At 44.7% G+C, this 230,686-nt stretch carries 231 protein-coding genes, 5 tRNA genes and 1 other RNA gene (2 of these 237 only partly in view); 162 read left to right on the top strand and 75 right to left on the bottom strand.

From position 1 onward, the window contains the following. Window positions 1-390, top strand: the 3' portion of a protein-coding gene (locus O3A65_01475; protein MDA1331131.1) for an SWIB/MDM2 domain-containing protein. Its footprint begins 66 nt before the window's first position; 390 of the gene's 456 nt are visible here — the last part of the coding sequence; its start codon lies beyond the left edge, outside the window; its stop codon occupies window positions 388-390. 78 nt (window positions 391-468) lie between these two features. Continuing rightward, window positions 469-1,710 carry a DUF1015 family protein gene (locus O3A65_01470; protein ID MDA1331130.1) on the top strand — a complete coding sequence of 414 codons (1,242 nt, stop codon included), beginning with the start codon at window positions 469-471 and terminating at the stop codon, window positions 1,708-1,710. A 104-nt stretch (window positions 1,711-1,814) separates the two neighbouring features. On the opposite strand, the gene arsC is transcribed toward O3A65_01470, so the two are convergent. The 3 genes from arsC to O3A65_01455 all read right to left on the bottom strand — a co-directional run bounded on the left by arsC (window position 1,815) and on the right by O3A65_01455 (window position 5,333). Beyond that, window positions 1,815-2,174, bottom strand: a complete 360-nt coding sequence (arsC, locus tag O3A65_01465) for an arsenate reductase (glutaredoxin) (protein MDA1331129.1) — start codon at window positions 2,172-2,174, stop codon at window positions 1,815-1,817. A gap of 12 nt (window positions 2,175-2,186) precedes the next feature. After that, the gene (gene pepN, locus O3A65_01460; protein ID MDA1331128.1) at window positions 2,187-4,790 is read right to left on the bottom strand and encodes an aminopeptidase N; all 2,604 of its coding nucleotides are present in this window, start codon (window positions 4,788-4,790) and stop codon (window positions 2,187-2,189) included. A 114-nt stretch (window positions 4,791-4,904) separates the two neighbouring features. Next, a complete protein-coding gene (locus tag O3A65_01455; protein ID MDA1331127.1) occupies window positions 4,905-5,333 on the bottom strand; it encodes a hypothetical protein in 429 nt (142 codons plus the stop codon). A 389-nt stretch (window positions 5,334-5,722) separates the two neighbouring features. Between O3A65_01455 and O3A65_01450 the strand changes: the two genes are divergently transcribed. The 4 genes from O3A65_01450 to O3A65_01435 all read left to right on the top strand — a co-directional run bounded on the left by O3A65_01450 (window position 5,723) and on the right by O3A65_01435 (window position 10,240). Beyond that, on the top strand, window positions 5,723-6,559 hold the full coding sequence (locus O3A65_01450; protein ID MDA1331126.1) for a phytanoyl-CoA dioxygenase family protein: 837 nt from the start codon (window positions 5,723-5,725) through the stop codon (window positions 6,557-6,559). 29 nt (window positions 6,560-6,588) lie between these two features. After that, complete coding sequence (locus O3A65_01445; protein MDA1331125.1) at window positions 6,589-7,926, top strand: Gfo/Idh/MocA family oxidoreductase; 1,338 nt, start codon at window positions 6,589-6,591, stop codon at window positions 7,924-7,926. Between the two features lie 43 nt (window positions 7,927-7,969). Beyond that, window positions 7,970-9,634 carry an energy-dependent translational throttle protein EttA gene (gene ettA, locus O3A65_01440; protein MDA1331124.1) on the top strand — a complete coding sequence of 555 codons (1,665 nt, stop codon included), beginning with the start codon at window positions 7,970-7,972 and terminating at the stop codon, window positions 9,632-9,634. 210 nt (window positions 9,635-9,844) lie between these two features. Then, the gene (locus tag O3A65_01435) at window positions 9,845-10,240 is read left to right on the top strand and encodes a DUF1353 domain-containing protein (protein ID MDA1331123.1); all 396 of its coding nucleotides are present in this window, start codon (window positions 9,845-9,847) and stop codon (window positions 10,238-10,240) included. Between the two features lie 197 nt (window positions 10,241-10,437). Here the strand turns inward: O3A65_01435 and O3A65_01430 are convergent, their stop codons facing one another. Continuing rightward, entirely contained in the window at window positions 10,438-11,196 is a 759-nt protein-coding gene (locus O3A65_01430; protein ID MDA1331122.1) for an SDR family NAD(P)-dependent oxidoreductase, read from the bottom strand. A gap of 229 nt (window positions 11,197-11,425) precedes the next feature. On the opposite strand from O3A65_01430, the gene O3A65_01425 reads away from it, so the two are divergent. After that, window positions 11,426-11,848: a VOC family protein gene (locus O3A65_01425; protein MDA1331121.1), complete on the top strand. Its 423-nt coding sequence runs from the start codon at window positions 11,426-11,428 to the stop codon at window positions 11,846-11,848. Window positions 11,849-12,129: 281 nt separating this feature from the next. On the opposite strand, the gene O3A65_01420 is transcribed toward O3A65_01425, so the two are convergent. The 4 genes from O3A65_01420 to O3A65_01405 form a co-directional block, all read right to left on the bottom strand. Next, window positions 12,130-12,918 (bottom strand): aldolase/citrate lyase family protein, encoded by a 789-nt coding sequence (locus O3A65_01420; protein MDA1331120.1) that lies wholly within the window; start codon window positions 12,916-12,918, stop codon window positions 12,130-12,132. Between the two features lie 22 nt (window positions 12,919-12,940). Next, window positions 12,941-13,789 carry a TauD/TfdA family dioxygenase gene (locus tag O3A65_01415; GenBank protein ID MDA1331119.1) on the bottom strand — a complete coding sequence of 283 codons (849 nt, stop codon included), beginning with the start codon at window positions 13,787-13,789 and terminating at the stop codon, window positions 12,941-12,943. Between the two features lie 10 nt (window positions 13,790-13,799). Continuing rightward, window positions 13,800-15,461, bottom strand: coding sequence for a thiamine pyrophosphate-binding protein (locus tag O3A65_01410; GenBank protein ID MDA1331118.1), 1,662 nt, complete (start codon window positions 15,459-15,461; stop codon window positions 13,800-13,802). 230 nt (window positions 15,462-15,691) lie between these two features. After that, window positions 15,692-17,437, bottom strand: coding sequence for a glutamine--tRNA ligase/YqeY domain fusion protein (locus O3A65_01405; protein ID MDA1331117.1), 1,746 nt, complete (start codon window positions 17,435-17,437; stop codon window positions 15,692-15,694). Between the two features lie 533 nt (window positions 17,438-17,970). Here O3A65_01405 and O3A65_01400 point away from each other — a divergent pair. From O3A65_01400 to O3A65_01390, 3 genes are read left to right on the top strand one after another with little or no spacing between them, the layout of a single operon-like run. After that, the gene (locus O3A65_01400; GenBank protein ID MDA1331116.1) at window positions 17,971-18,942 is read left to right on the top strand and encodes a biotin--[acetyl-CoA-carboxylase] ligase; all 972 of its coding nucleotides are present in this window, start codon (window positions 17,971-17,973) and stop codon (window positions 18,940-18,942) included. Between the two features lie 53 nt (window positions 18,943-18,995). Beyond that, on the top strand, window positions 18,996-19,721 hold the full coding sequence (locus O3A65_01395) for a type III pantothenate kinase (protein ID MDA1331115.1): 726 nt from the start codon (window positions 18,996-18,998) through the stop codon (window positions 19,719-19,721). A gap of 51 nt (window positions 19,722-19,772) precedes the next feature. Next, window positions 19,773-19,973: a hypothetical protein gene (locus O3A65_01390; GenBank protein MDA1331114.1), complete on the top strand. Its 201-nt coding sequence runs from the start codon at window positions 19,773-19,775 to the stop codon at window positions 19,971-19,973. 79 nt (window positions 19,974-20,052) lie between these two features. On the opposite strand, the gene O3A65_01385 is transcribed toward O3A65_01390, so the two are convergent. The 7 genes from O3A65_01385 to O3A65_01355 all read right to left on the bottom strand — a co-directional run bounded on the left by O3A65_01385 (window position 20,053) and on the right by O3A65_01355 (window position 27,565). Next, window positions 20,053-21,663 (bottom strand): ABC transporter ATP-binding protein, encoded by a 1,611-nt coding sequence (locus O3A65_01385; protein ID MDA1331113.1) that lies wholly within the window; start codon window positions 21,661-21,663, stop codon window positions 20,053-20,055. 26 nt (window positions 21,664-21,689) lie between these two features. Continuing rightward, window positions 21,690-22,724 carry an ABC transporter permease gene (locus O3A65_01380; protein ID MDA1331112.1) on the bottom strand — a complete coding sequence of 345 codons (1,035 nt, stop codon included), beginning with the start codon at window positions 22,722-22,724 and terminating at the stop codon, window positions 21,690-21,692. A gap of 21 nt (window positions 22,725-22,745) precedes the next feature. Beyond that, window positions 22,746-23,873 (bottom strand): microcin C ABC transporter permease YejB, encoded by a 1,128-nt coding sequence (gene yejB / locus O3A65_01375; protein ID MDA1331111.1) that lies wholly within the window; start codon window positions 23,871-23,873, stop codon window positions 22,746-22,748. After that, window positions 23,870-25,777, bottom strand: coding sequence for an extracellular solute-binding protein (locus O3A65_01370; protein MDA1331110.1), 1,908 nt, complete (start codon window positions 25,775-25,777; stop codon window positions 23,870-23,872). The genes yejB and O3A65_01370 overlap by 4 nt, the downstream gene beginning before the upstream one ends. 6 nt (window positions 25,778-25,783) lie before the next feature. After that, window positions 25,784-26,251: a D-glycero-beta-D-manno-heptose 1-phosphate adenylyltransferase gene (rfaE2, locus tag O3A65_01365; protein MDA1331109.1), complete on the bottom strand. Its 468-nt coding sequence runs from the start codon at window positions 26,249-26,251 to the stop codon at window positions 25,784-25,786. 146 nt (window positions 26,252-26,397) lie between these two features. Continuing rightward, complete coding sequence (locus O3A65_01360; protein ID MDA1331108.1) at window positions 26,398-26,973, bottom strand: BON domain-containing protein; 576 nt, start codon at window positions 26,971-26,973, stop codon at window positions 26,398-26,400. 1 nt (window position 26,974) lies between these two features. Beyond that, window positions 26,975-27,565 (bottom strand): phosphoheptose isomerase, encoded by a 591-nt coding sequence (locus tag O3A65_01355; protein ID MDA1331107.1) that lies wholly within the window; start codon window positions 27,563-27,565, stop codon window positions 26,975-26,977. A gap of 158 nt (window positions 27,566-27,723) precedes the next feature. Here O3A65_01355 and rsmI point away from each other — a divergent pair, with 158 nt between their 5' ends. The 20 genes from rsmI to lpxC all read left to right on the top strand — a co-directional run bounded on the left by rsmI (window position 27,724) and on the right by lpxC (window position 48,878). After that, a complete protein-coding gene (gene rsmI, locus O3A65_01350) occupies window positions 27,724-28,605 on the top strand; it encodes a 16S rRNA (cytidine(1402)-2'-O)-methyltransferase (protein ID MDA1331106.1) in 882 nt (293 codons plus the stop codon). A 19-nt stretch (window positions 28,606-28,624) separates the two neighbouring features. Then, window positions 28,625-29,662 (top strand): dihydroorotase, encoded by a 1,038-nt coding sequence (gene pyrC, locus O3A65_01345; protein ID MDA1331105.1) that lies wholly within the window; start codon window positions 28,625-28,627, stop codon window positions 29,660-29,662. A gap of 51 nt (window positions 29,663-29,713) precedes the next feature. Next, window positions 29,714-30,080: RNase P RNA component class A (rnpB, locus tag O3A65_01340), an RNA gene on the top strand. Between the two features lie 177 nt (window positions 30,081-30,257). Next, the gene (gene mraZ, locus O3A65_01335; GenBank protein ID MDA1331104.1) at window positions 30,258-30,701 is read left to right on the top strand and encodes a division/cell wall cluster transcriptional repressor MraZ; all 444 of its coding nucleotides are present in this window, start codon (window positions 30,258-30,260) and stop codon (window positions 30,699-30,701) included. Further along, window positions 30,691-31,662, top strand: a complete 972-nt coding sequence (gene rsmH, locus O3A65_01330) for a 16S rRNA (cytosine(1402)-N(4))-methyltransferase RsmH (protein MDA1331103.1) — start codon at window positions 30,691-30,693, stop codon at window positions 31,660-31,662. The genes mraZ and rsmH overlap by 11 nt, the downstream gene beginning before the upstream one ends. Beyond that, complete coding sequence (gene ftsL / locus O3A65_01325) at window positions 31,659-31,943, top strand: cell division protein FtsL (GenBank protein ID MDA1331102.1); 285 nt, start codon at window positions 31,659-31,661, stop codon at window positions 31,941-31,943. The genes rsmH and ftsL overlap by 4 nt, the downstream gene beginning before the upstream one ends. Continuing rightward, window positions 31,940-33,673 carry a penicillin-binding protein 2 gene (locus tag O3A65_01320; GenBank protein ID MDA1331101.1) on the top strand — a complete coding sequence of 578 codons (1,734 nt, stop codon included), beginning with the start codon at window positions 31,940-31,942 and terminating at the stop codon, window positions 33,671-33,673. The genes ftsL and O3A65_01320 overlap by 4 nt, the downstream gene beginning before the upstream one ends. Next, entirely contained in the window at window positions 33,670-35,229 is a 1,560-nt protein-coding gene (locus O3A65_01315; protein ID MDA1331100.1) for a UDP-N-acetylmuramoyl-L-alanyl-D-glutamate--2,6-diaminopimelate ligase, read from the top strand. The genes O3A65_01320 and O3A65_01315 overlap by 4 nt, the downstream gene beginning before the upstream one ends. Next, window positions 35,222-36,601, top strand: coding sequence for a UDP-N-acetylmuramoyl-tripeptide--D-alanyl-D-alanine ligase (gene murF / locus O3A65_01310; GenBank protein MDA1331099.1), 1,380 nt, complete (start codon window positions 35,222-35,224; stop codon window positions 36,599-36,601). The genes O3A65_01315 and murF overlap by 8 nt, the downstream gene beginning before the upstream one ends. A gap of 10 nt (window positions 36,602-36,611) precedes the next feature. After that, complete coding sequence (mraY, locus tag O3A65_01305; protein ID MDA1331098.1) at window positions 36,612-37,697, top strand: phospho-N-acetylmuramoyl-pentapeptide-transferase; 1,086 nt, start codon at window positions 36,612-36,614, stop codon at window positions 37,695-37,697. A 22-nt stretch (window positions 37,698-37,719) separates the two neighbouring features. Beyond that, complete coding sequence (gene murD, locus O3A65_01300; protein ID MDA1331097.1) at window positions 37,720-39,129, top strand: UDP-N-acetylmuramoyl-L-alanine--D-glutamate ligase; 1,410 nt, start codon at window positions 37,720-37,722, stop codon at window positions 39,127-39,129. Then, window positions 39,129-40,307, top strand: coding sequence for a putative lipid II flippase FtsW (ftsW, locus tag O3A65_01295; protein ID MDA1331096.1), 1,179 nt, complete (start codon window positions 39,129-39,131; stop codon window positions 40,305-40,307). The genes murD and ftsW overlap by 1 nt, the downstream gene beginning before the upstream one ends. Then, window positions 40,304-41,365: an undecaprenyldiphospho-muramoylpentapeptide beta-N-acetylglucosaminyltransferase gene (gene murG / locus O3A65_01290; GenBank protein ID MDA1331095.1), complete on the top strand. Its 1,062-nt coding sequence runs from the start codon at window positions 40,304-40,306 to the stop codon at window positions 41,363-41,365. The genes ftsW and murG overlap by 4 nt, the downstream gene beginning before the upstream one ends. After that, window positions 41,362-42,789: a UDP-N-acetylmuramate--L-alanine ligase gene (gene murC / locus O3A65_01285; protein ID MDA1331094.1), complete on the top strand. Its 1,428-nt coding sequence runs from the start codon at window positions 41,362-41,364 to the stop codon at window positions 42,787-42,789. The genes murG and murC overlap by 4 nt, the downstream gene beginning before the upstream one ends. Window positions 42,790-42,834: 45 nt before the next feature. Continuing rightward, the gene (murB, locus tag O3A65_01280; protein MDA1331093.1) at window positions 42,835-43,695 is read left to right on the top strand and encodes a UDP-N-acetylmuramate dehydrogenase; all 861 of its coding nucleotides are present in this window, start codon (window positions 42,835-42,837) and stop codon (window positions 43,693-43,695) included. 14 nt (window positions 43,696-43,709) lie between these two features. Beyond that, window positions 43,710-44,612 carry a D-alanine--D-alanine ligase gene (locus O3A65_01275; GenBank protein MDA1331092.1) on the top strand — a complete coding sequence of 301 codons (903 nt, stop codon included), beginning with the start codon at window positions 43,710-43,712 and terminating at the stop codon, window positions 44,610-44,612. Beyond that, window positions 44,602-45,315 (top strand): cell division protein FtsQ/DivIB, encoded by a 714-nt coding sequence (locus O3A65_01270; protein MDA1331091.1) that lies wholly within the window; start codon window positions 44,602-44,604, stop codon window positions 45,313-45,315. Before O3A65_01275 ends, O3A65_01270 begins: the two co-directional genes overlap by 11 nt. A 2-nt stretch (window positions 45,316-45,317) precedes the next feature. After that, window positions 45,318-46,586 carry a cell division protein FtsA gene (gene ftsA / locus O3A65_01265; protein MDA1331090.1) on the top strand — a complete coding sequence of 423 codons (1,269 nt, stop codon included), beginning with the start codon at window positions 45,318-45,320 and terminating at the stop codon, window positions 46,584-46,586. Between the two features lie 71 nt (window positions 46,587-46,657). Then, complete coding sequence (ftsZ, locus tag O3A65_01260) at window positions 46,658-47,812, top strand: cell division protein FtsZ (GenBank protein MDA1331089.1); 1,155 nt, start codon at window positions 46,658-46,660, stop codon at window positions 47,810-47,812. Window positions 47,813-47,966: 154 nt separating this feature from the next. Next, a complete protein-coding gene (gene lpxC / locus O3A65_01255; protein ID MDA1331088.1) occupies window positions 47,967-48,878 on the top strand; it encodes a UDP-3-O-acyl-N-acetylglucosamine deacetylase in 912 nt (303 codons plus the stop codon). On the opposite strand, the gene O3A65_01250 is transcribed toward lpxC, so the two are convergent. After that, window positions 48,879-49,274 carry a hypothetical protein gene (locus tag O3A65_01250; protein MDA1331087.1) on the bottom strand — a complete coding sequence of 132 codons (396 nt, stop codon included), beginning with the start codon at window positions 49,272-49,274 and terminating at the stop codon, window positions 48,879-48,881. 153 nt (window positions 49,275-49,427) lie between these two features. Here O3A65_01250 and secA point away from each other — a divergent pair, with 153 nt between their 5' ends. From secA to O3A65_01230, 4 genes are read left to right on the top strand one after another with little or no spacing between them, the layout of a single operon-like run. Continuing rightward, window positions 49,428-52,100, top strand: a complete 2,673-nt coding sequence (gene secA, locus O3A65_01245; protein ID MDA1331086.1) for a preprotein translocase subunit SecA — start codon at window positions 49,428-49,430, stop codon at window positions 52,098-52,100. Window positions 52,101-52,106: 6 nt separating this feature from the next. Beyond that, window positions 52,107-53,336 carry a bifunctional glutamate N-acetyltransferase/amino-acid acetyltransferase ArgJ gene (gene argJ / locus O3A65_01240; GenBank protein MDA1331085.1) on the top strand — a complete coding sequence of 410 codons (1,230 nt, stop codon included), beginning with the start codon at window positions 52,107-52,109 and terminating at the stop codon, window positions 53,334-53,336. Between the two features lie 2 nt (window positions 53,337-53,338). Then, a complete protein-coding gene (locus O3A65_01235; GenBank protein ID MDA1331084.1) occupies window positions 53,339-54,232 on the top strand; it encodes an ATP-binding protein in 894 nt (297 codons plus the stop codon). A 5-nt stretch (window positions 54,233-54,237) separates the two neighbouring features. Then, window positions 54,238-55,161: a Nudix family hydrolase gene (locus O3A65_01230; GenBank protein ID MDA1331083.1), complete on the top strand. Its 924-nt coding sequence runs from the start codon at window positions 54,238-54,240 to the stop codon at window positions 55,159-55,161. A gap of 4 nt (window positions 55,162-55,165) precedes the next feature. Here O3A65_01230 and yacG read toward each other — a convergent pair whose 3' ends face one another. The 4 genes from yacG to ccsA form a co-directional block, all read right to left on the bottom strand. Continuing rightward, complete coding sequence (gene yacG, locus O3A65_01225) at window positions 55,166-55,342, bottom strand: DNA gyrase inhibitor YacG (protein MDA1331082.1); 177 nt, start codon at window positions 55,340-55,342, stop codon at window positions 55,166-55,168. Between the two features lie 22 nt (window positions 55,343-55,364). Continuing rightward, window positions 55,365-55,979, bottom strand: a complete 615-nt coding sequence (coaE, locus tag O3A65_01220) for a dephospho-CoA kinase (GenBank protein ID MDA1331081.1) — start codon at window positions 55,977-55,979, stop codon at window positions 55,365-55,367. Continuing rightward, the gene (locus tag O3A65_01215) at window positions 55,979-57,253 is read right to left on the bottom strand and encodes a CNNM domain-containing protein (GenBank protein ID MDA1331080.1); all 1,275 of its coding nucleotides are present in this window, start codon (window positions 57,251-57,253) and stop codon (window positions 55,979-55,981) included. The genes coaE and O3A65_01215 overlap by 1 nt, the downstream gene beginning before the upstream one ends. Window positions 57,254-57,323: 70 nt before the next feature. Then, window positions 57,324-58,157: a cytochrome c biogenesis protein CcsA gene (ccsA, locus tag O3A65_01210; protein ID MDA1331079.1), complete on the bottom strand. Its 834-nt coding sequence runs from the start codon at window positions 58,155-58,157 to the stop codon at window positions 57,324-57,326. 74 nt (window positions 58,158-58,231) lie between these two features. On the opposite strand from ccsA, the gene ffh reads away from it, so the two are divergent. The 9 genes from ffh (at window position 58,232) to plsY (ending at window position 64,645) form a co-directional block, all read left to right on the top strand. Then, a complete protein-coding gene (gene ffh / locus O3A65_01205) occupies window positions 58,232-59,572 on the top strand; it encodes a signal recognition particle protein (protein ID MDA1331078.1) in 1,341 nt (446 codons plus the stop codon). A 62-nt stretch (window positions 59,573-59,634) separates the two neighbouring features. Next, window positions 59,635-60,399, top strand: a complete 765-nt coding sequence (locus tag O3A65_01200; GenBank protein MDA1331077.1) for a DUF3530 domain-containing protein — start codon at window positions 59,635-59,637, stop codon at window positions 60,397-60,399. A gap of 124 nt (window positions 60,400-60,523) precedes the next feature. Continuing rightward, on the top strand, window positions 60,524-60,778 hold the full coding sequence (gene rpsP / locus O3A65_01195; GenBank protein ID MDA1331076.1) for a 30S ribosomal protein S16: 255 nt from the start codon (window positions 60,524-60,526) through the stop codon (window positions 60,776-60,778). A gap of 13 nt (window positions 60,779-60,791) precedes the next feature. Beyond that, window positions 60,792-61,274: a ribosome maturation factor RimM gene (gene rimM, locus O3A65_01190; protein MDA1331075.1), complete on the top strand. Its 483-nt coding sequence runs from the start codon at window positions 60,792-60,794 to the stop codon at window positions 61,272-61,274. Between the two features lie 21 nt (window positions 61,275-61,295). Further along, complete coding sequence (trmD, locus tag O3A65_01185) at window positions 61,296-62,009, top strand: tRNA (guanosine(37)-N1)-methyltransferase TrmD (GenBank protein MDA1331074.1); 714 nt, start codon at window positions 61,296-61,298, stop codon at window positions 62,007-62,009. A gap of 96 nt (window positions 62,010-62,105) precedes the next feature. Beyond that, a complete protein-coding gene (gene rplS, locus O3A65_01180; GenBank protein ID MDA1331073.1) occupies window positions 62,106-62,486 on the top strand; it encodes a 50S ribosomal protein L19 in 381 nt (126 codons plus the stop codon). A 135-nt stretch (window positions 62,487-62,621) separates the two neighbouring features. Next, window positions 62,622-63,095 carry a methylated-DNA--[protein]-cysteine S-methyltransferase gene (locus O3A65_01175; GenBank protein ID MDA1331072.1) on the top strand — a complete coding sequence of 158 codons (474 nt, stop codon included), beginning with the start codon at window positions 62,622-62,624 and terminating at the stop codon, window positions 63,093-63,095. A gap of 4 nt (window positions 63,096-63,099) precedes the next feature. Next, a complete protein-coding gene (gene xerD, locus O3A65_01170; GenBank protein ID MDA1331071.1) occupies window positions 63,100-64,005 on the top strand; it encodes a site-specific tyrosine recombinase XerD in 906 nt (301 codons plus the stop codon). 4 nt (window positions 64,006-64,009) lie between these two features. Further along, complete coding sequence (gene plsY, locus O3A65_01165) at window positions 64,010-64,645, top strand: glycerol-3-phosphate 1-O-acyltransferase PlsY (protein ID MDA1331070.1); 636 nt, start codon at window positions 64,010-64,012, stop codon at window positions 64,643-64,645. A gap of 88 nt (window positions 64,646-64,733) precedes the next feature. On the opposite strand, the gene tsaD is transcribed toward plsY, so the two are convergent. Then, window positions 64,734-65,771 (bottom strand): tRNA (adenosine(37)-N6)-threonylcarbamoyltransferase complex transferase subunit TsaD, encoded by a 1,038-nt coding sequence (gene tsaD, locus O3A65_01160; GenBank protein ID MDA1331069.1) that lies wholly within the window; start codon window positions 65,769-65,771, stop codon window positions 64,734-64,736. Window positions 65,772-65,877: 106 nt separating this feature from the next. Between tsaD and rpsU the strand changes: the two genes are divergently transcribed. The 5 genes from rpsU (at window position 65,878) to O3A65_01135 (ending at window position 70,739) form a co-directional block, all read left to right on the top strand. After that, window positions 65,878-66,090 carry a 30S ribosomal protein S21 gene (gene rpsU / locus O3A65_01155; GenBank protein ID MDA1331068.1) on the top strand — a complete coding sequence of 71 codons (213 nt, stop codon included), beginning with the start codon at window positions 65,878-65,880 and terminating at the stop codon, window positions 66,088-66,090. A 136-nt stretch (window positions 66,091-66,226) separates the two neighbouring features. Then, entirely contained in the window at window positions 66,227-66,670 is a 444-nt protein-coding gene (locus O3A65_01150) for a GatB/YqeY domain-containing protein (GenBank protein ID MDA1331067.1), read from the top strand. Between the two features lie 115 nt (window positions 66,671-66,785). Beyond that, complete coding sequence (gene dnaG, locus O3A65_01145; protein MDA1331066.1) at window positions 66,786-68,576, top strand: DNA primase; 1,791 nt, start codon at window positions 66,786-66,788, stop codon at window positions 68,574-68,576. Window positions 68,577-68,678: 102 nt separating this feature from the next. Next, window positions 68,679-70,634, top strand: coding sequence for an RNA polymerase sigma factor RpoD (gene rpoD, locus O3A65_01140; GenBank protein MDA1331065.1), 1,956 nt, complete (start codon window positions 68,679-68,681; stop codon window positions 70,632-70,634). 28 nt (window positions 70,635-70,662) lie between these two features. Continuing rightward, window positions 70,663-70,739: transfer RNA gene (locus O3A65_01135), tRNA-Ile, on the top strand. 18 nt (window positions 70,740-70,757) lie between these two features. Here O3A65_01135 and O3A65_01130 read toward each other — a convergent pair. Then, a complete protein-coding gene (locus O3A65_01130; GenBank protein ID MDA1331064.1) occupies window positions 70,758-71,648 on the bottom strand; it encodes a TauD/TfdA family dioxygenase in 891 nt (296 codons plus the stop codon). Between the two features lie 293 nt (window positions 71,649-71,941). Between O3A65_01130 and O3A65_01125 the strand changes: the two genes are divergently transcribed. Beyond that, window positions 71,942-72,157 (top strand): hypothetical protein, encoded by a 216-nt coding sequence (locus O3A65_01125; protein ID MDA1331063.1) that lies wholly within the window; start codon window positions 71,942-71,944, stop codon window positions 72,155-72,157. Between the two features lie 16 nt (window positions 72,158-72,173). On the opposite strand, the gene O3A65_01120 is transcribed toward O3A65_01125, so the two are convergent. After that, entirely contained in the window at window positions 72,174-72,800 is a 627-nt protein-coding gene (locus O3A65_01120; protein MDA1331062.1) for a hypothetical protein, read from the bottom strand. A 209-nt stretch (window positions 72,801-73,009) separates the two neighbouring features. Next, window positions 73,010-73,336 (bottom strand): hypothetical protein, encoded by a 327-nt coding sequence (locus tag O3A65_01115; protein MDA1331061.1) that lies wholly within the window; start codon window positions 73,334-73,336, stop codon window positions 73,010-73,012. 251 nt (window positions 73,337-73,587) lie between these two features. On the opposite strand from O3A65_01115, the gene O3A65_01110 reads away from it, so the two are divergent. After that, window positions 73,588-74,463 (top strand): SUMF1/EgtB/PvdO family nonheme iron enzyme, encoded by an 876-nt coding sequence (locus tag O3A65_01110; GenBank protein ID MDA1331060.1) that lies wholly within the window; start codon window positions 73,588-73,590, stop codon window positions 74,461-74,463. 34 nt (window positions 74,464-74,497) lie between these two features. Here O3A65_01110 and O3A65_01105 read toward each other — a convergent pair whose 3' ends face one another. The 3 genes from O3A65_01105 to O3A65_01095 form a co-directional block, all read right to left on the bottom strand. Continuing rightward, window positions 74,498-74,782, bottom strand: coding sequence for a hypothetical protein (locus O3A65_01105; protein ID MDA1331059.1), 285 nt, complete (start codon window positions 74,780-74,782; stop codon window positions 74,498-74,500). 204 nt (window positions 74,783-74,986) lie between these two features. Then, window positions 74,987-75,313, bottom strand: a complete 327-nt coding sequence (locus O3A65_01100; GenBank protein ID MDA1331058.1) for an alpha-hydroxy acid oxidase — start codon at window positions 75,311-75,313, stop codon at window positions 74,987-74,989. 778 nt (window positions 75,314-76,091) lie between these two features. Continuing rightward, a complete protein-coding gene (locus tag O3A65_01095) occupies window positions 76,092-77,525 on the bottom strand; it encodes a sulfatase-like hydrolase/transferase (protein MDA1331057.1) in 1,434 nt (477 codons plus the stop codon). Window positions 77,526-77,649: 124 nt separating this feature from the next. Between O3A65_01095 and O3A65_01090 the strand changes: the two genes are divergently transcribed. The 6 genes from O3A65_01090 (at window position 77,650) to O3A65_01065 (ending at window position 87,014) form a co-directional block, all read left to right on the top strand. Further along, on the top strand, window positions 77,650-79,251 hold the full coding sequence (locus O3A65_01090) for a hypothetical protein (protein MDA1331056.1): 1,602 nt from the start codon (window positions 77,650-77,652) through the stop codon (window positions 79,249-79,251). Continuing rightward, window positions 79,248-80,243, top strand: coding sequence for a MoxR family ATPase (locus tag O3A65_01085; GenBank protein ID MDA1331055.1), 996 nt, complete (start codon window positions 79,248-79,250; stop codon window positions 80,241-80,243). Before O3A65_01090 ends, O3A65_01085 begins: the two co-directional genes overlap by 4 nt. Window positions 80,244-80,301: 58 nt before the next feature. After that, a complete protein-coding gene (locus O3A65_01080; protein ID MDA1331054.1) occupies window positions 80,302-81,180 on the top strand; it encodes a DUF58 domain-containing protein in 879 nt (292 codons plus the stop codon). Continuing rightward, window positions 81,177-82,967 carry a VWA domain-containing protein gene (locus O3A65_01075; protein ID MDA1331053.1) on the top strand — a complete coding sequence of 597 codons (1,791 nt, stop codon included), beginning with the start codon at window positions 81,177-81,179 and terminating at the stop codon, window positions 82,965-82,967. Before O3A65_01080 ends, O3A65_01075 begins: the two co-directional genes overlap by 4 nt. A 13-nt stretch (window positions 82,968-82,980) precedes the next feature. Continuing rightward, on the top strand, window positions 82,981-85,551 hold the full coding sequence (locus O3A65_01070) for a VWA domain-containing protein (GenBank protein MDA1331052.1): 2,571 nt from the start codon (window positions 82,981-82,983) through the stop codon (window positions 85,549-85,551). Between the two features lie 119 nt (window positions 85,552-85,670). Further along, window positions 85,671-87,014 (top strand): tetratricopeptide repeat protein, encoded by a 1,344-nt coding sequence (locus O3A65_01065; protein ID MDA1331051.1) that lies wholly within the window; start codon window positions 85,671-85,673, stop codon window positions 87,012-87,014. A gap of 3 nt (window positions 87,015-87,017) precedes the next feature. On the opposite strand, the gene O3A65_01060 is transcribed toward O3A65_01065, so the two are convergent. From O3A65_01060 to O3A65_01040, 5 genes are all read right to left on the bottom strand, one after another. Next, a complete protein-coding gene (locus O3A65_01060) occupies window positions 87,018-88,205 on the bottom strand; it encodes a mandelate racemase/muconate lactonizing enzyme family protein (protein MDA1331050.1) in 1,188 nt (395 codons plus the stop codon). Window positions 88,206-88,523: 318 nt separating this feature from the next. Further along, entirely contained in the window at window positions 88,524-89,822 is a 1,299-nt protein-coding gene (locus O3A65_01055; GenBank protein MDA1331049.1) for a lactate racemase domain-containing protein, read from the bottom strand. A gap of 47 nt (window positions 89,823-89,869) precedes the next feature. Beyond that, entirely contained in the window at window positions 89,870-91,159 is a 1,290-nt protein-coding gene (gene larA, locus O3A65_01050) for a nickel-dependent lactate racemase (protein ID MDA1331048.1), read from the bottom strand. A gap of 98 nt (window positions 91,160-91,257) precedes the next feature. Beyond that, on the bottom strand, window positions 91,258-91,608 hold the full coding sequence (locus tag O3A65_01045; GenBank protein ID MDA1331047.1) for a hypothetical protein: 351 nt from the start codon (window positions 91,606-91,608) through the stop codon (window positions 91,258-91,260). Window positions 91,609-91,713: 105 nt separating this feature from the next. Then, complete coding sequence (locus O3A65_01040; GenBank protein MDA1331046.1) at window positions 91,714-91,962, bottom strand: hypothetical protein; 249 nt, start codon at window positions 91,960-91,962, stop codon at window positions 91,714-91,716. 33 nt (window positions 91,963-91,995) lie between these two features. Here O3A65_01040 and O3A65_01035 point away from each other — a divergent pair. The 32 genes from O3A65_01035 to rplQ all read left to right on the top strand — a co-directional run bounded on the left by O3A65_01035 (window position 91,996) and on the right by rplQ (window position 107,439). After that, window positions 91,996-92,080, top strand: a tRNA-Tyr gene (locus O3A65_01035). 108 nt (window positions 92,081-92,188) lie between these two features. After that, window positions 92,189-92,262 (top strand) — tRNA-Gly (locus tag O3A65_01030). An 18-nt stretch (window positions 92,263-92,280) separates the two neighbouring features. After that, window positions 92,281-92,355: transfer RNA gene (locus tag O3A65_01025), tRNA-Thr, on the top strand. A gap of 54 nt (window positions 92,356-92,409) precedes the next feature. Beyond that, window positions 92,410-93,600, top strand: coding sequence for an elongation factor Tu (gene tuf, locus O3A65_01020; protein ID MDA1331045.1), 1,191 nt, complete (start codon window positions 92,410-92,412; stop codon window positions 93,598-93,600). A 52-nt stretch (window positions 93,601-93,652) separates the two neighbouring features. Then, a complete protein-coding gene (gene rpsJ, locus O3A65_01015) occupies window positions 93,653-93,961 on the top strand; it encodes a 30S ribosomal protein S10 (protein MDA1331044.1) in 309 nt (102 codons plus the stop codon). 96 nt (window positions 93,962-94,057) lie between these two features. Beyond that, entirely contained in the window at window positions 94,058-94,702 is a 645-nt protein-coding gene (gene rplC / locus O3A65_01010; protein ID MDA1331043.1) for a 50S ribosomal protein L3, read from the top strand. 2 nt (window positions 94,703-94,704) lie between these two features. Beyond that, window positions 94,705-95,325 carry a 50S ribosomal protein L4 gene (gene rplD / locus O3A65_01005; GenBank protein MDA1331042.1) on the top strand — a complete coding sequence of 207 codons (621 nt, stop codon included), beginning with the start codon at window positions 94,705-94,707 and terminating at the stop codon, window positions 95,323-95,325. Next, entirely contained in the window at window positions 95,322-95,639 is a 318-nt protein-coding gene (rplW, locus tag O3A65_01000) for a 50S ribosomal protein L23 (GenBank protein MDA1331041.1), read from the top strand. The genes rplD and rplW overlap by 4 nt, the downstream gene beginning before the upstream one ends. After that, a complete protein-coding gene (rplB, locus tag O3A65_00995) occupies window positions 95,639-96,463 on the top strand; it encodes a 50S ribosomal protein L2 (GenBank protein ID MDA1331040.1) in 825 nt (274 codons plus the stop codon). Before rplW ends, rplB begins: the two co-directional genes overlap by 1 nt. 13 nt (window positions 96,464-96,476) lie before the next feature. Continuing rightward, on the top strand, window positions 96,477-96,755 hold the full coding sequence (rpsS, locus tag O3A65_00990; protein ID MDA1331039.1) for a 30S ribosomal protein S19: 279 nt from the start codon (window positions 96,477-96,479) through the stop codon (window positions 96,753-96,755). 15 nt (window positions 96,756-96,770) lie between these two features. Further along, a complete protein-coding gene (gene rplV, locus O3A65_00985) occupies window positions 96,771-97,112 on the top strand; it encodes a 50S ribosomal protein L22 (GenBank protein MDA1331038.1) in 342 nt (113 codons plus the stop codon). Window positions 97,113-97,114: 2 nt separating this feature from the next. Next, window positions 97,115-97,834 (top strand): 30S ribosomal protein S3, encoded by a 720-nt coding sequence (rpsC, locus tag O3A65_00980; protein MDA1331037.1) that lies wholly within the window; start codon window positions 97,115-97,117, stop codon window positions 97,832-97,834. After that, on the top strand, window positions 97,818-98,231 hold the full coding sequence (rplP, locus tag O3A65_00975; GenBank protein ID MDA1331036.1) for a 50S ribosomal protein L16: 414 nt from the start codon (window positions 97,818-97,820) through the stop codon (window positions 98,229-98,231). The genes rpsC and rplP overlap by 17 nt, the downstream gene beginning before the upstream one ends. A 3-nt stretch (window positions 98,232-98,234) precedes the next feature. After that, window positions 98,235-98,432 carry a 50S ribosomal protein L29 gene (gene rpmC, locus O3A65_00970; protein ID MDA1331035.1) on the top strand — a complete coding sequence of 66 codons (198 nt, stop codon included), beginning with the start codon at window positions 98,235-98,237 and terminating at the stop codon, window positions 98,430-98,432. Continuing rightward, window positions 98,425-98,694, top strand: coding sequence for a 30S ribosomal protein S17 (gene rpsQ / locus O3A65_00965; protein ID MDA1331034.1), 270 nt, complete (start codon window positions 98,425-98,427; stop codon window positions 98,692-98,694). The genes rpmC and rpsQ overlap by 8 nt, the downstream gene beginning before the upstream one ends. Window positions 98,695-98,864: 170 nt before the next feature. After that, the gene (gene rplN / locus O3A65_00960; protein MDA1331033.1) at window positions 98,865-99,233 is read left to right on the top strand and encodes a 50S ribosomal protein L14; all 369 of its coding nucleotides are present in this window, start codon (window positions 98,865-98,867) and stop codon (window positions 99,231-99,233) included. 13 nt (window positions 99,234-99,246) lie between these two features. Next, window positions 99,247-99,564 (top strand): 50S ribosomal protein L24, encoded by a 318-nt coding sequence (rplX, locus tag O3A65_00955; protein ID MDA1331032.1) that lies wholly within the window; start codon window positions 99,247-99,249, stop codon window positions 99,562-99,564. Between the two features lie 10 nt (window positions 99,565-99,574). Continuing rightward, window positions 99,575-100,156 (top strand): 50S ribosomal protein L5, encoded by a 582-nt coding sequence (gene rplE, locus O3A65_00950; protein MDA1331031.1) that lies wholly within the window; start codon window positions 99,575-99,577, stop codon window positions 100,154-100,156. Between the two features lie 7 nt (window positions 100,157-100,163). After that, complete coding sequence (rpsN, locus tag O3A65_00945; protein MDA1331030.1) at window positions 100,164-100,469, top strand: 30S ribosomal protein S14; 306 nt, start codon at window positions 100,164-100,166, stop codon at window positions 100,467-100,469. Window positions 100,470-100,481: 12 nt separating this feature from the next. Beyond that, window positions 100,482-100,880: a 30S ribosomal protein S8 gene (rpsH, locus tag O3A65_00940; GenBank protein MDA1331029.1), complete on the top strand. Its 399-nt coding sequence runs from the start codon at window positions 100,482-100,484 to the stop codon at window positions 100,878-100,880. Between the two features lie 54 nt (window positions 100,881-100,934). Next, window positions 100,935-101,468, top strand: coding sequence for a 50S ribosomal protein L6 (rplF, locus tag O3A65_00935; protein ID MDA1331028.1), 534 nt, complete (start codon window positions 100,935-100,937; stop codon window positions 101,466-101,468). Between the two features lie 9 nt (window positions 101,469-101,477). After that, window positions 101,478-101,840, top strand: coding sequence for a 50S ribosomal protein L18 (gene rplR, locus O3A65_00930; GenBank protein ID MDA1331027.1), 363 nt, complete (start codon window positions 101,478-101,480; stop codon window positions 101,838-101,840). Window positions 101,841-101,849: 9 nt separating this feature from the next. Further along, window positions 101,850-102,362, top strand: a complete 513-nt coding sequence (rpsE, locus tag O3A65_00925) for a 30S ribosomal protein S5 (GenBank protein ID MDA1331026.1) — start codon at window positions 101,850-101,852, stop codon at window positions 102,360-102,362. A gap of 3 nt (window positions 102,363-102,365) precedes the next feature. After that, window positions 102,366-102,566, top strand: coding sequence for a 50S ribosomal protein L30 (rpmD, locus tag O3A65_00920; GenBank protein MDA1331025.1), 201 nt, complete (start codon window positions 102,366-102,368; stop codon window positions 102,564-102,566). Window positions 102,567-102,570: 4 nt separating this feature from the next. Further along, a complete protein-coding gene (gene rplO, locus O3A65_00915) occupies window positions 102,571-103,011 on the top strand; it encodes a 50S ribosomal protein L15 (GenBank protein MDA1331024.1) in 441 nt (146 codons plus the stop codon). Between the two features lie 34 nt (window positions 103,012-103,045). Then, window positions 103,046-104,341 carry a preprotein translocase subunit SecY gene (gene secY, locus O3A65_00910; protein ID MDA1331023.1) on the top strand — a complete coding sequence of 432 codons (1,296 nt, stop codon included), beginning with the start codon at window positions 103,046-103,048 and terminating at the stop codon, window positions 104,339-104,341. Between the two features lie 12 nt (window positions 104,342-104,353). Then, window positions 104,354-104,467 (top strand): 50S ribosomal protein L36, encoded by a 114-nt coding sequence (gene rpmJ / locus O3A65_00905; protein ID MDA1331022.1) that lies wholly within the window; start codon window positions 104,354-104,356, stop codon window positions 104,465-104,467. Between the two features lie 35 nt (window positions 104,468-104,502). After that, window positions 104,503-104,859: a 30S ribosomal protein S13 gene (gene rpsM / locus O3A65_00900; protein MDA1331021.1), complete on the top strand. Its 357-nt coding sequence runs from the start codon at window positions 104,503-104,505 to the stop codon at window positions 104,857-104,859. 57 nt (window positions 104,860-104,916) lie between these two features. Beyond that, a complete protein-coding gene (rpsK, locus tag O3A65_00895) occupies window positions 104,917-105,306 on the top strand; it encodes a 30S ribosomal protein S11 (protein ID MDA1331020.1) in 390 nt (129 codons plus the stop codon). 13 nt (window positions 105,307-105,319) lie between these two features. Continuing rightward, window positions 105,320-105,946: a 30S ribosomal protein S4 gene (gene rpsD / locus O3A65_00890; GenBank protein MDA1331019.1), complete on the top strand. Its 627-nt coding sequence runs from the start codon at window positions 105,320-105,322 to the stop codon at window positions 105,944-105,946. Between the two features lie 70 nt (window positions 105,947-106,016). Then, window positions 106,017-106,994 carry a DNA-directed RNA polymerase subunit alpha gene (gene rpoA, locus O3A65_00885; GenBank protein MDA1331018.1) on the top strand — a complete coding sequence of 326 codons (978 nt, stop codon included), beginning with the start codon at window positions 106,017-106,019 and terminating at the stop codon, window positions 106,992-106,994. Window positions 106,995-107,040: 46 nt separating this feature from the next. Continuing rightward, window positions 107,041-107,439 carry a 50S ribosomal protein L17 gene (rplQ, locus tag O3A65_00880; GenBank protein MDA1331017.1) on the top strand — a complete coding sequence of 133 codons (399 nt, stop codon included), beginning with the start codon at window positions 107,041-107,043 and terminating at the stop codon, window positions 107,437-107,439. A 55-nt stretch (window positions 107,440-107,494) separates the two neighbouring features. On the opposite strand, the gene uvrA is transcribed toward rplQ, so the two are convergent. Then, window positions 107,495-110,323, bottom strand: a complete 2,829-nt coding sequence (uvrA, locus tag O3A65_00875; protein MDA1331016.1) for an excinuclease ABC subunit UvrA — start codon at window positions 110,321-110,323, stop codon at window positions 107,495-107,497. A 116-nt stretch (window positions 110,324-110,439) separates the two neighbouring features. On the opposite strand from uvrA, the gene O3A65_00870 reads away from it, so the two are divergent. Beyond that, window positions 110,440-111,621 carry an MFS transporter gene (locus tag O3A65_00870; GenBank protein MDA1331015.1) on the top strand — a complete coding sequence of 394 codons (1,182 nt, stop codon included), beginning with the start codon at window positions 110,440-110,442 and terminating at the stop codon, window positions 111,619-111,621. 131 nt (window positions 111,622-111,752) lie between these two features. Then, the gene (locus tag O3A65_00865; GenBank protein ID MDA1331014.1) at window positions 111,753-112,202 is read left to right on the top strand and encodes a single-stranded DNA-binding protein; all 450 of its coding nucleotides are present in this window, start codon (window positions 111,753-111,755) and stop codon (window positions 112,200-112,202) included. A gap of 131 nt (window positions 112,203-112,333) precedes the next feature. Here O3A65_00865 and O3A65_00860 read toward each other — a convergent pair whose 3' ends face one another. Continuing rightward, the gene (locus tag O3A65_00860; protein ID MDA1331013.1) at window positions 112,334-112,582 is read right to left on the bottom strand and encodes a sulfurtransferase TusA family protein; all 249 of its coding nucleotides are present in this window, start codon (window positions 112,580-112,582) and stop codon (window positions 112,334-112,336) included. Window positions 112,583-112,792: 210 nt separating this feature from the next. On the opposite strand from O3A65_00860, the gene O3A65_00855 reads away from it, so the two are divergent. Continuing rightward, window positions 112,793-116,266 carry an indolepyruvate ferredoxin oxidoreductase family protein gene (locus O3A65_00855; GenBank protein ID MDA1331012.1) on the top strand — a complete coding sequence of 1,158 codons (3,474 nt, stop codon included), beginning with the start codon at window positions 112,793-112,795 and terminating at the stop codon, window positions 116,264-116,266. A 16-nt stretch (window positions 116,267-116,282) separates the two neighbouring features. On the opposite strand, the gene O3A65_00850 is transcribed toward O3A65_00855, so the two are convergent. Further along, a complete protein-coding gene (locus O3A65_00850; GenBank protein MDA1331011.1) occupies window positions 116,283-117,035 on the bottom strand; it encodes a glycerophosphodiester phosphodiesterase family protein in 753 nt (250 codons plus the stop codon). Between the two features lie 143 nt (window positions 117,036-117,178). Here O3A65_00850 and O3A65_00845 point away from each other — a divergent pair, with 143 nt between their 5' ends. The 6 genes from O3A65_00845 (at window position 117,179) to O3A65_00820 (ending at window position 123,803) form a co-directional block, all read left to right on the top strand. Next, a complete protein-coding gene (locus tag O3A65_00845) occupies window positions 117,179-117,493 on the top strand; it encodes a zinc ribbon domain-containing protein (GenBank protein ID MDA1331010.1) in 315 nt (104 codons plus the stop codon). An 80-nt stretch (window positions 117,494-117,573) separates the two neighbouring features. Next, on the top strand, window positions 117,574-119,373 hold the full coding sequence (aspS, locus tag O3A65_00840; GenBank protein MDA1331009.1) for an aspartate--tRNA ligase: 1,800 nt from the start codon (window positions 117,574-117,576) through the stop codon (window positions 119,371-119,373). A gap of 9 nt (window positions 119,374-119,382) precedes the next feature. After that, window positions 119,383-119,856: a dihydroneopterin triphosphate diphosphatase gene (nudB, locus tag O3A65_00835; protein ID MDA1331008.1), complete on the top strand. Its 474-nt coding sequence runs from the start codon at window positions 119,383-119,385 to the stop codon at window positions 119,854-119,856. 117 nt (window positions 119,857-119,973) lie between these two features. After that, entirely contained in the window at window positions 119,974-121,077 is a 1,104-nt protein-coding gene (gene nadA / locus O3A65_00830; GenBank protein ID MDA1331007.1) for a quinolinate synthase NadA, read from the top strand. A 62-nt stretch (window positions 121,078-121,139) separates the two neighbouring features. Further along, entirely contained in the window at window positions 121,140-122,897 is a 1,758-nt protein-coding gene (locus O3A65_00825; GenBank protein ID MDA1331006.1) for an ABC transporter ATP-binding protein/permease, read from the top strand. 93 nt (window positions 122,898-122,990) lie between these two features. Next, a complete protein-coding gene (locus O3A65_00820; GenBank protein MDA1331005.1) occupies window positions 122,991-123,803 on the top strand; it encodes a serine hydrolase in 813 nt (270 codons plus the stop codon). A 44-nt stretch (window positions 123,804-123,847) separates the two neighbouring features. Here the strand turns inward: O3A65_00820 and O3A65_00815 are convergent, their stop codons facing one another. Beyond that, window positions 123,848-124,570, bottom strand: coding sequence for an IclR family transcriptional regulator (locus O3A65_00815; protein ID MDA1331004.1), 723 nt, complete (start codon window positions 124,568-124,570; stop codon window positions 123,848-123,850). 259 nt (window positions 124,571-124,829) lie between these two features. On the opposite strand from O3A65_00815, the gene O3A65_00810 reads away from it, so the two are divergent. The 4 genes from O3A65_00810 to O3A65_00795 are packed head-to-tail and all read left to right on the top strand — an operon-like array spanning window position 124,830 to window position 128,269. Then, window positions 124,830-125,570: a (Fe-S)-binding protein gene (locus O3A65_00810; GenBank protein ID MDA1331003.1), complete on the top strand. Its 741-nt coding sequence runs from the start codon at window positions 124,830-124,832 to the stop codon at window positions 125,568-125,570. Between the two features lie 17 nt (window positions 125,571-125,587). Continuing rightward, entirely contained in the window at window positions 125,588-127,003 is a 1,416-nt protein-coding gene (locus tag O3A65_00805) for a LutB/LldF family L-lactate oxidation iron-sulfur protein (protein ID MDA1331002.1), read from the top strand. Window positions 127,004-127,011: 8 nt separating this feature from the next. Next, window positions 127,012-127,659 carry a lactate utilization protein C gene (locus O3A65_00800; protein MDA1331001.1) on the top strand — a complete coding sequence of 216 codons (648 nt, stop codon included), beginning with the start codon at window positions 127,012-127,014 and terminating at the stop codon, window positions 127,657-127,659. Between the two features lie 37 nt (window positions 127,660-127,696). Next, window positions 127,697-128,269, top strand: a complete 573-nt coding sequence (locus O3A65_00795) for a DUF2062 domain-containing protein (protein ID MDA1331000.1) — start codon at window positions 127,697-127,699, stop codon at window positions 128,267-128,269. Window positions 128,270-128,362: 93 nt separating this feature from the next. On the opposite strand, the gene nhaB is transcribed toward O3A65_00795, so the two are convergent. Further along, window positions 128,363-129,970: a sodium/proton antiporter NhaB gene (gene nhaB / locus O3A65_00790; GenBank protein MDA1330999.1), complete on the bottom strand. Its 1,608-nt coding sequence runs from the start codon at window positions 129,968-129,970 to the stop codon at window positions 128,363-128,365. A 214-nt stretch (window positions 129,971-130,184) separates the two neighbouring features. Between nhaB and O3A65_00785 the strand changes: the two genes are divergently transcribed. The 4 genes from O3A65_00785 (at window position 130,185) to O3A65_00770 (ending at window position 137,562) form a co-directional block, all read left to right on the top strand. After that, complete coding sequence (locus O3A65_00785) at window positions 130,185-131,150, top strand: D-glycerate dehydrogenase (GenBank protein MDA1330998.1); 966 nt, start codon at window positions 130,185-130,187, stop codon at window positions 131,148-131,150. 70 nt (window positions 131,151-131,220) lie between these two features. Further along, window positions 131,221-132,540 carry an amidase gene (locus O3A65_00780; protein MDA1330997.1) on the top strand — a complete coding sequence of 440 codons (1,320 nt, stop codon included), beginning with the start codon at window positions 131,221-131,223 and terminating at the stop codon, window positions 132,538-132,540. A gap of 78 nt (window positions 132,541-132,618) precedes the next feature. Continuing rightward, the gene (hrpA, locus tag O3A65_00775; GenBank protein MDA1330996.1) at window positions 132,619-136,554 is read left to right on the top strand and encodes an ATP-dependent RNA helicase HrpA; all 3,936 of its coding nucleotides are present in this window, start codon (window positions 132,619-132,621) and stop codon (window positions 136,552-136,554) included. 66 nt (window positions 136,555-136,620) lie between these two features. Next, window positions 136,621-137,562 carry a metallophosphoesterase gene (locus tag O3A65_00770; GenBank protein ID MDA1330995.1) on the top strand — a complete coding sequence of 314 codons (942 nt, stop codon included), beginning with the start codon at window positions 136,621-136,623 and terminating at the stop codon, window positions 137,560-137,562. Window positions 137,563-137,591: 29 nt separating this feature from the next. Here O3A65_00770 and O3A65_00765 read toward each other — a convergent pair whose 3' ends face one another. Further along, window positions 137,592-138,041, bottom strand: a complete 450-nt coding sequence (locus tag O3A65_00765) for a hypothetical protein (GenBank protein MDA1330994.1) — start codon at window positions 138,039-138,041, stop codon at window positions 137,592-137,594. Window positions 138,042-138,256: 215 nt separating this feature from the next. On the opposite strand from O3A65_00765, the gene O3A65_00760 reads away from it, so the two are divergent. From O3A65_00760 to O3A65_00740, 5 genes are all read left to right on the top strand, one after another. Continuing rightward, window positions 138,257-138,982: an allophanate hydrolase subunit 1 gene (locus O3A65_00760; protein ID MDA1330993.1), complete on the top strand. Its 726-nt coding sequence runs from the start codon at window positions 138,257-138,259 to the stop codon at window positions 138,980-138,982. After that, entirely contained in the window at window positions 138,979-140,004 is a 1,026-nt protein-coding gene (locus tag O3A65_00755; GenBank protein ID MDA1330992.1) for a biotin-dependent carboxyltransferase family protein, read from the top strand. Before O3A65_00760 ends, O3A65_00755 begins: the two co-directional genes overlap by 4 nt. Then, complete coding sequence (gene pxpA, locus O3A65_00750; GenBank protein ID MDA1330991.1) at window positions 140,004-140,774, top strand: 5-oxoprolinase subunit PxpA; 771 nt, start codon at window positions 140,004-140,006, stop codon at window positions 140,772-140,774. Before O3A65_00755 ends, pxpA begins: the two co-directional genes overlap by 1 nt. Window positions 140,775-140,898: 124 nt before the next feature. Continuing rightward, the gene (locus O3A65_00745; GenBank protein ID MDA1330990.1) at window positions 140,899-141,708 is read left to right on the top strand and encodes a hypothetical protein; all 810 of its coding nucleotides are present in this window, start codon (window positions 140,899-140,901) and stop codon (window positions 141,706-141,708) included. 63 nt (window positions 141,709-141,771) lie between these two features. Next, on the top strand, window positions 141,772-142,527 hold the full coding sequence (locus O3A65_00740; GenBank protein ID MDA1330989.1) for a molybdopterin-binding protein: 756 nt from the start codon (window positions 141,772-141,774) through the stop codon (window positions 142,525-142,527). Here the strand turns inward: O3A65_00740 and O3A65_00735 are convergent. From O3A65_00735 to O3A65_00715, 5 genes are all read right to left on the bottom strand, one after another. Further along, window positions 142,524-142,916 carry a glutamate--tRNA ligase family protein gene (locus tag O3A65_00735; GenBank protein ID MDA1330988.1) on the bottom strand — a complete coding sequence of 131 codons (393 nt, stop codon included), beginning with the start codon at window positions 142,914-142,916 and terminating at the stop codon, window positions 142,524-142,526. The two genes, O3A65_00740 and O3A65_00735, sit on opposite strands and share 4 nt — an antisense overlap. A gap of 314 nt (window positions 142,917-143,230) precedes the next feature. Next, window positions 143,231-143,410 (bottom strand): glutamate--tRNA ligase family protein, encoded by a 180-nt coding sequence (locus O3A65_00730; protein ID MDA1330987.1) that lies wholly within the window; start codon window positions 143,408-143,410, stop codon window positions 143,231-143,233. Window positions 143,411-143,422: 12 nt separating this feature from the next. Further along, window positions 143,423-143,764, bottom strand: coding sequence for a DUF2069 domain-containing protein (locus O3A65_00725; protein ID MDA1330986.1), 342 nt, complete (start codon window positions 143,762-143,764; stop codon window positions 143,423-143,425). Further along, entirely contained in the window at window positions 143,761-144,375 is a 615-nt protein-coding gene (wrbA, locus tag O3A65_00720) for an NAD(P)H:quinone oxidoreductase (protein ID MDA1330985.1), read from the bottom strand. Before wrbA ends, O3A65_00725 begins: the two co-directional genes overlap by 4 nt. A gap of 18 nt (window positions 144,376-144,393) precedes the next feature. Next, the gene (locus O3A65_00715) at window positions 144,394-146,115 is read right to left on the bottom strand and encodes a proline--tRNA ligase (GenBank protein MDA1330984.1); all 1,722 of its coding nucleotides are present in this window, start codon (window positions 146,113-146,115) and stop codon (window positions 144,394-144,396) included. A 108-nt stretch (window positions 146,116-146,223) separates the two neighbouring features. Here O3A65_00715 and O3A65_00710 point away from each other — a divergent pair, with 108 nt between their 5' ends. Together O3A65_00710 and O3A65_00705 are read left to right on the top strand one after the other, a co-directional pair. Further along, on the top strand, window positions 146,224-147,000 hold the full coding sequence (locus tag O3A65_00710) for a fused MFS/spermidine synthase (protein MDA1330983.1): 777 nt from the start codon (window positions 146,224-146,226) through the stop codon (window positions 146,998-147,000). Window positions 147,001-147,065: 65 nt separating this feature from the next. Continuing rightward, window positions 147,066-147,560, top strand: a complete 495-nt coding sequence (locus tag O3A65_00705) for an RNA pyrophosphohydrolase (GenBank protein MDA1330982.1) — start codon at window positions 147,066-147,068, stop codon at window positions 147,558-147,560. Window positions 147,561-147,570: 10 nt separating this feature from the next. Here O3A65_00705 and O3A65_00700 read toward each other — a convergent pair whose 3' ends face one another. Beyond that, entirely contained in the window at window positions 147,571-148,560 is a 990-nt protein-coding gene (locus tag O3A65_00700; GenBank protein MDA1330981.1) for an NAD(P)H-quinone oxidoreductase, read from the bottom strand. 254 nt (window positions 148,561-148,814) lie between these two features. On the opposite strand from O3A65_00700, the gene O3A65_00695 reads away from it, so the two are divergent. Continuing rightward, entirely contained in the window at window positions 148,815-148,976 is a 162-nt protein-coding gene (locus O3A65_00695; GenBank protein MDA1330980.1) for a hypothetical protein, read from the top strand. A gap of 47 nt (window positions 148,977-149,023) precedes the next feature. On the opposite strand, the gene O3A65_00690 is transcribed toward O3A65_00695, so the two are convergent. The 3 genes from O3A65_00690 to O3A65_00680 all read right to left on the bottom strand — a co-directional run bounded on the left by O3A65_00690 (window position 149,024) and on the right by O3A65_00680 (window position 152,617). Further along, entirely contained in the window at window positions 149,024-150,247 is a 1,224-nt protein-coding gene (locus tag O3A65_00690; GenBank protein MDA1330979.1) for a DUF1501 domain-containing protein, read from the bottom strand. 13 nt (window positions 150,248-150,260) lie between these two features. Next, window positions 150,261-152,072 (bottom strand): DUF1800 domain-containing protein, encoded by a 1,812-nt coding sequence (locus tag O3A65_00685; protein ID MDA1330978.1) that lies wholly within the window; start codon window positions 152,070-152,072, stop codon window positions 150,261-150,263. 104 nt (window positions 152,073-152,176) lie between these two features. Beyond that, window positions 152,177-152,617 carry a thioesterase family protein gene (locus O3A65_00680; GenBank protein MDA1330977.1) on the bottom strand — a complete coding sequence of 147 codons (441 nt, stop codon included), beginning with the start codon at window positions 152,615-152,617 and terminating at the stop codon, window positions 152,177-152,179. 205 nt (window positions 152,618-152,822) lie between these two features. Between O3A65_00680 and pal the strand changes: the two genes are divergently transcribed. The 8 genes from pal (at window position 152,823) to O3A65_00640 (ending at window position 161,669) form a co-directional block, all read left to right on the top strand. Beyond that, window positions 152,823-153,602 carry a peptidoglycan-associated lipoprotein Pal gene (gene pal / locus O3A65_00675; GenBank protein MDA1330976.1) on the top strand — a complete coding sequence of 260 codons (780 nt, stop codon included), beginning with the start codon at window positions 152,823-152,825 and terminating at the stop codon, window positions 153,600-153,602. Window positions 153,603-153,699: 97 nt separating this feature from the next. Continuing rightward, window positions 153,700-154,827: a hypothetical protein gene (locus O3A65_00670; GenBank protein MDA1330975.1), complete on the top strand. Its 1,128-nt coding sequence runs from the start codon at window positions 153,700-153,702 to the stop codon at window positions 154,825-154,827. Between the two features lie 149 nt (window positions 154,828-154,976). Continuing rightward, window positions 154,977-157,082: a thioredoxin family protein gene (locus O3A65_00665; GenBank protein ID MDA1330974.1), complete on the top strand. Its 2,106-nt coding sequence runs from the start codon at window positions 154,977-154,979 to the stop codon at window positions 157,080-157,082. A 60-nt stretch (window positions 157,083-157,142) separates the two neighbouring features. Further along, window positions 157,143-158,114: a WYL domain-containing protein gene (locus tag O3A65_00660; GenBank protein MDA1330973.1), complete on the top strand. Its 972-nt coding sequence runs from the start codon at window positions 157,143-157,145 to the stop codon at window positions 158,112-158,114. Window positions 158,115-158,238: 124 nt separating this feature from the next. Continuing rightward, window positions 158,239-159,216: a hypothetical protein gene (locus tag O3A65_00655; GenBank protein ID MDA1330972.1), complete on the top strand. Its 978-nt coding sequence runs from the start codon at window positions 158,239-158,241 to the stop codon at window positions 159,214-159,216. A gap of 139 nt (window positions 159,217-159,355) precedes the next feature. Continuing rightward, window positions 159,356-160,426 carry an MBL fold metallo-hydrolase gene (locus O3A65_00650; GenBank protein MDA1330971.1) on the top strand — a complete coding sequence of 357 codons (1,071 nt, stop codon included), beginning with the start codon at window positions 159,356-159,358 and terminating at the stop codon, window positions 160,424-160,426. Window positions 160,427-160,626: 200 nt separating this feature from the next. After that, a complete protein-coding gene (locus O3A65_00645; protein ID MDA1330970.1) occupies window positions 160,627-161,304 on the top strand; it encodes an FKBP-type peptidyl-prolyl cis-trans isomerase in 678 nt (225 codons plus the stop codon). A 32-nt stretch (window positions 161,305-161,336) separates the two neighbouring features. Continuing rightward, window positions 161,337-161,669 (top strand): NIPSNAP family protein, encoded by a 333-nt coding sequence (locus tag O3A65_00640; protein ID MDA1330969.1) that lies wholly within the window; start codon window positions 161,337-161,339, stop codon window positions 161,667-161,669. Between the two features lie 58 nt (window positions 161,670-161,727). Here the strand turns inward: O3A65_00640 and O3A65_00635 are convergent, their stop codons facing one another. Next, on the bottom strand, window positions 161,728-163,305 hold the full coding sequence (locus O3A65_00635) for a 4-coumarate--CoA ligase family protein (GenBank protein ID MDA1330968.1): 1,578 nt from the start codon (window positions 163,303-163,305) through the stop codon (window positions 161,728-161,730). Window positions 163,306-163,426: 121 nt separating this feature from the next. On the opposite strand from O3A65_00635, the gene O3A65_00630 reads away from it, so the two are divergent. From O3A65_00630 to O3A65_00620, 3 genes are all read left to right on the top strand, one after another. After that, entirely contained in the window at window positions 163,427-163,672 is a 246-nt protein-coding gene (locus tag O3A65_00630) for a hypothetical protein (protein MDA1330967.1), read from the top strand. A gap of 280 nt (window positions 163,673-163,952) precedes the next feature. Beyond that, window positions 163,953-164,369 carry a heme-binding protein gene (locus O3A65_00625; protein MDA1330966.1) on the top strand — a complete coding sequence of 139 codons (417 nt, stop codon included), beginning with the start codon at window positions 163,953-163,955 and terminating at the stop codon, window positions 164,367-164,369. A gap of 113 nt (window positions 164,370-164,482) precedes the next feature. After that, complete coding sequence (locus tag O3A65_00620; GenBank protein MDA1330965.1) at window positions 164,483-165,982, top strand: DASS family sodium-coupled anion symporter; 1,500 nt, start codon at window positions 164,483-164,485, stop codon at window positions 165,980-165,982. Between the two features lie 23 nt (window positions 165,983-166,005). On the opposite strand, the gene O3A65_00615 is transcribed toward O3A65_00620, so the two are convergent. Both O3A65_00615 and O3A65_00610 read right to left on the bottom strand, forming a co-directional pair. Next, entirely contained in the window at window positions 166,006-166,815 is an 810-nt protein-coding gene (locus O3A65_00615; protein MDA1330964.1) for an SUMF1/EgtB/PvdO family nonheme iron enzyme, read from the bottom strand. A 65-nt stretch (window positions 166,816-166,880) separates the two neighbouring features. Next, on the bottom strand, window positions 166,881-167,684 hold the full coding sequence (locus tag O3A65_00610; protein MDA1330963.1) for an SUMF1/EgtB/PvdO family nonheme iron enzyme: 804 nt from the start codon (window positions 167,682-167,684) through the stop codon (window positions 166,881-166,883). 147 nt (window positions 167,685-167,831) lie between these two features. Here O3A65_00610 and O3A65_00605 point away from each other — a divergent pair, with 147 nt between their 5' ends. Together O3A65_00605 and O3A65_00600 are read left to right on the top strand one after the other, a co-directional pair. Further along, window positions 167,832-168,140: a putative quinol monooxygenase gene (locus O3A65_00605; protein ID MDA1330962.1), complete on the top strand. Its 309-nt coding sequence runs from the start codon at window positions 167,832-167,834 to the stop codon at window positions 168,138-168,140. Window positions 168,141-168,153: 13 nt separating this feature from the next. After that, window positions 168,154-169,044, top strand: coding sequence for a gamma-glutamylcyclotransferase (locus O3A65_00600; GenBank protein ID MDA1330961.1), 891 nt, complete (start codon window positions 168,154-168,156; stop codon window positions 169,042-169,044). Between the two features lie 10 nt (window positions 169,045-169,054). Here O3A65_00600 and O3A65_00595 read toward each other — a convergent pair whose 3' ends face one another. Beyond that, window positions 169,055-169,849 (bottom strand): SDR family NAD(P)-dependent oxidoreductase, encoded by a 795-nt coding sequence (locus O3A65_00595; protein MDA1330960.1) that lies wholly within the window; start codon window positions 169,847-169,849, stop codon window positions 169,055-169,057. Between the two features lie 145 nt (window positions 169,850-169,994). On the opposite strand from O3A65_00595, the gene O3A65_00590 reads away from it, so the two are divergent. The 4 genes from O3A65_00590 to O3A65_00575 are packed head-to-tail and all read left to right on the top strand — an operon-like array spanning window position 169,995 to window position 173,071. Then, window positions 169,995-171,086, top strand: coding sequence for a 6-carboxytetrahydropterin synthase (locus O3A65_00590; GenBank protein MDA1330959.1), 1,092 nt, complete (start codon window positions 169,995-169,997; stop codon window positions 171,084-171,086). 1 nt (window position 171,087) lies between these two features. Further along, the gene (gene queE, locus O3A65_00585) at window positions 171,088-171,723 is read left to right on the top strand and encodes a 7-carboxy-7-deazaguanine synthase (GenBank protein ID MDA1330958.1); all 636 of its coding nucleotides are present in this window, start codon (window positions 171,088-171,090) and stop codon (window positions 171,721-171,723) included. After that, the gene (locus O3A65_00580) at window positions 171,720-172,277 is read left to right on the top strand and encodes a tetratricopeptide repeat protein (protein MDA1330957.1); all 558 of its coding nucleotides are present in this window, start codon (window positions 171,720-171,722) and stop codon (window positions 172,275-172,277) included. Before queE ends, O3A65_00580 begins: the two co-directional genes overlap by 4 nt. 14 nt (window positions 172,278-172,291) lie before the next feature. Continuing rightward, window positions 172,292-173,071, top strand: coding sequence for an SDR family oxidoreductase (locus tag O3A65_00575; protein ID MDA1330956.1), 780 nt, complete (start codon window positions 172,292-172,294; stop codon window positions 173,069-173,071). A 22-nt stretch (window positions 173,072-173,093) separates the two neighbouring features. Here the strand turns inward: O3A65_00575 and gshA are convergent, their stop codons facing one another. Then, complete coding sequence (gene gshA / locus O3A65_00570) at window positions 173,094-174,674, bottom strand: glutamate--cysteine ligase (protein MDA1330955.1); 1,581 nt, start codon at window positions 174,672-174,674, stop codon at window positions 173,094-173,096. Window positions 174,675-174,818: 144 nt separating this feature from the next. Here gshA and O3A65_00565 point away from each other — a divergent pair, with 144 nt between their 5' ends. The 3 genes from O3A65_00565 to O3A65_00555 are packed head-to-tail and all read left to right on the top strand — an operon-like array spanning window position 174,819 to window position 176,818. Continuing rightward, the gene (locus O3A65_00565; protein MDA1330954.1) at window positions 174,819-175,415 is read left to right on the top strand and encodes a chromate transporter; all 597 of its coding nucleotides are present in this window, start codon (window positions 174,819-174,821) and stop codon (window positions 175,413-175,415) included. Next, the gene (locus O3A65_00560; GenBank protein MDA1330953.1) at window positions 175,412-175,936 is read left to right on the top strand and encodes a chromate transporter; all 525 of its coding nucleotides are present in this window, start codon (window positions 175,412-175,414) and stop codon (window positions 175,934-175,936) included. The genes O3A65_00565 and O3A65_00560 overlap by 4 nt, the downstream gene beginning before the upstream one ends. Window positions 175,937-175,966: 30 nt before the next feature. Further along, window positions 175,967-176,818, top strand: coding sequence for a DMT family transporter (locus O3A65_00555; GenBank protein MDA1330952.1), 852 nt, complete (start codon window positions 175,967-175,969; stop codon window positions 176,816-176,818). A gap of 27 nt (window positions 176,819-176,845) precedes the next feature. Here O3A65_00555 and murI read toward each other — a convergent pair whose 3' ends face one another. Then, the gene (gene murI / locus O3A65_00550; GenBank protein MDA1330951.1) at window positions 176,846-177,634 is read right to left on the bottom strand and encodes a glutamate racemase; all 789 of its coding nucleotides are present in this window, start codon (window positions 177,632-177,634) and stop codon (window positions 176,846-176,848) included. A 49-nt stretch (window positions 177,635-177,683) separates the two neighbouring features. Then, window positions 177,684-178,520 carry a phytanoyl-CoA dioxygenase family protein gene (locus tag O3A65_00545; protein MDA1330950.1) on the bottom strand — a complete coding sequence of 279 codons (837 nt, stop codon included), beginning with the start codon at window positions 178,518-178,520 and terminating at the stop codon, window positions 177,684-177,686. A 272-nt stretch (window positions 178,521-178,792) separates the two neighbouring features. Between O3A65_00545 and hisD the strand changes: the two genes are divergently transcribed. Both hisD and O3A65_00535 read left to right on the top strand, forming a co-directional pair. Beyond that, on the top strand, window positions 178,793-180,079 hold the full coding sequence (hisD, locus tag O3A65_00540) for a histidinol dehydrogenase (GenBank protein MDA1330949.1): 1,287 nt from the start codon (window positions 178,793-178,795) through the stop codon (window positions 180,077-180,079). 76 nt (window positions 180,080-180,155) lie between these two features. Next, window positions 180,156-181,826, top strand: a complete 1,671-nt coding sequence (locus tag O3A65_00535) for an MBL fold metallo-hydrolase (GenBank protein MDA1330948.1) — start codon at window positions 180,156-180,158, stop codon at window positions 181,824-181,826. Here O3A65_00535 and O3A65_00530 read toward each other — a convergent pair. Further along, a complete protein-coding gene (locus O3A65_00530; protein MDA1330947.1) occupies window positions 181,794-183,002 on the bottom strand; it encodes an MFS transporter in 1,209 nt (402 codons plus the stop codon). The genes O3A65_00535 and O3A65_00530 overlap by 33 nt on opposite strands. 92 nt (window positions 183,003-183,094) lie before the next feature. Then, window positions 183,095-183,397: a rhodanese-like domain-containing protein gene (locus O3A65_00525; protein MDA1330946.1), complete on the bottom strand. Its 303-nt coding sequence runs from the start codon at window positions 183,395-183,397 to the stop codon at window positions 183,095-183,097. A gap of 400 nt (window positions 183,398-183,797) precedes the next feature. On the opposite strand from O3A65_00525, the gene O3A65_00520 reads away from it, so the two are divergent. Continuing rightward, complete coding sequence (locus O3A65_00520) at window positions 183,798-184,712, top strand: NAD(P)-dependent oxidoreductase (protein MDA1330945.1); 915 nt, start codon at window positions 183,798-183,800, stop codon at window positions 184,710-184,712. Here the strand turns inward: O3A65_00520 and O3A65_00515 are convergent. The 3 genes from O3A65_00515 to O3A65_00505 form a co-directional block, all read right to left on the bottom strand. Next, on the bottom strand, window positions 184,702-186,195 hold the full coding sequence (locus O3A65_00515) for a CoA-acylating methylmalonate-semialdehyde dehydrogenase (GenBank protein MDA1330944.1): 1,494 nt from the start codon (window positions 186,193-186,195) through the stop codon (window positions 184,702-184,704). The two genes, O3A65_00520 and O3A65_00515, sit on opposite strands and share 11 nt — an antisense overlap. Before the next feature lie 101 nt (window positions 186,196-186,296). Then, a complete protein-coding gene (locus O3A65_00510) occupies window positions 186,297-187,772 on the bottom strand; it encodes a M81 family metallopeptidase (GenBank protein MDA1330943.1) in 1,476 nt (491 codons plus the stop codon). A gap of 80 nt (window positions 187,773-187,852) precedes the next feature. Further along, window positions 187,853-189,145: an aspartate aminotransferase family protein gene (locus tag O3A65_00505; GenBank protein ID MDA1330942.1), complete on the bottom strand. Its 1,293-nt coding sequence runs from the start codon at window positions 189,143-189,145 to the stop codon at window positions 187,853-187,855. A 263-nt stretch (window positions 189,146-189,408) separates the two neighbouring features. Here O3A65_00505 and O3A65_00500 point away from each other — a divergent pair, with 263 nt between their 5' ends. From O3A65_00500 to O3A65_00475, 6 genes are read left to right on the top strand one after another with little or no spacing between them, the layout of a single operon-like run. Further along, on the top strand, window positions 189,409-190,605 hold the full coding sequence (locus O3A65_00500) for an acyl-CoA dehydrogenase family protein (GenBank protein MDA1330941.1): 1,197 nt from the start codon (window positions 189,409-189,411) through the stop codon (window positions 190,603-190,605). A 60-nt stretch (window positions 190,606-190,665) separates the two neighbouring features. Continuing rightward, entirely contained in the window at window positions 190,666-191,856 is a 1,191-nt protein-coding gene (locus tag O3A65_00495) for an acyl-CoA/acyl-ACP dehydrogenase (GenBank protein ID MDA1330940.1), read from the top strand. Window positions 191,857-191,886: 30 nt separating this feature from the next. After that, window positions 191,887-192,738, top strand: a complete 852-nt coding sequence (locus O3A65_00490) for a 3-hydroxyacyl-CoA dehydrogenase family protein (protein MDA1330939.1) — start codon at window positions 191,887-191,889, stop codon at window positions 192,736-192,738. 36 nt (window positions 192,739-192,774) lie between these two features. Beyond that, on the top strand, window positions 192,775-193,236 hold the full coding sequence (locus O3A65_00485) for a MaoC family dehydratase (GenBank protein MDA1330938.1): 462 nt from the start codon (window positions 192,775-192,777) through the stop codon (window positions 193,234-193,236). Further along, window positions 193,236-193,988: a 2-phosphosulfolactate phosphatase gene (locus O3A65_00480; protein MDA1330937.1), complete on the top strand. Its 753-nt coding sequence runs from the start codon at window positions 193,236-193,238 to the stop codon at window positions 193,986-193,988. The genes O3A65_00485 and O3A65_00480 overlap by 1 nt, the downstream gene beginning before the upstream one ends. Window positions 193,989-194,025: 37 nt before the next feature. Continuing rightward, window positions 194,026-194,349: a hypothetical protein gene (locus tag O3A65_00475; protein MDA1330936.1), complete on the top strand. Its 324-nt coding sequence runs from the start codon at window positions 194,026-194,028 to the stop codon at window positions 194,347-194,349. Window positions 194,350-194,542: 193 nt separating this feature from the next. On the opposite strand, the gene O3A65_00470 is transcribed toward O3A65_00475, so the two are convergent. Next, complete coding sequence (locus O3A65_00470) at window positions 194,543-195,463, bottom strand: dihydrodipicolinate synthase family protein (protein MDA1330935.1); 921 nt, start codon at window positions 195,461-195,463, stop codon at window positions 194,543-194,545. A gap of 100 nt (window positions 195,464-195,563) precedes the next feature. On the opposite strand from O3A65_00470, the gene O3A65_00465 reads away from it, so the two are divergent. From O3A65_00465 to O3A65_00430, 8 genes are all read left to right on the top strand, one after another. After that, window positions 195,564-196,334, top strand: a complete 771-nt coding sequence (locus O3A65_00465; protein MDA1330934.1) for an HpcH/HpaI aldolase/citrate lyase family protein — start codon at window positions 195,564-195,566, stop codon at window positions 196,332-196,334. Continuing rightward, on the top strand, window positions 196,331-196,792 hold the full coding sequence (locus O3A65_00460; protein ID MDA1330933.1) for a MaoC family dehydratase: 462 nt from the start codon (window positions 196,331-196,333) through the stop codon (window positions 196,790-196,792). Before O3A65_00465 ends, O3A65_00460 begins: the two co-directional genes overlap by 4 nt. Before the next feature lie 260 nt (window positions 196,793-197,052). Next, window positions 197,053-197,487: a thioesterase family protein gene (locus O3A65_00455; GenBank protein MDA1330932.1), complete on the top strand. Its 435-nt coding sequence runs from the start codon at window positions 197,053-197,055 to the stop codon at window positions 197,485-197,487. A 97-nt stretch (window positions 197,488-197,584) separates the two neighbouring features. Then, window positions 197,585-198,799: an acyl-CoA dehydrogenase family protein gene (locus O3A65_00450; protein ID MDA1330931.1), complete on the top strand. Its 1,215-nt coding sequence runs from the start codon at window positions 197,585-197,587 to the stop codon at window positions 198,797-198,799. Between the two features lie 575 nt (window positions 198,800-199,374). Further along, window positions 199,375-199,824: a (2Fe-2S)-binding protein gene (locus tag O3A65_00445; GenBank protein ID MDA1330930.1), complete on the top strand. Its 450-nt coding sequence runs from the start codon at window positions 199,375-199,377 to the stop codon at window positions 199,822-199,824. 18 nt (window positions 199,825-199,842) lie between these two features. Further along, window positions 199,843-202,044 carry a molybdopterin-dependent oxidoreductase gene (locus tag O3A65_00440; GenBank protein ID MDA1330929.1) on the top strand — a complete coding sequence of 734 codons (2,202 nt, stop codon included), beginning with the start codon at window positions 199,843-199,845 and terminating at the stop codon, window positions 202,042-202,044. Between the two features lie 146 nt (window positions 202,045-202,190). Continuing rightward, window positions 202,191-203,204, top strand: a complete 1,014-nt coding sequence (locus tag O3A65_00435) for an XdhC family protein (GenBank protein ID MDA1330928.1) — start codon at window positions 202,191-202,193, stop codon at window positions 203,202-203,204. A gap of 62 nt (window positions 203,205-203,266) precedes the next feature. Further along, the gene (locus tag O3A65_00430) at window positions 203,267-204,022 is read left to right on the top strand and encodes a glucose 1-dehydrogenase (protein MDA1330927.1); all 756 of its coding nucleotides are present in this window, start codon (window positions 203,267-203,269) and stop codon (window positions 204,020-204,022) included. A gap of 43 nt (window positions 204,023-204,065) precedes the next feature. Here the strand turns inward: O3A65_00430 and O3A65_00425 are convergent, their stop codons facing one another. The 4 genes from O3A65_00425 to O3A65_00410 all read right to left on the bottom strand — a co-directional run bounded on the left by O3A65_00425 (window position 204,066) and on the right by O3A65_00410 (window position 207,739). Next, on the bottom strand, window positions 204,066-205,241 hold the full coding sequence (locus O3A65_00425; protein ID MDA1330926.1) for an acyl-CoA dehydrogenase: 1,176 nt from the start codon (window positions 205,239-205,241) through the stop codon (window positions 204,066-204,068). A gap of 37 nt (window positions 205,242-205,278) precedes the next feature. Further along, window positions 205,279-206,064, bottom strand: a complete 786-nt coding sequence (locus tag O3A65_00420) for a hypothetical protein (GenBank protein MDA1330925.1) — start codon at window positions 206,062-206,064, stop codon at window positions 205,279-205,281. Window positions 206,065-206,090: 26 nt separating this feature from the next. Continuing rightward, window positions 206,091-207,071 (bottom strand): 2-hydroxyacid dehydrogenase, encoded by a 981-nt coding sequence (locus tag O3A65_00415; protein MDA1330924.1) that lies wholly within the window; start codon window positions 207,069-207,071, stop codon window positions 206,091-206,093. Window positions 207,072-207,652: 581 nt separating this feature from the next. Next, window positions 207,653-207,739 (bottom strand) — tRNA-Leu (locus O3A65_00410). Window positions 207,740-207,850: 111 nt separating this feature from the next. Between O3A65_00410 and queA the strand changes: the two genes are divergently transcribed. From queA to O3A65_00380, 6 genes are all read left to right on the top strand, one after another. Then, window positions 207,851-208,867 carry a tRNA preQ1(34) S-adenosylmethionine ribosyltransferase-isomerase QueA gene (queA, locus tag O3A65_00405; GenBank protein MDA1330923.1) on the top strand — a complete coding sequence of 339 codons (1,017 nt, stop codon included), beginning with the start codon at window positions 207,851-207,853 and terminating at the stop codon, window positions 208,865-208,867. Window positions 208,868-208,901: 34 nt separating this feature from the next. Then, on the top strand, window positions 208,902-210,002 hold the full coding sequence (tgt, locus tag O3A65_00400) for a tRNA guanosine(34) transglycosylase Tgt (GenBank protein ID MDA1330922.1): 1,101 nt from the start codon (window positions 208,902-208,904) through the stop codon (window positions 210,000-210,002). 118 nt (window positions 210,003-210,120) lie between these two features. Then, entirely contained in the window at window positions 210,121-210,453 is a 333-nt protein-coding gene (yajC, locus tag O3A65_00395; protein MDA1330921.1) for a preprotein translocase subunit YajC, read from the top strand. Window positions 210,454-210,506: 53 nt separating this feature from the next. Then, window positions 210,507-212,363 (top strand): protein translocase subunit SecD, encoded by a 1,857-nt coding sequence (gene secD, locus O3A65_00390; GenBank protein ID MDA1330920.1) that lies wholly within the window; start codon window positions 210,507-210,509, stop codon window positions 212,361-212,363. Window positions 212,364-212,404: 41 nt separating this feature from the next. Continuing rightward, the gene (gene secF / locus O3A65_00385) at window positions 212,405-213,334 is read left to right on the top strand and encodes a protein translocase subunit SecF (protein ID MDA1330919.1); all 930 of its coding nucleotides are present in this window, start codon (window positions 212,405-212,407) and stop codon (window positions 213,332-213,334) included. 86 nt (window positions 213,335-213,420) lie between these two features. After that, window positions 213,421-214,074: a VTT domain-containing protein gene (locus O3A65_00380; protein ID MDA1330918.1), complete on the top strand. Its 654-nt coding sequence runs from the start codon at window positions 213,421-213,423 to the stop codon at window positions 214,072-214,074. Here the strand turns inward: O3A65_00380 and purB are convergent, their stop codons facing one another. From purB to O3A65_00355, 5 genes are all read right to left on the bottom strand, one after another. After that, window positions 214,075-215,457: an adenylosuccinate lyase gene (purB, locus tag O3A65_00375; protein MDA1330917.1), complete on the bottom strand. Its 1,383-nt coding sequence runs from the start codon at window positions 215,455-215,457 to the stop codon at window positions 214,075-214,077. A gap of 92 nt (window positions 215,458-215,549) precedes the next feature. Next, window positions 215,550-216,638 carry a tRNA 2-thiouridine(34) synthase MnmA gene (gene mnmA, locus O3A65_00370; GenBank protein ID MDA1330916.1) on the bottom strand — a complete coding sequence of 363 codons (1,089 nt, stop codon included), beginning with the start codon at window positions 216,636-216,638 and terminating at the stop codon, window positions 215,550-215,552. A 16-nt stretch (window positions 216,639-216,654) separates the two neighbouring features. Further along, window positions 216,655-217,095: an NUDIX hydrolase gene (locus tag O3A65_00365; GenBank protein MDA1330915.1), complete on the bottom strand. Its 441-nt coding sequence runs from the start codon at window positions 217,093-217,095 to the stop codon at window positions 216,655-216,657. 114 nt (window positions 217,096-217,209) lie between these two features. Then, window positions 217,210-218,823, bottom strand: a complete 1,614-nt coding sequence (aceB, locus tag O3A65_00360) for a malate synthase A (protein MDA1330914.1) — start codon at window positions 218,821-218,823, stop codon at window positions 217,210-217,212. Window positions 218,824-219,000: 177 nt separating this feature from the next. Further along, the gene (locus O3A65_00355; GenBank protein ID MDA1330913.1) at window positions 219,001-219,207 is read right to left on the bottom strand and encodes a cold-shock protein; all 207 of its coding nucleotides are present in this window, start codon (window positions 219,205-219,207) and stop codon (window positions 219,001-219,003) included. 336 nt (window positions 219,208-219,543) lie between these two features. On the opposite strand from O3A65_00355, the gene clpS reads away from it, so the two are divergent. Beyond that, window positions 219,544-219,849: an ATP-dependent Clp protease adapter ClpS gene (gene clpS, locus O3A65_00350; GenBank protein ID MDA1330912.1), complete on the top strand. Its 306-nt coding sequence runs from the start codon at window positions 219,544-219,546 to the stop codon at window positions 219,847-219,849. Next, window positions 219,846-222,125: an ATP-dependent Clp protease ATP-binding subunit ClpA gene (gene clpA / locus O3A65_00345; protein ID MDA1330911.1), complete on the top strand. Its 2,280-nt coding sequence runs from the start codon at window positions 219,846-219,848 to the stop codon at window positions 222,123-222,125. The genes clpS and clpA overlap by 4 nt, the downstream gene beginning before the upstream one ends. Window positions 222,126-222,144: 19 nt before the next feature. On the opposite strand, the gene O3A65_00340 is transcribed toward clpA, so the two are convergent. Beyond that, window positions 222,145-222,987: a sulfurtransferase gene (locus tag O3A65_00340; GenBank protein ID MDA1330910.1), complete on the bottom strand. Its 843-nt coding sequence runs from the start codon at window positions 222,985-222,987 to the stop codon at window positions 222,145-222,147. A gap of 122 nt (window positions 222,988-223,109) precedes the next feature. Here O3A65_00340 and xseB point away from each other — a divergent pair, with 122 nt between their 5' ends. From xseB to folE2, 4 genes are all read left to right on the top strand, one after another. Continuing rightward, a complete protein-coding gene (gene xseB, locus O3A65_00335; protein MDA1330909.1) occupies window positions 223,110-223,340 on the top strand; it encodes an exodeoxyribonuclease VII small subunit in 231 nt (76 codons plus the stop codon). Then, entirely contained in the window at window positions 223,330-224,226 is an 897-nt protein-coding gene (locus O3A65_00330) for a polyprenyl synthetase family protein (protein MDA1330908.1), read from the top strand. Before xseB ends, O3A65_00330 begins: the two co-directional genes overlap by 11 nt. Before the next feature lie 17 nt (window positions 224,227-224,243). Then, window positions 224,244-226,079 carry a 1-deoxy-D-xylulose-5-phosphate synthase gene (dxs, locus tag O3A65_00325; protein MDA1330907.1) on the top strand — a complete coding sequence of 612 codons (1,836 nt, stop codon included), beginning with the start codon at window positions 224,244-224,246 and terminating at the stop codon, window positions 226,077-226,079. 69 nt (window positions 226,080-226,148) lie between these two features. After that, the gene (gene folE2, locus O3A65_00320; GenBank protein MDA1330906.1) at window positions 226,149-226,940 is read left to right on the top strand and encodes a GTP cyclohydrolase FolE2; all 792 of its coding nucleotides are present in this window, start codon (window positions 226,149-226,151) and stop codon (window positions 226,938-226,940) included. A 4-nt stretch (window positions 226,941-226,944) separates the two neighbouring features. On the opposite strand, the gene O3A65_00315 is transcribed toward folE2, so the two are convergent. The 5 genes from O3A65_00315 to argF all read right to left on the bottom strand — a co-directional run. Beyond that, entirely contained in the window at window positions 226,945-227,433 is a 489-nt protein-coding gene (locus O3A65_00315) for a YajQ family cyclic di-GMP-binding protein (GenBank protein MDA1330905.1), read from the bottom strand. 13 nt (window positions 227,434-227,446) lie between these two features. Beyond that, entirely contained in the window at window positions 227,447-228,022 is a 576-nt protein-coding gene (locus O3A65_00310) for a hypothetical protein (protein ID MDA1330904.1), read from the bottom strand. Then, window positions 228,019-229,254, bottom strand: a complete 1,236-nt coding sequence (locus tag O3A65_00305) for an argininosuccinate synthase (protein ID MDA1330903.1) — start codon at window positions 229,252-229,254, stop codon at window positions 228,019-228,021. The genes O3A65_00310 and O3A65_00305 overlap by 4 nt, the downstream gene beginning before the upstream one ends. Before the next feature lie 24 nt (window positions 229,255-229,278). Further along, on the bottom strand, window positions 229,279-229,770 hold the full coding sequence (locus tag O3A65_00300) for a hypothetical protein (GenBank protein ID MDA1330902.1): 492 nt from the start codon (window positions 229,768-229,770) through the stop codon (window positions 229,279-229,281). A 107-nt stretch (window positions 229,771-229,877) separates the two neighbouring features. Then, a protein-coding gene (argF, locus tag O3A65_00295) for an ornithine carbamoyltransferase (protein ID MDA1330901.1) crosses the window boundary here: on the bottom strand, window positions 229,878-230,686 show its 3' portion. 103 nt of this gene lie beyond the right edge of the window; only the last 809 of its 912 coding nucleotides appear in the window; its start codon lies beyond the right edge, outside the window; it ends in the stop codon at window positions 229,878-229,880.

The raw sequence follows: 230,686 nt of genomic DNA, 5'->3' as shown, positions 1-230,686 counted from the left end.
CCTGCGGCTAAAAAAGCACCGATGAAGAAAAAGCCTGCGGCTAAAAAGCCTGCGGCTAAAAAAGCACCAGCAAAAAAAGCGCCGGCTAAAAAGCCTGCGGCTAAAAAAGCACCGGCGAAGAAAAAATCAGCTGTAAAAAGAAAACCTAATCCAGCTTTCATGAAGCCAATGAGACCTAGCGCAGTACTCGCTGCTGTTGTAGGTGCGACGCCACTCCCGCGCACTGAGGTCACTAAGAAGATATGGACCTACATCAAGAAGCATGACCTCCAGGATGCAAAAAACAGGAGGAATATAAATGCGGACAGTAATTTATTGCCAATATTTGGTGGTAAAAAACAAGTGTCAATGTTTGAAATGACTAAGCTTGTAAGTAAACATTTATCTTAAGCATCTCTACCCAGGGGCGATCCGATTCATTTCGGTTCGCCCTTTTTATTTGTCATTATCATCTTGAGGTTTTTGTGCATGACTTTAATTCGCCCGTTTAAAGGGCTACGTCCGTCACGAGGTAAGGCATTGGAGGTGGCTGCGCCACCTTATGATGTCATGTCTTACAAAGAGGCGGTTATCCAAGCGAAGGACAAGCCTAACAGTTTCTTGCATATATCAAGACCAGAGATTGATTTGCCTGAAGGGACAGATCCTTATTCGCCTGAAGTGTATAAGAAAGCGAAAGCTAATTTAAAGTCGCTTGTAGATAGAGAGGTGTTAAAGAGAGACTACGAAGCTTGTTTTTATGTCTATCGATTAACTGGACACGGTGTCAGTCAGCGTGGGCTCGTGGTTAGCGCATCGGTCGATGCGTATGACCAAAACCATATTCGTAAGCATGAGTTTACTCGACCAGAAAAAGAAGATGATCGAGTTCGACAGATTGACGAGCTCTCCGTCCAGACTGGTCCCGTTTTGCTCGTATACCCTTCGTCAAAAGACATTGACGACATAATTGCGTCAGAGTCTACCGGGGATCCTGAGTCGGACGTGCGGGATGCAGATGGAGTACGACATGAAACGTGGATGATCTCTTCTGCTGAGGTAATCGCAGAACTTGTCGCGCTATTTGACGACTTACCCGCTCTTTATATTGCTGATGGGCACCACAGGTCAGCTGCCGCATCAAGGGTTCAAAAACTTAAAATGAGTCGCGAGACGCAAGCTGTTTCAAGACCTAGAAGTTATGATTATTTCCTCGCAGTAGCTTTTCCGCAGGAGCAGATGCAAATCCTTGCATACAATCGTCTGGTAGCCGACCTTAATGGTTTGAGTCCGAATGACTTTTTACAGTACTTAAAGAAGGATTTCATCGTTCAATCTTCCGATGAATCGGTTGTCCCAAAGGAAAAAGGGGTGATGGGTTTATATCTGGAGGGTCATTGGTATACGTTGACACTAAGCGCGACGCTGAGATCTGATGATCCTATTGAAACACTCGACGTCAGTGTTCTCTCTGATCGAGTATTAGGACCTGGCCTTGGCATACACGATCTGAGAAAAGATAAGCGAATAGATTTTGTGGGTGGTATTCGAGGGAACAGAGAGCTGGTTAAGCGGGTCGACTCTCAAGAAATGGCTTGCGCATTTTCTCTTTTCCCCCCTAAGCTCGAGGAATTGATGGCTATTGCGGACCAAGGACAAGTGATGCCACCTAAATCTACCTGGTTTGAGCCAAAATTAGCTGATGGATTGGTTTCTCATGTCTTAGATTAGATCTGAGGATATTGCTTAAATCCATCAACATGTTAAGAAATGCTTCTCCTCCCAGTCTCAATATTCTGAAGTTTCACTAAGCGCAATGCTCGAGTTGGCGCATTCTAATTATTCAAAATAAGGAGTACATTTTCTGGCGGTCGACCGATAACCGCTTTCTTCCCGCATACGATGATAGGCCGTTCGATTAAGATTGGGTGTTTGACCATCGCTTGAATCGAAGCGGCATCACTCATATTTTCTCCAGAGTAATGTTCTTTAAAGATCGACTCCCCTTTTCGGATCAGTTGCTCTGGTTTTATCCCGAGTTTTAAACATAACGATGAGATTTGCGCGGCGTCAGGTGGATTTTTTAAGTACTCGATCACCAGGGGTTGGACGCCTTGCTCTTGAAGAATCGTCAGTGCATTTCGGCTTTTGCTACATCTCGGGTTGTGATAGATCGTTAATTCTGTGTTAGCCATAATTTCCTCCTTTTATCCTTGCAGAGTTTTATAGATAATCTCTCCTGTATCTTTTGATAAGTTTGGCTGATTGATAATTCTTTCCATGGCTAATTTTGCATGCGATTGTCGTTTTGTATCAAATTTTTTCCAGCGATCAAAGCTGCGAGAAATTCGAGCGGCTACTTGAGGGTTGATCCTATCAAGCTCTATAATGGCTTGTGAAATCAAACGGTATCCCGATCCATCTGCACGGTGAAAGTGGACATGATTCGCCGAGAATGTACGCAATAAGGCAAAGACTTTATTTGGGTTTTTAATATCGAATGCCGAATGCTGCATGAGCGCTTTGACCCGCTCTGGTGTATTTTTTTTCGGTGAAGCAGCTTGCGCAGCAAACCATTTATCTAATGCGAGCGGCTCTGAGCACCATTTATTGTAGAACTTAATTAATGCCTCTTCGCATTCAGGTTCCGTCGCGTTCACCATAATTTGCAGTGCGGCATATTCGTCGGTCATATTGGTTGCTGTTGCAAGCTGACGAATAGACAAATCAATATATTCTTGTTTATCAAGTTCAACGAGTAGTCCAAGGCAGACATTCTTTACCGCTCGCTGGCCTGCCGACCTCGCGTCGGGCGAATAAGGAGTGTCGTCTGTCTTGTTTAAATAGATATCTAAGAGTTGGGTTTCGAGTGTAGAAGCGATTGTAATCCGTAAAGCATTACGTGCGAGGTGTAATAAGTCCGGATCAACTAAAACAAATGATTCAGCCAAATGACTTTCAGCGGGAGTTGAAAAAAGCTCGGCAATAAATGCAGGATCTTCATGCGCTTCATACAGCGAGGCAGACAAAACCTCGATGAATTTATTATTCCATATTGGCTGTAGTTTCCCTTTGAGCTTTGGCATTGCAGATAAAATCAATCGACTTTGAAGTTGTTGTCCGGCTTCCCAACGGTTAAAAGGGTCATCATCTTGAGCCAATAGATACAGTAAGTCTTCGTCCGTATACTCAAAATCTAAAATTATAGGTGCAGAAAATTCTCGAAATAAAGAGGGAATTGGTTGCTCTGTCACCTGAGTAAATGTAAATGAATCTTTAGAATCTTTCAGCGATACTATTTGCTCTTTTGAGGTGGCGCCATTCGGTTGAAATAGTTTGAGTTTTATCGGAATGTGGGCGGGCTGATTTGATTTGAATTTCTCTCCCATAAAGTATTGTTGACACTCAAGCGTATATTCTTGGGTTGCAGCGTCATATGCGCCCGTGATTTTCACATGCGGAGTCCCTGCCTGGATATACCAATTTCTAAAAGCAGACAGGTCTACTACAGAGGCATGTTCCATCGCAGATACGAATTCTTCAGTTGTGACTGCGCAGCCATCGTGCCTTGCAAAATAGACTTTCATCCCTCGTTGAAAGTTTTCCTCACCCAATAGTGTGTGGATCATGCGAACAATCTCGGCGCCTTTATCGTAAACGGTGGCGGTGTAGAAATTATTGATTTCGACATAGGTATCGGGTCGAATCGGATGTGCCATGGGGCCAGCATCCTCGGGGAACTGAATTGTTCTGAGGCTCCGCACCTCTTGAATTCGTTGAACACCTCGAGAGTAGGTGTCTGCGCCGTATTCTTGATCTCTAAAGACGGTTAATCCTTCTTTGAGGCTTAATTGAAACCAATCCCGACAAGTGACTCGATTTCCCGTCCAGTTGTGGAAATACTCGTGTGCAACAACTCGGTCTAAAAGCATAAAATCTCGGTCGGTAGAAAGAGTCTGGTCAGCAAGAATATATTTTGTATTAAAGATATTGAGCCCTTTATTCTCCATAGCCCCCATATTGAAGTCATCAACCGCCACGATCATGTATTGATCAAGATCTACCTCTAGATTAAATCGCTTTTCATCCCAGCGCATTGATCTTTTTAATGCTGCCATTGCAAAAGTGGTTTGCTCAATCTGATGCGGTGGGGCATAGATTTGCAGAGCAACTGTTTTACCTGAGTTGGTAATAAATCTTTCTTCTTTTTTGTCAAGACGACCGAGAACCATTGCGAACAGATACGGTGGTTTGGGGTGTGGGTCCGTCCAAAGAGCGAAATGAAGACCATCCGTTAAGTCACCACTTGTTGTTAGGTTTCCATTCGACAGTAGAACGGGATATTTATCTTTTGGCGCTTGAATGCGAGTTGTGAATTGAGAGAGAACATCAGGCCTATCAAGGGAAAACGTAATTCGTCGAAAACCTTCAGCCTCACATTGGGTGAAATATCCGTATTTAGAGGCATAGAGACCCATTAGCTGAGTATTTTTTTCCGGATAGATCCGTACGGTGGTCTCGACCGTGAATGTGTCTCTAGCAGAGTGGATGGTTAGAGCGTGTTTAGATAGTTGATATTCGCTTGGTTCTAAAATTTGGCCGTCTATTTGGACCTTGATAAGCTCCAGACTTTCCCCATTTAAGCGTAGGTCACCAGTGTCGCTTGATTGAATATTTTTTTTGACAAAAAGGGTTGTGTGAACTTCTGTGAAGTCGGTTTCGACCACTATATTTAAGTCAATTTTTGGAATTTGGTAAATTGATGGTTTATAATCTTTGAGTAAAACGGGTTGAAGTGAGGTTTGTTCCATCCTGAAACTTTCTATTTTTTTAAGGTCAAGCGATTCGACTTTGAAATGTTAAAACGGTTCGTATCGATTTGCCAACTGATCGATGATCGACGTGATTTTGACCTAGATTTCGCGCTATATGATGCGATTGATCAATTTGGCTTGCTGATTCAGTTCCCTTATTAGTTGCTCAAATGAAGCGAAAGCGGCGGCTGGCCCGTTGTATTCCATCCATACGTGTTGTTCTTGCGAGCGAATCAGAACTAACTGAAGGTCAGAGTCGGATTGAAATCTGGCAATTGCGCCGCTAATTGTTTGATCTTCGTAAGCAGTAAATGTGCAAGGATCGTTTTGACAAAGTAATTTGACGATATCGTCGGGAGTTTTACTAAAATTTCCGTTTTTCGAGATGGTTAATCTGGCTTGTGGCTCAAGATTCGAGACAAATACAATAGAGTCGGGATGAATTTCTTTGACGTCGATATTTGGATGAGGGGCGATAGAAAATTGATTCCAAATGATGTTGCGTGTAAATATCGAAACTAGCGTGTTTTGAGAAGACATTAGGAGCGATACTGCTACCAGTGCTAAGCCCAATATAAGAAATACTTTTTGCAGCTTGCTAAGTGATCTCATAAGGTCGTAACGGTATAACAAAATCAGACCGATATCCAAGTGTTTTTACTCGATGGGGGTAATTTACAGCACCTATGGTAATCTGTATACCAAATGCATATCGTTGGGAGTCTGTGGCTCAGCTTAGCGATACGGATATAATTTGGGATAAACATGAGGCAATATTTCCGCTATCAATAATAGGCGAAAGTGCCTTGGCGGATCAGCTAGCCCGCGCATGCGTAGAATCAGCGAGTGGCTCATCGGCCAACGCGCTTCAATGTATTTCCTAATGAAGACAGAAGTTTTAAATATTGATTGAAAGGGAAGGACATCAAATGAACCAGTTGAACGAATCTCAAATTCAGAAATTTGAAGCTCAAGGGTATTTATTTTTCCCATCATTGTTTGAGAAGTCTGAAATGAGTGCGCTCACATCGCAGCTTGATGATATTTTTTCTCAGGACGTTGTATGTAACATTCGAGAGAAGAATTCCAACTCGGTTCGAACGAGTTTTGCGGTTCAAACATATAACCCAATTTTTGCGCGATTGGCGCGCCACCCGCGTATGGTTCGTCCCGTCGAACAACTTTTCGACGAACCAGTTTATATGCATCAATTTAAAGTGAATGCTAAAGCGGCTTTTGATGGTGATGTGTGGCAGTGGCATCAGGACTTTGGGACGTGGCATGCGGATGATCAAATGCCAGAGGCGCGTGCGATGAACATTGCAATTTTCTTGGATGATGTCAATGAGTTTAATGGACCACTCATGTTCATCCCGGGGAGTCATAAAGTGGGACTATTGGAGGCGGGACACGATACGCAAACTACTAGTTATCCATTGTGGACTCTGGACTCTAAAACGATTTCAGCGTTAGCGAATAAAGGGGGTATAGTCGCCCCTAAAGGTCCAGCAGGCTCAATGATTTTATTTCATTCTTGCCTAGTTCATGCGTCGGGACCAAATCTCTCTCCTTGGGATCGAAGAACCGTATATCTAAGTCTATGTGCGGTATCGAACCACATCAGGCGATTCAAGCGGCCTGGCTATCTTGCACATAGACAATTCGATCCAATCCAATGTCTCCCAGATGATTGTTTGCAGTCAAACTGCGACGTTGATTTACCGTGGCGTGATGGGATTCCTCAAGATGAGTTGGCGGTAGTTTAAAGAATAAAGTCAGTCATAAGGAATAAAGCTTGAATTTATATTCTAAGTTGCAATTAAGAGCTGCTGATGGTAATCCTTTACGGATTGTTATCATTGGCGCAGGGAAGTTTGCGTCAATGTATTTGGCGCAGGTAAATAAAACGCCAGGTATTCATGTCGCTGCCATAGCAGATATCAAACCGACGAATGCGCTTGGAAATTTGAAGAGAATTGGCTGGTCCCAAGCGCGCTATCAAGCGAAATCAATGGATGAGGCTATGAATTTAAATAGCACATGGGTTACGGATGATTGGGAGGCGGTTGTTGCAGACCCGAGGGTTGATATCGTTATTGAGGCTACGGGTAACCCGCCGGCTGCAGTAGAACACATTCTTCGGGCATTGAGACACCAAAAGCACGTGGTCAATGTGACGGTTGAGGCCGATGCCCTTTGTGGTCCTTATCTCGCTCAGTTCGCGCGTGAGAATAAAGTTATTTATAGCTTGGCTTACGGTGACCAACCTGCACTTATTTGCGACCTAGTTGATTGGGCAAGAGCGGCTGGTTTTAATGTCGTGGCTGCAGGTAGGGGCCACAAATGGATGCCACATTTTGTCCAATCGACCCCTGAGACAGTCTGGGGCTACTATGGACTTACGCCTGAGCAGGCAGAGCGAGGTGGGCTCAATCCAAAAATGTTTAACTCATTCTTGGATGGATCAAAGCCCGCGATTGAGAGTGTTGCGGTGTGCAATGCGACAGGATTGCTTGCGCCGCCCAATGGGCTGGAATACCCTTCGGGCAGCATTGACGATATCCCCAATCTAATGAGGCCAAAATCAGTTGGTGGTTGTTTGCACCACGCTGGTCAAGTGGAAGTGGTCTCCTCATTAGACACGACGGGAGCCCCGATTCCCTACGATATTCGATTCGGAGTATGGGTGGTATTTGAAGGGGATACTTCGTATATTCGGCACTGTTTTGAAGAGTATGGTGTTAAAACAGATGACACCGGAAGATACGCATCACTGTATAAACGATGGCATTTGATTGGACTGGAGGTGGGCATCTCAGTTGCTTCAGTTGGCCTGCGTGGTGAGTCCACGGGTGCCCCAACGGATTTTCTTGCAGACGTCATGTCCGTTGCAAAGCGAGATCTAAAAGTAGGTGAGATTTTGGACGGTGAGGGAGGGTATACCGTTGTTGGTCAATTAGCGCCAGCCGATAAGTCTCTTAAGTTGGGAGCGCTCCCATTGGGATTAGCGCATGGACTCAAATTGAAAAATGTTAAGAGAGCAGGTCAACCTGTAACCTGGGCAGATGTTGAATTCGATGAAAATGCGATTGCGATTAAAGTGCGTCGTGAGATGGAATCAACATATCGTTAGATATTGTTTTGCGAGTGAATTAACTAATTAACTAAAAAATCATATGGCTCAATACGTTTACACCATGATGGGGGTGGGAAAAATTGTTCCTCCCAAACGCGAAATACTCAAGAACATCTCTCTTTCATTTTTTCCCGGCGCAAAGATTGGTGTGTTGGGAGTGAATGGTTCTGGTAAATCCAGTTTGCTCCGCATTATGGCGGGCATAGATAGAGAGATAGAAGGTGAAGCAACGCCAATGCCCGGGATTCGCATTGGATACTTGCCACAAGAACCGCATTTGAACCCAGAACAATCTGTTAGAGAGGCTGTTGAAGAAGGGCTTGGGGAGGTCCTTGAAGCCAAGAAAAAGCTCGAAGAAATTTATGCGGCCTACGCAGAATCTGATGCTGATTTTGACAAACTTGCGGAGGAGCAAGCACATTATGAGGCGATCGTCACAACCGCCGGTCCAGATTCAGATTTGCAACTCGAAATTGCGGCAGCTGCGCTGAGATTACCAGAGTGGGATGTGCGAATTTCTACTCTATCTGGAGGTGAAAAACGTCGCGTGGCTATTTGTCGATTGCTTTTATCGAAGCCAGATATGTTGTTGCTCGATGAGCCGACAAACCATTTAGACGCTGAGAGCGTGCATTGGATGGAGCAGTTTCTTCAAAGATTTTCAGGCACTGTGGTTGCGGTTACGCACGATCGATATTTTTTGGATAATGCGGCCGAATGGATTCTAGAGTTGGATCGAGGACACGGCATCCCCTGGGAGGGTAATTATTCATCTTGGCTCGAGCAAAAAGAAAAGCGTCTTGAGATGGAGGATAAGCAGGAGTCGGCCAGGATCAAAACAATTAAAACAGAGCTAGAGTGGGTTCGCTCGAACCCGAAAGCCCGCCAAGCGAAGAGCAAGGCGCGTTTATCACGTTTCGAGGAGCTATCTTCCCATGAGTATCAAAAGCGCAATGAAACGCAAGAGATTTTTATTCCAGTTGCAGACCGATTAGGAGATAAGGTCATAGAATTTAAATCCGTCTCCAAGGCGTTTGGGGACCGATTACTTATCGACGATTTGTCTTTTACGATACCGCCAGGCGCGATTGTTGGGATCATTGGACCTAATGGCGCGGGCAAGACAACGCTATTCAAAATGATTACTGGAGTTGAGGCGGCGGATTCTGGAGAGGTTGTCATTGGCGAGACTGCTAATGTCGTAGCTGTCGATCAAATGCGTGACTCGCTGCCGAACGATAAAACAGTTTGGGAGGCGGTATCGCAAGGGCTTGATGTCTTGACAGTCGGAAAGTTTGAGATGCCGTCTAGGGCGTATATTGGTCGTTTTAACTTTAAGGGGTCGGACCAACAAAAAATAGTTGGTAATCTTTCGGGCGGAGAGAGAGGAAGGTTGCATTTAGCGAAAACGTTGATAGAAGGTGGAAATGTTTTGTTATTAGATGAGCCTTCAAATGATCTTGATGTTGAGACTTTAAGGGCGCTTGAGGGTGCGCTTTTAGAATTTGCGGGATCGGTTTTAGTTATTTCGCACGACAGATGGTTCTTGGATCGTATTGCGACGCATATTCTAGCATTTGAGGGGGACTCTCACGTTGAATTCTTTGCGGGTAACTATCAAGAGTACGAAGAGGACAAAAGAAGGCGTTTGGGGGAAGAGGGTGCCAAGCCAAAAAGAATACGTTATAAGTCTCTAAAATCGTAGGTTGACTAAATTTATTACACACGCCTGTTGATTCCGTGTTGTGAGGGAACTGCTTTGGGTAAGTAGCTGGCGTGTACTTTTTGAATCGGCCCAATAGGGTTGTTTATGAATAGTTTACGTATTACGCATGTCAGTTTAATGCCCCTGCTTTCGTTGCAACTCTCTTTGGGTCTAGCCTAAGCTCAAGTGGGCTTCGAGGGTTCGCCGAGTTTGAAGCCTATTGAGAATTCATTTGTAGAGCAATATCAAACCACGTCAGAGCTGATTTACCGACAGGCGGATGGAAGGGTGTGGGTCACTCCTGCTGGTAGTGTCGTTGACGGTAGAGGATTCCCGCGGCTATTCATTGACCTATTTGGTTCGGGGTTGAGCTCACACTTTGTGAAAACAGCGATCTCTTATGACTATGCGGTTAAAAGCAAACATCATCCGTGGATAGCTGCCCAAAATATGGTCTATGAAGCTATGCAAACGGAGGGTGCGACCCAAGCGGAGGCAAACTTAACATTCATGTTGCTGCGAGCAACGGGTACCCGGTGGGCTATTAAGGGGCCAAGCGATTCCCGGTGTTTTTCTCGCTGCCATGGGCCAAAAATGAGCGATTAAGTCTTGATGATATTGATGCTAAGGTTATAGAGGTAATACTTGAGGAGGGTCCTCATATCTCTAGGAATAGGATAACTGATTGATTTATATTACTTATATAGCCTATTTTTCTTTATCTTAAAGTTTTAAATAAGTCTTATATCTTATATAAGACTTATTTAGGTCTGTGATATCCGAAATTCCTTCTGACGTTCAGTTTAGCCGCGTCCAACAAATGGCATTTTTGTAGCCATGATGGTCATAAACTGCACATTTGTATCCAGTGGTAAATTAGCCATATATAGCGCCGCCGTCGCAACCTCGTTCACATTCATCATATGCTCGGCTTTTATCGTCCCATCGGCTTGTGGTACACCATTCGCTATTTTCGCTGCTAGTTCAGTCATAGCATTGCCGACATCTATTTGACTACACGCAATATCGTATTTGCGTCCATCCAGCGAAGCGGATTTTGTCAGGCCAGTCACAGCATGTTTAGTGGCTGTGTAGGGAATGGAATTTGGTCTAGGAGCGTGGGCCGATATCGAGCCATTATTAATAATGCGTCCGCCCATTGGTCTCTGATCTTTCATGACTCTAAAAGCTTCACGAATGCAATAAAACATCCCATTGAAGTTAGTATTAACAATTGTTGTCCACTGCTTGTCACTGAGATCCTCAAGTTTGACAGGAGGACTATTCATCCCGGCGTTATTAAACAAAACGTCAAGTCGTCCATGATTTTGTTTTACCGCATCAAACAATGCGCGCACCGCATCAGGATCGGCGACATCAGTGGAGATGGCAGTTGCGTTGCTTCCAGAGACCCCTGCTAGCGATATAGTCTCAAGTAAAGCTTCTTTTCGTCTACCTGCAAGTGTGACGAGATAATTATTAGAGAGAAATTCGATTGCGACCGCTCTACCAATCCCACTACCAGCCCCAGTAACAATGGCGATATTTCCGGTTGTAGACATTCATAACTCCTTGTACAAAACTACGATTTTTAGTTTACGATGGGCAACTCTAACACGTATATTTGAGGTTGTATTTGTTGGCGAAATATATTGAGCAGGCATCAATCTGAGTATCTGATATGGTGCTAAATAATGACCTTGGTTCAGGGCATCTTGCGTGCGAGGTTATTGCGCAGAAATTTGAAATTATGATGTAGTGAATCTTAGATAGTGGTGTGATTTTTCACGTATGACTGTAAGAGACCCTTTTCATTTAGCATGTCCTGCCCACTCTCTTTCGGAGGCGCGTCGTTTTTATGCGGCTATTTTGGGTTGTACGGAAGGCAGATCCAGTGACGAGTGGATCGACTTTAATTTTTATGGGCATCAAATCGTCGCGCATTTGGTGACGGGGTATAGCGCCATTAATGACGCAAATTCAGTCGATGGGGATGATGTGCCCGTTCGACATTTCGGGGTTGTACTTAGTATGGAAGACTGGTCTGAATTGTCCGACAGGTTGAAACAATTTGAAGTGGAATTTTTACTCGGGCCTCATGTGAGGTTTAAGGGTTTTCCCGGGGAGCAAGCTATTATGTTTGTAAGAGACTTCAGCGGGAACGCTCTTGAATTTAAAGCGTTTAAAGATCTATCTAAGTTGTTTGATCAATAAATATGCTTAAGCAGTTATTTTTTTAAAGCCGTGGGAGTTGAATGTATTAGAAATTTGGCGAATTCGCTGATTCTTCAGTAAACTTTTTTACCTTCGCTATGGAGTCAACTACAGTATGGGTTGAGCGCCGTCAGATTAAAGAGCAGGTAATGTTTTAAATCAGTGAAAAAATATCGCGTAATTATTCAGAAATTACTTTCCAAACGCGAACGCTCCATATCAAAAATGAAGCGACTATTTAATGGCTTGGGATAAATTGAAATTGAATGCAATTTGATTATTTAACGTTTTTCACAGTTTTTTACAAACTGTGCTTGTGCAGTTGCCGCATCTAATAGTAACGTGACATCATTTCCAGCCAAGATCATTTTGACTCCCTGATTAATGTACTTGGCAAGGAGGTTTTGTTCGTAAACTCCGCCAAGCCCTGCCCATTTCCCGTGGCGCTTACATGCGGCTACTAACTTCAGAATTGCGGTTGACACCTGCGGGTGATCAATTTCTCCAGGGATCCCCATTTCAAGACATAGGTCATTAGTCCCCATCAGTAGGACGTCAATACCTGGAACAGCGGCAATTGAGTCAACGTTTTTGATCGCTTCGGGCGTCTCTATCATGGCGACTAGTAGTGTGGCCTCGTTGAGTATTGTTGTTGTCTCCAGCGCTGATTGAGATATGAAGCCAAAATGTGGGTAGTTACCAGCGATTGAGCGCCGTCCTAACGGTTTAAAACGAAATGCTTCGGCCATTTTCGCCGCTTGTTCCGCGTTGTCTACATGGGGCATGACAATCCCTAGAGCTCCCGCGTCTAAGCAGCGCGTGCCTAAATTTAGGTCTCCTTGGGGTACTCGCACTATTGGTGCGATGCCGTTAGCCAAGCTGGTTATACAGATTGATGCTGCGCTTTCAATTGAGGTTGGCCCGTGTTCCATATCTATGAACAACCAGTCGTACCCTGCACTTTTCATAAGGCAAGCAATTTCTATTCCCCTAACGTTACGCGCACCAACGCCTATAGCCAGCTCGCTTTTGATTAATTTTTGTTTTGCAGCATTTATTAAAGAGGCCATTTTTACTCACTCCAATTAAAGTTTAACGTGGTCTTATGGGATCGATAACCGTGCAGCGACGAATAGTTCGCCCTTCTTTAGAGGCATCATAATTCTCGACTCGATGCATAAGGCAACGATTGTCCCAAACGAGAAAGTCCCCTTTTTTCCACTTATGCTTGTATGTCAAGTCATCATGAACTATTAACTGGTTTAGTTCATCAATCCATTCTCTTCCTGTTTCATAAGGCAAGCCAATGATGTGTTCCGCATGATCACCTAGAAATACGGATTTTTTGTGTGTCGCTGGATGTGTTCTGAAAATGGGATGATCAACTGTCGGTGTGGAATCGCGTTGTTCATTGGTTAACGGTTGATGGCCGTGCCGACGGTTTCTTGAGAAGTGGAGACTATGCGCAGCTCGCTTACCTTTTAATTTTTTTCTCCATTCGTTCGAAAGGCGGTCGTATGCGCCGTACATGTCGGCAAAATGGGTATCTCCGCCTGCAGATGCGGCTACTTCACAGTAGATAATAGTCGCCTGACCCGTATATTCTTGCCAAGATGCATCAGTGTGCCAAGCGTGCGTTCCTTGATCAGGGAAAATGCCGTTCGGTTTGCCATCCTCACCAATGTTGGACAATCTATAAAGCTCCGGATATGCAGATTCATGGTACTGGTTCATAACGTGGATCTGCAGCTCGCCAAAGTTTTGACCGAACTGAATATGTGCCGCTGAAGATAGATTTTGTTGTCCAAAATATAGCAAGTGATACTCAACAAAAAGGTCTTGAATTTCCTGAAGAACCTTTTCGTCTAGTATTTTGGATAGATCCAGCCCTATAATTTCCACGCCGAGGTTTTCAGTTAATTGACGGGTGTTTAGAGGCATTGACCTATCCTTAACTGTTTATATCTGGCGACATAACCACTTCTATTACACTTGTTTTATTGCTTCGGGTTGCGAGTGTAAGAGCATTGTTTAAATCGGCAGGATCATGTATGCGACTTGCTTGCACTCCCATAGATTCGGCGAGTTTCACGTAGTCTATTGTTGGATGCGTGAGGTCCATACCAATATATTTGTCCGTCCCCCTAAAAGACATTAGTCTCTGCTTGATTATTTTGTATCCTTGATTATTGGGTATTACGTAAGTAATGGGACGGTTTAGGTGAGCCGCAGTCCATAACGCTTGGATGCTGTACATAGAGCTGCCATCTCCGACTAACGCCACAACAGGTCGGTCAGGAAGTGCGAGTGAGACCCCGATTGCACCCGCCATCGCAAACCCAATGCCGCCAGAGGCAAGACCAAAAAACCCTTGATGATCCTTCAATGCTAAATAGTTGAGTAGATTTGCTGACGTGCTTAATGCCTCTTCAAGGACGATGCAGTTTTCTGGGATCGATTTGACTAACTCCATCACAAGTTTTAGTGAATTGATTGGTTTGACCTTATCGAAAGTGCTCGCCTGGGCGATTCTTTGAGGACGCTGTGCTGACCAATTTCGATTCTTAATTTCAGATATACGTTGTGCAGCCTTAGATTTTTGGCCACCATCCATTGTGTTTTTTAATAGGTTGGTAAGAGCTTTTGTGGTTTCTTTCACGTGAGCTCTAATCGCGAATTCAGCAGGGTAGTTCTTCCCCAGTTCCCAATCTCGCTCTCCAATTTGTACTATTTTAATGTGGTTTGGTAGCGGGTCAATTTTACTGAAAACAGACATTCTGAGGACATCGGATCCTAAAAAGATAACAAGGTCGTGTGCTTCCAGTTGCTGTCGGCATATGGATTGATTGCGTGATAATGCGCCTAGGAATGCGGAGTGCTCACTTTTGAACTGTGCAGAGTAAGGGACGGTTTGCTGGAAGACGGCGGCCCCGATCGTCAGAGCTAAATCTCCAGCTTCGTCTAGTGCGTTTGTTGATGCGACTTCGTGGCCGGCAACGATGGCTGGGTTTTCCGCACCCAAGATTGCTTTTGACAGCTCTTGGAGCGTTTCTAAGTTAGGCAGGACTTGTGTATTTATGCGAGTCGATTTGCCTATTTCAATATCGGCAGATGCATCCAATACATCTCCAGGCAAGCTTAAGAAGACCGGTCCCATGGGAGGTGTGAGCGCTATTTTTACCGCCCGATGGATGATGCGTGGTAAATCTTGAATTCTCGTGCACTCAATGGCCCATTTTACGAGCGGTTGAGCAATGGGAACCAGTGGGTCGTAGAGCATCGGTTCAGTGAGGCCATGTCCCTGTTCCTGTTGCCCTGCTGTGATGAGTACAGGAGATCCATAAAATTTTGCATTGTAAATTGAGCCCATCGCATTACCAAGACCAGGGGCGACGTGGACATTGGCTACGGCAAGTTTTCCTGATGCGCGAGCGAATCCATCAGCCATGGCGACAACAATACTTTCTTGTAAACCAAGGACATACTCAATATTACTTTGTTTCCCCAGCGCCTCCATAATGGCTAATTCGGTCGTGCCAGGGTTTCCAAAAAGATAATTGACCCCCTCTGATGAAAGGCAATCTAGAAAAGCGTCATACCCTTTAATCGTCATTACTTCTCTCGCATATTAACTTGTGATTACAAAAATTTTTATTTTAGATAAGCAGTAAACTCAAAGATATTAGCTTATCTCTGTGTATAAAGCACGTGGATGTGTCTACGCGAGAGCTAAAGATTTTTCGAAGGAAACGATTTCTTAATTAAGGGTGTGAGGTGGCAGTATAGGTTAGTTGCTTAGCACACAGAGCGTGTTTTGAGCCTACTCTTCAGACAAATAAGCTTTCATTTTTTCCAGCCATCCCTAAGTGTAACTGTCCGATTAAATACTAGGTTTTGTGTAGTACTCGAAAGGTCTACTGTAAAGTATCCATGTCGTTCAAATTGGAAACAGTCGCCGCTTTTGGCTTGGGCAGCCGAACTCTCGATTTGAACTTCAATGATTGTCTTGGATTTGGGATTTAAATCGTTGATGAAGTCCCCAGTCTGTCCAGGCCGCTCTACTGAAAACAAGCGGTCATACAGTATGACATCAGCTTTGATTGAAGTGTTAGCATCTACCCAGTGAATATTCCCTTTGACTTTGTAGTTGTCTGCGCCATCGGTTCCAGACTTTGAGTCGGGGAAGTATTCGCAAAAAACTGTTTTTACTAATCCTCGTTCATCTGTATCAAATCCTGTGCATTTCACAACATAGCCATAACGTAAACGAATAGTATTTCCAACGAATAATCGAAAATATCCTTTGGGTGGATCTTCTGAGAAGTCTTCTCGTTCTATCCACAGCTCCCTAGAGAGCGTAACGTCTCGCGACCCGAGCTCTTTGTGTTGCGGATGGTTGGGCGCGTGACATATTTCCGTATGATCCATATCGAAGTTTTCAATAATTAGCTTGATTGGATTAAGAACAGCAACTTTACGGAGAGATGATTCGTTGAGTGTTTCACGCATACAATCCTCAAGGATTGAATAATCAATCCAAGAATCAGCTTTGGATACTCCAATGCGGTCAGTGAATAGGTGTAAGCCTTGGGGAGGGTATCCGCGACGACTGACCCCAACCAAGGTTGGCATTCGGGGATCATCCCAGCTATCCACATGTTTATCTTTGACAAGTTGGATTAACTTTCTCTTTGAGAGAACAACATGAGAAAGATTTAGTCGAGCAAATTCTATTTGTTGGGGTAAGGGTCCTTGGAGGAATCCCAGTTGTAATAATTTCTGGTTGAGCCAATTGTAGAGTGGTCGATGATCTTCAAACTCAAGTGTGCAAATTGAATGTGAGATGTTTTCGAGAGCATCCGATATACCATGAGTGAAATCGTAGCTCGGATAAATCGGCCATGAATTACCCGTCCTGTGATGTGTGACGTGCTTGATTCTGTAGGCAACTGGGTCTCTGAGATTGATATTAGGGCTTGCCATGTCAATTTTCAATCTCAGCACATGCATTCCATCAGTATGTTTGCCAGCCCTCATTTCTTGAAACAGCATTAAATTTTCGTCTATTGATCTAGTTCGAAATGGACTATTTTTCCCAGCCTCGGTGAGCGTTCCGCGGTATTCGCGCATTTCATCTGCGTTCAGCGAATCAACGTAGGCTAACTCTGCGTTAATTAACATCACAGCAAATTCATAAAGATGGTCAAAATAATCTGATGAAAAATATTCGTGGCCGCTCCAATCAAATCCAAGCCACTTTATGGAGTCACGGATTGAATCTACATATTCACTTTCCTCGGTTGATGGGTTCGTATCATCAAATCTCAGATGACAGACGCCACCATATTCTTTCGCAAGACCGAAGTTTAGGCAGATTGATTTCGCATGTCCGATGTGTAGATAACCATTAGGTTCAGGGGGGAAGCGCGTTCGTATTTTCGCCGAATCCATGTTGGCGTTTTGTTGTTCAGATAGAGTTCCAGGTTTCCCACGCCAACGTCTTTTTTTGAAAGCCTCAGCTTTGAGATCGTTATCGATGATTGACTTAATGAAGTTACTGCCGGAAGGTGGTGTTTTATCTTTCACTATTTTCCAATAATGGGTTTGATTGTAAGGGTTGGATCAGTAACTTATTCCAGCGATCATGACATTAAAGCCGTAATAGTTTTCAGGTTGTGAATTCTACCTTAGTTGCTTAAAACTCGGTTATTGGTCTCCGCGTCTCTTGTCAGGATGCAATGCATCACTAGCATCAAGCTCGCCGTAGGCCTAAAAATCAAGATGTACCATTCGATAATTGGGATGCTATTGCTCTTTGAAGGTTTCTGAATGCTTCGGTGTCGAGTAATTGTTATGGGCACTCCCTCAAGGAATTGGGTCGTGTTGTTGTAGTTTAATGGTAAGTCAATCGTGCCATTTAGCGCTCTGGTGCAGTAACTTGTATATATCCCTTAGCTCGAGACTCGAATATCTGGCAATATGCTCAGACACTAAATCGCTAATAAACAGCATTTGGTTACCAGTTGGAGAAGTTGTAGAACAAGGGGTGATAATTTCGTTAGCTTTATGTTCTACGACAGGAAAGACGTTTCTAACTATTGATATTTAATGTTTGAAGCCCTATGAGTTTGTCTGCGGAAATTATGTCTATTCTCTCATTGACAGGCCACTTTTCTATAAAGTCTTTGGCCCAGCGACTCGGAATTAGCTCGGAGTCGCTTGAGGTTGAAATTGACCGAATCAACGAGGGCTCTATTTTTATTGAGCGATTTAACAATGATATGGTTGGATTCAATCAGGTGTCAGAGTTGTTATGTGTCGACAAGATTCGCGCGAGGCTTGGGGTTTTTCCTGATCGGTTTGTTCTTAACGTGGTTTCGGAGACGGGCTCCACTAATGATGACTTATTGAATGTGATTCGATCCGGCTCCGCGCAGGACAGATTGATTCAAATTGCGGAAACTCAAACCGCAGGGCGTGGCACGAAAGGTAGATCGTGGCTGTCAATTCCCGGAGGATCTCTAACATTTTCAATTTTACGTAGTATTTCCTCTGAGGATACTCAGAAGGGCATTTCGACCGTACCGTTGGTGGTCGGTTTGGCTATCGTTCGTTCCTTAAACACTATTGCCAATATTGACTGCCGACTAAAATGGCCAAATGATGTTTTGTGTCATGGTAAGAAATTAGCTGGTGTATTAACTGAGTCCGTCTTGGTGGGTGGGCAGTACCATATAGTAATCGGCATTGGTATTAATATTTGTATTCCAAAAATACTTATGAATGAGATTGATCAACCCGTTACAGATTTATATGATTTGGGTTTTCGTATTGATCGGAATGTACTTCTTGGGAATCTTATTTTGGAGCTGGATGGGATGCTAGAGCAGTATTTTACCGATGGTTTTGATTTTTTTCGTCAAGAGTGGTGCCAATTGCACGCATACCACAATCAAAGGATATCTTTTGTTCTACCAGATGGGCAGCAACTTGATGGTGATATTTTAGATGTTGATGCTGAGGGGGCTTTAATTTTGAAAGTTGCTGGGAAAGTGAGACGGTTTATTTCTGGTGTAATTCGATTTAACGTATAGCCCTCATCGGTTATAGTCCATAAAGATTAAGTTAAGAGGTTGTAGCGCTGACAATGATATTAGTTGTTGATATTGGTAACACGCAAGTAAAGTGGGCAACGACTGCAGGAGACGGATGGGTAGTTCAAGGCCAGTGCCCTCTCGCAGCAATAGATAAATTATCCTTATATTGGTCAGATCTTTCTGTACCTACGAAAATCGTGATTTCGAACGTAGCAGGATCTAGGGTGGCGTCGGTTGTAGAGTCTACCATTTCCGTCTGGAACGTCCAGCCCTATTGGGTGGAAGCGAATAAGGAGCAATGTGGCGTTAAGAATTCCTACTCGATCCCTCATCATTTGGGCCCCGACCGTTGGGCAGCAGTTATAGGTGCCAAATCATTAAATTTAGGTAATGTTGTTGCGGTATGCGCAGGTACAGCTACGACGATACATGGCTTAACCAGCGCGGGTGTTTTTCTAGGGGGGCTGATTATTCCTGGTTATGATTTGATTCATCGATCTCTTAGTTCAAGCACGGATAAACTAGCCGAAGCTGAGGGAGAGCTAAGCATATTCCCCGTTTCTACTCGAGATGCGATCACTTCCGGTGCTATTAAGGCAACCTGTAAAGCAGTAGAGTCTTTCTGTGATGATATGGAAGTTGCGGGATACGGCAATGTGCAAATTGTATTGTCTGGTGGGGCCGCTTTTAAGTTTAAAGATGGTTTTGTAAGGTCATTTATAAAGAGAGAAGATTTGATTTTTTTGGGTCTCGTAAAAATAGCGCTGAGTCTATAGGGGGACTAATGATGATTTTAAAGTGGTTTAAACGCGGGAAAATAACTCAACGTGGCTAGGAAGCTAGGCTATTTTTTGATTGTGCTGAATCTGCTGATGGCGGGTTATCTGTTTTATTTCAGAACTCTATCGGAAATTGATCCAATTCCAGAGCAAAGTGAAGTTTATCCGGAGCGCATAAAAATTATTAAGGGCATAGAACTCGATTCTAAGGAGGTTTTAAGTTCTGAAGAAAGTGATAGTGCGATTTAAAGCGCTTAAATAGCTAATTTAAAGAGAATATGAAGGGCCCGACTGTAGGAATACTTTGTTGTATTGGGATGTGTTCCCGTTACTTTGAGGAAAGCTCTAACGAAGCGGCTAGCAAAGTTTTTGTATAATTTTGGGTTGGTCGCTCAAAGATTGTCTCGACCGAACCTTCTTCCACTATCTTGCCTGCTTGCATGACCATGACTCGATGCGATATTGCTTTGACAACGTTTAAGTCATGACTGATGAATAAATAAGAGATGGCATACTTCTTCTGTAAGTCACGGAGTAATGCAATGATTTGAGCTTGTATTGATAGATCCAGCGCAGAAGTTGGTTCGTCTAGCACAATAAATTTTGGTTTGAGTGAGATCGCTCTGGCTATCGATATTCGTTGTCGTTGACCACCAGAAAATTCGTGCGGGTACCGATACCGCATTTCTGCAGATAATCCTACTTCTTCGAGCGCAGTTTTGATCATTCGATCAAGTATGTCTGGAGTTTGTGCAACCCTATGCAGTACCAGGCCTTCCGAAATAATTTGACCGATCGTCATTCTAGGGCTGAGACTTCCGAAGGGATCTTGGAACACTATTTGTACATTTTTACGATATGGCTTTAGCGCTCTTTGGGTAAGTTGGTCGATTTTTTGATTAGCAATATTAATGTTTCCAATGCTATCAATTAATCTCAAACAAGCCATTCCTAGAGAGCTTTTCCCCGACCCGCTTTCTCCGACGAGCCCTAGTGTCTCCCCTTTTTTTATCGAAAAGTTAATGTCATCTACTGCTTTGATGTAGCCAACAGGTTTACGGAAGAGCCCACGTTTGATTGGAAACCAAACGCGGAGGTTGTCGACGTGGACTACTTCATCCGCAGAGTGAGAGATAGGTTCAGGATGACCAGATGGCTTTGAGTTGATTAGCATTCTGGTGTAATCATGTTGCGGGTTCGAAAATGTAGCATCAACTGTTCCAGCTTCTACGATTTCTCCCTGTTTCATGACATATACGCGACTTGCCATTTTTGAGACTACCCTTAAGTCATGGGTAATTAGAAGTATCGCCATGCCGAGTTTTTTTTGTAATGATTGTAGTAGTTCGAGAAGTTGCGCTTGTACCGTGACATCCACGGCGGTAGTGGGTTCATCCGCAATTAAAAGATCTGGTTTATTTGCTAGCGCCATTGCAATCATTACACGTTGTCTTTGCCCGCCTGACAATTGATGCGGGTAGGACTCTAGCCTTTCGCTCGGGTTGGGTATTTTGACTAACTCAAGTAGCTCAATTACTCTCGCTCTGGCTTGGCGTTTGTTTAGCCTTTCATGAAGGAGAAAGACTTCGCCAATTTGCTTCTCAACGGTGTGCAAGGGATTTAGAGATGTCATTGGCTCTTGAAATATCATTGATATTCTGTTGCCTCTAATGGATCTGAGCGTTTTCTCGGATGCTTGAACGAGTTCAAGGTTATCAAATCGAATTGAACTACTTTGCGAATGTTGTGCGGTTGGATAGGGAAGCAGTTGCAGTGCCGACAGTGCGGTGACTGACTTCCCAGATCCACTCTCTCCAATAAGGGCGACCGTCTCTCCGCGATAGACATCCATTGAAACATTCTTTACTGCGATAGTGTGCGTATCTCCTTGATTAAAGGAAACGTCGAGATTGCTAATGCTGAGTAGAGGTGATGTCATGAGTAGGGGGATTTATTTTCCCATGGCTACCTACTGGTAAATAGTTTTCTCGGATCAAATGCATCTCGCACTGCTTCACCGATGAATATCAGAAGACTAAGCATGATGGCGATCGCAAAGAATCCGGTTAAGGCGAGCCATGGCGCCTGGAAGTTTGCTTTACCCTGAGCTAAGAGCTCACCTAGAGAGGCTGAGCCCGCGGGTAATCCGATACCAAGAAAATCTAATGAGGTTAAGACCGTGACGGATCCAGCCAAAGTAAACGGCATGAACGCCATCGTTGCTACTAAGGCATTAGGGAGGACATGGCGGAGCATGATTTTAAAATCACCTAGGCCAAGCGCTCTGGCGGCTCTGACGTAATCAAAATTTCTAGCTCTTAAGAATTCCGCCCTAACTACGCCAACGAATCCCATCCAACTAAATAGAAGAAGCAGTCCGAGCAGCCACCAAAAATTAGGCTCAATGACACTGGACAAAATGATTAATAAGTATAGCGTGGGCATCCCAGACCAGATTTCAATAAAGCGTTGCCCGACCAGATCAATCCAACCCCCAAAATAGCCTTGAAGTGCCCCCGCAAAGACGCCAATAATGGCGCTGATAAGTGTTAATGTGAAACCGAAAATAACGGATATCCGGAAGCCGTAAATGACCCGAGCAAGTACGTCCCGAGCTTGGTCATCAGTCCCCAGAAGGTGTGTCGCATCGGGTGCTGAGGGCGCAGGCATGGGCAGATCCCAAGATACGGTCTGATGATTAAAGGGGATTAGGGGTTTAATAATCCACCCATCAGCTTCTATCTTTTTAATGATATGGGGGTCTGTGTAATCTGCCTCTGTTTCAAACGTCCCTCCAAATTCAGTTTCCTTATATTGTTTGAATAAAGGGAAAAAGATCTCTCCTTGATAGGACACTGCAATCGGCTTGTCGTTAGCAATGAATTCCGCAGGTAGCGTTAGTATAAGGAGCATTAGAAAGATCCAAAACGACACGTAGCCTCGGCTACTTTTCCGAAAGTTTTGAAGCCGTCTCAACGTTATAGGGTTGGTTATAGCCATGTCTTTCGTATTCTTGGGTCGCTAAGACTGACCCTCGAAATCTATCCGAGGGTCAATGACCATGTACATGATATCCCCAATCAAATTCATGACCAGACCGAGTAGGGAGAAAAAGAATAATGATCCAAACATTAATGGGTAGTCCCGACTAAATGCGGCTTCAAAGCCTAGTAACCCTAACCCGTCGAGGGAGAATATGATTTCGATAAGTAGTGATCCTGTAAATAGAATGCTGACTAATGCGGACGGAAATCCGGCGATAACGATCAACATAGCGTTTCTGAAAACATGACCATAGAGCACACGTTTTTCTGTTAACCCCTTCGCTCGTGCCGTCATGACGTATTGTTGATGAATTTGGTCTATAAATGAATTTTTAGTGAGCATTGTGAGTCCCGCAAAACCACCAATGACCATAGAAATAATGGGGAGTGCTAGATGCCAGATGTAATCTTTCATACAGCTGAAGTTGACTGCACATTCAAAGACCCCGGTACCTAAAAACTCCTCGGATTGAAGGCCTCTTAAAGGAAACCAGTCTAGATAGCTCCCGCCGGCAAAAATAACCATCATGAACACGGCGAATAAGAAACTTGGGATCGCTGTTCCGATAATAATCGCAAAGCTCGTGATCATGTCAAATTGGCTTCCGTCTGCTACTGCTTTTCGAATGCCAAGTGGAATCGAGATGAGGTAAACGATGAGTGTTGTCCAAAGCCCTAGGGAAATTGAGACAGGCAGCTTTTGCAGGACTAAATCGACGACATCTGTATCTCGGTAAAAGCTTTTACCAAAGTCAAATACGAGATAGTCGGACATCATTTTTAAGAATCGTTCATGAAGTGGTTTATCAAAGCCAAATCGAACCTCAAGCTCTTTGATGAATTCTGGATCTAATCCTTGGGCACCGCGATATGGGGTTGAGGAGCTATTTCCAACCTTACTCGAAGAGGCTGCATTGTTTAAGGTCTCTTGACTGCTTGTTTTGGTCACCTTCTCGGTGATCGCATTAGAGTGGCCAGATAGTTGAGCGATTGCTTGTTCCACGGGCCCACCAGGGGCCGCCTGTATGACTAAAAAATTAGTCAACATAATCCCCAGCAGTGTTGGGATTATGAGGAGTAATCTTCTAAAAATATAAGGGGTCATGATCTGTTTCGTTTGACGCGATTAACCGCCAGAACGCTGAGTATTACGAGTAAAGTAACGAAGCCGTAAGTGAGCCAACTAGAGTTTGTCCCATCATGTTGTCTGGTACTTTGTGCGGCCAGTTGATCGGCTTTTTGGCGATCGAACCACCATAGAGTAGTGGATGTCCCTATTTTTGGAGTGACTTCGGGTAACCCAAATTTATTCCAGAATAGAATTCGTTGCGAGGTTAAGTGCCAGTGAGGAATTACATAATGACCAAATAATAAAAGTCTATCGAGCGCCCTAGTATGTGCAATAAGATCTTCTCGAGATTTTGCTTGAACAAGCCCACTAATTAGTTTATCGACCACGGGATCTTTCACCCCTGCATAATTGCTCGCCGCTGGTGAATCTACAGAGTTTGAGGACCATTGGTCGAATTGTTCATTTCCTGGCGACTCTGATGATCCCCAACCCGCGACAATCATGTCGTAGTCAAAATTACGCACTCGGTTAATGTATTGAGTCTGGTCGACTCTTCTTACCTTAACATCAACGCCTAGCTTATTAAGGTTGCGAACGAATGGCAATACGATTCGTTCGAATCCTTCGCTGTATAGCAAGATTTCAAAAGTAAATGGATCATCAGTTTCGTTGTTGGTTAGAACCATATCCTTTACCTGCCATCTTGCATCGGAGAGCAGTTTTTGAGCAATTTGTAAGTTGTTTCGCGGCCAGCCTAAACCATCCGTTTCTGGAACGTTGTAGGGTTTTGAGAAGATTTCAGTAGGTATCAGGTTTTTATATTTTTGTAGTATTTGAAGTTCGCGCCCATTGGGCAAATCGCGTGAGGCGAGATCTGAATTTGAAAAGTAACTTTTGGTCCTCGTATATTGACTAAAGAATAGGTTTTTGTTGGTCCACTCAAAGTCAAATGCGTACGAAAGAGCCTGTCGAACTTTTACATCCTGAAAAATAGGACGCCTGGTGTTATAAACGAAAGCTTGCATTCCAGTCGGGTTATGGTGTCGCAAGTTGATCTTCTTTAGAAGGCCTTGTTCGACTGCCGGCGTGTCGTAGTCAAGAGCCCATGCTTTTGCTTGATTTTCTTCGCGGTAGTCAATTTCTCCTGATTTGAGCGCCTCCCGTATTACGGTTTCATCACGATAATAATCAATCCGTATTTCATCAAAGTTATTAGTACCAACATTGACAGGTATCTTTTCTCCCCAATATTCTTTTACGCGCTGGAGTGTGATGAACCGCCCTGGTTCGAAATTTGATATTCGATAAGGGCCGCTACCTAAAGGCGGCTCTAATGTCGTGAGCGTAAAGTCTTTATCTGCCCAATAGTGTTTGGGTAGGATCGGCATTTGTCCGACGATGAGAGGGAGCTCGCGATTGGTGTTGTCAGAAAACTCAAACCTTACCGTATCCGAAGACACCTTAATTGCTGAAGACACATCACCATAGTAGAAGCGATAGAAAGGGTGGCCTAATTCTTTTAGCGTATTGAGAGACCATATGACATCATCCACCGTTATTCGTTGCCCGTCGTGCCACTTGGCTTCTGATCGAATTTTAAATTGTGCCCAACTGCGATCTTCTGGAACCTCAATGTATTCCGCAATCAAACCATAGGAGCTAAATGGCTCGTCTGCACTTGTCGTCATCAAGGTTTCCATGGAGGCTCCAGCGCCTGCGTTTCCCTTTGGAATATAGGGATTAAAGCTATCGAATGTCCCTACAGCGCCTAAGTTAAGTCGCCCACCTTTCGGGGCATTAGGGTTAACATATTCAAAATGAGGAAAATCAGCTGAATATTTAGGGCTTCCATGCATGGCGATGCCATGAGTTCGTGTGTTTTCTGCCTGCAGGGGGGGGCAGCACAGTAATATCAAAATCAGTATAGATCTAACCATTTCGATCTACCCTTTTCGGATGCGTTCGATGATTTTACTGGTTGAGTTTTGGTACTCGAACGGTATAGAAAACGTTTTTCCGCCCCAACTCGCGACCTCCGTGCTCCCAACAATCGATTTAATCGGCCAATCACCTCCTTTAACTAAAATCTCAGGTGTGATTATATTGATAAGGTTTAAGGGGGTATCCTCTTCAAAGCTCGTGACTAGATCAACACATTCTAAGGCGGCGATGACGCCCATTCGATCTTCAATGGAATTGATCGGCCTATCATCCCCCTTGCCCAGCCTCTTTGCGGATTGGTCGGAATTCAAGGCTACAATGAGTGACGCTCCAAGCGCTCTTGCTTGGGCAAGATACGTAACATGCCCGTGGTGGAGAATGTCGAACACACCATTAGTAAAAACGTAGGGGCGTGGAACTCTTGTTAATTTGGATTCTAGGTCGTTTAGGTTTGCTAGTTTTACACGCATGACATTATCATTGCACATGGTTCAATTTGTGCCCAGAAATTGGTTTTAGTTCCGAGAGAAGCTTTGTCTGAGACCCATGGTTAAGTAGCGATTTACTCAGATCGTTGACAAATAATCTGTGAGTAACAATCAGTGCAGTCTAACGATTAGTCAACGTACTCAAAGATTTTGACGACTTTGACAACACCTTTAATCGACGACGCAATCTGAGCTGCTGTATCACCTTCGTCTCGCGTTACAAGGCCCATGAGGTATACGGTTCCCGACTCAACCGTCGTACTGACTCGGACAATTCGTACATCAGCACTTCGTGTAAGTAAGGCGACCACTTGCGTTTTTATCGCACCATCCTTGGCAGACTCTTTAACTGAACTAAATTCACCAACCGTAGTTTGGTCTTTGAAATCTCGAACAGACAAGGTTTCCAGAACCATGAGCTGAAGGTCGTCTTTGATGGCTTCTGAGTCAACTTGACCTGTCAAAAGCACTACATGGTTATAAGCTGTTATGTGTACTTTTGCTTGCTTAGTGTATTTATCTCTGATTCTGGATGAGAGTTTACTGACGATAATTCGATCATCTACGATTGTTCCAGCAGTTCTAGGGTCTTCTGCCATCATTGCGGCGCCGATTCCGGCAGAAATTATGGCGGGTCCAAGGCAGCCATGAAGGGCGCCAGATAGAGAAACTACAAGAACCATTGCGATCGTTACTCTATACATTCTATTTGTCTCCTAGGATAATTGAGTCAATTCCATCACATAAACAGTGTAAACACAACAGGTGTACTTCCTGAATTCTCGCGGTCTGCTCACTTGGTACGCAAATGTTTATGTCATTTCGCGACAAGATTTTAGCTATTTTTCCGCCAGCGTTACCTGTTAAGGCAATTACTTTGATGTTTAAGTCATGGGCGACGTTTATCGCCGCAATGACGTTCTCAGAGTTGCCGCTGGTAGAAATTGCAAGGAGCACGTCACCAGGTTGGCCTAATCCCATAACCTGTTTCGAGAAAACCTGATTATAGTGGTAGTCATTGCCAATTGAGGTTATGGTCGATGTGTCCGTTGTTAGAGCGATCGCTGCAAGTGGTTTGCGTTCCCGTTCAAATCGATTTAACAGCTCGGCAGAAAAATGCTGCGCATCTGCCGCCGAACCGCCATTTCCGCAGGCCATAATTTTATTTTTAGATTGTAGGGCGGAGGATATTAACTCGATTGCTGCCGCGAGCGATTCAACCAGAACAGACTTCGATTTCTCTTTGGTCTGGATGCTGCTTGTGAAGTGTGATGTGATTCTTGCGTGGAGGTTCATTTAGTTTTATTTATCCTTCGTTCTTAAGTTGTGACTCATAGGCTTTCTAGATTTTAACTGACAAAGCATTTTTTATTGCGATAATGCGGTTTTGTGCATATGGGTATCTTCAACAATATTTAAACTATGTTTTGTTTCTATTGCGTTATGGACAATCAATGATTAACGACCAATCTGATAAAGAGGCTCGACCTTCCACGCTGTACGTTGTGGGTATGCCTATTGGAAATATGGGTGATATCACGTCTCGAGCAGTCAGAATTTTAAGCTCTGTAGATATTGTTGCTGCTGAGGATACTCGTAATACCAAAAGATTGCTGTCCAAGTTAAATCTGCAGCGTCGTTTGATTTCCTACCGTGAGCATAACGAAGTTACCTCTTCGGATGGGATTATCAAGTTGTTGTTTGCCGGTAATTCTGTTGCCCTTGTGACTGATGCGGGAACCCCGGGGATCTGCGATCCGGGAGCAATCGTGGTGGCTAAGGCGCGTGATGCGGGATATCGTGTGGAACCTATTCCGGGGGTAAGTGCACTCACAGCTGCATTGTCCGTCAGTGGCTTAACTCAGGAGGGGTTCTTATTTAAAGGTTTTTTGCCCGCAAAGTCTGCAGAGAGAAAGCAATTTTTAAAGAGTCTTATAAGCTATGATGTGCCGGTTGTCTTATTTGAGACTCCGCATCGCATCAAGGCATGCTTGAGTGATATGGTGTCGGTTTTTGGTGAAGATCTGCGGGTTTTTATTGGTCGTGAGTTGACTAAGGCTAATGAGGAAACGGTGTCGCTTTCTCTGCGTGATGCCGTGATTTGGGTGTCATCTGGGATCTATCAGTCAAAGGGGGAGTTCGTCATTACTTTATTCCTGCCTTTAGGCATTAGCGGGCAGGACAATGTTTCACCAGAGGTTGAAGATCTATTGGCAGACCTGCTGAAATCATTACCTCTCAAACAGACTGTCGATATTGTTGCAAAATATACTCAGACTCCTCGAAAGAGGATTTATCAAATGGCCTTAGATATTAAAAATGGATCAAGCAAATAGGGAGAGTTAGAATTTAGTTATGGATGAACTACTCATTCGTCAGCCGGACGATTTGCATATTCACTTAAGGGATGGAGATCTGTTGCCCCTATCGGTTGACCATGTGTCAGCACAGTTTGGGCGAGCAATTGTGATGCCAAATCTTAGTCCTCCGATTGTGTCGACCCCGATGGCTGCTGCGTACAGAGATCGGATTTTATCAGCGGTCCCAGCTGGTCGATCTTTTAATCCGTTGATGACGCTCTATTTGACTGACCGAACCATGCCCTCTGAAGTATTGGTTGCGAAGGAGTCGGGAATTATTCATGGTGTTAAGTACTATCCTGCGGGTGCGACCACCAATTCTGATTCAGGAGTGACGGACTTATCTGGCCGTTACGATGTTCTTGAAGCAATGATGAAGCACGGTATGCCGTTGTTGCTTCATGGGGAAGTCACTGATAAGCACGTTGACGTATTCGATAGGGAAAAGGTATTTCTTGATGTCGTTTTATCTACCGTGGTCAAGAGATTCCCGGAGCTTAAGATTGTTCTAGAACACATTACTACAGCTGACTCGGTACAATTCGTTGACTCTTGTTCTGATAAGGTTGCGGCGACGATTACTGCGCATCATTTGTTGCTCAATCGGAGTGACTTATTTTCTGGCGGAATTCGGCCGCATCACTACTGCTTGCCAATTTTGAAAAGGGAAGAACACCGACTCGCGCTCATCCGTGCAGCTGTTTCCGGCAGCCCTAAATATTTTCTAGGTACGGACAGTGCGCCCCATGAAAAACATACGAAAGAGGCTGCTTGTGGATGTGCTGGGGTATACACCGCGCATGCGGCCCTTGAATTATATGCGGCAGCTTTTGATTCGGTGGGTGCAATCGACAAATTAGAAAAATTTACGTCAGCTTTCGGCGCAAAGTTTTATGGATTGCCGCTAAATGTTGGGCAGATTAGGTTGCTACGTAAGAGGCAAGAGGTTTTGCCGCAATATAGCTACCCAGGTGGTAGCATTGTTCCATTTCGCGCGGGTGAAACTCTTGATTGGAGTATTTCAACTGATTAGCTGAACGAAAAGCCCTATTAACATATTGATCTTTCTATTATGATGTCCTTGGAAGTTAGTCGGGCAATCGCTGCATAGTCTGTGATTTGTAGAGGAAAGTCCGGGCTCCAAAGAGCGGGGTGCCGGTTAATAGCCGGACGTTGTGAAGCGATGGACAGTGCAACAGAAAGTATACCGCCTCGAACCTCTGGTTTGGGGTAAGGGTGAAAAGGTGAGGTAAGAGCTCACCGCAACCTTGGCAACAAGGTTGGCAGTGTAAACCCCACCCGGAGCAAGACCAAATAGGGGGACTTTGGCGTGGCTCGCGTCGTCCTCGGGTAGGTCGCTAGAATCAAGGGGTAACTTTTGATCCAGATGAATGATTGCCTCTCGACGTTTCGTCGAAAGACAGAACCCGGCTTATAGACTGACTTCCAAGTTTTTTCTTAGGCCGTCCTCATTGGACGCCGTCTAAACACGTCTCCCCACGTCCTAAGTGTACGTTTTTATTGAGGTACTTACTTGACCCGGATCGTTATTTGTCATAATGTGGGTAAATGTAGAAAAATGTGGGAAAAATAGGGGTACTTCTACTCTATAAGAGTTAGGTGAGCTTATGTTTCAAGGAGTCGTGGGGATTAACCTGGATGTCAAGGGGCGTTTGGCTATTCCGACCAAGCATCGGGAGCAATTAACGTCTGGACAAAGAGATAAGTTAATCCTTACTTCACACCCGCACCGATGCTTGCTTTTATATCCTGTAGAAGCATGGAATCCCATTCGAGCGCAAATCATGACCTTCTCAAGCTTTGATCCAAAACTAAGTCTTTGGAAGCGATTGTTAGTTGGTTTTGCCGAGGAGATGGAGCTAGATAACGCGGGAAGAGTTTTGATCTCGGCCTCGCAGCGTCAGTTTGCGGGATTGGAAAAACGCGTGATGCTTGTTGGTCAGGGAAGTCATTTTGAATTATGGAGTGAGTCTTCTTGGGACAAGCAGATTTCGCAGTTTGACGATGGGCCCACTAGTCCGCCACCTGGAATGGAAAATTTTGCGCTCTGAACCTAGTGATCGTCGCGAAACCTTTTGTCAGCTGGGTAGTGCGCTACATGTTCCCGTGCTGTTACTCGAGGCGATCGAGTCATTGAATATTAAACCTGAGGGAATTTATGTGGACGGGACGTTTGGCCGAGGTGGGCATGCCAAAGAGATACTTAAAAAATTGAAAGGCGACGGCCTGTTGGTTGCAATCGATAAGGACCCGCAAGCTATTGCTGAAGGAGAGAAGTTTGAGTCTAACAACTTTAGAATTGTGCAAGGTACATTCGCAGATATCAAAAACATCCTTGCCCAAATTGGAATTAAGCAAGTAGATGGAATTTTATTAGATTTAGGAGTTTCGTCACCGCAGTTAGATACGGCGGGTCGGGGTTTCAGTTTTGCGCTCGATGGCCCTTTAGATATGAGGATGGACACCAACTCTGGGATGACGGCAGAGGAGTGGATCAACACGGCAGCAGAGTCCGAAATTATACGTATTCTCAGAATCTATGGAGAAGAGCGATTTGCGCCAAGAATTGCAAAATTTATTGTTGCAGCAAGAGCCCTCGAGAGATTGAGTACGACGCGGCAATTAGGACACGTTGTGGAGCGTGCGATACCTAAAAAATTTCAATCTTCAAAAAACCCGGCAACCAAGACTTATCAAGCGATTCGAATTCATCTCAATCGAGAGATGGAGGATTTAGACCATTTCTTAAGTCAAGTAACGTCTATTTTGTTGGGTGGTGCGCGTCTCGTCATCATCAGTTTCCACTCCCTAGAAGATCGCAAGGTAAAGCATTTCTTTGCCAGAGAGTCGCAATCGAATGTTCCTGATCGCATGCCGATTAGAGAGGTTGACTTACCCAAGCCGCTCTTGAAAGTTATGGGAAAGGCGGTGCGCCCATCCATTTTGGAAATTGATCGTAATCCGCGTTCTCGCAGCGCTACGATGAGAGTGGCGGAGAGGTGCGTTTCGTGAAATTAAGTTTATTTCTTTTTGCGCTGCTAATTATCTCTGCTCTTTCATTGGTGACGGCAAGGCACGACACTCGGAAATTGGTAAGTGAACTTGAAATTGAAAAAAATAAAGCATTAAAAATTCGACAGGAGTACGCGAGACTGGTTATAGAAAAGAGCACCCTCGCTGCGCCAGCAAGGATTGAGCGGCTAGCAATTAAAAAGCTCGGTATGAAGTACCCTAAATCAGAAGACACTGTTTTACTTCCTCCCCCTCCCCCTCCCGCGCGTGCTGATCAATGACGCCTAAACCCCAGTTAGCACTAAATATCCGTTTACCAGTTTGGAGAGCGCGCCTGCTGGTAACGCTGATGTTTTTGGGATTTATGGCACTAGCCGCGCGGGCTCTTTACGTTCAGGCTATCAATAACGATTTTTTACAAGCCGAGGCGGCGAAGCGCTATTCAAGAACGCCAGATCTCATTGCGAATCGAGGGCCAATTACCGATAGAAATGGACAAGCATTAGCGATTAGCACGGCAGTCGAGATAATCGCTGCAGATCCCACCCGTGTGGCTTTTGACAAGATTCCGGCTGAAAAACTCGATCAGCTCTCGAAATTATTGAGTATGGACGTTAAGGATATCCAGCATAAGTTGTCGCAAAAGAAACGATATGTAGAGTTAAAAAAACAAACTACACCGAACATAGCTGCGCAAGTGATGTCACTTAAAATACCTGGCGTGAGAATAGAAACGAAATATAAAAGGTATTACCCAAGCGGTGAGGCGATGGCGCAGTTGCTGGGTTTTACGAATAATGATCAAAAAGGGATAGAGGGTTTAGAGAAGTCCTACCAAGAGACTCTTGCAGGCAAATCGGGTAGTCGTCGGGTCACACAGAACAACAAAGCTCAGGTGGTTGATGAAGTCACGATCATCAGTGCGGTCAAAAACGGTACTGAGCTAGAACTTTCAATTGACCAAACGCTACAGTATTTGGCGTTTTCAGGGGCGAAAAATGCAGTACTCGAGCATGACGCAAAATCTGCAAGCGTTGTTATTTTAGATGTCGTAACAGGCGAGATTTTAGCAGTTGCGAATTGGCCTAGCTTCAATCCCAACAATCGTTCAACCTTTAAACCTGCTGAAGTACGTAATCGCGCCATCACCGATCAATTCGAGCCGGGGTCAACTATAAAGCCGTTCACCATTGCTGCCGCCCTCGAGGGAAGATTCGTAACACCCGACACATTAATTGACATTGAGGATGGCAGCTTGCGCATAGGTAATCGTACGATAAAAGATACGCACCCAGAGAAGAGCCTGCTGACTGTGACAGACATTATCCAACAATCTTCGAACGTCGGAACGGCGAAGATTGCGCGCAAGATGAAAGCGGATGATTTATGGGAGGTCTTGTCACAATCTGGGTTTGGTCAGCCTCCAAGGCTTCGTTTTCCTGGGAGTGCCTCGGGTTCTTTAAGGGCACCAAAAAACTGGAAAGCAATTGAGCAAGCAACCATCTCTTATGGGATGGGTATTTCGGTGAGCCTGCTCCAGTTGGCGCGTGCTTACTCAATTTTTGCTCGGAATGGTATGTTGGTTCCAATCACATTCGAGAAGCGAACTCAGGCGGCAAAGGGTACCCGTGTCATCTCTGAACATACCGCGCAAGCAGTACTTCAAATGCTTGAGAAGGTGACTCATGATGGCGGTACAGGAGGAAGTGCTGCCATTCCGGGTTATCGAGTGGCTGGAAAAACAGGTACCGCGAAAGTAGCATCCGAGGGTTCATATGCGGACGGTAAATATCGGTCTTCATTTGTGGGCATTGCTCCAGTGTCTAATCCGCGTTTGATTGTAGCGGTTGTGGTTGAGGAGCCGAGTCATGGGGCATATTACGGTAGTTTGGTGGCCGCTCCAGTTTTCCGAAAGGTTATGGAGGAGGCGCTAAAGACGCTAGGAATAAAACCCGATGCCCTTATCAAAGGGCAAGAGGCAAAAAGGAATGCGTTGCAAGGACCAGTATGAACGTATCTTCCTTTGAGCGCTTTGTTCAATCTGGATTATCCGCACTACCCAATCATCAATACGACGAGTTTAGGCAACGACTACATAAGCTTGGTGTTGTGCCATTAGGATTGTCAAATGACAGTCGATCAACCCAAATGGGAGATCTTTTTTTCGCCTACCCTGGTTCTAATCAAGACGGACGCATCCACATAGCCGAGGCTATAAAACAAGGTTGTTCGGTGGTCGTTTGGGAGCAGGACGGATGGATTTGGAATTCAAACCTTAAAGTACCGAATCTCGAGTGGAGGAATGTCAGAGGGTTGATGGGTCAATTTGCGGCAAATTTTTTTGGCGACCCAACATCTGATCTCCACATTTTTGGTGTGACAGGCACAAATGGAAAAACTTCCTGCGCTAATTGGCTTGCTGAGGCATTATTTTTGTTAGGGCGTCAGAGCGCATGTATAGGAACGCTTGGCTCTAGAGTTTTAAACAAAAAGGTTGAGTCGGGTCTTCATCAAGTTCGGACAACGCCGGATGCTATTTCAATGCAGCGTACTTTTCGTGAGCTTCGCGCAATGGGCGTATCTTGCGTCGCCATAGAGGCCTCATCTCATGCCTTGACACAAAATAGACTTGATGGGACAAAGATTGATACCGCGCTTTTTACCAACTTATCTCATGATCACCTCGACTACCACGGTACCTTAGAGAATTATGCAAAGGCCAAAGCGCAATTGTTTATGTGCAGTAGTGTAACGCATGCCGTTATTAATATTGATGACGATTTTGGTATGCTTCTGGCAAACACACTCAGACGCCATGATAAGGGTGTGGTCACATACAGCTGTCTGAGTGCGAAGGCCGATATACATGCTACTAACCTGAAAATGAGCCTCCAAGGGTCATCGTTTTATGTAGAGACCCTATGGGGTTCAAGAGCGATAGAGTCTTCCATCATTGGCGCGTTTAATATCAGTAATCTACTGGCAGTATTGGGAGCTCTTGTGTGTTCAGGCGAGAGCTTTGATCGCGTGTGTGACGCTATCGGCGGCTTAAAGCATCCTGAAGGTCGATTGCAGCGAGTTGGGCAAGGATGCGATCGATTTGTATACGTTGACTATGCCCATACACCTGATGCGTTACGAAGAGTGCTTAGTACCTTGAGAGCATTGATTCGAGCCGATGCGCGTGTGATTACTGTTTTTGGTGCGGGGGGCGATAGAGATAAGGATAAAAGACCCGGAATGGGAGATGCCGTACTGGAGTTTTCTGACATCGCCATATTGACGACCGATAATCCTCGTGACGAAACGCCCGAAGAGATTTGTGACCAAATAATTTGTGGTAGAGAGGGCCAATTTATCGTTGAGTTGGATCGCCGGGTTGCGATTAGTCGCGCAATTGAACTATCAAATGAGGTAGACGTTGTGCTTATTGCTGGAAAGGGTCATGAAACATTTCAAGAGATTTCTGGCAATAAGATTCCTTTTAGTGATCATCTTGTCGCTGAAGAGTGCTTGAACACATTATGGCCTAGGCCTAATACGTTGCAGGATTCCTTGAGTGTTTAAGGTCAGTGACTACGCTAGGGATACTGGAACTCATCTCATAGGTGATCCCTCAGCTGCAGTATTGAGAGTTTCTACTGATAGCCGTGCTATTAGAAAAGGTGACTTATATGTTGCATTAAAAGGCCCCAATTTTGATGGTCATGATTTCGTTAAAGAAGCTTTCAATCAAGGAGCTTCAGCGTGCATGGTGTCGCAAGATTCCTGTCAGTATGTATTGCAGGGCTCAGAAGCCTGCATCATTACCGAGGACACTCGTCAGGGTTTATGGGCGTTGTCTCGTTGGTGGAGAGATAAATTTAGCGAACACATCAAGGTCGTTGGCGTCACCGGTAGTAATGGGAAAACGACGGTCAAAGAGATGATCGCTGATATTCTCCGCGTGCAGGTTGATCCGGATAAAGTTCTTGCAACTAAGGGGAATTTCAATAATGAAATTGGTGTGCCCCACACTCTTTTAGAGCTAAATAGTGGCCATGCATTTGCCGTGGTTGAAATGGGGATGAATCACCTAGGGGAATTAGAGCGTTTAACAAATATCGTACGGCCTGATGTGGCAGTTATTACTAATATTGGAACTGCTCACATCGGTGAGCTTGGTTCGCAGGATGCTATTGCTGAGGCGAAATCAGAGGTTATCGTAGGGCTGTCTGATGGTGGGGTGCTCATTGTGGAGGCTGATGGTCAGTATGCTGACTATCTGATCGGGCAGTATCAACGTGGCTCTGTCATTACTTTTGGTGAAACGGCTAATTCTCTTTTGTGCGGAAAGTTGTATCAGTCCTCTGGGCACAGTGTTTTGCAAATTCAATATGACGGACGTGTCATTGATGTTAATTGGCATGTTCGCGGTAAGCACAATGTCTTAAATTCGCTTGCCGCAGCGGCTACTGCGATTGCTTTGGGCGTTTCTGACTCGTCGATCAAAATTGGGCTGGAGTCTTTTGGGGGGGTTAAGGGTCGGCTCGAGACAACCCGGTTGAATTCAGGCGACATCCTTATCAACGATACCTATAACGCGAACTTTGATTCGGTTTGTCGCGCATTGGAACATTTAGCAACGGAGTCCGGAAAAAAAATTGTTGTACTAGGAGATATGGGTGAGCTCGGGGAATTCGGACCTGCTTTGCACCACCAAGTTGGTGAATTTGCGAAAAGTCTAGGTATCAATGTTCTCCTCAGTATCGGCGAACTTTCAAAAAAGGCCGTTATAAGTTTTGGTGTGGGCGGCGTTCATCACGAATCTCGGGACGCTTTATTGATTCAGTTGAGGTCTGAGTTAGATGGCCGGTCATCTGTTTTGGTAAAGGGTTCTCGATTTATGAAAATGGAATTTTTTTGTGACGCATTAGCTGTCGATCAGATGAATCATTAAAGGAAATTGAGTGTTATTATTTTTAGCGCTATACCTAGAAAGATACTCTAGTATCTTCAACGTTTTTTCCTATATCACGTTACGGTCGATCATGGCGGCGCTAACAGCGCTAGTGATCTCATTCATTGTAGGTCCACGAATGATCAAAAAGTTGACGGATTATAAGATTGGCCAAACGATTAGGATCGATGGCCCTATAACTCACGAAGTTAAAACGGGGACACCTACCATGGGAGGAGCCCTCATATTGGTCGCTATAGCCATCACGACGCTTCTTTGGGCGGATTTGACTAACCAATGGGTATGGGTGGTTTTGCTCGTGACAGTTTCTTTTGGAATCATTGGCTTGATTGATGACTACCGAAAGGTTGTGCTGCGAAGTCCCTATGGTCTTTCTGCACTGAATAAGTTTGCCTATCAGTCGGCCGTGGCTCTGATCGCTGCGCTGTATTTAGCGAATGCTACAGAGCTTGGTATGCAAACAACTTTAATATTGCCTTTTTTGAAAAATGTTGCGATTCCCCTGGGTACATTGGGCTTTATTGTTCTGAGCCTTTTAGTCATTGTAGGCAGCAGTAATGCTGTTAATTTGACAGATGGACTCGATGGCCTTGCGATCATGCCTGCCGTAATGATCGCAAGTGCGCTTGCAATTTTTGCTTACATTGTCGGTCATGCGGATTTCTCACGCTATCTTGGTTTTCCATATATTCCCGGGACGGGAGAGTTAGCAATTTTTTGTGCGGCTCTGGCAGGATCCGGCTTAGCGTTTCTCTGGTTCAATGCCTACCCCGCAGAGGTATTTATGGGGGATGTTGGAGCGTTAGCAATTGGTGCCGCTCTTGGTGTTGTGGCAGTGATTGTAAGACAAGAAATTGTTTTGTTCATTATGGGTGGAGTGTTCGTTGTAGAAACTCTGTCTGTGGTGATTCAAGTGGTCTCTTTCAAATTAACAGGTCGAAGAGTTTTCCGCATGGCACCCCTGCATCATCACTTTGAGCTCAAAGGCTGGAAGGAGAATCAAGTAGTTGTTCGTTTTTGGATTATCACGATGATGTTGATATTGATTGGACTTTCAACGTTGAAGTTAAGATAGGAATTGTTGGATTTTTAGGCATATGATGAGTCGACCCGTTGATCAATTGAGTAAGGACGTGTTTTCCTCACTTAAGGACAAAGTTGCCCTTGTTCTAGGATCTGGGGCCACAGGTGTGTCGGTCGTGCGTTGGTTGATTTCAAAGGGAGTCATAGTTGTACTTGCAGACTCCCGAGACAATGCTCCAGGTGTTTGTCTTTTGAAAAGAGATTTTCCCGAAATTACTCTTCGAACTGGGCCATTTTCAGACCAGCTTTTTGCAGATATCGATTTGGTTGTTGTTAGCCCTGGAGTGCCAACGGAGACGCTTCCTCTGGAGAGACTTAAAAATGCAGCGATACCAGTAATTGGAGATATTGAAATTTTTATCCGCGAGAATATCAGTCGGTTTAAAGCCAAAGTGATCGCAATTACAGGAACTAATGGAAAAAGTACCGTAACCCGCATGGTAGAGCGAATTCTCCAGTCGTGCGGTCTTGATGCGGTTGCGGTTGGAAATATTGGCCTCCCTGTTCTTGATGTTTTGACACAAGTAGTCAAAGGGGATAGGGCGCTTCCTGATGTTTTTGTAATGGAGATATCTAGTTTTCAGATTGATACGATGTGTTCATTCGTATTTGATGCTGTGGTCGTGCTTAATATTTCTGAGGATCATTTGGATCGCTATCCGGATTTTGAGGCGTATACCGCTTCAAAATATCGCATATATTCAGGTTCTGGAGTGAGAGTAGTTAATCGCGATGATCCTATTGTTTTTGGTGCGGTTCCGATGTCGGATTCAAGTGTTACATTTGGATTAAGTCGTCCTAATTGTGATCGAGATTGGGGAGTTGATCAGGTTGACGGGGATCAGTGGTTGGTGTGTGGGGCGCAGAAGATTTGCCGAGCTGACAGACTGAAAGTGTCTGGATCTCATAACGTAAGTAATGCGTTGGCTGCTCTAGCCTTGTCGAGTACGGTTTTGCCTCGACGTGAGGGTCTGGCGAGCGGACTACTTTCTTATGAAGGCTTGGATCATCGCATGCAGTGGGTTGCCGATGTGGGAGGAGTTCGCTTTTACAATGACTCAAAGGCTACAAACATAGGGGCCACGTTGGCTGCGATTTCTGGTTTGTCAGCGCCTTGTGTTCTAATTCTTGGCGGAGATTCGAAAAAACAAAATTTTGCCCCCTTGGTTGAGGCTGTTTGCAAAAAAACAAGAGCGGTTGTTTTAATGGGTAAAGATGCGCATTTGATTAAGCATGCGTTAAGGGACGCTGGTGCGCAAATCTTCGATGCGGCAACCATGATGGATGCAGTTCGACTCTCGGCTGAAATGGCTGAAGCCGGAGATATTGTTTTATTATCCCCAGGGTGTGCAAGTTTTGATATGTTTGAAAGTTATGCGCATCGTGGGGACATGTTTGTGCATGCAGTCAGGAGCTTGAGTTAATGTTGTTTGATTTGGTGAATTGGTCAAAAAAAACTCAAAAGAGCATGTCTTATGATTTTGATTTAGTTTTGTTTTGGGTAACGGCAGGGTTGCTTGGCTTGGGGGTTGTCATGGTGTATTCCTCATCTATAGCCATTGCTGATAACTCTGTTTTGGTTGGCGGAAGCCCATATAGATTTCTTATTCGACATATATTCTCATTGGCTGTTGGAGTGATGTTAGCTCTTATGGCGACGCAAATTCCATTGAGATATTGGGAGGGGATAGCGCCAGTTTTGTTTGTAATAGGTGTCGTCATGCTTCTTCTCGTACTCATTCCCTGGATAGGTCATGAGGTAAAAGGTAGCAGTCGTTGGTTTCGTTTTGCGGGCTTTAGTTTCCAGCCTTCTGAATTGATGAAATTAGCTGTAGTAATTTATGCGGCGGATTACACAATCAGGAAGGGTGTGCATATGTCTAGTTTTAAACGTGGTTTTTTACCCTTGTTTGGTGTGATGGTTTTAACAGGATTTCTCCTTATGCGAGAGCCGGATTTCGGTGCGTTGGTGGTGATTACTGCGATTGCGATGGGTGTGCTTTTTCTCGGAGGAATGAACTGGAAGTTGTTTGCAGTTTTGGGGTTGCTTTTGTGTGTAGCATTTGTCGGTTTGATTATTATGTCGGAATATCGTACGGCGCGTGTTTTTGGATTTATAAATCCTTGCGTCAACGATCCCTATAAAGCTGGTTATCAACTCTGTAATTCACTTATGGCGTTTGCAGAAGGGGGGTTCTTCGGTGCGGGCCTCGGTCACAGTATTCATAAGTTATATTACTTGCCTGATCCTCACACGGATTTTATTCTTGCGATAATCGGTGAGGAACTGGGTTTTGTTGGGGTAGCAGTAACTGTGGCGGCTTTTGGATGGTTAATCCTAAGAATGATTGTGATCGGTAATCAGGCTGCTCGTTTAGAGCGGTATTTTTCTGCTTTAGTCGCGCAAGGTATAGCTATTTGGTTTGGTCTTCAGGCTCTGATTAATATGGGTGTTAATCTTGGCGCACTCCCAACAAAGGGCATTACTTTGCCGCTATTATCGTTCGGAGGTAGTGGTTTAATGATGAATTGCTTAGCGATCGGAGTGATCTTCAGAATTGCGTATGAAAATCGGGCCCTCATGAGAGGAGTAAACCTTTGAGTAAACGGGCTCTAATAATGGCAGGAGGCACCGGCGGACATGTGTTCCCTGCTCTTGCGGTTGCCGAGTATCTTGAAAAGAGAAATTGGGATATTTTTTGGCTTGGTGGTACGAGAGGATTGGAAAAACAATTAGTCAAACTAGCTCCTTCTAGAATGCTATTTATTAAGTTTTCTGGGCTAAGAAGGAATGGCATTCTGCGCTGGCTGTTCCTTCCGGTAAACTTGATATTTGCCTGTGCAGAGGTCATCCGATTTTTTAGAAAAATTAAACCTGACGTAGTCGTTGGGTTTGGTGGATACATCAGCGTTCCTGGCGGTATTGCCGCTTTTCTTAACCGTTGTCCGCTAGTCATCCATGAGCAGAATGCGATCCCTGGGCTAGCGAATCGACTGCTTGCTAAAATCAGCACAAAAGTATTGCTTGGTTTTCCGGGATCACTTGGAAGAGGTGTTTACGTCGGCAACCCATTGAGGCTGGGGTTCGAAAATATCCGACCTCCAGAGATTCGATATGGCGAGCGAGAAGGGCGCTTAAGGATCCTTGTTGTTGGAGGTAGTTTAGGGGCTAAAAAGCTCAATGAAACCCTGCCAGTTACGATTTCTCAGATGGACAAAGACAATCGACCACACGTTGTTCATCAGGTGGGACGGTCCAATTTGACGGAACTACAAAAGTTATACGATCAATTAGGGGTTGAAGCTACTTTGTCTGAGTTCATAGAAGATATGCCTTTCGCTTATTCACAAGCGGACTTAGTCATCTCGCGTGCCGGAGCGTTATCGGTTTCTGAGATCTCTGCTGTCGGGGTCGCTAGTATCCTTGTGCCTTATCCGTTTGCTGTCGATGACCATCAAACAAAGAATAGTGAGTTTTTGGAAAAACTTGGGGCTGCGATTATCATTGATGAGGCTACAATTTCTCCAGATTTATTGGCCAGATACTTAGTGAAGCTCAATCGCACCGAACTCATGATGATGGGGGTAAAGGCCAGAATGGGGAGCGAGCAGGGGGCATCAACTTCCGTAGGGCAACACATAGAGGATTTAGTTCTGTGAAATATAAGGTCAAGTCGATACACTTTGTGGGCATCGGTGGTGTCGGGATGAGCGGGATTGCTGAAGTTTTATCTAATCTCGGCTATGTAGTATCTGGATCTGATTTACGAGAATCACCCGCTGTAATACGATTAAGAGCCTTGGGCATTGTGATCGTCATTGGGCACAGTCTTGAGAATGTGAGTAATGTAGATGTTTTAGTTACATCTTCAGCCATTGATACCCAAAACCCTGAGGTTATCGAGGCAAAGCGCAGAAGAATCCCCGTCGTCCCAAGGGCGATGATGCTCGCGGAATTGATGCGATTCAAGCAAGGCATTGCCATCGCAGGCACTCATGGCAAGACGACGACTACAAGCTTGGTGGCAAGTGTTTTGGCAGAGTCAGGTATGGATCCAACTTATGTTATCGGTGGTCGACTTGCGTCTGCAGGAACTAATGCACGCTTAGGTGAGGGTGATTTTATTGTTGTTGAGGCTGATGAATCTGATGCATCATTCCTGCTCCTGCAGCCAGTAATTTGTGTTGTGACAAATATTGATCGTGATCATCTTGAGGCATACGACCATGATTATGAGCGTCTCAAACAAGCGTTCTTGGATTTTATTTCCCGTATTCCGTTTTACGGAACTGCTGTGTTATGCCTAGATGATCCTGGTATTAAAGAGATCTTGCCCGGTTTATCTAGGCATTTCATCACCTACGGTTTTGATAGAGAGGCGCAAATCAGGTCTGGCGTGCCTAAGCGAGTAGACGGAAAAATGTGTTTTACGGTTGAGCGAAATTTAGGGCCTAAACTTTACCCCCCACTGAAGATTCGTTTGAACTGTTTGGGTCATCATAACGTACTGAACAGCCTTGCTGCAATTGCTCTGGCGACAGAGTTGGGTGTTAGTGATGATGTTATTTGTCTTGCGCTGGAGTCATTTCAAGGCGTCGGGCGGAGGATGGAGAGCTATGGTAGCCTCACAATCAACGAGAAGGAGGTGACGCTATATGATGATTATGGTCATCATCCGAACGAGGTTGAGCCTACGTTGGCAGCAATCCGAGAGGCTTATCCGAACAATCGGTTGGTGCTCGTGTTCCAACCGCATCGATATACGCGCACTAGGGACTGCTTTGACGACTTTGTCAGAGTGTTGAGTAAAGCTGACGTGCTGATTCTTACCGATATCTATGCTGCGGGTGAGCTTCCTATTGTTGGAGTCGATAGTTCTGGAATTGCCAGGTCGATCAGAATGTTTTCCGACTTGAATCCGGTTTGTGTTCCGGGCGTTGAGGATGCTGGTCAGCTGCTCGTAGAGTTAGTTGAAGATGGCGACCTTGTTATCACTATGGGTGCGGGTACGATTGGTTCTCTTGCTGCAAGTATAGTGGCTAATAGCGAACGGTTAAAATGTGTCCAACGGAGCGAGACCTAGACTCTAGATATGAATCCTCAGGCGACATTATTAGAGAATATACCAATGAGTCGGCAGACCGCTTGGCGAGCTGGGGGGGCGGCAAGATTTGGTTATGCGCCTTCGTCTGAAGAGGACCTTTCGTTATTCCTTGGGCGGCATTCTTTTCCTGATCTGCCTATCGTGTTTGTTGGGCTTGGAAGTAATCTGCTTATTCGTGATGGAGGTCTTGCGGCGCTTGTCGTGTTTACGCATCGAGGACTTTCCGAGTTATCTATTTCGGGTTACGGAGTAGAGGCTTTGTTCTATGCTAGCTCAGGAGTGGCGCTACCCAAATTGGCTCGGTTTTCCGCGAATAAGGGTTTTGAGGGCGGAGAGTTTATGGCTGGTATTCCTGGCTCTGTAGGTGGTGCGTTGGCAATGAACGCGGGTTGTTATGGCTCAGAGACTTGGGATTGCGTTCAACGAGTGAGGACTATCGCACTGAATGGAGAGATAAAAGAAAGGACCCCTTTAGACTATTTAGTGAGTTATCGAAAGGTCAGTCCAAAGTTTGAAGAAAAAGAGTTTTTCATTGGTGCTTGGTTTAGCTTTACCGCGGGTGATGGCCAGAAGTCTAGAGCTAGAATCAGCGAACTTTTGAGGCGAAGAGTTCGAGAGCAACCATTGAGCAAACCAAACTCTGGCTCTGTATTTAGGAATCCCGATGGAGATTTTGCAGCAAGACTCATTGAAAGTAATGGGTTAAAAGGTCGTTCTAACGGCGCGGCTGTAGTCTCCGATAAGCACGCTAATTTCATCATTAATAATGGTGGGGCAAATGCGAAAAACATTGAAGATTTGATCTTTGAAGTTCAATCTGAAGTGGAACTTAAATCAGGCATTCGATTGAAAAGAGAGGTTCATATTATGGGAGACCATTGTTGATTAACGCTAAGGCGATGGGGGTAGTGGGAGTTCTCTGCGGCGGTAGCTCTTCAGAGCGAGAGGTTTCTCTTAATTCTGGAACTGCTGTTTACGAAGCTTTAATCAGTCAAAGCATCGACGCGAAGTTGATTGATACGGCTCAGGATGGAGCCATAGATTTGCTGACTTCAAAGATAGATAGAGCAATGATAATGTTGCATGGACGAGGCGGTGAGGATGGCGCCATCCAGGGATTACTTAAGACTTTAGATATCCCATACTCGGGTAGCCGCGTTTCAGCGTGTGCGCTCGCAATGGATAAATGGCGATCTAAACTGATATTTCAGGGTTGTGGTGTTCCTACGCCAAGTTTTTCATTGGTGCGAACGGTTGAGGAGTTATTGACAGTTATTGTAGATTTGGGGCTACCGTTAGTGGTAAAGCCGTCTCGAGAAGGATCTACGATTGGTATCACCAAGATCACACGAATACAAGATGCTAAAGCGGCATTTGATCTAGCTAGAAAATATGATGCCACAGTAATTGCTGAACAATTTATAGATGGTGATGAATTAACGGTAGCGGTGTTAAATGGAGAGCCTTTACCTGTAGTTCGAATTGTGGCTCTAAATAACAATTATGATTATCAAGCCAAATACCATTCGGAGGAAACGAAGTATTTTTGTCCTTCTGGATTGGACCCCAGTATTGTCCGTAACACACAGAATATTGCGATGAGGGCTTTTGAGGTTCTGGGTTGTTCGGGTTGGGGCAGGGTTGACGTGATGCTCGATCGAGCTGGATTGCCTTGGGTTTTAGAGGTCAATGCGGTTCCTGGAATGACTGGACATAGTTTAGTGCCTATGGCCGCGCTAGAATCCGGCCTAACCTTTGAACAATTAGTTCTTGAAATCTTGAGGGGCTGCGATGTGGCATAACTATAGAGCATTAAACAAGATTAGCTATGGGTTATTGCTCCTTTTGTGCTTGTATCTTTGTCAAGCTGTCTTTAATGCGGGTGTTAATTTAGAGTTTTTTCAGGTAAGTCGTATCAACTTCATTGGTGATATCGATCATGTTTCGCGTGAACAGTTAGAATCAATTGTCACAAAACGTTTTAAGGGTGGTTTTTTTAATTTGAATTTAAGGGAGGCGAAAGACTCGCTTGAGCGCTTGCCTTGGATTAATACTGTACAAATTAAAAGAATTTGGCCGGATGCTATTGAAGTTTTTGTCACAGAGAAGAATGCAATAGCACGTTGGGAAGGTGGTGGACTTTTGGATGGTTCGGGTAAGCTTTTTGAGGGGGCATTGGATGCAAAGTTACCTATTCTCGAAGGGCCTGATGGGCAGCATATTGCCGTTGTAAGGAAGTATTTAAGCCTGTCGGCAATGCTGGAACCGCATGCAGTTAGGATCGATCGATTACGGTTAACAAAACATCAGTCTTGGTATGGTCGTCTCTCTAGCGGGATTGTGGTTGCTTTTGGGAAAGAAAATGTAGAGTCTCGATTGGAGAGATTCATGAGGTTTTTACCAGATGTTGAGCTGCGGTTTAAACAGCCTGTTAAGTACGCCGATTTAAGATATACGAATGGTTTCGCAGTTAATGCAACCGTTAGTCGGAAGGATGGATCCTAAATATGAAAAATATTGATTGGGCGATAAACGGAGCTAAGGCTAAACCTCAATACGCTGACATTATTGTTGCTCTAGATATTGGTACGTCGAAGATAGCCGCGGTTGTTGCTGAGCTTAGGGAAGATGGCCAATACGAGATCATTGGACTTGGGAGCTCTACGTCTCAAGGGATGAAAAAAGGCGTTGTTGTCAATATAGAGTCTACGGTGAATGCAATTCAGCGTGCGGTTGAAGAGGCAGAGCTGATGGCTGACCGAAAAATCAAACAGGTTTGGACGGGAATTGCTGGTGGCCATATTAAAAGTTTTAACTCTCACGGCATGGTTGCAATTCAGGGTGATGAAGTGACTCAAGTTGATATTGATCGAGTTTTAGAAACTGCTCGGGCGATTCCAATACCCTCGGATCAACAAATTCTCCATGTCCTTAACCAAGAGTTTGCTATTGATGGCCAAGAAGATGTTCGAGAACCTTTAGCTATGTCTGGTATGCGCTTAGAAGTAAAGGTGCATATTGTGACGGGAGCGGTATCGGCCGCGCAAAATATTCTTAAGTGTATACGCCGATGCGGCTTGGAAGTCGGTGAATTAATTTTGCAGCCCTTAGCATCCGCCATGGCGGTGCTGTCTGAGGATGAGAAAGACTTAGGCGTTTGTCTCATTGATATTGGGGGCGGGACAAGTGATATAGCAATTTTTACGCAAGGAGCGATTCGGCATACAGCGGTTATTCCAATCGCTGGCGACCAAGTAACGAGCGATATTGCGATGGCTTTTCGAACGCCGACTAAGGAAGCGGAGGATATTAAGCGACGTTATGGATGCGCTCTGCGTGGACTCGCAGATTCAAGCGAGACCATCGAGGTGCCTAGAGTGGGTGATCGTCCTCCAAAGAGGCTATCGCGACAAATGCTTTCTGAGGTTATCGAGCCTCGGGTGGAGGAATTATATAGCTTGGTTTTGGCGGAAATTAGTAAGAGTGGCTTGGGAGAACTCTTGTCTTCTGGGATTGTAATTACCGGAGGTAGCAGCGGGATGGAAGGGATGGTGGAGCTCGGCGAAGAGGTTCTCCACATGCCTGTTCGGCTTGGCGCGCCGACTTACACTGGCTCTTTGGCGGAGGTTATTCGTAACCCACGTTATTCGACGTCTGCGGGCCTTTTAAGGGCTGGAGTTTTTTATACAGAGAAACAAAAGATAGATCAAATGAAGAACGGCGCAGTGAAAGCGTTAGTATCTAAAACGAAACGCTGGTTTGAGACAAATTTTTGATGATGTAACTAGTTTAAGAAAGAAGTAATTGGTACACTAACGACACGAATTAAGACTGAGGAGTTGTCCATATGTTCGAGATCCTAGATAGCCAATCGCAAGAGGCGGTTATAAAAGTTATCGGAGTTGGCGGCTGCGGCGGTAATGCTGTAGACCATATGATAAAAAGGGGTGTTGACGGTGTTGAATTTATTTCTGCAAATACTGATGCACAGGCGCTATCTCGCAACAAATCTGAACGTACAGTTCAGTTGGGAACTCAAATCACTAAAGGTTTAGGGGCTGGGGCAAATCCAGAGGTTGGGCGGCAAGCAGCCTTAGAGGATCGCGAGGCAATCGCAGAATTAATTGACGGTGCTGATATGGTGTTCCTGACTGCTGGCATGGGTGGGGGGACTGGCACCGGAGCCGCTCCAATCTTTGCTCAAGTCGCTAAGGAGTTAGGTATCTTAACGGTAGCGGTAGTGACTAAACCGTTTGCCTTCGAAGGTAAGCGCGAAAAAATAGCATCTGAGGGATTAGCAGAGCTAACGAAATATGTGGATTCTTTAATTGTCATTCCCAATGATAGATTGATGGCCGTACTTGGGGACGATGTGTCGTTGTTAGATGCATTTGAAGCGGCCAATGACGTGTTATACGGTGCTGTATCTGGTATTGCTGAGGTCATAAAGTGCCCAGGGTTAGTGAATGTTGACTTCGCTGATGTGAAAACTGTTATGTCGGAGATGGGTATGGCCATGATGGGGTCGCATATGGCTTCTGGGGATGATCGAGCAAAAAGAGCTGCGGAAGGTGCTGTTGCAAGCCCCTTATTAGAGGGTGTCGATCTGCATGGTGCGAGAGGTGTCCTGGTTAACATCACTTCTGGTAAGAATCTGAAGATGAAGGAAGTTAACGAGGTCATGGCAACGATTAGAAAATTTACCGCTGAGGATGCGACCATTATTGTTGGCACGGTTATTGATGAAGGTTTAGATAATGATTTACGAGTCACGATTGTGGCTACTGGAATTGGTGGTGGTGAAAGCAGGGCAAGGGTTATGCCCGTTTCTTTGGTAAGAAACGGCACGTATAATGACGTTTTAGAAGATGTGATGCGTGAAGATCCAGATACGCCAGCAGTAATTAGAAGAAGAGGACGTCAAGCGGCTGTAACTGCGCTGCGACAGACTGGGGTTGAAGATTTGGACATACCGGCTTTTTTGCGCCATCAAGCCGATTGAAGTATTCGAGATTAAGGTCATCTGGGTGCTTACAATGGATTTGCCTGAATTTTTGATATCATGGTCAAAAGATTAGAACTTAGAATTCGTCCGCAAGCCTAACAATGTCATCTGTCTTTTTTGAGCTTGTATTGATTAAACTTACTAACCGAAGATGATCTATCAACGCACTTTAAAGAATTTAGTTAAAGCCACGGGTATCGGTTTACATACGGGGAAAACGGTTACGCTCACGCTCCGTTCAGCTGCGCCAAATACAGGCGTTGTGTTCAGGCGCATCGATCTAAACCCAGTTGTAGACATTAAGGCAGATCCATTTTTCGTGGTCGATACCCGTCTTTCCTCATGCCTCGAGTATCAAGGGGTTAAAGTTCAAACTGTAGAGCACTTGATGTCCGCATTGTGTGGCTTGGGAATCGATAACGTATATGTTGATTTAACCGCGGCTGAAGTCCCTATCATGGATGGATCCGCATCACCTTTTGTTTTCTTGATTCAATCAGCGGGAATTGAGCAACAGTCAGCACTGAAGAGATTCATCCGCATTAAGAGTGATATTCGTGTTGATGACGGTGATAAGTGGGTTTCTTTTTCGCCATATAATGGATTCAAAATTGATTTCACTATTGATTTTAAGCACCCAGCATTTGCTGATAAAAATAGATCAGTTTCATTGGACTTCCAAACTACTTCGTATGTGAAAGAAATCAGCCGTGCGAGAACTTTTGGATTCACGCAGGATGTTGAAATGTTGCGTTCCCAGGGATTGGCACTCGGCGGAAGTTTTGAAAACGCTATTGTGATGGATAAATATCGAATACTGAACGCAGATGGGTTGAGGTATGACGATGAGTTCGTTAAGCATAAAGCACTTGATGCTATTGGCGATCTATATTTGCTGGGGAGGCCTTTAATTGGTGCGTTTTCAGCTCATAAATCTGGTCATGAGTTGAACAATAAGTTACTGCGTAAGTTAGTAGAGAATGAGTCTGCTTGGGAGCAAGTCGAATTTCTACAAAAAGATAATCTACCGGGATTTTTGCACTCCAACTTACAGGGGGCCTGACTACAATTTAAGTAATTTTTTCCTCATCTCGTCAATGAATCCCAAGGTACTCTGCGTGTGATTTAACGTCTTTCGTTTCCCTTTAGGCATAGAGCTTGCGTTAGGCGTCACTTTAATCTCAATTGTCTCAACCATTTCACATCCTTTCTTATTCTGAATGTGGTGGAGTACCGTAGGTGACATTTGCCTGATTTTCGCACCAATGATCTGGGTACCAGTAAAAATAGTTAATGTTTTTGGTGTGGCTAAAACAATCTCCACTTTATTTTGAATATTTTTGGGGAGAATTACTCCAATCTCTGCTCGCACGATTTCCATGGTGTCGATTTGACGCTGCAGGCGCGTCAGGTCTGAATGGTTTTTAATAATATTGGCAATATTCGTATTTTTTGGCATAAACAATGTCTTGCAGGATTAATTTTTAATGCCAATTAAGTTCAATATGTAAGGTTAGCCTTGACCGATTAAAATCCTTTGAATCTAATTGTTATACCGCACCACGTGTTAGACTAACAGGTTTAAGTAAACTATTTCGCTAAGGCGACTTTGATGATTTCTAAAGTGCTCAAAAAGATATTCGGTAGCCGTAACGACCGATTATTGAAGACTTACCAAAAGACAATTCGGCGGATAAACGAAATTGAGGATGAGTTGGCCGCTCTTTCTGACGAGGAACTCAAAAGCAAGACGCTTGAGTTTAAGCGGCGTCTGGATTCGGGAGAAGTCTTAGATGACATTTTGCCTGATGCATTTGCTGTTGTTAGAGAGGCAAGTAAGCGTGTTTTGGAATTGAGGCACTTCGATGCTCAGCTCTTAGGTGGAATAGCACTTCATCAGGGGAAAATATCTGAAATGCGCACTGGTGAGGGCAAAACATTAGTAGCAACGTTACCGGCCTATCTTAATGCCTTATCAGGTTCGCCCGTTCATGTGATTACTGTTAATGATTATTTGGCTAATCGAGATGCCAGCTGGATGGGTAAGGTTTTTGAATTTCTCGGTATGACAGTTGGCGTTAATCTATCAGGTCAGGACCATGAGCAGAAACAGTTAGCCTATGCGGCAGATATAACTTACGGTACGAATAACGAATTTGGCTTTGATTACCTTCGAGACAATATGGTCTTTAAAAAGACGGATAAAGTTCAGAGGGACTTGTCGTTCGCCATTGTTGACGAAGTCGATTCGATATTGATTGATGAGGCGCGAACACCGCTGATTATTTCAGGCCAAGCTGATGACAATAGAGAGCTCTATCTTAAAGTAAACTCAATCGCATCAAAGTTAAAAAAAGTCGAAAAAGTCGCACAAGAGGGGGAGGAAGAGGATGGAGACTTTACTGTTGACGAGAAATCTAATCAGGTTGTATTGACCGAACGAGGGTATGAAAATGCTGAGAAATTTTTACTTTCTGGAGGGCTGCTGACCAATGAAGGAAGCCTCTATGACCCATCAAATATTTCTTTAATTCATCATGTATATGCTGCGCTACGGGCGCATAACTTATTTTTTAATAATCAGCATTATGTTGTTCAAAATCAGGAAATTGTTATTGTTGACGAGTTCACCGGTCGTTTAATGGCGGGGAGACGTTGGTCTGATGGGCTACATCAGGCTGTTGAGGCAAAAGAGGGAGTTAATATTCAAAAGGAAAATCAGACTCTCGCTTCGATAACTTTTCAAAATTACTTCCGTATGTACGATAAGTTGGCGGGGATGACGGGTACTGCGGATACGGAGGCCTTTGAGTTTCAGCAAATATATGGTCTTGAGACGGTCATCATCCCGACTCATCGGGATATGATCCGTGAAGACAAGATGGATCAGATCTATAAGACAAGTAAGGAGCGGTATACCGCCGTCTTGAATGACATTAAAGATTGTTATTCTCGCGGACAACCTGTACTCGTAGGGACAACCTCGATAGAAAACTCTGAGCTCATTTCCACTTTATTGGATCAAGAAGGGTTGTCTCATCAGGTTTTAAATGCGAAACAGCACGATCGAGAGGCAGAGGTCGTGGCTCAAGCTGGTCGTCCTAAAATGATCACGATAGCGACTAATATGGCTGGTCGTGGAACGGATATTGTGCTTGGTGGAATGCCCACCGATGTCGACCAAGATGGCGAATGGCAAGAGAGACATGACAAAGTATTGTCGCTTGGTGGCCTTCATATCATTGGAACAGAACGGCATGAATCTCGAAGAATTGATAATCAGTTAAGAGGACGCTCAGGTAGGCAGGGAGATGCAGGTTCGTCTCGGTTTTATTTGTCATTAGAAGATTCACTTCTTAGGATATTTGCGTCTGACAGGGTGGCCGCTATCATGGATCGATTGAAGTTGCCTGAAGGTGAGCCCATTGAGCACCCTTGGGTCACTAAGGCGATCGAAAACGCACAAAGGAAAGTTGAAGGTAGAAACTTTGACATTAGGAAGCAACTGTTGGAGTTTGATGATGTTGCTAATGAGCAGCGAAAAGTCATTTATGAGCAGAGGAACGCTTTACTAGATTCCATTGATACAGTCGATATGGTCGCTGGTATGCGAGATGGAGCAATAGAGGATTTGGTAGATAGTTTTGTCCCACAAGGTAGTCTGGAAGAGCAGTGGAATGTACCGGGACTAGAGGCGGCGTTGCGCGCTGAATATACGCTTGAGTCTGATTTAGGTAACTTAATGGATCGGGCAACTGCGCTAGAAGTGCAAGACCTTGTCGACGAGGTTAAGGCTCGAGCACAAAAATTTTACGATGAAAAGATGGCTGATGCTCCCACTGAAGCGGTTCAACAATATGAGCGATCTGTGATGTTGCAAAGTATTGACTCCCATTGGCGTGATCATCTTGCTGCTCTAGATCACCTTCGACAAGGCATTCATCTTCGTGGCTATGCCCAGAAAAACCCTAAACAAGAATACAAACGTGAAGCGTTTGAGCTGTTCTCATTACTATTGCAAACTGTACGGAATGAGGTGACTAAGTTGCTGATGAGTGTTCGAATTCGTAGCGTAGAAGAGGTCGAAAATATTACTGGAGAGCAACCCAGATTAACGGATGTTGCTTACAACCACGGGGCCACGCGCGAAATGAATCAGCCGCCTCGAGCTGTTAATAGTAAGGTTGCTACGTTTGTTAGGTCACAACAGAAGGTTGGACGCAATGATCCTTGTCCTTGTGATTCCGGAAAAAAATATAAACATTGTCATGGACAGCTAGGGTAATGGATCGTGCCGAGTATTCAACCTAAGGACAATTTCGGTCAAGTGTTTGCTATCGAAGGGCTCACTCTGGGCGTAGCAAGTGCGGCTATCCGTAAGAAGGACCGTCTTGATTTGGTGGTGCTATTGTTGAAAGAAACCGCTACCGTTGCGGGAGTATTTACCCAAAACAATTTTTGCGCAGCTCCAGTCCAAGTATGTAGACAACGATTGTCTCAAGGCAAGCCAATCAAGGCGATGGTAATTAATACTGGAGTTGCTAACGCAGGGACTGGGGCAGGCGGGATTGAGGATGCGAAAAATATTTGTCGTGAGTTAGCGCAGCTACTAAAGGTTGACCCCGATTCAGTCCTTCCTTTTTCGACTGGGGTGATCATGGAGCGATTGCCTGTGGATAAAATAATTGCGGGATTGCCTAGATGTTTGGAGACCCAGATGACGATGGGTTGGGAAGAAGCCTCTCAAGGTATTTTGACGACTGATTTGGTGCCTAAAATATCTTCAAGAAGTTTTCAAATCGAGGAGCAATCAATCAACGTGACAGGAATGGCTAAGGGCTCTGGCATGATCAAGCCTAATATGGCGACCATGCTTGCTTTTGTGGCAACCGATGCGCATGTGTCAGATAAGTGTCTAGATGAAATCGTGCGTTATGCGAATGACCGGACATTTAATTGTATTAGCGTTGATGGAGATACATCGACAAATGACAGTTTTATGTTGATCGCGACAGGTGCTTGTGATGGTCTTAAGATCACCTCAGCAGACAATCCTGCGTTTGTAAAAATTAGGGATGAAATCACGTCTGTTTGTGAAGATCTAGCTAAAAAAATTGTTCTCGATGGAGAAGGAGCAACAAAATTTATAGAAATCAGATTGAAAGATTGCCAGTCTATATCCGAAGCGCGTGAAGTCGGATTTTCAGTTGCTAATTCTCCATTAGTCAAAACAGCTTTTTATGCATCAGATGCCAATTTAGGACGAATTATGTCTGCCATTGGTGCCGCCCGTGTGAGGGATTTGGACGTTTCAAAAATTGATATGTGGATTGGCGATGTTCTGGTTGCAAAGAATGGTGAGTCTGCGCCTAGTTATCGAGAAGTCGACGTAAAGCCATTCATGGAGTCAGATGAGATTGTCGTGACGATAAGCTTGGGTCGTGGGAAAGATTCAGGAATTATTTGGACCTGTGATCTATCGCATGACTATATTAAGATCAACGCTGAATACAGGAGCTAAGCATGGCTGACTGGGCGAAGTTGTTGGAGCGGGTAGAATCATTGCTTGATCGAATTGAGTCGTACCTGCCCATACGACTGGAAAATCCAGATTGGAGAAAAGTTGTTGCGAGCCGTTGGCGTTGTTATGGCGGGCGAGGATTTTTACAGCCGGTAGCCATTCCCGATCATATAAACGTGCGGGACTTATCTGCGATCGACGAGCAAATAAAACTGGTTGACATGAATACTCGTCAGTTTCTCGCCGGGTTGCCCGCTAATAATGTACTTTTAACTGGCTCAAAAGGTACAGGTAAGTCCTCGTTGATTAAAGCCTTACTCAATAAGTACTCAGAAAAAACGTTAAGGCTTATTGAGGTAGATAAGGCTGATTTGTATGAGTTACCTCAAATTATTGATTTGATATCGAGTCAGCCGTATCGTTTTGTTATTTTTTGTGATGACCTTTCGTTTAGTGCTGATGACGGCGCTTATAAAACCCTTAAAGTTGCACTCGATGGATCGATTGCGACTAGTTCGGAAAATATTTTGATCTATGCGACATCCAATCGCAGGCATCTTTTGCCTGAGTATATGACTGAAAACTTGGAGTCAACCTATAAGGGTGAAGAAATTCACGCTGGCGAAAATGTTGAAGAAAAAATATCGCTCTCAGAACGTTTCGGTTTATGGGTTCATTTCGACGCTTTCACTCAAGACGAGTATGTAACAATCGCCAGTTATTGGATAAAAAAATTGTCTTTGGGAGCTTTTGATGTAGATGAGGGCGTGATTAGGCGATCTCTACAGTGGGCTCTAGAGCGCGGGTCGCGGAGTGGTAGAGTGGCTTATCATTTTGCGAAGAATGAAGTTGGCGCTAGGAAACTGCGAGATATTAAATCCAAGCGTACTCGGTGAGCAAGATGATCCACGTGGTGGCGGGGATTCTCTTTGATGCTAATGGGCATTTTTTGCTGGCACGACGACCGATGGGTAAGGTATATGAGGGGTTTTGGGAATTTCCCGGAGGTAAGGTCGAAGAAAACGAACGAGCGTCTGATGCTTTAATACGGGAGTTAAAGGAAGAGCTCGGAATTGTTCCCAAGGCATTTCATCCCTGGATTACAAAGACATTCCGATATACGCATGCAGATGTAAACATTGAGTTTTTCAAAGTCACGCATTGGTCGGGAGAAGTCAGATCGCTAGAGGATCAGGATCTGCATTGGCAAGGACCTGGTTCAATCAGGGTCACACCGGTGTTAGGCCCTAACATTACAATTTTAAAATCTCTTCGCTTGCCTGATTATTACTTGATAACTAATTTGTCAGAATTGGGTGAAGCAAATTTTTTCCAGCTTCTGTTGCAGGCTGTACAAAAATCACCTCAGTTAATTCAAGTACGCGAGAAAAGTTTGTCATCTGCTGATTTGGAGGCTTTCACCAAAGAGGTGTTGAGTGTTTGTCGCCCAAGTGGAAGTAAGGTGTTAGTTAATACTCATTTTGATATCGCCGATAGAGTCGGTGCTGATGGCGTTCACTTGAATTCGGAACAACTAAAATCGATAACTTATCGTCCTCAATTCGCTTTGTGCGCAGCCTCTTGTCACTCGAAGGAAGATCTAGTTCGGGTAGATGCTTTAGGGCTTGATTTTGCTGTACTTAGCCCAATTAAAGTTACTGCTTCTCACCCGCATGTGAGGCCCATTGGGTGGAATCTCTTAAATTCCTTGATTGAGGAGGTAAAGACACCCATATACGCTTTGGGTGGGTTGTCCAAAGAGGACCTACATAACGCCTGGATTCATGGGGCCGCAGGCATTTCGATGGTCCGAGGGGCTTGGTAGTCATTCAATCGGATTCGTCATTGCTTAGTTTGTCTTCTGCAGCAACGCTATATTTCTCCATTGCCCAGTTCCCAGTGTCAATCAGCTTACATCGCTTCGAGCAAAAAGGACGGAACCGTGATTCGTTTTGCCAAATGACCGAATTGCCACAGTGCGGACAATTAACTATAGTTTTTTTCATCTCCATATATATTTCTCTAATCTCAACTACTTCCTGATCCCGATGAAAGTTGAATATATTTTTCATGCATGACTTGAACTTGTTTGAGGAGCGAAGATAGGTCATCGTTGTTAGTGATGATGTCATCCGCTAATGCTAACCTTGCTTGTCGAGTTGCCTGAGTGCGTATGATGGTATTAACCTCAACGTCAGTCAGGCTACTTCGTTTCTTAACCCGTTCAATCTGAACCGACTCTTCACAATCCACGACCAAAACACGATTGATGAAGGTATATTGACCTTTTTCAACAAGCAACGGCACCACTATAATGATGTATGGCCCACTAGCTTTGGAAAGAGCGCCTTCGACCTTTTGTCGGATTCTGGGGTGAAGAATTTGTTCTAAATGCGATCGTGCAGCTTTATCACTAAAAATAATCTCCCTAAGTTTTTTTCTATTGAGCACTCTGTCTTGGATGATATTGGCACCGAAATGATCTGCAATGGTCTGCAGAGCGTCCGTGTCAGTCATAGTCAGTTGGTGGGATATTTTGTCGGTGTCTATGACCTCGATACCCAAACGCTCGAAGCCATCTGATACAGCACTTTTTCCAGAGCCAATTCCACCCGTTAGTCCGATGATTAGCCGTTCAAGCATTAATCTACTGCTTTGCTTGATACAAGTTTTACCGATTTGATAAACTTATCTTTCGTTTGCAGGATCTCCAAATTGTGGCCCGAGATTTGAATTGAAATTCCAGTTTCGGGTATTTGCTGGAGGTGGTCTAGTATTAGGCCATTCAATGTTTTCGCTCCGTCGATTGGAAAATTTAAATTAAAGTCTCGATTTAAGTCGCGAAGTGTCACAGCTCCATCTATTATTAAACTACCATCCATCATTTTTTTAGCTGATGTTGTGGATAAAGGGGATCGTGTGGTGAACTCACCTACGATTTCTTCGATGATATCCTCAATTGTAATCAACCCCATTAAGTTCCCATACTCGTCTACAACGTAGGCCATTCTTTCATGACATTCCTGAAAGTTTTGAAGTTGAGTAAGCAGATTCGTATCTTTTGGGATGTAGTAAGGCGCCTTCATGACTTGTTCAATAGACTCCATGGTGACTTGATTATCTTCAGATACGTTTAATAATTTACGAATATGAATGATGCCAATAATTTCGTCAGGATTTTCTCTAAAAACTGGCAAACGGGTGTGATTAGCAGTAATGATTTCTGTCTGAATGTCAGTGATTTGTGCGGCTAAGTTTATAGCCTCAATTTTGTTCCTGGGAACCATCAGGTCTTCAACTGTTATGGCTTGTAAATCGAACAAATTAGCGAGCATGCTTTGATGTTTTTGGGGTAAGTAGTTGCCGCCCTCTAGGATAAGTGTGCGTAGCTCCTCTTGGCTTAATTGTGATGCTTGGCCTCCTGATACGGGCTTGATGCGTAGAGCCCAAAAAATCACCCTCACAATGCTGTTGGCGACCGATACAAAGGGATGCATTAATCGCATTAGAGGTTCCAGAATATAACTAGCCGGGAAAGCAATTTTTTCTGGGAAGCTGGCCCCAATGATTTTTGGGGTAATTTCGGCAAAGATGAGCAATACAAATGTGACAATGAGAGTTGCAATGGTTAACGATAATTCACTTTCTCCGAGTAGCTTAAAAGTGATAGCGGTAACTGAAGCGGCTGCTGCTGTATTGGCTAGATTATTCCCTAGCAGAATTGAGCCTAATAATCGATCAGTTTGGCTTAAGAGATTGAGGGTTCTTTTTGCGCCCCGATGTTTGTTTTTGGCGAGGTGTCTTAGTTGGTATTTGTTTAGCGCCATCATGCTTATCTCGGATATTGAGAAGAATGCCGAAACAACGATGAGAATCAAAAATAAAATGATGAGTGTTTGAATGGAAATGTCTTCCATATTCTTCGCCTTAATTTAAATGTGCTGTTGTATTTGAGATCTAAAGAACCCCGACAGTTGCTTGCGTTGCTTAATATTGCGGGTTTTGTAAAATAATTTCAGATACGAAGCGTGAACCGAAGTAAGCAATAATCAAGAGTAGGAAACCAATAACTAAAATCTTTCGCGCGACTTTCCCTCTCCAGCCAAGCAGGTGTCGACCGATCAGAAGTGATGCAAAAAGTAGCCATGACGCAATACTAAAAATTGTTTTATGGTTTATGGGCAGTATTGTTGACTGAATTTCCAAAGAAATGAAAATGCCGCTAACTAGGGCGGCTGACAAAGTTAAGAAGCCAAGAAGCAATATCGTGAATAAGAGAGTCTCGAGTTTCAATAGTGGTGGTAAATTTTCGATCAATGGTGAAAATTTGTGCTGATGTAAGCTTTTTTCGAGGTAGCTCATCATGAGCGTGTGAATTAAGGATACCGATAGTAGGCTATACGCAACAACCGATAACATTAAGTGGATTTTGAATATTGATAATTCAGAGTGGGGTATTTGTACTGATGCCCCATCGAGTAGCGGCAGCAAAGAGGCGATCGCTCCAAACGGCAATGAGAGCGCAGGCAAGGAGTTTTCCCCCGCCCACAAACTATGACTTGCATAAATGAGGCAGGTTGTCGCGACAATGAGAGAGGTAAAGTTTCCTAGTCCCAAGTGGAGACCGTTAAATCCTAGAGAGTAGTGATAGGTTAAGGCGATGTGTAATCCAATAGGGATAAGAGTCAAGAAGTTGACCCAAGGTTTCACCTTGGCCCACTTCAGACTCTCTACTGAAGGCGCCCGTAATTGTTGCCAAATGATAAGCGACAATGATGCGTAAGTAAGGGTCGTGGCAAGATGAAGTAGAATTGCGCGCATAGTTTTAATTCAGATCGTAACAGAATATAAGTCTAAATTTTATTAGGCTTACCTTTAAAGAATTTTAAAAGCATATGCTGGATACATTAACGGATCGCCTATCTAGGGTCATCAAGACCGTCAGGGGCCAAGCCAGGCTCACAGACGCTAATATTAAGGATGCTCTGCGAGAAGTACGTATTGCTTTATTAGAAGCAGACGTAGCACTCTCAATTGTTAAGCAGTTTATCGAAGACGTCAAGGTAAAAGCGGAGGGGCAAGAGGTGTTGGGTAGCCTTACCCCTGGTCAAGCGCTGATTGGGGTCGTTAAGGATGAGCTAACAGCATTAATGGGAAGTCACAACTCGGAACTCTCATTTGCTGCACAACGTCCCGTCATTATTTTAATGGCGGGTCTTCAGGGGGCGGGTAAAACCACAACTTGCGGTAAGTTAGCGTTGAAACTCTCAAAGGAGAAAAAACGCGTTCTGATGGTGAGTTGTGACGTACGGCGGCCAGCGGCTCAAGCTCAATTGATGGTCATCGCTAAACAAGTGGGTGTTGATGCTTATCCACCCCAAGTTGATAAATCTGCGATTGATCTTGCTACTGCAGCACTCGAGGTAGCTAAAAAAAGTTTTTACGATGTTCTTCTTGTCGATACGGCGGGCCGTCTATCGATTGATCAGGGAATGATGAATGAAATTAAGCTACTTAGCGACACGTTAAATCCTGTTGAGACGTTGTTCGTTGTTGATGCCATGCAGGGTCAGGACGCGGTTAATGTTGCACGCACGTTTGCGGAGAACCTAGCGCTAACGGGCGTTATCCTTACCAAGATGGATGGCGACTCGCGAGGCGGAGCTGCGCTGTCAGTGAAGAAGGTGACGGGGCAGCCTATTAAATTCATTGGTACTGGTGAAAAAATGACAGGTTTAGAACCTTTTTTTCCAGAACGAATTGCGACTCGCATTTTGGGGATGGGCGACATTCTATCTTTAGTGGATGATGCCAAAAGAGCGTTAGATGATAAAGAGACAGCTAAGTTTGCTAAGAAACTTAAATCAGGGAAAAGCTTTGATTTGGAGGACTTTAAGTTACAGATGCAGCAAATGCAAAATATGGGTGGTATGGAAAAGATTCTAGAAAAACTCCCTACAAAGTTCTCTCAGGTTGCCCAAGGGGCTTCACTAGATGAGAAAGTTACTCGTCGAACCGTTGGCATGATTGATTCTATGACGGTAGTCGAGCGACGTCGTCCAGAGGTTCTTAAGGCTTCAAGAAAGCGTCGCATCGCGAAAGGGGCCGGTGTGACAGTGCAAGAAGTCAATAAATTATTAAACCAATTTGGACAAATGCAAAAGATGATGAAGCTAATGGGTAAGTCTGGAGGGCTTAAGCGTATGCTTTCTGGAATGACGGGCTCAATGGGTTGAAGATAACTGGTGGTTAATGCTATTTTTATAACTTCTTATAGGGAAGGAAAACGAAATATTTCATGTTGCACATTATTAAAATATTGATTGTATTATCTTTCTCACCAGTGACTGCTTTGGCGGCCATTGAGTACACCGCGTATTCTGATTACGAGCGAGAGAAAAATTGGGCGGATCAAATTATTCCCTCGATTATAGTGGGTAATCCCGTTTGGATAGAGCAGTCCAACGAACATAAATTTTTAGGCATTTATACTGAAGCTGAAAATCCCAAGGGTGCGGTGATCATAGCGCACGGAAGAGGGTGGAATCCTGATTTTGAGTTGTATGGCATGCTGCGCGTTTTGTTAGCTGAATCTGGCTACAGCACGCTGTCGATTCAAATGCCTATCCTTGGTGGAGGCGCAAAGGTCGGTGACTATCTCCCGACTTATCCCGAGGCATTTCATCGGTTTGATTTGGCTGCTCAATTTCTTAATGAGAAAGGTTTCGATAATATTTCCATTGTCTCGCATAGCCTTGGGGCTACCATGGCTAACCACTATCTGATCACGGTAGACGAAACACTAGTGAATTCATGGGTATTTATCAGTATTCTTAATGGGTTACAAGAAATGTTCAGAATTAAGATACCCGTTATGGATGTGTTTGCGTCGGACGATTGGGAAGTTACAGTAGTTGGGGGTTATGAACGAAAACAACAAATCGTAAAGGTCCCAGGTTCCACGCAGGTAATCATTCAAAATGCATTGCATTTTTTTGAGCGTCGTGAAGAAACCCTTGTGTCAGAAATTGCACAATTCCTCGATTCAATTTATAGTAATTGATCATAATTGCTGTTGTAAAAACAGCAGGGCGTAGATACAGTTGCGTTTTTCGGTTAAAAAAGCGTAAACTACTCGGCTGAATTAAATTCGATTATCACGTTAACCTAGACTTTACGGATACCAAATGGTTGTAATTAGATTATCAAGGAGTGGAAGCAAGTGTCGCCCGTTCTACAATATGGTCGTAGCAGACTCGAGGAAACCCCGTGACGGACGTTATCTTGAACGAGTGGGTTTTTATGATCCTCTAGCCCCTGAAGGGGTGGAAGGTCTTCGTATTGATGTTGATAGACTCACTTTTTGGCAAGGCAAAGGCGCCCAGTTATCAGATACAGCAGCGCGTCTAGTTAAGCAGCTTGGCGGAAAAAAATCAGCCTGAAGGCTTGATTTTCATGGGCCGGTTGTTGGCTCCGTATGGCGTTAAAGGCTGGCTTAGAGTTCAGTCCTATGCCGCATCTCCTCATTCTTTATGTGAATATTCACAATGGTGGGTCCACGTCGAGTCCGAGTGGGTGTGTGTTGAAGTAGAAGATTCCCGTGTTCAGCATCAAGGGTTGATCGTGAAGTTTGTAGGATTTGAAGATAGAGAACAGGTAACAAAATTAAGGAGTTCAGAGTTCGGGGTACGGCGCGATCAATTGCCCGAGCTACCGGAGGAAGAATACTACTGGCACGAGTTAGTCGGATTCTCTGTTATTAATACCAAGGGTGAGGACCTTGGGGTCATTGATCATTTGTTTGATTCTGGCGCTCAGCCAGTGATTGTGTTGAAAGACGGTAAAGAAGAACGGCTCATCCCGTGGATAGACCACGTTATTGAGCGGATCGATACCGGGAATAGGATCCTCGCCGTTGACTGGGAGCTAGACTATTAACTTTTTAAATATTTACAAATCATGAAACGCTTCGACGTGATCACACTATTTCCCGAGATGTTTTCTGCGTTAACTCGCAACGGGGTTACCGGTCGCGGGGAAAGCAGGGGCGTTTACGATCTTGTGTGCTGGAATCCAAGAGAATTTACTGATGATCCGCGACGAACAGTTGACGATCGGCCTTATGGTGGTGGTGCCGGCATGATTTTAACGCCGAGCCCATTAGTTAAAGCTATTCATACAGCTAAGTGTCGCCAATTGAGTACGGGGATTCAGTCAAGCACAACGATTTATCTTTCTCCTCAGGGGCGGGTGTTAACTCAAGAATTGGTCAAGGAGATCTCGACTTTTGATGGTCTTGTCTTGTTGTCAGGCCGGTATGAGGGAGTCGATGAGCGAGTTATCGAAGGCAGTGTTGATCTTGAGGTGTCTATTGGAAACTACGTTTTGTCGGGAGGAGAACTCCCTGCAATGGTCCTTTTAGATGCCGTTATTCGCTTGCTTCCTGGCGTACTGAACCATTCTGAGTCGGCTGTTGATGAAAGCCATTCCTCGGGCATGCTTGAGTACCCTCAATACACTAGGCCAGAGGTGTTTAATGGGACGCGCGTCCCGGAAGTACTTTTAAGCGGGCATCATGATGAAATCAGGCGATGGAGGCAGGAGCAATCTCTAGTACGTACGCGTCTGAAGCGTCCAGATCTTTTGAAGACAGAGGATCCAAGTAAGCAGTAACCCTGAATGTATAGATTCAAAATGAATAAAGACTTGCTGTCTAATTGCCTTCTGTTTGGATATCAAGATATAATCGTAAGCTAAGGGGTAACAGTTATGAATTTAATAGAGCAACTAGAAAAAGAAGAAATTGAGCGGCTGGGTGTAACGATCCCAGACTTTTCTGCCGGGGACACTGTAGTTGTTAACGTGAACGTGGTCGAGGGTGAGCGAAAGCGTGTTCAAGCATATGAGGGTGTTGTCATCGCGAAAAAAAACCGCGGTTTAAATTCCTCATTCACTGTGAGAAAAATCTCTTCGGGCGTTGGTGTTGAGAGAACATTTCAATCATATTCGCCTTTAATTGCGAGTATTGAAGTGAAGCGTCGTGGTGGTGTACGGCGCGCTAAATTGTATTACCTCAGAGATCGTTCAGGTAAATCTGCGCGAATTAAAGAAAAACTGCCACAGAGGAAAAAGGCTGCAGTAGAAGGTTAAGCTTTGTTTCGGTTCGTGCATAAGAATAAAATGGCGGCTATTAATAGTTGCCATTTTTGTTTCTAGCCCTCGGCCTTCTTGAATCGGTAAAAACTAATCTGACGGGTTTGTGACTCAACTTGAGTGCTAACTGATATGTCTGTTGCCCAATTGTACATTCGAGCACCTTTTGGCTACATCAGTGTGTTAACCACAAACGATTTAGTTATTAGGATTGATTACTGCGCCCATGAGAAAGGGTTTCAGGCTCATTCTAACAAGTTGTCTGTTGAGGTTATGAAGCAAATTAATGCCTATCTGATCGATCCAAGTTTTACATTCGATTTGCCACTAAATATGCAAGGTTCAAGTTATCGAAAGCGAGTTTGGGATCAAATTGCAAAGATTCCAGCTGGAGAAACCAAAACGTATGGTGAAATCGCCGTATCAATAAATTCCTCTGCGCGAGCGGTGGGCCGTGCCTGCGGCGATAATCCGTTCCCTCTAGTGATTGCGTGCCACCGGGTCGTGGCCCGAAACGGAATAGGCGGTTTTATGCATTCAACCGGAAGTTTCGCACTGAAGGTAAAATACTGGTTACTCACTCATGAGGCCAAAGCTGCACGATAATTCAATGAATTTCGGAGGCAACATTCAAACAATTGACTATTTTTGTGATTCTTTGTGGTTAGAGGATGGACTATCTAAGAATACTTTGTCCAGCTATCGGCGAGATTTGTGTATGTTTACGCGATGGCTTAAGGAGACACAAAACGTCACTGACTTGTTAAAAGTTACAAATGCGCACATCTTGGGATATCTCGCTTATTGCTTTGACTGCCGAAAAAAATCTCGGACTACTGCACGATGTTTGTCTGTATTCAAGCGTTTTTATCAATTTTTATTAAGAGAAGGAAAGCTTAGGGTTGATCCAACCTTTAACATTGAGGCTCCAAAAATATCAAAAGGCCTGCCCTCGATATTAATTGAGGACGAAGTCAGTCGATTGATAGAGTCTCCTGATGCCAAAACGAAGATTGGTTTGCGAGATCGCGCAATGCTTGAGACGCTCTATGGCAGTGGTTTAAGAGTGTCGGAATTGGTGCCACTAAAAATGAATCAAGTTAACTTATCAGATGGAGTTGTTCGCGTGATGGGTAAGGGAGCGAAAGAGAGGGTTGTGCCTCTGGGCGAGCAAGCCTCTGACTGGATTGCTCGTTATTTTCAGGAGGGGCGTCCCGCTCTTTTGGCTGGACGCTTGTCCGACGACGTTTTTGTCACGAATCGTGGATCCGCTATGTCGCGTCAAGCTTTTTGGAATTTAATCCAAAAGTATGCGCTCGTATCTGGTATCCGAAAAAAGGTATCACCGCACACATTAAGACACGCTTTTGCAACGCATTTACTTAATCATGGTGCTGACTTGAGGTCAGTGCAGCTTTTGTTGGGGCACTCCGATGTGTCGACGACACAGATTTATACCCATGTTGCGCGTGAGAGGCTTAAGAACTTGCACCAAGAGCACCATCCGAGAGGTTGAGGTTGTGTTATTTGAAATCTCATTGATTGGTTTGATCTTAGCAAGCTATTTAACCGGCTCCGTTTCTTTTGCGGTTGTCGTCAGCAAGCTGATGTCACTTCCCAGCCCCTATAGTTATGGCTCTGAGAATCCAGGGGCAACCAACGTACTTCGCACTGGAAATAAAGTAGCAGCTTTGCTTACTTTGCTTGGTGATGGTACCAAAGGTTTTTTTGCGGTTCTGTATTTACCATTATGGATCATATCGGACACTGTTTGGTCAGGACACGAATGGGCAGTGGGTTTTGCACTGATCGGAGTTCTTTTCGGTCATATTTTCCCTTTGTTTCATGCGTTCAAGGGTGGTAAGGGGGTTGCAACAGCAGCTGGAGGGTTGCTTGCTCTAGATCTTCAGATTGGTTGTGCTGTATTTTTGATTTGGTTAATCGTTTCCGTTATGTTTCGGTACTCTTCTCTGGCTGCAATTTGCGCGACGTTTATGGCTCCAGTAATTATTTTTTGGCATCTGGATAACTTAGAATTAACCGCGCTCACCAGCGTTGTGAGCGTAATATTAATTTTGAGGCACAAGAAAAATATTGTTAACTTATTACATGGTACCGAGTCAAAAATCGGAAAGAAGGAGAAAAACTCTTGTTAAAAAATATTTTGATCAAGTAGATTGAGAAAATTTAACTAAACGCTCAGTGGCCAGCGTGGTTTGATGTCAAATGGATTTGGACCCGCAATTAAACGCTCAGTGGCCAGCGTGGTTTGATGTCAAATGGATTTGGACCCGAAATGCCTTCCGAAATTTTTAAAGCCCCAACCAGGGCGACCATCGCGCCGTTATCCGTGCAAAATTCAACAGGCGGATAGTACACCTTAAAGTCCTGTTCTTTTGCTTGCTGGTTTACTTTTCTACGTAACTCATTGTTGGCACAGACGCCTCCCGCAATTACTAGAGATTTCGATTTGTTCCGTCGGAGTGCCCGACAGCATTTCTGTGTCAGTACTTCGGTGACTGATTCTTGAAAACTTGCTGCGATGTCCGCTCTTAGGGTACTGGATGCCATGACTTTTCTCGCATCCAATTTGTGGACTAGTTGTGCGACTGCTGTTTTGAGGCCGCTGAAGCTGAAATCGCAGTCGAGATCGGGTCTATTGAGCATGGGTTTGGGTAATGGATATTTAAAGGCATCACCAGTCTCTGCAAGCTTTGAGAGTAAGGCGCCACCAGGGTAAGGCAAGCCAATGATCTTCGCTGTCTTATCAAAAGCCTCACCGGCAGCGTCATCCCGTGTGTCACCCTGAATGACATAATTACCAATACCGTCGACTTGAATGATCTGAGTGTGGCCCCCAGAGACCAGTAAGGCTACAAACGGGAACTCAAGCTCAGGGTTGCTCAGCAGAGGTGATAGTAAGTGCGCCTCGAGATGATGCACTCCAATAACCGGTTTTTTGAGCGCATAACCTAAGGCGTTCCCGACGGTGCTGCCCACAAGCAATGCGCCTGAAAGTCCTGGGCCTCTTGTATAAGCTATTAAATCAATTGAGTTTAATTTGGTATTTGTCTCGTCAAGTAGATCCTTGATTAGTGGGAGTAACTTGCGCACATGGTCTCGAGAGGCTAGCTCTGGGACGACGCCTCCGTACTTCGCATGGAGTTGCGCTTGCGAATACAATTTGTGTCCTTTTAAGCCTTCTATCGTGTGATAAAGTGCTACGCCGGTTTCATCGCACGAAGTTTCAATTCCAAGCACTAACTTTGGTTTCGTGGTCACTGCGACATCCTATTCTTTAGTTATTTGCATATTAGGGGAAAACTTTGGTACACTCACGCCCCTTCGCTGGAAAACCAGCGCAACTATACAGATTAAATATTTATCTATGCCAATTGTACGACTTAAAGAGAATGAGCCATTTGAGGTGGCGATAAGGCGGTTCAAGAGAACCGTTGAAAAGACCGGTTTATTAACTGAGCTGCGTGCGAGAGAGTTCTACGAAAAGCCGACCGCTGAGCGAAAGCGTAAACATGCATCGGCAGTCAAGCGACATCACAAAAGAATTCGTAGTCAGATGTTGCCTCCAAAGATGTTTTAGCAACAGTTCATCTTCAGCGGTAATTTGAAACGGTGCATCGCTGAGCGTGCACCGTTTTTATTTGTGGGGACAAGAGCTCGAGTCGTGTTGGAGATTAAGGTTTTTTTGTATTGAGTGAATTTGGGGAGAGAATCTAATGAATCTGAAATCAAAAATTGAACAAAATATTCGAAGTGCAATGAAAGCCAGAAGTGAAATTCAACTCTCTACGCTCAGACTGCTTATGGCTGCATTAAAGCAACAAGAAATTGATCGCAGGGTTGATCTGAATGACGGGGAGGTGATCGCGATTCTTGAAAAAATGATCAAACAACGTAAAGAGTCTATATGCATTTACCAGGAGGCGAATAGACGAGAACTGGCTGACCGGGAGCAAGCCGAGCTTGATATTTTGATGACATACTTACCCCAGCAGCTCAGCGTGGAGGAGATGAGCGCCGCAGTTGGGGTCGCTATTGTGAATGCGAATGCCAATGGGCCTAAAGACATGGGTAAGGTGATGGCACTACTGAAGTCCGAATTGGCTGGTAAGGCTGATTTTTCGGTAATCTCGGCCCTTGTGAAGGAAGCACTCTCATAGCCGAAAGGCTGATATACCTCTGGTTGAGGGTGGTGTCGTTGTCTAGCCTCAATCCGTGCTGAGTGAAGAGAATTTGAGTAACCGTATATGCTAATTACGTGATAGTTTGGCGCATATGATCCCACAAACTTTCATTGATGAACTGTTGAACCGCGTTGATATTGTTGACGTTGTAGAGAAATTCGTGCCGCTAAAACGAAGTGGAGCGAACTTGTCAGCTTGTTGTCCTTTCCACGAAGAAAAAACGCCTTCTTTCACCGTGAGCCAACAAAAGCAGTTTTATCATTGTTTTGGGTGTGGTGCGCACGGATCGGCAATATCTTTTCTCATGGAGCAGCAGGGCTTAGGTTTTATTGATGCGGTTGAAAATCTCGCTGCGCGTGTGGGTATGACGGTGCCTAGAGATCAGCGAAATGAAAACGACGAGCAGAGAAAAGACCCCCAGGAGTATTTTTTGTCGACAAGTAGAGCGGCAAGTCACTACAAACGATGCCTTAAAGACGCTCCCGATGCTATTAAGTATCTAAAGGCAAGAGGCATTGATGGCGGTGTTGCGGCTAAATTTTTAGTGGGTTATGCGAGCGAAGATTGGCAAGAGCTTAAGCGTGCATTCCCAGACTATGATGACTCCACTACACTGCTGGAGGCTGGTCTTGTTAATGAGAAGGATGGGCGTCGTTATGATCGTTTCCGAGACAGGATTATTTTCCCAATTAGGGATTTTCGGGGTCGTATTATTGCTTTTGGGGGACGTGTAATTGACAAGGGAGAACCTAAATACCTTAACTCTCCTGAGACTCCTTTTTTTCATAAAGGAAAAGAGGTTTACGGATTCTGGGAATCACGACATTCGATCAGGCAGGAAAGGCGTATTGTGGTGGTTGAAGGCTATATGGATGTTGTGGCTCTTCATCAAAGCGGAATCACTTACTCGGTCGCGACTTTAGGCACTGCGGTGACGGAATTTCAAGTTGGAAGACTCCTTAAACAGTGTTCAGATTTGATATTTTGTTTCGATGGTGATTTGGCTGGGCGCAAGGCTGCATTAAGAGCGTTGGAAAGTAGTCTCGGTCAGGTAGAAGATGGAAGCAAAGTATCGTTTCTTTTCCTTCCAGAGGGTGAGGATCCAGACAGTTTTGTGAGGTCACAGGGTCGCGAAGTTTTTGAGCGCTACATTGTTGAGGCTACTCCGATGTCGGATTTTTTAATCAATGACTTAACTCGTCAGTCAGGGAATTTAGATTCCGTAGAAGGTAAATCGAGATTGGCGTCTTTATTTAAGCCTGTCGTGGCTCAAGTGAAAGCGCCAATGATCCGAAAGTTATTGATTGAAAGAGTGTCAGCGTTGACTGGCCTAACGGCTCCAGATTTAGGTGATGTGCCTCAAGCACAAACGTACAAATCATTTCGAAGAGTCCCCGATACGCAAGGGGCTGTCTGGTCGCGTGCAACGAGTGCGCCATCCGTACTAAAACACTTAATTGAGATGTTACTTGTTTTCCCGGAGTTGGCTCGTGGCACGGATAGCGCGCACTTACTTGATGTGCGTCCAAGCTTACAACAACGGTTCGCTGCTTCAGAATTTGATTTGCTGGCTGAGTTGTTGAGGTTGGCTATAGAACAGTTGAATCAGAGCCAGATAATAGAGCGTTTCCGGGGTTCTGCTTTTGAGGGAGCAGTGCTTAAAGGCTCGAGTTTGGCACACACCCGATATCAGCAAGGGAGCATTGATTTCAATCTTGTGAAAGAGGAGTACGCCCAAGCGTGGGATCAATTGAGCCATTTGGCCCGTTTGAATTTACAAAAGGAATTATTATTAAACAGAACACCTTCGAGTCTTACTGAGGAAGATAAAGCCCGTTATAGAAGTTTAACGAATTCAAAAATAGACTCGAAATCAGACTGAATTGAGAAAAACACGATATACTTATGGGTTAGCTACAAAGCGCAGTTCTTAATGCGCTGGCTGGATAGATTTCCTACGATTGTTACTTAGAGGCTAGACTGTATGGTGAGTGACTCCCTTTCAAAAAAACGAGGCAGAAAGAAAAAAAATAAACAAGCTGAAAGTCAGCAGCCCTTAGATCCTGAAATTCGGCGTACGCGGTTAAAGACTTTAATCGTTCAAGGTAAAGAACGAGGGTTTTTGACATACGCCGAGATTAATGACCATCTACCTGATGAGATGTTGCAGACGGATCAAATTGAAACGATCGTCAGTATGATTCATGATATGGGTATCCAAGTTTATGATGAGGCTCCGGACTCGGAAGCGCTACTTCTAAACGAGAATGCTCCGCCAGTCGCTGATGAAGACGCGGTAGCAGAGGCAGAGCAAGTGCTGTCAACAGTTGATTCAGAGTTCGGTCGCACGACTGACCCGGTTCGCATGTACATGCGCGAGATGGGAACTGTTGAGCTACTGACTCGGGAGGGTGAAATAGAAATCGCAAAGCGTATTGAGGAAGGGTTAAGGCATATGGTTCAAGCGATTTCGGCTTGTCCAATGACGATTACTCAATTGCTTGAGCTTGCAGAGAAAATTGAGAATGGTGAAGTCAAGATTGATGAGGTCGTAGATGGCTTGATTGATCCACATGCCTTAGCTAATGAGGAGGACGAAGAAGACAGCAGTGCCGATGTTTCAGCGTCTTTAAATGCCGACCACGATGATGATGGTGACGGTGAGGACGATGAGGAGGAAGATGAAGAGGCACTAGCGGCTATTCAGGCAGCCAACTTAGAAACGCTGCGTCATGAGTCATTGGAACGTTTTTCAAGGGTTAGAGCATTAAACACAAAGATGATGAGAGCGCTGGCGCGGGGTGGTGCAACCTCAACGGCTTACCTTAAACACCAGTCTGATATATCAGACGAGCTTTTGTACATCCGCTTCGCTGCGAAGCATATTGAGACTATGTGTGATGCTGTAAAATCTGTAGTGCACGAGGTCCGCACACAAGAGCGAAATATCATGGACCTGGCCGTTGATAAAGCAGGCATGCCAAAGCTCCGATTTATTAAAACCTTTCCAGGGCATGAAGTTGATCCTAAGTGGATAGAGCGAGAAATGGCGGTGCGTAAGCCGTATGTCGAGACTTTAGTGCGCTTAGCTCCTGATATTCTTGAGTGCCAAAAAAATCTTGCGAACATTCAATGTTACATAGGCATTTCTCTAGCGGCGCTTAGAGAAATTAATAAGAAAATGTCGACAGGGGAAGCGAAGTCACGACGCGCAAAGAGAGAGATGACTGAGGCTAATTTGAGGCTCGTGATATCGATTGCCAAGAAGTATACAAATCGCGGGCTACAGTTCTTGGATCTAATTCAAGAGGGTAACATTGGCTTGATGAAAGCAGTGGACAAATTCGAGTATCGACGAGGATACAAGTTTTCAACTTACGCGACGTGGTGGATTCGTCAGGCGATCACTCGATCTATTGCGGATCAGGCTCGAACGATCCGTATCCCGGTTCATATGATTGAGACGATCAACAAAATGAATCGTATTTCAAGGCAGATTCTTCAAGAGACGGGCCTGGAGCCAGATCCCGCTACGCTTGCAGAAAAAATGGAAATGCCTGAGGATAAAATTCGAAAAATTCTTAAAATATCGAAAGAGCCAATTTCGATGGAAACTCCTATTGGAGATGACGAAGATTCGCATTTGGGTGATTTTATCGAGGACATGAGCACCTTGGCCCCAATGGATGCGGCTGTGTATACGAGTTTAAAGAACGCGACTTCGGAAGTTCTCGATACACTGACTTCTCGAGAGGCGAAGGTTTTGCGTATGCGTTTCGGTATTGAAATGTCTACTGATCATACTCTGGAAGATGTCGGTAAGCAGTTTGATGTGACTCGAGAACGGATCAGACAAATTGAGGCGAAGGCGCTAAGAAAACTCCGTCATCCGTCACGTTCTGAGCGATTAAAGAGTTTTACAGACGGTGATAATGGTTAGTGAGAGAGTCACCTCTTAAAGTTTGCGTGGGCCTGTAGCTCAGCTGGTTAGAGCAGAGGACTCATAATCCTTTGGTCCTAGGTTCAAGTCCTAGCAGGCCCACCATCTTGCAATCCCACCCAATCAAATTACCCCCTGCTCTAGGCTAGACACTTCATTTGTCAAAGTGGTTCTGCGCATATCGCGCATTTCTTTCGGGTTATAGCGACGAGCTCTGTGCATCGTTACGCGGTTGTCCCAAATCACTAGGTCCCATGGACGCCATATGTGTGCGTACACAAACTGTCGTTGGGTGGCGTGTTCATTTAATTCAAATAATAATGAACGTGCTTCTGGCATAGGCCAGCCTTCAATGCCACCGGCGTGGCTTGATAAATACAGCGAAAGGCGTCCAGTGTTTGGGTGACGACGCACAAGGCGCTGGCGAACTGGCGCCCACTTGGCACGCTCCGGATCGGTGAAATCGTCAAACCCTAAGATGGCACGCGAAAAAATTTGACTGTGTGAGCAAATAAGATCGTGTACCTCGGTCTTTGTTGCAGCGTCTAGTGCATCGTATGCGGCACGCATGTCCGCAAATTCCGTATTTCCACCAGCACCTGGAATTTTACGCGCAGACAACATCGAATACTTGGATGGTACATCCTTAAAAGAGCTGTCAGAGTGCCACATCAAATTACCCAAACTGAATAGCCGTCGCCGGTCATCGTGCGGAAGCAACTCGCCATGTTTGTCGAGGTTTGAAATGTCGTTCAAATCCATACTCAGACGTCGGTCCTTCTCTGAGTGGATGTCACCCGTGGCTTCTTCGAGGCGGCCGAGTTGACGGCTAAACGCTATTTGCTGCTCATCGTCCAAATGCTGGTCGTGAAATACCAGTACACCAAAGCGGTCCATGCCCGCGTGGATCGCGCCGACTTCGACATTACTCAGGCCGCGCGTCAGATCAATACCTGATGCCTCTCCAATAAAAGTGGGTCTTGCGGGATCAATAGGCTGGATAGCGTATGACATGAGATTTCCCATTAAAAAACTTTAACACTATCACATCACATAAAAAATTCCATCAGTTGTTTGCCTAACCCACATGGCAAGGGAATGTGAACGGTTTTTATCTATTCATGCCCTTGATTAGCAACTTTCTCGGCGCTAACAAACGCACCAGCATTCTAAATACCTTTCAATGTATCGCCGCTGCTTGCCGAGGCATTGCGTTTACTGCCTTAGCATGCGCCATTTAAGAACTGCCCAACATATTTGTCACCGCGATATTAGTTATTAATCAAATGGTAGAAAGTACCCTAACCATGGAATTTGCCATCACGGTATTCGTTTTATCCATCCCGCAGAAAATGCCTAAACTGTTATTACTGACGTATCAGACGAACATGTACCGTGATGTCTCTTCTAAGTCGGCGCGAATGTTGGTAATGACTGTGCAATCGTCTTGCGCAGCAACCCCCACTGTTTTAACGCTACCCGGACGCTTGTCTAACCTACCTCAATCCAAAGATATTGTTTAAAACAACATTAATGAGGTTAAGAGTTGTCGATATGCTTCCACATATACCAACACCCCACAGTTCTAAAAGGTTTCCACTTCTCAGCTGTGTTTGCAAACGATTCTGCGTTTGGGTAAAGAATACCGTGCGCCCGATTGAGTCCGGCATCATTGAGTGGAAGTACATCCAATCTGTTTAGCGTAAACATTAAGAACATCTCAGCAGTCCACTTTCCAACGCCCCAAAATGATGAGAGGTACGCAATAACTTCATCATCTGTTAAATCTTTGAAGTGCTTTAAATCCAACCTTACATTCACTACCTCCTTTGCGATACCTTTTATTGTTTTTATTTTTGCTGAAGATATTCCGCAACCCTTTAATAACTCCTCTTTAGCATTCAAAATATTTTCAGGTTTGAAGGGACGTCTTCCGACAACTTTCACAAGTCGTTTTTTTATAGCGCTACTTACAGTCGAAGAAAGTTGCTGACTAATAACTGAACTTACCAAAGAGTCAAAAGGGTTTCTTTTATTTGCTGTTACTATTGGAGCAGGACCAAATTTTTTGATTAAACGAGAAAGAACCTTATCTTTTTTTGATAGGTGTTCCTCAATAATTAGCGCACCAGCCATAGCAAACCCAACAGATAAATGTTTGTTCATTAAAATAATAACTTGCTACCGACGGTCCCGTGTCTCTGCGTAGGTAAATTAAGCTTATTAAGTGATTATTCAGTTTATTGTTCGTTAGGTTTTCTGAATGGAGGAAGATGAAAGGTAGAGTACTGCAAGAACGTCGACTCAAAAGATGAGCTTGTTTGTCTGATAAATTGATAGTGGGCTCTCCGTTTTTGGAGAGCCCACTGTTTGCGTTACGGTGCTAGACGTTTATACAGATTTTTAAAAATAATCAAGAATGCGGCACCTTGTGCATAGATGGCAATACTATTGACGATATCCTGGAGGTAGAAACCGATTTCTGGGATCTCAGTCAAGGTCAGAGTACCAACAAACATGGTCAGGGCCATAGCGCTAACGAGCACACGTACGTGTGTCTCTGCTGGTGTGTTATAGCCAAGAACAAGTCCACAAATCAGCAACAATACGGGCGCAAGCGCAAAGGGAATAGCTACTATTTCAATACCAACTATTATGGCGATAAGTAATGCTATGTATCCAACAATCTTGTCTGTATTCATGATGCCTCCGCAGAAGTTTTTGAAATAAAACAATGAGCACTCAATTAGTGCACCGAAACTCTATAGCCCCTGTTGACTGGAAGTCAACACAAATTTCCTACATATGCACCATTTTGGTGCTCTATTTATGCATAAAATTTCGGGTGTATTCTGCATAATATTAGCTTGAAGTTGATATCTCTAGGTTCCTGAGTGCTCTTTTTAAACGCTGTTATGATCACACGCTTTTAGATCCGTGAGTATTTTAGTAGATGAGCTTTGATCGCATGATACGATTGGGAATGTTTTTTTTTAAAAATTGCAGCCTGATTTTATGTGTGTCCGTGGTTTACTGCGCTATAGCCGCTGATGAGCCTGTTGCGTTTTCTGATTGTGATGCGTGCCCCATGATGGTACTGATACCACAAGGCTCTTTCGAGTTGCGAGTGCCTCCTTGGGGTCCGGGGCGTCCAAACGATGAAGGTTATTTTTATCCTGTGACTTTTGCCAAGGGTTACGCTATCGGCAAATACGAGATCACCGTTTTAGACTGGCGCCTGTGTGTTGCGGATAGCGCTTGCCCTCCTCTTGAAATGGGAGGATCAGATCGAGACCAAATACCCGTTTTTAATGTGACCTGGTCAGAGGCAAATCGATTTGCTAAGTGGTTATCCAAAAAAACAGGTTTTATATATAGACTTCCGTCAAACGCCGAATGGGAATATGCGGCTCGCGCGGGTTTAGGTATGAATCGACATTTTGATATTCCAGCCAAAGCGCTTTGTAATTTTTCAAATACGTATGATCAAACTGCCCATCAAGAGTACCAATCAGGGAGTGAATTTGTTCCCTGTTCGGATGGATATCATGAGTTCGCGCCCGTTGGTCAATTTGCCCCTAATGCATTCGGTCTACATGATGTCATTGGTAATATGTCGGAGTGGACCGAGGATTGCGTGAGCCCAGATTGGCGTGGGGCACCTCTAGATGGGACGGCTTGGCTCAAGGGAGACTGTTCTTTGAGGGGCTTTAGAGGGGGGTCTTGGCTAAATAATGAGCCGTATTATTTAGTCGAGTCGAGTCGATTTAGGTACTCGGGTTCTAGGGCTGATGATTTAGGGTTTCGTTTGGTCAGAGACATTGAATAACGGGTAAATAAAGAGATAGGTGGACTTGGTTTTCCTAATCCTCGTCGTCGAACTCGCTCTCCCACTGTAAGGATTCAATGAGATCATCAACAATATATTCGATACACTCTCCGGCTTCTTCTTCTTCGTGAACAGTCATTCCCTCAATTAATGAACCTTCCTCTCCATCTAGACACCGTTCCACAAAGATTTGGGAGTTGGGCCAATTGTCGGAGAGTTCTTCTGAAAGCAGCGCTATAAACATCTCGAACTCATTTTCAGAGGGAAAGTCGAGCATCTCTTCAGAAATGTAGTAAGTGATACGAACAGCGTGATCCATGGTTTCATTGTACGGGTTTCGATATCGTTAATTATCTTGCGTTTAATTCGAGAGTTGGTCAATGATTTTGTTCGTAGCGGATCGATTTATAAAATGACTTTTAGCCTGAGGCATCAAAATCTACTGCGCGCGATAAATAGCTCGCATTGAGTTCATTCAGTTGCGTGACTCCGAGTAGTCCTAGCGTCAGATCGATCTCTACCTTTAATATTTTAATACAGTGTTCAACGCCAGCCTGCCCCCCCCTGAGGCGGGTCCGTAAAGCCACGGTCTACCGAGCATGCACGCCTTAGCCCCCAGAGCAATGGCTTTGACTACGTCTGAGCCCCGACGGATACCGCCATCGAGTATTAAGGGGTAATCATCACTTACTGATGCTTTGATTTTTGCCAAGGCAGAAATCGATGAAATTGCCCCATCGAGTTGTCTGCCGCCGTGGTTGGATACAATCACGCCATCCGCCCCAATTGATTCCGCAATTCTCGCATCTTCAGGTGAGAGAATGCCTTTAATTACAACGGCCCCCTCCATTGTTCTTTAAACCAAGCGATGTCATCCCAATTCATAGGGACATCCCATTTTGCTTTAATAAATTCCGTTATCGATATTACAGAGTTGGTATTGATACTCATGTTATCGAAATTCCGGTATTTTATTTTTCTCCCCAACCCAACATCGAAGAGCCAACATGTATGTATTTAAAAATCAAATAGGGTAGTGCGTGTGAATTTAGGAGGGACCACAAAGCCGTTGCGTATACCCCGTTCGCGCGCCCTGAGTAATTTTGTGTCAACGGTAACGACCAACACGCTACAGAGCAGTTCTTTGGCAATACGAATAAATTCTCGCGTAATACCTTTATCTCTTAGGACGTTGAGTTGAAACCACTGCCTTGCCGACGTTTTTTTGTGATCTCCTCGATGCTACACGTCGACATTGATGAGGGGCAAAAGGGTACGTTTTGGTTTGCTGCGGCCAGGGCAGCTTGATTTTCTCCTTCACATCGAACCAGACCTGCGAGTCCCATTGGTCCAAGTACGAGTGGAGTAAAATATCGTTGTCCGAATAACTCAACTTCCTGGTTCCGACGAGAGATATCGCTCAGTACTCTATGTACAAATCCCCAATTTTTGAAATCGGTATAATTGTGTCGTAGAGTGGTTTCGTCTTGAGCGCCTCCATCGATGAATTCAAAAATTGATTTTGGGAGCCTTTCCTTCGCCTGAAGCCTTAAGTCGTCGACGTTGATGCATTTTTCTCGATATGTCAATGGGTTGGAAGCATAGACAGTCGAGATGAAAAGCCTCGGTTAAGGCCGTTGTGGGTTTTCGTTCCAAATCATCGGTGTGTAATGATTGCGAGGATTGGACAGATCTTTCAAATAAAGTGAAGGTACCATTTCCCAAGAAGCCTCCACTAATGCATCCGTGAGCTCATCAGCAATTTCTGGATATTTACTCACGACATTCAATTCTTCTGAGGGGTCCCTCTCAATATCGTAGAGTTCTCTTTGCGAGGGAAGTGTACTAACCAAAATAAGTTTCCAGTTGTCTCTTAATATAGCGCCTCCCAGTTCTGTGACGTTCAGTACTAGAGCCCTATTTGGGAGTAATTGGTTTTTAAAAAGTAGCGGTAATATGCTGATGCCATCTACTGGTTTAACTTGACTATTATTGCTCGTCGGAGCTCCCGCAATTTCAAGCAAAGTGATATACATGTCAACAACGTGGACGCGCTCGGTAGAAATTATTGGTTTGATTTTTCCGGGCCAGGAGATTATTGCTGGAACGCGCACACCACCTTCATAAAGTGATCCGCTTCCCGAGCGAAGTGGACCATTATCGCTCACGTTTTGATGAGTATCACCATCTCCGGATAAATATTTACGTTTGACTGAGCCACCACTATCACTATGAAAAACAATAACTGTGTCTTGACGTATCCCCTTTTTATCGAGCGCTGAGAGAATTGCGCCAACACCCTCATCAATTTGGGAAACCATAGCTAGGTAGGTTTGTACCGCTTGATCCTCGATCTGGTTGAAATTTCTCACAAGGCGGTCGGGTGCTTGAAGTGGCATCCCGGGCGCTGGAAAGCTAATCATCATAAAAAGTGGTACGGTCTGATCGTGGGCAGCTATGAGGGCTGCAGATTTTTCACTTATTAGGTCGGTTGCGTATCCAAACTCCGTAATTTGTTTTTCACCCTCAAACCAGTCAGTTAGACCGATCGTATTAATTTTTTTTAAGTGGTCCGCAGTCGGCGTGAGGCTACCATAGAAATAATCAAAACCTCTTTGTGTCGGAAGGTACTCCCTTTTTGCGTGACCCAGTAACCAAGAACCAACCATGGTTGTTCGATAACCTGCTAGGTTTAGCGCTTGTGGAAGTAGGCGTTCGCTCTGAGGAATCCCATAGGTACTCCAAGATAAAATCGAGTTGGTTTGAAGTCCAAATCGATAGGGATAGCGGCCAGTCAAGAGTGCTGCACGAGTCGATGACGAATAAGGTAGCGTATAAAAACTTTCGAGGCGAGTGCCAGAGGCTGATAGCGCATCCAGGTGCGGTGTTGGCGCACGTCCCCCATGAAACCCCAGATCTCTCCATCCTAAGTCATTCGTCATGATGTAAATGATATGAGGCTTATCTCCTGCATTAGCCCATCCAGGATGGATGATGCAACTTATGCAACTGAGACATGTCAAGGCCGCAAGAAAAAATCGTTCTAGTCGATTAGGTATCATATTGTCTCAAGTATATCTGATCGAGCATCGCTCAATATGCCTTATGGCTAACTATAAGCTACCCATTAACCGTTCTCTACGAAGTTAGCAGCTCATTAGATTTGGTATACAATCAGACTTTTTTATGCCTTTATCCCGCCCCTCAGAAATTAAGCAGTTGGTCTCCGACGTAGCTCTCAAATTGAGACTTACCCGTCTGATAAGTGAACTTGGATTCGCTGTCGCTGTGACTTTTTTTGCTTTTGCAGCCTTGTTGGTTCTATCAATTCCGTTCGATCTCGTCAAATCCGGTTGGGCTGCGATTGGCCTCGGTGGGTTTATTTCAGCTTTGCTCGTGTATATCTGGTTCAAGGCCTGGACAAGTGTTGATGCTCAGGATGCAGCGCGGTACCTGGATGAGAGAGCAGGCTTAAAAGATGAGGTGCTTAGCGCTCTGTGGTTTATGGAGTCGAAAAGAAAGCACTCAAGTGTCGGGGAGAGCGCTTTTGTTATGGCCCATCTTGAACGTGCTGTCGCGCGTATCCAACCAATTAAGGCGGATACGATGGTCCCGCTACGTGTTCCCCAAAGTGGCAAGATTGCAGTTATTGCGATCTTATTTTTCGCAGTTACCTGGGTAGGGACATCAAATGTTGTGACTGCCCATAAGTCGGATTTAGACGTTCGAACTATTGCAAGCTCGGAGAATATAAACGCAGCGTCGAATCGTGTTTCTGGAAGGCAGGAAGCAACAGATATTAAAGAAATAAATGAAGCCCTTGATGTGCTTCAGCGTGACGACGTTAGTTTTGAAGCGAAAAAGGAGGCTTTGAGAAAGGCCCGAGAAGTGTTAGATCAAATCAACATGGACGCTGTTATGACGCGCGAAGGATTGTCTAAATTATCAAAAATTCTTTTGGAGCAAAAGGGATTTGAAGCCGTTGGTCGGGCTTTGGAGCAAGGCAAGATTCAAGAAGCCTTAATGCTACTTAAAGAAAAGCAAGAAGAACTTGCTGCTTTATCCGATATCGATGGGCAACTTGGTATTGAGGAGCAAAAAGCAGGCGCAACGGTACGTAGTGAAAATATATCGTCCGCCGAGCTTGGGGACGCTGCGCGCGATCTTTTGAATGAGGTAGGAAGGCCAGACCCCCGAAATATTACGCGGTTGATTGAAAACTTAGAGCAAGCACAACAGCAGATGGAGTCTCAAGAAAGAGCGAATACAGCTGCCTCTAGAATGGAGAGCGCAGGTGAGCGCATGGGACTGGCTCAAACCAATGCTGCGGAGCTTGGTGGCAGATCAGCTACATCCGATCAAGTACAAGCGAGCAATGGATCACCCTCACCTGATGCTGGGAATAATGATATGTCGGGCGGCTCACTTTTTCGTCAGGGAGCAGTGAATGCTAATGAGAAAGATAAAGGTGATGATGGCAGCTCGACAGGGGCGCCCGAAGGGCATGCTGCTGCATTAGCGTTGGAAGGCCGTATGACGCAACGTTTAGATGCAGTTTTGCGTCTAGAAAAAACTCAAGTGAAAGGTGATGATAGTGTCGAAGGCGAGGAGTCGGCTTGGGAGTTTCAAGCAAGCAAGAGAGCGAAAGCTCGAACGGAAACCGTCCAAGGCTTAGATTCTGGCACCTATGACGACGTGGATGTAATTAACGGTGAATTTGTTTCTGTAGAACAGAGACAAGCGGTACAACAGTATTTTTTAGAAATTCATGAAGGAAATAAGAGATGACGTCAAGTGTGGAGCAACAGGTAAAAATTTTTCAAGATCGTTTCTCTCAAGTTGTTGATGAGGTCTCGAAGGTCATCGTTGGCAATGAAGATGTGATTTCAAACGTCATGACGTGTTTGTTGGTTCGTGGTCATGTGTTGCTCGAAGGTATTCCAGGAATTGGGAAGACAAAGATCGTACAAACGTTATCGGATGCAACTGATCTAGGCTTTTCTCGAATACAATTTACGCCCGACCTAATGCCTGGCGACATCATCGGTGCTAATGTCGTACGAGAAACTGATAGCGGTAAAAAATCGTTTGAATTTCAGAGAGGCCCTGTATTTACTAACATACTGCTTGCAGATGAAATCAACAGGGCAACACCCAAAACACAATCTGCCCTTTTGGAGGCGATGCAGGAGAATAGTGTCTCTGCAGGTGGGGCGACGCACAAACTTGATCAGCCGTTCTTTGTTCTGGCTACTCAAAACCCGATCGAGATGGAAGGTACCTATCCTTTGCCTGAGGCGCAGATGGATCGATTTTTGTTCAAGTTAAGGTTAGATTTTCCCAAGGCAGCAGATTTATTAACAATCGTTGAACGTACCACGCAACAAGATGAATTAACAGCATCGCACGTGCTTAGTAAAGCTGAGATTTTGGAAATGAGAGAAACAGCGCGAGCAGTTCCTGTTGCTGAGCCGGTTATGCGGTATGCAATAGCACTCGCCCTTGCGACACACCCTGAAAGTACTGAGGGGCACGATTTAGCCAAGCAATATGTTCGATTTGGTTCGAGTCCTCGTGGCGTGCAGTCATTAATCTTGGGTGCGAAGGTCAATGCGCTGCTCAATGATCGATTTTATGTGAGTATCGATGATGTCAAAGCGGTTGTGATGCCAGCGTTAAGGCATCGTGTTCTGATTAATTTTGAAGCTGAGGCGGAGAAAGTAGACTCTGACCAAATCCTTGAGGAAATTGTTCGTTGTGTTGCGTTACCTAAAACTTAAGTGCCAGTGCTTAAACACCTCAAACGCAGCCTCTATTAAAGAATAGTGTTGAAGATTTATGTCAACTCTTCTAAGTAAGGAATTTCTGCGTCATTTAGAGGGTATTTCACTGCTGCTTCGTCGGCCGGTGGCGGGACATTTGCGTGGTCAGCACAGATCACGGCGAACTGGTTCTGGCATGATCTTTGCTGATTACAGGCCTTATTCTTCAGGTGATGATATTCGAAACCTCGATTGGGCTACGTATATGCGCTTAGACCGCTTGGTGCTTCGTATGTTTGAGGAAGAGGCTGACACTCCGATATACATATTTATTGATAACAGTGCATCAATGGGTGGCGAGGCTTCAAGAAAGCTGAAGATAGCCAAAAAACTTGCTGCAGTTTTGGCCTATGCGGGACTTTTAAATCATGATCGGGTGAGTTTAATTTCATTTTCTGATGGCGTGGTGAAAGAAATGCCAGGGCGGCGCGGCAAAAACCACATGTGGCGCGCAATGCATTTTCTAGATTCTTTAAAAAATGAAGGCCAAACAAATTTGGCGAATACGTTCCGTCGTTTTTTTGGGACTGGTCGCACCCGAGGTTTGGTATTTGTGATTTCAGATTTTTTGCTTGAGCAAACACTCGAAGATAGTTTTCGTCCACTTATCCAGTACGGGCATGATGTTTTTGCGGGTCATATTATTGCCCCAGAGGAAGAAAGCCCCAGTTTGAATGGGCAAGTTGTTTTGGTCGATTCAGAAACGCGCGAAGCGCTAAACGCTCAAGTGACCGAAACGATGTTGGCAACCTATCGAATGGAATTTAATAAGTACCGGGCGAATACAGAGCAGTTTTTCAAGCATGCAGGATGGAGCTATGTGTCTTTACGAACAGATGTTGATTTTGAAGCGTCTGTGCTCACAGCTTTAAAGAAGGAAGGCATGTTTCGATGATAACTTTCTTTGCATCAAGTCCTTTGTTCTCGTTCTTATTATTTGGCCTAATCGCCGCGGTAATTCTGCTCTATCTTTTGCGGCCTCCATTACTCAATCGAGTGATATCGTCCAATCTGATTTGGAAGCGAGTCATTGGTTCTTCTCGTCTGATTAGTGAGCGGTGGCGGTGGTGGTTGTCGCTTTTGTTAGCTTTGTTTATTGCGATTTGTTTGCTGTCAGCTGCGTTGCGCCCTTCGGTTGATGGTCAGGCTGATGATAGAACATTGATCATCCTTGATAACTCCCCGTCGATGGAGGCTTTGACGCAGAGTGGACTCAGTCGCTACAATGTTGCCAAAGATTCTGTGATGAAACTTTTGGCGTCCCTATCAAAAGATGTTCAAGTCATGCTGGTTGATACGCAAAGGCAAATTACGACACCTTCTTTTAGTTCGGTTTCAGATGCTTTACAAATTCTTGAGCAACTTGAAATCGGTAATAGCCTTGAACCGCTTGTCCCATCTCAAGTGGCGACAGTCGATGCGTCGAAAAAATTCATATATACGGATGGGGTCTTAATCGGTGGGGTGCCTGAGAATTTCAATCTTGTCTCGGTCTTTCAGTCTGCTCCCAATGTTGGAATCACCCGATTATCTTTTGCCACTGTTCCTGGCGATGCACAAAGACGACAGGCATTTGTTGAGGTTGTGAATGCTGGGAGCGATTCGCAACTCGTTGAGATAGAGTTGGCTCAGACTCAGTCTCGAATTCTTAGGAGAAGGGTCGATTTAGGACCCCATGAAAAAGTAACCCACATATTTGATGCCACGAAGTTTGATAGCGGCCCTGTCAAGGCGGCTGTATTTTCTAGCGCGGACAGTTTTAAGGCTGATGATACGGCTTTTGGATACATCACGGAAAAGAAGCAGGTTCGGGTGGGGTTAGTTGCGAACACGCAGGATTCGAAGTTGTTCACCTTGCTCAGCTTAATGCCGCGTGTATCCGTGAGCCAACTAACGCCGGCTCAGTATGAGGCCCTTAAACCTGGGGAGAGAAGTTTCGACGCAATGGTGTTTGATGGAATTCCATCTGAGCGTAAACCCACTGTTCCGTCTATTTTCTTCGGTGTTGACTCGTCTAATTGGCTGGATATTTCGGTCACGCCAATTCGTAGTTCGCAACTTTCAGTCGAAAAAAATACTGTACACCCTATTCTTAGAAATATATCTATGTCGGATCTCTTAGTTGAGACCGCCTTCGTATTTGGCGTTAGTGGCGGTGTGGATCCCTTACTCGAAGCTGAGGATGGGGAGATTTTGGCAATTGCCGTTCCCGGCGCAATTAAAAACATTCTCTTTGGATTCGATCTCGATAAATCTAATCTTACTTTTCTTGCGGATTTTCCAATTCTTCTCTCGAATTCAATTACTTGGTTAGTTGATGAGCCTCCGGTTTTGAGTGCCAATCTGGGAGTTGTGAAGCTCCCGGGTGATGTGACAAAGATTTATCGTATCGATGGAGTCGATATACCTCTATGGTCTGCCGATGGGAAGGCGTATTTTCATACTCAGGAGGCGGGTTTGTACACGGCATTTACGCCTAACGGGCCTCTAAGAGTTTCGGTGAGTCAACTGGATCAGCGATTCAGCGACATTAACGTATCAAAGTTACCGAGTCTCGAGTCCTCTCAAAACATTGTTAATCCAAGATTGAGAGGGTATTCGTTCGCATTCCTGGCTGGCGTTATGACTCTTATTTTATTGATGCTGGATTGGTATTTTTACCACCGGCGTATTACCCAGTGAAAATGTGGTGCTTATGTTGAGTATTGAAAATCCACATGCGCTCTGGTTGATTTTAGTCTTGCCATTGGTTTGGTGGTTGGCTGCAAACACAAAAACAGCTCTTGGACCTAGGCATCTCCGGCTGGTAAGTGTCATGCGTGGGTTGGCAGTTGTAGCCGTAATTATGGGCTTGGCACAGCCAATCTTGCGATATGCTAGCCAGGACGTATCCGTAATCTATGCGGTTGACGTGTCCAGAAGTGTTGCTGCGGATTCCATAGAAAAAGCACTTAATTGGATTGATGCGGTAGAAGAACGACATGATCCTGCTCGATCGAAGCTTGTGATCTTTGGGAAAAACCGCGCAGTCGTCTCTTCGACTCAGGAAGCAAGAGCTATAACCATTGCTGATCTTGGTTCAGATGTTCCGTTAGATGAATCCGGCTACATAGAGCAGTCAGGTACTAATCTTCAAGATGCCATTGATGAGTCGCTTGCTTTGCTCGGTTCTGATTCCATTAAGAGAGTCGTTTTGTTTTCTGATGGGAATCAAACAACTGGCTCCTTATTGGATTTGGTTCAAGCTGCTCAGAGGTCTGATGTGCGCATTTTCCCCATGGTGGCTGAGTCTGCCCAAGTGGAAGATGCCTGGATTAGCAACGTTAAATTTCCTGATCGACTCAGGGAGTTGGAACCCACGACCGCATTAATCAGTGTGTATAGCCCAGAGCAAACCAACATTGAGATCTCTATTTCATCTGATGGTGATCCAATTGCAACGCAAGCGTATCCGGTTGATCGAGGCTTCAATGATGTGCAGATGAATATTAAATTCCCTAATTCAGGATTGATACCTTTGGACATCTCGATGAATGTTGATGATGACCCCTATCTTGCGAATAATCGTTCTCGAATGAGTGCTTGGGTTGAGAAAAAGGCAAGAGTGCTGTACCTGGAAGGCATATTGGGCGCTTCATCGTATTTGAGCGAGGCCCTATCTGAGGGGGGGTTTGAGGTAATTGTTCAGGATCGTATTCCTAAATATGATGAGTTAAAGTCCTATGACGCGCTGATACTCTCTGATGTGTTGGCTGAAGGGATCTCCTCGAATTCTATGGAAGATATTAAACGGTATGTCAAAGACTACGGAGGGGGACTCATTTTCGCGGGAGGAGAAAACACATTTGGAGATGGAGGATATTCGAATTCCACTATTGAAGACTTGTTGCCCGCTAACTTTCAAGCTCAGGAAAAACGTAAAGGTATGGCTCTTGTCATTGCAATTGACCGTTCATACAGTATGAAAGGTAGTAAAATCGAGTATGCAAAAGAGGCTGCGCGGGCTTCTCTAGATTTGCTCGAAGAGCAGCATTACTTTGGTGTTGTTGCTTTTGATTCTCAGCCTTATGTGCCGGTTCCCGTGGAGCTGGTTAAGTCTAAACGTAAAGCGGAGGCACTCATCAGCCGCATTCAAGCGAGTGGGCAAACAAACATATATCCAGCGTTAGGTATTGTTTACCGGCTACTCAAAGATCTTGAGGTCTCTAAGAAGCATGTCATTCTTCTATCAGATGGTGATACTGCCCCAGCGGAGTATGAGCGCTTGATTGAAAGAATGAGGGATAGCAATATCGTGATCTCAACCGTTACCATTGGCGATGGTGGAAATCCAGGTTTGATGCGGCAATTGTCAGACTGGGGTGGGGGTCGGAATTACTTGGCGCTTTCTGCTGAATCGATTCCGCAGATTTTTACTGAGGAAACCAAGAAGGTTGTGGGCACCAGCCTTGTAGAAGAGCCAATTCTGACCGTGATGAAACAAGAGATTGGCTCTTTATCCGGCATAGATCTGCAAACTGCTCCTCCGCTAAAGGGTCATATTGCCGTTAAACCTAAGGATACTGCGGAGACAATCTTGGTGACTCAGCAGGGCGCTCCTTTATTGACGCGCTGGCAGTATGGTTTAGGGAAGACAATGTTTTTTACCTCGGATGTAAAGAATCGCTGGTCTGCTGATTGGATTCAATGGGAGGGCTACGGCAAATTTTGGTCACAACTCACGCGTGGCGTTCTCAAGCAATTAGGTTCGACGACCGTTTTTTTTAACGGTGAGCGACAAGACGACGTGGCTATTTTTAACTTAACGCTACTTACCGAGGGGGGTAATTTTAGGAACGGTCTTGTTCCTGAGTTGAACCTCAGTGTTGGGCAGGAGGTTCGGGTAGCTAAAATGTCACAAATCGCTCCGGGCCAATATCAATTAGTTGTGCCATTTAAGGATCAACAGCCGATTTCTGCCACATTGTTGGCGAAGAGTGATATCTCTGATGATATTGTGGACATGGCTGGGTCAAGATCTATTTTCCCCAGCTTCCCTGCCGAATATCGCTTCACAGGCCCTAATCTCGAATTATTATCAGCGGTTGCTTCGTCAACCGGCGGAGCGCTTGATGCGCGTGCTGATCAAGTCTTTGCGCCTAGCGATGACATTGCGCAGAAACGTTTCGCATTGTGGCCTATCTTAATGATTTTGGCGTTATTTGCATATCTGGTTGATATTTTTGTGCGGCGCTCCCCTCTTGTTTGGGAACGCCTATCTGACTAGGCTCGGTACTTGCCTTTCGCTTGCCTTGAGGCTATGGTATTTCTACTTTTTGACTTAACTATTTGGATTGGTTGATGTGCGAGGCGCATGAATCAAATCCAAAAGTGCTTGGAGTAGGCATGTTTCTTTCTCGTGGCTTATTACTTTCCATCCTCGTGGTTGCTTCTTCAGCTCAGGCTAACATAGCGGATGGCCAGCGTGCTTACGAAGCAGAAAATTACGTGGTCGCTTTCAGTATTTTCGAAAAAGCAGCCAATGAAGGGGACCCACAAGGACAATTTTATCTTGGTGAGTGCTACTTCAATGGGCGAGGGATACCGCAAGACTTCGCTTTATCAGTGAAGTGGTATACGGCCAGCGCAGAACAGGGATTCGCTCAGGCGCAGGAGCATTTAGGTAATTTGTATTTAGCAGGGAAATTTGTTGATCGTGATCCGGAGCTGGGTGTGAAGTGGTATAGCGACGCCGCTAAACAGGGTAGTGTAAAGGCAGCTTTAATTGCTGGTGCACTTTATTTTGATGGGAAGGATGTTGAGAAAGATCTAAATAAGGCCTTGAGCGCGTACCTTGTAGCCGCCACATCTGGGAATGTTGATGCTCAAGAGATGGTTGGCTACATTTACTTTTCTGGCATCTTGGGCGAACCAAGTTTTCCTAACGCACTGATTTGGTATGAGAAGGCAGCTAAACAAGGACATGCTCGGGCCAGTGCTGCGCTCGGTTTTATGTATGAGCGTGGTGAGGGTCTCGAAAAGGATGCGGCGCTTGCTGCGAAGTATCTCAAACAAGCTGCTGATGCCGGGGAACAATCTGCTTTCAAAAGTCTTGCTTGGGCTTATTACGAGGGCAATGGAATTGAAAAAACCCCTTTTGAGGCATTTAAGTGGTTTTCTAAGGCCGCTGAGGCCAATGATGCCGAATCAAAATTCATGTTGGGATACATGTTGCGGGATGGGTTAGGTACCGTGAGAAATATTCAAGATGCTGTGCGGTGGTTTGAGGCGGCGGCCAACGAGGGGTATGAGGCGGCTCATTATGAGTTGGGGGAGTTGTATTTTTTTGGTACAGATGGTCTTTCGATTGACTTCGCGCTTGCTTTAAAGTGGTATCGAAAGCCAGCTGAATCGGGTAACGCGTATGCACAATATCTCTTGGGGGATATATATGATCAGGGTTTTTTAGGCGATAAAGACCCTAAAGAGGCAGCCAATTGGTTTTTGTTGGCCGCAAATCAGGGTGAAGTGCGAGCGCAGAGCCGACTTGCGTGGATGCATTTCGAGGGTGTCGGTGCTGATAAGGACTTAATTGCGGCATATGTTTGGAGTAATTTAGCTGCTACCGCATTAGCTGGAGAAGAAAGAGCAAAGCTTGATGAATTGAGAAGCTATATTAGTACTAAGCTTTCCCCCGACGATCTGAAACTCGCGCAAGAAAGAACCAGAGCCTGGAAGGCTGAGCGTTAGTGCTTACTTGCCAGATGTTCTGTATCGATCAACAACATCTAAATTAAGATCAATGCCTAGGCCGGGTGTTTCCGACAAAATAATGTCACCGGTGTCTTTCTCTATGTTTAAGGGTTCTTTAACGAGTTGTGTCATTAAAGGGTGCGCCGGAAACACAGTCTCTGCCATGCTTCCATTTCGAATTGCGCCTAGAAGATGAAGGCCTGCAGCAACGGCTATGGCAGAACCGTGGATATGTGGGGCGACTGGCAAGTTGGCTGCTTGGGCGAGGTGAGCGATCTTCAAGCATTCAGTTAAGCCACCCGACCAAGCAACATCGGGTTGCACAAAATGCACCGCACGATGGCTGATGTACCTTTGAAAATCTACAAGGCCGTAGCTACAGGTTTCGTATCCGGCAACGGGTATGGATACTTTTTGAGCTACTTCTTTGCTACCGAGTAAATCGTCTGGCCAAACCGGTTCTTCATACCAGTAGATATCAAAAGGCTCCATTCTCCGTCCCATTTTTACGGCTGTCGCGACATCCCAGGCGCCGTTGGCATCCACGCACAGTTTTATGTCAGGGCCAATAGTTCGTCTTACTAAATCTACTCGCCGAATGTCTTCATCGAGTGTGACTTCCGCAATGCCGCATTCCTCTGAAGCTCGCAAGGGTGACAATTCAATACCACTGTTTCGACCGACTTTCATCTTTACTGCCCTAAATCCAGCATCAACATAGTTTTTCATTTCAACGGCTAAGTCGTCGAGGTTTTTGCTCTCTGAGTAAAAGCCGCCCGTGGCATAAGCAGGTACTCGCTTTCGGTATCCGCCCATCAAACGCCAACACGGTAACTTAGTGATTTTTCCTTTAAGATCCCAAAGTGCAATATCGATTCCACTTATGGCTGCGATGATTATTCCTCCCCGAGCATGCTTGTACGCACGTTTATGCATCAGGTCCCAAAGAAGCTCTGTGTTTATCGGATCTTTCCCAATTAAGTAGGGCTTTAATTCCTGCTCAATGACGTGCACCGTGGAGCTCATCGGTCCTCCAAAGTGTGCTGCTTCACCAATGCCAATCAGTCCATCATCAGTAAAAATTTGCACGAGTAGTGCAGGCTTATTTTTCATTGTGTAGTTGGCGTCGTATACCGTCTCGTGCAGCTCAACTTCTAAAGGAATAGTTTGGATGTCAGTTATTCTCATATGGTATTTAATGTTCTAAATAAATTCTTTTTTGTTATATTTTACTTTTTGGCGTTGATTAATTTTTAGGCAGTACAAACAAGAGTATTAGTGGGTAACAATTTTTAATTCTTAAGTTTCAAAAAAAATTATGTTATCCACAGTTTCTGTGGATAGTAAATACCTCTCAATGCCAGGAAAAAATTTATTGCACCAAAAATGAGCGAGTAATCTTTACAAATAATGTTAGCTGAAAACAATAATGCCTAATTGCGTCCGTTCGCAAGAAAAGTGACATACGTATAATTTTTATCTTATGCTTTTATTGCAGTGCACTAATCAGTCAATAGCTTGCAAATTATTTTTGTAATCAAATTTCCAGTCTTGCGCCTCGGAAATTATTTCAAATAAATCTGGATTTTTTGTAACTTCTTCGAGCATGTTTGTAGATACGTCAATCTCACCAAGTGATAATGTGTTCTTGATTCTCACGATGCGGCAATCTTCAGGCTTGGTTCTGACTACTGTTTTGATTGCTAGAGCTATTGCTTCTCTATCCGAGTTCATGATGATCGGAATCGCAGCACCATCTAAGTTCATGGCGGTGATCACGTTGGCGTAAGTTGCACCAATATCCATGTCGCGATAAAGCCGCATGGTCGTTACGTCGGCCCCGCCAATTCCAGTAGCATTACCATGACTTTCTGGGGTGATACGGAGTACTACAATTTTTTTGACATGTAATCCGCTGTCCCACTGTACCGCGCGTCTATTACGGCCAGTAATATTCGGATCAAAGCCAGCGCCGCTGATATTTTTTCCCATTTCTTCAATGATCAAGACATCGATATTTGAAAAATTGAGTTTAGGCATATTTTGTTTCGCAAGTACTTGAAGTGGAGGTTCTTTTTCGTGAATCTCCTCCGCTGGGATGACCTCTATCAATGCAGTTTGATCGAAGGCATTTTCAACAATACCCACCCCAAATAAGACGTTACGTTTATTGATGTTTACATCACGGATTTTTGGCAGGAGTGTTGGAAACATATCCATGCCGTGTTGATGGTAGATTGCTGCACCATTTATTTTGCCAATACCAATAGCGAGCATTTTCGTGATTCCGCTCTCCGTCTGACCTCGAAATGAGGTGTGTGGCTTAACTCTATTGATCACAACAATCCCGTCGGCATGAGCTGCGTTGCTGTCCATATGCACGGGTGTTCCATCGTCTAACTGCCCAACTATCTCGGTATCCATGGTGGCATGTATTGGTACAGCCATTATTTCTTCCGTGATGCCATATCCAGCGAGCACTTGCTTCTGTCCTTCAGCGGTAGCGGCTCCGTGACTCCCCATGCAGGGAAAGATGAATGGTTTCGCGCCAAGTTTGATTAACTCTTCGATGACGGCTTTTGTAATGGCCGCAATATTAGCAACGCCGCGGCTTCCACAGCCAACGGCAATTTTTTGGCCGGGTAAGACTTTGTTTTTGATGGACTCTCGTGCAAATTCTTTTTTGATAACTGAGGCAATATCGTCGATTTTTGGCGCGCTGAATTTCTGTTGCACGCGAATCATTTTGCTAAGTGAAAAATCTAAACCCCCTGCAATTTCAACGTTTATGGTGTCTTTAATCATTGGTGTACCTGTGGTTGGAAGGATATTTGAAGGTAAATCTTGAGGGCTTAAATAAGGGTTGGGACCACATAGGGTCCTTCGGGTATGACCGCTAAGCTTGGTTCTGAGTATAACTCTAAGTTATTAAGCACGCGTGAACGAACAAATTCATCCAGGTTGTCTATGATGTTTACGCCGGTCAGTTTGTGGTCTGTCGAGCTAAGACCCGGTGAGTATAAATGAACGTGGCCAACATTCATGATTTTCGTCTGCATTTGGGTTTGCCATTCATCCACCGCGGCATATGCTTTCTGCGCAATTTCAGCGCAAAAAGCAGCAGCCCCTTTACTGACAAGCGTTTGTTGCGCTTTCCTAAATTCTTTTGACCCCATTCCCTCGGCACACTCTGAAGCGATAATGAGGTCTCCCCCAGGCTCTAGTATTTGATACGGGACAACCATTCCTTTAACTGTTTGATAGTAGGTTGAATCTAGAGGGTAGCCCGCAGCACTTGTCACTATTGTGTTGAATTTGCGGCGCATAGGTACAGATAGATAATCTTTTGCAAAGGCGACGGCTGCGAGGTGGCTGGCAACTATTTCTCCGAAGTTAATCAACGATAGGTTTCTATGCTCGTCTAGCACGGTATTCACGCACAGCACCTCGCCGAGCATGGAAACAATTTCAAGTTGCTCCTGGTGTAGAGGGTTTCCATTCAGGATACAGCTATCTGAGTTTGGGTCCGACATGAATTTATGGTTATGGAACGTTGTGATCGTTTCTTCGTGTGCAACGCCAGGGGCAATCACTTTGCGCCCACCAGAATAGCCTGCCATGAAGTGCGGCTCGACTAGCCCTGTCACAATTTTGAGGTCAGCATTCACAAAACGTTTATCCAGCTTAACTTTAGTGCCCTTAGTGGTCGTGCCGATCAGGGCATGGTCTTCGTCATTTTTTGCGAAATGATTGAAAATCTTAATGTTTTCAAGGATCCATGGATCCCCAATGAGTTGTTCGAGCTCCTCGCCTTCATTGGGCCTATGTAATCCGGTTGCAATCAATATTTCAATGTTTGATTGTGAAATGCCGGCTTTAAGGAGTACGGAGACGATCTCTGGAAGCAGCAAGTGATTAGGGACGGGTCTTGTGATGTCGCAGATTAGAATGCATGCATTGTCCTTTGTTCTGGCTTTTTCTAGAAGTGGTAACGAATTGATGGGGTTGTTGAGCGCTTTTTGAATCGCCAATTTGGGATCGCTCTCAAAGGGCATCAACGGTTTGCGGATGATTTCGGCTTTCCAGGCCTTTTCGAGCTTGAGTGGAATGCTGCCTCTTCCAAAATTTAAGTCAATATGCATTCATTCACCACTGATACAGACAATACATAACATTAAACCGATCTGATTTTAAACGGTACTTAGGTTGCGTGTGTAGGTAGCGAGAATTGGCGTCTCGCTTATTCGAAGAAAATGGGTATGGTCTTGATAAAAAAGATGATGGCCAACACATTTAACGATAAGGCGACGATGCTGAGGCCGCGCACTAACCATAAGTTCTTGTTTGGTATGCGTTCTTTCAATAAGGATGCCGACAGTAACGATGCGACAAGCGACACTGCGGGCAGTAGCCCGAGAATAGGAATGACAACGAGAAACGTAAACACAGCATTAAATGTTTCAGGAGCGCGTATATTTGAGATCATCCACATCGCTAAAATGCCAACAAGTACCAATAGGGCACTCGATTGCGTAGGATTTTTACAAGCCCATGAACTTGTGGTGGCCGTTTCTCGCAATTTTTCTTCCAAGTTTATATCCTCCTAAATTTAAGGGAAATGAGCCCTTAAAGGGGTATTTTCAGTAGATTCTTATGTCAAAGTACAGTGTACCAAACGAATCAAAGCGTTTACCAATCAATCACTAGCCCTCTTTTTTTGGCATACAACAACCTTCCGGTGGTGGGGCACGCGCATGCGGAGTTGACCCGCACCATCGTGGCCCGCGACGAAGTGCAGGTAGCCCTGCAGTGTGATCATGTCTGCGATATCTCGGACCAGTTCACGCGGGGTTTGCTGGACGTGATTTTGAGTAGGGTGCGATGCTACCCCTAGAACTACCGTGAATCGTATTTTCTTGCATGCTAACCCAATGATTGACAACAAAATCTGAAAACCTGATAATGCCCCGCTTCGTTCGGAGGGGTTCCCGAGCGGTCAAAGGGGGCAGACTGTAAATCTGTTGGCTCAGCCTTCGAAGGTTCGAATCCTTCTCCCTCCACCAGCAAATGGTTTTTGTAGTAAATTTTTTGGGGCGTTCGCATTAGCACTAAATTTATTTGGTTTCTTGGCGGCTTGAGTGCAACGTAATTGACTAGCTGCCGTCGCGCCTGCGGGTGTAGCTCAATGGTAGAGCTGAAGCCTTCCAAGCTTATGACGAGGGTTCGATTCCCTTCACCCGCTCCAAAATTGCTTTAGCCGCGTGCCCATGTAGCTCAGTGGTAGAGCACTCCCTTGGTAAGGGAGAGGTCGCGCGTTCAATCCGCGCCATGGGCACCAAACTTTTGTGCGCATTTTTTTAGAGTTAGTATCAGTTTAATGGGGGGGTTAATCATGGCAAAGGGAAAGTTTGAGCGGACAAAACCGCACGTGAATGTTGGAACAATTGGACACGTTGACCATGGTAAGACGACGCTAACGGCGGCGATTACAACTGTTCTGGCTAAAAAGGTCGGTGGCGAGAGTAAGGCCTACGATCAGATTGATAACGCGCCTGAGGAAAAAGCGCGGGGTATTACGATTAATACGTCGCACGTAGAGTATGAGACAGCGTTGCGCCATTACGCGCACGTGGATTGTCCAGGTCACGCTGATTACGTTAAGAACATGATTACTGGTGCGGCACAGATGGATGGTGCGATCTTGGTGGTTTCCGCTGCTGATGGCCCAATGCCACAGACACGAGAGCATATCTTGCTTGCGCGTCAGGTCGGTGTTCCGTACATCATCGTATTTTTGAACAAAGCGGACATGGTCGATGATGCTGAGTTGCTTGAGTTGGTGGAGATGGAAGTTCGAGAGTTGCTCGAGAAGTATGATTTCCCGGGTGATGACACACCGATTGTGACTGGTTCTGCACTGAAGGCGCTTGAGGGCGACCAAGGGGAGCACGGTGAGGTTGCGATTATGAAACTTGCTGATGCGCTTGATACGTACATTCCTCAGCCAAAGCGAATCTTGGATATGGCGTTCCTGATGCCGGTTGAGGATGTGTTCTCAATTTCTGGTCGTGGAACAGTCGTTACGGGTCGTGTTGAGCGAGGTATTGTCCACGTTAACGATGAAATTGAAATTATTGGCTTGAAAGACACACTTAAGACAGTGTGTACAGGTGTTGAGATGTTCCGTAAGTTGCTTGATCAAGGTCAGGCTGGCGATAACGTGGGTATCTTGTTGCGTGGTACGAAGCGTGATGAAGTTGAGCGTGGTCAAGTGTTGGCTAAGCCTGGTTCTATTACGCCGCACACGAAGTTTGATGCTGAGGTTTATATTCTGAGTAAAGATGAGGGTGGACGACATACGCCGTTCTTTAATGGATATCGTCCTCAGTTCTACTTTAGGACGACAGACGTGACGGGTTCTTGCGATTTGCCAGCGGGTATCGAAATGGTTATGCCTGGTGATAACGTTCAGATGAAAGTGACGTTAATTCAGCCTATAGCGATGGAAGAAGGATTGCGTTTCGCGATTAGAGAGGGTGGCCGTACCGTAGGTGCTGGCGTCGTCTCTAAAGTCACGGAGTAAAGTTAATCAGGTGGTGCGCGTGAGTGTCTCCTCCCAGATAAGAGATAATTGAATGGATAAGCAAAAAATTCGAATTCGCTTGAAAGGGTTTGATTATAAATTGATTGATCAATCTGCTATCGAGATCGTCGAGACCGCAAAGCGGACTGGCGCCGTAGTAAAAGGTCCTGTACCCTTGCCAACCCGTATTGAGCGGTTTGATTTGCTTCGATCTCCGCACGTAGATAAAAAATCTCGTGAGCAGCTTGAAATGCGGACGCATCAACGGCTGATGGACATTATCGATCCTACGGATAAGACTGTAGACGCGTTAATGAAACTCGATTTACCAGCTGGAGTTGACGTAGACATTAAGTTGTAGTTTGTAATGTTTTAGATTGGGGCTCTCGGGCTCCTGATTTGTTAAATAATTAAAGACCTGCCAATTGAAGTGGGTCCCTCAATTGAGGAAATAATAATGGCTATAGGAATGATAGGTCGTAAAGTTGGAATGACCAGGATTTTCACTGAAGGCGGAGAGTCCGTGCCAGTGACCGTCCTAGACGTTTCGAATAATCGAGTGTCTCAAGTTAAATCTACAGAGACTGATGGGTACGTCGCCGTCCAAGTAGCATATGGAGAGCGTAAACGTAGTCGAATTAATAAGGCAATTTCCGGACATCTTGCTAGAGCAGGGGTCGAAAGTGCACGTGGTTTTCATGAGTTTCGCTTTGGCTCTGAAGCGACTGCTGAGTTGACACTCGGACAGGCGCTCGATGTCGGGTTATTCGAAGAGATTAAGTACGTTGATATCTCTGGGGTTACCAAGGGTAAGGGATTTGCAGGTGCCATTAAAAGACACCACTTTTCTTCGCAACGCGCCAGTCACGGTCAGTCAGTTACCCATAATGCTCACGGGTCGACAGGTATGAACCAAGACCCAGGTCGAGTATTTCCCGGAAAAAAGATGGCTGGTCATCTGGGTTCGGCCAAGCGGACTGCGCAAAATATTGAGCTCGTTAAGCTTGATAAAGAAAGAAATTTGATATTCGTTAAGGGTTCAGTGCCTGGTGCGGATGGGTCGGACGTTGTTGTTATTCCTTCCGTTAAGAGGAGGGTATAACTATGGAATTAAAAATTCTTAATGGATCAAATGAGGCGGCAGGCTCAATTCAGGTCTCGGATGCTCTGTTTGCTCGCGAGTACAATGAATCGTTAATACATCAGTTGGTCGTATCGTTCATGGCAAATGCCAGAAGCGGAACGCGCGCGCAAAAAGCCCGTGGAGACCTAACGCGTTCACACCGCAAGCCGTGGAAGCAAAAAGGTACTGGCCGTGCTCGTGCAGGTTCAGCAAGCAGTCCAATTTGGCGTGGGGGTGGCAAGGCTTTCCCATCTAGTCCAGATGAAAACTTTTCGCAAAAGATCAATCGAAAGATGTACCGAGCTGGTATTTCTTCGATCTTTTCACAATTGGTTCGCGAGGATCGGTTGATTATTATCGACTCATTCTCCGTCGACGCACCTAAAACAAAGTTATTGAGCACCAAGATTAAAGAGCTCGGAGTCGTTAGCGCGTTGATCGTCACCATTGATCCGGATGAGAATTTGTACTTAGCGGCACGAAATTTACACAACGTTGACGTTTTGACGCCAGCTCAAGCGGATCCCGTAAGCTTGTTGCACTTTGAGAAGGTCGTGATTACCAAAGACGCGATTGCTCATCTAGAGGAGTCATTATCATGAGCCCGTTAAAGTTCAGTCAGGAGCGATTGCTCAAGGTAATTTTGGGTCCGGTGGTATCAGAAAAAGCGACAGAAATTGCGAATGCTAGAAGTCAATTTGCATTTCGAGTTGCGACTGACGCGACTAAGGCTGAAATTAAGTCAGCGATTGAGATGCTCTTCCAAAAGGACGTGGACAGTGTGCAAGTCGTGCATGTGAAAGGTAAAAAGAAACGTACTGGTCAGCGAATCGGACAACGAAAGAACTGGAAGAAGGCATACGTTTGTCTGAAACCAGGCCAGGATATAGACCTGACATCTGGGGAGGTTAGCTAATGGCTCTCGTAAAAATGAATCCAACCTCGCCGGGTCGACGTAGCGTTGTTGCCGTTGTTAATAAAGAATTGCACAAGGGACGTCCACACGAGCCGCTCGTTGAGTCGCTTCTAAAAAGAGCTGGACGAAATAATCAAGGTCATATTACGACCCGCCATCAAGGTGGTGGGCACAAGCGCCTTTATCGAATCATAGATTTTAAGCGCGATAAGGACGGTATTCTTGGACGCGTCGAGCGGTTGGAGTATGACCCCAACCGCAGTGCAAATATTGCTTTGATTCTCTACGCAGATGGAGAAAGGCGGTACGTTTTGGCGCCGCGTGGAATTAGTGCTGGAGATCAGGTGGAAAACGGGGCGCTAGCAGCCATTAAGCCAGGTAATGCTCTACCCATTAAAAATATTCCGGTTGGTACCACCATTCACTGTATTGAGATGAAGCCGGGAAAAGGTGCTCAGATGGCTCGTTCAGCAGGAACGTCTGTGCAGCTATTGGCAAAAGAAGGTCTATATGCGCAGCTTCGTTTGCGGTCTGGTGAGATTCGAAAAATTTCTATCGAGTGTCGCGCCACTATCGGTGAGGTGGGCAATAGCGAGCATAGCCTTAGAAGTTTGGGGAAAGCTGGGGCGAAACGTTGGAGAGGTATCAGACCAACTGTTCGTGGTGTTGCCATGAATCCGGTGGATCACCCACACGGCGGCGGTGAAGGCCGTACCGGTACTAAGAGAGATCCAGTCAGTCCTTGGGGAACGCTTTCGAAAGGGTTCCGGACTCGTAATAATAAGCGGACTCAAAACATGATCGTTCGAAGACGAGCTAAATAAAGGGGTATAAGCAATGGCACGATCACTTAAAAAAGGACCTTTTGTTGACCTCCATCTTATTAAAAAAGTGGATACAGCTCGCTCTGGAAACGACAAGAGACCGGTAAAGACATGGTCACGACGGTCGACTATTTTGCCTGATTTTATAGGCTTAACTATTGCCGTACATAACGGGAGGCAACATGTTCCTGTATATGTAACCGAAAATATGGTTGGGCATAAGCTTGGTGAATTTTCGAATACAAGGACCTTTAAAGGTCATACGGCAGATAAAAAAGTCGCTAAGAGATAAGGTGAGGTTTTAGATATGGAAACATCAGCTGTACTTCGTGGTGTGAGACTGTCCCCACAAAAAGGTCGCCTTGTGGCTGACCAGATAAGGGGTATGCCAGTTGATAAGGCTCTTGATGTGCTTAAGTTTAGCCCTAAGAAAGGGGCTCAAATCATCAAGAAGGTATTGGAGTCAGCGATTGCAAATGCTGAACACAACGATGGTGCTGATATAGATGAATTGAAGGTTACTCGAATATTCGTCGAAAAAGGCCCTGTTTTTAAACGCTTTCGTCCTCGAGCTAAGGGGCGGGGGGTACAGATTCTTAAACCGACCAGTCATGTTTTTTTGACTGTCGGCGATAAGCCTAAGGAGTAGGTATGGGACAGAAAATCAACCCGATTGGATTTCGCTTAGGTGTACAGCGTAATTGGACTTCCAAATGGTATGCAGTAGGAAGAGATTTTTCCGCAATGTTGCTTCAGGATATTGAGGTACGCAAGTATCTCAAAAAGCGACTTGCTCATGCCTCTGTAGCGAAAGTTATTATTGAGCGCCCAGCCAAGAATGCCAAAATCACCATCCACAGCGCCCGACCGGGTATTGTTATTGGAAAAAAAGGCGAAGATATTGAGGTGTTGAGGGCTGAGCTTCAGCGCTTAATGGGCGTGCCTGTCCATCTAAATATTGAAGAGGTGCGCAAGCCAGAGGTTGATGCACAATTAATTGCAGACTCGATTGCTCAACAATTAACGAAGAGAATCGCTTTTCGTAGAGCCATGAAGCGAGCGATGCAAAATGCGATGCGCCTTGGTGCTCAGGGTATCAAAATAATGAGTGCGGGTCGGTTGAACGGTATAGACATTGCTAGGACCGAGTGGTATCGAGAGGGACGTGTTCCCCTCCATACGCTTAGAGCAGAAATAGATTACGGTACGGCGGAAGCACAGACCACTTTTGGAATCATCGGCATCAAAGTTTGGATCTACAAAGGTGAAACGCTCGGCGCCAAGGACCAGATAACGGCCTTGCCTGCGGATGTGCCGCCCGCGCCGAGAAAACAACGAAAAACTGGAGTGAATAATGCTGCAGCCGTCTAGGACGAAATTCCGTAAACAGTTTAAGGGTCGGAACTATGGGGTTGCAACCCGGGGAGCAAAGGTTTCATTCGGTGAATTTGGCCTTAAGGCGATTGATCGTGGCAGATTGACGGCGAGGCAGATTGAAGCTGCTCGTCGGGCAATGACGCGTTACATCAAGCGTGGTGGTCGAATTTGGATACGCATCTTTCCTGATAAGCCTATTTCCCAAAAACCTGCAGAGGTTCGAATGGGCAAAGGAAAAGGAAGCGTGGAGTATTGGGTCGCTGAAATTCAACCAGGAAAAGTATTGTACGAAATGGATGGAGTCCAAGAAGACGTCGCGAGAGAGGCGTTCAGGCTTGCGGCAGCCAAGCTTCCTCTTCGTACCATCTTTGTCCATAAAAATTTGGGATAAGGCATGAAAGCTAAAGATTTGGATAACAAAAGCGTTGAAGATTTGAATAAAGAATTACATGAGTTACTCAAGGCTGCATTTACGTTAAGGATGCAAAAGGCGACTCAACAACTGACTAACTCTAGCGAGATTGTTAAGGTTCGTCGAGACATCGCCCGTGTTAAAACCGTATTGGCAAAGAAAGTGAGTGCAAATGTCTGATAAGACCACCGCTAATCGTCGTCGACTGAAGGGTCGTGTTGTCTCCGATAAAATGGATAAAACGGTTACCGTGCTTGTTGAGCGGCAAGTGAAACACCCGCTTTATGGAAAATTAATGAAGCAATCGAGTAAGTACCATGCGCACGATGAGCCCAATGAGTGCCAAATCGGAGATACAGTGCTGATAGAAGAAGGTGTGCCGCGCTCTAAGACGAAGAGTTGGACGGTTGCTCAAGTATTAGAAAAATCAAGGCAAACCTAACATTAGGCTTGTTTGAAGGAGCGGTTTCAGATAAAATGCTCGGCTTTTCCGGTGGAGCTAATCTGGGCAATATTGCTGAGGTTGATCACTAGGAGTTGTTTTTAACCCGAACGGGTGCCAAAACTGTCCCTTGACTTGGGATAAGTTGGTTGAAATTAGGCGTAAAACTTATGATCCAAATGCAAACACGACTTCAGGTCGCTGATAACACTGGTGCGCGTTCTGTAATGTGTATTAAGGTGCTTGGCGGCTCGAAAAGACGATACGCAGGCGTGGGTGATGTTATCAAGGTGGCCATCAAAGATGCTGCGCCGCGAGGTAGGGTAAAAAAAGGCGAAGTTTATAACGCTGTTGTGGTTCGAACAGCTGCTGGGGTCCGTCGTCAGGACGGGTCCAAGATCAAGTTTGATTCAAATGCAGCAGTGTTGCTCAACGCTAAATTAGAGCCAATCGGTACGCGGATTTTCGGGCCAGTTACCCGAGAGTTGAGGACGGAGAAATTTATGAAAATAGTTTCTCTCGCACCAGAGGTTTTGTAGAGAAGGACGCGCGATGCAAAAAATTCGAAAAGGTGACCAAGTCATAGTGACCTTGGGACGAGATAGGGGTAAGCAAGGCACCGTGTTGCAAGTGCTGGCCAATACTAGGGTGTTGGTTGAGGGGGTTAATCTCGTTAAAAAGCACCAAAAGGGTAACCCAATGACGGGTGCAGCTGGGGGTATTAATACTAAAGAAATGCCGATACAGCGATCTAACCTCGCTATATTCAACCCCGCGACAAAAAAAGGCGACCGTGTTGGCATTAAAACGCTAGAAGACGGCTCTCGTGTGCGGATATTTCGCTCAAATGGCGAAATGCTCGATTCTTGAAAGGTTTTGAATGAGTAATAAGGCTAATGAAACCGGTCAGCAGGGGCTCCATGGAGCGCGGTTGGCTGAGATGTATAAGGCCGAAGTGGTTCCGGGTCTTATGAGTGAGTACAAGTATAAGTCGATTATGGGGGTCCCTCGTATCACAAAGATTGTCCTCAATATGGGCGTTGGCGAAGCGGTGGCTGACAAGAAAGTGCTTGAGCATGCAGTGGGAGATATGACTCTCATTTCTGGGCAAAAACCGATTGTTACGAAGGCTAAGAAGTCAATTGCGGGTTTTAAAATACGTGATGGATATCCTATTGGGTGCAAGGTGACGCTACGAGGACGGAGAATGTACGAGTTTTTAGATCGTTTAATTTCTGTTGCTATCCCTCGAATTAGGGATTTTCGCGGCATTCCAGCTAAGTCGTTCGACGGGCGTGGTAACTTTAATATGGGCGTTCGGGAGCAAATAATTTTCCCAGAAGTAAAGTACGACAAAATTGACATGTTACGTGGTTTGAATGTGACTATTGCGACAACTGCTAAGACCGATAAGGAAGCTCGCTCTCTATTATCGGCTTTTCGTTTTCCGTTTAGGAATTGAGGATCTAATGGCTAAAAAATCTATCATATATAGAGATATAAAGCGTCGTGTTATGGTCGCAAAATACGCAGAAAAAAGAGCAGCAATTGATGCCGTACTTAAGAGCGCGCAGTCTTCAGAAGAAGAGAAATATGTCGCGCGTCAGACGTTACAAAAACTACCTCGAAATGCCAGTCCGGTTCGTTTGCGCAATCGCTGCGCTCTAACTGGAAGGCCGCGTGGTGTCTATAGTAAATTTGGCCTTGCCCGCGGGAAGCTTCGTGAAATTGCTATGCGCGGTGAGGTTCCTGGAATAATTAAAGCGAGTTGGTAGGAGAGTACAGTTATGAGTATGAGTGATCCGATCGCTGACATGTTGACGAGAATCAGAAACGCCCAAATGGCGGAAAAGAGCAGCGTCAAGATGCCATTTAGTAACGTAAAGAAGGCAATTGCACAAGTTTTGATCGATGAAGGATACATCGAGTCGATGACCGTTATCGGGCAAGATGAGAAGAAGTCTGAGCTAGAGTTGATCCTAAAGTATTATGCGGGTCAGCCTGTCATTGAAAAAATTGAGCGCGTCAGCCGGCCAGGGTTACGTATTTATAAAGGAGCCCAAGATATTCCAACGGTTATGAATGGTCTTGGTGTTGCGATTGTCTCTACACCTAAGGGTGTGATGACAGATCGTAGAGCCAGGAGCACTGGCATCGGTGGTGAAGTTCTCTGTATCGTCGCTTAAGTAGAGAAGGCGATCATGATCTTTAAATGAAGAATCGATTTGGAGTTATAGAAAATGTCACGTGTTGGAAAAAATCCGATTAAGGTTCCCTCCGGAATCCAAGTCTCTATCGCTGGGAACAAGGTAGAGGTTAAGGGATCTCTCGGTGTCTTAAGTCGCGAAATTAGCGATGTCGTTAAAGTGACGCAACAGGATGGAGTTATAACTGTTGTGCCATTGAATGACAGTCGACAGGCGAGAGCTCTTTATGGCACCACCAGAGCGGTGATTGCGAACATGGTTACAGGTGTCTCGTCTGGATTTGAGAAGAAGCTCACGCTCGTTGGCGTGGGTTACAGGGCGCAAGCACAAGGGGATAAGCTGAACCTTTCTTTAGGTTTCTCACATCCTGTGGTGCACCAAATGCCTGTAGGTATCAAGGTTGAGACGCCACAACAAACAGAAGTCCTCATCAAAGGGGTCGATAAACAATTAGTTGGTCAAGTTGCAGCAGATGTCCGAGGATATCGACCTCCGGAGCCTTATAAGGGTAAAGGGGTGCGTTATGCGGATGAGCGAGTTGTCATGAAAGAAACCAAGAAAAAATAAGGCCAGTTCATGTCAGAGTCAGTTAAAAATGCGTCTAGGGCGCGTAGAGCTAGAAAAATTCGACACCAGATCCATAGTTCTGGAGCGGGTTACCGATTGCAGGTTCACAGAACGAACTTGCATATTTATGCCCAAATTTTGGATCGTGACGCTAAGGTAATTGTTTCTGCGTCAACGGCAGAGACTGAGGTTCGTAAGGTTCTGTCCAATGGCGGAAATATCAAAGCGGCGACCGAGGTGGGTGCGCGGATAGCGAAGAAAGCGAAAGAAAAAGGGTTGGAACAGGTTGCATTTGATCGATCTGGGTTCAAGTACACAGGACGTATCAAAGCGTTAGCGGAGGCCGCAAGAGAGGCCGGTCTACAGATTTAAAGGATAACTATGGCACGAGCACAGAATCATTCAGAGGAAAGTAAAGACGGTATCCGTGAAAAAATGGTAGCCGTTAACCGAGTCACTAAGGTAGTCAAGGGTGGTCGAATTCTTGCTTTTGCCGCTTTGGCCGTAGTGGGCGATGGAGACGGCGGTATAGGTATGGGTAAAGGGAAATCGAAAGAGGTTCCTGTTGCCATTCAAAAAGCTATGGAAGAAGCCCGCAAGAAGTTGTTAAAGGTTTCCTTAAATAGCGGCACTTTACACCACGCGGTTGTAGGAACACACGGGGCGGCGAAGGTTTACATGCAGCCAGCCTCAGCGGGTACTGGAATTATTGCTGGTGGTCCGATGCGCGCGGTCTTCGAAGTTATGGGTGTGACTAATATTCTTGCTAAATGTATTGGGTCAACTAATCCTTATAACATGGTCCGCGCAACTTTGAACGGGCTGGCAAAAATGAACTCACCATCTGAGATTGCGCTAAAGCGTGGCAAAACGGTTGAAGAGATTTTGGGGTAATTCATGAATACGACAGGGAAGCAGGCAGATAAGACTCTAAAAGTAACACTTGTGAAAAGTGTTATTGGTACGAAGAAATCCCATCGCGCTACCGTAATGGGGTTGGGTCTGCGCAGGATTAGACACACGGTTACGCTTGAGGATACTCCGGCAGTACGGGGCATGATTGCGAAAGTCGACTACCTTGTGAAAGTTGAGGGTTAAGTAAATGAGATTGAATGACATTAGCCCAGCGGATGGGTCTAAAAAAGACAGGATGAGGGTTGGTCGTGGGGTCGGTAGTGGTAAAGGTAAAACTGCAGGCCGGGGTCATAAGGGACAGCATTCTCGCGCTGGTGGCTACCATAAAGTTGGCTTTGAGGGTGGTCAGATGCCGATGGCTAGACGGCTTCCTAAGCGAGGTTTCCGGTCGATGACAAGCGACGATACTCGTGAAGTCAGATTAGACGAATTAAATAAAGTTGATGTGGATGTGATTGATTTACAGGCTTTGAAGGCTGCGCAGATTATTCCAAACTTTGTTAGCGGTGCAAAAGTGTTTCTCTCGGGGGTTTTAGCAGAGGGCAAGAAACCTCAGCTAAAGGGGATATTTGTTACAAAAGGAGCGCGACTCGCTATTGAGTCCGCTGGCGGAAAGATAGAGGATTAAGGCTTTGGCCGTCGGATTTAATAAAGATTCCGGGATGAGCAAGTATGGCGATTTAAAATCGCGCTTACTATTCCTATTGCTCGCGTTAGTTGTGTATCGCCTTGGTGCACATGTGCCTGTGCCTGGTATCGATCCGATTCAGTTAGAGGAGTTATTTAAGGCTCAGCAAGGCGGCATATTAGGCATGTTCAATATGTTCTCTGGTGGAGCGCTTGAGCGTTTCACCATATTTGCTTTGGGCATCATGCCGTATATTTCGGCGTCGATTATCATGCAGTTGATGACCGTAACGGTCCCGACCTTTGAGCAACTAAAGAAGGAAGGTGAATCTGGTCGCAAGAAAATAACTAAATATACGCGCTACGGAACTGTTGTTTTGGCCACTTTCCAAGCGATTGGTATATCAGCGGCTCTTGAATCTCAAGCAAACCTCGTACTCGACCCGGGACTCGCTTTTAGATTCACTACCGTAGTCACTTTAGTAACAGGGACTTTGTTTCTAATGTGGTTGGGCGAGCAGATAACCGAGCGTGGTATCGGTAACGGAATTTCCCTCATCATTTTTGCCGGTATAGCCGCAGGGTTACCCAGTGCTGTTGGGGGTACTTTAGAACTCGTTAGGACAGGTTCGTTCTCCATCCCGCTCGTTGTGTTAATTTTCATTGGTGTGCTCGCAATTACTGGGGTTGTGGTTTTTGTGGAGCGAGGACAGCGTAAAATTTTAGTCAATTATGCGAAACGACAAGTGGGTAATAAGGTTTATGGTGGGCAGAGTTCCCATTTACCTCTCAAGCTTAATATGGCTGGGGTTATTCCACCGATTTTTGCTTCGAGTATCATTTTGTTCCCAGCAACGTTAGCTGAATTTTTGGGGACGAATGAAAGTTTATATTGGCTCCGAGACATTGGCGGTCTATTACATCCAGGGCAGGTTCTTTATATGGTTGTGTATGCGATGGCCATTATATTCTTCTGCTTTTTTTATACGGCTTTGGTGTTCAATCCCAGAGAGACGGCTGATAATCTTAAGAAAAGTGGAGCATTTGTCCCGGGGATTCGTCCGGGTGACCAAACGACAAAGTATATTGAGCGAATAGTGATGCGACTCACGTTGGTAGGTGCTTTTTACATTACCGTCGTGTGTTTGATACCTGAGCTGATGATAGTTAATTGGAATGTTCCATTCTATTTTGGTGGAACGAGTTTGTTGATTATTGTTGTGGTTACGATGGATTTTATGCAGCAAGTTCAAGCTTATGCAATGTCTCATCAGTATGAGAGCCTTCTTAAAAAGACAAACTTTAAAGGCGGAGCGATTCCTTCGCGTTAGGGAGAAAAATGTATGAAAGTTAAAGCATCAGTAAAAAAACTTTGCCGCAATTGCAAGATCGTTCGGCGAAATAATGTTGTTCGGGTCATCTGTACAGAGCCCCGACACAAGCAGCGGCAAGGTTAAGAACACCCACCAATGAATTTTATAAGAGATAAATTATGGCTCGTATAGCTGGCGTTAATATTCCGGATCAAAAACACACGTGGGTGGCTTTGACTTCTATTTATGGTTTAGGGCGAACTCGTGCTTTTGAGGTGTGCTCTAAGGCGGGTATAGAACCATCAGTCAAGGTAAAAGATTTGTCTGGTGATGAAATGGAAAAGCTTAGAGAGCAAATTGGTACCTTTGTCGTTGAGGGTGATCTTCGGCGAGAAGTGTCAATGAACATCAAGCGTTTGATGGACCTTGGCACTTATCGCGGAACCCGACACCGAAAAGGATTACCTGTTAGAGGGCAGCGAACGAAAACTAATGCACGTACCCGAAAGGGTCCGAAAAGGGCGATTCGGAAATAGAGTAAGGCAGTAGCTCGTTATATGTAACCAATCACTTAGACTGAATGGAACTTTAGGATGGCAAAAAACACACCAAGAGCACGCAAGAAGGTAAAGAAAAATGTCGCGGAAGGTATCGCACATATTCACGCGTCATTTAATAACACGATCATCATGATTACGGACCGACAGGGCAATGCTTTGTCTTGGTCTACTTCAGGTGCAAATGGTTTTAAGGGGTCTCGAAAAAGTACCCCCTTTGCTGCTCAGGTTGCCGCAGAAGCTGCTGGGAAAATGGCTCAGGAATGTGGTGTTAAAAATATCGAAGTTCGAATTAAAGGTCCGGGTCCAGGCCGAGAGTCTGCCGTTAGAGCTCTGAACTCAGTAGGCTTTAAGATCACGAGTATCTCAGACGTTACTCCGGTTCCACATAATGGATGTCGTCCGCCAAAACGACGCAGAATTTAAGGAGCGATGAATTATGGCTAGAAATACAGATCCTAAGTGTCGCCAATGTCGTCGAGAGGGGGAGAAACTTTTTTTGAAAGGCGAGAAGTGCTACACCGATAAGTGTGGTATTGAGCGTCGACCTTATCCTCCAGGGCAGCATGGGCAGAAGGGTAGCCGTATGTCTGAATTCGGACGACAGCTAAGGGAAAAGCAAAAGATACGCCGTATCTATGGTGTGCTTGAGCGACAGTTCCGTAAAACGTACAAAGAGGCTGCTCGTCGCAAAGGTGTGACGGGCGAAACACTCTTACAAGATCTCGAAAGTCGTCTTGATTCAGTAGCTTTGCGGATGGGTTTTGGTTCATCTCGTACTGAAGCACGCCAAGTGGTCAGACACAATGGTGTGATGGTGAACGGAAGGCGTGTCAATATTCCTTCTTATATCGTCAAGCCAGGTGACATTATCGAAATTGCAGAGAAGGCAAAAACTCATCTCAGGGTTAAGGCCTCTTTGGAAGCTGCAGAAGGAAGAGGTTTTTCTGACTGGGTGGAAGTCGATGTAAAAGGGCTTAAGGGGACTTTCAAATCTATACCGCAACGGGCTGATTTGTCTTCAACTATCAATGAGTCATTGGTCGTTGAATTGTACTCTAAGTAATTTTGAACTACGTGTGGAGTAAGTTAGCTCCGCGAATTTTTTTTCGAAACTTTTGAAAAGGGTCGAATAGATGCTTAATAGCTTTTTGAAGCCAAAAATTATTGATGTAAGACTGATTGCCCCTGGGCAAGCTAAAGTGGTAATGGAGCCATTTGAGCGAGGTTTTGGGCACACGTTGGGTAATGCTTTGCGCAGGATACTTTTGTCGTCCTTGCCTGGCTTTGCGCCCACCGAAGTAAAGATAGATGGTGTGCTGCATGAGTACTCAACTCTTGACGGTGTGCAGGAGGATGTTGTAGACATTTTGCTTAACCTTAAAGGAATAATTCTCAGGCTACATAATCGAGACGAAATTACCTTAACACTTTCTAAAGTGGGTGAAGGTGCTGTCACCGCTGCGGATATTGAGGGCAGTAGTGACGTAGACATTATCAATCCTGAGCACGTGATCGCTCACCTAGCTCCTGGTGGAAAGATCAGCATGGAAATCAGAGTGCAGGGTGGTCGTGGATATGTTCCAGCTAACGCACGTTTGAATGATGTTGATGAAAACCGAGTTATTGGTAGCCTCTTGCTTGACGCATCGTTCAGTCCAGTGACAAAAGTAAGCTACGCGGTCGAGAGTGCTCGTGTGGAGCAACGAACAGACCTTGATAAGCTTGTGATGGACATCGAGACTAATGGGTCTGTTGATCCAGAAGAGTCAGTTCGTTTTGCGGCTCGAATTTTAATGGATCAGCTCTCAAGTTTTGCTGATCTGCAGGGTACCTTTGCAGAAGAAATCGTTCCACAACAGCCAGATATTGACCCAGCGTTTTTGCGACCAGTAGATGATTTAGAATTGACAGTGCGTTCAGCAAATTGTCTGAAGGCTGAGAGTATTTATTACATTGGTGATTTGATTCAGCGTACGGAGAATGAGTTGTTAAAGACACCGAATCTCGGTCGAAAATCATTGAATGAAATTAAGGACGTTCTCGCGTCAAGAGGGTTATCTCTTGGTATGAAAGTAGATAGTTGGCCGGAGTCTCGTTCAGAGCGGGCTTAAGCCTTCATCTATCGCGACTTAGTTAAAACAAGGAAGGAATTACCCCATGCGACATAGGCTTGGACTTCGAAAACTTAATCGCACTTCCTCTCATCGGGAGGCGATGTTTCGGAATATGGCGAATTCATTATTGCGCCATGAAGTTATAAAAACGACCCTCCCAAAAGCGAAGGAGTTGCGTCGCGTTGCTGAGCCGATCATTACGCTTGGTAAAAAGGCTACCGTAGCGAATCGTAGATTAGCTTTTTCGCGTTTGCGTGATAGAGAGATTGTTGGGAAACTGTTTGAAGAGCTCGGTCCTCGATATGCTTCTCGTAATGGGGGATATTTGCGAATTCTCAAATACGGTTTTAGGCAAGGAGATAATGCACCCATGGCGTTGGTGCAGTTGATGGATCGTCCTGAGTTGGATGCCGCTGCCGCAAAAGACGTTGTTGAGGAGTAACTGTAATTATTAAGGCTGACCAATTTTTAGGTTTTTTTGATCTCTCGCTATCCGGTCATTTTTGAGTTTTAAAAATTCGTTTCAAAAAGTGTCCGGTATAGCTACCTTTGACTTTGGCTATTTGCTCAGGGGTTCCTTGAGCGATGATGTTTCCCCCGAGATTGCCACCTTCTGGTCCGAGGTCTATGACCCAGTCGGCTCGCTTGATTATGTCTAAATTATGTTCGATTACCACAATTGAGTTTCCCTGATCTCTGAGTTTAACTAATATGTGGAGAAGCCAGGAGATGTCACTGAAATGCAGTCCCGTAGTGGGTTCGTCTAGTACGTAGAGTGTTTTTCCAGAGTTTCGTCTAGATAATTCACTTGCGAGCTTAACCCTTTGTGCTTCGCCACCTGATAGCGTTGTCGCACTTTGCCCCAAAGTCATATAACCGAGGCCTACCTCGTCGAGTATCGAAAGTTTACGCTTTATGCTGGGTACTGACGAGAAGAAGGTTAAAGCTTCTTTGACGCCCATTTCAAGGACATCATAAATACTTTTTCCCTTGTAATTGATGTCTAATGTCGCCTGGCTATAGCGTTGCCCTTGGCAAACTTCGCAGGTCACAAAAACGTCAGGTAAAAAATGCAACTCTATTCGTCGACTACCTTCGCCTTGACAGGTTTCGCATCGACCTCCCCTTATATTGAATGAAAACCGGCCGGAGGTGTAACCTCTTTCTCGAGCGAGAGGCACTTGCGAGAATAATTCTCTGATTGTGTTAAACATTCCGGTATAGGTAGCCGGATTTGATCGGGGACTTCTACCGATCGCACTTTGATCGACGTTTACAAGATGTTTGATTTCACTAGTCTCTGTAATTTCATCGTAGAGGTATTCGCCTTTTGTTCGGTCTCCAAGTAAGCGAGCTATAGCGGGAACGAAAGTATCATTGATTAGAGTGGATTTCCCTGACCCCGAAACGCCAGTTATACATACGAATACTCCCAGGGGTATTTCAAGGTCTACCTCATTTAAGTTGTTAGCCCTTGCGCCAGTCAGCCTGATGGTTGGCGTTGATGGGGTGATAAGCTTATTGGGAAATTCGTATATTTTTTTTGTGCCGGCTAAGTAAGGTCCCGTCACTGATTTGGGATCATTCAGTATATGTGCTGGCGTACCTTTAAACACGATTTGGCCTCCTGACTCTCCGGATCCGGGGCCGATGTCAATAACGTAATCCGCTTGAATGATTGTTTCCTGGTCGTGCTCCACTACGATTACGGTATTGCCTAAATCTCTGAGTTTTTTAATGGATTCAATGAGTCGTTGATTGTCTCTTTGATGCAGCCCAATGGAGGGTTCATCCAAGACGTACATCACGCCACTTAGTCCAGCCCCAATCTGCGAGGCGAGTCTAATACGTTGGGATTCTCCTCCAGAAAGTGTCCCAGATTTTCTTTGTAGAGAGAGGTATCCCAAGCCGACGTCAATGAGAAACGCCAGGCGATTGATGATTTCGGTGATCACTCTTTCTGCGATAACCTTTGTTTGTGAGTGATCAATTAAGGCTTCAAAAAATTTTTTGGCGTCAGTCAGCGGCATTGCATTTACTTCTGCGATGCTAAGTCCATTGACTCGTACATTCCTGGCCTCTGGTCTTAGTCGAGAGCCTGAGCAGTCGGGACAACTTCTTAGGCTAATAAACTTCGCCAATTCCTCTTTGACCGCTTCTTCTTTAGTTTCCGTATAGCGTCGATTAAAGTTCTTTATGACACCTTCAAAAGTGTGATTTTCAATTTGGATCTCGCCATTTTTTCCATGGTAATAAAATTTTATTTTCTTTTTACCAGATCCATAGAGCACCACCTCTTGCACGTCGTTCGGCAAATTTTCATAGGGCGCATTTAGGTCAAAATCATAATATTTACTCAAGCTAGACAGCATATCAAAGAAGAATTTATTTCTTCTGTCCCAGCCGCTGATAGCCCCTGAGGCGAGTGATAACGAAGGGTGAGCAATGATTTTTTCAACGTCAAAAATTTCTAACTGTCCAATGCCATCGCAAGCTGGGCAAGAACCACTTGGGTGATTAAACGAGAACATCCTCGGGCTTAATGGGGGGGAGGTGTGGTCGCATTTGGGACAGCTAAAAATGGCCGAAAGGCTGTAATCTTTAGCTGTTTCAATGTCGTGTATTAATATGCCGTCTGGGCTTTGTCTCAGGGCGGTTTCCAAGGACTCTGCTAGCCGTACTTTTGAATCGCTAGAGATTTTGAGCCGATCGATAACGAGTTGGACTTCTTTTTTCTCATGCGTAATTTTTGGCGCAGACTGGTCATCTAGGTCAATGAGTTCGCCGTCGATGCGAATTCGAAAGAACCCCTGTGCTCTGAAGCGCTCGATAAGATTAGTGGTCGTTTGCGTTTTAGCTTTTTTTATTGGGGCCAAAATGAGTATTCGTTTATCTGTCCCGAGCCCAAAAATAAATTCAATCATCTCTGAGATCGAAAATGCCTTTAAGGGTTCCTGATGCTCCGGGCAGTACTGTTCCCCAGTTCTCGAATATAAGAGACGTAAGTAATCGTGAATTTCTGTTACGGTGCCTACAGTAGAGCGTGGATTATTATTTTTGGATTTTTGTTCGATTGCGATTGCGGGGGACAGCCCCTCTATTGAATCGACATCGGGCTTTTCTAATACCTCTAAAAATTGACGTGCGTACGCTGAGAGAGATTCAATGTACCGACGTTGCCCTTCGGCGAACAAAGTATCAAATGCCAGAGATGACTTCCCAGATCCCGATAAACCTGTAAAGACCACGAGTTTATTTTTTGGGATATCGACGTCGATATTTTTGAGGTTATGGGTTCGAGCGCCCCTAACTTTTATTGAATCCATAGTTCTGTTTAGGTCAGAATAATGTACTTATTCGACGAGTGCTAATGAAAAAGAGTAACCTGGTACTATACCGCATTAACTTCTAATTTACCCCTAAGAATCTTAAAAATTATTCAATGACAAGCTTCACCCAAAGCGAACGAAGAGCCACCATCGGATTGGCGGGCGTGTTTAGTTTACGTATGTTTGGGTTATTCGTGATCCTTCCGGTGGTCGCGTTATATGCAGATACCTTGCCGGGGGGTGAGAGCGCAACGCTCATTGGTTTGGTGATAGGTATTTACGGTTTAACTCAAGCTATCTTTCAGATTCCGCTGGGGCGCTTATCTGATTTTTGGGGTCGGAAAAAGACGATATACCTCGGGCTGTGTATATTTATTATGGGAAGTCTCGTTGCCGCTTGTGCGGACTCACTGCTCATATTGTGTATTGGACGTGCTATTCAGGGAGCAGGCGCTGTCTCATCGGCAGTGATCGCGCTGAACGCCGACCTCACCAGGGACGAAGTACGTACTAAGGCAATGGCGATCATCGGCATTACGATTGGCTTTACCTTTGTCTTATCTATTGTGTTGGGTCCGGTGCTGGATGGATTTGTCGGACTTCAGGGTATATTTTTAATTACGGCGCTTTTGACTTGTTTATCGATAGCGGTTGTTTACTTCTACGTACCTGACCCGGAACCGATAGGTAAACGTGAGGAGGATTCTTCCATTAAATTACAAGTAATTTTGTGTGATCGAGATTTGCTCAGGCTTGATTTTGGGATATTTTCATTACATGGAATCTTGATGGCAATGTTTGTATCCTTACCGTTTATTCTCTCTCGCTTACAAGGGGCATTAATTGCTTGGCAATTCTATCTTGCTGTGATGGTGTCTAGCATTTTTATTATGGTGCCATTGATGGTGGTGTCGGAAAAATTTGGACATCGAAAAGTTATATTTCTACTCAGTATCATGATTATCATCTTGGCAGAGCTGCTGCTTGGTGTATTTGATTTTGGTCAACTGGGCCTCGGTCTAGCATTGGTCATGTTTTTTGGTGCTTTTAATTTATTGGAGGCGTCCCTTCCTGCTTGGGTTTCACGTGTGGCGGATTCCAAGTCTAAGGGTGCGGCGTTAGGCGCCTACAGTACTAGTCAGTATCTGGGAACGTTTATTGGGGGAGTAGCTGGAGGCTGGACATATCAGCATTATTCAGGACAAGAGGTCTTCATATTTTGTGCTGTTTGGGCGTTGGTATGGTTGCTTGCGTCGGCAAAAATGTCGGATCCAGGTAGCCGAGTTAGACAATAGATTATTTTGGCTATAGCGCATATGAGTTAAAGGCGTTACAGTAAGGGCTCAAGCGCTGATGAGGTTGTTGATCGGTCTGAAAAGGCCTGCGCCCATCGTGAAATCACAGTTTTAGAAACAGGAGAAAGTTGATGGCTTCCGTAAATAAGGTCATTCTTGTTGGAAATCTCGGGAGAGATCCTGAAGTTCGTCGTATGCCAAGCGGAGACGCAATGGTTAGCTTAAGTATTGCGACAACGGATACTTGGAAGGATAAGGGTGGTGAGCGTCAAGAGAAGACAGAATGGCACAGAATCGTTATTTTTGGTCGATTGGCAGAGGTTGCTGGCGAGTATCTTAAGAAAGGGTCACAGGCTTATTTTGAGGGGCGCTTACAAACTAGAAAGTGGACAGACAAGGAAGGTCAGGAGAAATATACCACCGAGGTTATAGCGGACCGGATGCAAATGTTGGGGTCTCGGTCAGGCTCTGGTGGTGGAGATTTTGGTGGCAACCAATCACCTAGTAAGGGGTCCGCTGCATCTGGTCCTGGCGAATTTTCTGGCGGCTTAGATGACCTCGAGGATGATATTCCTTTTTAGATACTTATCTCAATCGGGTAAATTGACGGAGGTTTTTTAGCGCTGCTTTCGCAAGAGGGCCTTTGTCACGAAAATAGCGGACCCCGCAAACACGAAATTTTTTGTAATTACACCTACCTCATCGATTGAAATCACTTACTTTTCCGGATCAAAAATCGGTAACTGGCCTCTGCTTCTGTCGTGTCGATTAAGTCGTGACCCGTTTGCCGGCAAAATGCATGAAAGTCTGGAACCGATCCCGGATCAGTTGTAAACACCTCCAGCACTTGTCCGACACCGATTTCCTGAAGTGCTTTTTTTGTTTTCAGTATGGGAAGTGGACAGTTAAGCCCTTTTACATCGAGCGATAAGTCTATTGGGATATCTAATTCCTCTGACATTTCTAGCTTAGCCTTGATTCTAGTAGTATTGTGATTTTATAGTGATTATACCTTGGAGATCCAATTGGGTCGGACGAGAATTTATTGTGATACGATTATAAAAAATATAGACAGAACGCGAGATGTTCCCACATATTCAAGTTTTTAGATGCAAAACTGATACTTAATAATTTATGTGGTAGTTCAATTAAAAGGGAGCTTTGGCTGGTTATGAAACTCAGAGATGTGGCCCTAGAGGACAAGTATATTGTTGAGGAAGGTCGTATCTTTCTCAACGGAACCCAAGCATTGGTACGATTGCCTTTGATGCAGCGTGCAAGAGATAAAAAGATCGGATTGAATACCGCTGGCTATATCTCAGGCTATCGGGGTAGCCCATTAGGACAGTTTGATCAACAGCTTTGGATTGCGAAGAAGCATCTTAAGAATCACAATATTGTGTTTCAGTCAGGTGTTAACGAAGACCTTGCTGCAACCGCGCTGTGGGGTACACAGCAGGCCGGGCTGCATGGCGAGGCTAAATACGATGGTGTGTTTGGTATTTGGTATGGCAAGGGGCCAGGAGTAGATCGATCGGGCGATATTTTTGTACATGCGAATTTGGCTGGAACTCATCCAAATGGTGGTGTCCTCGCTTTGATGGGGGACGATCATACGGGTGAATCATCGACCACCTTGCATCAAAGTGAATTTGCATTGATCAATGCAATGATACCCATCTTGAATCCAGCTGGGATTCAGGAGTTGTTGGATTACGGGTTGTATGGCTGGGCGCTTTCCCGATATTCCGGTACGTGGGTAGGTCTCAAGTGCATGAAGGATACGATTGATGCAAGCGCAACCGTTGACGTCGGTGAAGATAGAGTACAGGTGGTTCAGCCCGCCGATTTTGAAATGCCTGAGGGAGGCCTTAGCCTTCGCTTTCCAGATCTACCTATGGAGCAGGAAAGACGCCTTCATAAATATAAGATTGAAGCGGTCAAAGCCTTTGTGCGAGCTAATGGAATCGATAGAGTTGAGTTTAAAGGTGAGAATGATGTCTTGGGTATCATTACTTGCGGTAAATCGTACCTTGATGTAAGGCAAGCGTTGCACTATTTGGGTATTGATGACCAGCGCGCGAAACAACTGGGTTTGAGTGTTTATAAAGTCGGGATGACCTGGCCACTTGAGCCAATAGGGATTACTCAGTTTGCTAACGGCCTTAAGAAGATTTTGGTTGTTGAAGAAAAGCGGGGCCTTTTAGAGCCTCAAGTGAAAGAGATCTTATATTCACTCGAGCAACGTCCTATTGTTATTGGTAAAAAAGATGAACAGGGTAGCGAATTGCTTCGCTCCAATGCCGCACTCGAACCTAATGAAATCGCGATTGCGATTGCAGAGCGCATATTAGAGTTCACGAATGATCGCGATCTTGAAGATCGACTCAACCGAAGAAGGTCGATGGCTCTTGAGTCTATTGAAGTTCCAGCCATGGAACGCACCCCTTATTTTTGTTCTGGTTGTCCCCATAGTACGGGAACAAAGGTACCAGAAGGTTCTGTCGCCCTGTCTGGGATAGGTTGTCACTTTATGGCGCAATCGATGGACCGTAATACGACTGGATACACACAAATGGGGGGAGAGGGGGCGAGTTGGATCGGCGAGTCTCACTTTGTGGATACGCCCCATGTTTTCCAAAATATTGGTGACGGCACATATTTTCATTCCGGGTTCTTAGCACTGAGGGCGGCGGTCGCCTCGGGAGCTAACATGACCTATAAAATCTTGTTTAATGATGCTGTTGCCATGACTGGGGGGCAGCCTGTCGATGGTCAATTAACAGTGCCGCAAGTAACGCGCCAAGTCGCGGCTGAAGGTGTGACTAAAGTTGTAGTGGTTACGGATGAACCTGATAAATATGGTTCCAACCCAGGATTCGCTGAGGGAGTTACAGTTCATCATCGGGATGACTATGACCGAGTTCAAAAACAGATTCGCGAAGTTCCAGGGGTTTCAGTAATCGTTTATGACCAGACCTGCGCCTCGGAGAAGAGGCGCCGGCGCAAAAGAGGAACGTTTCCTGATCCGGCTAAAAGAGCACTGATCAATGATTTGGTCTGTGAGGGTTGTGGCGATTGCGGTGTTCAGTCGAACTGTGTGTCGGTTACCCCGCTTGAAACTGAGTTCGGCCGAAAGCGATCAATTGACCAGTCCTCTTGCAATAAGGATTTTTCTTGCGTTAAGGGATTTTGTCCAAGCTTTGTCACAGTTCACGGCGGAGCTTTGAAAAAGGGTCAAGGCGTGATATCTAACACTGAAAAGGCAGATCTATTTCAAGTTTTGTTGGATCCAGTTTTACCATCTTTGGATCAGCCGTACGGGATCCTTGTGAATGGTATCGGTGGGACGGGTGTTGTAACCATAGGCGCAATTGTTGGTATGGCGGCTCATCTAGAGAGTAAGTCCTTTGCCGGCATGGATATGGCGGGTCTTGCTCAAAAAGGAGGCGCCGTTTGGAGTCATCTGCAGATTGCAAAACGTCAGGAAGATTTGAAAGCAGCTCGCCTTGGCTTTGCTGGTGCTTCGTTGATTCTGGGTTGTGATTTTGTGACGACGGCGAGTGTAAAGACGATGGAGGTGGGTCAAAGCGGTAAGACATTTGCCATTGTTAATGTGCATGAGCAGATGACTGGTGCTTTTACCCGCGACAAAAATTATCAATTCCCGAGAAATGACCTGAGAGAGACAATTCGCAATCGATTAAGTGGAGATAATGTTGAGTTCGTAGAGGCAACTCGTATCGCTACCTCCTTAATGGGTAATTCGATTGCGACGAATATGTTTATGCTCGGATACGCCTATCAAAAAGGTTTATTACCTTTGGGTCACGAAGCCATCAATCGAGCAATAGAGATGAATGGAGCATCGGTCGACATGAATAAGACGGCGTTTCTGTGGGGGCGACGAGCCAGTGTCGATATGGCAACAGTAGAGCGGTTATTGAAGCCCAAAGTTGTACACAGTCAGACGGAGGAGCAACAATCGCAAACTCTTGATGAGATCGTGCAGAAGAGATTTAATTTTCTAACTGACTATCAAAATGTAGATTATGCGAAACAGTATCGGAGTTTAGTTGATAGGGTGCGGCTCAGAGAAGAATCTGGGACGAGGCTTGATGGGCTCACGGAGATCGTGGCGCGTTACTACTTTAAGCTGATGGCGTATAAAGACGAATATGAAGTGGGCAGACTTTACTCTAACGGCGTATTTCAAAAAAAGGTAGGACTGCTCTTCGAGGGAAACTATAAGATTAGATATCATCTCGCTCCGCCCCTTTTCGCTAAAAAAGATTCTGAAACCGGGCATCTTAAGAAAAAAGAGTTTGGTCCATGGGTTTTTGGAGTGTTCAAAGTTCTATCCGGTTTAAAGTTTTTGCGTGGTACGGTTTTTGACGTTTTTGGATGGACTGCTGAGAGAAAGATGGAGCGTCAACTCATTGAGGATTATCGTTTATTGGTTGAAGAGATTGCCGACACCGTGGATCAAACAAATATTGAGGTGGCTAAGAAGCTCCTATTCTTGCCGGAGGAGATACGTGGCTTTGGACATATTAAAGAAGCTAGTGTCATTCAGGTGAAGCAATCATGGCAAGTCTTGCTTGACGAATACCGTGCTGGAGGAGAAAAGCGCAAAGCTGCTTGAGAGCAGTTGTATTTTTTTAAAAGAAGTACGGCCCGATAGCATCTATTTGTGCTGTCACCAGCGCGTCGACTTTATGCTCAATAACAGTAATTGCTTCAATACTATCGTTAACGTTAGTTGCAATCACTGAATGTTTTTTTCGGTGCAGTGTGTCGACAAGTTGCGGAGTAATTAGTTGCTGCGGGATAAAAACGCAATGGCACATTAGTTTGTCATACCTGCTTGCCTCTTGAGGTAATTCGTTATTCCAGATGAGGCCTCTGAATATGTCTGGAGCAATGTCCATTAACGTGGTTAACGTCACGGTGTTCTCAGATGCGAACAAAGGGAAGAGTTTTTTTTCATGATTGACTGTTTTTAGGATATCGACGCTAATTTCTGCAATGACTCGTTCTTGGGCAGAGCTTGGTTTTAATTCGATTACCGGCCGTATTTCCAATTCAGTACAGGTTGAAAGTGCTTGATAAAGCGTGGGTAACTTCTCCCCAATGTATTCGTTGCCGTAATCACTGCCAATATCTAATCCATTAATTTGATCAAAAAATACTTCACTCGCCAGTCCAGATACACCGGTTGATGGGTCAAATGACTCATTAGTCAGGAGAATGGGTATACCATCCGCCGTTAAGCGAACATCAAAATGAATATTTTGAAACCCAAGATTTCTCGCATGTTTAATGCCAGCTAGTGAATTTTCTGGAGCTATAACTCCTCCAGTTCTCTGACTGATGACCTTTTGTCCTGCTGCGAATGATCGGTTTTCAAGCATGGCTACATTATACGAGATGCCCGTATGTGGAAGTCTGATCTATTTAGAGGTCGTAATTAACTATTGGCGTTATTCTAGGGCCCAATTTTAGATGAAATCTCAGTTTGTGCGATATACTAATTCCTATTAAATAAGGCTCGCTAATGCCCATCTATGAATATCTGTGTTCCTCATGTGGTAATAAGCATGAGGCACTTCAAAAAATCTCTGAGGACCTTTTGGTCGATTGTCCTAAATGTGGTGCGCCATCGCTGGAAAAAATGGTAACCGCTGCGGGCTTTCAGCTGAAGGGCGCTGGTTGGTATGTGACTGACTTTAGAGATAAAAAAGAACCAGCAGCGACGAAAAGCTCTCCTGTTTCCGACGGTGACAGTAAGGCCAGTCCGAGTGTCTCTGATGCAAAGAATACGAATGAAAATAAATCAATTAAAGAGTCTTCAGTGGGCAGCGGTGATTGAGAGTTGTCACAATTTTCCATACCTACTGGCCCGAATGATGTTGTAACGATACTGCTTAAAAATAACGGAAACTAATAGCAATGCGAACAAATTATTGTGGGTTAATTGACTCAAGTTATTTGGACCAAGAGGTTCATTTATTCGGATGGGTTCATCGTCGAAGGGATCACGGTGGTGTTATTTTTATTGATCTGCGTGATCGAGAGGGTATTGTTCAAGTAGTATCAGATCCTGATAATGAACAAGCTTTTGCGGTCAGTGATCGGGCCCGAAGCGAATACGTTTTGCGGATAAAAGGGCGAGTGCGATGCCGGCCAGACGGCACGGTGAATTCCTCCTTAAAGAGCGGCGAGATAGAGGTTTTGGCGAATGATATTGAAATCCTTAACGCATCAGAGACGCCTCCTTTTGCCATTGACGAAGAAGAGCCATCGGAGATAGTTCGATTGGAGAACAGAGTTTTTGATTTACGCCGTCCTCAAATGCAAGCGAATCTGAGGCTACGGGCTCTCGTCTCTAAATACTTTAGAGATTATCTAGACCGAAATGGGTTTATTGCCGTAGAGACGCCGGTTTTATATAAATCGACACCAGAGGGTGCTCGTGAATTTCTTGTGCCATCGCGTATGCACGATGGAGAGTTTTATGCGTTGCCGCAGTCACCTCAGCTATTCAAGCAAATGTTGATGGTCGCTGGGTTTGATCGTTACTACCAAATTGTTAAATGTTTCCGTGACGAGGATTTGCGGGCAGATCGTCAGCCTGAGTTTACGCAGATTGATATTGAAACTTCATTTCTTGATGAGTTCGAGATCAGAAAGATCATGGAGGACATGATTAGAGGCTGTTTCAAAAACACTCTTGAGGTTGATCTGCCTGATGCGTTCCCAGTGATGCGTTACGATGAGGTGATGCGGCTGTACGGCAGCGATAAACCTGATCTAAGAATCCCACTTAAGTTTACGGATATTACCGAGTTAATGAAGGTGGAGGAATTTAAAGTATTTAGGTCAGCAGCCGATCTCGTGGATGGGCGGGTAGTTGCGTTGAGAGTTCCGGGAGGGGGAGAGATCAGTCGGAAGCAGATTGATGATTACACAAATTTTGTTGCGATCTATGGTGCTAAAGGGTTGGCATATGTCAAAGTTAATGATGTGACTGGAGGTATTGGTGGGTTGCAATCCCCTATTATTAAGTTTCTCGCAGAGGAGGTCGTGTTAAAAGTAATTGAGCTCTCTGGTGCAGTAAGCGGCGATATCATTTTCTTTGGCGCGGACAAGGGTAGGATTGTTAACGATGCGTTGGGTGCTCTTCGTGAAAAATTGGGGCGAGACCTTGGTTTGATTGAGCCGGGATGGAAACCGCTTTGGGTAGTTGATTTTCCCATGTTTGAGTACGACGAACAGTCCAACCAATGGGTTGCTCGGCATCATCCATTTACGTCACCTAAAGATGGACATGATGTGCACATTGAGACGAATCCGGGTGCGGCTTATGCAAAAGCCTACGATATGGTCTTGAATGGTTGGGAGATTGGGGGCGGTTCGGTGCGTATCCATCAGCCCGAATTGCAAGAGAAAGTTTTCCGTTCATTAAAGATTACTCCGGAGGACCAGCGAGCGAAGTTCGGATTTCTATTAGACAGTCTTAAGTGGGGCGCTCCCCCCCATGGCGGTATAGCTTTTGGACTAGATCGGATCGTTACGCTCATGTGCGGGGCCACATCGATTAGGGATGTTATTGCATTCCCTAAAACGCAGCGCGGACAGGACTTGTTGACGGGGGCGCCTTCTGCGGTCACCGATGCGCAGTTACGTGAGCTACATATTCGTCTTAGTGGTGCCACGAAGGCTGAGACAAGAAATAACAAAGACGATTAAACTCGCATCATGTTGCATGAGGAGAGGCGGAGCCAGTCATACAAGATCCCGGTATCGGTTTTAGTGGTTGTCTATACTGAGGACTTAGAGATCCTGTTACTTGAACGGGCAGACCGAGATGGTTTTTGGCAATCGGTAACAGGGAGTAGTGAATTAAACGAGTCTTTGCATCAAACTGCAGTTCGAGAGCTGTATGAGGAAACGGGTATTAACGCATCTGAATTTCCTTTGGCTGATTGGAAGATTTTCAACGAGTTTGAAATCTTTAAGCATTGGCGTGGTCGTTATGCTCCAGGGGTTACTCATAATATGGAACACGTGTTCGGCGTACGTGTCCCAGAGCGGGTATCCATTAAAATATCCCAGCGTGAGCACACTCAGTTTGGTTGGTTTCAGATTGAAGATGCTATTGGTCGAGTTTTTTCTTGGACTAATGCTGATGCGTTACGATTTTTGCTGAAGTCACATTTGAGTTTGCGCTGAGTTTGCTGCATTAAAAGACATCTCATGTAAACTTTGTAGTGATAGTATTTGGAGGGGTTAATGTCTGCGGCGCTGCATTGACTAATTTAGATTTTTGTTGGGGAAATTAAGGTGGCCATGGAATTAGTAACGAGTAGAGATTTTTTGGATTATCGTGATCGTTCAGATGATGAATGTCATAGGCTTATCAAAAGAGCTAAGGCTAGCCTTGGAGATGATTTAGTTATTCTCGGCCATCATTATCAAAGGGCGGATGTATATCAACATGCCGATTTGAAAGGGGATTCTTTGAAGCTTTCGAAGCTGGCATCACAAACAAATTCAGAACACATTATTTTTTGTGGTGTTCATTTTATGGCTGAAGTGGCCGACATTATGTCTAAGCGAAATCAAAAGGCATTGCTTCCTGATTTGGCTGCGGGTTGTTCAATGGCTGATATGGCTAATTTGTCTAAAGTTAATCGAGCATGGACTGAGATCAAGTCCGTTCTCGGCGAAGACATGTCGGTGACGCCGGTTACTTACATTAATTCAGCAGCAGATCTCAAAGCGTTCTGTGGGGAGCACGATGGCATTGTGTGCACGTCATCGAATGCGTCCCAGATCGTTACTTGGGGGTTGGGACAGCGAGAAAAAATCTTGTTTTTCCCAGATCAGCATTTAGGCCGTTGGTCTGGACATCAGCTAGGCTTAATCAATGAGATCGATATGAAGGTTTGGGATCCAGATTTGTGGATGGGCGGGCTCACTGAAGAAGAAATTAAGCAAGCAAAAATACTCTTGTGGAAGGGGCATTGCTCGGTTCATCAGATGTTCCAGCCGGAGCACATTGTACGGTTTCGTGAAAAACATCCAGAAGGCCATGTTATTTCGCATCCAGAGTGCCGGTTCGAGGTTTGTGAGCAATCTGACTTTGTTGGCTCGACAGAATATATCGTTCAGACTATTGCGGCCGCTAAGCCCAATACGCATTGGCTGGTTGGTACTGAATTAAATTTGGTAAATCGAATCGCTGAAGAATTTAGACCAGAAGGCAAGGTAGTTGAGTTTATGTCACCACTTGTGTGTATGTGTTCTACGATGAATCGTATCGACCCTCAACATTTGGCCTGGCAAGTTGAGAATTTGCTTGACGGCACACTGGTGAATCAAATTTGTGTTCCTGAGTCGGATAAGGATATGGCGCGAGTTGCTCTTGACCGAATGTTGTCAATTTCTTAGTTTCTTATAAGGGTGACTACCTGTTGTTGGATGAGTAAGGGTTACTCTTGGGATCTTAAGGGGTGACAAAAACTAATTGGTTGACTCTGAAGTCTCTGGCGCCGTACGTCTTGGATTTTAAATTTCGTGTAATCATCGCTCTTGCATTTCTGACCCTTGCCAAAGTGGCCAATGTGTCGGTGCCTCTTGTGCTCAAAGAGGTAGTTGATTCGCTCTCCTCACAGAGCCAGGTTATTTTCCTTCCTTTTGCGCTGCTACTTAGTTACGGTGCGTTAAGGATGTGCGCCGTGGTATTTGCTGCGTTGCGTGATGTGGTTTTTGTCAAAGTGACTAGTCGTGCAACAAGAAAAATAGCGCTAAAGGTATTTCGGCATCTTCATGATCTGAGTCTTAAATTTCATCTTGGGCGACAAACTGGGGGAATTACGCGTGAGATAGAAAGAGGGACGCGCGGCATTTCCACTTTGTTGACGTATACATTATTCTCGATTATTCCCGTGATACTCGAGTTTGGTTTTGTTGCGGCTATTTTGATAGATCGTTTTGACTGGCGGTTTGCAGCGATTACTTTTTCAGCAGTAATTTTCTATTTGCTGTACACCTTTCTCGTGTCCGAATGGCGGATAGGCATTCGCCGTGAAGCTAATGAATGGGATACACGATCGAATTCCCACGCAGTCGATACCCTTCTCAATTATGAAACGGTTAAGTATTTTAATAATGAGGATTACGAAGCGAAAAGATACGACACTTTCTTACGTGAGTATGAAGGGGCTGATGTTAAAACTGGGACCTCGCTCGGGCTTCTCAATATAGGGCAAAGTATCATCATAGCCTTAGCAGTTACGGCGTTGATGATACTAACCTCCCAAGGAGTTATTGCTCAAAAAATGACGATTGGCGATTTGGTTTTGGTGAATGGGCTTTTGATTCAACTATATATTCCACTCAACTCCATGGGCATGGTCTATCGGGAAATAAAACAGTCTTTTATTGATATGCATAAGATGTTCTCGTTGTTGGATATTGTGCGAGATATCGTGGATCGACCTGGAGCAATTCCATTTGAGTCCTCTAGCCCTACCATCGAATTTAAAAATATTTCATTCTCGTATGATGGGAGGCGTGAAACATTATCTCACGTCAGTTTTGTCGTACCCAACGGAAAGACAGTAGCGATCGTTGGTGAGAGCGGATCGGGAAAAACTACGTTATCCAGATTGTTGTTTCGGCTCTACGATGTTTGCGATGGCGAGATTCTGATAGATGGCATAGATGTTCGAGATTATCTTCAAGACAGCTATAGGAGAGCCATCGGCGTGGTACCTCAAGATACAGTTCTTTTTAACGACACTTTGGGCTTCAACATCAAGTATGGAGAGCCACTATGTTCCAAAGGAGACTTAGATCGGGTAGTGCGCCTGGCGCAGCTTGAGAGCTTTGTTAAGGATCTTCCAGAAGGTTTTGAGACAAACGTTGGGGAACGGGGTCTAAAGGTGTCTGGCGGTGAGAAGCAACGGATATCCATAGCGCGAGCTATTCTTAAGAATCCATCGATTATGATTTTCGACGAAGCGACATCCTCGTTAGACTCGGGGAGTGAGCGATTAATTCAGCTGGCTTTGGATGGGGTATCAAAAAATAGAACGACTTTGGTCATTGCGCACCGCCTATCTACGATCGTTCATGCGCATCAGATTATTGTTTTGGATGCCGGAAGAATTATAGAGAGAGGGTCGCACCTCGAGCTGCTTAAGAAATCCGGGAAGTACAGTTACATATGGCATCTTCAGCAAAGTAAATCGCAACTAGAGACTTAAGGCTAATATGTTGAAATGTATTTATAATTTTTGTATTAGATATTGATTTAAATTTTTATGTATTTTAAAAGCATAACGAAAACTGTCTTATCCGTGGCTCTGCTGATTTTTTTAGCAGCCTTAATACTGTTGTATGACATCGGCGTAGAGGCCAGAAGTGATGCTGGCCCATATCTTGAGTCGAGAGTTGCTATCGTCGTAGATCAAAGTAATGGAGAGGTCATCTTTGAAAAAAATGGTTCTGATGTAGCACCAATTGCATCAGTTACCAAGTTGATGACAGCAATGGTCATTATTGATTCGGGCGTTCCTCTACTCGAATCTATAACGATTACTAAGGCAGATATTGATCGTTATAAAAAGTCATATTCGGGACTAAGTGTCGGTACGACTTTATTAAGAGCTGAGGTGTTGAAGTTAGCTTTAATGGCCTCGGAAAATCGAGCTTCAGCCGCATTATCTCGATTATTTCCGGGTGGGGAAAAGGCTTTTGTGCAGGCTATGAATAAAAAGGCTAAATCACTAGGAATGAATCAAACAGTTTTCATTGATTCCACTGGTTTGCGTCCGGGGAATGTGTCCAGTGGTTTGGATCTTGTGAAGATGGTGGTTGCCGCATATGAGTATCCGCTGATCCGGTTGTATACGACCACCTCGTTGTTTCAACTTCGAGCAAAAATAGGTGCGCGACCTGTCATGCGCGAATATGTCAATTCGAATCGTTTAGTACGGAGTGCGATATGGGACATCGGGCTATCTAAAACCGGGTATATCCTGGAGTCGGGGCGTTGTTTAGTCATGCAAACGACGATTCTCAATAAACCAGTAATTATGGTCTTGCTAGATTCTTGGGGTAAGTTGACGGCTTTAGGCGACGCTGAACGAGTTCGCCGTTGGATGGAGTGAACGAAAAAGAAATGATATAAGGCTGTAGATGCGGTTTGCTGTTGTTAAGCGCGCGCACTTCCTAGAGCTGCAGAGATTCCATCGGCTGTTGCTTTTACACGCTTGCCCCAGCTACGGTTAAGTCTATGCGAGGGTGTGGAAATAGATAAGCCGGCAACTAGTACGTCAGATTCGTCGTAAATTCCAGCGCCGATACATGAGAGTCCCGTTTCTGCTTCTTCATTGTCAAACGCATAGCCCTGTTTTTTTATCTTTGCTAACTCAGTGAACAAAATACGGGAATCCTTAATTGTATTTTTTGTGAAGACTTTAAGTCCATTACGTTGGATATAGTTTAAGGTTTTGTCTTCTCCGTCTTCGATTAAAAAGAGCTTACCAACTGCGGTGACATGCAAAGGCGCTTTAGCGCCAATGAGGTGAGTGACTCGAATTGCTAAGTGATCTCCGGCTAAGCGCTCGACATAGACCATTTCATCGCCCTGACGGATTGATAGATTGACAGTCTCTTGAAGTTGATGATGGAGCTCTTGCATGAAAGGTAGCGCCTGCTTACGGATATCAATCCGGGTCTTAGGGATATTGCCCAGTTCGAGTAAGCGTGTACCGAGCCGGTAGCTCCCGATTTGTACTTTATCGATAACGCGATAATGTACCAGCACATTTAGGATTCGGTGGGACGTAGAAGGGTGAAGATTGGCGAGTTGTGACAACTCTTTTAAACTCATCGGGTAACCCGACTTTGACAGGACGTCAATTAGTTTCATCATTCGGTCAATTACCTGAATGGATGTTTTAACATTTGTTTCTTGCATCGTTGCGGTGACATTGTTAATGTTTATTTTGCGTTGCAAAAATATAGATGAAACTCTATTGCTAAGCAACCGGTTAGCAATAGAGTAGTGAATTTCTTATGACAAGTATTTAGATGGTATTGTGCTACACTTTGCGTGAATCTCTGCTCGTTAAGTGGAATCTTTAATCAGTATTTGAGCTTGATGGTAATCATTTAAATTTAGGTAAGCAAACATGCGGGTAGGATTATTCGTCACCTGTTTGGCTGATCTGATGCGGCCAAGCATTGGTTTGGCGGCCGTGAAGTTATTGGAGCGAGCCGATTGTGTGGTGGTATTCCCCGAAAGCCAAACGTGTTGTGGGCAACCGGCTTACAACGCAGGGGATAGGCTAACAGCGCAGCAGCTCGCTAGAAAAGTGATCTCTGAGTTTGCAGATGTTGATTATGTAGTTATTCCTTCCGGATCTTGTGGAGGGATGATTAAAACCCACTATGAAGAGCTCTTGCTAGATCTGCCAGAGTACCGAGTTAAAGCGCAATGGTTGGCAGCTAGGACCTACGAATTAACCGACTTTTTGGTAAACGTTGTTGATATGGAGTCGTTCGATACGACATTCCAGGGGACTATTACTTACCATGATTCGTGCGCAGGCCTTAGAGAACTCAATATTAAAGAACAGCCCAGAAAGTTACTTGCGCATTTACCTCACGTCGATTTGAAGGAAATGGCTGGTGCCGAACAATGTTGTGGTTTTGGAGGAACATTTTCAGTTAAGTATGGCGATATTTCATCGAGAATAGTTGACCTCAAATGTGATGATCTTGAGGCTACTCAAGTGGATGCTCTGGTACTCGGTGATCTTGGTTGTATGATGAATATTGAGGGTAAGCTGCGCCGGAGGGGTAATCATAAAACGAAAGTGCTTCACATAGGCGAGATTCTTGCCGGTTTAGTTGGCGAAGAGACCGAATAGCATTAGGAAATATTTTCATGGAACTAACGTCACATCAATTCAAGTCTGTCTCGAGTACGAATCTCAAAGATGTGAAGTTACAAAAGGCATTGTATAAAGCGAAAGACGGATTTGTCGTTTCTCGAGCAAAGGTTGTTGCGGAGTTGGATAACTTTGAGGAATTACGTCAGGCTGCGGCCGATATGAGGGATCATTGTCTGGCGCATTTGGATCTCTACTTAGAGGAGTGGGAAAAGCGGGCGCAAGCCGCGGGCACTATCGTCCATTGGGCTGAATCTTATGAACAATTGAATGCGCTTGTTGTCAAGATTGCTCAAGATAATAAAGTCAAAAAAATTATTAAGTCCAAATCGATGATCGGTGAAGAGACTGGGTTAAATCAGTATGTTGGAAGTTATGGCATCGAGGTTAAAGAGACGGATTTGGGTGAGTACATTATCCAACAGGCTGGCGAACATCCTTCTCACATTATTGCACCAGCAACACATAAATCTAAGGATGATGTTGCTGACTTATTTGCAGAAAAACATAAGCGCCCAAGGTTGGATGATGCGGAAAAATTAACGCATGAGGCAAGAGAAATACTACGACCACATTTTTTAGACGCCGACATGGGGATCACTGGCGCCAACTTCATGATTGCTGAGACCGGATCCACGGTGATTGTGACCAATGAGGGCAATGGTCGTATGACTACGACGATGCCCAGAGTTCATGTTGCGATAAGTAGTATTGAGAAATGTATCCCTACGTTGGATGATTTTGCATTGATCATGCGGCTCCTACCTAGATCAGCGACTGGGCAAGTGATCAGTAACTACGTGTCAATGACGACTGGGCCCAAACGAGCTGGGGACAACGACGGTCCCGGCGCGTTTCATGTAATTATTTTAGATGTTGGTCGTACGAGAGTATTGGGATCAGAACTTCGAGATGCGTTGCGTTGCATTCGTTGCGGCGCTTGTATGAACCATTGTCCTGTGTATCAAAATGTTGGTGGTCATGCATATGGTTGGGTCTACCCGGGTCCGATTGGTTCAGTGCTGACTCCGGCCTATAATGGCATCGAAAATGCAATTGATTTGCCTAATGCGGCAACTTTGTGTAATCAGTGTGGGGTAGTTTGTCCAGTGAAAATCCCCTTGCCTGACTTGATGAGAAAGTTGAGGGAGAGGCAATATGAAAAAAATCTTAAGTCTTCGACGGAAAAATGGTCGCTCAGGTTTTGGGCGTACCTTGCGCTTCGACCGAAACTGTATTCAGTCGCAACAAGAATTATTGCTCGCGCCGGACAAGTATTAGGTGGAGACTCGCGGCGTATTAAGCGTTTGTTCGGTGGTCAAGATTGGACGCAACATAGAGATTTACCTGCTCCTAGGGGGCGGACTTTCAGAGATATCTATCTAAATAAAAAAAAGTCGGCTAATCGATAAATCTCAATATGTCTGCTAGGGAAAATATTTTGGCGCGAATAAGGGCTGCAAATAAAGCTGTCCTTTTTGTGGATGTGATGGATAGTGCGGTTGCTGATCGCCTTGCCAGCCCTCCCATAAGCCCCTTACCTACGATGGACTGGGATATAGAGGAGCGATTTAAAATTCGGTGTCAGGAATCGGCATCTACTTTGGATGAGATTAAGGGGATTGACGAACTGCCGCTTGCAGTGACTCGTTATCTGAGCAAAAAAGGGCTGCCTACTAAAGTTGTGTGTTGGCCAGATTTCGTTGATTTACCATGGTCAGCCGAGGGCATTCAAATGGAGAGTCGCAGTGCTATTGGGGATGATAAAGTCGGGCTCACCGGAAGTTATTGCGCGGTTGCTGAAACGGGTACTTTAGTGTTGCTCTCAGGACAAGAAAGCCATGCCACTACCAGCCTGCTACCTGAAACGCACATCGCAGTTATTCGACGATCTAGAATTGTGAAAACCATGGAGGACGCTTGGCGGTTAATTCGTGGTGAGGTCGGTTCGTTGCCAAGACAAGTAAGTTTTATTTCTGGGCCTTCACGAACAGCAGATATTGAGATGACACTTGTTTATGGGGCTCATGGCCCATTTAGAGTGCACGTGATCATTATTGATCGATGAGTATAAATTAAAGAATGCGTGTAAATGATTTATGAATATGGAATCTAAACCTGGTATCCGTGGTTGGAAAAAAAGGCTTCAAGCTGTCTTGCCGTCAGGACAGAATATTCAAAAAAATAAATGGGTTGCTTGGATTGGACCGTCGCTGCATCATCCAAGGTTGTGGCACTTCAACCGAAAAGGCGTGGCTATGGGCGCTGCAATAGGTATTTTCTTTGCATTTCTGATTCCCTTGATGCAAATACCTTTTGCTGCGATTTTTGCTGTTTGGTTTAAAGGTCATCTAGTCACAGCAGTTGTTACGACACTGGTTACCAATCCGTTGACATTTGGCCCCATTTATTTGCTCGCGAATGAAATTGGTGGTTTTATTTTGGAGAGTATAAAGCCCGATATGCAAGAAGCCATATCGAGTGGTGCCTACGAAGCTGGGGATGCGATTTTGGGATGGTTCGATACATTCATGTTGGTGGGGAAAAATATTATAGTTGGATTACTAGTACTCGCGATCTTCGGGGCCATGGCTGGCTACCTGTTGGTCTTGGGCGTCTGGCGTATGGTCATTACCATTGAATGGTATAAGAGGCGCAAACATAGGTCGTCCCGTTAGATCAGTCATGTCGTTTAGTTCTTATTTGATTCCTACCAAGTCGATCCACAAGCCTGTATTAAAGGACTTATAGATCTCTCTTACGCCAAAAAATTAGTGTTGAGCCTTATTGGGTGTTTCGTGTTTGTTGAGTTCAGACGCCTCGTGATGATTAATGAGGCCACTTTCATACATGGATGATGTCAAAGGGGGTAGCCACAGCATGACGGTCACTAGACCCGTGATGGCCATGGTTACAGTGTAAGGTAATGCCATGAATACCATTCTTCCATATGACAAATGAATCAAAGGAGCCAATGCAGAGGTAAGCAGGAATAGAAAGGCAGCTTGACCATTGGGTGTTGCCACGCTGGGTATGTTGGTACCAGTATTTACTGCAACCGCTAGAAGATCGAATTGATCTCTAGAGATGATTCCCTCTCCTAACGCTTTCCCTAGCTCGTTGATATACACCGTGGCGACGAATACGTTATCGCTAATCGCGGAGAGCAAGCCGTTTGCCACGTAAAATAAACCAATTTGCTCAACGCCATTCAGCGCGAGGCCGTATTGGATGATGCTGGAAAACAGATTTTGATCCTGTATAACGGCAACAATCGCAAAGAAGACCACTAACAAAGCAGTGAAGGGCAGTGCTTCGGTGAAAGCAAGACCAATATCATGTTCCCTAATTAATCCATTAAATGCGGTAATAAATATAATTACAGATAGACCGATAACTCCAACTTCCGCAAGATGCAGTCCCAAGGCAATGATCAGCCATATCCCGGCAATGCCTTGGATGACTAATTTGGCTTTATCTTCCTTTGTCCTCTTCGCTTCCTCTCGCTGGTCAAAGTCTGTTAGGACCTCTAAAATTTCGACAGGTATTTTTGTGCCATATCCAAACAGTTTAAATTTCTCTAATACGACACACGTTAGCAGGCCTACGGCGAGAACAGGGAGGGTGACTGGTGTCATACGGATGAAGAATTCAAAAAAATCCCAGTTGGCACGCCCAGCGATTAAAAGGTTCTGTGGTTCCCCGACAAGGGTACATACGCCACCCAGAGCTGTTCCTACGGCACCATGCATCATTAAGCTTCGTAAGAATGCTTTGAATTGCTCTAGATTGTCGCGATGGATGTTTTGAATATATTGATTATCAGATAAATCACCATCATCATCATCATGAGCTTTCCCGGACGCTACCTTATGGTAGATCCCGTAAAAGCCTACAGCGACACTTATAATGACCGCTATAACGGTCAGTGCGTCGAGAAAGGCAGAGAGAAACGCTGCCATTAACGAGAACAATAGCGATAAGATAATTTTAGATCGAACATTAATGATTACTTTGGTGAAGAGAAATAAAAGTAATCCCTTCATAAAGTAGATTCCTGCGACCATAAACATCAGTAGAAGAATCACGGGAAAGTTCAGTACGATCTCGTGATAAACGGTTGCCGGTGAGGTCATTCCGATCGCAACGGCCTCCATCGCTATCAAACCCCCAGGCGCAAGAGGATAGGCCTTAAGTGCCATTGCAAGAGTAAAAATAAATTGAATGACGAGGATCCAGCCAGTAATGAATGGACCGACGGTGTGAAATAGTATTGGGTTAACAATTAGAAAAAGAATGATCGTTGTTTTATACCAATTTGGCGCTCCTTGAAGAAAGTTGGTCAGGTAAGCTGCGCCACTTGCGTTCGATAATGTCACAGTACTGCCTCCTTGTAGACGTGTTTACACCGCCATATCCGGCACAAGCCCAATCGTTACATAAATTTGGTCGGGATTCTAGCATGCTTTTAGCTGTAATCTATCCTTAATTATTATGCCAAAGTCCTTTTTCATTGTTAGTATTAGCCTGGTTCAATGCCTCTAATGCTGAGTCTTAAACAAATCTATAAAAACTGACTTTGGATATCATTTAATGAAGAAAATAGTTGTTACTCGTGAAGTTTTTAGTGAAACCATTGAGTGTTTAAAAACATATTTTGATGTTGTATCTAACCAAGAGGATCGTTTGTTTCGCCGCGATGAGCTGCTTTCTTTGGTCTCTGGTGCGGAAGGGGTCCAAACAGCTTCTGGGGATGAGGTTAACGATGAATTCTTAGATGCTGCGCCCCAAGTTAAGATTATTGCGAATACAGCGGTGGGCTACAACAATATAGACGTTGAGGCTTGCTCTCGGCGCGGGGTTATCGTCACTAACACGCCCGGGGTCTTGGATGAGTGTGTGGCGGACTATGCGATGGGGCTGATGATTGCCGCATGTAGACGGATGGGAGAAGCTGAACGATTCCTGAGGTCGGGTCAATGGAAGGCGACTTACTTAAAGCAGATGTTGGGTGTCGACATACATGGCGCAACGCTTGGCTTGGTGGGGTTTGGGCGAATTGGCCAAGCGATCGCGAGACGAGCCAACGGATTTGGTATGCGCGTCATTTATCACACCCGATCACGCGGTAGCGAAGACGTTGAGCAAAACCTCAATGCAACTTACGTTGATAAGTCTCAGTTACTCCGAGAGTCAGATGTGGTGCTCCTCATTTTGCCTTACTCGAAGGAAACCCATCATTTCATCGGAGAACGGGAATTGGGTCAGATGAAGCGACGATCGGTTTTGGTCAACATCGCTAGAGGTGGTATTGTGGACGACAACGCGTTAATTACGGCGTTGAGGGATAGATCTATATTTGCTGCAGGATTGGATGTCTATGAGGGGGAGCCAGCGATAAATGCTAAATTTTTAGAACTAGAGAACGTGGTTCTGTCTCCTCATAGCGGCAGTGCGTCCGAGCCTACTCGAAGAGCGATGGCAATGACTGCTGCGAAGAATTTAGTAGCGGTTTTAGCAAATGGACAAGCCCCGTTAAATTGGGTTAATCCTAGATAAAAGTTTAGAATTAGAGTTCAGTATAGAAATTTAAAATCCATCCGTATTTTTAATTGTATCGATACTACCTATGAATCAATTGTTTAGACTTGGGCTGCATGAAGTGGTGCAAAGATTACGTGAAGGCAAACTCAAGCCGTCAGTCTATATCAGTAACTTGCTCGAACGGATTAATGACTTAGAGGGTAGTGTTCAAGCTTGGCAGTGGTTAGACCGCGATAGAGCTTTAGGGATTGCAAAAAAAGCTGATACGTCTGCAGCAGCTCTTCGGGCAGCTCATCCTCTCTATGGCATTCCCATCGGTGTTAAAGATAACATCTATACCGCTGGTATTCCCACTGAAATGGGCTGCTGTTTGTACCAAAATTATGTACCGGAAAGGTCCGCAGATATCGTGAAGCGAATTGAAAAATCTGGCGCTTTTGTGTTTGGTAAAACAGTCACGACTGAGGCGGCGTTTATGATGCCCTCTAAGACTCGTAATCCATGGAATATTCAACACACTCCGGGCGGGTCGTCCAGTGGGTCCGCTGCTGCGGTTGCGGCGGGATTTGTCCCCGGTGCCGTTGGGACTCAAACAAACGGCTCAATTATTCGACCTGCTGCTTATTGCGGTGTCGTTGGGTACAAGATGACGAGAGGACTGATTGGTTTGGAAGGTATTATGCCTTTTTCACCTATGTTTGATCAGCCAGGGGTCTTTGCGAGAAGTGTTGCCGACTCCGCGCTATTAGCATCCAGTTTTGCTGGCCATCGTGCTGGCATATCGCCGAACGCTTCACCCCTTAAGAATGCGCCTAGGTTGGCTGCGGTGCGATCGCCTTCCTGGTATCTTGCTGCACCTGAGGCCAGAACTCAATTTGAATCTGATATTTCGCGTCTCAGAAGTGCTGGTGCGTCGATAGATGCCATTGAGATTCCTGGTGAATTTGACCGTGCACATAAGGTACATCGAACGATCATGCTCTATCAGGCTGCACGGGTCTCGCGAGCAGTAAGAGGTGAATTTCGAGGCTACTTCTCAGATTTTCTCATTCATGCTCTGGAAGAAGGAGACCATGTTACTGAAACCCAGTTTAGGGATGCGGTCAAGAAAAAAAATGCCTTACAAAATAGTTTTGCTTCTTTTATGGACCGAGGTTATTCGGCAGTCATTACTCCTCCAGCAACCGGGGAGGCTCCAGACTCACTCCATGTTACCGGCGACCCCAGCTTTTGCTCGATTTGGACGCTAATTGGTGCTCCGGCCATTACCATACCTACCGGTTTAGGTCCTCGGGGTTTGCCTTTAGGACTACAAATAATAAGTGCGGTTGATGAAGATAATTACCTTTTGGCAACCGCAGCGTGGTGCGAGAGATATTCTCCATTTAAAGGTCTGATTTCTTAGGGTTGGATTTAGGTTTTACCTAATTTTTCGGAGAACTCCCTCTACAACGTGGAGCTTAGAAGATTTTTATTTATCCCGATGAGTGGCGACCAAAAAAATCACAATCAAGAACTGCATGAAGAAATTCTCTTGTGTCTGAGTCAGGATCAGCATGGCTTTAGGAAGCAATTTAATCAGCTAGTTGCTAAAAAAGATAATGTTGATTGGTCGGTCGATCTTGAGATACTGCGCTCGAAAATAAATGTGTCAGTCAGTAAGGCCTCTATCAGAAAAGGTCGAATTCCGAACATCTATTTTGGAGATAAGCTTCCAGTTGTTGAGAGGCGAGAAGAAATAAAACGTCTGATTAGTCAGCATCAGGTGGTTATTTTGTGTGGTGAAACAGGATCCGGAAAGACCACGCAGTTACCTAAAATGCTACTCGAAATTGGTCGTGGGGTATGTGGGCAAATTGCCCATACGCAACCAAGGCGGATCGCAGCTCGCTTGGTGGCAAGCCGAGTCGCCAAGGAGTTACAATCTGAAATTGGTGACCTTGTTGGCTACCAGATTCGTTTCTCCGATAGATCGAGTCCAAAGAACCTCATTAAGGTCATGACGGATGGGGTTTTGCTCGCAGAGACGCAAACCGATCGGTATTTGTCTCAGTACGATACGATTATTATTGACGAGGCTCACGAAAGAAATCTCAACGTCGATTTTTTATTCGGATACTTAAAGCGATTATTAAAGAACAGACCTGACTTAAAATTAATCATCACTTCGGCGACCATTGATGCAGATAAATTTTCGTCTCATTTTGGTCAGGCGCCAGTTATTGAGGTATCGGGCCGGTTGTATCCCGTGGAGATACGGTATCAGCCTCCAGGTGATGAGGGTGTGCTGGAAGACGCAGAAAATCTATACGATGCCTTGTGTCAAGTAATGGAGGAGATAGATGTTGCGCAAGGCGGCGGAGACGTTCTGGTATTTTTACCGGGCGAGCGCGAAATTAGACAATCTCTTGAGTGGATCAGTAAGCATTTTTTATCCAAACTTAGGCGCTCTAAATGGGAAGCCTTGCCGCTATATTCGAGACTCTCCATTCAAGATCAAAATAGAATTTTCACGCCCTCGTATAGCAGGCGAGTAATACTTGCAACCAATATTGCTGAAACGTCTCTCACAATACCTAAAATACAGTATGTTATTGATTCTGGGTTGGCCCGAGTTAAGCGATACAGCTATCGGAATAAAGTAGAGATGTTGCAGGTGGAGAAAGTGTCTCAGGCATCTGCCAATCAGCGTGCTGGCCGAAGTGGCAGAGTGATGAACGGTGTCTGCGTGAGATTATATTCTGAGAGTGATTTTGATCAACGTCTCGTTCACGCTGAGCCGGAAATTTTAAGGTCATCATTAGCTTCGGTGATCTTACGTATGTCGGTTTTTGGTCTCGAATCCCCAGATAAATTTCCTTTCATTGATCCGCCAACGCCAAAAGCTCTGGCAGATGGATATCAGTTACTTGAGGAATTAGGAGCGATTGATCAGAAACGTCAATTGACAGCCATTGGTAAAAAAATTGCACATATACCCGTCGACCCAAGAGTTGCACGAATGATTCTAGCGAGCAATGAACTTGGATGTCTTGATGAGGTATTGAAGTTAGCTGCAGGTTTGTCAGTCCAGGATCCTAGAGAGCGAGATTTTAACTCAAGTGAAGCGCCTACGCTTCATGGCAGTAAAGAAAATAAATCAGATTTCTCATCATTGTTAGAAGTTTGGAATTGGTTTCGAGATATATTTGAAAAAAAACTAGGCAAGAAGCAGTTGAAAGAATTGTGTCGGTGCCGACATCTCTCATTAGTACGAATGTTCGAGTGGCGTGAGCTTTATCATCAGCTGAAATCGATGTCTATAGAAATGGGATTTAAAATTAATGATCAGCCAAGTAAGAGATCCGAAATTCACCGGGCTTTATTGACGGGACTTTTGGGGAATCTCGGCTTTCGAGGTGATGAGAAAGGAGTCTATTACGGAGCCAGAGGTATTAAATTCCATATACATCCCAGTTCTGATTTGAGGAGCGCTAAACCTAAATGGATTATCGCTTCAGAGTTGGTAGAGACATCACGGTTGTATGCGCGCTGCGTTGCTGAAATAGACGTTGAATGGGTTGAGCCTGTGGCCAAACATCTTACGCACTCGACTTACCATGAACCACGGTGGTCAAAAAATATAGGAAACGTAATAGCAACAGAGCGGGTGACTTTGTATGGTTTAGTTATTGTTCCGCAGCGGCAGAGTAGTTATGGTCCCATTAACATTAGGGAGGCTCGGGAAATATTTATCCGCGGTGCCTTAGTTAAGGGTGAGGTCAAAAGTCCACCAAGTTTTTTGAAACATAATCTAGATTTAATTGAATCGTTACAGAGTGTTGAGGCAAGATCGCGGCGTTATGATCTGCTTGTAGATGATTCTGTGGTGTACTCTTTTTTTGAGAAGAAGATTCCTGAAAATATATGTAGTTGGGTAGATTTTGAAAAATGGCGTAAGCCAGTAGAGGCGAAAGAACCAAGGTGTTTACATCTGACTAAAGCACTTTTAGTAAGAAAAGACATCGAGTCTGAGACATTCGAGCTTTATCCTGACGTGGTTACTATGAATGGGTATGCGTTCCGACTCGAGTATCGTTTTGAGCCAGGTCATATTTTCGATGGGGTGACCGTCAAGGTCCCGATTGAAATGCTTAATAAAATAGATCAGGTTCGAATTGAGTGGCTTGTGCCTGGATTAATTAGAGAAAAAGTTACTGCAGTTATTAAAGGCTTGCCAAAATCTATAAGGAAAAAAATTTTTCCAATTAAACAGTTTGTTGATGAAATTGTTGGAGATTTGAACCCAAAATCTATCTCTTTATTCGATTTGATTATTAAGGTCATTAATGCATCGTGTGGAGAATTAATTACTCGTGAAGTTGTTAATGAGAACGAGTTACCTGATTATCTACGGATGAATTTTTCAGTTGTAGATGAAGTCGGTGTAGATCTTGATTCTGGTCGAGATTTGGCCGAGCTAAGGAAGCAATTCGGATTAAAGGCAACCGAGACCTTTACAACTCAGACAACTAAAGAGTTTAACAAAGTAGGATTGAAAACCTGGAATTTTGGGAATCTTCCAGAGGTCATTGAGATGTCCATTCAAGATAAAACCGTGGTGGGATTTCCATGCCTTAAAGACGAGAAGGATTCGGTATCAATAATCCTTACGGATACAGAGATAGAAGCAGACTTTGTTTCAAAGAGGGGTGTTCAGCGCCTATTTCAATTAACGATGAAAGAGCAATTTAAATTTATTTCTAATCGTTGGAATGAACTTCCCCAAATGTCGCTTCAGTATTCGATGCTTCTCAATGAGACAGGGGTCAGCTCAGGTGGCGCTCTAGTTCAGCGTAGGTTAATTGACGAATTAATGTCGGCGACCAGCGCACGCGCAATTTTTTTTGATGGCGAGATGATTCGTACTGAAAGGGCATTCTCGGAGGCGGCTCAAAAAGCAAAGTCCCGTATTTTCGTCATTGCGAACGAAATTAATCAGATTGTAGTCGCTATATTTCAGTTATATGCTAAGGTTCGCGTAAGCCTTAGTTCGGAGAAATTTTTGGCTTCGAAAGACTTCGTACAAAATATCAAAAATCACCTTGATTCTCTGATGCCTCCCGATTTTATTGCTAATACCCCATATATTTATTTAAAACATTTTCCACGGTATTTAGAGGCCATCTGTAGTCGTATCGAGAAGATACGGTCAGATCCAAGTCGAGATGCGTCCTGGCAAAGTCAGATATCAATATTTGAAGAGCAAATAGCGAGGTCAATAGAGCTTAGTGTGAGTTCTCGGCAGCGGCAAAAACTTATCGAGATCAGATGGTCGCTAGAAGAATTACGGGTATCTTTATGGGCGCAACAACTGAAAACGCTGTATCCGGTGTCCTTTAAGCGAATCGAGAGGTCTATTGTTGAGTCGCTCGTTTAGACTTGAGTGCAGATGAGTGTATAAATATATTACGTATTGTGTGATTACAAAATGATGAAACATAAAATGCTAAAAATTCTAGTACACGGGTTTGCTTGTAGTTTAATTTTTTTTGGAGTGCCAGCATACGCAGTTGAGTTTGTCGTTCTTGGTGATATGCCCTACGGTTCTGGGGAAGAAATTGACAATACTTATCGCAATTTGATAACGAAAATTAATAAGGAGGGCGCCGATTTTGTCGTGCATATCGGAGATATCAAGAACGGCTCTACGCTTTGCTCTGATGAAGCATACGCGCGCCAGAAGGCTTTTTTTTCATGGTTTGTGGCACCGTTGATCTATACGCCTGGAGACAACGAATGGACCGATTGTCACCGTAAGAATAATGGTGGATATGATCCGTTGGAACGACTTAAAAAGCTCAGGCAGATTTTCTTTGATTCGACTTACTTTGACCGGAATGCACTCCTAGAATTACAAAGTCAGGGAAGGGTAGATGCAGAGTTTTCTGACTTTGTTGAAAATCAAATATGGGTCTTCTCTAAAACGTTATTCTTGTCAATACATGTTGTAGGGAGTAATAACAATATGGATTCTGGAACTCCAGCGGGTGAGTACGAATTTTTACATAGGGAGAGAGCCAATACACGTTGGATCAGGCAAGCATTTGAGCTTCTTAGAAGTGATGAAATACGTGACCTTGTGGTACTGTTTCATGGAGATCCATTTGTTGACTGGATAGTGCCCAAGCCGTCGTTAATGTATTCCGGATTTTCTCAGACTATAGGGACAGTACTATTTGGGATGATGAATCAAACTGATAAGAATGTTATGGTTATCAATGGCGATACGCATAAGTATCGGTGGGATCAGCCTTTTTACGTCAACGGCGCTATCAGGAGCAATGTGTCTCGTTTGGTTGTTCCCGGGGCTAGAGATATGCGCGCTGTAAAAATCAGCATTCAAAGAGGGCGGGATAATTATTACCGTCTCGAAATGATTGAGTAGGGATCCATTTTTTCTAAGTGAGGAATCGGTTAATTGCATTTCCCGTTGCATTTGATGGCGCTTTGTGCGCAGTTAATATCATTGAAGCTCTCTTTTGCTGGAAAGCTAAAATTACCTCCAGAGTGGAAAGCCCCAGCGCCATTACATTGCAACCGCTTAGTTACATAAATAGGACCAGTAAGCCATTTGACATTGGCACAGCCCGGGTTTCCAGTGCCAAATTGAATGCCCAGTTGATATGTCCCACAGAATCCAGAGCGATGCATCACATCTCCTTCAATTTGCCAGTGCCCGTCTTCTCTTAGCCAAGCTTTGATTGCCCCAAAATCAAAATCCGCTCGGGCATTCTGTTCCCCACCTAAGTTACTGGATACTATGGCTTCTGACGACAATACGAGTACTACCTCAGCGGAGAAAGCGGAGGAGAAACCCATCATTAAAATAAGTAATAAAAATATACTTGTTCTATTGTTTTCCATATTCTCAATCTATCACGAAAAAAAAATCGTTACCAGCTCATTTTAAAAATCTCTTTAAAAGCTTATTGCTGATAAGATAATGTGCATAAACCGTTTGGTGTGCTAAATTTTGGTATTCCACCAATGCAGAAAAATTAAGTTGACTTGTTTGGAGATTATAGCGGGACAACCGCGCTGTTTGATTCGTTAGTATCTAGCCTCTGGAGTTATTCGTTGTGATCCCTCGTTGTACATATACTCCTCTAGGAGATCGGACTGTACTAATTGATGTGAAATCTGGGGATTCAGCAGAGGGTGATTCAGTGCTCACTGGTACGCTAGCTGATAAGATCAAAACGTTTAATCTTAGGGGTGTTACCGATATTGTTCCGGCTTTTTCAAAGCTTGCGGTCCATTATGATCCAAATGATTGGATCACATCTTCTGCTCTTTCTCCATTTGAAAGTATCGTCCAGTATCTAGTGCAAAAGTTAGATGGGGCAGAACTCATCTCGAGTGCGAAGAAACCACAATTAATACGTATTCCTGTTTGCTACGATCTAAAAATTGGTTTGGATTTGGCGAGTATATCTTTGACTTTAGGCGTTTCCATAGGTGATGTAATTAGTCTGCATCAGTCTGTTGTCTATACTGTGGGAGCAATTGGGTTTGCTCCAGGATTTGCTTATCTTGAAGGTTTAGATTCTGCGCTGAAAATTCCGCGTCGAGAGATGCCGCGCACGCGAGTTCCATCGGGAAGCGTTGCCATTGCCGGCGGTTATAGCGGTATTTACCCATCAGCCATGCCAGGTGGATGGCATGTTTTGGGTAGAACACGTATGAGTTTTTTTCGAAAGCAAGGTGCTTGCGGCGCCTTGTTGGGCGTTGGGGATAAAGTTCAGTTCGAGGCAATTTCCATTGAAGAATACGACGTAAATCAGGCTATAGAAAGTGATTTATGAGTGCCAAACATGCAACCTTTATTCATGTGTTGAGCCCAGGAGTGATGACGACTATTCAGGATAGAGGTCGAACAGGTTGGCAGGATCATGGTGTTTCTGTTTCTGGGGCAGCAGACTTAAATTCTATGGTTGTTGCAAACGCGTTAGTGGGGAATAAGCTAGATGCTCCAATCATAGAGTTTGTTATGGTGGGCCCTACTTTGGCGTTTTCGTGTGACTGTGTTATCGCATTCGCTGGAGCAGATTTCGCGTTTAACATTGATGGAAATGTGATACCCCTTGGGCGTCCAATATGGATATATGCAGGAGCCAGGGTAACAGGTGGTCGATCGTCGAATGGCGCGGTTGGGTATCTGGCCATTTCTGGCATATTGGACATTCATGCGGTTATGGGTAGTGTGGCGACGGATACGGGTAGCAAATTCGGAGGGGTCGAGGGACGGCCTTTAAAAAAAGGGGATGTTTTAGCTATTAAGGATAGGCCTGATAACTTTTCTCAATTAAAGCGGATGAGAGCTAAAGGAGGGCAACCTTTTATTACTCCGACTTGGAGTGTGCAGGCATTATTTAGCCCCAGAGGGTCTGAAGAAAGGGGGCTTAGGTTTCTGCCATCTGAAAGATGGATGAGTTTATCAGAAGAAGTGAGACAAACCACTTTTTCGAGTACATATCGAGTTACTCCTCAATCGAATCGTATGGGAGTTCGGCTATCTGGGAAGAGTATTGACATGCGAAAATCTGAATACGAACCTTCCGTGCCCGTCGTTTTTGGAGTGATACAAGTGCCACCTAGTGGTCAGCCCATTATCCTGTCAGTCGACCGACAGACGATTGGTGGGTATCCATCGATTGGCGTTGTGGCATCTGTGGATCGTGCGACTGTGGTTCAAAGTCAACCCGGTGATGGTATACGGTTCACCGAGATTTCAGTGAAGGACGCACAAAGTGCATTAATCAAAGAGCAGAATGCGATGGCAGAGCTTATTGGCTCAATTGGGCAGCGGATTCAGGAGTTGAATTAATGGAACGGTATATTGATCTTAATTGCGATCTTGGAGAATATAGGTCTCGTGAAGAGGAGCTTAAAGAGATAGCGATAATGCCCTACCTCAGCTCGGCGAATATTGCTTGTGGAATGCACGCGGGAGATTGTCGCTCGATTAGAGCTACGGCCCGAAGAGCTATGGAACATGACGTGGGGGTTGGGGCCCATCCGTCGTTTCCTGATAGAGATAATTTTGGTCGTAAGGCTATGGCTCTGCCTGATAATGAGCTGCGAGCGGTAGTGCGTCGTCAGGTCGAGGAGTTCGCAGGCCACGCTTTAGCTGTCGGCGCTGTGATGACGCACGTTAAAGCGCATGGAGCACTTTACAACATGGCTGCAATCGATATAAATATGGCCATGGCTATTTGCGAGACCATCGCCGATTTTAATTCTGACTTATTTATTTTTGGTTTGGCAAACTCATGTTGGGTGCAGGCCGCCAAGGCTTCGGGAGCTACTCTTGTAGAGGAGGCGTTTGCAGATAGGCGCTACCTCTCAGATCGTGAACTTGTGCCCAGAGCCAGTCAACACGCCTTAATTACGGACGTGGAGGAGGCTGAGCAACAAGTAATCAAACTCGTTGAACAAAATTTAGTTACTAGCTTAGAAGGCATTGACTATCGGGTTTCTCCCGATACGATTTGTATTCATGGTGATGGGGTTAATGCCTTGAGTATCGCAGCCAATCTTCGGTCTACACTGTCAAAACACCGCATTCGAGTTCAGTACCCTGTGGGCCGTGGGTAAAGAATTAAAGTCTTAAAGTGAGTATAATTCACCGCACTTTATTCGAAGTAAATTGATAAAAACTGTAATTTCAGTCGTGTACCGATGAGAATTGCAGCAAAAAATATATGTTTGGATTAATAGGATGACCTTAAAAAAATATATAGCACCTTTCTTGATATTGTTTGCGTTTTTTGCCTCAGTAGAGATTTCAATTGCAGAGGAAACAAAAACAATCGCAGAGGAAACAAAAACAATTGCAGCCGATACGACTAAGACCTTAGATCCAAGTCGCCCTAAGACAAAATTTTTTAGTAGATATGAATTCAAGGAGGATGAGGACGGTAATGAGGTGTCTCTCATAGAGATTTTATATGATTTTCCAATAAATAACGATTGGTCAGTTCGCATACAGGCTCCCGTCTTGTACCGTAACCCGGTTTCCACTGAAGAGTCAGAAACAGGCATGGGTGATATGACAGTGCGCATTGCCAATAACACGTTTACGACTGATGGTGGTACACCTTGGTTTTTGGCGTTAGATACTAAGTGGGATACGGCATCAGATGCCACCCTGGGTAACGGCAAAAATCGAGTGGCGCCAACGATTTTTGGATTTGTAAAAGTACCGAGCCTAGGGTTACTTGCATTTCCTCAGTTTCAAACATTTTTTACAATAGGCGGTGACGATAGTCGAACGGATGTAAAGTTCACTTCGTTAAAATTGCCAATCTTAAAAAAGCTTCCTGATCGTTATTACGTCTCCGTGGAGCCATTTGTCGCTTGGGATCATACAAGCGCTGAACGGTCGACTGGGACGCTCGTATTAGAGTATGGACGATTTGTTAACTCCTCAACAATGCTTTATTTTCGACCAGGAACTACCCTTTGGGGAGATAACTCAGCATTTTCATATGAGTACAGTATTGAAGTTGGTTTCCGCTTGTTCTTGTAAATAGGGAGATTATGTTTTTCTTTCTATCAGTCTCAGTTTGTGGAAGTTAGTGGCGCGCTTATTGTGAATATCGGGTTAGTGATTATTGGTGATGAGATTCTTTCTGGAAGACGAGAGGATCGGCATCTTGAAAAATCGATAGAAATCCTGCGTGCGCGTGGACTTAAGGTTGCCTGGGCTAGTTATCTGCCCGATAGTCCTGAGCTATTGACGCAAACATTCCAACGTACCTTGAGTTCGAGTGACGTGATCTTTAGCTTTGGTGGTATTGGTGCTACGCCAGATGATTATACGAGACAATCTGTCGCAGACGCTCTCGCCGTGGATGTCGTTTTGCATCCCGCAGCGAAGAATGAAATCGAGAGTCAGTTTGGTAAGGAAGCTTATCCGGACCGAATCAAAATGGGTATGTTTCCAAAGGGCTCTAGAATTATTCCCAATGCTTTTAACCGTATTCCCGGATTCAGTGTCGAGCGTCACCATTTTCTACCTGGATTTCCATCAATGGCGTGGTCCATGATGGAGTGGGTATTAGACCATGAGTATGCAGAGCAACATGTGCAAGACCCCGACATTGAGCGATCAATACTTATTTATGAGGTGCCGGAGAGTACGCTGATTCCGCTGATGACTGAATGTCTTGATCTGTTTCCTGGTTGTAAAGTGTTTAGCCTGCCGACTTTTACCAATGACAGAAAACGTCGCGTCGAATTGGGGATTAAGGGTAGTCGTGAGATCGTAGATTTTGCTTTTGCGTACCTACAAAAAATAGTTAGTCGACTTGATTACAAGTGGGAAGAGTTAGCTCCGCGACTTTAGTTTTCTGAGTTTCTGGAGTTGAAGGCTGATATGTCCCAATGTTTAATCGCCCAGTTTATGATTTCTTCAAAGCTCGAACTATGAAGCTCGTGTGGTGGATGTTGAGACAGGAACGTTAATGCATCAATTACTGTTTTTTTTGGTGCTTTTGCGTTGATCGGTTCGGTTTTATTTTGCTTTGAGAGTTTCTGTCCTACCTCGTTTTTCACAAGAGGTAAATGTAAGAAGCTTGGGGACAGTTGTCCGAGTGCTCTTTGTAATTCTGCTTGTCTTAGGCTGGACCGCAGTAAATCGCGTCCCCTCACCACACGAGTGACGCCTAAAATGTGATCATCAAGCACGCTACTAACTAAATCGTATGCAGGGGTCCCATCAGCCTTAAATACCACGAAGTCACCTGAGGTGACACATAAATCTTCAGTGATTAGGCCTTATCCGATATCGTTAATGGTTATGGTGCACGGTTGGCGTAGATTTAGACGGTGGTTTCTAATGGTACGGTTTTCAGAGAGGTGGTCTTTATAATGGCCACTATAAATACAGTCGCCATCCTTAAAAATCGAATGTTCGTGAAGCGTTTTTCTGCTGCACCTGCAGGGGTATAGGTCGTATTTTTTTGCTAAGGTATCACGCCATTCGCCATATTATTTTTTTTGCTGGCTCTGGTAGATAGGTTGATTATCCCAGTGCAGTCCAAAGGACTCTAGGGTGTAAAGATGTCTCTATCTGCTCCGGCAACATTCCGTTTTTCATCTAAATCATCGATACGAATAATCCATCGTCCACCGTTAAACTTGGCATCACAATAGCTACCAATTGCGGTAACAATTGATCCGAAATGCAATGGACCGGATGGGGTTGGGGCAAAACGTCCAACGTACATCTTTAGTGCCTATTATCCTTGTGTGCGTATGATGCGCACTGAATTGAGCAGAATGGCGAAAATGAGCAATGACAAAGTTATTTCCCCAACTGCCATAAATCTGAAGATGCCGATTTCAGCATATGATCGAACGACGCCTTCTATGAAGTAAGGAAAAACAATTAGAACAGTATATTGGTAAGTACGTAAATTATTGCGTAGGATCCCTAGGAGAGGTAATACGATGGGTATGGATTTGAGTATTAACCAGGAGCCGTCTGGGGTGAGTGGTGCCGCATATCCTTCCCAGATTAGGCACCACAGACTCAATACGATGAGTCCTCCGCTTGACAGGATTTGGTGCGGACGTATCATTTTGGAAGGCTAGTTTCGTGACGATCTAGTTTCTGGGCAATGATGGCTAGATGTCTTCCTTGCGCGATACAAAGCGATTTTTCTTCCTCTGATATTGGTAGTTTACCCTGTGGTCCCGTAAAATGACTAGATCCATAAGGGGTTCCGCCGGTAAGTGTAGTGTGTAATGCGCGTTCTGAGTAAGGAACCCCAGTAATGATCATTCCGAGATGAATCAAAGGAAACATCATTGTAGCTAGTGTAATTTCTTGACCACCGTGCATAGAGGATGAGGATGTGAATACAGTCGCTGGTTTCCCAACGAGTGTACCTTCATGCCAAATGCCACCGAGTTGATCTATGAAATATTTCATAGGTGCGGCCATATTACCGAAGCGTGTAGGGCTTCCTAGCGCTAATCCAATACAAGCGCGTAAGTCATCAATTTCAACATAAGGCGAACCTTCCTCTGGAATTGCATTTGCCGTTTCCCCTATATTAGAAGAGACGGGTGGGACTGTTCGCAAACGTGCAGAGATGCCAGGTACCATTTCGATACCTCGAGCGATCAGTTTCGCCATTTGTTGCACGCTACCGTTTCTAGAGTAATACAGCACAAGGATTTCGGGCATTGTAATCTCGATTTTCTCTTAAGTAGTATTTTGATTTAATCTACCAATGACCTCATCTAATGCATTATTGCAAGGGATTGACGAGGTTTCGCCAGTTTTTCGATCTGCCCATTCAAGCTGTCCATTTTTAATTCCTCTTTCGCCTATCGTCAAGCGATAGGGGATTCCGATTAACTCTAGATCGGTGAACATCACACCTGGTCTTTCACCGCGGTCGTCAAGTAAAACATCTATACCTTGTTTTAATAGCGCCGCCTCAAGTCCATCACAAAAGCTCTTAACTAATTCGCTATTGTTATATCCAATTGCAGCAATAGCAATGGTAAATGGAGCAATCGATTGTGGCCACACGATACCTTTTTCATCATGCCCTTGTTCGATTGCCGCTGCCACTATCCGCGATACACCAATGCCGTAGCAGCCCATTTCAGCCGGCTTACTTTTACCTTCGTTGTCGAGATAATGACATTTCAGAGCTTCAGAATATTTTGTCCTGAGTTGGAAAATATGACCGACTTCAATACCCCTACATATTTCTAGCTTTCCTTTCCCATCTGGACTCGGATCCCCTGACTGTACGTTCCGGATATCTGCAATTTCTATTTCGCTTCTAATGTCCCGTTTAAAGTTAACTCCAGTCAAATGAAAGTCTCGCGCATTGGCGCCACAGGAAAAGTTGGACATTGATTGAGTGGCACGATCGCCAATGATTCGAATCTTTAGATTGACATCTACTGGACCTATAAATCCGATGGGGCTACCTAGGTATTTCATCACCTCTTCATCTTTAGCAAATCGAAATTCCCCCATACCTTTAATCTTCGTTAACTTTATCTCGTTAAGTTGGTGATCCCCCCTAAGAAGCAATAGGACGAACTGCTCACTTGCTATCACTGCAAGCGTCTTGAGAACATTAGATACTGGAATATTGAGCATTTTGGCTACTTGTCCGCACTTGCCTGCATCAGGAGTTGATATTTTGACCATCGATTGTTTGCTTTGAAGCTCATCAGTTGATAGTGTGATGGCTTCCGCCAGTTCAATGTTTGCGGCGTAGTCCGACTGAGGGCAGTAGGCAATTGCATCTTCGCCAGAATCAGCGAGCACATGAAACTCATGCGATCCGGTGCCGCCGATGGCGCCAGTATCTGCAGCCACCGGACGATATTGCAATCCTAGACGTTTAAAAATACGACAATAGGTATCAAACATATTCTGATATTCACGCTGAAGGTCAGCAAAGTCAGCGTGAAACGAGTAAGCATCTTTCATAATAAACTCGCGCGCACGCATGACGCCAAATCTAGGCCGAATTTCATCTCTGAACTTTGTTTGAATTTGATATAGGTTAATGGGTAGCTGGCGGTACGATTTAATCTCTTGTCGCGCAATATCCGTAATAACTTCTTCATGCGTAGGGCCAAAGCAGAAGTCTTTATTATGACGATCTTTAATTTTTAGCATCTGCGCGCCAAAAAGCTCCCATCTCCCAGATTCTGACCACAGCTCAGCAGGCTGGATTGCAGGCATAAGTAATTCCAGAGCACCGGCTCGTTCCATCTCTTCTCGTATGATTTTTTCAATTTTTTTAAGGACTCGGAAGCCAAGAGGGAGCCATGAGTAAAGGCCGCTACCTAGTTTCTTGATGAGGCCTGCTTTTAGCATTAACTGATGGGAAGTGATTTCTGCTTCACTTGGTGCTTCTCTCAGTGTATTTAGGAAAAATTGAGTTAAACGCATTTTTGGCCAATTATTTTGATAACAAACGCTTATTCTATCCCGATGAAAAAAAGTTATGTGGTTAAACTATCCGTACAATGATAAGTCAGTTAATAGGTCGAGAATAGTATGTTCAGAAGAATAGGATTCTTTCGCAATACTAGCATTGAGTCTGAGGTTGAAGTCAGTGAGTCTCGGGGTATTAGAAGCTTATTTCTGGGCAGCAGTACAGTTCAAAGTTCTATGAAATTGATGGACCCTTTTGAGCTTGTTCTCGATTATACCCAGGCTATGATGTCATTTATGTTGTTTCATAACCGCGTACAAAGTGTGGCTTGCATTGGTTTGGGTGGGGGATCGATACCGAAGTTTATTTGGAAAAATCTACCTGATGTAAAGGTGTGCGTGATTGAAAATTCCGAGCAAGTTATTAATGTGGCACGTCAATATTTTTTTGTTCCGGATGATGACGAGCGATTATCTGTGATTCATGCGGATGGGTTGAAATGGATTGCTGCTGCTGGGCAGTACGATGTCATTATGCTTGATGCGTTTGATGCGTCTGGGGTGCCCGGAGGATTTGTTAATGATGAATTTACTCAGCGTGTAAAAAGCTGCATAGCTCAAAATGGGATTTATATCCAGAATTTATGGTCAAGTGATCCACAGTTGAAATCAAGAATTTTTCAAATTGAATCTTATTTTGATCAAATTGCCTTAGTGCCCACTCCCAAAGGGGGCAATATAGTGGCGCTTGCTTTTAATTCGGCACCCACTACCGCCCAATTATCTAAGATTGACCAATTGGCGCGAGGCCTGAAGCAATCGTTAGGCTTAGATTTTGATGCCATGCTTGATCGCATACGATCGTTCCAGTCATCACAAGCAAAAAAACTTTCTATCTGAGTGGCTAGAAATCCCATAAGTATGTAAAAATACATTTATTATTGAATCTGACGGGGTTTTTGATCATGATTGATCGAGAGGGTTACCGTCCGAACGTGGGTATTATTCTTTGCAACAAGCGTAACGAGGTTTTCTGGGGAAAACGCGCGCGGGAGTATGCGTGGCAATTTCCGCAGGGGGGGATACAAGAAGGTGAATCTCCTGCGCAGGCGATGTACCGAGAGCTCGACGAAGAGGTCGGACTTGCGCCTCATCATGTGAAGATTATCGGACGGACTAGGGGATGGCTACGTTATGATGTTCCCAGGCAGTTTGTGCGCCGGGAGACCCGATTGATATATAAAGGTCAAAAACAAATATGGTTTTTATTGCGTTTGGTGGGATTCGATAGCGATGTCTCATTGAGAAAATCTACAGTCCCAGAGTTTGACGCGTGGCGTTGGCACCCATTTTTCGTTCCATTGGACTCGGTTGTTGAGTTTAAACGAGACGTCTACAAGAAAGCATTGATAGAGTTAGCGCCTTACTTAAGGTTGAAGCCTCCGCGCACTTATGAATAGATTTTTCTCATCATTGTTCAGTACGCACGTCCAAAATAATCTTTCCTATGTGTTGACTTGATTCCATAAGCTGATGTGCCTTAGCTGCATCTTCGAGTGAGAAGGAAGCGAAGATGAGTGGTTTAATGACTTTTGTTTCGAGTAGTGGCCAAACTTTTTGTAAAAGTGAGGCGGCAATATTTGCTTTAAACGACGTGGATCTTGGGCGCAGTGTAGAACCAGTCACTGTCAGTCTTCTTCTAAGAATATCAGTCATATTCAAATTGGTTTTAACGCCTCCTAAAAAAGCGATAATTACAATTCGACCGTCATCCGCTAAGCATTTGAGGTTGCGTTGTAGATAGTCGCCCGCAACCATATCGAGAATAATATCGACACCTCTATTATTTGTAAGGGCCATCACGCGTTCTACGAAATCTTCATCTTTGTAATTGATTGCTTGAGTCGCACCGATATCCTCACAAGCGCGACATTTTTCTTCTGAGCCGGCGGTTATGAATATCTCATGCCCAAACGCTCGACATAATTGTATGGCCGTCGTTCCAATGCCGCTTGATCCACCATGAACTAGAAGGGTTTCTTGTCCGAGAAGTCCCGCTCGGTCAAACACATTGGACCAGACCGTAAAGTAGGTTTCAGGAAGCGATGCAGCTTCCCGTAAGCTAAGTCCGTTAGGAACCGGCAGGCATTGTGCCGAAGGTGCCCCAACATATTCAGCGTATCCCCCACCCGATACAAGAGCGCAGACTGAATCGCCAACTTTCCATTGAGTTACTTGGTTGCCGACTGCAACAATAATTCCCGATACTTCTAGCCCGGGAATATCCGTTACTTCGGGTGGAGGGGGATAGAGGCCTGTCCGTTGCATGATGTCGGGTCTATTAATCCCTGCGGCGTGAACGCAAATCAGTACCTCATGTTCGGTGATTTTTGGAACAGGTCGCTTCGTTATCTTTAAAACATCGGGTTTTCCTGGCTCGGTTACCTCGATGGCGCACATTGTTTTTGGTAATTGCTGCATTAGGTGTCCTGTTATATATAACGAGTATGTGTGTATTTTGGCATTAATTCTACAGATTAGATAAGATCAAGGTGATTTTAATGAAAGGCTAAATATCTAAGAGGTAACGATTGATGGACACTGAGTTTCGTGCTGAGCCCATTAGGCTTGCTAAGGACTTTCTTCGCTATGCTCAAGAGGAAAGTGTTACTCCATGACAATTTTCGGCGGCATGGGTTTTAACGAATCCGATTTTGACTAGGGTGGTTGGTGGTCTTAGAACATTTGAGCAATGGAAAGATTATTATGGGGACTTAGCTACTCAAATTGACGCGGATGATGAGTGGTTTTTAGATCAGCTGGTTGCACTGAGACATCCGGATCCGGTTTTTTCGGTTACATCTAGAGCAGTGTGAAAGTAGTGATTGATCTATGTTGACCGATTTGTTTCTCTTTTTAGCGCTTAACTGAATACTGGAAAGTCATCGAAGCGATATCTGAGCACTTGTTCATGTGCGTCTAGCCCCATCCATCCGCTGATGGCTGTTGCGTACACTTGTCTAAAGTCGGTGGTGTGAAGCATGTTGCCCTCGTTGAGGTTAGTCAGGCTGGGTAGTTCGCCATAATGCCCTCCTTTAACTGCATTACCGATGAGGTACATGTTGTTCGCGGTGCCATGATCTGTACCCAAATTGGTGTTTTCCGTAACTCGTCTGCCGAATTCAGAAAACACAAGCATAACGACGTCATCTGCGCGTCCAATGCGCTCCATATCCGTGAAAAATCCTGAAACCGCATCTGAGAAGTAAGTTAACAGACGTTGGTGAAGGTCTGGTTGTTGAACATGCGTATCAAATGCATTGTTTCTAAATGAAGTGTAGTAGAGCCGCGTATTCATATCTGCATTGATCAATGCGGCTATTTTATTGAGATCCAGCGGGGAGATGCCATAATCGACAGGTGTTTTGTAGCTCTCCCAAGCGGATTTCACTTTCTCCGAAGCTTGTCTAGCGCTCTTGGCGAGGTCCAATAGACGTCGTTGTGCTGAGGTGCTTCCTTCGGTAGCGGTACGATCGGTATCCAATAGTGGTCTTGATTGGAATAAACCTTTGCGACCGAATTCCTTTGGGTCATCAAAAACAACAGGCACGTGGTTTTTAGCCACAACAGCTAATGATTGCGTCGCATCTACGTTCACCAGATAGTTTGGTGTTATGGTTGGGTCTAGAGCGTCAGCGAGTCGTCCAACCCAGCCTAAGGACTCTCCGCTATTGGGGGCTGCGGTTTGCCAATAGGCCATTGAAGTGAAGTGTGAATAAGACGGCTGGTCATAGCCGCAACCATGGAATATGGCCATTTTCCCGTTCTTGAATAGCCTTTCCATACCTGACATGTCAGGGTTAAAACCAAAGTGATCGTCGATTTTTATGACCTTATTTGGTTTAATCCCGAGTGTTGGCCGATGCCTGTAGTACGCATCATCGCCATATGGGACTACCGTATTTAAGCCATCATTCCCACCTGACAGTTCTAGTACAACAAGAATTTTTTTGCTGAGCAGATTATCGCTCGCAAAAGCCAACGGAGAGAGTTGCGATAGAAATGGGCTGGTCAGGCCGCTAGTGGCTGCGCCTGCACCCATAAGCTTGAGGAAGTCTCTCCGTTTAAATTGGTATTTTTTACTCATTAACGGTCCTTATTTAGCCGAGTTGGTATTCCGGTAGAGATAGAAGTAAATGAAACGTTTCTCGTAGCGCTTCTTCTGAGAATGTTTGCGCCTCCTGAATGTTATTGGTACCGAGTTGCTGCGTGAGAAAGTCAGCGATTTGCTGTCTTGTGCCCTGATCTATAGAAACCGAGAAAAATCTTCCGATCAAATAATTAATTGCTTCCTCTGATGTTTGGCAATTGGCGTCGAGAACGAGTTTCGTTAAATTTAATCTGGCTGGCGTTCTGCTAATGGGCTTTACTTTTTCTATTGCATTTCTCCATCCGCGATAACTACCTAAGCGCGTATTAAATTCTTCATCGCGGTCTACCATATTATTTGAGGCTGAGGTTGCGTAGCCCTTCTCAGGTTGTGTCGCGGTTGCGATATCAGCACCTGCTGCAAGCCTTTCTGCAACAACTCCAATTTGGTAGTTATCTGGATATCGATCGCTTGGCAGGAATTCGATATTTGGAAAGACAGTATCGTACACAAAATTTCCTCTTGCTAGCAGCAGGCCTGGTGTTACCCAACTTTGTCCGCCAGCCCAACCGGCAACAGTGGGTGGGAACAGCAAAATTTGCCCAAGCGATTCGGTCGTGTCGTAAAAATCTGGAACTCCAGGAACAACATCAAGCTCTAGTTTTTTATACGTCGAAATGACTAGTTCAACAGGGGATTTTACATGTGAACCCATTGATGCTGGGCTATAAAAATCTTTAGAGAGGAATATTTTCTCTAGTAATGGTTTGATCTCATACCCAGAGTTTTGCAAAACTGCCCCAAGTTCTTTTTGAGTCTTAGCATCAAGGTTGTCACGTACAAAAAATTTATATATTTTCCCAGAAATGTATTCAGCAGTAACTGGTTTCTCCAGAATCATATCGATTATGTCTAACCCATTCCAATCGCCTGTATTCCCAAAGAAAGTTTTATCGGATGAGTCGTGTTTATCAGCGTTTACGACAAATTCTAGATCAATATAATTCCAGCCGGTGAACGCGCGAGCGGCCTCTCGAATATCATCTTCGGTGTACTGACCCACACCCATGGTGAAGAGCTCCATGATCTCGCGGGCAAAGTTTTCGTTTGGCGAGCCTTTAATATTAACGCCGGCGTCCAAGAACGAAAGCATTGCCGGATCTTGAGAGACTTCGATCAATAATTGTTTAAAGTTAGCCGTTCCATATTCTCTGAAAACCTGATTTTGATTCAGTAGTTTTCGATAATCACGAACTTTTTCTTCATTAGTGGCAAAGTGCCCATGCCAAAAGAGTGCCATTTTTTCTTCTAGAGGTCGTTTGGTAAGAAGCATGCGATTTGCCCACCAATGGGCGACACGACGAGTTTCTAACATGCTGGCCCGTAGCCAATAAAAGAAACGATCGACTACGGGTTGGAGCCGCCTATTTCCGCTAGGTTTGATCTTGACTCCTATGGCCTCACCTGTTTCTTTGGCGAGTTCGGTGGCTGCGGGCCTCGATGCCGGAAAGGGTTCAATGCCGCGGTCGTGGATGCCCGAGTGGTCGAATTCAGGCAGCGCATTTGGAATGTTTTCGAAGTGAAGCAGTTCTTGAACCGCTGCTCTCGGACCCATTAAGACGAGTCTTTCTATATTCTTGGGGCTATCGCCGAAGCCCGCGCGTTCGATGAGGTGGCGAGCCTTAGCATAGTTCCAATCAAGTTCAGATATTGGCTCAAGGCTGTTGGCCCAATTATCATTAGCCCAAGCGTTTGATGTTGAGAGCAAAAGCGTGAGGGAGATTAACGTCAGTCTAGTAAATTTTCCAATATTATTGTTCATTGTGCGTAATTATAAGTTTGCCCGTTTGGTTGTTTGGTGACCTAGCACATCTTAACAATTAAGCACTTATTATTGCAGATCTTCAAAACGTATCAATAACTTTATTAAACGGATGCCGATATTTGTTTGAGTGCCGTTAGCATTTCTTTGGATATTGGGGTGGGTCGACGTGATATGGCATCAACGTAAACATGTACGAAGGAGCCTTGGGCTGACGCTAAGTCGCTGTTCTCGCGAAATAATCCAATAGAATAGTGAACGGAGCTTTTGCCAATCTTATCTACCCGGATGCCACTGGTTACGATATCCGGAAATGTGATGGGAGAGAAATATTGACACTGCGTTTCAACAACTAAGCCAATGATCGTGCTTTTTTCAATATCAAGCACACTTTGCTCAATTAAGAACTGATTAACTGCGGTATCGAAAAATGAGTAATAGACTACGTTATTGATGTGTCGATACACATCGTTATCCATCCACCGCGTTGGTATGGTTTGAAAATGGAAGAAGTAGTCACGGTTTAATGGACTTGTTTTAGACATGGTTCAAACTTACTGACAATGTATCTTAAAATTTTTGGCATCCTAATCTTAGGTACTCGGATCAAGTGAGCAGCACTCATTATAAACACAAAGAAAACCTACTATTTCCAATCATAGCCATTCGCTTAATATGTTATTATTAGCTCGATGAATGAGAACATAACGTCCAATATAAACATTTGCTCTTAATTTTTAGGATAGATAAATGAATTTTTTTCTCAATTTCTTTAGGCTTTTATTCGCGGGTTTATTTATTTTAGCGTTGGTTTCTTGTCAGACAACAAAAAAGATTGGAGATACTGTTGAGGAGTCCGCAGATAGTTTCGATTACATTCAACCTCAATCTCAAGCTGAGCAAGAGCGTCTTCAGCAGGAGTTATTGAAAGCTAAGCAAGAACGGGAAAGACTCCAGGCGGAAGCGGATAAAGCTCGCGAGGCGCAATCCTTAGCTGAGGAAAAGATGAGGCTTGAGGCGGAAGAGCTTGCAAAATCGCAATCTGCAGCTGCGCAAGAACAGGAAAGACTCAAGGCGAAAGCGGGAGCAGAAGCTGCACAAGCGGGAGCAGAAGCTGCACAAGCGGGAGCAGAAGCTGCACAAGCGGGAGCAGAAGCTGCGCAGGCTGAGCAAGGTGTTGTTAACGACAGCGTACCGATGGGAATGCCTACCAGCTCCGTATACTTTGATTTTGATAACAGTTTCATCGCTCCTAAGTTTGACGATGTGATTCAATCCCATGCTGGGTATCTTCGTTCAAACCCTGATCTTAAGGTGGAAATCCAAGGAAATTGTGACGAGCGGGGCAGTCGAGAATATAACATTGGCCTAGGTAATAGACGAGCGCTTGCAGTTAAGGCTGCGCTAGAACTGCTTGGTGTCCAGGGACGTCGAATTACGATCACCAGTTTTGGTTCAGAAAAGCCTGTGGAATTGGGTCACGATGAGTCTAATTGGCAGCAAAATAGAAGGGCTGACTTTGTGTATTGATTTTGAGCACTTTATATAGGTCTAAATGGGGGCGTTTATAAGCCCCTTTTTTATGTGAGAAACATATTTCTTTAAAGTAAAGTTAGTAGCTATGACCATGAGAATTACATTTACCCTGGTCCTTATTATGACGGCTGTCACGATTGCGTATGCTCAAAATAGAACTGCGCCAATCGAAAGCACTACAAAAGTCCGAGAAGTCAGACCCAGTTTGTCCCAATTGACAAATGAGGTTGACGAGCTAAAACAAAGTCTCCTAGAGCTCGAAATAGCAGTTACTAAAGCCAACACAGCTCGCTTAGTTGAGCGCAACGAAGATTTTCAAAAAACTAGTGAAGTGCAAAATGAAAATTTTAAAAAAACCTTAGAGCTTACGGAAAAAATTGGACAGATAAAAAGTGATCTGGCGGCTCACTACAGTTCTTTGAACAATCCATTGAGTCAATTGCGCAACGAGTTTGATAATCGTGGCGGCCAATTGCTTCAGTTTAGGCGAGATCTCGATGATGCCGCGGCTCGAGTGAATCAAGCGGAGGCTCAGATCCGAGAGGATGGTGTATCGACTGCCCAGCAGATCGAAGGCCTAACGAGTCGTCTCAATGTGCTGGAGGCAAGGATACAGAGCATTAGTGCGCAGCATGTTCAAAAGACAGAGTTTGCGTTGAGGGAAGAAGAGTTACTCACGCGTATTCGTCATCTTGAGGAGGCAAATCAATCATTACTTCAGCGCTTTCAGGTTGCTGAGACTCTTATCCAACAGTTGAGTGAACAAATCAGTGCCAACTCCGAAAGGTTGATATTGGCAAATAGAGACGCCTTGACTCATTTGAGCCGAGTTGAGCAGTTGGAAGCGCAAATTTTGAGTCTTGAGAGCTTTTCGGATCGGTTGGATATACTTGCTGCAAAAGACCTTGAGTTAGATAGAAAGGTGTTCGTAGTAAATGATATCGGGTCTCGACTTGAAGAGCTTACGAAAGATACTTACTTATTGCAGATTGAACTACTGAAACTCGAAAGTGAGACAAAAAAAGTCGACGATAGTTCGAGGCTGACTGCAGAGGATTTAAGTGCGGCGGTGAGAAGGGTCGATGAATTAGAAATCGTCCAATTAAAACTAGGCGATCTGTCTTCTTTGAGAGATCGACTGAAACTTTTAGAGGGTAAAATTATAAGCATGGAAGAGCGCTCGGCTTTCCCTGAAAGTTTGCCTGATACAAAGGACTAAATTACGGCAACGTAAGATCCAACTCAAACCAGCATTGATTGATTTTTTAGCTGATTGGTTTGTAAACGCCTGAGATTTAATTGATACGCTGATCATGAGTCTCAGACCTTTAAAATACGGGACACAGGTTGTCGACTATACTGCTGGCAATGCGATCAAAAATTAACATTTTTGCCATTGTTTGGCTCGTTGTGGTTATCTTGTCGGTGTTTTATCCGGCGTATGCGGCTGATCGAAGTGGCGCATCCACTCAGCAGGCTGAGCTCGATCTCATTACGCAATTCGTTCGGGTTTCTCCAGGTCAGGAGTTATACCTCGGTATCCGTGTAGCGCTTGAGGAAGACTGGCACATTTATTGGAAAAATCCAGGTGATACAGGCCTACCCACCCACGTTGATTGGGTGCTTCCCAGTACATTTGTCGTAGGGCCCATGTTATGGCCAACTCCCAGTCGCTTCAAACTTGAGAATTTTGTCAATTTTGGGTACGGCCGTACGGTTATCTTTCCCTTCCAACTCAAAGTCGCTGAACACGCACTACCTGGCCAGCATCCCTTCTCGGCAAAGGTGTCTTGGCTTGTTTGTAAAGACTTGTGTATTCCTGGAGAGGCTGAGCTATTCATGGACCTTCAGGTAGGGGATTTAGCGATATCCACAGCGGATGCGAGTGATATTGAAAGAGCCCTGAAAGAAATGCCGAGAGAAGCGCCCGAGGACTGGTTTGATGTAACGGTGAGTCAAGAGGGACAATGGAGTCTTGATTTAAGCCGCCTGGAGTCTACTGTTATTTCGGCGGAGTTTTTTCCTGCAAAAAGTAATGTCATCGTATATCAGGCCCCGCAGACCCTAGTTTCGGCCGCATCAGGTATGCATTTGCGTGGACGTTTGTCGCCTGACTATACGAGCTCGAAAACTTCGTTCGAGGGTGTTTTGGCGGTAACGGATAAAGCGAGTGGCAAGATTTTAAGTTACGACCTACGTCGCACTCCAAAGGAATTTTTAGCGCTTCAATCTCCAATTTATTCTTTGGGGACTCAATCTATCTCCAGCCTTTGGTTAGCGATTTGTTTTGCCTTGATGGGTGGGATGATCTTAAATTTAATGCCGTGCGTGCTTCCTGTCGTGGCAGTTAAGTTAATAGAATTGATCGAGCAAGAAGAGCGCTCCGTATCAGCGCGTTATCGTGATACGGTTTTATTTTCCTGTGGCGTTGTTTTAACGTTTTGTTTGATAGGTGGAGCTCTATTGGTTATGAGGTCGGCCGGGGAGCAGGTTGGTTGGGGTTTTCAATTACAAGCTCCCGAAATGGTTTTAGGGTTAATAGTTTTGTTCTTTGTGCTCGCGTTGAATATGTCCGGTTTATTTGAGATCGGTACCAGCTTGCAGCGCGTTGGTGGAATCAAGGGGTCATTTGGCCGTTGGTCTTCCCTTCTATCGGGGGCTCTCGTAACTATTATTGCAACGCCATGTACAGCCCCTTTTATGGGTGCTGCAATGGGTTTTTCAATTGCACAAGGGGCCGCACCGAGTATGCTTACTTTTTTAGCGCTTGGAATCGGGATGGCAACGCCGTATGTAATCATTTCGTTGAGACCTGGTCTTGCTGCTTGGCTACCAAAGCCAGGTGTATGGATGAATACCTTAAAGAACCTGTTGAGTGTGCCTTTGTATTTGACTGTCATTTGGTTGATTTGGGTGTTAGGTCAGCAAACAACCATTCACAATGTCTCTAAAGTTCTCGTCGTTTTGGTTTTTATTGGGTTATCAGTTTGGGCCATTGGTAAGCTGCAGTATCGAAGGATCTCTCGTATAGGTCCTTGGAAGGCCCTAATTGCGACCAGTCTCTTGGTCTCACTCGCAGGCTTAATTAACGTTGTGACTGCATTGGATCAAAAGATTAATCGAGAAGTTCTTCAAACAGATTGGAAATCTTGGTCATCGGCAGGGGTGGCGAGTGCTCGTGAGGAGGGCCGCGCGGTGTTCGTTGATTACACGGCAGCGTGGTGTATCACCTGTCAAGTGAATAAGGCATTGGTGCTTGATGACCAGGAAGTCGTGTCCGCGTTTAAGAAAAATAAAGTGATAACTTTTAGAGCTGATTGGACATCTAGAGACGCGGCGATTACTGCGTCATTAACTTCTTTTGGTAGATCAGGCGTACCTGTTTATGTGTTTTATCCGGAAAATCAAGGTACACCAGTTATTTTGTCGGAGATGTTGAGGAAAAAAGAAATATTCAATCTGTTCGACCGTTGAGACAATGTTGAATAATAAGCCTCCAACGACTGTTGAGTTATATTTCTAGGGTGATAGGCATTGGAACGAACAGAGCGATTTTATAAAATTGATCGATTGCTTCGTGATAATAGATCGGTTCCGCTAGGGCGATTCCTTGAAGAGCTTTCGGTGTCAAAGGCAACGTTTAAGCGTGATATCGAGTATATGAGGGATCGGCTCAACGCCCCCATTAGTTGGGATCGTACTCATCGCGGTTATATTTTTGATCAAGAGATTGCCGACGTGGTGTCCTATGAGTTACCTGGGATTTGGTTTAATCAATCAGAGATTCTTGCCTTACTCTCAATGGAGGCTTTGTTGAGTCAAATTCAACCAGGTTTGCTCGGTCCGCGACTTGATCCGTTGAAGCAAAAATTGTGCGACCTCATTGAGGTTGGTGAGTACTCAGTGGACGCCATAAAGAACCGTATCAAAATCCTCAATATGGGCTCTCGCAGTCGAAGTATTAAGCATTTTGAAGTGATTGCATTGTCTTTGATGCAACGGTCACAACTTGTACTTGCATACTACGTGCGCTCAAGAGAGGAGGTTACACTGCGATCTGTTTCACCTCAGCGCATCGTGTACTACAGAGATAATTGGTATTTAGATGCGTGGTGTCATTCTGTGAATGCAGTACGTAGCTTTTCGTTAGATGCGGTACGTTCCGCGAAACTGAAGGATGAAGCGGCTATTCAATGCGATGAAAAAATATTAGATGCTGTGCTTGGATCAGGATATGGCATTTTTTCTGGCACTGATCTTCTGTGGGCTAAACTTCGATTTGGTCCTGAGCGTGCTAAGTGGGTTTCTCTTGAGGAATGGCATCCATCTCAACGGACTTATTTTGATGACGAGGGTTATTTTATTTTAGAAATACCATATGCTGAACAACCTGAACTCATAATGGATATCCTTAGATTTGGTCCTGATGTTGAGGTGATTGAGCCTGCTTCATTGCGCCAAATGATTAGAGAAAAAGTGTCTGAAATGTTGGCTATTTACGAATAAGTCATTGATTTATATAAATTATTAAAAATAAATATTTTCAATATTTATTGGTCTAGGCTCATCTGGTGAGCCAGTGCTGGCTGCAAACTACTTCCAAGATTATTAGTTACAACGGGGGTTAGTGATGGAACAGCTCAGTTTTTTTCTTAACAGCACATCGAGTCCTAAATTACAACGTAGTATTTCAGTAATTAGAGATCGTATTGATCAATCGGTATCGAAACGTAATGTGGGCATAACCGGTAAGTTACGGGAATTAAATGGTACGCTGCCACGCTTTACGAGAATTATGGACATAAATAGCCGCTCTTCTGACGGTCTATCTGTAAGCAGGGATAAATTAGTAACTCGCGATATTTTATATCGGTCAAATCATTACCCTCAGTCGAGAAGAGGGGCCCCAATTGTTGACATGGCGCGTGGACGTCAGTTTATTTCACATGAGCATGTTGTTAATGCGATCGAGCATGCTTTAGTGACTTTAAGAATTAATCCGGATGAAGTGGAAGTGTCGGTGAAATATGGGTCTTACGGAGCACAAATGTCATTGGTGGTTTCGTTGCCAAGCCTTTATGACTTTGATCCAGGGAGTATGGATCCCTTTAGGCTCCAGGTTGTTTTTCATAATTGTTTGAGTCGAGGAGGGCTCCGCCTTCTTGCTCGATGGTTCCAAGAGGGAACGGGGGCATCTTATTCAGTCGGGGTGTCACAACTCAATGCAAGTCTTGCCCATCGGATCCCGGCAAGAGAGGAAAATATCCTGCCTACGTTTAGAAAAGCTATTGACTTAGCTCGTGAAGATTGTCTTCATTTGGTCGATTGGACACGTCAAAGGATTGCTAGAGAGGCACTACAAGCCTGGCTGGCAGGATCTGTGCGGCGTATGTGGGGTAGAAAGACTCAACAAGTTCTTGAAAGTGAATTTGAATGTGATGAAGGCATAGGCAGTAGGGAGCGTAATTCATCCTGGAATGTGCTTGATATTTTAATGGTGCTTGCCAGCTATTCTGCAGATTCAAAAGATATCCTTCGTCAATGCGATCAGGTGGTAGAGGGGGCAGTCCTAATGCGATCTCTATTAAAAAAATGCTTAACCGCATAGATGAGTTTGTGTCCGATTGAGAACCCCAATTAGTGGGAGTGATACGAGTATTTTCAGGATTGTTTACGAGGTGAATACAAAAAAGCTATGATCAGAATATAGTCGTTATCCTAATTTAATAAACTGGACAACAGCAGTGCTGATCTTCCGTCAATTGATCGACCAACAGTCGTCTACGTACACGTATCTTTTGGGTGATGCTGAATCTAGAGAGTGTCTCTTGATTGACCCTGTATTCGAGCAGGTCATGCGAGACCAGGCGATGATAAAGGAGATGGATCTTGATCTCATCGCTACCGTTGAGACCCATGTGCATGCTGACCACGTTACCGGGGCATGGCTGCTCCACAATAGCCTTAGCAGTGAAATCGTGGTTTCAGCGAATGGGGGTGTTCGTGGTGCCGGGAGATACGTGAAGCAGAACGATGTAATTACTTTCGGTGGTAGGAAGTTGGATGTGCGTGAGACACCTGGGCATACGAACGGATGCATCACTTTAGTTCTCGATGATCAATCCATGGCTTTCACTGGAGATTGTCTATTAATCCGGGGGACAGGAAGGACGGATTTCCAGGAGGGAAACCCGAAAATGATGTTCCAGTCGATTCACGAGCAAATTTTTACCCTTCCAGATGAATGTTTGATTTATCCTGGGCACGATTATCGAGGAATGACCGTGTCACGTGTCTTGGAGGAAAAGCGTTTCAATCCAAGATTAGGAGGAGAAATTAATCTTCAAGATTTCTTGGGGTATATGGAGAACTTGAAGTTACTGCATCCCGGCCAGATTAATCGTGCTGTGCCGGCGAATTTAAATTGTGGCCAACCGGATGGCAACACTCCTAAATTGAATACTCAAGACTGGGCAAATCTCACGTATAGTTTTTCAGGGATTTGGCAGATAGCACCTCCAACTCTCGAGGAGATACTGGCGACAGTGCAGATTATAGATGTCCGAGAATTGGCTGAGTTTGAAGGGCCATTAGGCCGGATTCCGGGAGCAAAATTAATACCGCTAAATCAACTGGTGGGCCGGCTTGGAGAATTGAACCGAGGTATGCCAATCGTTACTGTTTGCCGGTCCGGAGCACGATCAGCTCAAGCTATCCTCCATCTTCAGGAGCTGGGTTTTACAAAACTCGCTAATCTATCGGGTGGTATGCTGCGATGGAATGTCGGAGGGCATGCTGTTCTGGGCGGTTCGGACTGATACCATTGCTCTAACCAACTGAGCTAAAGTGCCAATACAGATACTATAGCTAGATTGCAGCGTAGCTTTGAATCTTATGGTTCAAGATGTCCATAAAAGTAGCGAGCATGACATATATCACCTGATGATATGGAAATGAAATCGATTTTTCTTGCGGATTCGATTACTATTGCTCACTCAATATTTATGAAAGAGGCTAAATGAAAAATACTTTTTTTGTGGCGCTATTACTGATGACTTCGGCGTGTTCGCAGGACGCTGTAACGGCGGATATTTCGCTTGAGACTGAAGATCAAAAAACCCTATATGCAATAGGTATGATTATCAGTAATCAATTGCAACCTTTTGCTTTGAGTGAGGAAGAGTTGGCTCCTATTGTTCAAGGGATGAGGGACGGCATATCGGGGTTGGATGCAAAGGTGGATATGAAGACCTATGAAGCGAGGATCAATGAAATGGTATCAGAGCGTTCTGCAAAAGTTGCCGCGAAAGAAGCATCCGCATCTGCGTCATACCTAAAGCAATTTGAATCAGATGATTCGTTCGTAAAAACTGAATCTGGTGCGCTTGTGAAAATGGTAGAGGAAGGTGCGGGTAATTTTCCGACCGCAAGTGATACGGTAGTGGTTCATTACGAAGGAAGCTTGATTGATGGAACTGTGTTTGATAGTTCTCTCGTTCGCGGCGAACCGGTAACATTTCCTCTGAGTGGTGTCATAAAGTGTTGGACTGAAGGGCTTCAAAAGATAAAGGTTGGAGGAAAGGCGAAGTTGATTTGCCCCGCTAATACCGCTTATGGTGATCGAGGAGCGCCCCCGAAAATCGGTGCTGGTGCTACGTTAATCTTCGAAGTTAACCTTCTTGAGATTAAGAAATAATTCGGCGCATAACATTGATAAAGGAGAATAAAATGTTGATTGATATGAGAACTTATCGATGTAGGCCTGGTTCCATAAAGAAGCATCTGGCTTTGTATGAAAAATTAGGGAAGCCTGCTCAAACGAAGTATCTCGGACAACCGCTTGCTTACTTGCAATGCGAGAGTGGTAATCCTAACGAGTATGTTCATTTGTGGATTTATGAGAATGCTGGCGATAGAGAGAAGAAAAGAGCTCTATTGTTTGCCGATCCGGATTGGCTGAAGTACATAGAAGAAAGCGCTAAGCTTGGTGCGCTAGAGCATCAAACAAATAAGCTGATGAAGCCAGTAGACTTCTATCCATTACCGAAAAGGCTTGGATAGTCATTTTGTTAAAAATTAGAGCGATGGATCATTTCGAATGGCGCATCGTTCTTTTTTGTTAATTCTTCTCTCGTTCTTTTTGTATTAGTACGCGTCTTAGTATTTTCCCAGATGCCGACTTTGGAATTTGTTCCACGAACTCGACAATTCTGATTTTCTTATGCGGAGCGACGCGCTGAGATACAAATCCCATAATTTCTTCCGCGCTCACAGACAGCCCTTTTTTTATAACGACTACTGCTTTGGGTAGTTCCCCGGCTTCCTCGTCTGCAACAGGGATCACTGCTGCGTCAGATACTGCAGGGTGTGTGAGTAGGAGTGCTTCAAGCTCAGCAGGCGCTACCTGCATGCCCTTATATTTAATCAGTTCCTTGATGCGATCAACTGCATAGAAAAAACCTTCATCGTCGACATACCCAATATCCCCAGTTCGGTACCAACCCTCTTTTGTAATGCTTTCTGCGGTGGCCTCTGGTCTATTTAGATAACCTTTCATAATCTGCGGACCACGAATCCATATCTCACCATTTTGATTATTGGAAAGGGACTCTCTTGTTTGTGGATCAACAATCATGACCTCCGTGTTGGGTACGGGTAGCCCAATCGACCCTATTTTTTTTGCGGTACCTTGATTGGGGAGTAAATGCGTAACGGGACTTGCTTCAGTCATGCCATAGCCTTGAAGAATATTACATCTAACTCTTGCCGCGGCTTCCATGGCGACTCCTGCACCTAAAGGGGCTGCTCCGGAGAGAATAAGCTTAAGGCTGGATAAATCGTATCGTTCTACTGCGGGATGTTTTGCTAAGCCTAATACTATCGGTGGGACTATGGGTGTTATGGTCACTTTGTAAGTTTCAATGGCAGCTAGAAAAACCTCCATATCGAAGCGCGACATACAAACAATTGTTCCTCGCCTGTAGAGCGAGTAGAGCATGATAACAACCATTCCGTAAATATGGAAAAATGGTAGTACCCCGAGCACCGTATCCTGTTCGCCGATCGCATTATGGCTTGTCATGCCTTCAGCTTGCCGCATGTTCATTATAAGGTTGTAGTGAGTAAGCATAACGCCCTTTGGTAGGCCCGTGGTGCCACTCGAGTACGGGAGTGCACAGACGTCATTTTCTGCGGAGATCTCGGGTGCAATTACCGCAATGCCAGACTGCATTAATTCCTCAAGTCTCCGGTAACCTCGTGCTTCACCGATCACAATGAGTTCATCTACTTGATGTTTCTGTATGGCCGTCTCTGCCTTATCCAAAAAATCAGGTACTGTAACAATTAGTTTTGCTTTTGCATCAATGAGTTGTTTGGCTAATTCATCCGCCGTGTATAGTGGGTTAACGGTCGTGCATATTCCACCTAATTTTAGGACAGCAAGAAAGATGACGACGTATTCAGGTACGTTTGGACTATATATAGCAAGGACATCACCCTTCTTAAATCCGCCCGCCTGCAATCCAGCTGCGAGTCGGTAGATGGATTCGGACAATTCCCGATAGCTGATTTTTCGACTGGTCTCCGCTTGTATGATCGCAGTTTTATTCTCGTGCGCTGATATGTCACCAAGAACAAAGTCCGCGACATTTATTCTTGGGGCAGACACGTCTGCATGTGGGCTGCGAAATATCATGCTAACTATCCTCTTAGGTTAATTCTTAAAAAATATTTTTTTCAGTTTATATCGTTAATATAGCTTAACGGCTTGGCTGAAAAATAGCCGTACAGCTATTTTTTTTAATAAGAATTACTTTATGAGTATCAAAATCAATGGAATTGCGCACATACAGTTGAACGTTAATAGTACAGCTGGTATCGAATTTTGGCTTGCGCTGTGTGGCTTCATGCCTTTGAGCACGTTAATTGATAATGACGATGTTCAATACAGTATTGGTGGGTGGACTGGTGTTTTGGTGCATTTGGCATCTCTAGAAAAAAGATCAGTTGGATTTGGGCAACATGTCAGCAGTTTGCATCATGTGTGCTTCAGAGCGTTTTAGGCATGATCTTGACCTTGTGCACGAATTTGTTAGTTCATTGGGCTAGGGGAGAATTGCGCACGACCCAGAAGAGGGAGTTTGGTTTGCTTTAGGATATCACTCGAATCTTTTTGAGAATTTAGATGGCATACTTAATGAGGTCAATTTTGTTCCCGGAAGGGGCCTGTTTCTGAAAGCAGTCGGTTAGGTATTGATATGGCGAAGAGGGGCTAACAAATAAATGAATAGTTTTTAATATAGGTTATTTGAAAATTATGATGTAAATCTAGGAGAGGCAAGTATGACTAGTATATCTTTGGATCACGCGCAAAAATGTCTTGATGTTGCTATTAAAAAGGTTCAGCAAGATTTTAAGCGGCCTATTTGTGTATCTATCTGTGACTCATATGGGTATCAGGTCGCTTTTTATCGTATGGACAAGGCACCCATCCGTAGTATTGCGATATCACAGCAAAAAGCGCATACGGCGACGCGAATGGGCATGTCTACTGATGCATTTTTAGAGCGTTTAAATAATGACAAGATTGATATCCAGTATTTTTGCGATCCTTTAATGACCGCGTTGCCTGGGGGTAATTTGTTAAAGTCAAAGGGTGGTGAAATTCTAGGTGCAGTTGGAGTGAGTGGATTAAAGCCTGTAGAGGATCAAATCATCACCGAGACGGTCGCGGACTGGTTTTTGGAGCAGGACAATTGACGTTTGGTTTGATTGATGACCTCGATTTAGTTTCCGAATACATAGCACTTAACGCTGTGATCTGAGATTTCGGTACACTTCAGAACACTTGATGTTTTATTTGGAGGTATATCTTGAGTCTAGATAGCGGAACAGAAAATTCCTCGGTAAATAATTTTTCCAAAATTGGTGGGGTTGTTGGCATAGTGCTCTTTCTCGTGATGCTCCAACTTCCAGCTCCAGAGGGTTTAAATGCTGAGGCTTGGTGCGTCGCAGCCCTCGGTTCTCTAATGGCTATCATGTGGATTACGGAGGCGATACCGCTTCCTGCCACTGCCTTGTTACCCATACCGTTAGTTCCCTTGTTGGGTATTTCTTCAGTAGAAGAGACTGTTGTTTCTTACTCGCACCCAGTTATTTTTCTGTGTATGGGAGGATTTATCGTAGCTCTAGCAATGGAGCGTTGGAAGTTACACCAAAGAATTGCACTTTTTGTATTGCAGTTTAGTGGAGATCGGCCAGCATTTTTGGTTGGCGGTTTGTTAGCTGTCAGCGGCTTTTTAAGTATGTGGGTTTCCAATACGGCTACGACTTTAATGATGCTGCCAATCGCAGTATCAGTAATTGGTACCCTCGAGGCGAATAGAGGAACTAGGTTTCAACAAGATGACGGACTACCCAAGGCTTTAATGTTGTCTTTGGCCTACGGAGCTTCCATTGGAGGAATGGCAACTTTGGTTGGCACACCAACTAACGCATTCTTGGCTGGTTTTGTCAAGCAAACGTACGGAATAGAGATAGGCTTTTTAGATTGGATGGCAGTTGCGTTACCCCTTTCATTGGTGATGCTCGTCATGGCATGGTTATTACTGACAAAAATCATTTTCAAGTTGGGTCGTGAGCGAACTGCAGGTATCAGTGCAGCTATTGATCAACAAATTAAGGCGCAAGGTAAACTATCTCGCGGGGAATATTTAGTCGCCATCGTCTTTATTAGCATGGCCACACTATGGACATTACGTCCATGGATAAACGCGGCTTTCCCCAGTCTAGCGCTAACAGATACGTTGGTTGCTATGATCGTTGGAGTATTAACGTTTCTAATTCCCGTCGATTGGAAAAAAGGTCTCTTCCTCATGGACTGGGAGTGGGGAAAAAAAATGCCCTTCGGTATTTTATTGTTATTTGGTGGTGGATTTGCACTGGCATCTTCAATTGAGAAAACAGGTCTGGCTACCTGGATTGGACAACAACTCGGAAGTTTAGAAATGTTTCCGACCTTTGTGATTGTTTTAGTGCTGGTCTTGCTGTTGGTCGCAATCACAGAGTTGACTTCAAATTTAGCGACTATAGCGGCTTTTTTACCGGTTGTTGGCGCTTTGGCGATCACCTTGGAGGAACATCCTTTAATTCTTACTATCCCGGTAACGCTCGTTGTGAGTTGTGCATTTATGTTGCCAGTTGCGACGCCGCCAAACGCAATTGTATTCTCAGCAGGTTATTTGGCGCAGAAGGATATGACACGAGCTGGATTTGCTCTGAATATTATTGCGGTGATTCTTATAATGCTTGCCGCGTATACATGGATGTTATGGATCTTTGCTATTGAACCCGGAGTATTACCCTCATTTTGATTGTTTTCTCTATATTAATTTTTTTAATCTAGATCGTTAAGGCTTAGTGCTACTCGAAACCCAAGATCTATATGTTTGGCACCGTAAAATTTGTAGCGTTCGGCTGTCCTAAGGTAATAGGGTTGATTGGTTAGCCAAGAGCCACCTCGGTATGCCCGTTGATCGCAGTCCCCATCCGTAAAGGCGCGCCCTTCAAGCGAAGCGTGACTGTGTCGCCAATTCGGATTAAGACAGTCTTCTACCCACTCCCATACGTTTCCAAGCATATCAAAGACACCAAATTGATTGGGCTTGTAAGAACCCACTATGGACAGGCTGGGTGCACCGTCTGAGCAAGGTAATATGTGCCATCCGAACTCATATTCCTGTTCGGCTGTTTTATCGTAGCCATTGCCATACTCACATGTTTGTTCGGGTGGAATGCCAAAGAATCGAGCCCGTTTAGTTCCAGATTGAGCTACATATTCCCACTCTGCTTCGGACGGTAAACGGTATGCTTTCCCAGTTTTATCTCGTAACCACTGAATATACGATTGAGTATCGTCCCAAGACACGTTCATCACGGGTTGGTTGCCTCTTCCATAGCCTTCATCGTCGATCGAAGGGCAGGTAGCATCCTGTACACAAAGTTCCCACTGCAAGAATGTGATTTCTAATTGACTGATGCTGAAGGGTTGTTTGAAGAAGATGTCTAGAACATAGCCCTCGTTGTAGGGGCTTCCAAATTCGTTCGGAGGCGAACCAAACCCATAAGGTCCAGCAGGAATAACGATCATCTTAGGGCAGGAGTCGCAGTCCTGGAAGCTTTCTCCAGCTGTAGATTGGGCAGTCACGTGGGAGCTAAATATTATGATACTTGCCCCGAGCATTAAGCCTGATACATTTTTGAGTCTGAACATTATGGGTGAATCAAGCTTAGTCCAATTCGAAAACCTAGATCGATTTCTCGAGCACCTAGATATTTGTACCTATCAGGTATTTTTAAATATCGCGGTGGGTGATTAAGCCAAGAACCGCCTCGATAGGCGCGCTGCGTGCAATGGCCATCAACGCGAGCTGAAGCATCTACTGGGGCGTTGCGCCACAAGATTGGCTGGCAATCTTCAGTCCATTCCCAAACATTGCCTAACGTATCATGAAGTCCAAAATGGTTTGGTTTGAATGATCCTATGGGTGCAGAGAAGTCAAAACCATCGTCACAGGGTACTGCCTCCAAACCGTACTCGAGCATTCGTTGTGCGGTTTGGTCATAAAGATTTCCAAATTCACAGACTTGTGTTGGTGTTAAGCCAAAAAATCGAGCCCGATTACTACCTCCTGTCGCGACGTATTCCCACTCAGCCTCAGTGAGAAGCCTATAGGGTTTATTAGTTTTTTCAGAGAGCCATTTGGTGTATTCAAATGCTTCTTTCCAGGAAATGTTCGCTGCCGGGTGACTGTCTTTGCTCCAGTCATCTCGCTTCACAATGGGACATTGCTCGTCGATCACGCAGGCTTGCCACTCTTTGTAGGTAATTTCAAATTTTCCTACAGCGAATGGTTCTGAGATTAATACAGGTCGCAATTCACCTTCACTATAGGGACGTCCTTGGTCAATGGGTGGCGACCCCATATCAAACGATCCAGAGGGAATGACAACCATAACTGGACATTGATCGCAGTCTTTAAACTCATCTCCAGGTCGGTAAGTGTCGTCAGCCAAAATCGGACTTATGAATAGGACCCATAAGCCGAATAGCAGATATGCAGGTGATTTGTTGATGAACATTAATGTAAATTGTGTATGAATTTTTTGATGAGGTATATTATTCTAAAATTAAAGAACCGTCTGATATTAGAGGGGCACATTATGATTCATGTTGTGGCTGTTATTAAGGCTAAATCTGGAAAAAGAGACGCTATTCTTTCTGTTGCCAAAGAGAACGTAACAACTGTTCGGCAAGAGGATGGGTGCATTGAGTATATTCTAGTTGTAGATGCGGAGTTTGGTGCGTTTCAAACGAAATTCGGAGAGGATACTTTTTTGGTTATTGAAAAGTGGCGCGATGAAGATGCATTAAAGGCCCATGCGGCTGCACCTCATATGGTGAGTTATGCTAAAAATGTTAAAGATTGGATTGAATCTAGAGTGATTCATATTTTGGATCCTGTAGCTTGATATTAGAAACTCAATGTTATATTTTGCCTACGGCTCTAATCTTGACGATGAGGATTGGAGACATTTTTGTATCAAGCATTCACTGCCAGCTGATTGTATTAGGCCTGTTGGTCCGGCGTTCTTGCCTGATCATGATTTAGTATTCGATGTGTTTTCACAAGCTCGTGGTGGTGGTGCCTTAAATATAAAGGCGCGATTGGGTGGATACGTGTGTGGTGCTTTATTCGAAGTCGGAGATTTTGGTTGGCGGGCACTTGATTTAAAGGAGGGCGTATCTGACCGTGTTTATCAAAGGGCTAGCAAGTACATATTACAGCCTAACGGCTCTCCTGTTTTAGCGTTGACGTATGAGGTTACGCCTGAGAGTCAGTGTCATTTCGTTGAGCCAACCTCAGCTTACTTTGAGGTAGTTCAGCGTGGCTTAAGGAGATTTAATTTTTCGGACCTTCAGCTGAGTCAAGCAGCGGTTGGCGAACGGGTTCCTGATTCAATGGTTGGTGTTTTTGCTTACGGTACACTGTTGAGTGGTGAGTCCCGACACTGGATCATAGAATCTTTAAATGCTTTAAAACCCAAGGATGCCTCATCGCGCGGCTCGCTGCTTGCGACTGAGTTTGACTATCCGATGCTTCATCTCTATGGGAAAGACAGCGATCAAGACATACCAGGTGAATTGATTTTTTTCCCCGATCTGTCCGCCGCGATTCGCCAGCTCGATAAGGTAGAGGGATTCTCGAGTTTTGGCTCGATTGGCAATGAGTATGACCGAGCACTAGTGACGGTAATGCCCACGGGAGAAGATCCAACCTTGGCTTGGTGTTATGTCGCTGGAGACTTGGGTATCACGACTCACGCGATCGAGGGAGGATCCTGGAGAGAGTGTAAAAAAGACCGCGTTGATTGATACGCAGGAATTAAGTGATTTGATTTACGATGCCGCCGTCTACTCTTAGGGCTGCCCCAGTAGTTAGGGCGGAAAGTGGGCTACATAGGTAGACTGCCAGTGGGGCAACTTCCTTGGCTTCTGCAAATCTTTTAATAATTGATGTAGGACGAACTTTATTAAAAAATTCTTGTTCTAATTGTTCGAGACTGATGCCCCATTCGTTAGCGCGGTCTCGTCTTTGTTGTTCTGTAGTTTCAGTCCTAGTGGGCCCGGGTAGTAACGCGTTCACCGTTACCCCAGTGCCGCTGAGCGACATCGCGAGGCCGCGAGAAATACTAAGTTGCGCGCTTTTGCTGAAACCATAGTGAATCATGTCCGGTGGAATCATGAGTCCGGACTCGCTGGAGATGAAAATGATGCGCCCCCATTCCTGGCTGACCATTTTCGGCGTGTAGAATCTTGTGAAACGTATTCCACTCAGAACATTGATTTCAAACAGCCGAGCCCAATCCGTGTCGTTAATTTCAAAAAATGATTTTCGTTCATATATGCCTAGGTTGTTGATTAGGATATCAACTTTAGGTACTGTGTCGAACACACTTTGGCATCCCTCTAGTGTTGAACAGTCGGCGCTTATTCCTATAGGGTTAGTTTTGCAATTAATGCCTTTTATTTTTTTTATCGCACTGGTTACTGTTTCTTGATGCCTACCTGTGATGACGACGTCAACCCCTTCCATTGCTAAAGATTCAGCAATCGCGTACCCGATTCCATAAGTTGATCCAGTGATGAGTGCTTTCTTGCCTTGAAGTTGCATATCCATGTCACACGGCCTTCTCGAAAATAAATATGTCTTTATCGTACACTAACGACAGGGGAAATAGAGCCAGCCCTAAAGGGCACAAGGGTTTTAATTAATGACATTAATCCTATCGAAAATTTGGCGGTTTGGGTTGTAAGGTAAATAAATGATTGAAAGAATTTTTGTAACGGTAAGTGCTTCGTTCGAAGCGGCATGTCAGATCGATACATTTCCGGTAGGACACAGAGCCAGGGGTTTACATGGACACAGTTACGAGGTTTCTGTCAGAGCGGCTATTGATGATCCTGAATCGCTTAACGGTGATGAGATTGAGGTCGCGCGCGCGACCTTGATACGCGCATGTGCTTCGCTTAACTATAGCTATCTAAATGAGACTGTAGAGGTTCCGACAGATGAGAATATTGCAAGATATGTCCTGGCGCAACTAAACCTTCCGAAGGTTGATGTTATTGGGTTGCGCAGTCAACATGATGAGGGCGTACATCTAGACGCACAAGGGTGTGCGCACGTTTGGAGAAAATTTCGTTTTGAGTCAGCGCATCAGCTTCCTAATGTTTCTGAGGGCCATAAATGTGGGCGAATGCATGGACATGGATTTGAGGTAATACTGCACGCTAAAAGCTATCTTGAGGAATCCAATTTAGGTATTGATTACGATGAACTAAAGGCTTGTTGGGGTGAAGTGCATGGTATGCTACATCTGAATTGTCTCAATGATATTTCTGGCCTTGAAAATCCCACGAGTGAGATGATTTCTTTTTGGTTATGGAGTCATTTAAAAGAAAAATTACCACAGTTGAGTTGGGTGACAGTCTATGAGACTGCAACAAGTGGGGCTCACTATAACGGTTCGATCTTTAGGATTTGGAAAGATTTCTCAATAGACAGTGCAATTCGACGTGAACGGGTCGGCTCTAGCGATGAGCGTGCGCGCATTCACGGTCATACGTATTTGTGTCGGTTGCATTTAACGGCACCTTTGGATCAAGTTTTGGGTTGGACTATAGATTACGGGGATATTAAGGAGAAATTCAGCCCTATATTTGCCTCGCTCGACCATCAACCGCTTTATGAGATTGTCGATTTGCCGGATAATGATCCGTTGAGTATTGCGAGATGGATCAAAAAAAGCTGCAGTACTTGTCTTCCAGAACTTGAACGAATTGATTTTTACGAGACTAGAGGTTGTGGCGTCATTATAGATTGGGGATCTTTAGGGCCAGCAATGCCTATTTGACATGATATATTCAGTTAAGGAAATTTTTTACACGATACAGGGAGAGGGCGCTCAAAGTGGTCGGGCAGCTGTATTTTGTCGATTCGCCGGTTGTAATTTGTGGTCGGGTCGTGAAGAAGATCGATTATCGGCGGACTGCCAATTTTGTGACACCGATTTTGTGGGCACGGATGGCGTAAACGGTGGCAAATATGACTCTCCTGAGGTATTAGTTGATTTAGTTGAGAGTCAGTGGCCGTCTCGTAATCATACCCGTCGATACGTAGTGTGCACGGGGGGCGAACCATTGTTGCAGCTGGATCACAACTTGATTAGAGCATTTCATAACAGAGGTTTTGAAGTTGCTATTGAGACAAATGGTACGATACCCGTTCCCGAAGGTGTTGATTGGGTATGTGTGAGCCCCAAGGGAATGGTGCCAGTTCATGTGAAACAAGGGAATGAGCTAAAACTAGTTTATCCTCAGGTTGGTAATGATCCCGCGCAATTCTTATCGTGGAATTTTGAGCATTTTTTTATACAACCTAAGGATGGACCGGACATTGAATTGAATATCGAACGCTCAATTCAATTTTGCAAAGAAAATCCTAGGTGGCGACTAGGTCTACAAATTCATAAAATGATTGGTGTGCCGTGAAATTAATTGACCAATGTTTATTCAAGGTGAGGCGTGTCCTTAAAATTCTTGTGTGTATTAGCTTTACGCTCGTTTTGTCTGGTGCCGGACACGCGGATAACGCTGAAGATATATTTGATCTTGGATATGAGGCTTTTGTAAAAAAAGATTACGCTGGCGCTGAAAAACATTGGACGCGTGTTGGGGCTCTTGGCCACCCGAGAGCTCAAAATGGATTGGGTATCATGTATCGGGACGGTGATCTAGGTGAGGCTCGCTCAGATGAGGCTGCGGCATGGTTTCTGCAGTCGGCTAACAATGGTTATGCATATGCGATGTTCAATCTTGGCATGCTCTATAAGAGCGGTCGTCTTGGCGAGGCTAACGATATAGAGGCCTATCGGTGGCTATTATTAGCGAGTACGGTTAACTTTGATGAGAATGCAAAGTTCCAAGCTAACTTGTTGAGTCAAAGGATGGACCAGAATGCTCTTATAAAAGCACGTGAACAGGCACAAATCTGGCTCAATGAATTTTTTTTTCAGAATCAACGTACTAGTAGACAAAAATTTTAATAGGAGGATGAAAGATGGACCTTGGAATTAACGGTAGAACCGCGATTGTATGTGCATCGAGCCGAGGTCTAGGTAGAGCTTGTGCTATTGCATTGGCAGAAGCTGGTGTTTCACTTGTACTAAACGGTAGAGATGAAAAAATACTCACGGCCACCGCAAATCAAATTGTTAAAGATACCGGGGTCTCCGTAAAACCCATTATTGCGGACATCACTACTCGAGAGGGGCAGGCTAAGCTCCTAGAGGCATGTCCAAAACCAGATATTCTGATAAACAATAATGGTGGCCCACCCTTCAAGGATTTTCGAGAGCTTGATCGTGAGGCCATGTTAGACGGCGTAACGATGAATATGGTTACACCGATTGAGTTGATTCAAAAGGTGGTTGATCACATGATTGACCAAAAGTTTGGTCGTATCATTAATATCACCTCGATGAGTGTCAAAATGCCAGTTCCCGGGCTAGACCTATCGAGCGGGGCTCGTGCCGGCCTGACGGCTTTTTTAGCTGGCGTGGCAAGGACAATCGCCGATAACAATGTCACGATTAATAATATTCTTCCTGGATTTTTCGATACAGATCGCCTGAGGGGTGGTCTGCAAAATTGGGCAAAGACTGCGGGTGTAAGTGTTGAAGAGGTAGCTAAGGATCGTGCGTCAAAGATACCAGCTAAGCGTTTTGGTATGCCTAATGAGTTTGGCAGCACTTGTGCTTTTTTATGCAGTGCTCACGCGGGATACATTACCGGTCAAAGCCTATTAATTGATGGTGGTGTTTACAACAGCGCATTCTAGTTGCTTAGTTTATTAGTCTTCTTCAGCCACGTTCCTCCAGGATGATCCTGGAGGCTTCTTGGGATACATATTCCTTTCTGAATTCTTCGAAATCCAGCTGTTTATCTCGCTCCAGGTTTTGCTGCCTGATGCTGGATGATTTTGCATTATTTTCGTACTTGGTCAGTACTTCTTTGCTTAGCGTGTCCTGCCTAAGGCCTTTCGTATATCTGGATGACAGAGACATAATGAAGTCAAAATAAGAACCATTATGCTTTTCTTCGATATCTCGTAGTACACGCGCAGAAGGCGTCTGGTCAGGATTGTTGAGGCAGTTGAGCGCATTGGTAAGTGATTGCGTATGGACATTTGTTTGATTGGCTTTGTCGAGTTTTAAGGCAAATGGTTGGCAGGCCTCAACAATATCCGAGCCCCAAGACTTCACCGTTACATAGTCTTTATCTCGGATTAATTTTAGAGATGGTTCTCTACCTCGGTCAGCAATAAGATATTGATTCGCACTGTTAGATCTATTTTCTTCTGTTGAGTCGTCTGAACTTTTTGATATGAGGCAAAAAAGTAGGAATGTATCGAGAAGTGCTATCGTTTTTTCGTTGATTCCGATGTCTTGATACGGGTCGAGGTCAATGCAGCGAGCCTCGACGTATTCAACCCCTCTTTTATTAAGAGCCAGTAGCGGACGCTCCCCGTACTGAACCGGCTGTTTCGGTCTTATCGTTCCATAAAACTCATTCTCAATTTGCAGTAAAGCGTTCGATAGTTGTATGGGTTGTTTTTCGTTATATAAGCCAATTGCTGCATAAGGAGGATAGGGTTGCGTCAGTGCGTCATACAGCGACTGAGCATAACTTTTGAGATTATTATAGTTCACACTAATCGAGGATTGAACATCGCTTTGGTACCCAAGAGGCCCCATTCTTAATGACGTGGCATAAGGAAGAAAATTAGTCCCGTTGTTCATCTTGTTTAAGTGATGTACACGTCCTTTCACAAAACACTCGCACACTGCAGGAGAAGCGCCAAATAGATAAAGCAATAACCAGGCATATTTTCTGAAGTTTCGAATGAGCGAAAAGTAATGTTGATTTTTAATGGTTATCAATTCGTTGCGATCATGATGTCGCCCGTATATGCGGGACCAAGTTTCATTTGATAGCGAAAAATTGTAATGGATCCCAGAAATTGTTTGCATCTTGGCACCATACCGAAGGGCCAACCCACGTCGGTAGACCGTTTTGGCTGTTGCAATGTTCGAGTCACCAAATAGAGCTATTGGAATACGACTGTCTTCCGGAAGCATGCACGGCATACTCGAGCACCAAAGAAGTTCCGGTGAAATATTTCGACTAACAAACTGGTGAATTTCTCTTAGCTGGTTGAGACAAGTATCAACGTCTCTGTGGGTATGTGTGATTAGTTCCAGTTGAGCTTCGCTGAAATCTGTGGTGATATTCGTGTGCGTTAGCGCAGACCCTAATGCGCCGGGGTGCGGTTGTTGGCTCAGTTGGCCTGCTGGGTTGACACGTAAGCTTTCTTTTTCGATACCTCTATTTAGGTTCGTGAGGTCGTCGCTAACGAGTTGATCGAGATTCAGGATGTACATGGATTTTATTATTAGGTTACGAGTGTGAGTGCGTGATATTGATAGTCTTTACCGTATGATATCTCTAATGGTAACCTAGTTTTTTATTAGCTATGCTTCTACTCCCTAAGTTTTTTTAACTTAAATTAAATTAATTTTTAAAGTATGTCTTTGAAACATCTGAATCAAGAGCCGCGTACCCTTTTTGAGTTGTTCTATATTTTCTCATTAATTACTTTACAAGGATTTGGTGGTGTTGTTTCCATCATGCAGAGACATTTAGTCGAGCAACGTAGATGGTTTTCTCAAGCTGAGTTTCTTGAGATGTTTTCGTTATCTCAGGTTCTGCCGGGCCCAAATGTATGCAATTTAGCATTGATGATAGGTGATCGATTTTTTGGCAGAAAGGGGGCATTAGTAGCGCTATCTGGAATGATTGTTTTGCCGATGTTTGTGATTTTGACGTTAGCAGGCAGTTACGACCAAATATCGGCCGGTTCGCATGTCGCAGGAGCCATAAAGGGGATGTCAGTGGTCGTCGTTGGCATGACGTTGGGGACGGCGCTGCGATTGTTGTCAGGCATACAGACCAATGTAGTAGGGCGGCTCATACCCACGTTGGTCGTACTACTCGTTTTCTATTTAGTCGGATATCTGCGTGTGCCGATATTTTGGGCAATACTCTTTTGTGGCGGAGGCTCTTGTGTTTGGGCGCATCTTTCACTAAAGCACCGACGAGCTGTGAAAGAGATTGAATTGTGAGTGTAGCCGATTGGATTTCGATTTTAGGTCAGTTTGCATTCCTTTCATTTTTAGCTGTTGGTGGCGTGATGTCGGTTGCTCCAGACATGCATCGCGTTGTTGTCGATGAGCTATCGATACTTTCAAATGAACAGTTTTTGGCAGCGATCACGCTGGGTAAAGTGTCTCCGGGACCTAATGCTTTATTTGTTGCCGTACTGGGCTATCAAATTGCAGGATTCGTTGGGGCGATAGCCATGACGGCGGCAATGATCATCCCGTCAGCGATATTTGCTTACTATGTGACGCGATGGTGTCGTGCGAATAGTCATCGATTATCTGTGCGATCATTTGCGGTCGGTTCTGCTCCGGTTGTGATCGGATTGTTGTTATCTACTGGATTTGTTTTGATACAAAGCATCTCGAATACTTGGAGTGTGATCTGTGTGTTACTTGTGGCTTTAGTCGTATGGAAGTCGCGGGTACACTTAATGAGTTTAATGGCGATTGGTGCTCTGTTAGGGGTTGTCGGGATTATATGATTGGACCTTTGCTGAATCGAGGGGGTGCTTATGTCTGCTCAGACTAGAGCAGTCTTATGGATGCTTGGTGGGGTGCTTTCATTTTCAATGATGGCTATTTCTGGTCGTGAGTTATCGTCGGAGCTGTCAACATCACAAATTTTATTTGTTCGAAGCGTTGTAGGTTTCTCTATCATGGTTTTGGTGATGTCCTGCGTGGGATGGGGACAACTAAAAACTAAACATTTGAGAATGCATGTTCTGCGAAATATTGTCCATTTCTTGGGGCAATATGCCTGGTTTTATGGGATCGCATTAATTTCTTTGGTAGAAGTGTTTGCGCTCGAATTTACGATGCCTTTTTGGACGGCTATTTTGGCGGTGATTATGTTAGGCGAACGGATAAGTCCAAAAAGAATGTTAGCGATTGGGATTGGATTTGTCGGCGTATTGATCATGTTGAGACCTGGTTTAGAAATCATTAGCCCGGTTTCAATGGTCGTTCTTGGAGCGGCATTTTTATATGCATTCGCACATACGTTGACAAAAAAGCTACTTGTTTTTGACACGCCTATTGCTTGCGTATTCTATATGGCGGGGATACAGTTAGTTATCGCGCTCATATTTTGTCTCCAAGAATTTGATTGGCCAAGCCTCAGTCTTCTACCTTGGACAATCGGAGTCGCAGTCTTCGCCTTGACTGCTAATTATTCATTGAGCCGAGCGTTTACGTTAAGCGATGTCTCAGTAGTGATGCCGTTTGATTACCTTCGCCTGCCATTTATTACACTGATAGGATATATATTTTATGATGAGCGCCCTGAAATTTGGGTACTCTTGGGCGGCTCTATTGTGATTTTAGGGAGTTGGTTAAACCTCAAATTTGATAAAGAGACGAGTTGACTCAAACCGTTTAAATTGAAGGTAACCTTAAACGTTTAATGAATATGAAGCTTGTTTTAAACCCAATTCTCTGGAAATGAATTTGCCAAAGTGTTCATTGGCGCCCGTTTGTAGAAAGGTATAAGTGCCTAAATTTTTGTCTCGCAGTAGGCTTTTCGTTTTCAGTTGGTGTTTGAGTTCGTTTGCAACGGGTGTGGACGGATCAAGAATGGCGATCTTTGGTCCCGCGTAGTATGCGATTAGAGACTTGATGAGTGGAAAGTGAGTGCATCCTAGGACTAGCGTGTCAGCACCACGTTCGACCAATGGTAGTACGTATAGCTTAAGAAGTTCGTGAAGTTTTTGGTCATCAGGATCCCCAGCCTCAATTACTTCGACTAACCCTGTGCAGGGTTGATGAAGGATGGTGATGTCGTTACCAAATCTTTGTTTTAAAGTTGCGAACTTTTCTCCCTCCAACGTGCCTTCTGTGGCTAAGATTCCAATGACGCGACTTTGTGTTTGTTGCGTGGCGGGTTTTAAGGGCGGTTCAATGCCGATAATGGGCACAGAAAAAGTAGCCCTTAATTTGTGAATTGCAGCACTAGTTGCGGTGTTGCAAGCCACAACGATTGCTTTGCAATTTTTAGATAAGAGGTACCTACAAATTTTGTACGTACGGTCTTCAATGAGATCCTTACTTTTAATGCCATATGGTAGAAATGCAGTATCACCGACATAAATTAAATCTTCATTAGGTAAGAGATAGCTAATCTCTCTTAGAATCGATAGGCCCCCGATTCCTGAGTCGAATATCCCTATTGGGTGACTGTTCATTTGCGGTACTTCGTGATTTTGACCTGCGTGTAATGCTCTTGATGTTCGATTAGAGTGCTTTCCTCGTTAACTCAGGCGGGTTCACTGATTGTTCGTTAAATTCCAAAGATGAATCTGAAAGTCGAACACCTGCTAATTTGATTGCCGAATCATCTACTTTCTGGAGTGGTGTATAAAAAGGGTGGTGGTGTTCAAGAAACGGATTATTAGTTGCCAGGTTATAGCAGTGTATAACTGTCCATCTTCGATTGTCGGATTGGTTTTGGTCAGACCTATGCAGCGCATTGCAATGAAAAAAAACACCATCACCTGGTTCCATTTCGATGTATTCGATAGGAAGTATTTTGAGCATTTCCTCAACTCTGCGCGCATTAGCGCCGACTTGTTCGCCCTCCAGAACTCCATGTTCGACGCGTCCACAAAGGTGTGAACCTTTTACGATTTGTAGGCAACCGTTTTTCTTATTGGTTCGGTCCAGCGCCACCATCACACTACACAGATGTGGAAAGACGATTCCGTTGTGATACCAGTATCCATAATCTTGGTGCCATTCCCAGGCGCCGCCTTCGTAAGGTTCTTTTGCCGTGAGTTTCGAGTGATAGTGATAAACCTCTCCGCCCAATAGAGTCTCCATGGAGTCGACGATTCGGCGGCTACGGGCTGCAAGTCCATAAACACTATCACCGGGGTGGTTCCATGTAGCCATTATCGTCTTACGTCCCGACGCATCATAACGATTGTAGAGTTTATCTTTTAAATTCTGATCAACTTCTATTGCGGTTCGTAAAATGGCTATTTCTTCTTGGTCAAAAAGGCCTTTGACAATGAAGTATCCATATTGGCTAAATTTGGTGATTTCGTCGTCAGAGAGTCTGAAATTTGACATAAGTGTCAGAGACCTTAAATTCAGTTAATTTCCGAAATATTACTCTTTTTGCGTACGTTCGGTAGGCAGGTCAGATATTGCGTCATTTTCTCTTTGGTTACAGAGCATTATGCCCTTATCGACCGCCAATAAACCGTCATTATTAGGGTGAATTGTCAAAGAGGAATTGACGGATCGTGATATACGGAAGAAAATAGCGGGTTGTTAACACGGTGTGCGACTTTAGAATCACCATAAGTATCTGATAATAAATGATTTAAGGAGTGCCGTAGATGGCAATTTGGTTAAAAAAGGGTATTTCGGCAGAAGATGATGCGGCAGATATAGCCAAGGTTCGGTCTGTGGTCGAAAGTATTCTCGCAGATATTGAAAAACGTGGAGACGAAGCTGTTCGTTTTTTGTCAAAGAAGTTTGATAATTGGGATCCGAAAGACTTTAGGCTCAGCAAATCTCAAATTGAAGAATGTTTGCAAAGTCTTCCGAAGCAAGTGATTGACGATATCAAATTTGCTCAGACACAGATTCGTAATTTTGCTCAAATTCAGAGAGATTCGCTTAGGGATGTGGAGGTGGAGACTCTGCCTGGAGTGGTGCTTGGGCACAAAAATATTCCAGTAAATAGCGTGGGTTGTTATGTCCCTGGCGGCAAATATCCCATGGTGGCGTCTGCTCATATGAGCATTGTTACAGCTAAGGTCGCAGGCGTTAAACGAATTATCGCTTGCGCGCCACCGTATAAGGGAAGTCCGCATCCTGCGATTGTTACTGCAATGCATTTAGCTGGTGCTACGGAAATTTATGCGTTGGGAGGAGTGCAAGCGATTGGTGCTATGGCGCTTGGAACCGCTTCGGTCAAGCCCGTTGACATGATTGCTGGGCCGGGAAATGCATTCGTCGCCGAGGCAAAGCGCCAATTATCAGGTCGCGTGGGTATTGATCTGTTTGCGGGCCCAACTGAGACGCTTGTGATTGCGGACGACGCCGTAGACGGGGAGATGTGTGCGACCGATATTTTGGGTCAAGCTGAGCATGGTATTAATTCTCCAGCTATTCTTCTAACCACCTCTCGTCGTCTGGCGGAAGACACGGTTAAACAAATTGAAAAGCAGCTCAGAGGTTTGGCGACTGCAGAAATTGCGGGCAAGGCATGGGCTAATTACGGACAGGTGATCTTGTGTAAAGACAATGCTGAAATGGCTAAGGAGGCAGATCGAATTGCGTCTGAGCACGTCCAAGTGATGACTAAAAATAACGAGTACTTCTTAAATAATTTAACAAATTATGGAGCGCTATTTTTAGGCCCAGAGACCAATGTGTCTTATGGGGATAAAGTAATTGGAACAAATCATACGCTTCCTACCCGAAAAGCAGCGCGTTATACAGGTGGACTTTGGGTCGGTAAGTTTATAAAAACATGTACCTATCAGCGGGTCAAACCTGAAGCTTCTGCAATGATTGGCGAATACTGCTCTAGACTTTGTGAGGTTGAAGGTTTCGCGGGACATAAAGAGCAAGCAGATCTTCGAGTGCGTAGATATGGGCACAAACGGGTTGCTTAGAGCCTGAAGTTTTGAAATCCACTGTAAGAGCATCCATGTTCGATTCAAATCGTGACATTAGGGCAATATGCAACTTATGCATGAAATAGTCACGCCAAGACCGGCGTCGACCCTTATCCTGGTGCGCGACGGGCAGTCTGGCTTGGAAGTTTTACTCGGGGAAAAAACCAGTAAGGTTAATTTTGCTGCTGGTGCTTTCGTTTTTCCGGGGGGCGCACTCGATTCGACAGATCTTGGGATTAACTTTGCGCTCTCAGAAGCCCTTACCGATGACAGAGCCAATCAACTTTTAGGAGTTCATGATGGTGGTCTGAGTTATTGGATTGCTGCAATCCGCGAGTGTTTCGAAGAAATCGGTGTCTTGTTGGCCAAACCTATAGCAAATCTACTGTTTACTCAGGACGAGTTCGCGGCATTTCGGTCAAAAAAAAGAGACGAACTCATGCGCGGCGAGATTACCTTTCAAGAAATTATGAAAGAAGGGAATCTAGTCTTAGAGGTAGATCAATTACATTATTTCAGTCGCTGGATCACACACGCGAGAAGTGTACGCCGATATGACACAAGATTTTTCATCGCACAAATGCCACAGGATCAAGTCGCAGAACATGACGGTATAGAATTGGTAGATAGTCGTTGGCTGACGCCGAGTGAAGCACTTCGTTTGAGCGGTAAGGGAAGATTAAGTTTAATGTTTCCAACGCAAAAGACCCTCGAGAAACTCCAGGAATTTTTTTCGGTAGATGAGGCATTAGATTATGCCCGCTTAGCGCGTCCGATCGTGCCTATGGACCCCAGAATTACTATTGGGTCAGATGGAAAAAGACTACTTTTGCCAGGGGATTATGCGTATGCCGAGGCAGGGAAACTCGACCCTGAGCAACGAGGGACTGTATCCCGAGAGATCAAGCCAGGTGTTGTGGTCCAATTGGATAGGCGGGTGACGCGTTTAACGGCCGCTAATCCAAGTGTTATGACTGGCCCAGGAACGAATACATATATTCTCGGTGACGAGATTAATGGTTTTCTAGTCATAGATCCAGGACCCGAAAATCAGGAGCATATCGACTTGATTCGTGGTTTTACTGCAGATCAAGTGAGGTGGATTTTATGTACGCATACGCATGTTGACCATTCTCCCGGTGCCCGATTACTGAGTCTCTATACTGGGGCGCGTGTATTCGGGCGTATGCCGGATTACTCGGAGCGTCAAGATCAAACATTCAGTCCGTACGAGCAACCGACACACGGAGAGGTTATGCAGTTCGGAGATGTAAGGATCGATGTGATCCACACTCCTGGCCATGCTTCCAATCATTTATGTTTTCTGTTTGTAGAAGCGCGTATGTTATTTACTGGTGACCATATCATGCAAGGCTCGACAGTCGTAATTAATCCGCCAGACGGTGACATGTCGGATTACTTCAGTTCTTTGAATAAGTTATACGATTATCAGTTTGATTGGATCGCACCAGGCCATGGATTTTTAATGGACAATCCTCATGAGGTGATTGATCGGTTATTGGTGCATCGTCGAAAGAGGGAGGCGAAGGTGATAAACGCGTTGTCCCTATTAGGCCGCGGAACGATCGATGATTTAACGATGAGTGCGTATGACGATGTTTCACCAGCGCTTCACCCGCTTGCTAAACGGTCCCTTCTTGCTCATTTGATTAAGTTGCTGCAAGAGCGCAGGGTACTTCAAGACGGTAATTTATGGGTTAATTGTCCCTCGGTCGGAGATTAAATCTGTTTTTTTGATATTCGCTGAATTGAGGTGTTTTTTCTTCTTGATGGCCAGTAGGACGCCACCGAAAGCAAGTGCTGATATTATCCAAAAAATTGCGGATGTGCCTAGTGTAGCGCCAAACGCCCCAAAAATTAAGGGTAGAGCTACTTGATTGGCGTGGATAATCGTCAGCCTCAGTCCTAGAGCCTCCGCGACCCTTCCCTCAGGGGCGGTTGAATGTACGAGCGTCATGATATTTGGCTGCGCAGCACCAAGGCCTAAACCAAGAGCAAATGCGATTAGCATGAAAAGCAAATACGTTTCTAAGAAGGGAAATATGAAAAAGCACACTGCAGCACATGCGAGCGTACTAATTAGTATTTGCCATTCTGTTACATATTTTTTGAGTAGTGGCATTAACAGCCGTATCGCAAATGTTGCAAGTGCAAATGAGCCCAGTATGAATCCAATCTTTGATGCTGAAAGTCCAACTTCTGAACCATAGATTGGAATTACAAAGTTTTGCAGGTCCCAACACATCGAAATTAATACAGTGATGATCATTAAATCCCTGAGTTCTTTATAGCGAAAGAGCTGAAATGAATTCGTAATTTTGGGCGAAGAAACCAGGTTAGCTTTTGCTCTTTTATTTCTTTGAGTGAAAAATAAAAATAACCCTGCAGATACTGACACCCCAATGGGCAATAGAAACGATAAGCGATGCGAAAAGTCATCGATAATGATCCCTCCTAAAACAGGACCTAAGAATCCAGAGATTGATTGCCCCATGGCAAACCAGGAGAAGACCGCTGAGCGTTTTTCTGGAGCACTTAATTCTCCGAGGTATTGTTGCATTGACAGAATGGAGAATGTGGATCCTGTTCCCACTAGGCACGCTGCAACAAGTAACGGCGCGAGATCGGCCGTTTCATAAGAAAATACGAGAGGTAGTGTCGCGCCGGTTAGGGTGATAAAAATACCGAAAGACATAGGAATGAATGGACCAGAACTATCAATCCATTTTCCAATTCTGACTGAGATCAGCATTGGAACCACCGAGAATAACGATAGAATCACGCCGACAGTAAAAGCCGATGCGTCTTTGTCAATGGCGTAGAGCGATACTGAAAAACGGGTGGAGATAAATGCTAAATGGCATAGAGCTCCAATAGATATAAACCCAAGTAAGAACATTAAATTTTAAAAGTTATGAATAAGGGAAGCTGAACTCTATGAATTTAATCAGAGTTTTTGAGTCCAGCCGATATCATTTGACGGTAACCACCCTAAATAACGGATATAGCATGGTACCCCAGATTATTCATATATTTGGCGGCGGCGATAGCTCGGCCTCCTTGCGAGCAGTAAACTACAACCGGCTGCGTTTTATCTGTGATGATTTTAGTTAAGTTTGCGGTAAAGTCTTTGAGTGGTAGATGCAAGGCCCCTTTGATATGACCCGCATTCCATTCCTGCTGAGTACGTACATCGAGTAATAAAATGTGATCGAAATTGAGGTGACTAGTTTCGCTTGGTTTTAAGTTACCTCGTTTTGATAGATCTAACTCATTCGCCTGTGCGTGAAGCATTAAGCAAAGGCAGAAAATTATAAAATATAGAATTCTAGGTATATTGGATATCATTAAATTTTTTAAATAATAGTGTTTACGTGAAAAGATTTTTTTCAGTCCACCATAACTATCCCATGACGTAGAAACAAAGTAGCCACAGTCTATGGGTAGATTGACGCCGATTCTTTTGGCAATCTCCTCACTTCTTTGATTGATGTCATCAATAATTATGGATGCATTTCTCCGTGCTTATTCACGCGCGCAAGCCTCACAATACCACTTGTGTCACCAGTGATCATACTAAGTCCTAAAATTGATTTCTGTGTCATGCTGTTCTTCTTGTTGTTTTATTTAGTTTATTACGGTTCTCATAAAGTCGGTAATGTTTGTTTTAGACCGAGGGTAAGGAGCAAAAATAATGTCACACACAATTAATCCTAAAGTTGGGTGTTTAGGCGCCGGCATACTTGGTAGTGCCATTATGGAACGACTGATTCGCGCGGGATATCCTACGCTTATTTGGAACAGAGATATACGCAAGCTGCGTAGACTGCAAGAGATCGGTGGGACACCTTGTGTTTCTCCAAAACAGGTCGCGGAACAGGCTGAATTTTTAATTATTTGTGTGACTGATACTGATGCGGTTGAAAAGATTGTTTTTGGTGAAGGAGGCATAGCTCAAGTGCGCGGTTTTGCACATACCTTAATTGATATGTCCACGTGTGAGTCTGAACAAACTCGATCTATGGCTGAGCGACTGAAATCGGAATCTTCAATCGACTGGCTTGATGCACCTATATCTGGTGGGGCAATTGCTGCGAAAGAGGGAAGGATGACTATTATGGTGGGTGGTTCTCGATCTGTTTTTGAGCGAGCACAGCCGATATGGCAGGTTTTGGGTCGAAGGGTGACACTGATGGGGGCGTCTGGTGCTGGCCAAGCGACTAAAATGATTAATCAACTTTTGGTGTCTAGCGGTTTAGTCATGCTAGCTGAGGCCTGTTCATTAGCGGAGAAGATTGGAGTCAATACGGATCAAATTCCGCAGGCATTATTTGGCGGTAGAGCTGATTCATGTCAATTGCAGGAAATGTTTCCTAAGATGGCTCATTCTGAGCATTCCATAACCGCGCGCTCAAATATCATGCTTAAGGACCTCGATATGATTGATAAGCTGGGTCAAAAGAACAACCTCAGCTTACCCTTGGTCAAGACTACTAAGGACGCTTTTAAGAAGATGGATGCTGCAGGCCTGGGTGATAGCGACACGAGTGAACTGATCAAGTTGTATCGGCAACAGTCTTTAGCTTATCCTGATCCATTTACTTCATAACGGGCATTGTAAATTCGGCACCACTTTTAGCATCTGTCGGCCACCGGGTAGTGACAGTTTTAAGATGAGTATAAAAACGCACCCCTTCTGGTCCGTAGGCATAATGATCTCCGAATAGTGAACGCTTCCATCCGCCAAAACTATGAAAAGCGACAGGTACCGGGATGGGAATGTTAATACCCACCATGCCAACTTGAATGCGTGATGCGAATTCCCGTGCGGTATATCCATCTCTTGTGAATAGAGATACTCCATTACCGAATTCGTGCGCATTGATGAGTTGTAAAGCGGCCTCAAAGTCATCAACTCTGACGATCGATAAAACGGGACCAAAGATTTCTTCTTTATATATGGTCATACTAGGGGTGACATGATCGAAAAGACAGCCTCCGATAAAAAACCCATTTTCGTAACCGGCAACGGAAGTATTTCTTCCATCCACAATTAATGACGCGCCTTCTGAAATTCCTTTTTCAATGTAGCTTTTTACTTTTTCAAGATGAGCGCTTGTAACCAATGGGCCCATATCAGGCTCGTTGATTATGCCATTTCCAATTTTAAGCTCGGTAGTTCGTTCAATGAGTCGCGCCACTAATTGGTCGGCAATGTCGCCCACAACCACTCCGACAGAGATTGCCATGCAGCGTTCACCTGCAGATCCATAAGCAGCACCCATTAACGCGTCTACGGCTTGCTCAATATCCGCATCCGGCATAACAACTAAATGGTTTTTTGCCCCTCCTAGCGCTTGCACGCGCTTTCCATATTGTGTGCCAGTTCTGTAGACGTATTCCGCAATTGGCGTAGACCCTACAAAGCTAATAGCTGAAATTCTCGGGTCACTCAGTAGCGTGTCTACAGCAATTTTGTCACCTTGTACAACATTGAATACGCCATCAGGAAGCCCTGCTTCCTTTGCCAAGTCTGCCATCAGAAGACTCGGGGAAGGGTCTTTCTCAGAGGGTTTTAAAATGAAAGTATTTCCACAGGCGATGGCCATGGGAAACATCCACATGGGCACCATGGCGGGAAAGTTAAAAGGAGTGATTCCGGCGCATACGCCTAGCGGCTGTCGAACAGAATAACTATCGACCCCTGCCCCCACTTGCTCCGTGTATTCTCCTTTAAGTAACTGTGGTATCCCGCAGGCGTATTCGACAACTTCTATGCCTCTTGCAATTTCTCCTTTAGCGTCTGAAAAAACTTTTCCGTGTTCGCTGGTGATCATTGCAGCGAGATCGTCAATATGATGCTCAAGAAGTTGTTTATACTTGAACATCACGCGAGCCCGTTTCAATGGGGGTGTGTTGGACCATGAGGGTAGGGCCTCAGTTGCCACCCGAATCGCTTCTTCCGTTTCCTGTTTTGAAGCAAGCGCAACGCGCGCAGTCACCTCCCCCGTCCCTGGGTTGAAGACATCTACCGTGTTTTTGTCTTGGCCTTGATAGTGTGCGCCGTTAATAAAATGGTTAATTACTTTCATGTCTTAGTCGAATCCCATACGCCATATATATTTATATGGACAGTTTATCGGTTCTCGTTACATTTTTCTGACGACCAATTTTTGGACTCTAAGTGCAAAACCTAGTCTAGATTATCAAGCGGATAGATTGGTCGTCGGATCTTTTCATAATTGAACATTGTCCAATCTGACGAACCTACCCCGACACCGGCACAGTAAACGCTGTGCTTTGCGATGGGTAAGAATACCGGTCGAAAATACATTCTGGACTTCAGTAATAAATATTTTTTTGTTGTGGGGTCGATACCAACACTCGTAAAGACACCTCGATCCCAAGGTTCTTGCAGTTTTTCAGTGATTACAAGTTCAGCGTCTCCCGTATCGAATACTACGGTACGGCCCATAGAGGCTTTTACACCCGTAAATTGTGGGCCAGTAATGACATAGTTACCATCGGTAATATTTTTTATAACACCGGTCAACTCAAGCGGCTCTCCTTTTTTATTGATAGCTGGCATATCTGTTTTACCACCAATGGGAAGGGTGATCATTGCCCCAATTCCGGCTTCAATCAATTGGCCGACAGCCTCTGGATCGCGAATTGGACCTACTGCGATATCACTCAGACCCTGCTTGAGTGCTTCTCGTAGGGTTGTCATCGTGTCTTGAGTGGCTCCAGTAGCACAGTTGTCTGGGTGATCGAGTAGAAGTATTGGACCTTCTTTTAGCGACTTCGCGTGACGAATGGAATCTTCTAATGGTTCGTCCCTCCAGATAAATGCTTCCTTTTGTTCCCAGGCGACACTCAGGATTGCCTCACATTCTGTTTTTGCTAAATCGTGGTCATTATCCGTAATCATCACGACACTCATACCGGCATCCGGTATGTCTGCCATTGGGAAGCCACCAAAAGCAGAGCTTGCTAAAACGTTAGGTTTACGCTCTGAATGGGCGGCTCGATCAGCGTAGTCCTTCATGGCGCCTTCTGATGTGTTCATTTTGAGCGTTTGTGCGAGCAAGGGAATATTGTTCCAGTGCATCACCGGTTCGATCTCTCCTCGATACAACCTCAGTAGTAATTTTCCTGCGCGCATTCCGGTTTCGTACATATCGATATGTGGATATGTTTTATATCCAACAATGATATTTGCATTACGCACCATGTCTGACGTGACGTTGGCATGTAAGTCTAGAGAAACAGCAATGGGAGTTGTTGGTGCCACCTCACGAATTTTCTTGAGCAAAGTACCTTCGCCGTCGAGTGTCCTATCTCTGACGACCATGGCGCCATGGAGATCTAACATGATTAGATCGCAGCCTTGCCGCACACCCTCGATAATGAGTTCACAAAATCGATCGTAGGCGACTGCGGAGACCGGGCCGCTGGGATAAGCAAAGCCAGCCACTGGAGTAACAATATCTGCATTTTCTTGTTCCGCGATATCGATAAATGCACCGATTGGCGTCTTTGTGCCTTTCATTGCGTGATAGGCATGAACACCAATATAGGGACCGTCCGGACCAAACGATTCCCACGGTGTTTCTACGGGAGAGAACGTATTGGTTTCATGTTCCATTTGGGCTATCAAAATTTTCATTGGTATGACTTCTGGCTTAGATAAAGAATCGATGGAACGAGAGCCCATTAATTGTCAGCAAAAAGGCAATGTGTAATGGTCTAATGCGACTTAAGTGCTATCTTTATCGTTTCGACGATTTTGTCAATGTGATGTTTCGATGCAATGAACGAAGGTGTTAATGCAATTGTATCTCCACTAGTTCTTACTAAGACCCCATTTTCATAACAGGTTACAAATATCTTGTTCGCTCGTTTTCCGGGTAATCCAGGAATGGGGTCAAGTTCAATTCCACCCATTAGTCCAAGGTTTCGGATATCAATAACGTGAGGTAGACCTTTTAGTGAATGCAGGGCTTCCTCGAAATACGGTGCTAACTCCTTACTTTTTTCGAAAAGGCCCTCTTCTTTGTATACATCTAGTGTGGCGATGGCTGCAGCGCTAGCTAATGGGTGTCCCGAGTAGGTATACCCGTGGAAGAATTCAATTTGTTCTTCAGGCCCATTGAGAAATGCATGATAGATTTTTTCACTCACGATGACTCCGCCCAGTGGGACTGCGCCGTTCGTCACACCTTTAGCGAATGTGATCATGTCGGGTGTAACTTCGAAGGTGTCTGCTGCAAACGCCTTACCGGTTCGACCAAAACCTGTGATCACTTCATCGAAAATTAGTAGTATTCCATATTTGTCGCAAATCTCACGAAGTCTCTGTAAATAGCCTATTGGAGGTACGAGTACGCCTGTGGAGCCAGCTACAGGTTCTACGATAACAGCAGCAATATTTGATTGATCATGAAGTGTCACGATACGTTCAAGATCATCAGCTAAATGAGCACCCCAAGTCGGTTGACCCTTAGAAAACGCGTTTTCTTCAAGGTTGTGTGTGTGGGGAAGGTGATCAACACCAGGAAGCAGTGCAGTGCTGAAGAGCTTGCGGTTCGACGTCATTCCTCCTACGGACATACCTCCAAATCCCACACCATGATAACCCCGCTCCCTTCCTACAAACCGATGCCTGTGTTCTCCTTTTGCACGATAGTAACCAAGGGCAACCTTTAACGCGGTATCGATGGCTTCGGAGCCAGAGTTTGTGAAAAAAACGGTATCAAGTCCTTCGGGTGCCAAGTTCGAAATCAATTCTGCGGCTTGAAACTGAATGGGGTGGCCCATATTAAAAGATGGGGCGAAATCGAGGTCTTTAGCCTGTCTTTGAATGGCTTTGACGATAGGCTCTCTACCGTGCCCAGCATTGACACACCATAAGCCTGCGATGCCATCAAGAATTTCTTTGCCCTCAGTCGTTTCATAAAACATACCGCGCGCTTTATGGATGAGTCTTGGGGCAGCTTTAAATTGTCGGTTAGGAGTGAACGGCAACCAGAGCGGTCTCATGTTAATGCTTTGGTTCACTTCATTTAACACTAAATCATCTCTTGAATTCATGGCCAGCAATCCTTAGGTAAATGGCAATGGTAATTTCATCATCAGTTTTATAATTTAAAATCATTTAATATTGATCAATAAATATCATAGATTAAAAGTATCATAGACGTTTAAAATCCTACCTGCATCAAATTTATAAGGCAGATATGCGGGAGCCCGTGGAATAACTTGTTTTTGCTTCGATTCTTAATAACCTTAAATGGTATTTACATATGGATATTAACTTTACTCAAGAAGAGATTTCCTTCTCAGAAGAAGTTAGAGATTTTGTTTCTAAGCAATTGCCTGGCGATGTCTCGAAAAAAGTTTTAGAACATAAACGCATTGGCAAAGAGGATGTTCTTAAATGGCATTTGGCTCTGTATGAGAAGGGATGGGTAGCGCCTAGTTGGCCTGAACGATTTGGCGGTTGTGGTTGGAACTCTGTATATCGACATATATTTGATGTTGAGTCGTCTGCTCTTGGCGCTCCTCGGTTGTCGCCCTTTGGCCTAGGTATGATTGGCCCAGTACTTATGGCTCACGGCACAGAAGCACAACAGAATATTTATCTGCCTAAAATACTTTCAGGAGAAGAGTGGTGGTGCCAGGGATATTCTGAGCCTGGATCCGGTTCTGATTTGGCTTCATTAAATACTCGAGCCGAAAGAAAAGGCGGTTCTTTCGTTGTTAATGGGCAGAAAACGTGGACAACTCATGCTCAATGGGCAGATAAAATATTTTGTCTGGTACGAACAGGATCTGGCACTCGTAAGCAAGAGGGTATTTCCATGTTGCTTTGTGATATGAATACGCCAGGTATTGAGATTAGGCCAATTGTGACGCTGGACGGTGAGCATGAAGTCAATGAAGTCTGGTTTCAAGATGTAGAAGTGCCGATTGAGAATTTGGTTGGGGATGAGGGTAAGGGATGGTCGATCGGAAAGTTTTTGCTCTCTCATGAGCGAACCGCAATTGCTGGGGTAGGTGTTTCTAAGCAAGAGTTAGTTTATCTCAAGCACCTTGCATCGATACATCACTATCATGGTAAGCCAGTGAAGGATGATCCGGTTTTTTTGGATCGTATTGCTGAGTTAGAGATCGATCTTTTAGCACTGGAGATGACCGTTTTGAGAGTGGCTGCAGGTGAGGTTTCTGGCGGAGAGCCTGGACCAGAGGCATCAATCTTGAAAATTCGCGGTACTGAAATACAACAACGACTTACTGAGCTTCAACTTGAAGTTGCCGGTCAGTCGGCTTTGCCCCACTTGCCGATGGCATGGGGTGATCATTGGTTGGGTGAGACTCCTGGCGCTCTTCATGCGGCACCGCTTGCCGCGCGTTACTTAAATACTCGAAAGACCTCTATTTATGGGGGGACCAACGAGATACAACGAAACATTATTGCTCAACGAGTCTTAGGGCTCTGATGTTGTTGTGGGTCTTTAAGTGAGTGGTGATTCAATGAAATTCAATCTTAGGATACGCCTATGAAGTTTGTATTTACGGATGAACAGAAGCTGTTCAAAGATGGTTTAGATCGATTTCTTGAGAAAAATTTTTCTCTTGATGCTAGAAGAAAAATGGTCGAATCAAAAGAAGCCCACTCTGAGCATGTATGGGCGGGCCTGGCATCTATGGGAGCCCTAGGCGTGCCTGTTTCAGAAGATAGTGGAGGGTTCGGTGGGGCGGGAATTGAAGCTATGATTATCATGCAGCATCTGGGTAAGCATTTGGTTCTTGAACCTTATTTATCCTCTGTCATCTTGGCAGGCGGGTTGGTTGATCTCTGTGGCTCTGAGTTCCAGAAAAAAGTATTAATTCCAGATCTCGTGGCAGGAGAGGGTAAGTTGGCCTTCGCGCACATTGAGCAATTGAACGATGAGGGCGGAGAGTTACTTCATACAACAGCAACCCAGTCTGGCAACAATTGGGTGCTCAAAGGGGAAAAGAAATTAATTCTTGGGGGTGCGACAGCGAATCGGTTCATTGTCTCAGCGAGAACTAGAGAGAGTGATGATAAAAACGTAGGCGTGACTCTGTTTATTGTCGAATCGTTAGATGAGAAAATAGGCGGTAAAGCATATCCATTGATCGATGGTAGTCGAGTGTTGGATATTCAATTAAATGATGTTGAGGTCGGTCCCGAATCTGTTTTGGGAACAATTGATCAAGGTCAGTCGGCTATTGATTGTGTTAATGATCGAGCCACAGCAGCCATTTGCGCTGAGGCGCTTGGAATTATGGAGGTCATCCACGAAATGACAATGGAGTATCTTCGGACTAGAAAGCAGTTTGGATCGGCTTTGTCGCAGTTTCAAGTGCTTCAACATCGAGCGGTTGACATGTTTATCAATATTGAAGAGGTTCGATCTTTAGTGATGTATGCAGCAGCGAAGGCTTGGAGTGCAAATGAGCACGAAAGAGTTAGGGCAGTTTCAGCTGCAAAGGCTCTGACAAATCGTGCTGCTCGGCTGGTTGCGCAAGAAGCAATTCAGCTTCACGGTGGAATGGGGATGACGCTTGAATTACCGCTGGCGGACTTTGTAAGACGGCTGTTGGCAATTGAGCTGATGTTTGGTGGTGAGCGATTTCAAAGACGTCGGTTTGCGGATGCTGAAGATCAAGGTTCCGCAAAAAGTGTATATGTTTCTCCCAAAAAGCGATGGAAACAAATCTGAATTATCGCTCCAAATCTTTAGGAGTTTTTAATGATATTTAAAACGGTAGGCGTAGTTGGTGCTGGTTTAATGGGATCAGAGATTGCACTTGTATTCGCGCTTTCAGGTCGACGAGTGAAATTGCATGATGCAGACCCGTCGCTTGTTGATCAAGCTATGAAGCGGTTAGAACGCGTACTAGAAAAGGGCGTCGATCGAGGGGTCTATGATCCGGGTGTGATTGATGTAGTTTTGCCTCGCATTGAACGCTGCAAGGGTTTAGATAATTACTCTGATTGTGATTTAGTTGTTGAGGCAGTGTTTGAAGACGAAAAGGTGAAGGCGAGCGTGTTTTCCGATTTGGATAGATTTGTTTCTAATGACTGTGTGTTGGCTAGCAATACTTCTAGTATCTCAATTACGACGCTTGCGTCTAAAGTTTCTGAGTCTCGCAGGACGCACTTTATCGGTACCCATTTTTTTTCGCCAGCGTCGCGAATGAAGCTGGTAGAGGTTATCCCCGGTTTAGATACTGATGCATCAATCGTTGCGCAGGTGATGAATATATGTCGAGAGATTGGAAAAACACCTATCGAAGTTAAAGATGTTGTCGGTTTCGCGGTTAATCGTCTGCTTCACGCAATGATGATTGAAGCGACCCGATTAGTTGAGGAAGGAGTTGCTTCGCCTGAGGATATAGATGTCGCATGCCGTCTAGGTCTTGGACATCCCATTGGTCCCTTCCAATTGATGGACGCGACACAAATTAGTCTATCTCTACAAGTCCAGGAAATTTTATGTGAGGCTTATGGTGATCGTTTTAAGCCAAGGCCCATCATGAAACAAATGGTTGGTGCTGGTTATAACGGGAAAAAATCCGGTCGGGGTTGGTATAAGTCGTAACTTCTAATACCGTTAAGGTGAGTTTAAAGTTTAAATATGGATGTTGAAAAGAAATTGTATTGGGAGGATTTTGCCCCCGATATTCGAGAGTCAATGGGACAGGTTACTGTTGATCTGAATGAGGTTCTCGAGTTTGCCCGCCGTTATGACCCGCAGTCCTTCCACATCAGTGAGGAACAGGCTCAACATTCGATCTATGGTGGGATTATTGCAAGTGGTTGGCATACTTGCGCAATGGTCATGCGACTTATGTGTGACTCATTCTTGTTGAACTCGATGAGCTTGGGGTCGCCAGGCATAGAAGGGGTGAAATGGCCACACCCAGTGTATCCTGGAGATGTTTTAACCGCATATCGAACAGTTATTGAAACTCGAGCTTCCGGGTCTAAACCTGATCGTGGGATTGTAAAAACGTTTTGGGAAGTCGAAAACCAAAATGGTGATTTAGTTATGTCTATGACGGGTGTTAACTTCTTTTTAAGGCGAGGGGTAGGTTAATGATTCAGGAAGTCAATCACTTCAAACATAAGGTGCATGTTCTATTCAAAAGGGAAGATCTTGATTATGAGCGACTCGAGGGTAAAGTTGCCATTGTTCTCGATGTTTTATTTGCGACTACGACAATTATTCATGCAATTCATTCTGGCGCGAAAGATGTGATTCCCACTTTGAATGAGGGAGCTGCCCGAGGGGTCGCTAACAATTATGATGAGAGCGCTCGTCTGTTGGCTGGCGAATTGTATGGAGAGACATTGCCGGGGTTTTTACGCCCAACGCCGCTAAGACTGGCTGAGGAACGGTTAAGCGACAAGACATTAATTTACTCAACAACCAACGGTACGGTTGCGCTTAAGCAGGCAGCAGCGGCTGACGAAGTCTTCGTGGGCGCGCTAATTAATGCCGAGGCATTGGTGGACCATGTATTGTCCTCATGCGCTGGGAAAACTATTCTGGTCGTGTGCTCTGGCTCTATGGGTAATCCGAATCTCGAAGACGCTTTTGGCGCGGGTTATTTTATCGATTTATTGAAGGCCCGCATGCGGAATGCGGGCCCTGATGCTTTTTCTGATACTGCAGAGGCGGCACGTATGATTTTCAAATCTGAACTTTCTGTGGAATCTTTGCTCAGATCACGTGTTGGACGTATGATGGTTGAGCGCGGGATGGAAGAGGAGGTTCGGTTCGCGGCAAATCTGAGCACACATCAGACTGTCCCTAAAGTATTTGGTGGGATTGTCAAACCTGTGTGAGCGGTACGGTCACTTGTAACTCATTTTTTTGGAGTTAATGATGAAGTTTCTTTGTTTGTGGTTTTTTTTCGCAGTCTCTTTCGGAAGCGTCACGCATGCTGCCATTAATTGTAGTAACCCTGCAGGAGGTGTAGAGCGCTTAATTTGCACCAGCAGCCGCGCTTCGGTTGCGCAAGAGGATTTGGCGTTTTCCTACAATCTCGCGATGCGCAGAGGTGTTGATATTAAGGTATTACAGCAGTCTCAAACTGAATGGCACAATAACGTGTTAAGTCAATGTAATAACGTAACGTGTATTGTTGATGCTATGGCTGAGCGGGGCGCTGAAATTGAAAATATGGATGGCCAGTCTGACCAATAACTATTCTTGTAGTTATAAGGTCTTGTTCGATTGCTTTCTAGCTTACTTGTGCAAGCTTAGTGCGTCGTCAGATCTTGTCTCGCTTATCAATCTCACTCCTATTGAATTGACCCTCTTTTCCCATTAGCGTCCTGAGGATAAGTAATAGCCCAGATTTCTGTTTAATTCCAAGGCTTGTTGAACGAGGTTTCTGCTAAATAGAATCTAGATTGACTGGATTGGTCACGTTTTGATTCGGTAGTATGTACTGCAAAAGCATTTTGAGTGTTGTTGTGACGGACTCGGTGCCTTGCACTCCTGGAGATCTTACTCTAGCGGTGCGAATAGCTCCGCGCATTTTAAAAAGCTCCTTTCGAATTGCTACACCTGGGTGTTGTTCATAAACGATTAAGGGCAGAAAGCGTTGATATATTCTGTGAACGGACGTCCAATCTTTTTGTTCTGCGGCCGCCACCAGCGCTATTAGCACCTCTGGAAATGCAAACCCTGTGTTGAATCCATCCGATCCACTCTCTAAGTCAAAAGCGGCATACAGAGCGCCAAGTCCGGTCATTACGCTGATTTTTTCCTGATAACGCGCTTTGAGTGATTGAAGTTTCGGTGCGGTCGGTACGGCTTCTAACTTTACGCCACCCCATCCAGTCAGCTCGTCCAACATCCTAAAGATTAATTCGTTGGGCATATGTACGCCAGTTGAGGCGGGGTGGTCTTGCAAAATAACGGGCAGATCAGTTTCATTCAATATGGTTTGAAAATGCGTAAATACTTTTGCATCTGATGGACCCGGCTCTGTTTGTGGGGTCACCATCACTGCACTTGCGCCTAATCTTTTTGCAGTAGCGTTGTGGTGGATTACGGAACGTGTTCCAGTTGCGCTTGTGCCAACAATAACGGGTAGTTGGTCAGCTGTCTGGATTGCTGTGTCGATAATTAACTCTCGTTCATTATCAGTTAGGCGGTTTGCTTCTCCAAGCACTCCTAATATTGTGACTCCATTCACTCCAATGTCTTTCATTAATTGAATCATAGTTTGGATGGAGCTTGTGTCCACCGTCTCGTCTTCGTTGAATGGAGTAACTAGAATGGGTATAACGCCACAAAATTTCATACTCATGATTTCTTATTAAAGGTTATGATTTATTCAAATGATTTCAATGTGAGTTTATATCCAGAAAAACTCATTTATAAACCCTTATAGAGCAAGAGGCCAATGTATGCAATTTATACAGAATAAACTAAAAGCAGCGCTGCAAGACGGTAAGGCTCAAATAGGATGTTGGTTGATGACGGGTAGCCCTTTAGCTGCTGAAATATGCGCATCCAGTGGTTTCGATTGGGTATTAATTGATATGGAACATACCCCGAATGACGTGCCACAAGTGTTATCACTGGTGCACGCGGCTTCGGCATATCCGGTTTCGATTGCGGTACGAGCGCCATGGAATGATGCCGTTATGATTAAACGACTACTGGACATGGGAGTGCAAACCATCATGTTGCCAAACGTTAGGACCAAACAAGAGGCGGAGGCTGCGGTTGCTGCGGTTCGGTATCCACCTCGAGGCGTTAGAGGCGTATCTGGAAACTCTCGATCAAATCGGTTTGGTCGAATTAAAGATTATTTCGCTCTTGCCGATCAGCACATTTGTTTGATTGTTCAAATCGAAACTAAAATAGGTTGGGATAACGTTGAGCAAATTGCTGCTGTTGATGGTATTGATTGTCTTTTTGTCGGGCCTGCTGACTTGGCAGCAGATATTGGGTATCTTGGAAAAAATGCTGAGGCTATTCCGCAGGCTGCTATAGCTGATGTGATTGCGCGCACGGTCAACTCGGGTTGTGCAGCCGGCATCCTTGCGTTTGATGATGCTGAGGCAAAGAAATGGTTGAGTAAAGGTGCGACTCTTATCGCCGTCACGGGGGATGGATTTCTTTTGTCTCGGGGAATGGATGCTGTTGTGCAATCTTTTAAGGCGGCGAGATGAAAAAACTATCCGTGGCTAAGCCATCTGATTTAATAAATCATATTGGTGAGGATCTCGCCTTGAGCGAATGGGTTTGTGTGACTCAGGAGATGATTAACTTGTTTGCCCAATCGACTGGGGATCACCAATGGATTCATGTGGATGTTGAGCGGGCGGCCAAAGATACGCCGTTTGGGTCGACAATTGCCCATGGGTTTCTGACCTTATCTCTCCTCTCTAAATTCCTTAATGAGACGATGGATCTTGGGGCATCAAAAATGGGAATTAATTATGGGTTAAATCGCGTACGGTTTACCGCCCCAGTGAAAAGCGGATCCATGGTTAGGGCTCGATTCGTGCTTCAAAATTTGGTTCCAATAGATGATGGCGTACAGCTTGAGTGGCAGGTGACTGTTGAGGCTAAAGATGAGGTAAAGCCCGTTTTGGTTGCTGAATGGTTAACTAGGCGGTACGGCTAGATTATTTTTAAATGAAGTAGAAGAATGTCTAACTTGATGCAATTTAGGTGTAATAAACGGTCAACTCCTTTATTGAGGTGCTTGCAAAAAGTGCGGCTAATACGGAACGTGAAGTTTGAAAAAATCGAGCAAGGTCAGCGGATCAAATCCAATATTTTAAAAATGGGACGCAGGCTGTTAGAGATGTACTCGAGGAGCATGCAATGGGATGCTGTCTGCGGGATGACTTCTAAATGATTTATTAAAAAGAAGAACGATAAATGCTTAATGAAAATTTTCGTTTTTCGCATCAAATTCGGGTGCGTTGGTCCGAAGTGGATGCACAGGGGGTTGTATTTAACCCCCACTATTTAGCGTTTGCTGATATTGGTATAACTGAATATTATCGAGCTATTGGTATGTCATACCCAGATGCATTCGATGTTGCCGTAGCTGATCTTTACGCAAAAAAAACTCAAATAGAGTATCACGCAGCAGCTCGATATGATGAGGTGCTTGAGCTTTTTGTTCGTATTTCTCGCTTGGGGCGAAGTAGTTTTGATTTTCATATTGAGGTCATGCGTTCTAAAGAATCCATCGCAACGGTAGAAATAACTTATGTCCATGCGAATTTGAAAAAGCAACAATCAGTCCCATTGACGCAGCAATTCCGAAACGCGTGCATCACGTTCGAGAACGTCCCTCCAAAGCAGTGATGCACGTTGTGATATCCTTAAATTCTTAAGATTTGACTTTAGTTGAGCATTCGTCAAGATTATTGAATCCTCTGTAACCGTTAAGAAGGGATAGATTGTGGATTTTGAGTTTTCATCAAAAGTTAAGGGACTTCAAGTTCAACTCAATGGATTTATGGATGAGCACATCTATCCGAATGAAAGTGCCTTTCACGCCGAGGTTGAGGCTAATCGCAAGGCGGGAGATGCTTGGGTGCCGACTAAATTGGTTGAGGCATTAAAGCTGAAAGCTCGTAAAAAAGGCCTATGGAACTTGTGGAGGCCTAAGGCGCATGGAGGGGAATTTACCAATGTTGAGTATGCCCCGATGTGCGAGATTATGGGGCGAATTACTTGGGCTTCCGAGGTGTTTAACTGTTCAGCTCCTGATACTGGAAATATGGAGACATTACTCCGATATGGAACGCCCGAATTACAGCAAAAATGGGCCGAGCCGTTAATTGAAGGAAAAATTAGGTCAGCATTTTTGATGACCGAACCGGAGGTTGCCTCCTCCGACGCAACGAATATTGAGTGCCTTATAAAGCGTGATGGCGACGATTATGTGATTAATGGTCGTAAGTGGTGGTCTTCGGGCTTAGGTGATCCAAGATGTGAGGTGTTAATCGTGATGGGGAAGACTGACCCTGATGGGGCTGACCGGCATAAGCAGCAGTCGATGATCGTGGTTCCAACTTCGACGCCAGGTATTAAGGTTGAGAGGGCTTTGACTGTATTTGGCTATGACGATGCGCCGCATGGGCACATGGAAGTGTTATTGCAAAATGTTCGAGTGCCAGCCTCAAATATTCTTTTGGGAGAGGGGCGGGGATTTGAAATTGCGCAAGGTCGTTTGGGACCCGGGCGAATTCATCATTGCATGAGAATTATTGGTCAAGCCGAACGGGCGTTAGAATTCATGATTCGTCGCCTTAAGTCCCGAGTGGCGTTTGGGAAACCTGTGGCTGAACAGTCAGTTTGGCATGAGCGTATTGCTGAGTCTCGCATGATGATTGATCAAGCTCGGCTATTAACTCTGAAAGCTGCGCATATGATGGATACTGTTGGAAATAAGGAGGCCAAAAAAGAAATAGCGATGATCAAAGTGATCGCGCCTAATATGGCTCAAAAAATTATTGATTGGGCGATTCAAGCGCATGGTGGGGGTGGGGTTTGTCAGGAGTTTCCCCTTGCTTGGATGTGGGCTCACAACCGTTCGATGCGACTGGCTGATGGACCAGATGAGGTGCATCGAGCTCAGGTAGCCAGACTCGAGTTAAAAAAATATATGTGATTGATGTATGTACCGAGGTTTTGAAAAGTCCCTAGCTTTGCCGGGGATTTTTTTTGGGCTAGTCTAGTAACGCGGAAGATTTGAGGCTTTTAACGAGGGGTCGAAGTGGTGGACCGGTTCTACCCCACCCCATAATTTTTAGGGTGAATAATTTGGGCGTCACCCGTCACCCGTGTTCCGAACGGCGCCACATCTACCGAAAGCCATAAGCTAATGTGCTACGGTGCGAGTGAGTTTTTTTGCTATTCGCGCAAATAATGTTGCGACGCAATAAAGGTTTAAGGTTCATCTTAAGTACTACATTTATAACGCTTATTTTATTGCCTCCAAGCAGGGCTTGCAGGGTACTCGCTAGAACTTAGGTTTGATGATTTGCTAAATTTATTGCAATTGCTCTGTGTTTTTGATTCATCCCTTACTAGCAGAATATTTCAAGATAGTTCTCTGCGCTTGAAAGTAGGCCGATTATCATGTACTTTCGCTAAGTAACATTCTTTATAGTAGTTACACCCTAATATTCTTTATAGTAGTTACACCCTAATAAAACCTAAAGCTTCGAAAGGGGGAGTTTTAATATGAAAGTCAGCTTCAAAGTAAATGGTAAAAGCGAGACTGTTGAAGTCTCTGCGGATACACCATTACTGTGGGTACTTCGCGACACGCTCGGTTACACGGGCACGAAATTCGGTTGTGGAAAAGCTCTATGTGGTGCGTGTACGGTTCATCTAAATGGAAGTGCAGTACGTTCCTGTCAAGTACAGATAGGTTCGATTTCTGGTGCAAACGTGACGACCATCGAAGGTCTGGGTGGAAATCATAAAGTGCAGCGTGCATGGGAAGCCTTAGATGTTCCTCAGTGTGGATATTGTCAGCCTGGGCAAATTATGTCCGCTTCAGCGCTACTGTCTGCGAATAAAAATCCTTCAGATGAGGATATTGATGCGGCGATGTCGGGCAATATTTGCCGATGTGGTACTTATCCTCGAATCCGCGCTGCTATTAAAGCCGCGGCGAAGATGTCTTAACGAGGGAGGAATCGAGACATGGAAATGATTGCAAAAAATGAAGGTCGTCGTGACTTCCTGAAAGTCAGTGGATCTGTTGCCGGTGGGTTGGCGTTGGCGTTCTACTTGCCAACTTCACGCATGGCGCAAGCTGCTGAAGGTGGTAGCCCAAATGCTTGGGTAAAAATTGCCGCTGACAACACAGTAACTATTATGTGTGCTCGTTCAGAAATGGGTCAGGACGTTTACACCTCAATGCCAATGCTTGTTGCAGAGGAACTTGAGGTTGACATAAACGCTATTAAAGTTGAGTTTGCTCAACCAGCAGAGGTTTACATTAACTCTCTTCTTGGTGGGCAGCTAACTGGTGGTTCAACAGCGGTTCGTGATGGCTGGGAAAAGCTACGTAAAGCTGGTGCATCAGCTCGTATGATGTTGGTTGCTGCTGCAGCTGACAACTGGGGTGTTGACGCAAGCAAGTGTACCGCTGCTAACGGCGTGATCCAAGGCCCTGGTGGCAAGAAGGCCACTTACGGTTCAGTCGCAGCGAAAGCAGCAACGATGGAAGTTCCAAAAGAAGTGCCATTGAAGCCAGCTAGCCAGTTTAAGATCGTTGGTAACGTCAAGCAAAAGCGTCTTGATACGGCTATGAAAGTACGTGGTATCGCTCCATTTGGTATTGACACTCGCCTTCCGGGCATGAAGTACGCAGCAGTTTCGATGGCTCCAATGATGGGTGGAAAACTAATTTCTTTTGACGACAAGCGTGCGAAAAAGATGCCAGGCGTTCATTCGGTAGTTCAGTACAGCCGCGGTGTTGCAGTAGTGGCTAACGACTACTGGACTGCTAAGAAAGCAGTTGCTACGCTTGATCCTCGTTGGGATGCTGGTCCAAATGCAAATTTGGATATGACCGGTCTCTGGTCAAAAATGGAAAAGGCGTCGAATGGGGCTGGCGCAATCTTCCGTGAAAGTGGTGATGCCGATCAAGGTCTGGCAAAAGCTGCAAAAATGATCACTGCAGAGTTTCGTATGCCGTTCCAATCACACTCTCCAATGGAGCCACAGAATACGACTGCGCATGTTACAGCTGACAAGGCGCTGATCGTTACGCCAACTCAGTTCCAGCAGTTGATACCTCACGTCGTAAGTGGTGCTGTCGGCCTCAAGCCTGAGCAGGTTGAAGTTCGAACAACCTTCCTCGGCGGTGGTTTCGGACGTCGTGTTGAGGTTGACTACGCTATCGATGCTGCTGAAATTTCAAAAGCAGCTGGTGGGGTACCAGTCAATATGATTTGGAGCCGTGAAGATGACATGACGCATGATTCATATCGTCCAGGAGGTATTTACAAATTCACAGCTGGTGTGGATGAGAAGGGAAAGCTTACAGCTCTTAAGTTTAAGTCAACCAGTCCTTCAATTTCATCACGTTTGTTTCCAAGTATTGTGAAAGATGGCATCGACCCATTCGCAGTTGAGGGTATCGATAATTTCCCATACTTAGCCGACGCGGGTCTCAACTTCAGTTATGTCATGCATGACGCAGGAGTTCAGGTGGGTTATTGGCGTGGTGTGTCACACAACTTGAATGCCGTTGTGTTGGAGTGCTTCATTGACGAGCTAGCGAAAAGTGCTGGTGCTGATCCAATTCAGTATCGAATCGATATGCTTGATATGGGCGCAACCAAACACGCATGGTCTGGTCTCTCAGCTGGAGTGCCAGTTGGCGCCAGAATGAAGCACGTGTTGGAAGAAGTTCGTAAAAAAGCCAACTTCGGCAAGAAGATGCCAGCAGGTAAAGGCCAAGGTGTTGCAGTGATGGAAGGTTACAACGCTGTCATCGCTATCGTGGCTGAAGTAACTGTTGGCGCTGACTTTGATGTCGTTGTTGATAAAGTTACGGCTGTTGTTGACGGTGGTACGTTAATTCACCCAGATCAAGCATTAGCTCAGATCCAAAGTTCTATGAATCTAGGACAGGGCGCTGGTCTGATCAGTGAGATTACGGTTAAAAATGGTATCGTTGAGCAAAGTAACTTTGATGGATATCGAACCGTTCGTATCAACGAAACACCAAGAGTTATGGACATCCACTTTGTTAAGAGTGATGGTGCTCCTGCCGGTCTTGGTGAACCAGCAACCGCGGTTATCGTTCCAGCAATTGCTAACGCAATACATGCTGCATCTGGTAAGCGTGTGCGTACGTTCCCTGCTCTTCCAGAGAACATAGCAGCTGGCTAATGTGATCCTGCAATCGGATCTGGAATTAATTTTCTGGATCCGAGAATATCTGAAACCCCCAGTAAATACTGGGGGTTTTTTTATAGTTCGCAGTCCATAGTGATCTGTAACAGATGATATTAACGAGATAAGAAATTGATAAATAAATGGATAGTGTAGACCTACAAGTACTTAAAACGAGCCTCGAATGGCGCACGGCAGGCCACGATGTTATTTTAGGCACGATAGTTCAAACATGGGGCTCATCACCCAGACCTCCAGGAGCTATGTTAGCAATTCGTGACGATGGACTTGTGTCTGGCTCGATCTCAGGCGGGTGTATTGAGGACGACATGATCAATAAAGTTAGAGATCAGTCCCTCGAGGTAGATAATCCTACTGTTGTTACTTATGGAATCAGTAAAGAAGAAGCGAATCGATTTGGTCTTCCTTGTGGGGGAACATTACAGGTCGTTCTTGAAAAAATTAGCGACGATAAGTGTTTTCGAGAGCTGCTTACGCGGATCGAACAACACCAACTCGTATGTCGTTCTGTGGTAATTGCGACAGGTAAAGTCAGTTTAGAGGATGCGTCATCAAATGACGAAATCTCCTTTGATGGGGAGGTGCTTCGTTGTGTTTACGGTCCGCGTTGGAGGCTCATCATTATTGGTGCTGGGCAGCTATCGACCTATGTTGCGCAAATGGCGAAGGCGCTTGATTACCATGTGATTGTTTGTGACCCAAGATCTGAATATGCAGACACTTGGTCAGTACCGGGAACGGTCCTTTCCCGTGAGATGCCTGACGACTTAGTAGTGGCGTTAAAATTAGATGCTCACTCGGCAGTGGTCGCTGTGACGCATGATCCTAAGTTGGACGATTTAGCGTTGATGGAGGCTTTAAAGTCCTCTTCATTTTATGTGGGTGCTCTTGGGTCTCGTTTGAACAGTAAAAATCGCCGAGAGCGTTTACTTCTTTTTGATTTAGATTCGTCTGAAATTGACCGGTTGCATGGGCCAGTAGGTTTGAGAATAGGCAGTAAGACGCCTCCTGAAATAGCGGTCTCAATCCTTGCTGAGATAACGGCTGTTCGTAACGGAGTTACTTTGGATTCTATTGGTTTTGATGCTGGCAAAGAGCTTACTGAGGACGCAACCTCGACAGTTTGTGCTGTTTGATCTTATAAATTAAACGGTCCCGTTAAATTGTTTTCTATATGTTTAGTACTAAGGAGTTTTGAATGAGATTAGAGAAAAAAGTCGCTATTGTCACGGGTGGTGGATCTGGGTTTGGCGAAGGAATAGCAATGCGATTTTCTCAAGAGGGCTGCCGCGTAATTGTTAACGATATTAACGTTGAGGGCGGTGAGCGAGTAGCTCAGGCTATTAAAGAGTCTGGTGGAGAAGCAGTTTTTTGTAGAGGCAACGTTGCGAGTAGTTCCGATTGGGCTGAACTGCTGAGCTGTTCTCTTGATAACTTTAGGAAACTTGATATCGTCATTAATAACGCGGGAACGACGCATCGAAATAAATCGATGCTTGACGTGACAGATGAGGAATTTGATCTAGTGTATGACGTCAATGTTAAAGGAATTTTTTATTCTGCAAAGAATTTAGTTCCTTACTTTAGAAAGCAAGGCGGTGGTAATTTTGTAACGATAGCTTCGACTGCCGGGATTAGACCTAGACCCGGTTTGGTTTGGTATAGCGGGAGCAAGGCTGCAGCGATCATAATTAGTCAGGCGATGGCTGTGGAATTAGCGCCCGATAAGATTCGAGTTAACGTGGTAAACCCCGTTGCCGGCGACACACCCCTGCTGGCTAAATTTATGGGTGAGGATACGCCGGAGATTCGAGCAAAATTTGCCGCTGTGATTCCACTGGGACGTTTCAGTCAGCCTCGTGATATTGCCAATGCGTGCTTATATTTAGCTTCTGATGAGGCTGATTTCATCACTGGGGCTTGTATTGAGGTTGATGGGGGACGTTGCGTCTAGCGCGTAGCGTGGGCTTACGGCGCCTTTGCATTCCCTTTAGTCGTTAGGCACCGGTAAACGCCTGAATCCCTGTTTGGGCGCGCCCAAGAATCAGTGCATGTACGTCGTGGGTACCCTCATAGGTATTCACAGCTTCTAAGTTCATTACATGTCGGATCACTTGGTATTCGTCTGAGATGCCATTCCCACCATGCATGTCTCGAGAGGCGCGAGCGATATCTAAGGCTTTGCCGCACGAATTTCGTTTGATGAGTGATATCAATTCTGGCGCGGCCTCATCCCGATCTAGCAGTCGACCAACTCGTAATGTGGCTTGTAGCCCGATGCTGATCTCTGTCTGCATATCCGCGAGTTTTTTCTGAACAAGCTGAGTCGCTGCTAAAGGCCGGCCAAATTGTTTCCGATTTAAAGTATATTCCCTTGCTGCCATCCAACAATATTCAGCGGCGCCTAGGGCTCCCCAAGCAATACCGTATCTTGCTTTATTCAAACAGCCAAATGGACCTGTTAACCCTTTCACATTGGGTAATAGATTTTCGTCAGGCACAAAGACATCGTCCATCACGATTTCTCCAGTGATTGATGCGCGGAGACTGAATTTCCCGGAGATCTTGGGTGTGTCGAGCCCTGTCATGCCGCGCTCTAAGATGAATCCACGGATAGTTCCAGAATCATCTTTAGCCCAAACAATCAGAACATCTGCAACAGGCGAATTGGTGATCCACATTTTTGCACCATGAAGCTTCCAGCCTCCGGGTGCTTTAGTCGCTCGCGTGGTCATGCCCCCAGCATCAGAGCCATAATCGGGTTCAGTCAATCCGAAACACCCAATCTTCTTTCCAGAAGCTAGGTCCGGTAGATATTTTTGGCGCTGCTCCTCGCTACCGTAGGTGAATATTGGATACATCACCAGACTGGATTGAACGCTCATCATAGATCTATAGCCAGAGTCGATGCGTTCGATTTCTCTAGCGATCAGTCCATAGGATACGTGGTTAACACCAGCGCATCCATAGCCAGTTATGGTAGACCCCAAAAAGCCCATCTCACCCATTTCATCAAAAATAGATCGGTCAAAGCTTTCATTTCGATTAGCCTCGATAATTCTAGGTGAGAGTTGTTTCATGCAAAATTCCCGAGCACTACCGGCTATGAGTCGCTCGTCATCCTCTAGTTGATCATTGAGTCGGAAAGGATCTTGCCAGTCGAATGAAGCCATCGGTTTACTCTCTAGTTGAAACGTGTGTTTATCGTATTTAATTCAGTGTAATGCAAACTTGTCCGATTTGTCGGAAGTCCAACCTAATGTAATCGCCTGGCGTAATTTTAAAAGGTAACACGCAGGTGCCTGTTGTGATGACTTCACCAGACTTCAATCCGATTCCTTCATGACTCAGTTCGTTGGCAATCCATGTAAGCGCAACACGAGGATCACCGAGAACGTTACTGCCTAAACCTTCTGCCACAACTATACCGTTCACGAGTGCCTGCACTTTATGATCTCGAAGTTCGATATTTCTCCAATCTGAAGTGGTCGGTGGCCCTAAAACAAACCAGCTTGCACAAGCATTATCGGCAATGAGTTGTGCTTCACCTGCAGTGATGAAATCGAGGTATCTAGAATCTGGAATTTCTATTGCTGGATGCAGTGTATCCATTGCAGTCAAGACTTCCTCCACCGAGTAGTCTGCCTCTCTAGGTGGTAAATCACTACCTAATCGAAAGCAGTATTCTGCTTCAGCGACTGCCATTAGGTTGGCGCCAAGTGTCAAGTTATCGCCTGAGACTTTTGATCGATCGGCTAGCAGACGGCCCGCAAGCGGGCCTGATACCCCAATGTGCCTCTGTCCGTTCTCACTTGTTGCGGCAATTTTCCACCCAATTTGCGCCGATTGTGAGAGGTCAGCTATACGTTTCTGAATTTCATAGGCGGATTGTCGGTTAGTTGGACGGCATTCTTGTGGTAGTCCTGAAATGGCATGTCCAGCGCTCCAGGCATCCCACAAGATCTTAGCAGCTTTATTCATTAGTTCATGATGCATCGGATCCCCAGAAATTTTTGTTGATTTTATTTTATTTTATCTGAATGTTTGACGATATTAAGTAATGGCTCCCCTCTCGCTAGGCGATTTAAATTTTCTGCAATGAATTTTGTTCTGCGATAGATGAGTGAATTGGTCCAGGCGGATGCATGAGGCGACATGATGACGTTATCGAGCTCATTGAAGTTAAAGCGAGAGGGTGGTATCTGTTCTGAAATGTTGTCTGGGTACTGATACCACGTGTCAATCACTGCGCCACCAATCTGCTTTTCTTTACAGGCTTGATAGAGAGCACCCTCGTTAATAATAGAACCTCTGGCCACATTAATGATAACGGCTGTTTTTTTCATTTTTTTGAATTCTGATTTTGAAATCAACCCTTCAGTTTCTTCTGTTAGTGGCGTTGATATCAGAATAAAATCACATAGCCCTAGAACGGTATCAAGATGATCAATTAGGTAGAAGGTATCTGGCTTTTCTCCTGATACTGGTTTTCTCGGTCCGCACCCAATCACGTGGACGCCAAAGGGCTTTATACGCTTGGCAACTTCTCTTCCAATATGCCCATAACCTATAATGCCAATAGTTTTACCGCAGAGTTCTTCATGCGTCGGTCCAAATAGAGAAGATCCAGACCAATTATTTTTTCGCATGTTGCGGTCTAATGTGTTGATGTGAGTCACCCATTGTAATATTGCAGCGATAACGAATTCCGCGATGGGTATTTCATGTTCAAAGACATTGCATACTGATGTGTGTGCGGGAATCGTCCGGAAATCTAGGCCATCAAGTCCCGCTCCAGGTAATTGGAGTAGTTTTAAATTATTGCAAGGAATGTTAGGGTCAGTCCATTGCATCGAAATGACTGCATCGGCTGTTTGGAGTTGCGCAAACCATAGATCAGATTCAATATGATTGATCGCTTCGATTGACCAGGCTGAACTTAACATTGAAGGTAGGTGACTTAAGCGCGTTTCTTTATCTTGCTCTCTGATTAGTACTTTCATTTCATTGTGAATTAATAAGTTAGCGGAAACTGCTCATGGACATTGATTTTTCAACAAATATTTTTGACCCTGGATAGGTCATATGTAGAGTATCGTAAGTCATCGGGACATACTTTTTCGTGTTTGCAGACAGTTGGCGACCCCGACTGTTAAACAAAAGTTAAAGATAAACCTGGATTCGGCGGCGATGTGTTTGCATAAGTGCTCGTAATCCCTAGACCCTATTCTGAACCAGCCAAAAATGTAACAGCTAGTCATCTTAAAAGGTGGCGCTGGGAAGAGTCTTCTAATTCGTTCTATATAAGAGTCGATTAGCGAAAATGACTTTCTGTCTAGGTTGCTTTTTATGATATTTATAATCAGGAAACCTGAGATCACGAAGAATATGTCTGCCCCAATAAATGCGTTTGGAGACAAGTGAAAAAAAACCACGAAAGTAACTGCGAGTGTCCTAAGTCCATCAACATCACGTCGGTACAGAATATTTTTCATGTGGTTCAGATTAGAGCATACGTAAGTGATGCTGCTCAATTTGTTACGTTAGTTTTTTAAGCGTAAAGACTTAAGTATTGAGACACCTTTGGTGCCGGGAGGGGGAATCGAACCCCCACAGCGTTTCCACCGGCGGATTTTGAGTCCGCTGCGTCTACCAATTCCGCCATCCCGGCAACAGCGAGGATTATCCCTGAAGTTTGAGCTGCCATCAAGGAGGCCTATAGACTCTATTTTACTGGATTGCAGAATTAGAGCGACATGTTAATCAGCGATACAATGCCTGAATGCATATTTCGCAATTTAATTTTAATTTACCCGATGAGCTGATTGCTCAGGAACCTCTTGCGTCTCGCAGCCTTAGCCGGTTGTTAGTGTCCACAGAGAGCAAAGAAACTTTTGATGATGCGCACTTTGTTGACCTTATTGATTTTTTAACAGAGGATGATTTACTAGTTTTTAATGATACGAGGGTTATGAGGGCTCGTTTAAAAGGAGCCAAAGACACTGGTGGGGAAGTTGAGGTCATGATTGACCAAATTTTGTCTTCAACCCGATTTAAATGTCTAATTCGAGCCAGTCGGCGACCCAAGATTGGACAGAATATTCATATTGCTAGCGATACGATCTTTACCGTTATCAGCTTTTTTGATGGGGTATTTGAATTGGAGTCCTCAATAGATATATATGACTGTTTGGCTCGGCATGGTGATATACCCCTGCCCCCATATATACGTCGTCAACCTGATGAATCAGACTTAGATCGGTATCAAACTGTTTACGCGAAGAATCCAGGCGCGGTCGCCGCACCCACGGCTGGACTGCATTTTGACCAAGATATGTTGGAAAAACTAGCTCAAAAAAATATAAAAATGACTTATCTGACTCTCCATGTTGGTGTGGGTACTTTTAAGCCTGTTGCTGTGGAAAATGTGTTAGACCACAACATGCATTCCGAGCGTTATTTTTTTCCATCAGATGCGGCGGCTCACGTCTCTGAAACCAAAGCAAAAGGAGGACGAGTTTGTGCTGTGGGCACAACGAGTCTTCGTGTTTTGGAAAGTGTTTGTAACGAGGGTGAGCTAAGGGTGGGGGAAGGTTCAACGAATTTATTTATCACTCCCGGGTATGCATTTAAAGTTGTAGATTGTTTAATTACTAACTTTCATTTGCCCAAATCGACATTGTTTATGTTGGTTTCCGCCTTTATGGGTACCGATAAGATGAGACGGGCTTACCAACATGCAATTGACGAAAAATATAGATTTTTCAGTTATGGCGATGCGATGTTGTTAGTTAGATGATGCTGCGTCTTCGATGGATACTTAGGTAAAACAGATGACTTTAGAGTTTACAGTTTTGGCAACCGATGGGCTAGCAAGAAGAGGGAGATTAACGCTTGCGCATGGGGTTGTTGACACGCCTACCTTTATGCCTGTGGGGACTTATGGTGCCGTTAAAGGTATGCGTCCCCATCAAATTGAGGAGGCGGGCGCGGATGTGATTCTTGGTAATACGTTTCATTTATGGCTCCGGCCCGGATTGGCTGTGATTGAGGCTCATGGAGGCTTGCATCGATTCGTTGGTTGGAATAAGCCCATATTGACCGATTCCGGTGGATTTCAAGTGTTCAGTCTCGGCGCCCTTCGAAAGATTTCAGAAGAAGGCGTATCTTTTCGGTCGCCCGTTGATGGTGCGCAGTGTTTCCTCACCCCTGAAGAGTCTATGAGAATCCAGCGTTCAATGAACTCAGACATTGTGATGGCATTTGATGAATGCACGCCTTATCCGGTAACCAAATTAGAGGCTGGGGACTCTATGCGTTTGAGCATGCGGTGGGCCAAACGAAGTCAAGAGGCTCATCAAGGCAATGCGAATGCACTCTTTGGGATCATTCAGGGCGGTATGTATGAAGATTTAAGGGAAGAGAGTATTGAAAAATTAATTACGCTTGATTTTGATGGTTACGCTATTGGAGGCTTATCGGTTGGGGAGCCCAAAGAGGACATGCGACGGATTATGTCATTTGTGTCGCCTCGGATGCCAAAAGATAAGCCAAGATATCTTATGGGGGTGGGAACTCCGACAGATTTAGTGAAAGCGGTAGCTGCTGGGATTGACATGTTTGACTGCGTACTGCCTACTAGAAATGCGAGAAATGGCTGGTTATATACGTCAACCGGTATTGTTAAATTAAGAAACGCAGTTTATCGCTTTGATGAGAAGCCGCTGGACGAAAACTGCTTGTGCTATACCTGTAAAACTTTTTCTAGGGCCTACCTGCACCACCTTCAACGTATTGACGAAATGCTTGGCGCGCATCTCAATACTGTACACAATTTACATTTTTATCAGAGCCTTATGAAAGGGTTGCGGTTAGCCATTGAGTCCGGTCGCCTTAAAGATCATATTAATACATTAGATTTTTTGGTTGGTTAACGACCCTTTGCGTCGCGAAAATAGCGTGCTGCTGTTAGAATAGCGCGGTTATTTGGATATCAGGTGGCATTCATGAAATTTGGCATCAATGTCATCTTTAGAATGAAGGAGAAAGAGTATGTTTGTATCAACAGCATTTGCCCAAACCTCAGGTGGTTCGGCCGGAGGAATGGATATTATGGGGATGTTGCCTCTAGTCCTCTTATTTGTACTTTTGTATTTTTTGATGATCCGTCCTCAGGCTAAAAAGCAAAAAGAGCATAAAAGGATGTTGGATGCCCTTGCGGAAGGGGATGAAGTTGTAGCTGGTGGTGGTGTCTTAGGTAAGGTTACCTATGTCGGAGACCAGTTTGTAAAGCTTGAGATTACCTCAGGTACTGAAATTGTCATTCAGAAACCGGCTGTTCAAACGGTATTGCCTAAAGGTACTTTGAAATCGGCGACTAACTAATCATCTATTATTGTTTTTGATGTTAAGACAATTGATAAAGAAATAGCAGAATTATGAATAGATATCCTCTTTGGAAATACCTAATCATTGGTGTGGCTGTGCTTGTCGGTATTGTTTATACAATTCCAAATTTTTTCGGCGAATCGCCCGCTATACAAGTCTCCCCTTTACGGTCTGGGGTAAAAGTTGACTTGCAGCTGCTGCAAAAGATTGACGATCTCCTCTCTGAGACAGGTATCTTTGCTCAAGCGTCTTATCTAGATAAAAATGGTGTGAAAGTCCGTTTTGAAGATACCGATGCGCAGTTAAAGGCTAAGGATACGATTCAAAGTAATTTGGGTAAGGAATATGTTGTTGCTTTAAATCTGCTACCTAATGCCCCATTATGGTTCAACTCTCTTAATGCTCTCCCTATGTATCTCGGGCTCGATCTAAGGGGAGGGGTACATTTTTTACTTCAAGTTGATATGCCTTCCTCATTACAAAAAGCGAGAGAGAGCTACTTGCAGGACCTGCGTCAAGTGATGCGGTCAGAAAATATTCGATACTCAAGGATTTCTGCAGGTAAGACATCAATTGACATAGAGTTTAGGGACCAATCACTCAGAGATAAGGCGATTGTAACGCTCGAAATTAAAGCATCTGACTTAGCTTATTCGTTAGAGGAACGATCCAATATTGCGGTTATCGTAGCTCAAATTAAGCCAGAGGTTGAAAAGCGAATTCAAGAGTTTGCGTTACAGCAAAATATCACCACCTTAAGAAATCGTGTAAATGAGCTTGGCGTTGCGGAGCCGATTGTTCAACAATCGGGAGTGGATCGTGTGGTTGTCCAATTACCAGGAGTGCAGGATACAGCGAAGGCTAAGGATATCTTAGGTCGCACTGCCACACTCGAAGTACGGTTGGTTGATGAGGATAAAATGGATCCAGCAAGCTTGCAGGCGGCGCAAGAAGGACTGGTTCCGGCGGGTGATGATTTGATCTTTGATCGGGAAGGGACACCATATTTACTGAAGAAAGAAGTTATTTTGACGGGCGATAGAATCTCTGATGCACAACCTGGGTTTGATAATACGACATCAGAGCCAGCCGTTCATTTGAGTTTAGACGGCAGAGGATCCTCGATTTTTCAGATGACTACCCGAGAAAATGTCGGGCGACGTATTGCGATGGTTTTAGTAGAGAAAGGTAGTACCGAGGTTGTAACAGCACCTGTAGTGCGCGCAGAGATTCCAGGTGGCCGTGTTCAAATTAGCGGGAGTATGACGACAACTGAGGCACACGATACAGCGTTATTATTAAGGGCAGGAGCTTTGGCCGCTCCCATGGAAATTATTGAAGAGCGTACGGTTGGTCCTAGCCTTGGTGCCGATAATATCGAGCGAGGATTCAAGTCAACCTGGATTGGATTTGCTATGTTAGCTATATTTATTGGCTTTTATTATGCTGTCTTTGGTGTTATCTCGGTTTTTGCGTTAATCGTCAATATTATTCTTTTGGTATCACTTTTATCGATGTTGCAAGCGACATTGACGTTGCCGGGCATCGCCGCGGTCGCGCTGACCTTAGGTATGGCCATTGATGCAAATGTGCTCATCAATGAGCGTATTAGAGAAGAAATTAGGAATGGGACCACCCCACAGGCTGCAATAACCGCAGGTTATGAGCGGGCTTGGGGCACTATTTTAGATTCGAACATTACGACGCTTATTGCCGGCATTGCACTATTCTTTTTCGGTACTGGGCCGATTCGAGGTTTTGCCGTTGTACATTGCATTGGTATATTGACGTCGATGTTTAGTGCCGTTTTTGTATCGAGGGGTATCGTTAATTTCATTTATGGCCGCAAGAAGCGCATTGAAAGTCTTGCGATCGGGGATTCTGATTGGTACAAGAAAACGAGTTAGTGTCACGTTCAAAAAAGTAACTCAGATTAGGGAAAGCTGTCATGGAGTTTTTTAAAATTCGTCAAGATATTCCGTTTATGCGTCATGCGTTGGCGTTTAACGTGATCTCCATTGCTATGTTCGTGGTTGCAGTTGTCGCGCTTGCCGTTAAGGGGTTGAACCTAGGGGTTGAATTTACGGGAGGGACAGTCATGGAAGTAGGCTATTCTCAGTCCGCAAATTTAACTCAAATTCGTAACACCCTGCAGTCCGGTGGAATGAACGAGCCCATGGTCCAGAGTTTTGGAGACTCAAGGACCGTGTTGATTCGATTACCGACAAAACCAGAGTTATCTGGATCGAAGTTATCCGATCAGGTTTTCACAATGCTCAAAGCAGATGATGAGCAACTAGAGCTTCGGCGTGTAGATTATGTCGGGTCTCAAGTGGGTGAGGAGTTGGTTGTAGATGGTGCGTTGGCGATATTGTTTGTCTCTTTAGGTATTGTGGCTTATTTAGCGTTTCGCTTTGAGTGGAAGTTCGGGGTGGCCGCAATTCTGGCCAACCTACATGACATAGTTATTATTCTAGGATTTTTTGCTTTGTTTCAATGGGAGTTTTCTCTTCCAGTTTTAGCCGCTGTATTGGCGATTTTAGGGTACTCCATAAATGAGTCCGTGGTCGTGTTTGACCGAATTCGTGAAAACTTTAGGAAGATGAGGAAAGCAACTGTTCCAGAGGTCATTAACAACGCAATCACACGTACGATGTCGCGAACTGTTATAACGCATGGTAGCACCCAATTAATGGTTCTTTCGATTTTAATTTTTGGTGGTGAAACGCTTCACTACTTCGCATTAGCGCTGACAATTGGTATTTTGTTTGGAATTTATTCCTCCATTTTTGTGGCAAGCTCACTCGTCCTATGGTTGGGTATTAGTCGAGAAGACTTAATTAAGCCTGAGGTAGTGAAAGAGGAAGCAGTCGTCTAGGTAACTTAATGCGCATACTTTGGTGTCTGCAATGGTGTACTTCTTGCCGATTTGTATCTTGATGCACCAAATCAGGACAGGTAAGAGTGGAATTCATTAGAGATATTTATTCGATGGTTGTGCACCTTGATGCCCATCTCGCAGCGGCAATTGCAACGTTTGGCAAGGGAACCTATCTTTTTCTTTTTTTGATCATTTTCTGCGAAACTGGTCTGGTCTTGACTCCTTTTTTGCCAGGAGATTCTTTGCTGTTCTTAATTGGGGCGTTCGTTGCTAAGGGCGACTTCAGTTTTATTCTGATCACTAGCACATTAATTGCTGCTGCCATTTTGGGAGATGCATTGAATTATTATCTTGGTAGTCTTTTTGGTCGAAGAGTGTTGATGACTGGAAAAATTGGATTTCTTAAGCAAAAGTATCTAGATCGCACTCAGGATTTTTTTGAGAAATATGGGGCAAAAACTATAATCATCGCTCGATTTGTACCGATTATCAGGACCTATGCGCCTTTTGCGGCTGGTATTGCTCGCTACCCGTACACGCAATTTTTAATGTTCAACGTGATCGGGGCCTTTCTTTGGGTATTCTCTTTGGTAGGTATTGGCTTCTACTTAGGAGACTTGCCGTTCGTAAAAAATAACCTAACAGCTGTTATTTTCTTGATTATTCTTGTGTCTATCGCTCCAGCCCTTGTTGAGGTGATTAAGGCGCGACTAAGAAGAGAGCCGCCGAGTAGCTAATTATTTCTTGATGCTTTGAGCTAGTTTTTGAGCAATTCCCGTGTAAGACTGAGGCGTTAGATCAAGAAGACGTTTTTTTGCGTCATCCGGAATGGTTAAACTTTTAATAAATTTGTGCAAGTCTGGTTTAGTGATGCCACCTTGACCTCGTGTTAAGTCTTTAAGCTGTTCATAGGCATTTTCTATGCCATATTTCTTCATCACAGTTTGAACGGGCTCGGCGAGAACGTCCCAGCATTGGTCGAGATCTTTGTTAAGTTTATCTAAATTGATGTCTATTTTTAATAGGCCCTTGAGGCATGAATCATAGGCAAGAAGTCCGTAACCTAACCCTACACCCATGTTGCGCAGCACAGTCGAGTCGGTAAGGTCTCTCTGCCATCTTGAAATAGGTAATTTGCGACTGAGGTGCTCTAGTACCGCATTTGATAAACCTAGATTTCCTTCAGAGTTTTCAAAGTCAATAGGATTTACTTTATGCGGCATTGTTGAAGAGCCGACTTCCCCTGATTTGACTTTTTGTTTGAAATAACCAATTGAAATATAGCCCCATAAATCACGGTTTAGATCAATCAGTATCGTATTAATGCGCATGAGGCAATCAAATAATTCTGCAATTCCGTCGTGAGGCTCGATCTGGGTGGTATATGGGATCGGTTCTAAGCCCAAGCCATTAATAACTTTTTGTGAATGCGCTTCCCAGTCGTAGTCTGGATAGGCGCTGAGGTGGGCATTGAAGTTCCCAACTGCGCCATTCATTTTTCCCTGCAGTGTCATTTGGGCCAAAGACCTCATTTGACGCTCTAGACGGTAGACTATATTTGCTATTTCTTTGCCTGCTGTTGTAGGACTGGCCGGCTGCCCATGTGTTCTGGAGAGCATGGGTACCTTAGCGTATTTCACGCTCAAGTCGGCGAGTGTCGAAATTATTGTTGTTATCTTGGGTATTAGCACCTTATCTCTAGCGCCTTTTAGCATCAAGGCGTAGGCTAAATTATTGATATCCTCTGAAGTGCAGGCGAAATGAATGAAAGGGGTGATAGGTGCAATATCCTCCTCTGTTTTCAGAGTCTGACGTAACCAGTATTCGACCGCTTTAACATCGTGATTGGTGGTTTGCTCAATTGTTTTAACTGCCAACGCATCATCTACTGAGAAGTTTTGAGCGAGTGTATTAAGTTTGTTGATCGAGCTTTGTGGAATGGTCTGAATCTCTTTCAGATCTTTTGACTCTGATAGGGATTTAAGCCATTCGATTTCCACTATTACCCGATATTTAATTAGGGCATATTCGCTGAAAAATTGAGCTAGAGGTTGTATTTTAGGCTGATAGCGACCATCAATCGGACTAATTGCGGTGAGGGCTGATGAGTGTGCAGTCATGGCTCAATTAAACAGGAGTTTATGGTTAGGTAGTCCGTAATTTTAGCACGGCGCAATTCTCGGTATTACTGGATTTGGTGCGTGATTTGATTCTAAAGATCAGGGTTTTGAATATTAGAGTCTGAGATAACGCCTCCACCTAGGCACACGTTTGACTCGTACACGACTAGAGACTGTCCTGGAGTAACGGCCCATTGAGGTTCGGCAAATTGAACGTGACACATCGACTCAGTGACTTCGTTGATGGTGCATGCGGCATCTTTTTGGCGATACCTGGATTTGGCACCAAAGACCCATTGGGTTGATGGTATATTTCCGGAAATCCAATGGAGATTTTGCGCATAAATATCTGAATTCTGTAGCATTGAATGATCATGCCCTTGCACCACAATGAGCGTATTGTCCGCCATATCTTTCTGTGCGACATACCAAGGTAGTCCATCGCCGCCAATTCCAAGTCCTTGTCGTTGCCCAATCGTGTGAAACATTAGTCCCTCATGTGTCCCGACAATTTGGCCGTCTGGAGTTACGATGTTTCCGGGTTTATCTGGCAAATAACGCCCTAAAAAATCTTTAAATCGACGCTCTCCAATGAAGCAGATGCCAGTTGAGTCTTTTTTGTTATGATTCGCCAAACCTAGGCGTTTCGCAATTGCTCTAACCTCTCTTTTATAAATGTTACCCAGAGGAAATAACGTTTTAGACAGCTGGTCTTGATTGAGTCTGTATAAAAAATAACTTTGATCTTTCGTACCGTCTTCAGCTTTTAGTAGCTCAAAAAGCCCGTTACGCTCTCGCAGTTGCGCGTAATGCCCAGTAGCTATTTTGTCTGCACCAAGTTGTATGGCATGCTCTAAGAATGCTTTAAATTTTATTTCCGAATTGCAGAAAACGTCAGGGTTAGGTGTTCTGCCACACGCATATTCGTCTAGGAACTGACTAAATACACGGTCTCGATACTCCTTAGAAAAATTAACGGTTTTGATATCAATACCTAGTATTTCTGCAACTGAAACTGCATCAATCAAATCTACTCTAGAGCTACAATAACTTTCATCATCATCGTCTTCCCAGTTTTTCATGAAGACTCCGGTGACCTCGTAGCCTTGCTCTTTGAGTAGCCAAGCAGCGATCGCGGAGTCAACTCCTCCAGAGAGACCAATAACAATTTTATTGTTCACAGCTTTATGTTCATCCTCAGAGTCGAATTACACTCAGTGGAAATAAGTACCCGTCTAAGTAGTCTGTGATACAGCTCAGCACAAGTGGGCTTCTGAGTTTATCTGCTGCATCCTTAATTTCCTCTAGGGTTAACCACACAGGTCGGATAATTCCAATATCTAAGGTTCTTTGAGGGAAAAATTCTCCCACATCGCCTGAGAACGAAATTCTGAGGTAGGTTAAATCGTTTGGTGTTTTTTTCCAAAGTCGTATTCCCGTAGTGAATTTCGGCTCAAAGCTGAATGCCGTTTCCTCTAGAACTTCTCGTTTGATTGCTTCAATGAGCGTCTCTCCAGCCTCTAAATGGCCTGCAGGCTGATTAAGTTTAACGCCCTCACTGGTATTTTCTTCTACAAGTAAGAATCGACCGTTTCGTTCCGCAATGGCAGCGACTGTAACGTTCGGTTTCCAGACCATGTCGTATTCTTTAATGAATTGTAGGTTGTGAAGTTGCTATCGAGTCTTCTATTTTATTCGTTAGCGACAAGTGTAGTTGAAAACAATCAATCCAACATTTACATTAATGTGAATTTAAGCACCATGTTTTACTATTTCTTCGTATGCTGGCAGCGTTAAGAATTCTACAAATTCATCATCAAGAGTGAGTTTTTCAAACATTTTGGCACCCTCGGGATATCGTCCATGCTGATAATTGGAGCCAAGCAGGTCTTTGATTTTTTCTAACTCCTCTGGAATTAGACTAATGAATAATTCTTTTGTGACTTTTCTGCCATCTTCTAAGACACCCAAAGGACTTCGGATCCAGTGCCATATTTGAGCTCGAGAGATTTCGGCGGTCGCGGCATCTTCCATTAGGTTAAAAATAGGAACGCATCCGGTGCCTGCAATCCAAGCTCCAATATATTGGATACCGATATTGATGTTAGCGCGTAAGCCAGCTTTAGTGATTGGTCCATTTGGTTTAAAATTAATGAGGTCGCTAGCCAATATACTTACATCAGCCCGTTGCTTACTGATTTGGTTTGGTGTTGTCATGACTTTGTCAAAGGCATCTTGTGCAACCTTAACGAGTCCTGGGTGCGCTACCCAGGTGCCATCATGACCATCGTTCACTTCTCTTTCTTTGTCTGTTCTGACTTTATCTATAGCTGCTTGGTTCGAAGCTGCATCATTTTTTATCGGAATCTGCGCAGCCATGCCACCCATTGCAAAAGTACCTCGTCTATGACACGTTTTAATTAGTAATAGTGAGTAAGCGCGCATGAACGGACTCGTCATTGTTACGAGATTACGGTCTGCAAGAATGAAGTTTTCTTGATTCCTAAATTTTTTGATACAGCTGAAAATGTAGTCCCATCTACCGCAGTTAAGTCCTGCTGAATGTTCCTTCAGCTCGTATAAGATTTCATCCATCTCAAATGAGGCCATAATCGTTTCAATTAAAACGGTTGCTTTTACACTCCCTTGAGGGATGCCAATCTCGTTTTGGCTGAAGACAAAGACGTCGTTCCACAGCCTAGCTTCGAGGTGTGACTCCATCTTTGGAAGATAAAAATAAATTCCAGAGTTTTGAGAAAGACGCTCTTTTGCGTTGTGAATAAAATACAGGCCAAAGTCAAATAACGATCCAGACATTGGGTCCCCATCAACCATCACGTGTGCCTCGGTTAGATGCCATCCGCGCGGCCTGATGAGCAGGGTGGCTGTTTCCTCATTAAGTGTATATGACTTGCCGCCTTCGCTATTAAAGCTGATGGTTTTGCGGACGGCATCCCGCATATTTATTTGACCTGATACTTGGTTATCCCAGGTCGGAGTGTTGGAGTCTTCAAAGTCTGCCATGTACACTTTGGCGCCGGCGTTTAAGGCATTGATTACCATCTTTCTGTCGGTCGGTCCGGTTATCTCTGTTCTTCGGTCTTGGAGGTCTTGAGGAACAGATGCTACGACCCAATCAGCTTCCCGAATGGCTTTGGTTTCCGGAAGAAAATCAGGTAATTTCCCGGTATCAAGTTCTTGTTGTCGAGTGACTCGGCGCTCAATCAGTTCTTTTCTTGTGCTGTTAAAGTTTCGATGCAATTTGGCTAGGAACTCAAGCGCTTCGGCGGTCAGTATCTCGGTATATTCGGATTTGTAGCCTCCAGATATCGTTACTCCGTTTGGACATGGGTATTGCTGGCGCATCATCGCTCTCCAATGTTAATTTTTGACGCGTAGCGTCGTAATTTCATATTATGAACTGTAGTTTTATTTTAAATAAAATTATACCCAATTCATAAAGAGATACTTGTATGGCTAAAATAAAAAACGGCAACCGAAGTTGCCGTTTTGTGATGCTCAGTCAGAGATCAAACTTTTAATTTAGCCCGCTTCTTTGATGTTTGAAGCTTGTTTGCCCTTGGGTCCTTGCGTTACCTCGAAGGCTACTTTTTGTCCTTCTTTGAGTGTTTTAAACCCATTCATTTCGATAGCTGAAAAGTGAGCGAAAAGATCTTCGCTGCCATCGTCAGGTGTGATGAACCCAAAACCCTTAGTGTCGTTGAACCATTTTACTGTACCAGTTGCCATACCTCTAATCCCCAATGCTTTTTAATAAAACAGCGATTAAGCTGCCAGACTTCGTTTGAATCCAGACCTCCCAAGCCTAATCCTTAATAATTAGACTTACATGCTAATGCCGGCGACGCGAATGCAAACTCCCCAATATCTTTTTAGGTGATTCCTGATGAGATGTCAAGCAACTTTCCGGGTCTTTTGGTGTCGAAAGATGTAAAACGTGATGCCATCCGGGAAAATGTTGCATTGCATCTATGGTATTTGCTAAGTTATAGCTTGAGTTCGAAACTTTTATGCTGAAGACGATAGGGGTTATACTTCTTAGATTAAAAATTTAAGGATTAGGTTGTGAGTAATCAGCAAGGTGACGCGCAGTTAGTAGCAGAAAAAACGAAGATTAAGCCCCCGAGGCTCTACAAGGTTATGCTAATGAATGATGATTACACGCCGATGGAATTTGTTGTTATGGTACTTCAGAAATTTTTTTCGATGACGGGCGAGCAGGCAACGCAAGTCATGCTCAAGGTGCATCGCGATGGCGTTGGGGTATGTGGCGTCTTTGTAAAGGATGTGGCAACAACAAAGGTGGAGCTCGTGGCTGGGTTTTCGCGTCAATATCAACACCCCCTACAATGCACGATGGAGGAAGTATGATCGCTCAGGAACTTGAAGTCAGTCTCCACATGGCATTTATGGAGGCTCGCCAAAAAAAACACGAATTTATTACCGTAGAGCATCTGTTACTTGCGATGCTTGATAATCCGTCGGCGTTAGAGGTTTTAAAAGCATGCGGAACAAACCTCGAAGAGCTGAAGAAATTACTCATAGATTTTATTGAAGAACATACGCCATTGATTGCCGATGAGCATTCAGAGACGCAGCCAACACTCGGGTTTCAACGCGTGATTCAGCGTGCCATTCTTCATGTTCAGTCCTCTGGTAAAAAAGAGGTCACAGGAGCTAATGTGCTGGTCGCTATATTCGGCGAGAAAGACTCTCATGCAGTTTACTTCTTGCATGAAAAAGGAGTAACCAGGCTTGATGTTGTTAATTTCATCGCTCATGGTATTGCTAAAGTAGGGGATTCGAATGCTGATGAAAAAAAAGATGGTGCGGACTCCGATGAATCAGAGAATCAGAATGGGAAGAAGGCAGAAAGCGCCTTGGCAAGTTATGCCGTTAATTTGAATGAGTTGGCTGTGAAGGGCAAAATCGATCCCTTGATTGGGCGTGATATGGAATTAGAGCGTGTTGTGCAAATTTTATGCCGCCGCCGTAAAAATAACCCGCTTTTAGTCGGTGAAGCAGGGGTAGGAAAAACAGCGATTGCGGAGGGTTTGGCGCGTCGTATTGTTGAGGGTGAAATACCTCAAATTTTGGAAAATTCTGAGGTTTTTTCGCTAGATATGGGCGCATTATTGGCAGGTACAAAATACCGAGGTGACTTCGAACAGCGGCTAAAGGCAGTGCTCAAGCAACTCGAAAAACAACCAAACTCAATTTTGTTTGTGGATGAAATACATACCATTATTGGCGCAGGTTCGGCCTCTGGCGGCACGCTTGACGCCTCAAATTTATTGAAACCAGCCCTGGCTTCTGGGCAGCTTCGTTGCATCGGAGCGACTACTTACAAAGAATACCGTGGTATTTTTGAGAAGGATCATGCATTGTCCAGGCGTTTCCAAAAAATTGATGTCGGAGAGCCATCGGTTACAGAGACTGTATCCATTCTAAGAGGTCTTAAATCTAGATTTGAAGAGCATCATCAGGTTCGGTATACAGTGACCGCGTTAACTGCTGCGGCTGAATTATCGGCGCGTTTCATTCACGATAGGCACCTCCCGGATAAGGCAATTGATGTGATAGACGAGGCGGGTGCTGCGCAGCGAATTGCTGTTGGCAAGAAGAAAAAGAAGGTGATCGGAAAGCTAGAGATAGAGGAAGTTATAGCTAAGATCGCGAGAGTTCCTTCACAGACTGTGTCGAATGATGATCGATCTAAGCTAAAGACTTTAGATCGAGATCTTAACGCGGTGGTGTTTGGTCAGGAACGTGCTATAGACGCATTATCCTCAGCAATCAAAATGGCTCGTAGTGGTTTGGGTAATCCCCGGAAACCTGTTGGTGCATTTTTATTCAGTGGGCCGACAGGTGTCGGTAAAACTGAAGTGGCGCGCCAGTTGGCGTATACGCTCGGTATTGATCTGGTCCGGTTTGATATGTCCGAATATATGGAGCGACATGCGGTATCTCGATTGATCGGTGCTCCACCGGGGTATGTTGGATTTGATCAGGGCGGGTTGCTGACGGAGGCTCTAGTTAAACAGCCGCATTGTGTGTTGCTTTTGGATGAGATTGAAAAAGCACATCCTGATATATTTAATATCCTGCTGCAAGTCATGGATCATGGGACGCTGACAGATAATAACGGTCGTCAAGCCGACTTCCGTAATGCGATCATCATCATGACGACCAATGCTGGATCCTCTGAACTATCGAAGAATACGATGGGTTTCACTGAAGCGGTATCCGCTGGAGACGAGCTTGCTGAAATAAAACGGCAGTTTACGCCTGAGTTTAGAAATCGATTAGATTCCATTGTCTCTTTCGCGCCATTGTCGCAGGAGATTATCTTAAAGGTCGTAGATAAATTCCTAATGGAGTTAGAGCATCAATTGCAGGAGAAAAAGGTTGACGCGACATTCAGTTCAAAGTTACGCGAGTATCTTGGTCGGAAAGGTTTCGATCCTTTGATGGGTGCTCGGCCTATGGCTAGACTTATACAAGATACGATTCGTCGTGCTCTAGCAGATGAATTGCTGTTTGGTAAGTTGTCATCAGGAGGTGACGTAGAGATAGATCTGGATGATAATGAGGAAATACTGATTCAAATCGCAAGTGAAAAATCTGATCAGACGGTTACAGCTTAGTGGATGAACGCTTTACTGTTTAATCGGTAGCAATTGGCCGAGAAGGGTCTGATATCCATTCACTCCAAGAGCCAGGGTAGACCTTTGAGTTTTCAAGTCCAGCCACCTCCATCGCGAGCAGATTATGGCAGGCTGTTACACCTGATCCGCACTGATGAATGATGGTTTTTTCCGAGACATTTCCCATTATTCCTTCAAAGATTTTTTTTAGGTCTTTTGCGTCGAGAAACTTACCCGTACTGTTAAGGTTATCTTTGAAGAATCGATTTATAGCTCCTGGGATATGTCCGCCAATAGGGTCAATACTTTCATTTTGGCCATGGAATCTATCATTTGATCGTGCATCAATGATTAATGTTTGTTCGTCATCTAGGTGTTGCAATATGAAATCAGCGTCAACAAAGATATCCCTAACTTTTGGTTCAAAGGCCTTCCTATCATTTAGTTTAGGGGTATCTAATACTAAATCGCCTCCTTGGTTAATCCACGCTTGCAGGCCTCCATTGAGCACCGCGACGGCATCATGACCCAGCCATTTGAGTAAACACCATAGTCTTGAGGCATACGCGCCTCCCGCATCATCGTATGCGATGACCTGGGTGTGCTGGGTGACGCCGCATACACTTAGCCAATTGGTGAATGCTGAGATTTCGGGAAGAGGGTGGCGGCCATTTTTGCCGTTTGGTTTCTGGGAGAGAACGTCATCCATGGATGCAAATAGAGCATTTGGAAGATGACCTTCTTTATAACTCTTTATTCCATATTCTGAGTTGATCAGTTCATGGCGGCAGTCGAAAACCAGTGTACTTGGTTGGTTGATGATGGATTGCAGCTTGTCGGATTCAATCAGGGTGGTATACATATATGAATAGTGTTTTAAGTTATGCAACGTAAATAAGAGTTTATATTCAGAAGCACTGGATAAACTATGATGCCCAGCGCATGAGATAATAAACAACTAAATTAAGCCTAATCCCATATATTATGACAAAAGCTAAAGAAAAGTTAACCTTTGAGGGTGCGCTTACTGAACTTGAGTTGATCGTTGAGAAGATGGAGGGTGAAGATACAACTTTAGAAAATTCACTTTCTTTTTATAAACGAGGAATTGAATTGTTACAGTTTTGTCAAAGAGAACTAGAAGGAGCCCAACGAGAGGTGACTGTGCTTGAGGCGGGCATATTAAAAAAATTTGAAGGTATTGATGAGTCTTAGCCTCTTTGAGCAATGGAGGCAGGATGTTGTGGCTCAGTTAGAACGGAGTTTTGACCAGTGTTTGCCACGCAGTGACCATGTCCCAACTGTGTTGCATGAGGCGATGCATTATGCGGTTAAAAGCCCTGGAAAACGTATCCGTAGTTTGATTGTATGTGCTTCTGCAGATTTATTTGGGAGTGATATCGAGCGTGCAATATACAGTGCTGTCGCCCTTGAGCTTATTCACACTTACTCACTTGTCCATGACGATTTGCCGTGTATGGATAACGATGATCTCAGGCGGGGACAGCCGACAGTGCACATTGCGTTTGATGAGGCAACTGCAATGCTTGTAGGTGATGCCCTGCAACCATTAGCCTTTAATGTGCTCTCTACTCAACAGACAACCATCAGTCACGAGATTCGATTGCAACAAATTCATTTATTGTCTGAGGCAGCTGGCTCGCAAGGCATGGTCGGCGGTCAGGCGATTGATCTAGCCCAGGTTGGCTTGAAGATGACCCAGGCAGAATTGGAGTTGATGCACTCTAAAAAAACTGGAGCTCTATTTTTAGCCAGTGCTCAGATAGGTGCCTTATGTGGGTTAGAGTATGAGGAGTCGTATCAAGAGCCTCTATGCAGGTGCGCCCGTCATTTAGGATTGGGTTTTCAAGTTACTGATGACATACTCGATGTGAGTTCGCCTTCAGAAGTTTTAGGAAAGTCTTTTGGGAAAGATCTGAGGGATAAAAAACCTACCTATGTAACTTCCTTTGGATTGAATCGTGCTAAAGAGTTAGCGCGTGAACTTGCAGAACGTACAGAGGAGAGTTTGATGTGCCTTCCACGGAGTGGGGGGTACTTGAGCGATATTGCTAAACTCGTTTTTAATCGGGTGTATTAGAAAGATTATCGGTTGATATGTACCAACTACTTAATACGATTAATACTCCTCAGGACGTGAGAGCGCTTCATAAAAAACAGTTGATTCAGCTCGCCGTTGAGTTGAGAGATTTCATTATTGAAAGCGTATCAAAGACTGGCGGTCATCTTGCGTCTAATTTAGGAACGGTGGAATTAACTGTTGCGCTGCATTATATTTTTGATACGCCTAAGGATAAATTAGTTTGGGATGTAGGGCACCAAACTTATGCACACAAGATTCTAACTGGTCGCCGTGACCAGATGGGCACGCTCAGAAAATTTGGTGGCATTGCTGGATTCCCGAGCCGAGAAGAAAGTGAATATGATAGTTTTGGTACAGCGCACTCTAGCACCTCGATCAGTGCGGCGCTAGGAATGGCGGTGAGTGCGCAATTGAGAGGGGATGAGAATAGAGTCGTCGCAATTATCGGAGACGGGGCCATGTCCGCAGGTATGGCGTTTGAGGCACTGAATAACGCTGGTGCTATGGATGCAAATATTCTCGTTGTTCTAAATGACAACGATATGTCAATTTCAGAGAATGTTGGGGCGCTTAACAATTACCTCGCTAGACTTTTGTCTGGTCGGTTTTATTCTGCCGCCTGGAAGGCTGGAGAGACAGTATTTAAAAAACTTCCTCCTGTTATCGAGCTCGCGCGACGTGCTGAGGAACATGTTAAGGGCATGGTCATGCCTGGGACTCTATTCGAAGAGTTCGGGTTTAATTATATTGGCCCAATTGATGGACACGACTTAGATGTTCTATGTGCGACATTACGTAATTTGCGAAAGCTTGAAGGACCTCAATTTCTTCATGTTGTCACGACGAAGGGTAAGGGTTATCAGCGTGCTGAAGAAGACGCCATTCTCTACCACGGTGTGGGCAAGTTTGATCCTCCAGAAGGCATTCAAAAAAAATCAAGTCAGAATCAAACCTATACCCAAGTATTTGGTCAATGGCTTTGTGATATGGCAGCGAAGGACGACCGACTGATTGGCATTACGCCAGCAATGAGGGAAGGATCTGGTTTGGTAGAGTTCTCGCAACAGTATCCAGACCGCTATTTTGATGTGGGCATTGCCGAACAACATGCAGTTACATTTGCAGCAGGTTTGGCGACCGAAGGCTTTAAGCCGGTGTTGGCGATATATTCGACATTTTTACAAAGAGCTTATGATCAGTTGATTCATGATGTGTGCATACAAAATCTTGATGTAACTTTTGCGTTAGATCGAAGTGGGTTGGTGGGTGCTGATGGACCAACCCACCACGGTGCATTTGATTTGGCTTATCTTCGTTGTGTTCCTAACGTTGTGATCATGACGCCGAGTGATGCAACGCAATGTGCGCATATGCTGAATTTAGCTTATGAACACCCTGGGCCAGCGGTAGTCAGATATCCAAGAGGGGATGCTCTGGTTGCTACACATGATGTTTGCCGCACGGTTCATATGGGTAAGGCGGAGCTAATCAAAGAGGGAAATTCTGGAGTCGCCATTCTTGTTTTTGGACCACTCCTTAAAACCACGCTTTTTGCTGCAGATAAATTGAACGCAACTGTTGTGGATATGAGATTTGTGAAACCTTTAGATGTCGATATGGTCCAACGGATAGCAGAAAAACATTTGCTCATCGTGACCGTAGAAGATGGTGTTTCCATGGGTGGTGGCGGTTCCGCAGTGGGTGAGGTTTTAGAGAAGAAAGATTTAAGGTTCTTACGGATTGGATTACCAGACAAATTCGTGACGCATGGGGACACGGCTTTACTGCTTAAGGAGTGTGGTTTAGACGAGAGGGGTATCTTTGACCAAATTAATGCATATATGGGATGAGTTGATCTCAATAGGTATTAATTCTGATTAAGGTATAATCAACGTGATCTTTTAAAGAAAGTATTAATAATGAATTCACCAACAGATTTAAGTATTCCTGACGTACAAAATGCCATTGATGGGAGACACTTGGCTATTGATAAAGTGGGTATCAAGGCTATGCGTCATCCCATCAAAGTGGCGGACAAGTCAGAGGGGATCCAGCACACCATCGCGATGTTTAATATGTATGTCGAGCTCCCACACAATTTTAAAGGGACCCATATGTCCCGTTTTGTTGAGATTCTCAACGAGCAAGAACGCGAAATATCTGTTGAGTCGTTTGAAGTCATTCTACGAACGATGTTAGATCGATTGGAGTCGGATTCCGGGTATATCGAAATGACGTTCCCGTATTTCCTTCAAAAATCCGCACCCGTATCAAAAGTAAAAAGCCTGTCTGATTACGAAGTGACATTTAAGGGGCAGATTACTAAGGGAGATTACAAGTTAGAGATGAAAGTGGTTGTTCCTGTGACCAGTCTGTGCCCTTGTTCAAAACAGATTTCAGACTATGGCGCCCATAATCAGCGCTCTCACGTCACTATTTCTGCTACGACTAATGCGCATGTTTGGATTGAGGAGTTGATCGCGGTGGCTGAAGAGCAGGCATCCTGTGAACTGTTTGGTCTTTTGAAAAGACCAGATGAAAAGTATGTTACTGAGAAAGCTTACGACAATCCAAAGTTTGTTGAAGATATGGTGCGAGATGTAGCGACCGCGCTGAATGGAATCGACCGAATAGATACATATGTCGTCGAATCAGAAAATTTTGAGTCGATTCATAATCACTCTGCATATGCGATGATTGTGAAAAGCTAGGTGGTCAATCTCTAAAGTTTTTATATTGAAGAGGTACGTCTTTAATTTCGTTTTTAAGTAACGAAATTACTTCTTGAAGCGTATCTCTCTTCGCCCCAGAGAATCGGATAACATCTCCCTGAATTGAGCCTTGGGCTTTCAGTTTATTATCCTTAACTACCTTAATAATTTTTTTCCCTAATTCCTTGTCAATACCGGATAGAACCGTCACAATTTGTTTTACTTTATCGCCACTTATTTTTTCTAATCCTTGCTTGGTTAGGCTTCGAATGTCAATTTCTCTTTTAGTCATCTTTCCCATCATCAAATCATAGACCTGACTCATTTTGAATTCATCGTCAGCAAAAACCGTGATTTCTTGATTTTCGGATAGTTCTATCCGCGCGTCAGAGCCTTTGAAATCAAAACGATTGCTTATTTCCTTGTTGGATTGGTCAATCGCATTTCTCAATTCAACCTTATTAACCTCCGTGACTACATCAAATGATGGCATAAGTGATCCTAACTTAATTAATTTGCTTTATTTGACGGGAATCTAAGGGAAGTCCAGTTCCATCATCAAATTCGGATGCGGCTTCTATACTTTTCCTGGCAATCGTTTCCGCGCTGATGTCCGGGATGTCGTACATGGCCCACATAGCCCCCAATGCGTAATCACTGCCACTGCCATAAGAATAGAAGCGACTGAATTCTTGAACCGTGCGGTGTCCCGATACTCCAAAAATCCCAAATGGGTTTGCAATTAGCACATCCATTCTGGATGATTCAACCGCATCTTCCTTATCTTCCTCAGGCATCAAGAAATATTTTTCTTTTAGTTTTAAGTGTAATAAGTTCCACGTGCTAAAGATTTCTTCCGTAGATCGAAGTGCGATCTCGTGAGGTGCCTCATAAAAATATTCTCTCAAGATTAATTTAAAGGTTGCATTACCTGTGATAGCAATAAGGTTATCTCCTACCTGAATAATTTTTCCTGAGTTATGAATGTATTTCGCACTTTCTTTACCCGAGCCCCACTTAGTAAGAGTGTCGGCTGCTATGGCTATTTCGCCATTTTTTTTGACTACAGCAATCGTGGTCATTTTTTATTTTTGTTCAATTTTGAATTTTGTTTGGCGCCTATTCTTAGCCTCAGCGCGTTAAGTTTGATAAATCCTGTTGCATCTGCCTGGTTATAGGCACCTTTGTCGTCTTCAAAACTCGCAATACGCTCATCGAACAGCGAGTTTCGTGGGGATTTTCGCCCTAAAACTTGGACATTTCCTTTATAGAGCTTTAATTCTACTGACCCGTTAACCGGTAGTTGAGATTCATCAATTAGACTTTGAATCAGGAGCCTTTCCGGACTGAACCAGTATCCGTTATAGATTAGTCTGGCGTAGCGGGGCATGAGGTCGTCCTTCAGCGCTAACACTTCTCGGTCAAGCGTTATGGATTCAATAGCCCGGTGAGCCTTCAACATGATGGTACCCCCGGGAGTCTCGTAGCACCCCCTAGACTTCATGCCGACATAGCGATTCTCCACTAAATCTAGTCTGCCGATCCCATGTTTACCGCCTAGTCTATTGAGTTCTCCTAGAACGTTAGCGGGCGATAATTTTTTCCCGTTTATGGCTACGATATCGCCATTTTTGTAAATTAATTGAATATTTTCAGCACGATTGGGCGAATTTTCAGGAGAGACTGTCATCCGCCACATACTCTCTTCTGGAGCGACATTCGGATCTTCAAGAACCCCACCCTCATAAGAGACGTGAAGTAGATTTGCATCCATTGAGTAGGGAGCAACTCCTTTTTTCTTCTTAAAGTCGACTGGGATCCTCTGTTTTTCGGCATAAGCAATGAGCTTTTCTCGAGATAACAAATCCCATTCCCTCCAGGGTGCGATTACTTTGACGCCTGGCATGAGCGCATAGGCACCCAATTCGAACCTAACCTGATCATTCCCTTTTCCAGTAGCGCCATGAGAAATGGCATCTGCTCCAGTTTTTTTGGCAATTTCGATTAGTCTTTTAGCAATTAAAGGCCTCGCTATCGAGGTACCAAGAAGATATTCACCCTCGTATACTGTGTTTGCTCGGAACATGGGGAATACATATTCACGCACAAATTCTTCTTTTAAATCCTCTATGAAAATCTGTTTGACGCCCGCAGCCTTTGCTTTTTTACGGGCGGACTCAACCTCTTCTTTTTGGCCAAGGTCCGCGGTGAATGTAACAACTTCACAATCGTATGTTTCTTGTAGCCATTTCAGAATGACTGATGTGTCCAAACCGCCCGAGTAGGCTAAAACAACTTTTTCAACTTTATGCATATGTTCTTTTTGTTCAACAATAAGTTAAATTCGTCTGCCATCCGGCTCACTCACAGGTTCTCCATTACGCCATTGGCCTTCGAATATTTCTCCGTCAGGCGTTCTAAGCTGACCCCAGCCATGAGCGCGACCATTTAGCCATTCGCCATCATACGCACTTCCATCCGGATTCAATTGCGCGCCTATCCCATGCTGTCGGCTGCGGACCCAGGTCCCATCGTATTGAGTACCATCGTGGGAGGTATACACACCTTGACCATCGGCCCATCCGTCAACAATACTGCCCACATAGTGTTCCTTGAGTTGTTCATTAATGAACCATTTAAGTGTACCTGAACCATTGGCAAACCCATTGGTGCAATTTCCGTCCCATCTGATTGATTCACCCTCTTGAGGCATGGGGTTATACACTTTGCATCCATTTTCGTCTGCAATGATCCCCATATCAGGGTCATTAGCATAAGCGGAAAAAGCACCGAAAGTAAGTATTACGATACCAATAAAGAATTTGAGCATATTGAATTTTTCCTTTTGATAAATTGCAGAAATTACGAAATTTCAAGTTGTACAATACATCAGTCGTGGGGCTTGTTGAAAGCTCCAACGGGCGTCAATTGATGTTCTCAACCTACGACTATCCCGAGCAGTAAAAATTCCATGAGTGCCTTCTGGACATGCAGACGATTTTCCGCTTCATCCCATACGACGCTTTGGGCCCCATCGATTACTTCTGCAGATACTTCCTCCCCCCTGTGGGCAGGTAAACAATGCATGAAAATGGCATCTTTGGATGCTTGTGCCATTAATGAGCTGTTAACTTGCCAGCCTTGAAACGCCTGTTTCCTAAGTTTTGTTTCTTCTTCAAAGCCCATACTAGCCCATACATCAGTAGTTACTAAGTCAGCTTGATGAACGGCGGCCCCAGGGTCTGTAAAAAATTTGACATGCTGAAAATGACTTAAGTCTTTTGGCTCGTATCCTGGTGGTGAGGAGATATGTAGCTGAAAGTCAAGTATTTCAGCGGCTTCAATCCAGGTGTTACACATGTTATTCGCATCTCCAATCCAAGTTACTGTTGAGCCCTTTATTGAGCCGTTTTTCTCGATAAATGTAAAAATATCTGCAACGACTTGGCAGGGATGATGTTGGTCGGTTAAACCGTTGATGACAGGAACGGTGCTGTGCTGTGCAAATGTTTGAATCAGCTCTTGTTCAAATGTACGGATCATCACTAGGTCGCACATTCTAGAAATGACTCGGGCTGAATCAGCAACTGGCTCACCCCTTCCCAGTTGTGAATCTTTGGTATTCAGATAGACGGAGCTTCCCCCCAGTTGACTCATACCAAGTTCGAAAGATAGATGTGTTCTGGTGCTGCTTTTCTCGAAGATCATGACCAAAGTTCTGTCTCGAAGGGTCGTGCGTTGCTCGA

The organism is Pseudomonadota bacterium (assembly GCA_027624715.1).
Classification (GTDB): Bacteria; Pseudomonadota; Gammaproteobacteria; order Burkholderiales; family Eutrophovitaceae; genus Eutrophovita.
Note: the sequence above shows the minus strand (reverse complement) of the source record. Positions and strands in the feature narration are given on the sequence as shown.

What these genes read in the sequence shown, in the direction of transcription:
- O3A65_01470 (MDA1331130.1), top strand. Translation starts at nt 469, where the DNA reads ATGACTTTAATTCGCCCGTTTAAAGGGCTACGTCCGTCACGAGGTAAG.
- arsC (MDA1331129.1), bottom strand. Translation starts at nt 2,174, where the DNA reads ATGGCTAACACAGAATTAACGATCTATCACAACCCGAGATGTAGCAAA.
- pepN (MDA1331128.1), bottom strand. Translation starts at nt 4,790, where the DNA reads ATGGAACAAACCTCACTTCAACCCGTTTTACTCAAAGATTATAAACCA.
- O3A65_01455 (MDA1331127.1), bottom strand. Translation starts at nt 5,333, where the DNA reads ATGTCTTCTCAAAACACGCTAGTTTCGATATTTACACGCAACATCATT.
- O3A65_01450 (MDA1331126.1), top strand. Translation starts at nt 5,723, where the DNA reads ATGAACCAGTTGAACGAATCTCAAATTCAGAAATTTGAAGCTCAAGGG.
- ettA (MDA1331124.1), top strand. Translation starts at nt 7,970, where the DNA reads ATGGCTCAATACGTTTACACCATGATGGGGGTGGGAAAAATTGTTCCT.
- O3A65_01430 (MDA1331122.1), bottom strand. Translation starts at nt 11,196, where the DNA reads ATGTCTACAACCGGAAATATCGCCATTGTTACTGGGGCTGGTAGTGGG.
- O3A65_01425 (MDA1331121.1), top strand. Translation starts at nt 11,426, where the DNA reads ATGACTGTAAGAGACCCTTTTCATTTAGCATGTCCTGCCCACTCTCTT.
- O3A65_01420 (MDA1331120.1), bottom strand. Translation starts at nt 12,918, where the DNA reads ATGGCCTCTTTAATAAATGCTGCAAAACAAAAATTAATCAAAAGCGAG.
- O3A65_01415 (MDA1331119.1), bottom strand. Translation starts at nt 13,789, where the DNA reads ATGCCTCTAAACACCCGTCAATTAACTGAAAACCTCGGCGTGGAAATT.
- O3A65_01410 (MDA1331118.1), bottom strand. Translation starts at nt 15,461, where the DNA reads ATGACGATTAAAGGGTATGACGCTTTTCTAGATTGCCTTTCATCAGAG.
- O3A65_01400 (MDA1331116.1), top strand. Translation starts at nt 17,971, where the DNA reads ATGAGTTTGTCTGCGGAAATTATGTCTATTCTCTCATTGACAGGCCAC.
- O3A65_01395 (MDA1331115.1), top strand. Translation starts at nt 18,996, where the DNA reads ATGATATTAGTTGTTGATATTGGTAACACGCAAGTAAAGTGGGCAACG.
- O3A65_01385 (MDA1331113.1), bottom strand. Translation starts at nt 21,663, where the DNA reads ATGACATCACCTCTACTCAGCATTAGCAATCTCGACGTTTCCTTTAAT.
- O3A65_01380 (MDA1331112.1), bottom strand. Translation starts at nt 22,724, where the DNA reads ATGGCTATAACCAACCCTATAACGTTGAGACGGCTTCAAAACTTTCGG.
- yejB (MDA1331111.1), bottom strand. Translation starts at nt 23,873, where the DNA reads ATGACCCCTTATATTTTTAGAAGATTACTCCTCATAATCCCAACACTG.
- O3A65_01370 (MDA1331110.1), bottom strand. Translation starts at nt 25,777, where the DNA reads ATGGTTAGATCTATACTGATTTTGATATTACTGTGCTGCCCCCCCCTG.
- rfaE2 (MDA1331109.1), bottom strand. Translation starts at nt 26,251, where the DNA reads ATGCGTGTAAAACTAGCAAACCTAAACGACCTAGAATCCAAATTAACA.
- O3A65_01360 (MDA1331108.1), bottom strand. Translation starts at nt 26,973, where the DNA reads ATGTATAGAGTAACGATCGCAATGGTTCTTGTAGTTTCTCTATCTGGC.
- O3A65_01355 (MDA1331107.1), bottom strand. Translation starts at nt 27,565, where the DNA reads ATGAACCTCCACGCAAGAATCACATCACACTTCACAAGCAGCATCCAG.
- rsmI (MDA1331106.1), top strand. Translation starts at nt 27,724, where the DNA reads ATGATTAACGACCAATCTGATAAAGAGGCTCGACCTTCCACGCTGTAC.
- pyrC (MDA1331105.1), top strand. Translation starts at nt 28,625, where the DNA reads ATGGATGAACTACTCATTCGTCAGCCGGACGATTTGCATATTCACTTA.
- mraZ (MDA1331104.1), top strand. Translation starts at nt 30,258, where the DNA reads ATGTTTCAAGGAGTCGTGGGGATTAACCTGGATGTCAAGGGGCGTTTG.
- O3A65_01320 (MDA1331101.1), top strand. Translation starts at nt 31,940, where the DNA reads ATGACGCCTAAACCCCAGTTAGCACTAAATATCCGTTTACCAGTTTGG.
- O3A65_01315 (MDA1331100.1), top strand. Translation starts at nt 33,670, where the DNA reads ATGAACGTATCTTCCTTTGAGCGCTTTGTTCAATCTGGATTATCCGCA.
- murD (MDA1331097.1), top strand. Translation starts at nt 37,720, where the DNA reads ATGATGAGTCGACCCGTTGATCAATTGAGTAAGGACGTGTTTTCCTCA.
- ftsW (MDA1331096.1), top strand. Translation starts at nt 39,129, where the DNA reads ATGTTGTTTGATTTGGTGAATTGGTCAAAAAAAACTCAAAAGAGCATG.
- murB (MDA1331093.1), top strand. Translation starts at nt 42,835, where the DNA reads ATGAGTCGGCAGACCGCTTGGCGAGCTGGGGGGGCGGCAAGATTTGGT.
- O3A65_01275 (MDA1331092.1), top strand. Translation starts at nt 43,710, where the DNA reads ATGGGGGTAGTGGGAGTTCTCTGCGGCGGTAGCTCTTCAGAGCGAGAG.
- O3A65_01270 (MDA1331091.1), top strand. Translation starts at nt 44,602, where the DNA reads ATGTGGCATAACTATAGAGCATTAAACAAGATTAGCTATGGGTTATTG.
- ftsA (MDA1331090.1), top strand. Translation starts at nt 45,318, where the DNA reads ATGAAAAATATTGATTGGGCGATAAACGGAGCTAAGGCTAAACCTCAA.
- ftsZ (MDA1331089.1), top strand. Translation starts at nt 46,658, where the DNA reads ATGTTCGAGATCCTAGATAGCCAATCGCAAGAGGCGGTTATAAAAGTT.
- lpxC (MDA1331088.1), top strand. Translation starts at nt 47,967, where the DNA reads ATGATCTATCAACGCACTTTAAAGAATTTAGTTAAAGCCACGGGTATC.
- O3A65_01250 (MDA1331087.1), bottom strand. Translation starts at nt 49,274, where the DNA reads ATGCCAAAAAATACGAATATTGCCAATATTATTAAAAACCATTCAGAC.
- secA (MDA1331086.1), top strand. Translation starts at nt 49,428, where the DNA reads ATGATTTCTAAAGTGCTCAAAAAGATATTCGGTAGCCGTAACGACCGA.
- O3A65_01235 (MDA1331084.1), top strand. Translation starts at nt 53,339, where the DNA reads ATGGCTGACTGGGCGAAGTTGTTGGAGCGGGTAGAATCATTGCTTGAT.
- O3A65_01230 (MDA1331083.1), top strand. Translation starts at nt 54,238, where the DNA reads ATGATCCACGTGGTGGCGGGGATTCTCTTTGATGCTAATGGGCATTTT.
- yacG (MDA1331082.1), bottom strand. Translation starts at nt 55,342, where the DNA reads ATGAAAAAAACTATAGTTAATTGTCCGCACTGTGGCAATTCGGTCATT.
- coaE (MDA1331081.1), bottom strand. Translation starts at nt 55,979, where the DNA reads ATGCTTGAACGGCTAATCATCGGACTAACGGGTGGAATTGGCTCTGGA.
- O3A65_01215 (MDA1331080.1), bottom strand. Translation starts at nt 57,253, where the DNA reads ATGGAAGACATTTCCATTCAAACACTCATCATTTTATTTTTGATTCTC.
- ccsA (MDA1331079.1), bottom strand. Translation starts at nt 58,157, where the DNA reads ATGCGCGCAATTCTACTTCATCTTGCCACGACCCTTACTTACGCATCA.
- ffh (MDA1331078.1), top strand. Translation starts at nt 58,232, where the DNA reads ATGCTGGATACATTAACGGATCGCCTATCTAGGGTCATCAAGACCGTC.
- O3A65_01200 (MDA1331077.1), top strand. Translation starts at nt 59,635, where the DNA reads ATGTTGCACATTATTAAAATATTGATTGTATTATCTTTCTCACCAGTG.
- rpsP (MDA1331076.1), top strand. Translation starts at nt 60,524, where the DNA reads ATGGTTGTAATTAGATTATCAAGGAGTGGAAGCAAGTGTCGCCCGTTC.
- rimM (MDA1331075.1), top strand. Translation starts at nt 60,792, where the DNA reads ATGGGCCGGTTGTTGGCTCCGTATGGCGTTAAAGGCTGGCTTAGAGTT.
- trmD (MDA1331074.1), top strand. Translation starts at nt 61,296, where the DNA reads ATGAAACGCTTCGACGTGATCACACTATTTCCCGAGATGTTTTCTGCG.
- rplS (MDA1331073.1), top strand. Translation starts at nt 62,106, where the DNA reads ATGAATTTAATAGAGCAACTAGAAAAAGAAGAAATTGAGCGGCTGGGT.
- O3A65_01175 (MDA1331072.1), top strand. Translation starts at nt 62,622, where the DNA reads ATGTCTGTTGCCCAATTGTACATTCGAGCACCTTTTGGCTACATCAGT.
- xerD (MDA1331071.1), top strand. Translation starts at nt 63,100, where the DNA reads ATGAATTTCGGAGGCAACATTCAAACAATTGACTATTTTTGTGATTCT.
- rpsU (MDA1331068.1), top strand. Translation starts at nt 65,878, where the DNA reads ATGCCAATTGTACGACTTAAAGAGAATGAGCCATTTGAGGTGGCGATA.
- O3A65_01150 (MDA1331067.1), top strand. Translation starts at nt 66,227, where the DNA reads ATGAATCTGAAATCAAAAATTGAACAAAATATTCGAAGTGCAATGAAA.
- dnaG (MDA1331066.1), top strand. Translation starts at nt 66,786, where the DNA reads ATGATCCCACAAACTTTCATTGATGAACTGTTGAACCGCGTTGATATT.
- rpoD (MDA1331065.1), top strand. Translation starts at nt 68,679, where the DNA reads ATGGTGAGTGACTCCCTTTCAAAAAAACGAGGCAGAAAGAAAAAAAAT.
- O3A65_01130 (MDA1331064.1), bottom strand. Translation starts at nt 71,648, where the DNA reads ATGTCATACGCTATCCAGCCTATTGATCCCGCAAGACCCACTTTTATT.
- O3A65_01125 (MDA1331063.1), top strand. Translation starts at nt 71,942, where the DNA reads ATGGAATTTGCCATCACGGTATTCGTTTTATCCATCCCGCAGAAAATG.
- O3A65_01120 (MDA1331062.1), bottom strand. Translation starts at nt 72,800, where the DNA reads ATGAACAAACATTTATCTGTTGGGTTTGCTATGGCTGGTGCGCTAATT.
- O3A65_01115 (MDA1331061.1), bottom strand. Translation starts at nt 73,336, where the DNA reads ATGAATACAGACAAGATTGTTGGATACATAGCATTACTTATCGCCATA.
- O3A65_01110 (MDA1331060.1), top strand. Translation starts at nt 73,588, where the DNA reads ATGAGCTTTGATCGCATGATACGATTGGGAATGTTTTTTTTTAAAAAT.
- O3A65_01105 (MDA1331059.1), bottom strand. Translation starts at nt 74,782, where the DNA reads ATGGATCACGCTGTTCGTATCACTTACTACATTTCTGAAGAGATGCTC.
- O3A65_01100 (MDA1331058.1), bottom strand. Translation starts at nt 75,313, where the DNA reads ATGGAGGGGGCCGTTGTAATTAAAGGCATTCTCTCACCTGAAGATGCG.
- O3A65_01095 (MDA1331057.1), bottom strand. Translation starts at nt 77,525, where the DNA reads ATGATACCTAATCGACTAGAACGATTTTTTCTTGCGGCCTTGACATGT.
- O3A65_01090 (MDA1331056.1), top strand. Translation starts at nt 77,650, where the DNA reads ATGCCTTTATCCCGCCCCTCAGAAATTAAGCAGTTGGTCTCCGACGTA.
- O3A65_01085 (MDA1331055.1), top strand. Translation starts at nt 79,248, where the DNA reads ATGACGTCAAGTGTGGAGCAACAGGTAAAAATTTTTCAAGATCGTTTC.
- O3A65_01080 (MDA1331054.1), top strand. Translation starts at nt 80,302, where the DNA reads ATGTCAACTCTTCTAAGTAAGGAATTTCTGCGTCATTTAGAGGGTATT.
- O3A65_01075 (MDA1331053.1), top strand. Translation starts at nt 81,177, where the DNA reads ATGATAACTTTCTTTGCATCAAGTCCTTTGTTCTCGTTCTTATTATTT.
- O3A65_01070 (MDA1331052.1), top strand. Translation starts at nt 82,981, where the DNA reads ATGTTGAGTATTGAAAATCCACATGCGCTCTGGTTGATTTTAGTCTTG.
- O3A65_01065 (MDA1331051.1), top strand. Translation starts at nt 85,671, where the DNA reads ATGTTTCTTTCTCGTGGCTTATTACTTTCCATCCTCGTGGTTGCTTCT.
- O3A65_01060 (MDA1331050.1), bottom strand. Translation starts at nt 88,205, where the DNA reads ATGAGAATAACTGACATCCAAACTATTCCTTTAGAAGTTGAGCTGCAC.
- O3A65_01055 (MDA1331049.1), bottom strand. Translation starts at nt 89,822, where the DNA reads ATGATTAAAGACACCATAAACGTTGAAATTGCAGGGGGTTTAGATTTT.
- larA (MDA1331048.1), bottom strand. Translation starts at nt 91,159, where the DNA reads ATGCATATTGACTTAAATTTTGGAAGAGGCAGCATTCCACTCAAGCTC.
- tuf (MDA1331045.1), top strand. Translation starts at nt 92,410, where the DNA reads ATGGCAAAGGGAAAGTTTGAGCGGACAAAACCGCACGTGAATGTTGGA.
- rpsJ (MDA1331044.1), top strand. Translation starts at nt 93,653, where the DNA reads ATGGATAAGCAAAAAATTCGAATTCGCTTGAAAGGGTTTGATTATAAA.
- rplC (MDA1331043.1), top strand. Translation starts at nt 94,058, where the DNA reads ATGGCTATAGGAATGATAGGTCGTAAAGTTGGAATGACCAGGATTTTC.
- rplD (MDA1331042.1), top strand. Translation starts at nt 94,705, where the DNA reads ATGGAATTAAAAATTCTTAATGGATCAAATGAGGCGGCAGGCTCAATT.
- rplW (MDA1331041.1), top strand. Translation starts at nt 95,322, where the DNA reads ATGAGCCCGTTAAAGTTCAGTCAGGAGCGATTGCTCAAGGTAATTTTG.
- rplB (MDA1331040.1), top strand. Translation starts at nt 95,639, where the DNA reads ATGGCTCTCGTAAAAATGAATCCAACCTCGCCGGGTCGACGTAGCGTT.
- rpsS (MDA1331039.1), top strand. Translation starts at nt 96,477, where the DNA reads ATGGCACGATCACTTAAAAAAGGACCTTTTGTTGACCTCCATCTTATT.
- rplV (MDA1331038.1), top strand. Translation starts at nt 96,771, where the DNA reads ATGGAAACATCAGCTGTACTTCGTGGTGTGAGACTGTCCCCACAAAAA.
- rpsC (MDA1331037.1), top strand. Translation starts at nt 97,115, where the DNA reads ATGGGACAGAAAATCAACCCGATTGGATTTCGCTTAGGTGTACAGCGT.
- rplP (MDA1331036.1), top strand. Translation starts at nt 97,818, where the DNA reads ATGCTGCAGCCGTCTAGGACGAAATTCCGTAAACAGTTTAAGGGTCGG.
- rpmC (MDA1331035.1), top strand. Translation starts at nt 98,235, where the DNA reads ATGAAAGCTAAAGATTTGGATAACAAAAGCGTTGAAGATTTGAATAAA.
- rpsQ (MDA1331034.1), top strand. Translation starts at nt 98,425, where the DNA reads ATGTCTGATAAGACCACCGCTAATCGTCGTCGACTGAAGGGTCGTGTT.
- rplN (MDA1331033.1), top strand. Translation starts at nt 98,865, where the DNA reads ATGATCCAAATGCAAACACGACTTCAGGTCGCTGATAACACTGGTGCG.
- rplX (MDA1331032.1), top strand. Translation starts at nt 99,247, where the DNA reads ATGCAAAAAATTCGAAAAGGTGACCAAGTCATAGTGACCTTGGGACGA.
- rplE (MDA1331031.1), top strand. Translation starts at nt 99,575, where the DNA reads ATGAGTAATAAGGCTAATGAAACCGGTCAGCAGGGGCTCCATGGAGCG.
- rpsN (MDA1331030.1), top strand. Translation starts at nt 100,164, where the DNA reads ATGGCTAAAAAATCTATCATATATAGAGATATAAAGCGTCGTGTTATG.
- rpsH (MDA1331029.1), top strand. Translation starts at nt 100,482, where the DNA reads ATGAGTATGAGTGATCCGATCGCTGACATGTTGACGAGAATCAGAAAC.
- rplF (MDA1331028.1), top strand. Translation starts at nt 100,935, where the DNA reads ATGTCACGTGTTGGAAAAAATCCGATTAAGGTTCCCTCCGGAATCCAA.
- rplR (MDA1331027.1), top strand. Translation starts at nt 101,478, where the DNA reads ATGTCAGAGTCAGTTAAAAATGCGTCTAGGGCGCGTAGAGCTAGAAAA.
- rpsE (MDA1331026.1), top strand. Translation starts at nt 101,850, where the DNA reads ATGGCACGAGCACAGAATCATTCAGAGGAAAGTAAAGACGGTATCCGT.
- rpmD (MDA1331025.1), top strand. Translation starts at nt 102,366, where the DNA reads ATGAATACGACAGGGAAGCAGGCAGATAAGACTCTAAAAGTAACACTT.
- rplO (MDA1331024.1), top strand. Translation starts at nt 102,571, where the DNA reads ATGAGATTGAATGACATTAGCCCAGCGGATGGGTCTAAAAAAGACAGG.
- secY (MDA1331023.1), top strand. Translation starts at nt 103,046, where the DNA reads ATGAGCAAGTATGGCGATTTAAAATCGCGCTTACTATTCCTATTGCTC.
- rpmJ (MDA1331022.1), top strand. Translation starts at nt 104,354, where the DNA reads ATGAAAGTTAAAGCATCAGTAAAAAAACTTTGCCGCAATTGCAAGATC.
- rpsM (MDA1331021.1), top strand. Translation starts at nt 104,503, where the DNA reads ATGGCTCGTATAGCTGGCGTTAATATTCCGGATCAAAAACACACGTGG.
- rpsK (MDA1331020.1), top strand. Translation starts at nt 104,917, where the DNA reads ATGGCAAAAAACACACCAAGAGCACGCAAGAAGGTAAAGAAAAATGTC.
- rpsD (MDA1331019.1), top strand. Translation starts at nt 105,320, where the DNA reads ATGGCTAGAAATACAGATCCTAAGTGTCGCCAATGTCGTCGAGAGGGG.
- rpoA (MDA1331018.1), top strand. Translation starts at nt 106,017, where the DNA reads ATGCTTAATAGCTTTTTGAAGCCAAAAATTATTGATGTAAGACTGATT.
- rplQ (MDA1331017.1), top strand. Translation starts at nt 107,041, where the DNA reads ATGCGACATAGGCTTGGACTTCGAAAACTTAATCGCACTTCCTCTCAT.
- uvrA (MDA1331016.1), bottom strand. Translation starts at nt 110,323, where the DNA reads ATGGATTCAATAAAAGTTAGGGGCGCTCGAACCCATAACCTCAAAAAT.
- O3A65_00870 (MDA1331015.1), top strand. Translation starts at nt 110,440, where the DNA reads ATGACAAGCTTCACCCAAAGCGAACGAAGAGCCACCATCGGATTGGCG.
- O3A65_00865 (MDA1331014.1), top strand. Translation starts at nt 111,753, where the DNA reads ATGGCTTCCGTAAATAAGGTCATTCTTGTTGGAAATCTCGGGAGAGAT.
- O3A65_00860 (MDA1331013.1), bottom strand. Translation starts at nt 112,582, where the DNA reads ATGTCAGAGGAATTAGATATCCCAATAGACTTATCGCTCGATGTAAAA.
- O3A65_00855 (MDA1331012.1), top strand. Translation starts at nt 112,793, where the DNA reads ATGAAACTCAGAGATGTGGCCCTAGAGGACAAGTATATTGTTGAGGAA.
- O3A65_00850 (MDA1331011.1), bottom strand. Translation starts at nt 117,035, where the DNA reads ATGCTTGAAAACCGATCATTCGCAGCAGGACAAAAGGTCATCAGTCAG.
- O3A65_00845 (MDA1331010.1), top strand. Translation starts at nt 117,179, where the DNA reads ATGCCCATCTATGAATATCTGTGTTCCTCATGTGGTAATAAGCATGAG.
- aspS (MDA1331009.1), top strand. Translation starts at nt 117,574, where the DNA reads ATGCGAACAAATTATTGTGGGTTAATTGACTCAAGTTATTTGGACCAA.
- nudB (MDA1331008.1), top strand. Translation starts at nt 119,383, where the DNA reads ATGTTGCATGAGGAGAGGCGGAGCCAGTCATACAAGATCCCGGTATCG.
- nadA (MDA1331007.1), top strand. Translation starts at nt 119,974, where the DNA reads ATGGAATTAGTAACGAGTAGAGATTTTTTGGATTATCGTGATCGTTCA.
- O3A65_00815 (MDA1331004.1), bottom strand. Translation starts at nt 124,570, where the DNA reads ATGATGAAACTAATTGACGTCCTGTCAAAGTCGGGTTACCCGATGAGT.
- O3A65_00810 (MDA1331003.1), top strand. Translation starts at nt 124,830, where the DNA reads ATGCGGGTAGGATTATTCGTCACCTGTTTGGCTGATCTGATGCGGCCA.
- O3A65_00805 (MDA1331002.1), top strand. Translation starts at nt 125,588, where the DNA reads ATGGAACTAACGTCACATCAATTCAAGTCTGTCTCGAGTACGAATCTC.
- O3A65_00800 (MDA1331001.1), top strand. Translation starts at nt 127,012, where the DNA reads ATGTCTGCTAGGGAAAATATTTTGGCGCGAATAAGGGCTGCAAATAAA.
- O3A65_00795 (MDA1331000.1), top strand. Translation starts at nt 127,697, where the DNA reads ATGGAATCTAAACCTGGTATCCGTGGTTGGAAAAAAAGGCTTCAAGCT.
- O3A65_00785 (MDA1330998.1), top strand. Translation starts at nt 130,185, where the DNA reads ATGAAGAAAATAGTTGTTACTCGTGAAGTTTTTAGTGAAACCATTGAG.
- O3A65_00780 (MDA1330997.1), top strand. Translation starts at nt 131,221, where the DNA reads ATGAATCAATTGTTTAGACTTGGGCTGCATGAAGTGGTGCAAAGATTA.
- hrpA (MDA1330996.1), top strand. Translation starts at nt 132,619, where the DNA reads ATGAGTGGCGACCAAAAAAATCACAATCAAGAACTGCATGAAGAAATT.
- O3A65_00770 (MDA1330995.1), top strand. Translation starts at nt 136,621, where the DNA reads ATGCTAAAAATTCTAGTACACGGGTTTGCTTGTAGTTTAATTTTTTTT.
- O3A65_00765 (MDA1330994.1), bottom strand. Translation starts at nt 138,041, where the DNA reads ATGGAAAACAATAGAACAAGTATATTTTTATTACTTATTTTAATGATG.
- O3A65_00755 (MDA1330992.1), top strand. Translation starts at nt 138,979, where the DNA reads ATGAGTGCCAAACATGCAACCTTTATTCATGTGTTGAGCCCAGGAGTG.
- pxpA (MDA1330991.1), top strand. Translation starts at nt 140,004, where the DNA reads ATGGAACGGTATATTGATCTTAATTGCGATCTTGGAGAATATAGGTCT.
- O3A65_00745 (MDA1330990.1), top strand. Translation starts at nt 140,899, where the DNA reads ATGACCTTAAAAAAATATATAGCACCTTTCTTGATATTGTTTGCGTTT.
- O3A65_00730 (MDA1330987.1), bottom strand. Translation starts at nt 143,410, where the DNA reads ATGTACGTTGGACGTTTTGCCCCAACCCCATCCGGTCCATTGCATTTC.
- O3A65_00725 (MDA1330986.1), bottom strand. Translation starts at nt 143,764, where the DNA reads ATGATACGTCCGCACCAAATCCTGTCAAGCGGAGGACTCATCGTATTG.
- wrbA (MDA1330985.1), bottom strand. Translation starts at nt 144,375, where the DNA reads ATGCCCGAAATCCTTGTGCTGTATTACTCTAGAAACGGTAGCGTGCAA.
- O3A65_00715 (MDA1330984.1), bottom strand. Translation starts at nt 146,115, where the DNA reads ATGCGTTTAACTCAATTTTTCCTAAATACACTGAGAGAAGCACCAAGT.
- O3A65_00710 (MDA1330983.1), top strand. Translation starts at nt 146,224, where the DNA reads ATGTTCAGAAGAATAGGATTCTTTCGCAATACTAGCATTGAGTCTGAG.
- O3A65_00705 (MDA1330982.1), top strand. Translation starts at nt 147,066, where the DNA reads ATGATTGATCGAGAGGGTTACCGTCCGAACGTGGGTATTATTCTTTGC.
- O3A65_00700 (MDA1330981.1), bottom strand. Translation starts at nt 148,560, where the DNA reads ATGTGCGCCATCGAGGTAACCGAGCCAGGAAAACCCGATGTTTTAAAG.
- O3A65_00690 (MDA1330979.1), bottom strand. Translation starts at nt 150,247, where the DNA reads ATGAGTAAAAAATACCAATTTAAACGGAGAGACTTCCTCAAGCTTATG.
- O3A65_00685 (MDA1330978.1), bottom strand. Translation starts at nt 152,072, where the DNA reads ATGAACAATAATATTGGAAAATTTACTAGACTGACGTTAATCTCCCTC.
- O3A65_00680 (MDA1330977.1), bottom strand. Translation starts at nt 152,617, where the DNA reads ATGTCTAAAACAAGTCCATTAAACCGTGACTACTTCTTCCATTTTCAA.
- pal (MDA1330976.1), top strand. Translation starts at nt 152,823, where the DNA reads ATGAATTTTTTTCTCAATTTCTTTAGGCTTTTATTCGCGGGTTTATTT.
- O3A65_00670 (MDA1330975.1), top strand. Translation starts at nt 153,700, where the DNA reads ATGAGAATTACATTTACCCTGGTCCTTATTATGACGGCTGTCACGATT.
- O3A65_00665 (MDA1330974.1), top strand. Translation starts at nt 154,977, where the DNA reads ATGCGATCAAAAATTAACATTTTTGCCATTGTTTGGCTCGTTGTGGTT.
- O3A65_00655 (MDA1330972.1), top strand. Translation starts at nt 158,239, where the DNA reads ATGGAACAGCTCAGTTTTTTTCTTAACAGCACATCGAGTCCTAAATTA.
- O3A65_00645 (MDA1330970.1), top strand. Translation starts at nt 160,627, where the DNA reads ATGAAAAATACTTTTTTTGTGGCGCTATTACTGATGACTTCGGCGTGT.
- O3A65_00640 (MDA1330969.1), top strand. Translation starts at nt 161,337, where the DNA reads ATGTTGATTGATATGAGAACTTATCGATGTAGGCCTGGTTCCATAAAG.
- O3A65_00635 (MDA1330968.1), bottom strand. Translation starts at nt 163,305, where the DNA reads ATGATATTTCGCAGCCCACATGCAGACGTGTCTGCCCCAAGAATAAAT.
- O3A65_00630 (MDA1330967.1), top strand. Translation starts at nt 163,427, where the DNA reads ATGAGTATCAAAATCAATGGAATTGCGCACATACAGTTGAACGTTAAT.
- O3A65_00625 (MDA1330966.1), top strand. Translation starts at nt 163,953, where the DNA reads ATGACTAGTATATCTTTGGATCACGCGCAAAAATGTCTTGATGTTGCT.
- O3A65_00605 (MDA1330962.1), top strand. Translation starts at nt 167,832, where the DNA reads ATGATTCATGTTGTGGCTGTTATTAAGGCTAAATCTGGAAAAAGAGAC.
- O3A65_00600 (MDA1330961.1), top strand. Translation starts at nt 168,154, where the DNA reads ATGTTATATTTTGCCTACGGCTCTAATCTTGACGATGAGGATTGGAGA.
- O3A65_00595 (MDA1330960.1), bottom strand. Translation starts at nt 169,849, where the DNA reads ATGGATATGCAACTTCAAGGCAAGAAAGCACTCATCACTGGATCAACT.
- O3A65_00590 (MDA1330959.1), top strand. Translation starts at nt 169,995, where the DNA reads ATGATTGAAAGAATTTTTGTAACGGTAAGTGCTTCGTTCGAAGCGGCA.
- queE (MDA1330958.1), top strand. Translation starts at nt 171,088, where the DNA reads ATGATATATTCAGTTAAGGAAATTTTTTACACGATACAGGGAGAGGGC.
- O3A65_00575 (MDA1330956.1), top strand. Translation starts at nt 172,292, where the DNA reads ATGGACCTTGGAATTAACGGTAGAACCGCGATTGTATGTGCATCGAGC.
- gshA (MDA1330955.1), bottom strand. Translation starts at nt 174,674, where the DNA reads ATGTACATCCTGAATCTCGATCAACTCGTTAGCGACGACCTCACGAAC.
- O3A65_00565 (MDA1330954.1), top strand. Translation starts at nt 174,819, where the DNA reads ATGTCTTTGAAACATCTGAATCAAGAGCCGCGTACCCTTTTTGAGTTG.
- O3A65_00555 (MDA1330952.1), top strand. Translation starts at nt 175,967, where the DNA reads ATGTCTGCTCAGACTAGAGCAGTCTTATGGATGCTTGGTGGGGTGCTT.
- murI (MDA1330951.1), bottom strand. Translation starts at nt 177,634, where the DNA reads ATGAACAGTCACCCAATAGGGATATTCGACTCAGGAATCGGGGGCCTA.
- O3A65_00545 (MDA1330950.1), bottom strand. Translation starts at nt 178,520, where the DNA reads ATGTCAAATTTCAGACTCTCTGACGACGAAATCACCAAATTTAGCCAA.
- hisD (MDA1330949.1), top strand. Translation starts at nt 178,793, where the DNA reads ATGGCAATTTGGTTAAAAAAGGGTATTTCGGCAGAAGATGATGCGGCA.
- O3A65_00535 (MDA1330948.1), top strand. Translation starts at nt 180,156, where the DNA reads ATGCATGAAATAGTCACGCCAAGACCGGCGTCGACCCTTATCCTGGTG.
- O3A65_00530 (MDA1330947.1), bottom strand. Translation starts at nt 183,002, where the DNA reads ATGTTCTTACTTGGGTTTATATCTATTGGAGCTCTATGCCATTTAGCA.
- O3A65_00525 (MDA1330946.1), bottom strand. Translation starts at nt 183,397, where the DNA reads ATGCTTCACGCACAGGCGAATGAGTTAGATCTATCAAAACGAGGTAAC.
- O3A65_00520 (MDA1330945.1), top strand. Translation starts at nt 183,798, where the DNA reads ATGTCACACACAATTAATCCTAAAGTTGGGTGTTTAGGCGCCGGCATA.
- O3A65_00515 (MDA1330944.1), bottom strand. Translation starts at nt 186,195, where the DNA reads ATGAAAGTAATTAACCATTTTATTAACGGCGCACACTATCAAGGCCAA.
- O3A65_00510 (MDA1330943.1), bottom strand. Translation starts at nt 187,772, where the DNA reads ATGAAAATTTTGATAGCCCAAATGGAACATGAAACCAATACGTTCTCT.
- O3A65_00505 (MDA1330942.1), bottom strand. Translation starts at nt 189,145, where the DNA reads ATGAGACCGCTCTGGTTGCCGTTCACTCCTAACCGACAATTTAAAGCT.
- O3A65_00500 (MDA1330941.1), top strand. Translation starts at nt 189,409, where the DNA reads ATGGATATTAACTTTACTCAAGAAGAGATTTCCTTCTCAGAAGAAGTT.
- O3A65_00495 (MDA1330940.1), top strand. Translation starts at nt 190,666, where the DNA reads ATGAAGTTTGTATTTACGGATGAACAGAAGCTGTTCAAAGATGGTTTA.
- O3A65_00490 (MDA1330939.1), top strand. Translation starts at nt 191,887, where the DNA reads ATGATATTTAAAACGGTAGGCGTAGTTGGTGCTGGTTTAATGGGATCA.
- O3A65_00485 (MDA1330938.1), top strand. Translation starts at nt 192,775, where the DNA reads ATGGATGTTGAAAAGAAATTGTATTGGGAGGATTTTGCCCCCGATATT.
- O3A65_00480 (MDA1330937.1), top strand. Translation starts at nt 193,236, where the DNA reads ATGATTCAGGAAGTCAATCACTTCAAACATAAGGTGCATGTTCTATTC.
- O3A65_00475 (MDA1330936.1), top strand. Translation starts at nt 194,026, where the DNA reads ATGATGAAGTTTCTTTGTTTGTGGTTTTTTTTCGCAGTCTCTTTCGGA.
- O3A65_00470 (MDA1330935.1), bottom strand. Translation starts at nt 195,463, where the DNA reads ATGAGTATGAAATTTTGTGGCGTTATACCCATTCTAGTTACTCCATTC.
- O3A65_00465 (MDA1330934.1), top strand. Translation starts at nt 195,564, where the DNA reads ATGCAATTTATACAGAATAAACTAAAAGCAGCGCTGCAAGACGGTAAG.
- O3A65_00460 (MDA1330933.1), top strand. Translation starts at nt 196,331, where the DNA reads ATGAAAAAACTATCCGTGGCTAAGCCATCTGATTTAATAAATCATATT.
- O3A65_00455 (MDA1330932.1), top strand. Translation starts at nt 197,053, where the DNA reads ATGCTTAATGAAAATTTTCGTTTTTCGCATCAAATTCGGGTGCGTTGG.
- O3A65_00445 (MDA1330930.1), top strand. Translation starts at nt 199,375, where the DNA reads ATGAAAGTCAGCTTCAAAGTAAATGGTAAAAGCGAGACTGTTGAAGTC.
- O3A65_00440 (MDA1330929.1), top strand. Translation starts at nt 199,843, where the DNA reads ATGGAAATGATTGCAAAAAATGAAGGTCGTCGTGACTTCCTGAAAGTC.
- O3A65_00435 (MDA1330928.1), top strand. Translation starts at nt 202,191, where the DNA reads ATGGATAGTGTAGACCTACAAGTACTTAAAACGAGCCTCGAATGGCGC.
- O3A65_00430 (MDA1330927.1), top strand. Translation starts at nt 203,267, where the DNA reads ATGAGATTAGAGAAAAAAGTCGCTATTGTCACGGGTGGTGGATCTGGG.
- O3A65_00425 (MDA1330926.1), bottom strand. Translation starts at nt 205,241, where the DNA reads ATGGCTTCATTCGACTGGCAAGATCCTTTCCGACTCAATGATCAACTA.
- O3A65_00420 (MDA1330925.1), bottom strand. Translation starts at nt 206,064, where the DNA reads ATGCATCATGAACTAATGAATAAAGCTGCTAAGATCTTGTGGGATGCC.
- O3A65_00415 (MDA1330924.1), bottom strand. Translation starts at nt 207,071, where the DNA reads ATGAAAGTACTAATCAGAGAGCAAGATAAAGAAACGCGCTTAAGTCAC.
- queA (MDA1330923.1), top strand. Translation starts at nt 207,851, where the DNA reads ATGCATATTTCGCAATTTAATTTTAATTTACCCGATGAGCTGATTGCT.
- tgt (MDA1330922.1), top strand. Translation starts at nt 208,902, where the DNA reads ATGACTTTAGAGTTTACAGTTTTGGCAACCGATGGGCTAGCAAGAAGA.
- yajC (MDA1330921.1), top strand. Translation starts at nt 210,121, where the DNA reads ATGTTTGTATCAACAGCATTTGCCCAAACCTCAGGTGGTTCGGCCGGA.
- secD (MDA1330920.1), top strand. Translation starts at nt 210,507, where the DNA reads ATGAATAGATATCCTCTTTGGAAATACCTAATCATTGGTGTGGCTGTG.
- secF (MDA1330919.1), top strand. Translation starts at nt 212,405, where the DNA reads ATGGAGTTTTTTAAAATTCGTCAAGATATTCCGTTTATGCGTCATGCG.
- purB (MDA1330917.1), bottom strand. Translation starts at nt 215,457, where the DNA reads ATGACTGCACACTCATCAGCCCTCACCGCAATTAGTCCGATTGATGGT.
- O3A65_00365 (MDA1330915.1), bottom strand. Translation starts at nt 217,095, where the DNA reads ATGGTCTGGAAACCGAACGTTACAGTCGCTGCCATTGCGGAACGAAAC.
- aceB (MDA1330914.1), bottom strand. Translation starts at nt 218,823, where the DNA reads ATGCGCCAGCAATACCCATGTCCAAACGGAGTAACGATATCTGGAGGC.
- O3A65_00355 (MDA1330913.1), bottom strand. Translation starts at nt 219,207, where the DNA reads ATGGCAACTGGTACAGTAAAATGGTTCAACGACACTAAGGGTTTTGGG.
- clpA (MDA1330911.1), top strand. Translation starts at nt 219,846, where the DNA reads ATGATCGCTCAGGAACTTGAAGTCAGTCTCCACATGGCATTTATGGAG.
- O3A65_00340 (MDA1330910.1), bottom strand. Translation starts at nt 222,987, where the DNA reads ATGTATACCACCCTGATTGAATCCGACAAGCTGCAATCCATCATCAAC.
- xseB (MDA1330909.1), top strand. Translation starts at nt 223,110, where the DNA reads ATGACAAAAGCTAAAGAAAAGTTAACCTTTGAGGGTGCGCTTACTGAA.
- O3A65_00330 (MDA1330908.1), top strand. Translation starts at nt 223,330, where the DNA reads ATGAGTCTTAGCCTCTTTGAGCAATGGAGGCAGGATGTTGTGGCTCAG.
- dxs (MDA1330907.1), top strand. Translation starts at nt 224,244, where the DNA reads ATGTACCAACTACTTAATACGATTAATACTCCTCAGGACGTGAGAGCG.
- folE2 (MDA1330906.1), top strand. Translation starts at nt 226,149, where the DNA reads ATGAATTCACCAACAGATTTAAGTATTCCTGACGTACAAAATGCCATT.
- O3A65_00315 (MDA1330905.1), bottom strand. Translation starts at nt 227,433, where the DNA reads ATGCCATCATTTGATGTAGTCACGGAGGTTAATAAGGTTGAATTGAGA.
- O3A65_00310 (MDA1330904.1), bottom strand. Translation starts at nt 228,022, where the DNA reads ATGACCACGATTGCTGTAGTCAAAAAAAATGGCGAAATAGCCATAGCA.
- O3A65_00305 (MDA1330903.1), bottom strand. Translation starts at nt 229,254, where the DNA reads ATGCATAAAGTTGAAAAAGTTGTTTTAGCCTACTCGGGCGGTTTGGAC.
- O3A65_00300 (MDA1330902.1), bottom strand. Translation starts at nt 229,770, where the DNA reads ATGCTCAAATTCTTTATTGGTATCGTAATACTTACTTTCGGTGCTTTT.